The following is a 230,686-nucleotide window of genomic DNA, read 5'->3' as shown; positions in this document are numbered from 1 at the left end:
TACAATTAAAATTTGAGTTTTAACAAATTACATGACGTTATTCTGAACTTGCTTCAGAATCTCACAGAATAATAATGGAATTAAAAATTAAAAGAACAAACTCAGCAAATAAAGACTTTATAGAACTGGTAAAGGAACTAGACGCTTACCTTGCTATTACTGATGGCGATGATCATGATTTTTATGATCAGTATAATAAGTTAGATACTATTAAATATGTAATTGTCGTATATAAAGATCAGGAGGCCTTAGGTTGTGGAGCGATTAAAAGATTTGATGATAATGCAATCGAAATAAAAAGAGTGTATACCAAACCCGAAAGAAGAGGAAAGGGGATTGCGAAAAAAATCATGCAAGAACTAGAAGCATGGGCGAAAGAACTGAATTTTGAAAGATGTATATTGGAAACTGGAGAAAGACAGGTAGAAGCAGTTCGGTTTTATGATAAAATAGGATATAAGAGAATGGAAAACTATGGTCAATATGTAGGAGTGGAAAATAGTTTATGTTTTGAAAAATATTTAAATGAACTATAGTTATTGGGAAATAAAAGAGTGGTTTTCTAATGTTGACTATACAGTAGTGGGCAGTGGAATTGTTGGATTGAATTGTGCGCTACGATTAAAAGAACGATTTCCAAACGCCAAAGTGTTGGTGTTAGAAAAAGGATTATTACCACAGGGAGCGAGTACAAAAAATGCTGGATTTGCCTGTTTTGGAAGTGTTTCCGAAATACTAAGTGATTTAAAAAAGCATAGCGAAGAAGAGGTTTTTGACCTGATTAAAAAACGTTGGGAAGGATTAGAATTGTTACGAAAAATACTAGGTGATTCTAACATAGACTATCAACATCACAAAGGATATGAACTATTTCAAACGCCAGAATTCTACGAAAGCTGTGTAGATCACATACCTTATTTGAATTTGTTATTACAACCAATCTTTAAAGAAGATGTTTTTTCTTTTTCTGAAAACACATATAGGTTTGAAAATATCCACCCCAACTATATTGTCAATGCTTTTGAAGGACAAATAGATACGGGAAAGATGATGGCATCTTTACTTCACATGACGCAGCAGAAAGGAATTAGCATATTAAACAACTGCGAAGTAAAAGAATTTACGGAGGGTGCAGATACTGTGACCATTAAAACGAATACTGTTTCGTTTAACACAAGGAAGTTATTAATCGCAACAAATGGCTTTTCAGGCGAAATAATAGATGAGGAAGTAAAACCCGCAAGGGCACAGGTGGTGGTTACTAAACCTATTCCGAACCTACATATTAAAGGAACTTTTCATTTGGACGAAGGCTATTATTATTTCCGAAATATTGATGATAGAATTTTGTTTGGAGGTGGTAGAAATTTAAACTTTGAAACAGAAGAAACGACTGAATTTGGTCAGACAGAATTAGTTCAAGATAAACTGGAGGAATTGTTAAAAACAACAATCTTACCAGATACAACTTTTGAAATCGAACAGCGTTGGAGTGGTATAATGGGAGTTGGAAATCAGAAGAAGGCAATTGTAAAGTCGCTGTCTGAAAATGTGTTTTGTGGGGTTCGGCTAGGAGGTATGGGTGTTGCTATTGGAAGCTTGGTAGGAAAAGAACTAGCAGATCTGGTATGAACATAAAACAAAAATTATACAAACGATGTGAAGAGATTGTAGATCATCGATTGTTGAACATTGAAAACACAATAGCCTCACATCGAAAGGCATTAAATTCCGAAACAAAAAGTTCTGCAGGAGATAAGCATGAGACAGGTCGAGCTATGTTACAATTAGAAATGGAAAAAGCGGGCCAACAGCTAGTTTCTGTACAACAAATGAAAGAAACGTTGGCGAAGATCGATATTTCAAGAGAATCTAATATAGTTAGTTTGGGAGCGCTTATAGGAACTAATACGGGTAACTACTTTTTAAGTATTAGTGCAGGGCAAATGCAAATAGAAAAGACTACATATTTTGCAATATCGACATCATCTCCAATAGGAAAACTATTGCTTGGAAAGAAGGAGGGAGAAGGGTTATTTTGGAACGGACGGAAAATCAAGATTCACACGATCTCCTGATGCTATTTTAACCGAGTGTTGGAAGAACACTTTTTGAGAACGATACTCCGCTTCGATTAACCAATAAAAACCTTTAAAATAGGATGTATAGATTGTTGCTTGGTGTACTGACTTGTCAACAACTTTGATCTGATGTGGATATAACAGCACCGACGCACCATCAATTGTAATCGCATTTACATCGTCAAATAAAGCACCAACATAATGTTCTGATAGGTTTTCATATAAGTTCTTTGGAGAATCGTTTGCAATGATGTGCTGGTCTTTAATGACAATCATTTGATCAGCAAAAGATAAAGCATCGTTACCATCGTGAGTGGCAACAATACATGCAATGTCTTTTTCTTTGAGATAAGCGAATAGCTTTCTACGTAAAGAATTCTTTTTAAAGTTATCAATCTGACTAAAAGGTTCGTCTAATAAAATAAGCTCAGGTTCTTTGGCTAATGCTCTGGCAATTGCCACACGCTGCTGTTGTCCCCCACTTAAATTCTTTACTTTCTCTTGAGCAAATTCAGAAAGCTCTATTACCTCGAGCAATTCTTGAGTTCTGATTTCTTTTTCTTGAGGATAGAATCTAGAAAGGTGTTTTCCAATATTTTCTGAAACAGATGTATATGGCATCAAGTCGAAATCTTGAGGAACATATTTAAAAAAATCCATTCCAGGAACCAAATGGTGAGCAGGGCCCAAGATTTGATGTTCTTTCCAAAATAACGTACCTTCATTTAAATCCAGTAGACCATAAATAGTCTTAAGTAAGGTTGACTTTCCACTACCGCTTTCTCCCATAACACATAGGTGTTGACCAATATCAACTGTAAAAGAAAGATTGTTTAAAACCTTTTTTTGATCGCTATATTGAAAAGATATGTTATTGACTCTAAGCATAAAAAAACCGTAGTCTTTAAAGACTACGGCAAAAATAAGATGAAAATGTCATTCCGACAGAGTTTTGCGACGAGGAATCTTAGATTTCTCAATCGCCCGAAATTTCGGACTCATATCGAAATGACATTCTATTAATTACTTACCAAATAGCAACTCTATCCTCTGGTTTTAAGTACATTTTATCTCCTTCTTTTACGTCAAAAGCTTCATAGAAAGCCGCTACGTTTTTCAAAGGCATATACGCTCTATACATTCCAGGAGCGTGAGTGTTTGTCATGATCAAGTTCTTTAAAGCCTCATCACGCATTTTTGTTCTCCATATCGTTCCCCATGAAAGGAAGAAACGTTGTTCAGGAGTATATCCATCAATTTTTCCAGGACGACCGTTTTTCTGTAAGAAAATTTGCAACCCTTCATAAGCAGCTTGCACACCACCTAGATCTCCAATGTTTTCTCCTAATGTAAATTTACCATTTAAGTGCATGCTGTCAATAGCAATAATACTGCTATACTGATCTACTAATTTTTCTCCAGCTAAAGCGAATTTTTCAGAATCTTCTTTTGTCCACCAGTTGTTTAGGTTTCCATCACCGTCAAAACGAGCTCCAGAATCATCAAAACTATGCGAGATTTCATGACCGATAACAGCACCAATTCCTCCATAATTCACAGCTTCATCCGCTCTGTAATCATAAAAAGGAGGTTGTAAAATAGCCGCAGGGAATACAATCTCATTGTTTACTGGATTAAAGTAAGCATTTACAGTTTGAGGAGACATCGCCCACTCTGATCTGTCTACCTCTTTACCTAATTTATCCATATTTTTAATGTAGTTCCATTTGGCAACATTCAAGGCATTTTCGAAGTATGTTCCTCCATTTTTAATGCCTTTAACTTCTAATTCTGAGTAATCCTTCCACTTGTCCGGATACGCAATCTTAACCGTTAACTTATGTAGCTTCTCTAATGCTTTTTTCTTTGTCTCTTCACTCATCCAAGGCAATTGAGCAATGCGCTTTTCGAAACCTAACATTACATTGTCAATCATTTCTCTTGCCTTTTTCTTAGCCTCAGGCGGAAACTTAGCGTCTACATATAATTTTCCTAAAGCTTCACCAACAGCACCATTTAAGTTTCCTAAAGCACGCTCATCTCTAGGACGTTGTTTTTTAGCACCCCGCATCGTTTTGCTGTAGAACTCCCAATTCGCTTTTTCTAGGTCAGTAGTTAATAAACCAAGAGAGTTATTAATAGCACCCCAACGCAAAGCTAACTTTATGTCCTCTACAGAAGTGTTTTTAAATGTTTCACTCATAGCTTTAAAATACCCAGGATCTGTTACAATGATCTTGTCAAGGTTTTCTACACCAATACCTTTTAGGTGAGCACCCCAATCAATAGCAGGTGATAACTTTTGCAATTCAGCAACCGTCATTGGGTTGTAAATTTTACGGATATCTCTACGCTCTTCTTTGGTCATCATTGGCTCTGCTAGACTTTTTTCGAAAGCAACGATCTTTGCAGCATTTTTCTTAGCTGTAGCTTCGTCGTCACCAAATTTTTGGAGCATTTTACCAATAAACTCTTGATACTTCTCTAGCTTATCTTTTACCTTTTCGTCTACATAATAGTCTCTAGATAAACCAAGTCCACCACCACCTAAATAACCGGCATTTACACTACTGTTTTTTAAATCGTTGAAAACACCGAACCCGTAAAAACCAATACCTCCATAAGGAGCCATATTCGTAATTAGGTTTTCAATGTCGTCTTTAGTTTTCACTTCAGCGATCTTAGCTAAATAAGGTTTTACAGGATCTATTCCTTGCTTATTACGAGTGACGGTATCCATGATACTCTCGTAATAGTTTACAGCCTTTTCTTGATCAGAATCAATCTCGTTTCCTTGAGCATCTTTTATTTTTGGAAAATCTCTTTCTTCAATTGCTTTATTTAATATGGTTAAAACATCCGCATCGGTCTTTTTACGAAGTTGATTAAACCCACCCCATGATGTTTGATCATCTGGAATTTCAGTTTTATCAAGCCATTTTCCGTTTACATGTCTAAAGAAATCATCGTTGGGGCGAACCTCTTTGTCCATATTCTCTAAGGCAAGACCAATACTTTCATTGGTTTTGTCTTTCTTACACGCCACCATTCCCAGACTTGCAATAGCACAGATAAGGAGCGTTTTTTTGGTTGAATTCATTATGTTTTGGTTTTTATTTATGATTTAATTTTTGCTTTCGGTGGATTCGGTAATACATCAAACCCCATATTGAACAGTGTAAATCCGTAAATATCTGAATACTGTTCTATGGTTTTTGCCACAGGTGTACCTGCTCCATGTCCTGCATTGGTTTCTATTCTAATTAAAACAGGGTTTTTACCTTCATGTTTGTCCTGTAGCTCAGCAGCAAACTTGAAACTGTGTGCAGGCACAACACGGTCATCATGATCACCGGTTGTTACTAAGGTTGCAGGGTAAGCAGTTCCTTCTTTTACATTATGGACTGGTGAATATCCTTTTAAATACTCGAACATCTCTTTACTTTGTTGCGCAGTACCATAATCGTATGCCCAACCTGCTCCAGCTGTAAATGTATGGTAACGCAGCATGTCTAACACCCCGACTGCAGGTAACGCAACTTTCATTAGATCTGGTCGTTGTGTCATAGTAGCCCCAACAAGCAATCCTCCATTGGACCCTCCGCTAATTGCTAAATAATCAGAGGAAGTATACTTGTTTTCGGTTAAATATTCTGCAGCCGCAATAAAGTCATCGAATACATTTTGCTTTTGCATTTGTGTCCCTGCTTTGTGCCATTTTTTACCATATTCTCCGCCACCTCTTAAATTAGGAACAGCGTAAATTCCCCCTTGTTCCATCCAAACAGCTCTAGTAATTCTGAAAGAAGGATACAGTGAAATATTAAAACCACCGTAGCCATATAAGATGGTTGGGTTTTTACCGTTAAGCTCAATTCCTTTTTTATGTGTGATGATCATAGGAACTTTTGTTCCATCTTTTGAGGTATAGAATACTTGCTTGCTTTCATAGTCATCTGCATTAAAATCGATCTCTGGTTTCCAGTATAATTTAGATTCTCCAGTTGCAATATTATACTTATATGTACTTGTAGGAGTATTATAATTTGTGAAGGTATAGTAATCGAATTTAGCATCTGTTTTACCACCAAAACCTCCAGCGTTTCCAACACCAGGTAATTTTACTTCACGAATTAGCTTTCCATCAAAATCGTATTGCATTACTTTCGATACGGCATCCACCATATATTCAATAAAGAAATAGCCTCCACCAGTTGAAGGACTCATCACGTGTTTTGTTTCAGCAATAAAATCCTTCCAGTTTTTTGGAGTAGGATTTTTAGCATCAACAGTAACGATCTTTTGATTAGGAGCGTTTAAGTTGGTTACTAAATACAACTTACTACCTCTGTTATCTATAACATATGTGTCGCTATCAAAGTTGTCTACTACAGCTATTAAAGGACTCTTCTTTTTTGTAAGGTCTTTAATAAAAAGCTTGTTTCCTGACGTAGAGGTGGATGCAGAAATGATCAAATAACGATCATCTTCGGTCAAATACCCTCCTACATATCTATGTTTTTCAGCGTCTGTTCCTCCAAAAACAACGGGATCATTTTTTTGAGAAGTACCCAATTTATGATAGTATAATTTATGTTGATCTGTTTTAGCAGAAAGCTCACTTCCTTTAGGCTTATCATAACTAGAGTAATAGAACCCTTCGTTCCCTCTCCAGCTAATCCCTGAGAACTTCACATCTACCAGGGTGTCTTCTTTTATTTTTTTAGTTTCTACATCAATAACGATGATTTTTCTCCAATCGCTTCCGCCTTCAGAAATAGAATAGGCTGCTGTTTTACCATCCTTAGAAAAACTTAATCCACTTAAAGAAGTTGTTCCATCTTCGGAAAACGTATTTGGATCTAAGAAAACTTCTTCTTTTCCTCCATCTTTCTTGCGATAAGTAACATAATGGTTTTGTAGGCCGCTATTTTTTCTATAATATATATAGTCCCCTTCGGCATATGGAGCGGTAACTTTTTCATAGTTCCACAACTCAGATAAACGATCTTTTAGTTGTTTTCTGTAAGGAATTTTATCCAGGTAGTCGAAAGTTACTTCGTTTTCAGCTTTTACCCAGGCTTCTGTTTCTGGGCTTCTATCGTCTTCTAACCAACGATAATTATCGGTTACTTCAGTATCAAAATAGTTGTCTACTACTGGTTTTTTTGCCGTCTCAGGGTAATTCACTGCAATGTCTCTTTTGGGTGCTTCTTCTTTACAAGCCGTAAATATAGTAACAGCGCAAAGAACAGGAAAGATTAGTTTTTTCATGATGAATGTAATTGATTGGCGTCTAAGTTAGTATAAAAAAAACCTCTTATGTTACATACATAAAAGGTTTTAACAGAATTTAACATTTTTTTATTCGCTAATCGAACAGCGATTTAAATCGATCCCAATTAGTATAAATCAAGAGCAAGTTTAAAATAGCAACAACTGCTGCAAATAAGATCCCTTCAGGAGCATATGCTAAATGAAAAGCTACAATATTAAAAGAAACAGGAACCAACATTGTCAATGCAAAAGGAACTGCTTTATTCAACACTAACAGTAATCCAGCAAGAATGTAAACAACACCTAACGCTGGAAAAATGTATCCACTACCATCTAACGCGCCCATAAATGCGCCGGCAGCTTCTGGAAGTTCAGGGTTCGGCATGAAATGAAAAAACTTGTTAGCTCCAAAAACCAACATGGCTAACCCTAAGAGGTAGCGAGCAATCATTGCAATAGAATTCATAATATAAAGTATTAATTAATAAATAGTTACGACTTAAAGTTAGCAAATTAAATGCGGAAATGCCCGTGATTGGTTGATAACCTGTAATTTATGTTAATAAAAAACGTCTAACTTTACCCAATTAAATAGACAATATGACAGAGTTATTGACGAAGGAAACCTTTTTAGAAAAGGTCTTCAATTATGAAAAGAATAAAGAATGGAAGTTTGAAGGAGATGTGCCTGCAATTATAGATTTTTATGCCGATTGGTGTGGTCCATGTAAGATGATTGCTCCAGTTTTAGAAGAGCTAAGCGAAGAATATGGAGATAAGATCAATATTTATAAAGTAGATACTGAAGCAGAGCAAGAATTATCTGCTGCATTTGCAATACGAAGTATTCCTTCTATGTTGTTTGTTCCTATGAACGAACCACCACAAATGGCAAACGGTGCTTTACCTAAGCAAAACCTTGAGGAGATTATTCAGCAGGTACTAAAAGTAGAAAAATAAATATGAAGCCCGAATCGTACGATTCGGGCTTTTTCATAAAAATGTCTGGTTTCTTGTAACAAACCAATACCTTTTTATACTTATTGATATCAAAGAAATTAACTAACCTATGATTGGACACTTTTTAAAACTAGAGTGGAAACAGTATTTCCGTTCTTCCTATTGGCAGAAAAGCATTGTTTTAAATGTTTTTCTCGTGTTTTTTGCTCTGCTAATGATTGTAAACTTTTTAAGTTTAGGAGTCGCGTCTTTTTTCCTAATTGAAGAACAGATGCCTGGTAAAGATCCGTTAAAAGTAGTGAACTCCTTCTTAATTTTTGCTGTTTTTGGAGACCTTGTTTTCCGTTATTTAATGCAAAAACTACCAGTAATGAATATAAAACCTATGCTTATTTTGCCCGTTAAAAAGAGCAAATTAGTGCATTATGTTTTAGGAAAATCAATGCTATCATTTTTTAACTTTATGCCATTGTTTTTCTATGTTCCTTTCGCTATAGTGCTCATAGGAAAAGAGTATGATGCGACCGGTGCATTAGGATGGCTTTTTTCGATGATTTTTATTACGCTTTCGTCTAACTTCTTGAATTTCTTGATCAATAAAAGTCAGATTGCTTTCGGTGTTATTTTTGTTGCACTTGGAGGTTTAGTGGCAGTTCAAACACTTGAGGTTTTTGATATTGCAAGTTACGCAGGGGTCATTTTCGATACCATTTTTAATTACCCAACCTTAGTAATTGTTCCAATGTTATTGGCAGGAATTTTCTATTACATCAATTTTAAGCAACTAAGAAGTAGGGTCTATTTAGATGATGTGGTTTCTGTAAAAACAAAAGAAGCGAATTCGGCAGATCTGTCCTGGGCAGATAAAATGGGAGATGTTGCGCCATTCATTAAAAATGACATTCGATTGATCTGGCGAAACAAAAGACCAAAAACAGTGTTTATTATGTCTTTTATATTTGTGCTCTATGTTACTATTTTCTTTGGAAACGAAACATATGAAACGAAGATGCCTGCCTTTTTAATATTTGCTTCCGTTTTTGCAACAGGAGGATTCGCTTTGAATTTTGGACAATTTATACCAGCATGGGATAGCTCTTATTACAAAATGCTTATGAGCCAAAACATTAAGTATAGAAAATATTTAGAATCGAAATGGTTCTTAATGGTAGTAATGACCTCATTTCTATACATCCTTTGTATTCCGTACCTGTTTATTTATGGTGTAGATGAGTTTTTGATGCTGACCGCTGGGGCGGCGTTTAATATAGGCTTCAATTCCCTGTTCTTATTATACGCAGGCTCTTTTAACAGAAAGCGAATAGATTTAGATAAAAGCGCATTTGCAAACTATCAAGGAACCAGTGCTACACAGTTCATTATTATCTTACCATTGATGGGTTTACCTATGTTATTATTTTGGGGCTTCAACTCATTCTTTGGATTTAATGCTGGAATTATAGCGATTGCAACCGTTGGGGTTTTAGCGCTACTTTTTAAGAACTATTTTATGGGACTTATAGAAAAGAAATACATCAACAATAAATATGCGGCCATACACGCCTTTGATCAAAAAGCATAACTAACAACAGAAGAAACATGATACAATCAATAAATATTTCAAAAAAATACGGATCAGCGGAAGTGCTGAATATATCGTCCTTAGATATTCCTAAAGGAGAAAGCTTTGGTTTAGTTGGAAATAACGGAGCGGGGAAAACTACATTTTTTAATATGTTGTTAGATCTAATACGCCCAACTACTGGAAAGATCATCAATAACAACATCACCGTTAATGAGAGTGAAGAATGGAAAACTTTTACAGGATCTTTTATAGATGAAACATTTTTGATCGGATATTTGACTCCAGAAGAGTATTTCGATTTCATTGGAGATCTAAGAGGAATGAATAAGGCAGATGTAAAATCTTTTATATCTCAATTCGATGAGTTTTTTAGTGGTGAAATCCTAGGAAAGAGAAAATACCTAAGGGATCTTAGTAAAGGAAATCAGAAGAAAGTTGGAATTGTGGCTGCCATAATGGGAAACCCTCAAGTAGTGGTTCTAGATGAACCTTTTGCAAATCTCGACCCAACTACGCAAATACGACTGAAGAAGATTTTAAAAACATTAACAGAAGATCGAGAAGTTACCGTACTGATATCTAGTCACGACCTAAGTCACGTTACAGAAGTGTGCGAGCGCATCGTCGTGTTAGATAAAGGAAAAGTAGTGAAAGATATTTGGACCTCTCAAGAAACACTTACCGAGTTAGAGAGCTATTTTTCTGTGTAAGAATATATATCTCGATTTTATTCCTATTTTTACGCTCTTATTAACAATATCTTTATAGAATGGATGTTTGTTAATAAGAGCTTTTTCTTTCTATGAATAGAATACATAAAATAGGCGCCTTTATTTTTCTTTTTGTTCTTATATATGCATGTGGAACAAAGAAGGATACATTTGTTGCTAGAAATTACCAAGCGCTTACTACAAAGTTTAACGTACTCTTTAATGGAAAAGAGTATTTCCGAAAAGGAGTAGAAGAGATCGATACTAAATATGAAGACGATTTTTGGGTACGATTACCTATAGAACCCATTAAGTTCGATGAGAACAAAATTGACATTCCAACCCTCTCTCCAAAGGGTACGGTTAATGGACCAGGGGCAGGTTTTAGTAAAGGCAAAAACACGACGAATAACTCGACTTCAACTTCTGAAACAAGTAATGAATCTAATTTTGATAAGGCAGAAGAAAAGGCAGTAAAAGCTATTCAGCGCCACTCGATGAATATCAGAGGAAGAGAGCGGAACAAGCAAATTGATGACGCGTATTTGTTATTAGGAAAATCAAGATATTACACACAACGATTTGTTCCTGCTATTGAAGCATTTAATTATGTGATCGCAAATTATCCGTATGCAAACCTTATTAGTGAAACGAAAATCTGGAGAGCTAAGTCTAATATTAGATTAGATAATGAAGAGCTTGCGATAGAATCGCTAAAACTCCTATTAAAGAAGGAGGAAACATTATCTGATGATATAAAAGAGCAAGCACACACAGCCATGGCCATGGCATATACCAAACTGGATAGCACACAACGAGTTATCCAACATTTAACATTGGCTACCAGGACCCATGAAAACAAAAAACAAACGGCTCGAAACTTATTTATTTTAGGGCAGATATATAGCTTGGAAAGCAAAAAGGATTCTGCTATTATGGTTTTTGAGAGACTAAGCAAGTTTAAGAAAGCTCCATATAAGTATAGAATCTACGCGAATATTGAAGTGGTAAAGAACACGACCAGCGATTCATCGTCGTTGGCGCTTTTAGAACGATTTCAAAAACTAATAAAAAATAGAGATAACAGGCCTTATTTGGATGCTTTATATTATCAGGTAGGAGTGCTTGAAGAAAACCAAGATAGTGTTTCAGACGCAATAGACTATTATAATAGATCACTCCGTGCAAAGAATGGTAAGGCAAAACAAAAAACGTTTAGCTATGAACGTTTAGGGAATATTTATTTTAAAGACACAAAGTATGTGCTAGCAAGTTCATATTATGACAGTGTTCTAAGAGTTGCAAAAGATTCAAATAATCTACGAATAAGAAGAATTAAAAGAAGGCATAAAAGTCTAGCGTCTCTAATTTCTTTTGAAAAGACACTGCAACATAATGACAGTATCTTAAGACTTGCTTCGTTACCCAAAGAAGAACAAACTAAGTTTTTTGAAGAGTACGTAGCTAAAATTAAAAAAGCAGATGAAGCAATAGCACAACAACAGTTAAATAATATCTCATTTGGTAACGCTTTTGGATCAGGTTCTCAACAATCGACAAATAGAGGAAAATGGTATTTCTACAATACACAATCGCTAGGTTTCGGGGAGGGAGAATTTCAAAGAGTTTGGGGAAGCAGACCGTTGGAAGATAACTGGAGATGGTCAGATAAGACCCAAATCGGCACAAAAAATAACGGAAAAGATTCGATTGCTGTAAACGAAAGCAGATATGATGTAGAGAGTTATGTAGAGAGAATCCCTACCAAGAGAGAGGAACTAGATTCTTTAACCACAACCAGAAATGAGGCACTTTTTGAACTGGGGTTGATTTACAAAGAACAGTTTAAAAATAAAACGAGATCAGTAACATATTTAGAAAGGTTGTTAAACAGTAAACCTGACTCCACATTGGTCTTGCCATCGAACTATCATTTGTATCAATTATATAATGAAACAAACAACGCAAAGGCAAATACGTATAAGAAATTTATATTGGATAACTACGCCGGAACAAAATTTGCGCAGATTGTTGAATTTCCAGAAAGAGAGATTGAGGAAGAGGAAGAAGAACTGTCAGATACGGAGAAATTTTACAAGCAATTGTACTATCTGTATAAAGATGATAAGTACGCAGATGTTGTTTGTGAGATAGAACAAATACTACCTACATTATCAAATTCAAAATTAATTCCTAAATTTGAACTCCTAAAAGCTTATGCTATAGGGAAATACCAAGGTAAAGTGGCGTATAAATCTGCATTAGACTATATCGCTTTACAATATGCTGAAACAGAAGAAGGAAAGGAAGCAAAAGAAATACTAAACAGACTAAAAAAGCGACCCTAATGTTTACTAGTAAGGAAAAACCGAAAACAGCGAAAGTCATGGAAAGAAATGTAATAGCGAAAAACACCTCGATTGTTGGAGACATCAAATCGGAAGGAGATTTTAGAATTGATGGAACTTTAGAAGGAACTTTGCAAACAAATGGCCGAGTTATAATTGGTACAGAAGGTTTTATTAAAGGAAAAGTAGATGCAACCAATGCAGATATTGAAGGAAAATTCTCCGGTGAATTATCTGTACATAAGACGCTTACCATAAAAGCTACAGCAAATATTTCAGGCGATGTTGTTATTGGAAAATTATCTGTAGAACCAGGTGCAACCTTTAATGCTACATGCTCAATGAAAGGAACAATCAAAGAACTGAACCAAAATGAGCAGCAAACCACCCAAGAACAAACCCAAACGGCTTAGAAATGGCTTAATTCTTACTGGGATTGGGTTTCAGATGGGAATTACTATTTACTTATTTATATGGCTTGGAAAATGGTTGGATGCCAATTATAATCAGGGCGAGAAGTTATACGTGATAATTATGACTTTGGCTGGGGTAGGAGTTTCATTATACGCTGTTGTCAAACAACTAAACAGATTCAATAATACATGAAACGAATACAAATTCAATTTTTACAGAGGTTAATATTAATTTCTGTAATCATTTTTGGAGTCCATATTCTAGTATTAGATCTTCTGGGTTTTTCTCTTTTTGAAAATAAAATCATTCTAGCATATGTGGTAAATATAGGGGTAGCACTCTTAGTATTTAATGTGCTTTATTTTTTCAGAGAGAAATTTAAAAAACAATTGGGGTTTTTATTTTTGTTTGGAAGCGTTTTGAAATTCGCACTCTTTTTTATTCTTTTTAATGGGGCATACAGAGCGGATGGAGAGGTCTCTGGATTTGAATTTTCGGCCTTTTTTATCCCATATGCAATTACTTTAATTGTAGAGGTATATAGCTTAGCGAAATGGTTGAATAAATTAGAATAAAAAGACTGAGCTTTAAGCCTTTAAACACATAGTAAAATAAAGTCCAAAATAGTTTTTGGTTTTAATATAAAAACCTACCTTTGCAGCGATTTTTAAGCCACTATTATTTAGAGTGATATGCATAGAAAAATAACTGTAAAAACGTTAACCCTGGTATTCCTTTTATTCAGCATTGCAATTTTTGCAAGTGATGATAAGAAAAGCAAAGGAAAAAAGACTCATCAAACAGAAAAAACTCAAGAAGAAAGGAAGACGGAAGTGGAGAAGTATATTCCACATCACCTTCAAGATTCGCATGACTTTAGCTTGTTTTCTTATACAAGCGATGAAGGTAAACATGTTTACGTTGGGTTCCCTTTACCAGTAATTTTATGGGATGGTGGATTAAAAATGTTTATGTCTTCAAAACTACACCACGGAGAAAGCGTTGCTAAAGTTGGAGAAAACTACTACAAACTAGATCACGGGAAAATATATAAGACAGATGCTGCGGGTACAATTACCTATGATGCAGATCATCATGCGACAAATGTGAAGCCATTGGATTTTTCAATTACCAAAAACGTGTTTATGGTAATGATTGTTGGGTTGATTATGTTCCTATTGTTTAGCCGTATGGCAAAAACATATAAGAAGAATGAAGGGATGCCTAAAGGAATGGGTCGATTGTTAGAGCCGATTGTATTATATATTCGTGATGATATTGCAATTCCAAATATTGGTGAGAAGAACTACAAAAGGTATATGAGTTACTTATTGACAGTATTCTTCTTTGTTTGGATTGTTAACTTATTCGGATTAACACCAATAGGAGTCAATGTGACTAATAATATTGCTATTACATTCTGTTTAGCGATACTTACATACTTAATTACAACGTTTACAGCAAAAAAGGATTACTGGAAACATATTTTCTGGATGCCAGGAGTTCCAGTGCCGATGAAATTTATCTTAATGCCAATTGAATTGCTGGGAACGATTATTAAGCCATTTTCATTAATGATTCGTTTGTATGCAAATATTACTGCAGGACATATTGTTATCATGAGTATTATAGGAATGATTTTCACATTCCAAAATTGGTTAGGAGGGTCATTGTCTTTTGTATTGGCAATGGTGTTAGGAGTATTAGAATTATTAGTAGCGGCTTTACAAGCCTATATTTTCACTATGTTGTCTGCATTATATTTTGGAGCAGCGGTGGAAGAACACGATCATCATTAAGGTGATCATAAATTGAATTTTTAATTTTAAATATATATTATGACAGGTTTAAATTTTATCGGAGCAGGATTAGTAGTGATTGGAGCTGGTATTGGTATCGGTCAAATTGGTGGAAAAGCAATGGAAGCTATTGCGCGTCAACCAGAAGCGACAGGTAAGATCCAAACAGCTATGCTTATTGCAGCTGCTTTAATTGAAGGTATTGGATTTGCTGCATTATTTGCGGTATAAACTAACATTTTTAAAGTAACAGGTCATAGCGATTGGCTATGACCTTTACTTAAATTAAACAAAAATATTTAAAACAGTATACATTAGATATTATGGAAAAATTAATCGAAGACTTTTCAGTAGGGTTGTTTTTTTGGCAGCTAGTTCTTTTTGTAGGATTAGTTATTCTTTTAAGAAGATTTGCATGGAAACCAATCTTGGGAGCTGTAAATGAAAGAGAAGAAGGAATTAAGGGAGCTTTAGCGTCTGCTGAAGAAGCAAAGAAGGAGATGCAGAACCTACAGTCTAATAACGAGCAGTTATTAAAAGAGGCAAGAGCAGAGAGAGATACCTTAATGAAAGAAGCAAGAGAGATCAAAGATAAAATGATTGCAGATGCAAAAGAAGAAGCAAAAGAGGTTACCTCTAAGCTAATTGAAAATGCACAAGCATCTATTCAACAAGAAAAACAAGCAGCGCTAGCAGAATTAAAAAAGCAAGTAGCTGATTTGTCAATAGGTATTGCAGAAACAGTAATCAAGAAAGAGTTAACATCTAAAGACGATCAACTAAAATTAGTTGAAGGAATGTTAGAAGAAGTTACTTTAAACTAAGAATATGAGAGACGCAAGACCCGCATTACGTTACGCAAAGGCAATTTTGAATTTGGCCAAGGATACCAAGGTTGAAACAGAAGTGAATGCTGATATGCAGTTAATTGCATCGACAATCTCTGAAAGCGATGATTTAGCAATAATGTTAAACAGTCCAGTGATTAAAGCAGTTGACAAGAGAAATGTGTTAAACGCTTTGTTTTCTGGGAAAGTAAATGTGATTTCTTTAGGGCTTTTTGATTTGTTAGAAGAGAACAAAAGAATGAATATGTTAGAGGTAATTGCTAAGCAATACGCTATCATATATGATTATTCTAAGAGCATTGAAGTAGCGAAAGTTACAACTGCAGTGCCCTTAACAAAAGAATTAGAAGAAAAAGTGTTGGCTAAGATTGTTGAATTAACAGGAAATAAAGCCAATATCGAAAATATTGTAAACCCGACTATTTTAGGAGGATTTATATTACGTGTTGGAGATGTTCAGTATGATGCTAGCATGTCTAACCATTTAAATGAATTAAGAAAGGAATTTGACAATAGTCATTATATTCCAAAAATTTAATTATACATCAAATTATAAAAGATGGCAGCAATTAAACCAGCTGAAGTATCAGCAATTTTAAAGCAACAATTAACAAATTTTGAAGCCAAAGCTTCATTAAACGAAGTAGGTTCTGTTTTACAAGTAGGAGACGGAATTGCTCGTGTGTACGGATTATCTAATGTACAATATGGAGAGTTAGTTGAGTTTGAAAACGGACTAGAAGGAATTGTATTAAACCTTGAAGAAGACAATGTTGGAGTAGTATTACTTGGAGCATCAACTTCTATTAAAGAAGGATCTACCGTAAAACGTACTGAAAGAATTGCATCGTTAAGAGCAGGAGAAGGTATTGTAGGGCGTGTAGTAGATACTTTAGGAAACCCAATTGATGGTAAAGGACCTATTGAAGGAACAACGTATGAAATGCCTTTAGAGCGTAGAGCTCCAGGAGTTATCTATCGTGAACCTGTTACAGAGCCTTTACAGTCAGGAATTAAGTCTATTGACGCTATGATTCCTGTAGGAAGAGGTCAACGTGAGTTAATCATTGGAGACCGTCAAACAGGTAAATCTACAGTTGCTTTAGATACCATCTTAAATCAAAAAGAATTTTATGATGCAGGACAACCAGTGTACTGTATCTATGTAGCGATCGGTCAGAAAGCCTCTACAGTTGCAGCTATTGCAAATATGTTAGAAGAAAGAGGAGCGTTAGCTTATACAACTATCGTTGCAGCAAATGCATCAGATCCTGCAGCAATGCAAGTTTATGCACCATTTGCTGGAGCGGCAATCGGAGAATATTTTAGAGATTCAGGAAGACCTGCTCTAATTGTTTTTGATGATTTATCTAAGCAAGCAGTAGCATACCGTGAGATTTCTTTATTATTAAGAAGACCTCCGGGACGTGAGGCATATCCTGGAGATGTATTTTACTTACACTCAAGATTATTAGAGCGTGCTGCAAAAGTGATCAATGATGATAAGATTGCAAGTGAAATGAACGATTTACCAGATTCTTTAAAAGGAATTGTAAAGGGTGGAGGATCTTTAACTGCATTACCAATTATTGAGACACAAGCAGGAGATGTATCTGCATATATTCCAACAAACGTAATTTCGATTACGGATGGGCAAATTTTCTTAGATGGAGATTTATTTAATTCAGGTGTTCGTCCAGCAATTAACGTGGGTATTTCGGTATCTCGTGTTGGAGGAAACGCTCAGATCAAATCAATGAAAAAAGTATCAGGAACATTAAAACTAGATCAAGCACAATATCGTGAATTAGAAGCGTTTGCTAAGTTTGGTTCTGATTTAGATGCGGCTACAATGAATGTAATTGAAAAAGGAAAACGTAACGTTGAGATCTTAAAGCAAGCTCAAAACGATCCTTTTACAGTAGAAGACCAGGTGGCAATTATCTATGCAGGTTCTAAGAACTTGTTAAAAGATGTTCCAGTAAATAAAGTGAAAGAATTCGAAAGAAGTTATATCGACTATCTAAATGCTAAGCATAGAGATACATTAGATACTTTAAAAGCAGGTAAATTAACGGATGAAGTAATTGCTACTTTAGAAAGTGCTGCCGCAGAAATATCTAAGAATTACTCAGCTTAATATAGACTTTTGTAAAACAGATAAGAAGTTAAAACGAATCTGTGATACTCAATACTAAATACTGAAAAGTATGGCAAACTTAAAAGAAATACGTAACAGAATTACCTCTATTGGTTCAACCATGCAGATTACTAGTGCCATGAAAATGGTATCTGCTGCTAAGTTGAAAAAAGCCCAAGATGCAATTACGGCTATGCGCCCGTATTCATCTAAGCTAACAGAGTTGTTACAAAACTTAAGCGCTACATTAGATGCGGATGCTGGAGGAGTGTACTCTACTCAGAGAGAAGTTTCTAAAGTTTTAATAGTTGTCGTAACATCAAATAGAGGATTATGTGGAGGATTTAATTCATCTATTATTAAAGAAACGATAAAGAATATCGAAGAAAACTATACTGAGGCTTCAGTAGACCTTTTAACCATTGGTAAAAAAGGAAACGATATTCTAGCTAAATCATACAATGTTATTGCTAATAACAATGCTGTGTACGATGATCTTACTTTTGATAACGCTGCAGGAATTGCGGAAAATCTTATGGATATGTACGTAGATGGTACGTATGACAGGATCGAATTGATCTATAATAGATTTAAGAATGCAGCAACACAAATTCCTCAAGTAGAACAATTTTTACCTATCAAACCTATAGAAGGCGGTGTCAGCATAAATTCTGATTACATTTTTGAACCTTCTAAAGAGGAGATCGTATTAGAATTGATTCCAAAGTCATTGAAAACACAATTGTATAAAGGAATTAGAGATAGCTTTGCTGCAGAACACGGAGCACGTATGACTGCAATGCATAAAGCAACTGACAACGCAACAGAACTTAGAGATGAGTTGTTGTTAACATATAATAAAGCGCGTCAGGCTGCAATTACGAATGAGATCCTTGAGATTGTTGGTGGTGCAGAGGCATTGAATAATTAGATTATACGTATATAATACTGTATTGAAGAGTGTATCAATTTTGATACGCTCTTTTTTTTTGTAATTTGGCATAACTCTTGAAAATGAATAACAAAACAAAAATTATGAAAGTAGGAATCTATATTTTAATGACCATAGGATTGATGTCATGCAAATCGCTAAAATTTGAAAAAACACCACCTTTTCAGGTGACGGGAGCAACCTATAACAACTGGGTAGGAGGTCAGGAAGGTGTTAGCGGAATGAAGGTCATTATCGCATACACATCTTCGGAAAATGTTACATTCGAAAAAATATTGTTCTATAATAAAGAAGCAAACGTAGAAACACAAGAAAAAGAAGGAAAGAAGTACTTAGTGGGTTTCTTTGATACATCAACAAGAAAGGATCGAGATGTAATTATGGATATTGATCCTAAAGAAGAAATGAAGAATAAAATACCTGAAAAGAAGCCTTTGTTTGAGCTGAAAGAAAACGAAGCTGTAATCATTTATGTGGACGGAGAAACAAAAAAGTATGTGAAAGTAGAAAATATAAAACAAACAAAGACAGATTTTTATCCATAATCTAAGTGTCTGATAAACAAATAGATGTCGCTCATTTTATGAAGCGGCATTTTTTTTGGCACGCAATTTGGAAACGCTATAATATAACCATAAAACTATAGCGTATGAAAGCCATAAAATTACTTTTAATATTAGTCATATCTGGAAGCATGCTTAGCTCATGCTCTGTTATCATAGATGATATTTATGACGATTCTATTTCATTAGAAGAACTGTTAAATAGCTACGATTTGTGGTACGTGGATTATCACAGAACGAACGGGACAGGAGATGTTCCTTTTGTCTCTAAAGCGTTTACCTTGTCTTTCTTAAATGGAAATATGTATGCAAACAATAATATAGCCGATATAGGTAGAACAGGAAATGGATTGGGAATTATTGTAGGAAGCTATGACACGTATAGCGGCTTTTTAGAAACCTATCATGATATAGATGGAAGACATGTTTTTGATGTAAGCCAAATTTCTGGAAATGAAATTAGAATTCATGACAGTTTCCACAATGTTACTTATTATTTAGTGGGGTATCAAAGAAACAACTTTGACTATGACATGTTGTTCTATGAAAACATAGAATATTTCTTACAAGAATATGTGGCATGGGAAAGAATATCAATTAGTGCCACAGGAACTCCAGGAGCATTTGATGATGAAAATTATTTACAATTCACTCCAGAGAATAATACCACTTTTTATTCGTCTCACGATCCATTTGGCACAAATATTGATACTATATTATGGGATTTTGTCGGGTCTTATCAAGTATACGATGTACAAGGATATCAAGACCTAAAAATTTTAACACTTAATTATGACAGCGGGGATACTGAAGAGTTTGAATTAAGCGTTATAAATGACCAAAGAGTTCGTTTGTTTAACGTAGCCACTGAAACAACGTATGATTTTGCAGGAAGAGGGTTTATCCAATTTCTAAAAGGAGAAACAAAAGCTTCAGATCTTGTAAGGAATAGTGGAAGAAAACGAACTAAAGTGAAAAGAGAAATAAAGATTAGAAAATATTTAAAATAAAGTTTGGTTAGTTGATTTTTGGTTGGTTATTCTCAATAACCAATTGAAAGGGAAACCGCTCTCCTAGAGAGCGGTTTTTTCATTTTGTCATAACACAAAATAAACAAGAATAAAGTATCTTTAACGAAATGAAAAATAACTACTCTAAAATCATTGCTGGCTGCATGTCATGGGGAGCTTGGGGGAAGCAATTTTCTAAGCAAGAAATGACCCAACAGATTATTACAACGCTAGAAGCTGGAATCACCACTTTTGATCATGCTGATATCTATGGGGATTATACGACAGAAGGAGAATTTGGTAAAGCTTTTGTCGAAAGCGGCGTCCAGAGAGAAAATATTCAATTGATTTCTAAGTGCGGAATTCAATACGTTGGAAAAAGCAGAGATAACGAAATCAAACACTATAACTACTCTAAAGACTATATTATTTGGAGTGCTGAAAGGTCGTTGAAAGAATTGCATACTGATTATTTAGACGTTTTATTATTGCATAGACCAAGTCCATTAATGAATCCATATGAAATTTCATCAGCGGTTCAACAACTTAAAGAGCAGGGCAAAATCTTGAGTTTTGGAGTTTCAAACTTCACGCCTTCTCAAGTTAACCTGATTTCTGACGATGAATCTGTTTCAGTCAATCAAATCGAATTTTCGTTGAGTCAACATACTGCCATGCATAATGGTTCGCTAGATCAAATGCTCCAAAAAGAAATTACGCCAATGTGTTGGAGTCCTTTAGGTACTATTTTCAAAGAGCAGTCTGATGCAAATTTCAGAATTCTCGAGTTGCTAGAGGTGTTATCAGAAAAGTATGAGGCTACAGAAGATCAATTATTATTAAGTTGGATCTTACGACACCCGGCAACTATTCATCCCGTTATTGGCACCACAAATTCAGAAAGGATTCAAAATGCGGTAAGAGCAACAAAAATAGAGTTAGAGCTAGAGGATTGGTTTTCCTTATTAGTTGCTTGTCAAGGACATAAAGTGCCATAAAAATGATTAATAAACGTCTTTTAATTAAAAACTTACTCAGTCATAACGACGAGAATAGCTTTTATGATAAAAAGCAAAAATTATCATTGGGAAGTAAAGATGGAAAAGCAAAGTTTTTAAAGCACATTTGCGCGTTATCAAATTCAAATCCCTATAACAATTCTTATATTATCATTGGTATCGAAGATGAGGAAAATAAAATAATGGGTGTTGATTTTTATGATGATAGCAAAATTCAAAACCTGGTAAACGCATACCTGAATAATCCGCCTAAGATCGAATATGAGAATGTACCGTTCCCAAGACTCCCAAGACATAAAGTAATTGGACTGGTAACGATTCATCCGAATGATAAAGTAACGTCTTTGCAAAAAAACGCATGGAAGTATAGAAGGGGTAGTGTATTTTATCGAAGAGGCAGTAATTCTATGCCGGCATCACAGAATTTTGAACTTCGGAATACGAACAAACCTATTGTAGATGCGATCGAAAAAAATGCTAAGAATAACATTCAGCTGACCCTAGATGGGGTTTTTGATTTTTTTAATAACCACAAAACAGAATACAAACCACAATACAAGGTTTTTAAAGAACAGTTTGTACTCTGTTGGGCAGGTGAAGAAAAAAAAATCAATGAAGAGATTTTTTTATCAAGAGTAGATATCGAGCTCATTAACGAACAGGTACGACTTTTCTTTTCTTCGATGGATGATGTACAGATTAACCATAACGATCAGTCATTTATTATCACTGAATATATTTTACTAGGAATAGACAAAAAGGAAACCAGATATCCATTAGAAAAAACCATTATCAATTTTAAGGATAACGGCAAACACGACATCATTACCGAATTTTTGTTTAAGCCTCCTAAGTTTAACGATACGATGATTCAACATATATATGAAAATAGTAACCGTATTGTTGCAAAGATGGAAACCAAAGAGCCTTTGTCTGTTTTAGACCACGAAGATGTACTTAGGCTACCCACGAATTATTTGCTGTGCTATTTGCATGGGTTTTTAGATGCTCCAGAACAACTTAAAGCAGCAAAAGAATACATCAAAAACCTAGAAGATAAAACAACCTATGTAAAGTATAAAGAAGCCATACGAGTGCTGCGCAAGGTGAAATATCAATAAAATTTACTTCAATTTGAAACCCTACTATGTTTTCCTCGTTTTTAATAGTAGAACCAACCAAAATAAATGTCGAAGGAAACTATTCTATTAATAGAGCAATGTAAAAAGGGAAATCAAAAAGCCCAATTACAGATATACAATCTCTATTGTGAAGCCATGTTTTTTATAGCATGTAGATATCTTAAGAATGAAGAAGAAGCAAAAGATGCTATGCAAGAAGGGTTTTTAAAAGCCTTTTTAAAGATTGACACTACAGCTAAAGAAACCCATTTCGGAGCCTGGTTAAAGAGAATCATCATCAATCAATGTATTGATATATTAAAGAAAAAGAAGCTGGAAACGACACCTTTAGACGACCTCTCTGTAGAGCTTATAGATGAAAATGATTGGGATTTTGATGCAGATATTACAAGAGAAGAAGTGATAGCAGCTATAGAGCAGCTACCTATAAGATACGGATTAGTACTTAATCTATACTTAATGGAAGGGTATAATCATTCAGAAATATCTGAGATTATGCAAATTCCGATTAAAACATCCAGAACGCATTTAAGAAGGGGAAAATTGCAATTACAGGAACTTTTAAAAGAGAAAAGACATGAAGCAAGATATTAGAAACCTATTTAAAATGAATGAGTTTCCTAAAAAGAAACTACCAACATCTCATGAAGAAGAATTCTTAAAGAAGTTGAAAAAAGGCAAAAATAAAAGATTGAAGAAGCGCAAAATGCTTCCTTTTTTAAGAGTTGCAGCGTTCGTTGTATTGTTATTTTCTGTAGGTATTTACTTTCAAAAAGAGAAAGGTCAAAAAACGGCATTAGAAATCCAAGTTGAAGAGATAGAGAAAGCGTATTTAAAAGATATTGATAGAGAATGGAAAGCTTTTATAAAGATTACTGATGATCAAAACCTGATAAAAAAGTATAAAGAAAAACTACAAGAATTAGACGATCGCTATACCGAGATTTCTGAGCAATACAGTAAAGACTCTAATGACATTTCAGTCTTAGAAAGCTTGATCGAAAACCTTCAAAGAAGATTACAATTACTGAAAGATATTAAAGAACACATTATCGAATTAAACCAAAAAAATAAAAGCAATGAAACAATTTATTTATAGTATTCTATTTGTATTTTCAATACACGGAGCATTTTCTCAAACACAAGAATTAGTTTTAAAAGATAATTTTGAAACCGATGAAAACACAATGCTTAACATAGATATTGACAATGTAACCATCGAATTCCAAGAATCACCTAACTCAAAGATTTATTTAGATTATAGGATTGTTTTTAAAAAAGACGCTGAGGATGTGATCTATAAAGTTTTTAAAGATATTGACGCGAAGGTCTCTAAAGATAAAAATATGGTGAAGCTAGAAGTAAAAAACTCTGCCTTTCTTAGAGAGCTCTACTCCCTTGATATAAACCCTACTATGATTGATTTAGACAGATTTAAGAAGTTAATGAAAGACTATATGAAAATGCGTAAAGAAAACCAGTTCATATATAAATCTAAAGAGGCTCTTTTAAGCGAAATAGAATTTAGTTTGGGCTCCGACCTTAATGATTATTTTAAAAGACTTAAAAAGAAATACCCAAATAAAAACTTTGGTAAAAGTGGCCGAAAATTTAAGCAGAAGTTTATCATTAAGGTACCAAAGAATTTAAAAATTAAAATTAAAGCACTTCATTCTATAATAACTTTTCACTACGATATTGATAGACCCATTGAAGTAAGCTCTTTTCTAACATACTTAAAGTTTAAAAAGATAAACAACGCTGAAAATAAGTTTAATCTGACAAACGGACTTTTCCAAAGTAAAGAAATTATTGGAGGTATATATAATCTAAAAGACCTTCGTAAAACAGCAATAGGATCCATTTCTAATGCAAAAATAGGTGCCGAAACATCTAAAATACAAATTGGTGAAATAGGTGAAAATGTAGAGTTTAATGATTTTAACAGTAACATCTATTTTTATAATTTCAGTAATCAATTTAATCAGTTTAAATATACTGGAGATTATTCTAAACTATTTTTTTATAATGTGAAAGCAAGTAATTATTCTATGAATGTGTATGGTCATAATACAACGCTGAACATGAATAACAAAAAAACTACTTTCGGTGTTTCTAAAGAAAAAAAGAGAACAAAGATTCTTGATAAAAAAGCAAAAAACAATAATTCTTCGGGGAATATAGAGCTTGAAGTAAAAAATGGGATTTTAAACATACTCCCTATTAAGAAAGGGTAAACTGCAATTAAAAGATCTACTAAGAATTAACAGAAAGACCGAGTTTAAACTCGGTCTTTCTGTTTTTATAAAAAGAAAATACAGTTACATATCTTCGATGATTAATCTAACTTTTTCCCTTTCGTTTCTTTTACTGTCAATGCAATAATAAATGCCAATATTGAAACGGCCATCAAATACCAGGCAATAGCTTCTGAATTATCTGTCACCGAGATCAACCAAACAGAAACCATTGGAGCGGTACCCCCAAATATGGCATACGGAATGTTATAACTAATACTCGTTGCGCTTGCTCGAATACGAGAAGGAAATAGCTCAGTCATGAATGATGGTATGGTACTCATAAAAATGGAAAGGATAACCGCAAAAATAGATTGCCCAACCAAAATATAGGTAAAGTCATGATGATCCATAAGCCATACCAAAGGATAGGCACATACGGCCATTAAAAATGAACCAGTCAATAACATGGGTTTTCTACCTATTTTATCTGAGAGCATAGCAAATAAAGGGACAGCTAACAATAAAACAAAAAGACTAATGGTATTGATATCAAGAGCGGTAGACTTCGTTTCATGTACTTGAGTTACCAACCAAGTTGTCATGTACACGAAGATCAAATAAAAGCAAACTGCCCCCATAATATTCAGACCAATAGATTGAAACATAGGTTTACTATGTGCTTTAAAGAGCTCTTTAAGCGGAGCCTTACTTTTTTCTTCCGTTACAGGAGTTTCATGCAATCCTCTACGAATGACAAATCCTATAAGTCCGATACTGATTCCGATTAGGAAAGGTAATCTCCATCCCCAACTTTCCAACTGAGACTCCGTTAGAAAACCAGTTATAAGGGCACCCATACCAGAACCCAATAGAATTCCTAGTGTAGCACCGATCATACTAAATGAGCTAAAGAAACCTCTTTTGTGTGCGGGAGCATGCTCTACCAAAAATACGATAGAACCTGTATACTCTCCACCAACAGAAAGTCCCTGAAGCATCCTCATAATCACCATAAGAATAGCCGCGGCGTACCCTATTGTTTCATGTGTTGGCAACAAACCAATAATAAATGTTGGAATGGCCATTAACATAACGGATAAAAAAAGCATTCTTTTACGTCCAACAAGATCTCCAATTCTTCCAAAGAAGATAGCACCTACAGGTCGCATTAAGAATCCAGCAGCAAAAGCTCCGAATGCTGCGATTAAAGAAACTGTCGGGTCATCCGAAGGGAAGAACTGCTCTCCAATGATTGCGGCAAAAAAGCCATAAACGGCAAAATCGTACCATTCTAAAATATTTCCGATCAATCCTGCAGCAAGAACTCTTCTCACATGTTTTTTCTCTAAGTGTGGTTGATGACTCATTTCTAGTAGATTAGGGTTAGTATATCAACAAATTTAATAGAAATGAATTGAAAGCAAACAAAAGAGAGGATACAAAAGGTTACTTTTTGCAATGAGAACCATTTTCAGCGTAGAACTAAATAGTTTCAATTCTGGTTTTTATTTCTCGTAAACGCAACCAGCTTTGGTAAAAAAAAGGGAGGTTGATCACACTTTCCATGTACTGGAAAACATACATGACCAGTGAAAGCAAGAGACCATATTTTAGAATTCCACTATGGATGGAAATAACAATAGAGGCAACGAGAAATATGGACAATGCGATCCAAGAAATGGAGAAATTAAGGGCCTCCAAATCAGATAACTTTATATTCCACTTCATCATTTCTTTTAAATGATGGCTCAAAAGCTTTTTATCGTTAGTAGCTATAATAATCACCTGTTTTTCGAATTCGTCATTTGATGATTTATTAAAAGCGATTGTTTTTTTACTACTTAACCAATAAACAAGGAAAATAAGCAGAGAAACCATAACACTACTATAAAAAACGGCCATATTGAGTGTTGCCATAATAACAATAACTCCGATGAACCCTATTACGGTATTGATCAATTCAGGTAAAGAATTCTCCAGAAACTCTACTAATTCACCAATCATACTTAACCGAGCGGCTCTAACAGAAGAAGGTTTATCCTGTATTTTTACATCAGCTTTTAAACCAATATTTTGGTACACCTTAGCATAAAATCTAGAGTCGAATACACGCCTTATGACACCCACGACTAGTGCAGATATACTGAGACCACCTAAATATAAAGCGCCAGTATAACTTCCATTAATAGCATTGTCTATAGCATATCCTATAAATAATGGAAAAAGGATATTTATTCCCGACTCTAAAAGTAGCAGTAAAAAGGTAAAAACGAATCGAGGTCGATATTGTTTTAGAATAGCTCTTATGTTCATGATTCTCATTTATTGGGTTGCCAGCCCGGATGCTTTACGAGATAGTTCCATGCTTCTTTGAAGCTTTTGGATTTTCTTAGATCACGAAAGATATTCGCATATTCTATGAAATGTACTTTTACCGGATTGATGGTATTGATCTGTTTTGTCAATCCATATGTAGGTCTGTGTAACTCCTCTTGATAGGTACCGAACATACGATCCCAGATAGATAATACTGCGCCATAATTTTTGTCCAAATAAATATCATCCGAACCATGATGCACTCTATGTTGAGAAGGTGTCATAAAAACCTTCTCGTACCAGCCTAGTTTGCCAATAATCTCTGTGTGTAGCCAAAATTGATACGTAAGCATAAAAAGAACGGCTAAAAGCACTACATAAGGATGAAACCCAATGAGAATAGCTGGAAGATAGAATACCCAGGTAATAAAAGAATCAATAAAAGAAACCCTGAGCGCAGTTGTATAGTTGTAAATAGGAGAACTATGATGGATGCTGTGATAACTCCATAATGCACGAACCTGATGTTCAATTCTATGCTCCCAATAGTACAAAAGATCGATTAAAAGAATACAAAGAATGGTGGTCCATATATTAATAGGAACCTGCCAGGGAATATATTTTGACAAGAAATAGAAAGCTGCCGTAAAACCAATAACACTAAATTTCTCGGTGATCTGAGCAACAATAAAAACAGAAAAACTTGCCCACATTTCGCCTAGCCTCCATTTGTTGATCTTCTTCTTATATAGTTCGTAAATAAATTCAACAATAGCTAACCCAATACTAAAAACAATAATTATAAATAGGGCGATCCCAATATTGTCTTCCATTTTTTGAATTAATTCTTCCATACGCTTTTAGTTTTAGCAAATCTAAAACTCAAGAAAAGGATTGATGTGTCCGTTTTGGACATTCTTATGCTACAGGAATATAGATTTCTGTGATCAATTCATCTTCAGGAAGATTCTCTTCATAATTTGGATAAAACTCAAGTGTAGGAAGATCCACTAATTCTAAATTAACATCTAACATCCAAAAAGCATAAATCCTTTTGTAAAAGTCAATGCTACTTTTATCAGAACCTTTATAGGTAAACTTCACATATTTCTGCCGTTTATGAGTCTTTTTCCTGAAAAGACCTTCTGGAGCAAAAGACAGAGGTTGTTCTAGCACTAAACTCAAATGGTAACGAAAACTCAGAGTATCACTAATGTCGGCATCATCCACAATCTCGGTCATAAAAATGGAACTTTCAGAAAGCAACCCCTTTTTTGTGATGTAGCGAACCAACTCATCCCACGAGCTATGTATCCTTTCAAGATCATCGAAATTACCACGATATTCAAGAAATAAATATTCAAAACTTGGTAAATATTCTATTTCGAACTTGAGTTGTTCTCTTGCAACCCCTTCATTAGGAAGTAATGATTGCTGTGTGTTTTTAAGTATAACTTCGGTGTGCGCTCTAAAGTAAGAGGGAGAGGTTTTATATTTGCTTTTAAAAGCTTTGCTAAAAGCGGCTCTATCTTCAAACCCAACCTCGTATGCAATTTCTGAAACACCCATATCTGAATATGCTAAGTACTGCGCTGCTTTTTCTAACCGAAGCCGTTTGATATATTTCCCAATAGTCTCGTTATGAAGCGCCTCAAAGATTCGATTAATATTGCGATATGAATAAAAGGAAACATCTTCGATCTTACCAATATTGATGTCTTCTTTAAAATGATCATCAATAAAGGAAAGTAACTTCTTATAACGTTCTAATTGGGTTGTGTTACTCATAATCACAATAATAAAAAATAAAACCCACTTCATTTGAAGTGGGTTTTAAAATTATTTAATTGTCTACAATTTACAGATCAAATTTAATTCCTTGTGCTAAAGGAAGATCTGTTGTATAGTTGATCGTATTTGTTTGACGTCTCATGTATACTTTCCAAGCATCAGATCCGGACTCACGTCCACCACCCGTTTCTTTTTCTCCACCAAAAGCTCCGCCGATCTCGGCTCCAGATGTTCCAATGTTCACATTAGCGATACCACAATCTGAACCTGCAACAGATAAAAAAGCCTCCGCTTCTCGTAAGTTATTCGTCATAATTGCAGAAGACAGCCCTTGAGCAACTCCATTCTGAATGTCTAAAGCATTCATTACATCACCTGAATATTTTAATAAATATAACACAGGGGCAAAGGTTTCGTGTTGTACAATTTCAAATGAATTATTTGCTTCTGCAATTGCAGGTTTTACGTAACAACCACTTTCATAACCTTCTCCAGAAAGAACGCCTCCTTCAACCACGATGTTTCCGCCCTCAGCTACTACTTTTTCTAGTGCAGCATTATACATAGCTACAGCATCTGTGTCAATTAAAGGTCCAACATGATTGTTTTCATCTAAAGGGTTTCCGATGCGTAATTGTTCATATGCTTTTACAATAGCATCTTTTACCTGATCGTAAATAGAATCGTGAATGATCAATCTACGTGTAGAAGTACAACGTTGTCCTGCTGTTCCAACAGCACCAAATACAGCACCTATAACTGTCATTTTAATATCAGCATCTGGAGTAACAATAATTGCATTGTTTCCTCCTAATTCTAATAATGAATTTCCTAAGCGAGCGGCTACTTCTTGAGCAACAATTTTACCCATTCTGGTAGAACCTGTAGCAGAAACTAAAGGAACACGAGTATCTTTGGTCATCATTTCTCCAACAGTATAGTCGCCATTGATTAGATTACAAATACCCTCTGGAAGATTGTTCTCTGCGAATACTTCAGCAGCAATATTTTGACAAGCAACTCCACACATTGGGGTTTTTTCCGAAGGCTTCCAAACACATACATCACCACAGATCCATGCTAAAGCAGTATTCCATGCCCAAACAGCTACTGGGAAATTGAAAGCAGAAATGATTCCAACAACTCCTAATGGGTGATATTGCTCGTACATTCTATGTCCTGGTCTTTCCGAGTGCATAGTTAAACCATGTAATTGACGAGATAACCCAACTGCAAAATCACAGATATCGATCATTTCCTGTACTTCACCTAAACCTTCTTGGTATGATTTTCCCATTTCATAAGAAACTAATTTTCCAAGTGCTTCTTTCTTCTCTCTCAATTTTTCTCCAAACTGACGTACAATCTCACCACGCACTGGCGCAGGCTTTACTCTCCACTCTTTGAAAGCAGCTTTAGCTGTTTCCATTACTTTTTCGTAATCTTCCTGAGTAGTTGTTTTTACTTTTCCTATTAATTTACCATCTACTGGAGAGTAGCTTTCAATAAGAGGTCCATTAGAAAAGTGATGAGAACCTGTAGAGGTTCCTTCGTTTATATCTTTCAGCCCTAATTCTGCTAGCGCTTCCTGAATTCCAAAATTATCCATTTTGTGATTTTTTGATTTGATTTGTACGTCAAAAGTACAAATAAAGTTTCGTAAATTTATGCAGATTTAAAAGCAACTTTCTCATGAAAAAATTTAGTATTATCCTAGCGGTCATGATTGCTTGTTTAGGGTGCAAAGAAGAAAAAAAATCGGCAAAAAAGATCAAGGTAAATGAGTTTGCCATTATAGTTCATGGGGGAGCAGGAACCATTTTGAAAAAGAATATGACACCAGAGAAGGAAGCTGCATATAAAGCAAAACTTTCAGAGGCTATCCGTGTAGGGTATGATATCTTGAAAAATGGAGGAACGAGTATGGACGCTGTTGAGAAAACGATACATATATTAGAAGATTCTCCTTTATTTAATGCTGGTAAAGGAGCGGTTTTTACGCATGAAGGAGTAAATGAACTGGACGCTTCTATTATGGATGGATCTAATTTAAACGCTGGAGCAGTTGCGGGTGTAAAAGATGTAAAACATCCGATTTCTGCTGCGCGTTTAGTTATGACAAACTCTGATCATGTATTACTTTCTAGAGAAGGAGCTTCTCAATTTGCAAAAGAGCAAGGATTAGAAATAGTAGATCCTTCCTATTTCTATACAGAAAGAAGATATCGATCTCTTCAAAGAGCGTTAGATAGAGAATCAAAAAAGAAAGCAACCAAAGAAACGGCTTTTTATGATGAAGACATTAATAATAGTAAATTCGGAACGGTAGGCTGTGTGGCTTTAGATAAAAACGGAAATATTGTTGCAGGAACCTCTACAGGAGGAATGACCAATAAACGATGGAGTAGAATAGGAGACTCTCCAATTATTGGTGCTGGGACCTACGCAAATAATGCAACGTGCGGAGTATCGTCTACAGGATGGGGCGAGTATTTTATCAGAGCCATGGTGGCCCATGATGTTTCTGCATTAATGGAATACAAAGGAATGTCATTACAGGAAGCAACACACGAAGTAATTCAAAATAAACTAACAAAACTAGGAGGCACAGGAGGTATTATAGCATTAGACAAAAGTGGAAATATGCAGTTCGAGTTTAATACCGCCGGAATGTACAGGGCATCAATGAATGATAAGGGGGAGTTGACTGTTAAAATCTATAAAGACTAATTAACAGGAACTACGACTTCTTCAAAAATGTCTTCTCCATTACTATCTTTTCCTTTCCAGAACTTAAAAGTATAGTCTTCTGTTTGTAAGACCTGTACCGGAAAAGTGTACTCTTCTTCTACAGTTACTTGAGAGCATGTTGTACTGAGGTCTTCCAAAGCTCTAATAGCTACAATTCTGGAAGTGCCCTCATATTCGTAATATAAGTTGTAAAAACGATAACATGGATTTGGCAAGGTGTATTTTACGGTAATGAAATCTACATCTCCAGCATTTAAGCTAGCAGGAGTGACCGCTTCATCAATAGTTAAAATGTGAAGTTGAAACTCATCTTCAGAAGAACAAGCCATTAAAAAGAATAACGAGAAAATAAAAATAACTTTTTTCATGATCTTCTATTTATAGTATAAAAATACATCAAAAATTGTTCCAGTTATAGCTGAATAACAATGATTTAGTTTAAAATTGATATTTAACTCCCGTATACAAACCAAGAAAATAAGGGCTAAATCCATTACTGTTTTGCGTAAATGTTACTAAATGTACTTTCAACATTGGGTTAACATTTAAAGACCAATTTTTATAGACAACATAATCGAGGTCGAAACCAAAGTTTACACTCACGTTTATCGGGTTTAGATTATTAGCCTCACCTAAATAAGAGTTGTATTCCTCAGACCTTACCAGAATCTCGTTATCATTTAAAAGGAGAGTACTAATACCAGAAATAAGTCCAACAGAAAAACGATCTGAAGGCCTTAGAGAATAGGTGAGTTCTATTGGAAATTCAACATAGCCATAACGCTGTAAAATAATAGCATTATCTGTTAGAAGATTAGCTGAGCTTACCAAGGAAGTAATAGCCATTGTATTTTCTAAAGATCCTATATAAACATCATTGTTTAAACCTGAAGTAAGCGTATTGCTAGAACGAATACTAGCCAGGCCATTTGAAGAAATTCCAGACGCAACTCCAATGTCCTGGGTAGAAAAACTTAGTTGTTGTAGATGTATTCCAGAACGAATTCCCCAATTTTTAGAAATAGGGAAATGCACGTTAACACCAAAAGAAGCATTTTCATTACCTCCAACAGGGTTGTTATTCAGGCTGTTATCAATAGAAGAACCATTGGAAAACGAATTGGTTTTTAGATATCCATAAGAAGGAGAAATCCCCCATCTTTTTTTCAAAACATCCTTTTCCTCAAACAAAGAATCATTTTTCTTAACGGCATCAAATAAACTAATACCCTTAGTTTCTTCATACATCATGTTAGGGATAGTAGTAAGCAGATCACCCTTAAATCGAATAGGGTCAAACTCTGCTATTGAATTAGGAGATAAGTTAGACAATTTGGTGTATGTAGGTAAATTACGTTCCGAATGTTTCACATACGTAACAGTTGTGTTTTTGTCTTCAGGGTTTTCTGTGTTGTTGTTTTTTGCAACGATTGTATTCTCTTTTGTTAATACTTCTGGTAATATTTTTGATGCAGGTACATTTTTGATGACCTGGGTTGGTGTACTATTTTTCTTCGTTTGTGGTGTTTCTTTAGAAGGGTTAATAGGAGCTGTTGTAATGATAGGCTCTGTTTGTATTGGGTCTGTGCCCTCTTTTTCATTTGGTAAGAACGGAAATAAAAGCAAACCGATTAGTACAGCTGCTACACCTCCATACCACCACATAGGAAGGACTCTTCGCTTCTTCTTTTTTGTCAAACGCTCTTCTATTTGTAGCCAAACTTCTGGTCTTGGCTCCTGCTCAAAATCGTTAAGTTTTTTTTGAAAAAACTGATCTATGTTTTTTTGATCTGCCATGTTTATGCTCCTTGTTGCTTTTTTTGATACTCAATAATTTTATCCTTTAAAATCGACCTTGCTCTTGAAAGGTTTGATTTAGAGGTGCCTTCAGAGATATCTAACATCTCTGCAATTTCTTTATGCGAAAAGTGATCTAACACATATAAGTTAAACACTAATCGATATTGGTTGGGTAATTGCTGAATCAATGCTAACAAAAAATCTGCGTCAAGCTTTTCTTGTATGTCAACATACGTTTCATCCGGAATTTCAGCATCCCTAACTACTTCTAGTTTTGTCTTTTGTCGATACTTTTGTAACGCAACATTTATAGTTATACGCTTTAACCATCCTTCAAAAGAACCTTTTCCTTTATATTGATCAATCTTATTAAAAATAAGAATGAAACTATCTTGCAAAACATCTTCAGCATCGGCATAATTTTTAGCATATTTCAGACATAGAGCGAAAAGTTTTTTAGAATACATCTGATAAACTTTCGCTTGGGCAGAAATATCTTTCTGACAACATTGTTCTATGAGCTCGGTTAGCTGAATTTTTAAAATAGTTTATCTAAATATAAATGTTTCTTATCATCGTTTAATTAATTACAATGGGGTAATTTAGCCCTTCCAACTTCAACATAAAAGGTTCATTTTCTGGTCTCATATTCCCAATATTGAAAGTGAAACTTTTTTCAATAACAGCCAAACAGGCTTCATTCGTAACCAAAGATAACTTTGAAGATCTTTGATTGGGCGTGGTCTCAACAATTTGCTCCGAAAAGTAAAGCGTACCGCGCCACCGATCTCCGCTACACCCACTTGCACTAATCGTAATCGTAATACAATTACCTGCAGCCACTACATCTTTGATCGTATAATTTGTAGAAACTGTGGAGACATATCTCGATTCATCTTCTATCGCGTAGTCCCCACAAAATCCTACTCCTGATATGCCTTTCTCACTACATGAGCTCAGAATAACAAATAAACAGCTCATAGCCAACGTGTATTGTTTCAATTTTCCCATAGTAAATTCTAGTTGTATCTGCATCTGAAAAATCAGGATATATGTTTTTGCTCTTACAATTTAGCTAAATTTTGCAAAATGACGCGCCCTAAGCAGTTCCTACTGCTTTGAGCGCATCTGCACAATCAACACAGTCGTTAACCAAAATAACTGTGTCCAACTTTATGCTTGTCTATATAATTTGTTTTTCCCACAGTCGAAACAGCAAGTTCAAAGGGCGCCTTTTTATCCTTAAATGAACCATTTGCTTCAAAAAACCGCATAAGCGCAAAAAACAAGAGCTTTATCATTTTATTATCTTTATTAGGTAGATGCGTAAGTATTAAAAAGGTTGCGTTAAATAACCCTATTTTTGTCCTGTTTATGCAAAACGAGATATTCAATATACATTCAGAGGAGGACTTTAAAGATCGAGCACTCACTATTTTTAAACATCAGTTTGAAAAAAATCGTGTGTACCGCGCTTTTTGCGATCTTTTATATGTGCACCCTTCTGATGTTAAAGAGGTAACCCAAATCCCTTTTTTACCTATCCAATTTTTCAAATCACATCAGATAGTTTCCTCTCAGGCTGAAATTCAAGAAACATTTACAAGCTCAGGAACTACAGGGAATTTTACTAGTAAACATGTAGTGACCGATCTGTCCTGGTATACTAAAAGCTACTTGAAAAGCTTTGAAAGGTTTTATGGAGATATAAAAGAGTATGTAGTTTTGGCATTATTACCTAATTATTTAGAACGAGAGGGATCTTCATTGGTGTACATGGTAGACGATTTGATCAAAAGATCTGAAAACGAAAAAAGTGGTTTTTTTCTTCATAATTTGACGAATTTGAGTAAAAATCTATTAGAATTAGATAAAAATGGACAAAAAACATTACTTATTGGTGTTTCCTTCGCGTTACTTGATTTGATAGAAAAAGAACAATTCAGCTTACAAAACACCATCATTATGGAAACCGGAGGTATGAAAGGAAGAAGAAAAGAAATGACACGTTTTGAGCTGCATGAACTATTACAAAAAGGATTTGGAGTTTCTGAAATACATTCGGAATATGGAATGACCGAACTATTAAGTCAGGCATATTCCAAAGGAAATGGAGTTTTTGAATGCCCTCCATGGATGAAAGTACTCACAAGAGATACTGAAGACGCCTTAACTATTCAAGACTATAATAGAACAGGGGGCGTTAATATTATAGATCTTGCAAACTACAATTCGTGTTCGTTTATAGCTACGCAAGATCTTGGAAAAGTGCACGAGAATGGACAGTTTGAGATCATTGGTCGTTTTGATCATTCCGACATTCGAGGGTGTAATTTAATGGTTGTGTAAAGTTTTATGTAATCAAATTCGTTTTTCATCGACTACTCCCAAAACTAACAACGATGAAACGATTTTTAACCATTGCTTTTTTAGCAATATCTGCAACATTATTTTCACAGGAAATAGACTACAACACTAAGAAAGGTTATGTAGCTGAGGGATACGATGTAGTATCTTATTTCGTTGATAAAAAACCTATAAAAGGAAGTAAAAAGTTCCAAACTACACATGATGGAGTTAAGTTTAAATTCTCGTCAGAAAAGAATTTGAATCTTTTTAAAGAAGCTCCTAAAAAATACATCCCACAATATGGAGGTTATTGTGCGTATGCTGTGGCAAAAAAGAACACAAAGATGTATATAGATGCCGAGAAATATGAGATCAGAGACGGAAAATTATATCTTTTTTATAGCTCCTGGTTGTCTAGTAAATTAGAGGATTGGCAAGAAGAAGACACCAAAAAGCTACAGGCTATGGGGGATAAAAACTGGAAGACCTTAAAACATAAAAAGAAAAAATAATGAAGAAGATTTTAATGCTTCTATTATTTGTCACGAGCATAAGTTTTGGACAAAAAACACATTATAATATTCAGAAAGGGGCGGTAGCTAAAGGATATGATGTTGTATCATACTTTAATAACACAGCCAAAAAAGGAGATAAGCAGTATACGCTAAAACATGATGGTGTGACGTTTTTGTTTTCATCTCAAGAAAATTTGAATACCTTCAAAAAAGACCCTAATAAATACATTCCACAATATGGAGGATATTGTGCGTATGCTATTGGAATAAAAGGAAGCAAAGTGTCTATTAATCCAGAAACGTTTGAAATAAGGGATGGAAAATTGTATTTGTTCTATAATAGAGGGCGCACAAACACATTAGAACTATGGACAAATGAAGGCGCAGAAAAATTAAGAGATCAGGCTGACAAGAACTGGAAAAAAATCACCAAATAAGAATTTTACTACGGAAGTAAGTCGTAGGAGCTTACAAATGAGGACTGAGGGAAACTAAAAGAGCTGAAGAAATTCAGCTCTTTTTATTATTCAACTTTTAATAAAAAGTAATTCTTTTTACCTCGCTGCAATAGCACATATTTTTCCGCTATAAAATCTGATGAGGTAATGGTATAGTTTTCTTGTACCTTTTCTTTATTTACCGAAATAGAGTTTTCTTTCAATGCTCTTCTGGCGTCTCCATTTGATTTTAAGAAGCTCGTTTTTGCAGCTAGTGCGGCAATCATATCTAGACCCTCTTCGATATCTTGCTTGGTAATACTTGCTTGAGGGACCCCGTCGAAAACATCTAAGAACGTTTGTTCATCCAGTGATTTAAGATCATCAGCTGTAGATTTTCCAAACAAAATATTTGATGCCTTAATGGCATTTTCATAAGCTTCTTGCCCATGCGTCATTACGGTTACTTCTTCACCTATTTTTTTCTGCAATAAACGCATATGGGGTGCCTCTTTATGCTCAGCGATCAATGTGTCAATAGTTTCTTTATCTAAGAATGTAAAGATCTTGATATATTTTTCAGAGTCTTCATCAGAGGAATTCAACCAATACTGATAGAATTTATACGGAGACGTTCTAAATGCATCCAACCATACGTTACCACCTTCTGTTTTTCCAAACTTAGTTCCGTCTGCCTTGGTAACCAGTGGAACTGTTATAGCATATGCCTTTCCTTGTGCTTTTCTTCGAATGAGCTCTGTTCCTGTGGTGATGTTTCCCCATTGATCAGATCCACCCATTTGAAGTTTACAATTTTTTTCTTTGTATAAATGATAGAAATCGTACCCTTGAAATAATTGGTAGGTAAATTCCGTAAAGCTCATTCCTTCTTTGGATTCTGAGCCTAAACGTTTCTTTACAGAATCTTTAGCCATCATGTAGTTTACCGTAATATGCTTTCCGGTATCTCTCACAAAATCGATCAATGAAATATCTTTCATCCAATCGTAATTATTGACTAATTCGGCAGGGTTCTCTGAAGCAGTATCGAAATCCAAGAATCTGGATAATTGCTCTTTTACACCTACAATATTTTTAGCCAAGGTATCTTCGTCGAGTAAATTTCGTTCAGCAGACTTTCCAGAAGGATCTCCTACCATACCTGTAGCACCACCTACTAATGCGATAGGGGTATGTCCAGCTTTTTGAAAATGCATCAATATTAATATCTGAACCAAACTACCAATATGTAAAGAATCAGCTGTTGGATCGAACCCAATATATCCTGCCGTTTTATTTTTCAATAAATAGTCTTCGGTATCAGGCATGATATCATGTAATAATCCTCGCCAACGTAATTCTTCTACAAAGTTTGTCATTCTTTCACAAAATTTAAAAAAGCAAAGATACATTTATACCGCAAAAAAACTAAATTAGCTGTATGATTTTAGTTACGGGAGGTACAGGTTTTGTCGGCGCTCATTTATTATACCAGTTAACAATAAATGAAGAAAAGATCAGGGCTGTTTATAGAACAGAATCTAGCTTGGAAAAAGTAAGAAATGTATTTTCTTATTATACCAAATCTACCAAAGGTACTTTTGCTAAAATTGAATGGGTTCAAGCAGACATTACTTCAGTGCCAGATATGATTCCCGTTTTCGAAGGTGTAACAAGAGTATATCATTGCGCAGCATTGGTTTCCTTTGACCCAAAAGCGTATATAGATATGCGAAAGGTGAATATTCATGGAACCGCAATTATAGTCAACCTGGCCATTGATGCTAAAGTAGATAAGTTGTGTTTTGTAAGCTCTATTGCTGCGGTTGGAGACAGTTTACATGGTGAGGTGGTGACAGAAGAGAATGAATGGAATAAAAACAGCAAAAATCATGGATATGCTATTTCGAAATATGGTGCAGAAATGGAAGTTTGGAGGGCTAGTCAGGAAGGAATTGATGTGATAGTAGTAAACCCAGGGGTTATTTTAGGTCCAGGTTTTTGGGATACAGGTTCAGGAAAAATGTTCTCTCAAGTGTATAATGGCTTCAAATTTTATACAGAAGGAGTCACGGGTTTTGTAGGGGTAAAAGATGTGATAAGAGCAATGCAACAACTTATGGATGGGCCTCATAAAAATGAACGTTATATTTTGGTTTCCGAAAATAAATCCTTCAAAGAAATTTTCTTTTCTATAGCCGATGCTCTTCATGTAAAAAAACCTTCTATAAAAGTAAAACCTTGGCAGACAGCCATTTTTTGGAGGTTAGATAAGATGCGTTCATTTTTGACCAGAACAGCGCCTTTAATTACAAAACATTCGGCACGATCTGCTCATGAAGAAACAAAGTATTCTTCTGAAAAGTTAAAAAAGGACACGGCTTTTGAGTTTGAAACAATAGAAGAAGTTATCAAGGAAACTAGTTCTTTTTTCCCTTAGATTTTTCTAGGTTATCTTTTAAAGAAGAACCACCTTTTTTCTTAGTAGGGTTTTTAGGCTTCACCTTAACTTTTGATAAAGTTTTACGTATAGAATCAGCTCTTATAGAATCTCTTACTTTTTTCTGACGGCTAAATATGCTGCGCTTTTCCTCCAGATTAAGCTTTACTTCTTCAAGCAGTTTCTGATATTCATCAATTTTAGAAGTGTAGTAAAAATTACTTCTTTTCAATCGTAAGCTATCAATATTGTATTTAGCATAGACTAACGGGATATAATTAACTCCCTTTTGTAGCTTGATGTTTTTTAGGTTTCTGGAAGAACTAGCAAGATAAAGATCAGTCATTAAAGCAACCATTGTGTCTTTTGGAATCAAGTCCTTTGGCTTCTCATAGACGGTATAGCTTGTACAAGAGTACATCGAAATTAGAATAATAAATGACCAAAAACCTTTCCTCATAGCTACCTGTTAAATGTGACTCTTTTACCCTTTATGTCATTATTAAAAACACCTTGATTATATACAAGCGTTCCATTTACAAAAGTATGTGTTACAGTAGATGAAAACGTGTGTCCTTCAAAAGGAGACCATTCACACTTGTATAAGATATTCTCTTTAGAAACTTGTTGTGGCTTGTCAAGATCCACTAAAACAAGATCTGCAAAATACCCTTCTTTTATAAATCCTCTTTTTTCTATTTGAAACAATTTAGCCGGGTTATGACATGCTTTTTCCACAAGTTTTTCTATCGGGATGACACCTTCTTTTACGTTGTCTAGAAGTGCTAAAATAGCATGTTGCACTAAAGGCCCACCACTTGGGGCGCTTGTATATTTATTTGATTTTTCTTCTAAAGTATGGGGCGCGTGATCCGTTGCCAACACATCGATTCTATCATCTAATAAAGCTTTCCACAAACCAGCCCTGTCTTTTGCTGTTTTTACAGCTGGGTTCCATTTAATATGTGTTCCTTTTTTTTGATAATCTTCGTCAGAAAACCATAAATGGTGCGTGCAGACTTCTGCAGTAATTCGTTTTTCTTCTAAGGGAATATCATTTCTGAACAGCTCCGTTTCTTTTGCTGTTGAAAGGTGAAAAACATGCAAACGCGCACCAGTCTTTTTTGCTAATGCAATTGCTTTTGAAGACGAAATATAACAAGCTTCTTCACTTCTAATAACAGGGTGTAATTCAATCGGAATGTCATCCCCATAGATAGATTTGTAATGCGCAGTATTTTTTCTAATGGTTGCTTCATCTTCACAATGCACTGATATAATAAGATCTGTAGATGAAAATATTTTTTCCAAAATAGCTTCATTATCAACTAGCATATTCCCAGTTGAAGAACCTAAAAACAGTTTGATTCCTGCAACATTTTTTGGATCCGTTTTTAGCAATTCTTCTAAATTATCATTAGTACCTCCAAACATGAATGAGTAATTTGCATACGATGTTTTAGCAGCAACTTGAAATTTCTCTTCCAATAATTCTTGTGTTGTTGCTTGCGGAACGGTATTAGGCATTTCAAAGAATGTGGTAATGCCTCCAGCTACGGCGGCTTTACTTTCGGTAGCGATATTCGCTTTATGTGTTAATCCGGGCTCTCTAAAATGTACTTGATCATCAATCAACCCAGGGATCAATAATTTTTTATTTGCCTGAATAATAGTTGTGTCACTGGATGCCTCAATATTTTCTGATACTTCTTTGATAAGCTCATCTTCGATTAACACATCACCAATAAAGGTTTGGTTATCAGAAACAATCGTAGCGTTCTTTATTAAGTAAGAATTCATTTTACTCCGTTAAATCTCATTTTAATTACCCCAAACAGCGCTTCATAGACTATAGACCCACTCATTTTGGACTCACCCAAGGTTCTGTCAGTAAAGATTACAGAAACCTCTTTAATATTAAACTTATGTTTCCACGCTTTAAATTTCATTTCTATCTGAAATGCATACCCTACAAACTGTATCTTGTCTAATTCAATAGTCTCAAGTACATGTCTTTTATAACAAACAAAACCCGCAGTCGTATCATGAATCGGAACACCGGTAATAAAACGTACATATTTGGAAGCAAAGTAAGAAAGCAATACTCTTTTCATTGGCCAATTAACCACATTAACTCCTTGCGAATATCTAGACCCAACAGAGAGATCGGCTCCTTCTTCTTTACATGCTTTATAAAGTCGTATCAAATCTTTTGGATCATGAGAAAAATCAGCGTCCATTTCAATAATATAATCATATCCTTTTTCAATAGCCCAATAAAAACCATGTATATAAGCCGTCCCTAATCCGTTTTTACCTGCTCTTTTTTCAAGAAATAGAGAATTCGAAAACTCGGAAATGAGAGTTTCTACAATTTCAGAAGTTCCATCGGGAGAATTATCGTCAACAACTAGGACATGAAATGCTTTTTTTTGACTAAAAACAGCCCTTATAATAGCTTCAATATTCTCTTTTTCATTGTAGGTGGGTATGATTACTAAAGCGTCTGACATGTAGAAAAATATGAAAACAGTATGGCAAATATACACTATTTAATTACTAATTTTGTGTTAATCTTGATTCTTAAAAACACGATATGCAAGCAGTAGAAAGGGCAGTTACTTCAAAAGATTGGGTTACCATAATCGTACTGGTATGCTTTTTCCTATTGGTATTGTTGACGTTTGTTAATCAGGATAGACTTAGAAGGCATTTAATGCTGAATAGAAGCAAGAGTTTTATGGAGAATGAGTTGGTAGAAAACAATGCTTTTTTCTCCGTGTTTTCGTTACTTTTTTTAGTGTTTAGCACGTTGTCATTTTCATTACTGATACTCACAACGATTAACTTTTATCTAATACCAGATGCATTTAGTTTTCTAAACTTTTCGATTATATCTACTTCATTAATAGCATTCCAAGTGCTACAAAACCTTTTACAAACAGGAATACGTTCTTTGTTTTCTATAAACACGAAAGTAGTGGAGGTGTTACTCATAAGTCAACGAAGCTATGTGTATTCGTTCTCCATTTTTGTTTTTCTGCTAAATATACTGTTCTATTACAGTGATCTGAATATAAAATACGGCATATATGGGGCTATTCTTATGCTTGGAGTTGGGCTCCTATATTTTCTAAACACAAACAAAAAGCTGATTATTAGTAAGTTGTTTTATTTTATTTTGTACCTTTGCGCGTTCAAATTAGCGCCGTTATTAGTTTTGTTTAAATTGATTTTATAAAACAAGAGAATGAGTATGAAAGTGAAAACAATATTGGTGTCGCAACCAGCACCAAAGACAGAGACATCACCTTACCATGATTTGTCTGAAAAACAAAAAGTAAAAATTGACTTTAGATCTTTTATTCACGTAGAAGGAGTTACTTCTAAAGATGTAAGGACTCAGAAAATTGATTTATCCGAGTTTACTGCAATTATTTTAACCAGTAGAAATGCCGTAGACCATTTCTTTAGAATTGCTGAAGAAATGCGTTTTAAAGTTCCAGATTCGATGAAATATTTTTGTCAGTCTGAAGCGGTGGCTTTTTATCTACAAAAATATGTAGTATACAGAAAGCGTAAGATTTATGTGGGTAATAGAACATTTGCTGAACTAGGAAAATTGATCAAGAAGCATAAAGATGAAAAATTCTTATTGCCATCTTCTGATAAATTAAAACCAGAGATACCTACATCTTTAGAGAATCTAGAAGTAAACTGGAAAAGAGCAATCTTATACAAGACTGTTGTAAGCGATCTATCAGACCTAGAGAATGTATTCTATGACGTGTTAGTATTTTTCAGCCCATCAGGAATTGATTCTTTGTTTAAGAATTTTCCTGATTTCAAACAAAATAATACAAGAATTGCTGTTTTTGGTAATTCTACAGTTAAAGCCGCAACGGCGGCAGGTTTGAAATGTAATATTACAGCACCAGCGCCAGAAACACCGTCAATGACGATGGCCTTAGAGAAGTATATTAAAGAAGTGAATAAAAAGTAGCTCCTTAAAAATAATATTATAAGAACCGAGCTTTGGCTCGGTTTTTTTACGCAAATAAAGTAGCAAAAGCTTCTTCAATCTTGCCCACTAGAATAAGCCTAATAGAATGCTTAGTACTGCTTATTTTGTTGTACTTAGATGCGACAAATGTTTTATACCCCAATTTCTCAGCTTCAATAATACGTTGATCAATTTTGGAAACAGGTCTAATTTCTCCTGCTAACCCTACCTCAGCAGCAAAACAAACTTGAGGAGAAATAGCAAGGTCCTGATTAGAAGATAAAATGGCAGCTACTACAGCCAAATCGATTGCAGGATCATCTACATGGATTCCGCCAGTGATATTTAAAAATACATCTTTAGCTCCCAATTTGAACCCTGCGCGTTTTTCTAATACCGCTAGGATCATGTGTAAACGCTTTAAATTATAGCCTGTAGTTGATCTTTGTGGTGTTCCATAAACGGCGGTACTAACTAATGCTTGAATTTCTATCATTAAAGGTCTAACCCCTTCTAAAGTAGAAGCGATGGCAGTTCCACTAAGGTCGGCATCTTTTTTAGAGATTAAAATTTCAGATGGATTGGAAACTTCACGCAAGCCGTCTGACAACATTTCGTAAATACCTAACTCTGCTGTAGAACCAAATCTGTTTTTTTGCGAACGAAGTATTCTATAGGTGTGATTTCGGTCACCTTCGAACTGCAAAACCACATCTACCATATGCTCTAAGATTTTTGGTCCCGCTATATGTCCTTCTTTGTTGATATGTCCTATTAATAAGACAGGAGTGGCGGTTTCTTTTGCAAACTTGATTAGTTCTGCTGACGTTTCTCGAATCTGTGAAACACTTCCTGGCGAGGCTTCTATAGCATTTGTATGTAATGTTTGGATAGAATCTATCACTAACACATCAGGAGCTACCTCTTCTATATGCTTAAATATTTGTTGCGTGTTGGTTTCAGTAAGAATCAAACAGTTAGAATTGTTTGTTTGTACCCTATCTGCTCTCATTTTTATTTGAGATTGACTTTCCTCTCCAGAGACATATAACACTTTATGTGGGATGTTCAATGCAATCTGTAATAGCAATGTCGATTTTCCAATCCCAGGCTCTCCTCCTAATAAAGTTACTGAACCTTTTACTAACCCGCCTCCTAAAACCGTATCGAGTTCCGTGTTTTTAGTGGCAATTCGTTCTTCTGGGTTAAGTTGAATTTCATCAATTTTTAAAGGCCTAGAAACAGGTTTTGCCGTAGTTGATTGTTTCCATGTTCGTTTTTCTTCCTTCTGAATAACTTCTTCTACAATGGTATTCCATTCATTACACGTAGTGCATTGTCCCATCCATTTAGCATGTTGAGCACCACAATTTTGACAAAAAAAACTAGTTTTGATTTTAGCCATTTTTATAAAGAAGGTTTACACAAAGAAAAGAAAATTACTTGTCTTTATTATAGATCGGTAATACTAAAAATGAAAGCCCTCCAAAAATAATGATCATGGCTGTTTGTGCCGACCACATAATTGCACCAAAGGCATTTGATGGTTCTTCTGGAATTGCAAATAACGAAAAGGCCCCAGCAACCGCTACAGGATATAAACCGACTCCTCCATTAGTCGCTGCAATGCTGAATCCACCGGCAATAAAGCCAACCAATATAGCACCTAAAGGAACGTGTAGCCCTTCAACAGCAGGAATCGTTGCCCAAAACATGGCTACATACATTGCCCAGATAAAAACGGTATGAAAAATAAAAGCCCATTTTTTCTTCATTCTAAAAATACTAGTAACGCCTTCTACTAAACTCTTAACAAAGGTTTTGATCTTTAAGCCAAAACCAGAATTAGCTTTCTTAACGTACCTGGTAAAAATGAAGATTCCAAGGGCTAAAGCAGCAATCCCAATCCCAATTTTTACAGGGTCGAAGTTCTTTTTTACGAGTTCAAGAATGAAATCAAATTGAATCAATAGAGTGATGCCAATAATAATGAACATCATGATAAGGTCAGCGATTCTTTCAGCAACGATGGTTCCAAATCCTTTTTCAAAAGGAATGTCTTCATAGTTTGCCATAACTGCGGCTCTGGAGACTTCACCAGCTCTTGGTAATGCCAGGTTAACAAAATAAGCGATTAAAACAGCAAGTGTACTATTCATAAATTTAGGCTTGTAACCCATCGGCTCTAACATAAACTTCCACCTGTAGGCTCTTGATAGATGACTAAGGATGCCAAAGAACAAGCCAAGCGCAATCCACCAATAATTAGCATTTTTAAAATACTCCAGTAATTTCGCAGGAGAAATTTTGGTAAACATGTACCAAACCAAAAGACCTCCTAAGATTAAAGGAAGTACAATTTTTAAAGTTTTTTTGATTTTAGTCGACAAAATTAGGTAAGTGTATTTGTAGCCTCATTAGGAAAAACTAAAGCAGGTTTAAAGTTTTTAGCCTCTTCTAAATCCATATAAGCATAAGCAATCAAAATTAGAATATCCCCTTTTTGAACTTTTCTGGCGGCAGCTCCATTCAATGTTATTTCACCAGTTCCTCGTTTGCCGGGAATTGCGTAGGTTTCTAATCGCTCACCATTGTTATTGTTGACAATTTGAACTTTTTCTCCTTCGATGATATTAGCAGCATCCATTAAATCTAAATCGATAGAAATACTTCCAATATAATTTAAATCAGCACCTGTTACTTTAACGCGATGAATTTTTGATTTTACCACTTCTACTAACATGCTGCAAAAGTACTATTTTTTTAAATGTCTCTTAAGAATATCTCATTAAAAGAAGAGTTATGTATTTAGCTCAATATTGTCGATCAATCGAATTTCTCCCGCAAAAGCAGCAATAAATCCTCTATACGTTTTTCCTGTTTCTTTTTTTGATGCTGTTCGAAGTGTTACAACATCTGCAACCGTAAAGTATTCTAATGCTAAAATGGCATTTTGCTCAAATTCATTTTCCACCCACTTTACAACATCATCAATAGTGCTTTTTTCAAATAGTTTTGCGGCTTTTTGAAGTGTTGCATGGATAAAAGGAGCACATTGTCTTTGGTCAAAGGTGAGACGAGTATTTCTGGAACTCATCGCTAAACCATCTTGTTCCCTGTAAATTGGGCAACCATGAACCTGAACAGATATGTTATGCTTTTCGACCATTTTTTTTACAATTTGCAACTGCTGAAAATCCTTTTCTCCAAAATATGCATTGTGTGGCTTTATAATATCAAAAAAAGATTTTACAATAGTCCCAACTCCATCAAAATGACCTGCTCTGTGTTTTCCCTCCATTTCAAACTCCAGGCCATCAAAATCAAATTTTTGAGCAGACACAGATTGATCATACATCTCACTTACAGGAGGTAAAAACAGGATGTCACAATGTTCGTTTTGTAAGAGCTTTATATCCTTATCAATAGTTAAAGGATAGTTAATTAAGTCTTTTTTATTATCAAATTGTGTCGGATTTACAAAGATACTTGCAACCGTAACATCATTATTTTCTTTAGAAGTTTTAATCAAAGAAAGGTGCCCTAAATGTAGCGCCCCCATAGTAGGGACAAAACCTACAGAAAGATTTTTCGCCTTTAAAAGGGTTAAATGATTGATTAATTTTTCTTTAGTCTTAAAAATCAGCATTCTGTTTTCGTTGTAGAATGAGTGCAAACTTAGCATTTTAACAACAATTTTGCATAAAAATTCGTAGTTTTGCACTTCTTGTAAAAGAGTTAGATTTAATGAAAGATAAGAGAATATTGTATGTTTCTTCAGAGGTAATTCCATATTTACCAGAAACAGAAATAGCATCAACGGCATTTAATGTAGCGAAGAACGCACATTCAAACGGAGTACAAACTAGAATATTTATGCCTCGTTTTGGCGTAATTAACGAAAGGAGACACCAGTTACATGAGGTAATAAGGCTTTCAGGAATGAACCTTATTATAAATGATATGGATATGCCTCTTATTATTAAAGTGGCTTCTATTCCAAAAGAAAGAATGCAAGTATACTTTATCGATAATGATGAGTATTTTAAAAGAAAAGCAATTTTCTCTGATGAAGATGATAACCTTTTTCAAGATAACGATGAGAGGGCAATTTTCTTTGCAAAGGGAGTTGTTGAGACAGTGAAGAAACTGAACTGGGCTCCAGACATCATCCATGTTCATGGCTGGCTGGCGTCATTACTTCCTTTGTACTTAAAGGAATACTATTCTGAGGAACCGCTATTTGCTGAAAGTAAAATTGTTACTTCAGTATATAATAATGGCTTTGAAGGATCGTTAAATGAGGAACTTATTAATAAAGTTCAATTTGATAAGTTATCTGAGGATAAATTATCCGAATTATCTGAACCAAACTACACAAATATTATAAAGAATGCTATTGTAAACTCTGATGCAATTGTTTATGGAAGTGCTGAAATTGATGAAGAATTTACTTCATTGGTAGAAAAGGAGAACAAGTTGTCTTTAGAATACAATTCGGGAGATTATTCAGAATCGTATTTAGATTTTTATAGAGAAATAATCTCTACAAATTAATTAGAATTTATGTTGAAAAAGTTTATTAGAAGAGGAGCGGTCCTCGGTAGTTTTGCGTTAATTATATCTGGAGTTATTTCCTGTGAAAAAGATTTTACGGATGTCAATACTTCTGTCATCAGGAATAATGAATTTACGACAAATGATACTTTGTTAGAGGTTATAATAACTGAAAAACCCGTTACAAGTGTAAGAGCAGACGGTATTCAGTTAGGGGCATTAGGACAATATTTGCTCGGAAGCTATAATAACCCTCATTACGAAAAAATAGAAGCTTCGATAGTTTCTCAATTGCAAATTAGCAGCGCTTTTAAAGTGGTAGACAGAGAATACGGGGCAGACACAACTGTTGTTACGCAGATAGATACGGTGTATTTAAAGTTACCGTATCAAGCAACTCTTCAAACAGACGGAACTTATGAACTTGATTCCATTATAGGAGATACTGAGAAGGCGTTTAATTTGAATATTTATCAAAATACAACCTTCTTGAATGTCTTGGATCCAAGTGACCCTTCTGTGTTTAATCAATTTCAGTCAGACGCTATATATCAAACGTTGCCAACAGAATTAAATGCTATTTCAAACTTTCAATACATCCCAAGAGCTGGAGATACGATGATGGTGGTTAGTAGAAAGTTAAATACCGGAAGTATTTATGATAAAGATACAATCAAGTTAACAAATAGCCTTCCTTTTGGAAGAGTACCTCTTAAAGCAGATTTGTTAAAACAAATTTTGCTAGATAGATATCAAACGGATGACTTTGCTTCTCAAGAAGCTTTTGATGATTATTTTAGAGGAATAGTCCTAGAAGCAAGTGAAGGAACTGACCCTGGATCTTTAATATCATTTAGCTTTAATACTGGATTGATAGAATATAACCCTTCTATTGAAGTGTATTATACCAATACGGTATTGGTTTCAGGAGTAGCAGTAGACACGATCAAAAAGAATGATTCATTTAGATTATTTGGCGTTAGAAATAGCCTTTATAATATGACGACAAACAACCCCACACCTGCTGGAAACTTTCAGATTCAAGGAACGGCTGGAACGCATGCGGATATAGCACTTTTTGGACCAGATACGGACGGTAATGGGTTGCCTGATCAAATGGAGGAGTTAAGGGCTAAGAATTGGTTAATAAACGATGCTCAATTAACATTTTATGTCAATCAAAATATTGTTGGTTTTGATACTATTGCAACACCTTTTAGATTATTTTTGTACAAGAACGGAGAAAGTCTAGGTTTACCTCCTGCACTTATAAAAGATGCTTTACCCGAAACAAGTGCAGCTTTTGGTGGGGTTTTAGAACTAACGGACGAAAAGAAACCAGATAAGTACACGTTTAGAATTACGGATTATATCTCAGATATATTAAGCGGAGCAACAAATTATAGCCCCCCATTAACATTGAAAGTTGCGAACCCGACGGATTTTCCAACAACCGCTACAGATACAATTATAGATTCCTATAATTGGAACCCTAAAGGGGTAATGTTGTTAAATCATCTACTAACCAATGGAGATAGAAGGGTTCAGTTAAAGATTTCGTATTCTGAGAAGACGACTAATTAAATATTAACAACAACCCAAACCAAAAGAAAAAGTTATGTGTGGAATTACTGGCTATATAGGACCTAGAGAGGCGTACCCTATCGTAATCAACGGACTTAAAAGATTAGAATACAGAGGCTATGACAGTGCAGGAGTGATGATGTTTGATGGAGAAAAAATGCACTTGTCTAAAACCAAGGGTAAGGTTTCAGATCTAGAGAAAATTACAGAAACGGAGCCTTTTAGGAAAAAAGGAAGTATTGGTATTGGTCACACTAGATGGGCAACTCATGGAGTGCCTAACGACATAAACTCACATCCACATTTTTCAGCTTCAGGGGATTTAGTGATCGTGCATAACGGAATCATTGAAAACTATGATACACTTAAAAAGGAATTAATCTCAAGAGGATATACTTTTAAAAGTGATACAGATACAGAGGTTTTGGTAAACCTAATTGAAGAGGTTAAAAAGAAAGAAGGATGTAAACTTGGGAAAGCAGTTCAGTTAGCACTAACTCAAGTGATCGGAGCATATGCGATTGCAGTTTTTGATAAGACGAAAACCAATGAAATTGTAGTTGCAAGATTAGGAAGCCCAATAGCTATTGGGGTAGGTAAGGATAATGGAGAGTTCTTTGTCGCTTCTGATGCATCACCGTTTATTGAATTCACAAAGGACGCTATTTATCTAGAGGATGAAGAAATGGCAATTATCAAATTGCACAAGGGGATCAAGGTTCGAAAAATTAAAGATGACTCTTTAGTAGATGCCAACATCCAGGAATTGCAATTAAGCCTTGAGCAAATCGAAAAAGGAGGATACGAGCACTTTATGCTGAAAGAAATCCACGAACAACCTAAGGCTATCATTGATACGTATAGGGGAAGAATGCTGCCAGATGAAGGGATTATAAGAATGGCTGGTGTAGACAATAACATGGAACGTTTTCTTAATGCAGATAGAATAATAATTGTTGCTTGCGGAACGTCATGGCATGCTGGGTTGGTGGGTGAGTATCTTTTAGAAGATATGACAAGAATACCTGTTGAAGTAGAATATGCTTCAGAATTCAGATATAGAAACCCGATTATTACTCCGAAAGACGTGGTCATTGCTATTTCTCAATCTGGAGAAACAGCAGACACCTTAGCAGCGATTAAGCTGGCAAAATCTAAAGGAGCTTTTGTTTTTGGAGTGTGTAATGTAGTAGGATCATCCATTGCTAGAGAAACGCATGCAGGCGCGTATACGCATGCAGGCCCTGAGATTGGAGTAGCTTCTACAAAAGCATTTACAACACAGATCACGATATTATCATTGATCTCTTTGAAATTGGCAAAAGCGAAAGGAACGTTATCAAATTCGGCATTTCACATGTATCTACAGAAAATGCAGTTGATTCCAGAAAAGGTACAGAAGCTTTTAGAAATAGATGAGAAAGTAAAAGAGATAGCAAGTATTTATAAAGATGCGAAAAATTGTTTGTACTTAGGAAGAGGGTTTAATTTCCCAGTGGCGTTAGAAGGAGCATTAAAGCTTAAAGAAATATCATACATCCATGCAGAGGGATATCCTGCAGCAGAGATGAAGCATGGGCCTATTGCGCTTATTGATGAGAATATGCCAATTTTTGTGATTGCAACAAATAAAGGACACTACGAAAAAGTAGTAAGTAATATTCAAGAGATCAAATCTCGCGCAGGAAAGATCATAGCTGTTGTTACCGAAGGAGATGTTACCGTTAAAGAAATTGCAGATCACGTTATCGAAATTCCAGACACGGAAGAAGCATTAACGCCTTTACTAACTACCATTCCATTCCAGTTATTATCATATCATATTGCGGTAATGTTGGACAAGAATGTAGATCAACCTAGAAATTTAGCAAAATCGGTTACCGTAGAGTAACTTTGAAATGATAAAGCATAAAAAAGCCAGCTTATTGCTGGCTTTTTTATGCTTTATCATGAACCTTTACATGCTCTCCATTGTTCCATAAGGTCAGAATATCGGTAGCTACCATTGCTCCTGTACCTGCAGCAATAGCAAACTGACTTCTGAATCCAGCTATAGTTCCGCACACATACATGCCCTTTTTAACGAGTAAATTTTCATTTTTGAGCTGTATACGATCTTTGGCTACTTTTGTTAATGAATGTGGTTCTAGATATGTTTCTAGCCCCTTAATTAAAAAAGGTTTCGCATAATTTAATGCTAAGACAATAATTGAAGCTCTATAAGTAGCTTTGTTTGTTTGAACAAGATAAACGCCATCTGTTTGATCTATAGAGTTTACCTTCTCATTGTCAATTTGTATAACCTCAGGGTATAGATCGGCTAACTGTTTTTTTCCAGAAACCAATATGTCTTTTCCTAAAGTATTAGGCGGCAGACCAAGTACATTATTAAATAAGGCGCTTTGCAAATGAGATGCTTTTTGATGGGCGATAATCCCTATTTTCTTATCAATAGCATAAGGTTTCTTAGCCGCGGACCCTAAAACCAAAGCACATTGCAATCCCGCAGCACCTCCCCCTATGATCAACGTGTCAAACATATTATACTAAAGCTTTAATGTTATGAGCAAAAAGTTTTACCGCAATAGCTAAAAGAATAACTCCGAAAACCTTTCGGATGATCTTAATTCCATTTGGTCCAATAATTCGCTCTATTTTAGACGAAGTCTTAAGTACAACATATATAAGAAGCACATTTAATACGATGGCTATAATTATATTTTGTATTTCAAATTCAGCCCTCAAAGATAAAAGGGTGGTTAAACTTCCTGGCCCGGCAATTAACGGGAATGCCAAAGGAAAAACCGACGCAGTAATGGCATTTGAATCTTCTTCTTTGTAAAGTGTAATCCCTAAGATCATTTCCAATGCAATAAAGAAAAGAATAAATGCACCAGCCACGGCAAAAGAATTAACATCAATCCCAATTAATGACAGCAAACTTTGTCCCAAGAATAGAAATAGGATCATAATACTTCCCGCAATAATAGAGGCTTTTTCAGACTGAATGTGTCCTACTTTTTTTCTAAGATCTATAATAATGGGGATATTTCCAATAATATCAATTACCGCAAATAAAACCATAAATGCCGTAAAAATTTGCTTAATGTTTTCCATTAGTTAATACATAAAAAATATACTACAAAATTAGTCAACTTAGTTTAGCATATGGTAAAATAATCGGAAAAAAATAATGTATTTTTAAGCCATGTTTCAATTACGTAAAACTATTGTTTCGGAAGACCTCTTTGAAAAGGATTTTGTCTGCAATTTGTCGGCCTGTAAGGGTGCTTGTTGTATAGATGGGGAGGCTGGAGCCCCTTTGACAGAAGAGGAAACGAAAAAATTGGAAGACATCTACCCACAAGTAAAACCTCTTCTTAGAAAGGAAGGAATTGAGGCTATTGAAAAAGAAGGAACTTGGATTACCAGTGATTTTGATGAACTTGAAACTCCTTTAATCAATCATAAAGAATGCGCCTATGTTATTTTTGATGATAAAAAGACGGCATTATGCGGAATAGAAGAGGCCTATAATCAAGGAATAATAGACTGGAAAAAACCAATCTCATGCCATTTATATCCAGTGAGAGTTAAAGAGTATTCTGAATTTTCCGCCGTAAACTACAATAAGTGGGGTATATGTGATGATGCATGTACATTAGGAAAGGAATTGCAAGTACCTGTCTATAAATTTGTAAAAGAGGCGTTAATAAGGAAATTTGGAGAATCTTGGTATGAGGAGTTAGAAAAAGTGGCTGAACAACACAAATAAAGCCTTGATTTTTAGTATATTTAACCTTCGAAAAACAAGTCATATGAAAAAAATAGCACCAATACTATTCGCAGTATTTGTATTACTTTCTTGCGAAGATAATCAGACCACAATAAATATATCTACACCGTATACCTTAGATGAATCGTTTGAAGTGGGGATTCCACAAACAGGGAGTGGACAAACTAATTTTAATGAAACAAGTAGCCATGACCTAAGTCAACTAATTGCGAATTATAGTGATATAAATTCAGTTACTGTAAACAGTTTAACATATCAGTTTGCGAATTTTTCAGGAGATACGGCAGGAGTAATCCAAACAGCGATATTAACCATCAACAATGTCACAGTAGCAACTATTTCAAATGTGAATATTTCACAGGAAGCAGCGAATAATACGATTTTTCAAATCACTGATGCAGCTGTGATTAGTCAAATCCAAAATATTTTAGAGACTACATCTATAGTTAATTTGCAAGCATCAGGAACTGTAAACTCAAGCATTCCTATGAACTTTACTATTGATGTTCACTTAGATATTGAGGCGAATTAATTCAAAGAACCAGTTTACATAAAACAAAAAGCCTGAGGTATAACCTCAGGCTTTTTTGTAAAAAAAATTAAATCTAAAATATTAGATAACTCTAACGCTTACTGCGTTTAATCCTTTTCTACCTTCTTTTAATTCAAACTCTACTGCATCGCCTTCTCTTACTTCGTCAATTAATCCAGAGACATGTACGAAATACTCATCTTTTGAACCATCTTCAATAACAAATCCAAATCCTTTAGATTCGTTGAAGAATTTTACTGTTCCGTTTTTCACTTGTAATAATAATAATAGTTAATAAAGTGCAAAGGTACCTTTATTAAACTGATAATGAGGTGGGTTTTGTAAAAATTTTAAAGACTGTCGATATAAACTCATTTCATAAGCATTAAAAAGACACATTTCAATTCCTTTTTTTATTTAAAAAGAAATGCGAAAAAAGTTTTTTAAGAATGTCAGTGACAGTAGTGCTTAACAAAAATTTAACATTGTAACATTTTGAATATCAGATAGTTGAGAAAATTTGATTTTTTCAGTTTTAATTTAACATAAGTTGATTTTGTTAAAAACTTGCTGGGTTTTGTGAATAAGTATGGCTTTTAATTTTTAGCAATTTTTCCAATCTTTGTTAGCATCCTTTTTTATGAGGAAATTCCCCAAAATCAAAAAAACAACACAAAAATGTCCGCAATAGAACCTATTTTACAACCAAATGACAACAGATTTGTAATTTTCCCTATACAGCATAACGATTTATGGGATTGGTACAAAAAACAGCAAGCGTGCTTTTGGACGGCTGAAGAAATAGACCTGCATTCAGATCTGGATGATTGGAATAATAAACTGTCTGATGATGAACGTTACTTTATAAAACATATTCTAGCATTCTTTGCTGCATCCGATGGAATTGTAAATGAAAACCTAGCAGAAAACTTTGTTAACGAAGTACAATATTCGGAAGCCAAATTTTTCTATGGTTTTCAAATTATGATGGAAAACATTCATTCCGAAACGTATTCGTTATTAATTGATACGTATGTAAAAGATGAAACAGAAAAAGATAAACTGTTTAGAGCTATAGAAGTGTTCCCTGCAATTAAGAAAAAAGCAGATTGGGCGTTAAAATGGATAGAATCTGATTCATTTGCAGAACGATTAATTGCGTTCGCGGCAGTAGAAGGAATTTTCTTTTCAGGTGCTTTTTGTTCGATTTTCTGGTTGAAGAAAAGAGGTTTGTTACCAGGGTTAACTTTTTCTAATGAGCTAATTTCTAGAGATGAAGGGATGCACTGCGATTTTGCCGTACACCTGCACAATAAGCATATGGTAAATAAAGTGCCAAAAGCAAGGATCAAAGAGATTATTGTAGATGCACTAAATATAGAAAGAGAATTCGTAACCGAATCTTTGCCTGTGAGTTTAATCGGAATGAATGCCAAACTAATGACAGAGTACCTAGAGTTTGTGACTGATAGACTGTTATTAGAATTTGGATGTGAAAAAGAATATAACGCAACGAATCCTTTTGACTTTATGGAAATGATTTCTCTAGAAGGAAAGACCAATTTCTTCGAAAAAAGAGTATCAGAATACCAAAAAGCAGGAGTGAAATCGGGAGGAACAGGGTCCATCAGTTTTGATGCAGATTTTTAAACTAAACTAAATAAACTGGATACAGTTTGTTAACTAATTATAAAACCAAATAGAGCATGTATGTATTAAAAAGAGATGGCAAGAAAGAGCCAGTGATGTTTGACAAGATCACGGCCAGAGTAAAAAAGATGTGTTATGGATTAAACAATATTGTTGATCCTGTAAAGGTAGCAATGCGCGTGATTGAAGGATTGTACGATGGAGTAACTACCTCGGAGCTTGATAATTTGGCAGCAGAAACAGCCGCCACTATGACTACTGCACATCCAGATTATGCAAAATTAGCAGCGAGAATTGCCGTATCTAACTTACATAAAAACACGAAGAAGTCATTTTCAGATACGATGAATGACTTGTATCATTATGTAAATCCACGTACAGAAAAGAAAGCGCCATTGTTGTCGGATGATGTGTACAAGATCATAAATGAGAATGCAGAAAAACTAGATTCTACTATTATTTATAATAGGGATTTTAATTACGATTATTTCGGATTTAAAACATTAGAACGTTCTTATTTGTTAAAACTCAATGGTCAAATCGTAGAACGCCCTCAACACATGCTCATGAGGGTTTCTATTGGTATTCATAAAGGAGATATTGACGAAGCAATAGCAACATACGAGTTAATGAGTAAAAAGTATTTTACACATGCAACTCCAACATTATTTAATGCTGGTACGCCAAAACCACAGATGTCTTCTTGTTTCTTATTACAGATGCAAGATGATAGTATTGAAGGAATTTATGATACACTTAAACAAACTGCTCAAATATCTCAATCTGCAGGAGGAATAGGATTATCTATCCATAATGTAAGAGCTACTGGATCATATATCAGAGGAACAAATGGAACCTCAAACGGAATTGTTCCGATGTTAAAAGTGTTCAATGATACGGCGAGATATGTAGATCAAGGAGGAGGAAAACGTAAAGGGTCTTTCGCAATGTATTTAGAACCATGGCATGCAGACATCTTTGATTTCTTAGACTTAAAGAAGAATCATGGAAAAGAAGAAATGCGTGCTAGAGACCTATTCTATGCAATGTGGGTACCAGATCTATTTATGAAAAGAGTGCAAGAAGACGGAACATGGACGTTGATGTGTCCAAACGAATGTCCTCACTTATATGATACCTATGGAGATGAGTTTGAAAAACTGTATGAAGGATATGAAAAAGTAGGAAAAGGAAGAAAAACGATCAAAGCACGTGAATTATGGGAGAAAATTCTAGAATCTCAAATTGAGACTGGAACACCATATATGCTGTACAAAGATTCTGTAAACCGTAAGACCAATCATAAGAATTTAGGAACCATTCGTTCTTCTAACTTATGTACAGAGATTATGGAGTACACTGCAAAAGATGAAGTAGCTGTTTGTAACCTGGCGTCTATTGCATTACCTATGTTTGTTACAGAAAAAGAGAATGGAGAAAAGTTCTTTAACCATAAAAAGTTATTTGATGTAACTAAAAAAGTAACGCGTAATTTGGATACGGTAATTGACATGAATTACTATCCTGTTAAAGAAGCTGAAAATTCAAATTTCCGTCACAGACCTATCGGATTAGGAATTCAAGGATTAGCAGATACCTTTATTAATTTACGCCTCCCATTTACGTCAGAAGAAGCTAAAAAGCTAAATCAAGACATCTTTGAAACCATGTATTTTGCTGCCGTAACATCTTCTATGGAGATCGCTAAGGCCAAGAAAGAACCATATTCTACTTTTAAAGGATCTCCAATGTCAGAAGGAGAATTCCAATTTAACATGTGGGGAATTAAAGATGATGAATTAAGCGGAAATTGGGATTGGGCGAAACTACGTAAGAATGTAATGAAGCATGGAGTACGTAACTCGCTATTGGTTGCACCAATGCCAACAGCTTCTACATCTCAAATTCTTGGAAACAATGAAGCGTTTGAACCATATACATCCAATATCTATACTAGAAGAGTATTATCTGGAGAGTTTATCGTTGTAAACAAACATTTATTAGAAGACTTAGTAGAGTTAGGTTTATGGGACAACAACATGAAAGAGGATATTATGCGTGCAAATGGATCTATCCAACACATAGAGAAGATCCCTGCAGAACTAAGAGAATTGTATAAGACAGTTTGGGAAATGAGTATGAAAGATATTATTGATATGGCTCGCCATAGAGGATACTTTATCGATCAATCTCAATCATTGAACTTGTTTATGAAAGATCCTGATTTTGCAAAACTAACATCAATGCATTTCTACGGATGGAAATCTGGATTGAAAACAGGAATGTATTACTTGAGAACCAAATCTGCGGTGAATGCAATTCAGTTTACGCTTTCTAAAGAAAAGAAAGAAAACGAAGAAGAAAAGCCAATGAGCCCAGAAGAATTTAAAGCAATGGTAGAAGCATCTAAAGATGCTGGGCCAGACGATTGCTTAATGTGCGGTTCTTAAAAATAGAATGTATTAAATGTAAAAAAGAGAGGTTAAAAGCCTCTCTTTTTTATTAAATTCGAACATATTTTTTTACTATGATGAATTGGGAACAACTCCTTTCGTTAAAACGATTTGGAGATACGCAAAAAAGAGAGCGAACTGCGCAAGATGAAACTAGACTGGGATTTGATGTAGATTTTGACAGGATCATTTTTTCATCTGCGTTCAGGAGCTTGCAAGACAAGACACAGGTAATCCCTTTGTCTGAAACAGACTTTGTGCACACTAGACTAACCCATAGTTTAGAGGTTTCTGTAGTAGGAAGAACTTTAGGAAGAAGAGTAGGGAAAGCACTATTAGAAAAGCACCCGAAATTGCAAGCGGAAGGATATACCTTCAATGATTTTGGAGCGATTGTAGCGGCCGCTGCATTGATGCACGATATAGGGAACCCTCCTTTTGGGCATTCCGGAGAGAAAGCCATTGGAGAGTACTTTAAAACAGGAAGAGGTCAAAATTTTAAATCAGAATTAACAGCGAAAGAATATCAAGACCTGATCGATTTTGAAGGAAATGCCAATGGGTTTAAGATTTTGACGGAAAGCAGAGAAGGAATTTCTGGCGGACTACGTTTATCCTATGCAACCTTAGGCGCATTTTTAAAGTACCCTAAAGAATCATTACCTAAAAAACCGTCTAAACATATTGTAGATAAGAAATATGGGTTTTTCCAATCAGAAAAAGAAGCTTTCTTGGATGTTGTGAATGATCTTGGATTACAGCAAAAATCGACCACAGACGATGTTTCCTTCTATAGACACCCTTTGGCTTATTTAGTAGAAGCAGCAGATGATATCTGTTATACGATCATTGATTTTGAAGATGGTATCAACCTGGGGCTCATCGAGGAAGAATTTGCGCTAGAGTACTTAATAAAACTAGTAAAGGATACCATAGATACGCAAAAATACCATTCTTTAAAATTCAAAAAAGATAGGGTAAGCTATTTAAGGGCACTAGCCATTAATACTCTAATCAATGAAGCTGTTACCATTTTTCTAGAGAATGAAGAACAAATCTTACAAGGGGATTTTGAAAAATCTTTATTGGATAAATGTAAGTACGAAGCACAGATTAACGACATTATTAAGATAAGTGTTCAAAAGATCTACTTAAGTAACGAAGTGGTAGAAAAGGAGGTTGCGGGGTATAAAATTATTGCTGATTTATTAGACGTTTTTGTTAGCGCAATCAACAATAAGCACCTTGGAACTCCATCCAATTATGACCAATTAATTTTGAATTTATTACCCGATGAATTCAAGATCGCTCATAGCGATTTATATTCAAGAGTGATGATGATTTGTACCTATGTGTCTAGAATGTCAGATAGTTACGCAATTCGACTTCATAAGAAATTAGCTGGAAATATTATTTAAAAGTGCTAAATTAGTAGTCTTAGAGGGCAAAAAATAAAATGTAAATAGCATAGGGTAAAGCCTTAAAGGGCTGTTTTATCTTACAAACAAAGACTTTAAATTACTGATTATGAAGAAAAAAATACTACTCACGTTGGTGGTTTTCTTGATGGCAACTGTAGTGTACATTACCAATAAAGAAAACGAAGGAGAAAAGCGAAGGTTAGCATATGTTGAATTTATCAATAATCATCCTTACTCCAAAAGAAAACTATTGACCAAGGAAGAACTAAAGAAAATTCCAAAAAAAGACAGGCCAGATTTGGCTTTCGAACAGGATTTTTTAAGAACAATGGATCCTGCCACAAGGACAATTCCACAAGACAGATTAGTAGAGGCTATAAATACGGCTAATGAGTTAACCGCTGCAAATAGGAACACCAATTTTAGTTGGGAATCTAGAGGGCCTAAAGAAGTAGCAGGAAGAATTAGAGGGTTCTTTTTTGACCCAAATGATAATACAGACAAAAAAGCATTTACCGCAGGAGTTGGTGGTGGTATCTGGGTAAATAATGATGTGACAGACGAGACATCTACGTGGTCTCAAGTAGCAGCTGATATGTCAAATTTTGCTGTTTCTGCATTGGCATATGACCCTGTAAATACGATGACCTTTTATGCAGGAACTGGAGAAGGATGGGGAAATGTTGATGCTATTGTTGGCGGAGGAATATGGAAAAGTACGGATGGAGGAGCAACATGGTCTAACTTATCTTCAACCACAGACTTCGAATACGTGTATGATATTGTAGTACGAGATGAAAGTGGAACAGGAGTTATCTATGCAAGTATGAGAGATACAGACGGTACTAGTTCTAATGGAACAGATTTATTTAGATCTACAGATGGAGGAGCAAACTGGACGAATGTTTCAGGAACAGCAGTACGAGATTTAGAAATTTCAGCAGATAACACTATTTGGGCAGGAGATGCCAGCGGAAACGTTTTATCTTCTCCTGATGGTACAACTTGGACTAATAGATATACGTCTACAGTAACGACTCCACGAAGAGTTGAAGTGGCTACGGCACCTTCAGACGCAAATGTCGTGTACGCCCTAATTGCAGATGGAAACGGTTTTGGAGAGTTTGTAAAAACATCAAATGGCGGAAATAACTGGTCTTCTTTTACAGGACCTTCGGATCCCGACGGCGGAATTCCTGCAGATGACTTTACCAGAGGTCAAGCATGGTATGACTTTATTGCTGCTGTACACCCCACAAATTCTGACGAAGTATATATTGGAGGTGTAAATACATTTAAAACAACAAACGGAGGAACTAGTTGGACGAAAATATCCAGTTGGAGCGCTTCTAGAGATGCAACTGTAAGTTATGTACATGCTGATATTCACAACATCGTATTCAGACCAAATAATAATGATCAAATGGTTATTACATCAGATGGTGGAGTTTCCTATGTTCCAGATCTTTCAATAATTCCTACTAATGGAGCAAATGCCTTTACTACAGGAATCTTTAATAGAAACTTGAATTTAAATCTTACTCAGTTTTACTCGGCTGCAATAGACCCAGTAGCAACACATGGATTTTCAGGAGGAACACAAGATAATGGAACGATTTTGTTTTCGGAGGATGGATTTGGAAGTACTGAAGAGATTTGGGGAGGAGACGGAGGTTTTACCTTTATAGATCAAGAACACCATGATGGTGCCAACGGACATTATAGAATCGTATCTTTTACAGGAAATACCTATTACTTATTAGATTATACCACAAACCCAAATGGAACGTGGATTCAATTAAATAGCGGAACGGGTAGTTTTATCAACCCTGCTGATTACGATTCCCATAACAATAAAATATATTCTCACGAATCTGTTGGAACTATTACAGAAACAACATTGAATGCAGATGGTACGGATCAAGGAACAGGAACGAACTCTTTAGGAACTACTTCGGATATCTCTGTGCCAGAATTGACAACAGCGGTTTCTCACGTAAGAGTTTCTCCATATAATGAAAATGCTAGAACAGTATTTTATGGAACTGTTGCAAATACCCTAATTAAAAGAGCATCAGACGGTACAGTAACGAATATCTCTAATAATAACCTTTTTGAAGGTGCGGTTTCTTGTTTAGAAATTGGCGCAAGCGATGATGAGTTATTATTAACCTATTCAAATTATGGATTGCAAAGTGTTTGGTATTCTACCAATGGTGGAACGACCTGGGTAGATAAAGAAGGAAATTTACCAGACATGCCTGTGCGATGGGCATTATTTAATCCTTTGGATAGAAAAGAGGTAATATTAGCTACTGAGGTTGGAATGTGGAGAACATTAGACATTACAGCAGGTTCTGTAGTATGGGAACCGATCAATACGAATATGGGGAATGTACGTGTAGATATGCTACAATACAGAGACAGTGATAATTTAGTTTTAGCTGCAACACACGGTCGAGGGATGTTTACAGCAAACTTTACGGCGACTCCTGCTTCTGTAGACGAAGTATTAGCAGATAAGAAAGTGTTTACCATGTATCCAACGATTTCTAAAGGAGACTTCACGTTATTTGCCAAAAACACCTTAGGAAAATCACGAGTACAAGTCTTTGATATTTCAGGAAAGGAAGTATATACGACCAATGTTGATTTTAACCAAAGTAGAGATCAGCAAATTTCTATAAATGCTAGACCAGGAGTATACATTGTAAACCTGATCGATGAGAACAATAAAAAAGCTTCTGGGAAAATTATCATAGAATAATCTTCCAGTAGAATCATAAAAAAAGCGCCTTTAAAGGCGCTTTTTTTATGAAAGATGTTTTATAAATTCTTTAGATAGGCTTAGAGGGTCTAAGCCAATTTCTTGCTGAAGCTCTAAGGTGTCTCCATGTTCAACAAATTGATCAGGAACTCCAAGAACTTTAATAGTATTTTTATAATGATGCGTGGATGCAAATGCCAAAACAGTAGTTCCAAATCCTCCTTTAACAGTTCCGTCTTCAACTGTAATAACCATTTCAAACTTCTTAAATATGGTATGTAATAAGTGTTCATCCAAAGGCTTTACAAAGCGCATATCATAATGCCCAATACAAGCACTCTGACCTGTAATTTCGATAGCTTTCGTAATATTATTGCTTATAGACCCAATGGATAGTACAGCAATTTCAGAACCTTCTTGTAAACAAGTTCCTGTTCCAATTTCTATGGAAGAAAAGGGTTGTTTCCAATCTATAATAGATCCTTTACCTCTTGGATAACGAATCGCTATTGGTTGTACCAAACCTAATTGTGCAGTATATAAGATGTTTCTAAGTTCTACCTCGTTTCTTGGTGCGCAAATGATCAAATTTGGGATACAGTTTAGATACGCAATATCAAAAACACCATGATGCGTGGCACCATCTCTTCCAACGAGACCTGCTCTATCAATACAAAAGATAACAGGTAATTTTTGAAGAGCGACATCATGAATTACTTGATCATAAGCACGTTGTAAAAAAGTAGAATAGATTACACAAAAAGGAATCATTTTTTGAGTAGCTAATCCAGCAGCCAAAGTAACAGCATGCTGCTCTGCAATACCTACATCAAATGTTCTATCAGGAAAAGTTTGCATCATTACATTCAAAGAACTACCCGTTAACATGGCGGGTGTAATGGCAACAATATTTTTATTCTTTGCGGCTAACTCGACCAGGGTATCTCCAAAAACATCTTGATACTTTGCTGGCTGGTTCTCCTCAGATTTTGGGAATATTTCTCCCGAAACCTTATCAAATTTACCTGGCGAATGATAACGCACCTGATCTTCTTCTGCTTTTTGCAACCCCTTACCTTTGGTCGTAACGATATGTAGGAACTTAGGTCCTTTTTTCCTTTTTAATCGCTGTAATTCAGCACTCAATTTGTCAATATTATGTCCATCAATGGGCCCCGAATAATCAAAATTCAAAGCACGGATAATATTATTCTTTGCTAATGTTTTATCTGTTTTTACCTTGGTTAAATACTCTTTTAACGCCCCTACAGAAGGATCTATTCCGATAGCATTATCATTCAGAATAATCAATAGATTCGCATTCGAAACTCCGGCGTGATTCAATGCCTCAAACGCCATTCCACTGGCAATGGATGCATCTCCAATAACCGCAATATGATGTTTCTCTGTTTCTCCTTTTAAATTAGAAGCAATGGCCATTCCTAGTGCAGCAGAAATGGACGTAGAAGAATGTCCAACGCCAAAAGCATCGAATTCACTCTCATTCCTTTTTGGAAAGCCAGAAACACCATGTTGTTGTCGGTTAGTATGAAAAACGTCTTTTCTACCCGTTAGAATTTTATGACCGTATGCCTGATGACCTACATCCCAAACCAAAAGGTCATTGGGTGTGTCAAATAAGTAGTGCAAAGCAATCGTAAGTTCAACAACCCCTAAACTTGCTCCTAAATGCCCTTCTTTTGTCGCGACAATATCGATAATGAACGCACGCAATTCCTTCGCTAGCTGAGGTAATTGCTCAGACGATAGTTTCCTTAGATCGGAAGGATTAGAAATAGTAGCTAACAAGTTTTTTGTCATCAGACAAAAATACGATTTTACAACTCAAATCCTTTTTGTATCATTGATGAAATATTTGATGGTATGATAACTCCTTTCGATGATACTTATTTTATGAAAAAAGCCTTGCAGGAAGCACAAATGGCTTTTGACAAGGATGAAGTCCCTGTAGGAGCTGTGGTGGTATTAAAAGATAAGATCATTGCCAGAGCACATAACTTAACAGAAACATTGAACGATGTTACAGCACATGCAGAGATGCAGGCGTTTACGGCGGCTTCTGATTTTCTAGGAGGGAAATACTTAAAAGAATGTACGCTCTATGTTACCTTAGAACCATGCCAAATGTGTGCTGGAGCTAGTTATTGGACACAAATAGGTAAAATTGTGTATGGAGCACCAGAACCACAACGAGGTTTTGTCAATTTAAACACGCAATTACACCCTAAAACAAAGGTGGTAAGTGGTGTTTTAGGAGAAGAATGCAGTCAACTATTAAAGAAGTTTTTTGTTGAAAAAAGAAACTTGAATTAACTTTTGCTTATTTCTTCCCTAACCAGGCAGTACGTTTTACTTTGATAGCATCTGTTACTTCCTTGCCTTCCTTTTCGAAGGATTCGATAGTATATCGTGGGTTTCTGCCTAAGGTAACTCTGGTATTTTTGGTAACCCCGTGACGGGTAAATACAAGGTCTATGATATCTCCTGGTTTGAGTGTGTTTATCATAGCAGAAAAGGTGTTTTTATCATTCAACCCCTTTCCATTCACAGAGATCAATTGATCTCCACGATCTAATCCCGCTTTGTATGCAGGACATCCAATAGTAGGCTCATTCGTAATACGACCTTGTCGTATGCGAGCACCAAAATAAGGCGTGTCTCCTTTTTGTGTTAAGCTTACCCCAACCGAAGCCAATAAAGTTTTATAATTGGGCATCTTGCTATCGTAAATATATTTATTAAAAAAGGCATTCCCGAAATCTTCACCTGCATAGGCATTTAATGCCTGGTTCAGGTTTTCAATGGTGTACGGAACTTCTTCTTTCCCGAATTTCTTCCATACCAATTTCATATAATCGTCCAAATTCAGGTTTCCAGGTTCGTTACGTAAGGCAAGATCCAGCGCTAAACCCAAGGTACTTCCGTAAGAATAATAAGATATAAAAGTATTTCCACGGTTTACAGGATCTACAGAACGTGCAGCATCTACAAAAGGAGCCTGATAGCTCATTTCAATGGGGTTAAAGAATTTTGTTCCGGGAGAGTTCCAAACATAGTTAAAAGTAGACGCGATACTTCTTAAATAACGATCTTGCTCCCATACATCAGCACGTAATAAGATGAGCCCAGTATAGTAACTGGTAAACCCTTCTGCAAACCATAGTTCGCCACTCATATTTGCCTCTTCAAAGTCAAAAGGTTCCAAAGATTTTGGTCGGATACGCTCTACATTCCAGGCATGAAAGAACTCATGTGAAACGGTACTGATCGCTCCACCTTGAGCCAAACTTCTGGTTGTGGTTAAAATGGTCGAATTTCTGTGTTCCATACCATCACCACTGGCATTCGGAATATAACATGCTAAGAAACGGTACTCCCCAAAGTCAAAATCAGGCAACTCCCCATATACCGCTTTTTGTTGCAATACTATAGCTTTTACATCTTCAAAATAGGTGTCTAGCTCAGCATCTGTCCCGTTATGATGTAGCACAAAGTGAACCGTTTGTGTTTTTCCATTTGAATCTACATCAAAAGATCGTATTTGATGATCACTGACCTCTGTAGGGCTGTCCATAAAGTATTGCAAGTCTGGAGCAGAAAAGGTATTTCCACTTTCCTTTTTTAGCTGTGTTGCTACTTTCCAATTCAGATCTTCACGAACATTAAAAGTAACCTCTACAGGCCGCTCTGCTTGTGATGGGGCAAACATAAAAGTTGCTGGAATGTTCAAATGCGCATGGGTTTCATCTACCTGAGCATAGGTTCCGCCGCCTCTATTCGCAAATAGGGTATAGGATACATGTACGGTTCCATCATGACTCTCCACCACCCATTGATACGGATCAGGACGTGTAATCTTTAACGCCTCACCAGCACTATTCGTGGCTTTTACATTGTATACATTTTTAGCAAACTCATGTAGGGCATATCTTCCGGGAGAAGTTCTACTCATACGAAAGGCAAATTTGCCCGGAGCTACGTCTGAAAATGTTACGTTAATTTCTGCTTCGTGATGGACTGCATTGTCAAAAGAAATAGAATAAACTATAGCTGTTGTAGCTTTGTTTTCTTGCTGACAACTACTAAAAAGTAGTACCGAGAAAAGCATACTAAGCAATGAGTAATATATACGCATGTTGATGAATTTTAATGAGTTGCTTTCAAAACTACATAAAAATGAAAGAAATCTATGTTAACAAAAGAATAGAGTTTTGGCTATTTGAGAAATGCTTTTTTAGAAACAGTTACCTTTTTACCACTGACCAATTCTAATTCAAAAGGTTTTCCAGAACTAACAACTTTCCGATAGTATTGATCCAGAGAACAAAAATCTGAAAATTGTTTTCCATTATAGCGTAAGATCTCATCTCCTTGTCGTACTCCCATATTCCATAGTTCGCTGTTTTCCTCTATTGCCATAATTCGCATCTTACCTTTACGATACATAACCGAACAAGAATAGCTCGAATACTGTTGCGTAACCTCGGCAGAAGAAAGGTATAGTTGATCATTTTGTAAACTCAGAAACAATTGTTTTTGGTCCCACAACCGATTCCCGATTTTAGTTGACTTTTTATTGTTGTAGTAAATGATAGGCGATAAAGTAACCTTGTCAGAGGAGGCTTTTGGAAATTTAAAAACAATGGGGTGAGATGAAGTGAGCGTTCCATTGATATCAAAGCTTCCGGTATAAAAGGAGGTTTGAGGATAGTCTTTTATATTGCTCAATGTATAATTTCGTTTAGAAATATTAGAGGATCCACCAGCGCCGGTGTCTAATAGAAACCTCAGGCGGTTGCTCTTGCCTTTGAGGTATACATAAGGTCGATTAGAACGAAAATCAAAATCGAGCTCATGCATGTTTTTTACCTGTGGTGGAACATGATTAGAAGGATACATAATAAGCCTCTTGTTTTTATAATCAATACTCCAATTGAGTTTTTTAATAATGTCTACTCCCAAAATTCCGTCGATACGATAACAGGAAAAAATGCTGTTGTTTTTAGTATTCAAGATACGATGTCCAGTAATTTTTCGACTTCCCAATTCTATAGTCCCACTTTTATAAAAACGCATACGACTTTTTAATCCACTCGATGAATTAATGGTTATGGTTTTATTGGTTCTTTTCAATGTTTCTTTTGCCCAACCATAGGCCACAGTGTGTTCAGCCCCTGTGTCAAAAGCAAACTGCTTTTCTACACCATTGAATGTAATGGGTATAATGATCAAGCCTAGGTCATTTCGAAAAGGAATGGTGTCCTGAAAAGATTGAGCGTATGTTGCTCCCCAAAAAGAGATTACAAAAAGAAATATAAATGACTTACGGATAGCGGACATAATGTTTAGGTTTCTTTCAAAACTACATAAAAACGAGCGGTTTCAAAAGAAATTAAACGCCATGAGGTTAGGCTCTACGATTTGCTAATAGTGGAGGAGGTTCTCCTGTAAAAGGATTCCATCTAGAGATGCTTTTCGCTTCCATTCCTTTGGCGCGAATTACAGCACGATCGCCATAGCGTTCTCGCATTTTATCCATGGCCTGGTAGAGGTTTAAGATCTTTTCATCATCATCAAAAATATCGATCTGATGTCCGCCTGCTACCAGATGAGAAAAACGAACACCTACCAACCGAACCAACATACGACGCTGATATAATTTCTTGTACAACTCTTTAACAATAGGAATGATCTTATGATCTGCACTACTATATGGAATCCTCTTTTGCATGGTATAGGTTTGAAAGTCGGAATACCGAATTTTAAACGTAACACAAGCAGTCAGTTTATTACCTCTTCGTAGTTGATAGATCAGGTTTTCTGCCATAGCCATAATGATTCCTTCTAATTTATGGACGTCTGTGGTATCCTTATCAAAAGTTCTTTCTGTAGAAATTGATTTTCGTTCATGATATTGCACTACTGGGCTATTGTCTATACCATTGGCTTTTTTCCAAATAGAAACCCCATTTTTACCAAATACCTTTCCCATCATTTCCAAAGGCATTTCCTGAATGGTTTGGATTCTTTTGATGCCTAGATCACACATAGAACGATACATCACCTCGCCTACAGAAGGTATTTTTTTAACAGACAAAGGAGATAGAAAAGGCTTTTCAGTGCCTTTATCGATCTTGATCTGGTTGTTCGGCTTAGCTTCTCCAGTAGCAATTTTTGACACTGTTTTGTTAGCAGAGAGGCCAAATGAAATAGGAAGGCCTGTTTCTTTAATGATCTTACCTCGAAGTTCTGAAGCTAATTGATGACAACCAAAGAACTTATCCATTCCAGTAAGATCTACATAAAACTCATCTACAGAGGTTTTTTCATACAACGGCACAGATTCTTTGATGATATCGGTAACGGTATCTGAAAACTTGGAATAGATACCTGAATTTCCTCTAACAATAATAGCTTCTGGACATAATTGCTTTGCCATTCGCATAGGCATGGCGGAGTGTATGCCAAAGGTTCTTGCCTCATAGCTACAGGAAGCAACGACACCCCTGTCTGATGTGCCACCGATCAGCACCGGTTTTCCAATGAGTTTACTGTCTAATAAGCGTTCACAGGAAACAAAAAAGGTGTCCAGATCCATATGTACAATAGAACGAAAATCACTCATAATACCTGTTGTTTTATTTTTTGTGCAGTCCTGCTATCAGCATAACGAGGGTCTTCTATAATGTGAAGTCGCTCCATTTTAATGACATCGATATTAATACATTCAAACTCTTCAGTGACCTTGCCGATGATTCTGTATATTCCTTTTCCCCTAAAGGGAAATCGTTTTGCAACAGGAGGGAAGTGAACCGTATCTATAAAATCCCCGTCATAATCTAGAAAATTTCCAAAGTACATTTGTTTTCCTCCAGAAGTAGTTGTTTTTTTTGTGGTTATCAAGTATCCTTCAATAGAGATAATTTTTCCTATAAATCGAGGAAGGTGTTCGGCTCTTAAGGGATTCGAAAAAGATTCTTGTAATAGCTCAAAAGGGTTACATAACGGATACCCTAGTAATTCTATTTGGTCAAAAGCGTTTTCCAAATCAGAAGAGGTGAGTGTTGGCGTTTTGTAGGAGACCCATTCTGTTTTGAAAAGCGTCATTTTGGGTGCCTCAAACGTTACTTTATTGATCTTCATATGTGCATCCCATAATAGCTCTCTTTTGTTGATTCCAGTAAATCGAAACGCATCTATTTTGATCAAAATACTGATCTGTTCCATAGAAATAGAGACGCGCTCTATAAAATCATTTAAAGAGGTAAATATTCCGTTTTCTGATCGTTCTATTAAGATATGTTGAATGGTTTTTGCTTCTAAAGACTGTAAGAACATAAACCCTAGAAAGATCTCATTTTTATAAATGACAGTTTCCTTAAAGCTTTTATTGATGCAAGGAGCGTGAATTATTCCCCCATGCATTCTGGCTTCATGAACATAGAGTTCTGTTCTGTAGAATCCTCCAAAATTATTAATGGTAGCTACCATGTATTCCAAAGGGTAATAAGCTTTTAAGAAAAGACTTTGATAGCTCTCTACAGCATAGGAGGCAGAATGCCCTTTTGCAAATGCATAGCCTGCAAAACTTTCAATTTGACGCCACACGTCTTTGGTGAAATTTTCTGGCTTCCCAGAAGCTTTACAGTTATCAAAGAACTTGTCTTTTACTTTTAAAAACTCATCTCGAGAACGAAATTTCCCCGACATCCCTCTACGTAACATATCGGCTTCTCCTAAGGTAAGTCCTCCAAAATAATGAGCAACCTTAATTACATCCTCCTGATATACCATGACCCCATAGGTTTCTGGCATAATATTGAGTAGTACAGGATGCGCCTCTTTTCGACGTTCAGGATATCTATAGCGTAAAATATACTCTCTCATCATCCCAGAATTTGCTACACCAGGGCGAATTACAGAACTTGCTGCTACCAACCCTAAATAGTCATCCACTCTTAGCTTAGTAAGTAGCATACGCATGGCGGGAGACTCTACATAAAAACAACCAATAGCTTTGGCGTGTTTTAGTAAATACCGAATACGTTTGTCTTGTTTAAATCGCTGAATGTCATGAATGTCGATGGGAGGCTTATCAGGATGATTTTTTTGAACAATGGCCACAGTGTCTTTGATCTTACCCAAACCTCGTTGACTTAAAATATCAAATTTATACAAGCCAATATCTTCTGCAACAACCATATCGAATTGAGTCGTTGGAAACCCTTTTGGAGGCATAAAAGTTGCTGTATAATATTGAATAGGATTTTCTGAGATAATAATACCTCCAGCATGAATACCCAGATAATTTGGAAGCCCTTGTATTTCCTTACTATAGATAACGACGAGTTTAGAAAGTTTATCTAATTGATCAAAACGATAATTTCCCGAACTTAAGAGATCAATTTCTGATTTTGGTAAGCCGAAAACCTTCCCTATTTCTCTAATAGAGGCTTTGTACTTAAAGGTGTTGTATACAGTAATAAGTGCTGTATGCTGAAACGTTTTGAAAATAAATTGAGTAATATCGTCTCGATCAGTCCAGGAAAAATCAATATCAAAATCAGGAGGGTTCTTTCGGTATAAGTTGATAAACCGCTCGAAATACAGATCTAGTTCAATAGGGTCTACATCTGTGATCCTTAAAAGGTATGCAATAATACTATTTGCGCCACTCCCTCTACCTACATAGAAATATCCTTTTGAACGGGCATATTTTAAGATCTTCCAATTGATTAGAAAATAAGAAACAAACCCTTTTTCTTTAATAATACCCAACTCTTTTTTAATTCTAGAAAGAATAGTATTGTCGGGATTTTTATAACGATAGTGAAGCCCTTCGTAGGAAAGCTTTTCTAATAACCGATAGTCCAAAGCTTCATTACTCGTATATGATCGCTGATTATTGGGGGTTTCTTTAGAAAAGTCGAAATGGATAGCACATTGTTCCAGTAAACGTTCTGTATTTATACGAATTTCAGGAAGTTCTTCAAAGGATCGTGTTAGCTCCTCAGGAGAAATAAATACGTGGGACTCTTTTCCTTGTTCGGAAAGAGGGAGTTTACTGAGGAGTGCATTATTATCAATAGCCCTGAGTAAACGATGCGCATTAAACCCTCTTTTATTTTGAAAGGAGATTGTATGAAAAACAACCAATTTATCTGTGTGATTTTTCCATATAGAAAAAGGAATTCTTTTTACATTCTCGATAGAGACTCCTATAAATTCATGAGCCTCCAGTTTAGTGTCAAAATGTTTTTCAAAAGGATAGATCACAAAAACATTTTTTAAAGAAGGTGCTCTATAAGGAACCGTATATTCCTTTTCAGATAGAAGGTCAGAGAGGTATTGATTTATGTTTTGGAAGCCTTGGTTATTTTTGGCCAACATCACAAACTCTTGTTTTGCCCCGTTTCTAAAATCGACACCAACAACAGGACGAATAGAAAAAGAAGGTGCTAACCGAATAAAATCTAAACAAGCAGAAGTATTGTTGATATCTGTAAGACACAAAGTTTTGATCGACATCTGCTGCGCCAATTGTAAGAGTTTTTTAGGAGAGACTGTGCCATACCTAAGACTAAAGTGGGAGTTAGTATTCAAAAACATTTATCAAAAATAACTATTAATTGTAGCAATGATTGCTTACATTTGTAGCAAATGAATTATATAGCAAAGAACATACGGCATTTAAGATCTTTAAAAGGACTTACACAGGAACAACTAGCAGAAGAAATACAGACAACACGATCTAGAATTGGTTCTTATGAAGAAGGAAGATCGGAGCCTCCTATACAACTACTGGTTATATTTTCTGAATACTTTAAACTCCCTATTGATATTTTAGTGAAGAGTGATTTAAGTTATGCAGATGATTTTTCGTTTATAGAAGTAGGAAATCAGCGAGTTTTATTTCCAATTGCTGTTGATGAAGATAATGAAAACCTGATTGAAGTGATTCCAATAAAAGCTTCTGCGGGATACCTTTTAGGGTACGACGATCCCGAGTATATTCAACAACTTGAAAAAATAAAACTGCCTTTTTTACCTACAGGTAAGCATCGTGCTTTTCCTATCAAAGGAGATTCTATGTTGCCTTTAAAAGATGGTTCTTATGTTGTGGCAAAGTTTATAGATGATATTCGAGAGGTAAGAAATGGGAGAACGTATGTTGTTGTTACAGCGAATGATGGAATGACCTATAAAAGAGTGTACAATCAAATAGAGGAAAGGAAAGCATTACTGTTATCGCCGGATAACAAAGAGTATGCATCTTACCATGTTCCAATTTCTGAAGTGTTAGAGCTTTGGGAGTTTACCTGCGCTATTAACACGCAAGAGTATGACGAACGAGATCTAAAGATCAGTAGTATTTTAAAAATGTTCAATGATCTAAAGGTCGAATTAGAAGCTTTTACAGGGAAAGTAATCCAGTAACTTTTTTTATATAGATAACGGCTAGTTACTTATATTTGAAAAAAATTAGAAAGATGAATGTCTTCGACATTATACTTGCCGCACTCTTAATATATGGTTCTGTTAAAGGCTTTATAAAAGGATTGTTTGTAGAGGTTGCCTCTCTGGTAGCCCTTATAGGTGGAGTTTGGGGGGCGATTCACTTTTCATATTTTGCGGCAGGGATTTTAAAAAAGTATGTTTCCTGGGAGGAAAATTATATTTCTTTAACGGCTTTTGCGATTACTTTTATTGCGATTGTTATAGCAGTTTCTTCTCTAGGTAAAATGTTTACTAAATTAGCCGACTTTGCGGCACTAGGTTTGGTAAATAAGATTTTAGGAGCCGTTTTTGGGTTTCTTAAAACAGCTTTTATCTTGAGTATTCTGTTAATCTTTTTTAATAGAGTCAATTATAGTTTCTCCTTTGTAGAAAAAGAAACTCTAGAGGAATCGATTTTGTATGAGCCAATAAAGAGTATTGCGCCCGCTATTTTTCCATCGATCATTAAAGAGGATAGCGTAGAAATACCAGAAATATAAAATTGTATAGAATTATCATTAAAAAAACGTAAATTGCTGTTTAATTGGGGAAATGAATTTAATTTATAAAATATCTTTTTTTGTACTCCTGTTTTCTTTAACCCCAAGGGTTAAAGACTGCACCGTTCTCAAAAACAATTCCTTCACATATAAATTGGGTAAAAAAGATGTGTTGGTGGTTTTTACAGAGAACAGTCACACAGAGTATCATGATGATAAGAAGTATACGATCAAGTCTTCTATAGACTGGATTTCTGATTGTGAATACTACTTAACCATAGATGAAGCTACGCTTCCTGATTTCCCTTTTTCTAGCGGTACCCGATTGCATATAAAGATAACGAAGATCAAAGGAAACAAGATCTATTATAAATCTACCATGGGAACTCGATCCTGGGAAGGGCGAATGATGAAAAACAAAACACCTGACTAAAGAAGAACTTAAAAGAACTCATAAAAAAACCACAGTATATACTGTGGTTTTTTAGTTTTTAAGAACCTTTTATTAAGAATCTTTGTGTTCCTTAATCCATTTTAAACAAGATTTAAAATCGTCAAACATACATTCTTTGGAAATCAAATCAGGAATGATATCTATACGTTCCATCATGTACTTGGGTTGTTTTTGTACATCTACAAAGAGTACGTTCTTACCTTCTTTTTTAAGGTCTACTAAAATATCTTCTAATGTATATAGTCCAGATTGATCTATATATTGCATTCTATCCATCCTAAAGACAATGGTAGATGCCGAATTAGGTATTTTTTGTGCTAATTGTTGGAAGTCACTTGTAGAACCGAAGAATAATGGTCCTTTAATATGTTTGATAAAGACTTCTTCCTGTAATGAATTCGTAAGTCCAACTTCATCAGCCCACGGTTCTTCTTTTAAAGACTTTACATTGGACCTCTCTGCTGTAAGATCTCCAATTCGTTTCATAAATACTAAAGAAGCAATAACTAAACCTATTCCAACCGCATTTACCAGATTCCAAAATGTAGATAGGATCAAAACGACTAACATAATTAATACTTCTGAACTTAACTTGAATGGAAGGATATTAAACTTGATGTCTCTAGGTAAAGAAGGAATTGCTTTTAAACCTTTGTAGTCCATTACACTAATACCAACGGTAACTAATATCCCTGCCAATACTGCTGCTGGAATTTTAGAGGCAATAGGACCGAGACCTAATACAATAACTAAAAGCATAAGTCCGGCAATCATTCCCGACAATTTTGTCTTTCCTCCAGCATTAATGTTTACCACAGTTCTAATAGTTGCCCCAGCTCCTGGGATTCCTCCAAAGATGGATGCAATACTATTTCCAATTCCCTGACCAATTAATTCTTTATTAGGCTTATGCTTGGTCTTTGTCATATTATCGGCTACCACACTTGTTAATAAAGAGTCAATAGCCCCTAATAAAGCTAATGCTAATGCAGTAAAAATATAAGGTGTAATATTGGCAAAACTAAAACCAGTAATAATCTCCAGATTAGGTATTGGTAAGCCTGTAGGGATTTCTTCTATAGGTCTATAATCCAGTCCAAACCCTACGGCAATTCCAGACATGACCACCAAAGCTACAAGCGTACTGGGTATTTTGGTGGTAATTCGTTTAAAACCAAAAATGATAATAATAGTACCAAGAGATAAGATTAATTCTAACCAGTTAATTGATTTTAAAGATCTAGGTAAAACTCGTAACGTACCTACAACCCCTGAAGCCTCCTTAGCGGCCAAGGTTTTAGATTCTCGTAAAATATCTTCCTGTGTTATTCTATTTGCTCTGGTAACGGTTTCTCTAAAATCTTCTAACACCAGTATACCTTCTCCGGCCTCCTCCTTTAAGATGTTTTCTAAAATAAGCTCCTCTGCTTGCGGTTTAAACCTATTTACATACTCAGCGTCTTCTTTCGCGTCATATCCTACAGAAGGAGAGATTTGCGTAATGATAATGATGACACCAATAGCGGTCATAAAACCTGAAACTACAGGGTATGGAATATATCGAATATATTTACCTAATCCGATAAGGCCTAACCCAATTTGCATAAGACCGGCTAATAAAAATACGGTCAAGATTGCTGGGAGAGCCTTTTGCACGTCTCCATCGTTCGCGGCAATAATCCCTGCAATAACCACCATACTTACGGCTGTCATAGGAGCGGTAGGTCCAGAGATTTGTGTATTGGTTCCACCAAACATGGCAGCAAAGAAACTGATAAAAATAGCACCATAAAGACCGGCAGCAGGACCTAACCCTGAGGATACACCAAATGCAAGAGCAAGTGGAAGGGCTACAATTCCAGCGGTAATTCCACCAAAAGCATCTCCTTTAATATTCGAAAATAGATTTTTCATGTAGTATTTTGTTGATTGTGATTCTAAAAATAGGGATTTTATACTCAAAAAAAAACCGTTGAGAAGTCTCAACGGCTTTTTTAACAGATATTTTAAAGATGTTAGAAATTAACGAGCGTAATAATATTGATCTGATCTCGACTAGAAGTTTCAAAAACCTGGCTCATATATCCCAATTCAATTTTGAACCCTTTTTTAACCTTATAACCCAAACCGCCATAAATACGATTTCGATCAAAAACATTAGATTCTCCATTTAGAAAGATCTCATTATAAGCAGACAGGTAATATTTCGATTCTTTTTTCAAAGGGATGTTCATGCTTAAAAAATAACGAAAACGTGTTTTAAAATTGCTTTCTACAAAACGCTGTTCAAAACGGTATCGATGCTGCAAGCTAACACTTCCTATATTTTGCTTGGTAATGAACTGCTGATATATTCTGTGCTCCTCTACCGTTATCTGGTCATTCCCATTTCCAGTAAAATTCTCAGAATTAATATACCCATACCCTAGCAGAACATTACTTCTAGAACCCAAGTTATATCCTAAACCTGTTCGGATCAACAATTGCTCCATGTCTCCAATACCGTTGTAATTCCTGTATTGGATTTCATGGTGCAGGTTCCATTTTTCATTTAACTGCTTACTTCCAATATAGATCAACCAATTTCCTAAACCGCTATCTTGACTTTTAGCGGTAAAGGAAAATGAGATGAATACTATTGCTAATACAAGTTTTTTCATTGATCTTTCTTAGTAAAATGTTACCGAACCATCTTTGATATCGTACATTGCTCCAACGATCTTGATCTCTCCATTATCTTCCATTTCTTTTAGAACAGTACTTTGAGACCTGATGTTATCCATGGTCATATATACGTTCTTCTCGGCAACCGAATTTACAAAATCGATGTTCTTAGAGGTTCTTTCATTAGGGTCACTAGGTGCATCAACAGCTGCAACAGCTGGTTTTAGTTTACTGATTAATGTAGTTAAGTTTCCAAGTTTTGCGTCATCGCAAGCTCCTTTTACGGCCCCACATGCAGTATGCCCTAAAACGACAACTACTTTTGTTCCTGCTAATTTTGAGGCAAATTCCATACTTCCTAGAATATCTTCATTTACGAAGTTACCTGCAATACGGATACTAAAAACATCTCCGATTCCTTGATCGAAAACTAACTCTGCTGATACTCTAGAATCAATACAGTGTAAGATTGTTGCAAACGGATACTGACCTGTACTTGTATCAGTAACTTGCTCTTGAAGGTCTCTATCTACACCTTGACTGGCCATGAATCTTGCGTTCCCTTCTTTTAATAAATTAATTGCAGCATCTGGCGTGATTGCTGACTGTGTTTCTAATGTATGTGCTTTCATAATATTAAATTAAATTAAATATGATTGTATTATTGTTGTTTTTTAATTAGCAACTAATAGGGAAACGTTCAATTTCCCAACCATCTCAGTTATGTCCGAGGCAATATTTCGCTTTTTCTGTGCCCTGTTTATACACAGCAAGTTAATATTATTTTTGGATACATATTTAGAGAGGTTTTTAACCGCACTATCGTTGTGTTCAAAGACATATTCTAATACTTTTTTATCAGTTGGAATATGTGGTTTTTGCACTGTTGTCGGATTCTTAATCATTTGAAATGACTTTAAAGGCTCTTTAGCGTTATCTAGTAGTTCTTTGGCAAAGTCCATGCTAAAAGAAGTTTCTGTGCCATTAAGCACTCCTAAAGAAATTTCTTTATTGGGTTCTAATCCATTTTCACTCGCTGCTATCATAATTGCACCCGAGTGTTTTTTTAGTATAAACTCGGTAATACGATCTCCAATAAAGCGTAAGGGTTTTACTTTTCTTTTTCCTAGGACAACAATATCTGGAGCATATTCATCAATTCGTCTTTCGATTTCGCTTTTTACATTACCAAACGAAAACGTGAAATTAATATCTGCATTGTATTCTTGTGAAAAAAGAGTTCTTAGGTTCTTTATCTTATTGTCCGTTGTAGTAAACTCTTTATTAACTGCACGGTTTGCAGATAATTGATTATCGTTTTCAACAATTTCTGTAGGACTCTTTACATGAAAGAACTCAATAGAGCCTCCAATCATTTGAGCCAAGCGTACAGTGCTTTTTAGCATGCTGGTTGTATTTCCTTTTAGGTCTGATAATACTAATATTTTATAATTATTTTTCATGATGTTGTGTGTTAAGCGGTTTTAGGTCTTAGTTTAAAAAATTCGATAAAGTTATCAGGGTTTTCAACAGTACCCCTCTCAGAAACAAGCTTAATGTCGATATTTCGATCTTTTGCTTTTAATCGGAAATCCTGTAGAATCTCCACAATGTCATTATCAAGATATCTTGTTTTTCGAACATCTAGTTCTAAATAAGTATCTCTTGGTATGCTATCAAGCTCCTTTAAAATAGCTCCTTTATTAAAGAAGGTTACCTCTTCTGCTAAGGTCATTTTTATTTTATGAACCCCATTACTTTTGTCCTCAATATGTAGGAAGTGTGAGTTTTGAAAACTCTTAATTAAGATAACTACGATTCCAACAGCTAACCCTAGCGCTAACCCTTTCAATAGATCAATAAAGACGATCCCACCAACAGTAGTTACAAAAGGAATCCATTGTTTCCAACCTAACTGGAACATTTTCTTGAATAATGCAGGTTTTGCTAATTTATATCCTACAATAAATAGCACTGCTGCCAATACTGCTAAAGGTATTTTATTTAACAATGTAGGAATTAACATCACAGAGATCAATAAGAAAAAACCATGAACAATAGCAGACAATTTACTTCTTCCTCCAGATTGAATATTTGCAGAACTCCTAACAATTACTTGCGTAATAGGAAGACCACCAATCATACCTGAAATAATATTCCCTGTCCCCTGAGCCAATAGTTCTCTATTGGTTGGCGTTACATTTTTATCAGGATCCAATTTATCAGTTGCCTCTACACATAATAATGTTTCAAGACTAGCTACTAAAGCAATGGTAAAAGCAACGATCCAAATCTCTGGATTTCCTAATACGCCAAAGTTTGGAAAGGTAAACTGCCCAAAGAAAGAATCGAGATCTTCTGGAACAGGAACGCTTACTAATTGCGCCGATCTGAAACCTAGTGAATCTGATGATTGAGAGAAAACAAAAAATAATATCCCGACTACAACAGCGACTAAAGGTCCCTGGATCAGTTGAAATATCTTGGCTTTTTTGGTTAAAACTCTATCCCATAAAATAAGAATAAATAGACTGACTAAACCAACAATTGTTGGCCCTAAACTAATGTAGTTTAAGGAGTTAAAGATATCAGAGAATGTACCCTCACTATCTGCCTGGAAGAAAGTAAAGCCTCCTTCAATGCTGCTGTCGTATCCAAAGAAATGAGGAATTTGTTTTAAGATAATAATGATCCCTATTCCGGTTAACATTCCCTTGATAACGGACGACGGAAAGAAATACCCAATAATACCTAAACGGACCACTCCGAAAAGTAGTTGAATAACTCCTCCAAGAACTACAGCTAATAAAAAATTCTCGTAACTACCTAAGGTAGCAATAGCTGATAATACAATAGCAGCTAAACCTGCAGCAGGTCCGCTTACTCCAATTTTAGAGCCGCTTAAAGCTCCTACAACAATACCTCCGACGATGCCGGCAATTAATCCAGAGAACAAAGGAGCTCCACTGGCTAAAGCAATACCTAAACATAGAGGTAATGCAACGAAAAACACCACTATACTAGCGGGTAAATCGCTTTTAATAGTTTTAAACATGATATAAATATGCATAGTGTTAGCATGAACGCTAACGTTTTACTTAATAATTTTGATTATAAAAATCCCGAAAAATTAAGCACGCATTTCTGGTGGTGGAGAGAGTTGTTTCTTTTGATAAGAGACGTAGTTCTTTGAGTAAAAACTGATTCTCTTTTTCTTTTCCAAACCGATAAAAAGATAAGAGTTATCATTTGGAAAATAATTTTTAACCTCTAAATCCTTAGCCGCTTCTTTACCTTTTTTTTCTTCATCCTCTCCAACCTTATCTTTCATTGCAGTAATCTCACAATTACCTTCCGTTAAAACTATGTAGGTAGGAGTTACAATAGACATTAAGAGTACTAAAGAAAAAAATAAAGTAGCTAAAGTTTTGGCCATTTTTGATTTTTGAAGAACAAATATACAACAGCGTGTTGAATATTCTGTTAAATAAAAATTAAAAAATCTTCAACACTTTTATGTCCTCAGCATCGATCCATCCAATCTTGCCATCAGCAAGTTTAATTTTTTTCCAATTATCAATACTATCTAGAACTTTAACCTTGGTGCCTTCGTGTAAAGTGAATATATCATCACTGTTAAAAGTAGGTGAATTTTTAACTTCTGTTTTGTTTGCAAAAACGATTGCATCGATATTTGATATACTATACGCATACTCCTTGTATGATAAGCTAACGCTAACCACTAACAATATCATACATACAATACTCCCAGTAAAGAAAAATCGTTTTTTAGACGGTGTATAAGAGAAGTAGAAAAGTAAAAATAACAAAGACCCTAAAATCGAAAAAATAACGGCTACAATAGCCCAGTTGTTATAAGATAACTTCTTTATATAGTTTTCATCAAATTTCTGAAACACAGATTTAGGTAAGGCCTCTATATTGTCAATAGTTAATCTTTTTGCGAAAATTAGGTTGTTAGTCGCATCAGCATTCAAAGGGTCTATAAGTAAAGCCTTTTCATAATTGTAGATGGTTGCGGCGATATTGTTCAGCTTGTAATAACAGTTTCCTAGGTTATAGTACAATTCAGAAGAGATATCATTATTACTTTCAATCTTTTCATAATAGGCAATTGCTTCCTCATACTTACCAATCTTATACATATCATTAGCTTCTTCAAAAAGCTTCTCAACATTTTGTGCAGACAGCAATGAAGAGATAAAAAACAATATGTATACTATTTTTTTCATGTTATAATTGTTTGTCTATTTGAGCAATGGTTTCTTTAGCATTTTCATACTCGCTTTTCATTTCTACATCGCTTATAGGTGTGTAACGCGCAAAATCACAGTTCTTTAGTACATCAATAAAAGAACTGATCGTCGCATTGTTTACACCTCTTTTGGATAATAACTCAGATATTTTTTCTCTACTGATATCTGAAGTTTCAATATTTAATTTTGCTTTTAGGAAATTATGTAAGGCTCTTTCCAGGGCTTCATAAAAAGCTTCTTTTTTCCCTAGCTGTTTCTGTGCTTCCGATAAGAACTTCTTAGCAAGCTTGTCGGCTTTTCTTAGTCTATTACCAATAATATCGTTGTTTCTTTCCTGTTGTTTTTTTGCAATGAAAATGCCAATTGGGATAGAAATAATGGGTAAGAACAATAAAACGAAAAATAAGTTTGACTCAAAGAAATCATCATTCTTCGCTTTAACAAAGGTAGTCTTGGTTTGAATATATCTGAAGTTAGCCCCTGTAACAGCGATGTCTTTTTTCGTAACATTTTTTTGATCAGAGTTTGTTATGAGCTCTTTACCTTCAAGGACATTTACAAACAGATCATCGGACTGTAGTGTAATGTATTTCTTCTCTTTAGGATTGAAATAAGAAAAAGAAGTGTTTGGAATCTTATACTTCCCTTTAAATTGCGGCACTACTGTATAGTGTTTGCTAACAAATCCACTTAAACCCGTTGTAGTCACATTTACACGTTCTTTTTGCTCTGGAGTATATACTTCCAATTCTGAAGGAGTGGTGATCTCTGGAATTTCGAAAAGCTTAAGATTTCCCTTGCCAGAAACAGTTACCTTTATTAGTGCAGACTCATTGGATTTTAAAACGTCTTTACTAGAGATTACGGTAAAATTAAAATTACCCACAGCTCCATTGAAATTTTCTGGCTTTCCTTCTAACGGAAGATCCTTAACATTGACGGTCTTTTTTGCAGAGGCAAAAGGGCGTGTAATATTTCGCGTAATGGCGTTTCCAAAGAAATCAGCTCTTCCCGTTGGAACTCCAATAACGATATCCATCTTCATTGGGTCTATGGATAATTTTCCTGATTTGGTAGGAATTAAAAGGGCCTTTTTCAAAACGACATAACGATAAGACTCTCCGTTATATTTTCCTTGTTTTATAGGTAGCCCATTTATTTTGATGTCTTGATTCCAAAAGCCATTATATTGCGGCGATTCAGTTATGGAGAAGTCATTTACGCTGATGTTTTGGCTCACGTACAATTTATACTCTACATATACACCTTCTCCAACGTAAGGTCTTGATTTCGATATTTCCGCAACCAGATGAATGTTCTGCTGTGCAATATAATTTGGATCGTTCGGGTTTTTTGGAATCTCGACAGCGTCAAGTACAATAATTTTAACGGGTTTAGACTTAAGCACCTTACCGTTAAGTTCAATGCTTGCAGCAGGAATTATAAACTCTCCCTTTTTTTTTGGTTGAATGATATAGGTGTAAGATTGGGTAAAACTAGCTTTTCCACCAGCCCAGGATTGACGAATGGATTGACTTGGACCTCCCACGACTCGGAAGTTTCGAAAATTAGGAGGCTTAAAATGATCAGCTCCCTGTTTATTAACAGCAAACTCTATACGCAAACGTTGGTTTACACCGAGTTTATTCTTACTAACGGTAGCTGTTAAAGCAGGTTTTTTGCTCTTAACAGGAGGGTTTTGACCCGCAACAGACATGCCTAAGAAAGCACATAAAATAGATATGTAAATTAGCTTTAATTTCATGATCATTCAAAACAGGTAGTCAAAACTTGCTTACCAGTCCTTTTCTTGTTTAACCTTTTTACCTTTAGATTTTTTAACATTCATTTTCTTTTGAGTCTTCTTTTCTTCATTTTTAAGACTCTCTAACAACTGCTTAATTTGTTGAGGAGACATTTTTCCTTGCTTAGGTTTTGGCTTTTGCTTGTTCTTTTTGTCATTTTTCTTCTTGTCCTTATTGGGATCTTTATTGCCATCACCGTCCTTTTTATCTTTCTTGTCCTTGTTATCTCCTTCTTTTTTGTCTTTATTCTTATCTTTTTGTTTATCGTCCTTATTCTTCTTGTCCTTATTATCCTTATTGTTTTTGTCTTTATTTTTATCCTTATCCTTATTTTTTTCTTTCTCCAATAATTTTTGAGCTACAGCTAAATTATAACGAGTTTCATCATCGTTGGGATTATTTCTTAACGAATTCTTATAGGCATCTACTGCCGGCTGATATTGTTTTTGCTCCATCATCGCATTTCCAATATTGTGAAATGCTTCTGCTTTTTCAAACTTGGTCTTAGCACTTTTAGACATCAGTTCGTATTGAGGTACAGCTTCTTTATATAATTTTTCTTGATATAAAGCATTCCCTAAGTTATAACTTGCTTTTTTATACTTGCTGTTTTTTTCTAGTGCTTTCTTATACGAAACAGAAGCGTCTGTATATTTTTGTTGCTTATACAGGTTGTTTCCTTCGCGTACTAATTTTCTAGCCTCTCTTTTTTCGGCAATAGTATCTTTTTGCGCAAAAAGAGCGGTCGATGATAGGATCATCAACATTACAAGAGCTATGTATTTATTAAACCTCATTAGTTACTTTTTTCTTCATTAAATAAATCAACTTTACGTAACCATTTTGTTTTTTTATCTAATAAAAAGATGTCCAAAATTAAAAACAAAATTCCTAATCCCAAAAACCATTGAAACTGATCTTTATAATCTGAAAATTGTTTGGTCTCAAATTCACTTTTTTGAGCATTACCAATAATTTCTTCGATCATCTTTACCGGTTTGTCGGTTTTATTTCCGTCTATATATCTTCCTTCTGATGTGTCGGCTATAGCTTGTAGTACATCAGCTTTTCGTTTGGTGATTACCGTCTCTCCCTTCCTGTCTTTTTTATACCCAATAAGTGAGCCATTAATTTTCATAGGAATAGGACCGCCATTTTCAGTTCCCACACCAATGGTATATACCTTTATACCATCCTTAGCCATATTTTCGGCAACCTGTTTTGTTTCTTCTTGATGGTCTTCTCCATCAGAAATGATAATCAAAAAACGATTGGTTTGCTCATCATTGTTGTAATAGGTCTTTGCCAAGTTTAAGGCTTCATTAATTGCCGTCCCTTGACTCGATACCATATCTGGGTTTGCGTTTTGCAAGAACATCTTTGCCGCTGCATGGTCTGTGGTTATAGGTAATAATGGGTAAGAGTTTCCAGCATAAATGATTACACCAACACGGTCACTTCCAAGCTTATCTATTATTTTTGAAATAATCTGTTTTGCCTTTTCTAAGCGATTTGGAGCAATATCTTCCGCCAGCATACTCTTAGAAACATCTAAAGCAAATACAACATCAACTCCTTCTCTTTTGATAGTTTTTAGCTTGGTTCCCATTTTTGGATTCACCAAGGCCAATATTAAGAATGAAATACCAATACTAAAGAATATCAGCTTTAAAGTTGATTTAAAGATAGAATGATTTGGTGCCAATCTTTCGAGCAACTGAGCATTTGAAAATTTACGTTGTGTTCTTTTTTTCCAAAACAGCGTCAAGAGAAATACAACAATTACAACTGGTATAATTGTAAAGAAATAAAAATAAAAAGGTTCTTCTAATCTATACATTCTCTCTATATAAAACTTCTAAATAAGGTGTTTCTTAATAAAAACTCCAGTAATAATAACCCTCCGGCTATAAAAACCAAAAACCTATACTTTTCCTGATAATTGGTGTACTTGAATTCTTCAATTTTTGTTTTTTCTAACTTGTCAATTTCGTCGTAGATCTCTTTTAACTTTGTGTTATTGGTTGCTCTAAAATATTGCCCTTCAGTTTCGGAAGCAATGAATTTTAATAGCTCTTCATCAATCTCAACTTGTTGTTTTCTAAACTGCAGCTTCCCAGTTCTAGGATCTTTAGCATACGGGAAATCCGCCATTCCGTTTGTTCCTAATCCTATCGTATATACTTTTATCCCCAATTCTTTGGCGAGTTCGGTAGCGGTTCTTGGATCTATATTTCCAGAGTTATTTACTCCATCGGTTAATAGAATGATTACTTTACTCTTTGCTTTACTATCCTTTAATCTGTTTACAGAAGAGCCCAGCCCCATACCTATAGCGGTACCTCCTTCTAGCAGCCCCCACTTAATTTCTGAAATGGTTCTTTTCACGATTCCTTTATCACTGGTAATAGGTGTTTGCGTAAAACTTTCTCCAGCATACAAAACAACTCCAATTCTATCATTAGGCCTTCTATTCACAAAGTTATTAGCTACCACTTTTAGCGCTTCTAATCTATTAGGCTTAAGGTCTCTTGCAAGCATACTTGCAGAGACATCAATGGCCATCACAATGTCAATTCCTTTATTGGCCTTTGTTTTAGTAGTTACCGATTTATTCCTTGGTCTAGCTAGTGCTATAAATAATACTGCAATGGCTAATAAGCGAATGATCGAAAGTAACGGTTTTAGTTTAGAGATAAATGAGCCATTTGTAGTAAAACCTTTTATACTTGGCATAGTTAGTATTGCTGCCTCTTTTTTGCGAGTAAAGAAGTGCCAAACCATTAAAAGAGGTATTAGCAAAAGCAACCAAAAGAACTCTGGATTATTAAATTCAAAATTATTCCAATTCATCATCTTCCTCTTCAATTACAGGTTTAGGCTTCATGCTGTTTAAAATGTCTTCAGCATCTTTTCTATCTTCTTCAATTTCGTGCGAAAGTGGTTTAGATTTCGCAAATTTTACCAGGTCAGCTTCTTGTAAAAGACCTTTCAACTTTTCAAATGTTTCTTTTGAAAGATCCAACGTTTCAGCATCTTTAAAATCTTTGATATAATTGATCAACTCATCTGAAGTGATTTCTAGAGCAGGAACTTTCAACTCCTTTTCGATATACTCCCTTATGATTTCGGTTAATTCACTATAATATTGTTTTATTTTATTGTTTTGCCATAATAACTTATGATCTAAAACTTTTAGTTTTTCTAGTGCTTCTTCATATGGAGGAAGTAGCGGAATAATTTCTTCTTGCTCTTCTATTTTCTTTTTCTTTAAAATAAAGTAGAGTAATAGTCCAATTAAAAGTAATCCCAAAATAACCCAGATCAAATAAGGCTTAAAATCGTCAAAAACATAAGGCTCTTCTTGGATTGATTTTATTGGGAACATTTTTTGCTTTGTAGTATCAATAGGTACTGTAGCAACATTGATTAAAATAGAATCTGTTAAAAAAGCCTGATTGCGAATAAAGATTTGTTGCTGAGGAATATAGTAAGCACCGCTATCAAAACCGGTTAACACATATCGTTTTAATAAACGACTTTTTATGGTGTCAATTTTATCATCTTCTACAATTTCTAGACCAACCAGTTTATCAAGTTTGGGAATAATAACATTGGTGGTATCATTCACCTCGATTTTTAGTTCGAACTGTTCTCCTATTCGGATACTGGTCGTATCAACTTTTGCGGTTACTCTTGGAGTGCTTTGTGCAAAAACAAAAGAACTCGATATCATTAAAACATATAAAACTAATTTCTTCATCTTCTACGACTATCTTCCTTTGTGTTTAAAATATCCTAATAGTTTTTTTACATAGCTTTCGTCTACTCTAGTATTTATAGTTCCTGCTCCGCTTCTTTTAAAGGTGGTGAAATAATAATCCAATAACCTAATTGCATTGGTTTTATAGTTATTTCTAACTGCTTTCGAAGCAGTATTTACCAACTGAACTTTTCCGCTTTCAGCATCTAGCATAGGAACAACACCGAGATTTGGAATTTCTTCGTCATGTTTGTCATAGACTCTAATTCCAGTGATATCGTGTTTGTTTCCAACAATCTTTAATGTTCTTTCGTACGTATCGTCCATAAAGTCAGATAACATAAATACGATGGCTTTTTTCTTCATCACATTTGATAAGAACTTGAATGCAGCCCCAATATCGGTGTTTCTACTTTTAGGCTTAAACTCTATAAGCTCTCTAATGATTCTTAAAACATGGCTTTTTCCTTTTTTGGGAGGAATAAATAACTCTATATCATCAGAAAAAAGAATTAAGCCAACTTTATCATTGTTTTGAATAGCCGAAAAAGCAAGAGTAGCTGCTATTTCGGTAACAATATCTTTTTTAAATTGATTGGTCGTTCCAAAGAATTCAGAACCAGAAACATCAACCATTAACACCATAGTTAATTCACGCTCCTCTTCAAAAACTTTTACATAAGGCTCATTATATCTAGCGGTTACATTCCAATCTATGGCTCTTACATCATCACCAAATTGATATTGTCTTACTTCAGAAAATGTCATTCCTCGACCCTTAAAGGTAGAATGATATTCTCCCCCAAAAATATGATCAGACAAACGTCGTGTCTTAATCTCAATTTTCCGAACTTTTTTTAATATCTCTTTAGTATCCATTTTACTTTAGCCATTCAACTGGAAGCATTTCCAGCGGAACATCTTCTATGGTTGTATTTTTTATAATTTCGATCAAAGGAGGTTTTTCAATAGATAAGTTTTTGCCATATTTCTTGTTAACCTCTTTTACGATCTGCTTTATCGTTTTCTTTTCGGAAAATAAAAGATCATTTAACAACAAGCCTGTTTCACTTTTAAGGTCAAAACAATCTAAATGATATTTTGGTTGTTTGTTTTGATAAATAATCCATTTTCCTGTACTTTTTTCTTCATAGCGAGCAATTTTTTTTTCGCCCGATAATGTTTTGTACGTAATTAATTTACAATTCATTTCTTCGATTTGTAGTTTTATAAAATCGGGGGAAAGAATTTTGTTTAAGGAACTTCTATTTGATTCACAATTTGATTTATAATGTCTAAGGACGAAATATTTTCCGCTTCCGCTTCATATGTTATTCCAATACGATGTCTTAGCACGTCGTAAACAACAGCTCTCACATCTTCAGGAATTACGTAACCTCTTCGTTTAATAAAAGCATAACATTTAGATGCTTTTGCAAGATTAATACTTCCACGAGGAGAAGCTCCAAAACTGATGAGTCCGTTTAAATTCGAAAGATTGTACCTGTCTGGATAGCGGGTAGCAAATATAATGTCTAAAATATATTTTTCAATCTTCTCATCCATATATACTTCATCGACGGCAGCTCTTGCTTTAATAATTTGATCTGTAGAAACTACTGGATTCACAGTAGCGAAACCGCCAGATAGGTTTTGACGCATAATAGTTTGCTCATCATTTAATTCAGGATAGTCGATCACTACTTTTAACATGAAACGGTCTACCTGCGCTTCTGGTAAAGGATAGGTTCCTTCTTGTTCAACTGGATTTTGAGTAGCCATTACTAAAAATGGTTCATCCAATTTAAAGGTAGTGTCTCCAATTGTGATCTGTCTTTCTTGCATGGCTTCTAATAACGCCGACTGTACTTTTGCTGGAGCTCTATTGATCTCATCCGCCAGAACAAAATTTGCAAAGATTGGTCCCTTTTTTATAGAGAAATCATTCTCTTTAATATTGTAGATCATGGTCCCAACCACATCGGCAGGCAATAAATCTGGAGTAAATTGAACCCTGCTAAATGAGCCTTGAACAGCTTTAGATAAGGTGTTGATTGCTAGTGTTTTTGCAAGACCAGGAACACCTTCTAATAAAATGTGTCCGTTCCCTAGTAGTCCTATAAGCAATCGTTCAATCATTTGTTTTTGACCAACAATTACTTTATTCATTTCGCCAGTCAACAAATCAACAAAAGCACTTTCTCTTTCTATTTTCTCGTTGATAGCTCTTACATCTACATCCATTTAGTATGAAATTTTAGTATTAAAAAATTAGGAAAACAAAACTACAATAATAGCTATTTTTTTATTGTTAAATATAGGTTAAAGATATTGATTGCGAAGATAAAGCAGGGTATTAGGGTTCTGTAAAAAATCTAAAAAACGCAGAATTAGGAAAATAACAATCAGGTTTTCTTAATATTAAAGGGCTAAAAATTTGTTTTTACCATAAAAAAAATGAACATTTGCCTATAATAATCAATCAAATTTTATATGAAAAACAATGACTTATTAAAAATTTTCTCATTTATCCTTGTTTTTATGCTTTCATTTACTGTGAATGCGCAGACAGTAAAGGGTAAAATTACAGACAAAGACGGTGAAGCATTACCGTATATGAATGTAGTAGAAAAAGGAACAACAAACGGGACTACCTCTGATGAGAATGGGGAGTTTTCGATAACTGTTACTAAGATGCCTACGACACTTGTCGTTTCATCTTTAGGATTTAAAACTACGGAGCAAGAAGTTACCAGTACTGCCTATTTAACAATCGTTGTTGAAGAAGGTGGTGTAGCTTTAGACGAAGTAGTGTTGGTTGGATCTAGAAACAAAAACAGAACGGTAGCTAACACTCCGGTACCTGTTGATATTATTGACATTTCTGAACTGGTAAGTGCCGGTCCTCAAACAAGTATCAATGATATACTAAATTTCGTAGCTCCTTCATTTACTTCAACCGCTCAAACTGTGTCTGATGGTACTGACCATATTGACCCGGCTGCATTGAGAGGTTTAGGACCAGATCAAGTATTGGTTTTAGTAAATGGAAAAAGAAGACACACAACATCATTAGTAAACATCAACAGTACTGTAGGTAGAGGTAGTGTCGGAACAGACATGAATGCAATTCCTGCTTTTGCAATTCAAAGAATTGAAGTGTTAAAAGATGGAGCGGCTGCTCAATATGGTAGTGATGCTATTGCTGGTGTTATTAACGTTGTGCTTAAAAAGAAAGAAGGTTTTGAAATACAAATGAACCTTGGTGCAAACTCAGGAAAAGAAACGAGTAGTTTAAACAACGAGTTTCCATTGCACACAGATACTGATGGAGAAAGCTTCCAGTTAGACGCTAACTACGGAGTTGCTTTAGGTGATAAAGGAGGATTCCTTAACCTAACAGGATCAGTTTCTACAAGAAACCCAAGCTTTAGAGCAGGGAAAGATGGTTTTACTGGATCAATCTTTAACGGTGCAAACTCAGTTGAGTGGGTTGGAGCAAATAGTGGTTTAGGATCTGATATTACGCAGTATTCTTTCACTGATATTCAATTTTTAGCACAAGGAGTTACGCACTTTGATTTGGCATTAAAAAACAACATTCAAAATGCAACTTCTATGGCTGACCTTCAAGGGTTGTTAAACTTCGATACTACAGATGCAGAACTTGGAGTTAGAGGATTAACTAGAAGAGACTTTAGCATGAGAGTTGGTCAATCTAAATTAAGAAGTGGTAAATTCTTTGGAAACATGGAACTTCCATTATCGGACGACTTTACATTATACTCTTTTGGTGGGATTAGCTACAGAAAAGGAAATGCTGCAGGTTTTTATAGAAGACCAGATCAGTCTAGAGCTTTCACAGGATTATACCCAGCAGGATTTTTACCAGAGATCAATAGTGATATCAAAGATAAATCATTAGCATTCGGAATTAAAGGTAAGCAAGGAGATTGGGATGTTGACTTTAGTAATACATGGGGTGAAAACTCTTTCGACTTTACTATTGGAAACTCAATGAACGCTACCTTATTAAATAGTTCTCCTTTAACAGCATATGCTGGAGGGTTCTCATTTGCACAAAATACTTCAAACTTAGACTTTACTAGATTCTTTGAAGATGAGTTAAACGGACTAAACGTTGCTTTTGGTGCTGAGTACAGAATGGAGAATTATCAAATTTTCCAAGGACAAGAAGAGTCTTGGGCTACGTATGATACCAATGGAGATATCTGGAATGGAGATACTTCATTACAGGTTGTTGACTTCTTTGGAAGAGCGAGAGCAGGAGGAATCCAAGTATTCCCTGGATTTAGACCAGAAAACGAAAGAAACGCTTACAGAAACAGTTATGCTGTGTATGGTGACGTAGAGGCAGACTTTACGGAAGACTGGACAGTAACTGGAGCCGTGAGATATGAAAACTACAGTGACTTTGGTACAACGTTAAACTGGAAATTAGCTTCTTTATATAAGTTAACAGATAACATTAACTTAAGAGCAGCTGCAAGTACAGGTTTTAGAGCACCATCTTTACACCAGTTACATTTTAACGCTACAAGTACAAACTTTGTAAATGGAATTCCAAACGAAGTGGGTACGTTCTCTAACGATAGTAGAATAGCGAAAATTTTAGGTATCCCAGAATTAAAGCAAGAAGAATCTTTTAGCGCAAGCTTAGGGTTTACTGCTAAGGTGCCAGATTTAAATTTAACATTAACTGTTGATGGATACTTTACAGCAATTGAAGATAGAGTAGTGTTAACTGGAAACTTTGCTAGACCAGATACGGCTGGAGAGTTACAAACATTATTTGATGCTGCTAATGCAACAAGAGCTCGTTTCTTTGCAAACGCAATTGATACAGAAACAAGAGGTATAGACATCGTAGTGTCTCATAAAGCAAATGTTTCTGACTACACGTTAACAAGTGATTTTGCTTTCTCATTTAACAAGACGAACAGAGTAGACGATATTCATGCTTCAGAGCAGTTAGTTTCTCAGATCGACACGTATTTTGGAGAAAGAGAAAAGTATTTCTTAGAGTTCGCTACACCAAGAGTAAAAGCAAACTTATCTAACATGCTTAGAGGAGATAACTTTAGTGTATTCTTAAGAAACTCTTTCTTTGGATCAGTTACTAACCCAGACTTAACTGATACTACTGGAGACGGAACTAGAGATACACATCCAGAATTTGGAGCGAAGATTATTACAGACTTATCTTTTGGATATGACTTTAATCAAAACTTAACTATAACAATTGGTTCAAGTAATATTTTTGACGTGTACCCAGATGCTGCCCCAGCTGATTTAACAAGTGGAAACAACTTCGTTTACCCACGTGTTACTTCTCAGTTCGGAATTAACGGAAGATCTGTATTTGCTCGTTTAAACTATAAATTATAATTTAAAAAAATACAAATGAAAAATTTTAAATACTTACTATACATTTTCGCTATGTCGTTGCTAGTTGTTTCTTGTGATGACGATACAGAAAGTGTTACGAACCCTGGTACGTTTACCTTACCAGAAGAAGTAAAAGTTAGTTTTACTGACACGAACCCAAATCCTGAAGTAACTGAAGGAGATATGACATCTTTTAGACTTGGGATGAATCAAGCAATCAACGGTAAAGTGGTAATTTCTTTAAGTGTTACATCTTCGGATGGAGCTGTAGAGGCAACCTACCCAACTTCTGTAACTTTAGAGAATGGAGAAGCAGCTAAGTATATCGATTTTGCTATTACTGACGATGGAATTGCAGAGTCAGGCGAGGTGTACACTGTTACTATTACTGGAGTTGATGTTCAGTTTGCAGATGGAAGTACACAATATTATGTATATAATGGAGATTATTCGAGAAGTATTACTGTAAAAGATATCCCTGTGCCAATTGTAACCACAGTGGGAGATGTTGATATAGTATTAACTTGGGCGGATGCTTCAAGAGATATGGACTTATTTTTAGTAACAGGTGATCAAGATTTTGGAGGTACAGTAATCGATTCTAGTTTAGGATTTACTACAACAGAGGCGACTGTATTCCCTGGAGCACAACCTGATGGAGTTTTTAGTGTATATATTAACCAATATGCATTTACAGCGGTGGTAGATTATACGATGACATTTAGATTCCCTGATGGGCAAGAAAGAATCATCAATTCTACAATTACACAAGATAGTTTCGTATTTACATTTACGAAATCTACTTCTGGAGCCGATGTAACGTATAATATTACTGAACTTTAAAAATAAGAAATATGAAAAAATATATATATAAAATAAAATTAGTAATCGTTGCAGCGCTTGTACTTACATCTTGTGCTGTAGATGACGACGATCCGGTAAGAAACCCTGTGGGAACTATCGAAGCGTCTTTAGCGAATCCGGTAGTTAGGATTGCAGCAACTGATACATCTTATGATTTAACGGTAAACTTATCAGGTGTTTTACCAACATCTGCTCAGCTAGACTATAAATTAGATGGTGTTGATTTAGTAGTGCAAGGAAATCAAGGGTCGAACACAATTTCGATTACTGTAGATATGTCTTCTTCACTTTTTAGAACAGTGACTCTAGAAGATATTATTATGTTCTATGCTTCTGCACAGAACTACAATATGACAGTATCTAGCACTAATAAGTCTACGACGATTGTAAAAGGAACAGATAATTTTGCAGTAATGACATGGGGTAATAATACAGATATTGATCTGTTAATGACGGCTGCTCCGGCACCAACACCTCCATTTGATACTGCTGCACCAACGACTCCAATTGTTGGATTAAGTATCTTAGTAGTACCTGAAGAGGTAATTACATTCCCAGCAGTATTACCTGATGGAGACTATGCGTTAAGTGTTGTACCTTATGCTGCGTTTAATACGCCAATTGAGTTTACATTAACTGTGGTTATGGGTACTTCTGCAAGTACTATTGTAGGAACAGTAGACAGTGGATTAGCGGCCGGAGGATTCTTTAATATTGTTTATAATACTATTGAGGAATTTGGAAGACTAAGCGTTTCTGGAAGCTCATTTACACTTACAAATCAATTGTAAAAAACAATTATAAGTATATAATATAAGGCTTAGGAATCAACTTGATACCTAAGCCTTTTTTAATTTATAACCCTATGTTTAGAAATTGTATCTCAGCAGTTTTCTTATTAATTTCTGGCGCTATCTTTGGTCAGGTTTTCACAGATGTCACATCAGCTTCAGGAATCAATCACCTCTTTAAGCAAGCAAGTAATATGGGAGGTGGAGCCGTTTTTATTGACTATGATAATGATGGGTGGGAAGACCTGTACATTACGGGAGGCCTAGATAAAGACAAATTATATAGAAACTTAGGAAATGGAAACTTTCAATTAACTACTGACTCCTGGATCAATATTACACAAGACTTTTATACTATTGGAGTAGTTAGTGGAGATATTGACAATGATGGCGATAGAGATCTTTTTGTTACAACCTGGAGAGGGGAGGACAATGAAGGACCATTAACAAGAAATTTGCTATTCATTAATAATGGAAACAGTACTTTTTCTGAGGCAGGCACGCATTATGGAATTACCGACCCTGCATTCTCAATGGGAGCAACTATGCTGGATTATAATAAAGATGGTTATTTAGACATTTATGTAGTTAATTATGTAGAAGCTAGTTCTATTATTTATGATAGTCAGGGCGAAGCTATTGCTTTTGACCATCAATGTTATGAGAATATCTTTTATAGGAATAATGGAGATGGTAGTTTTACCGAAATGGCTGCGGCTTTAGGTTTAAACAATAACGGTTGTGCATTGGCAGTGATGCCAACAGATTACGATCAAGACCGAGATCAAGATATTTATATCGCTAATGATTTTGGCGAGTTTGTAGTAGCAAATACCATGCTCCAGAACGACTATCCTTCAAATTCATTTACAGATGTATCTGTAGCTACAGGAATGGATGTCGGTATATACGGTATGGGTATAGCCTATGGAGACTACGACAAAGATGGCGATTTCGATTACTACATTACCAACTTAGGTAGAAATGTACTGATACAGAACGATGGAAGCCAGAGTTTCTCTGATGTTACTTCTACTGCTGGAGTGGAAAACACCTATGCAGAAAACACGGGAAACACCTTATATAGCACAAGTTGGGGAACCGCTTTTTTAGATATTAATAATGATACATGGCAAGATCTTTTCGTAGCAAACGGAAGGGTACCTGCGGTGAATTTTATCGCTACTGGAGAAGATGATCCAAACAAATTATTTGTGAATAACGGAGATGGAACTTTTACAGATGTTTCAAACGTCGCTGGAGTTAATGATTATAACAGAGGAAGAGGAATGGCATATGCAGATTATGATAAAGATGGAGATCTTGATGTTGTAGTTATAGTACAAGATGGAACGACAAGTACTAGTGCCAAAACGATACTGTATCAGAATCAGCTAAACCCTAACGGATCTACTGATAAGAACTGGGCTCAAGTAACATTGGAAGGAACTACAATCAATAGAGATGCGATGGGCGCAATGGTAGAGCTTACGGTGAACGGAGAAAAACTGATTCAAGAAGTCCACGGGCAAGGAAGTCACTGTAGTCAACATTCATTGACCTTACACTTTGGATTAGGAAGCAATACAACCATAGATGAGTTAAAAGTAATCTGGTCCGCTACGGATACACAAACTTTTTCAAATCTAGATGTGAATACCCGATATAGCCTTGTACAAGGGTCTACCTTAAGTACTCCAGAAGAGCAAGCATTAGATCAGTTTTTTACATATCCTAATCCCGTAAAAGACCAGCTTAAGATATCAGGAATAGATCAAACCTATAAGGTAAAGATCTATGCCGTCTACGGAAAGCTAATTAGCACTGAAACAGTAACTGTTGACCGCGCTTATATTGACATGAACTCCTATAAAACAGGGACCTATATTGCCCAATTCATAGATGGTGAAGGCAATGTCAAAAAGAATCAACTTATCATAAAAGAATAACGTTTACATAGACCATAAAATTATTGGATATGATTAACAAGAACGTGCTTTCGTTAAAGCAATCTGCTACCTTATTAATAAATGAAAAGGTAAAAGACCTAAGAAAGGAAGGAAGGACGATTAGCCATTTTGGTTTTGGGCAATCTCCCTTCCCAATCTTCCCAAGTATTGTTGCTTCTTTGCAGCAACACGCTGATAATAATCATTACCTGCCTGTTGCGGGATTAGAGAGTTTACGAGAACATATTGTGTCTTTCTTAGCAAAAGAACAAGGTATCCATACTACAAAAGAAGCTGTTTTTATCGGCCCAGGGAGTAAGGAATTACTGTATCAAACCATATTGATCTTTGAAGCAGAGTACTTAATTCCCAAAGGGAGTTGGGTAAGTTATATTCCGCAGATTCAATCCAAAGGAGGAACATACCATATTTTGGATACTGATCTAGAGCACGATTTTAAACTAACAGCCCATGCATTAGAGGCATTTTTAATAGACCAACCTAAGGAAAAAGAATTTGTACTGATCTTAAACTCTCCGAACAATCCAACAGGAACCGTATATAGTTTAGAGGAATACAAAGCATTGGCGGAAGTATGCAAAAAATACAGTATAATGGTAATGTCTGATGAGATCTATTCTCAGATCAATTTTAATCAGCCATACTCACCCAGTATTTCAGCACATTATCCCGAAGGAACTATTGTCTTTGGAGGCTTAAGTAAAGTGTTTTCTGCTGGCGGATATCGATTGGGGTATATGATGTTACCAGAGAAGCTTAAAGACCTTCAAAATGTATATAAATCATTATTCAGCGAGACGTTTAGTTGTGTTTCTTCACCAGTGCAATACGCAGCGATCAATGCTTATGAGTATCAGAAAGATCTGAAGCAATACGTAGCAGATTCATCAGCCATTTTAAAAGGAGTTTCTGCATTCATGTATGATGAGTTTACCAAGGTAGGTGTGCAATGCACAAGATCCGAAGGAGCCTTCTATATGGTCATCGGATTTAACACTTTTAAGAAGCAATTGTCGGAGATGAATGTTAGAACTAGTAGCAACTTGGCGCACTATATATTAGAGCATTTTGGGGTAGCTATGTTACCGGGAGTTGATTTTGGCTTTCAAGAAGAAGAACTTTTCTTCAGACTGGCATTTGTAGATTTTGATGGTGCCAATGTGATGGACGCTTATCAAAAAGGATCAAAGATCGATGCACTTTTCATAAAAGAACATTGTCCAAGTATTTATAATGGTGTAACTCAAGTTCAAGCTTTTGTAAAAAGCATGGAATAGCAATTAGTCTTACTTAAAGGGCTGCAGTGTAAAGGTCTGTTTAGAGAATGTTCCGAACGTAAAATAGGTGATCCAGTCCCCTAAATTGATATACATAGCATTGGTGCCTAGATCAATTTCTAAAGGAAGGTGTCTATGTCCAAACACAAAATAATCGTAGTGTTTTTCTGTCAATTTTCTCTTACAATATTGTACTAGCCATTCGTTGTCTTCACCTAAGAACTGTGCATCTTCATCTCCAGAGATCATCTTGTTCTTAACCGAGAAATAATGCCCTAACTTCATTCCGATATCTGGATGTAACCAACGAAACATCCATTGAAATAAAGGGAAAGTAAACACTTTTTTCATACGTTTATATCCTTTATCTCCAGGGCCCAATCCATCGCCATGACCAATTAAAAAAGTCTTTTCATTAATAGTGAACTCCTGCGGTTTATGATATACTGGAATATCGAGTTCCTTCTCAAAATAATCACGCATCCAAAGATCGTGGTTACCTACAAAAAAGTAAATAGGAATACCACTATCGCGTATCTCCGCCAACTTTCCTAATACTCTTACAAAACCTTTAGGAACCACTGTTTTGTATTCGAACCAAAAATCAAATAGGTCTCCTAGAATAAAAAGAGCTTCTGCATCTTTTTTGATCAGGTCTAACCAGGCAACAAATTTCTGTTCTCTAGGTAAACTTGCTTCTGGAGTAGGTGCTCCTAAATGATGGTCTGAAGCAAAATAGACCTTCTTAGTATCCGATACGTTGATTGTTATCATTACTGCAAAGTAACGCTATTCTTGAGTACTTTCCAACTCCAAAACCTTTTGAAGCATTTTATCATCTTGATGGATGATTCGATTAAAACCAATATCCCCAAACAATTCATTGGCGATAGATGCTTTTAAATAGCGTTGGATCGTTTGCCTAGTCCGGTAAGAAGGCTGATCATCCATCACTCTTGAAATATAGGTGTTAAAAACACTTCCATCGACATCAAAATCCTTTATAAAGCGTTCTAAGGTCCAGGCCTTTAATAAGCTCTTTCGGTCATTATCTACATAGTCGAACGCAAAATTATTAATGGTTCTAAAATAGAAGTTATTCAGGTATGCAGTAGTATCAATAGGAACAAAAACATCTGGGATAATTCCACCACCACCATATACGATCTTTCCTTTTGGAGTGCTATATTGTAATGAATCTACGATAGGGATACTGTCTTTACTAAGCAATTCGCCATTTCGCATACGATTGGCATAATCACGGCGATAATTCTCATCCCCATTTTTATCATAAGGTTTTTGGATTGACCTCCCTGTTGGGGTATAATATCGTGCGGTAGTTAAGCGCACGGCAGAACCATCTCCTAAGTTCATTTCTATCTGTACCAATCCTTTTCCAAAAGATCGTCGGCCAATAATGACCCCTTTGTCATTGTCTTGCAAAGCACCCGCAACAATTTCTGAAGCTGAAGCAGAACTCTCATCGATCAATACATATAAACCACCATTTTCGAAATCTCCTTTCGAAGTAGCAAAAGACTTTTCTACACGCCCTTTATTATTCTTGGTAAATACAATTAGTTTATCATCTTCTAAAAACTCATCCACAATTTGATTGGCAATATCTATAAAACCACCTCCATTACCTCGAATATCTAGAATCAGGTTTTTCATACCTTTATTTAATAAAGAAGTTAGAGCGGTTTTAAATTCGTCATACGAAGTTCTTGCAAAACGATTGAGTTTGATATATCCTAAATCTTCCGTCATCATATACGATAGGTCAACACTTTTTATTTTGACTTTTCCTCTGTTGATGTTGATGTTGAACAACGAATCATTCGACTTTCGATACACCTGTAAATTTACTTGTGTATCAGGCTTTCCCTTTAAGAACTTTGGTACATTACCAGAAAGCAATCGTTTTCCATATAAAGTATCGTTATCTGCGACCAGAATTCTATCCCCCGCTTTGATCCCCGCTTTAATGCTAGGACCTCCTTTAATCGTTTGAATAACGGTAATCGTATCTTTGATCATTCTAAACTGTACCCCAATTCCCACAAAATTACCTTGCATGTTCTCCGTTACTTGTTGTAAGTTTTCTTTTGGAATATATACCGAATGTGGATCTAGTTTCCCTAGCATCTGAGTAATCGCTCCATCAAGCAATTCATCCGTATTTACGTCATCTACATAATCGCGTTGTATATAATCGATCAAACGTTTGATCTTTGCCTCATTACTGGTTTTTCCTGTCAATGAAAGACTATTCGAAGAACCGCTAAAAAGCACACCGATAACAATACCAAAAATGGTTGCTAATGATAGATATATGGGAAGGTTATTTTTATTCATCAGATAAATGCATTAATTCAACACCTGCTTTTTTTAGGAAATCCAATCCAGCAGTATCTCTATACGCAATTCCATAGACAACGCGTTTAATACCTGCCTGATGGATTAACTTACTACAATGGATACATGGAGATAGTGTAACATATAATGTGGCATCATAACAAGATTGTGTAGAAGAAGCCACTTTTAAAATGGCATTTGCCTCTGCGTGTAACACTTCCCATTTAGTCAGCCCATCTTCATCTTCACAACAATTGTCGAAACCAGAAGGTGTTCCGTTAAAACCATCAGAAATAATCATCCTATCCTTTACGATAAGCGCGCCTACTTGCTTTCTTTCGCAATGCGATAATTTTGCCCACTCCCTGGCCATTTTCATATAGGCAGTATCGTATTTCAGTTGTTTTGTAAGCATAAGCTAATGTAAAGAAAATGTAGAACTACAACGTTAATAATTTACCAAAAAACACGCTCGATCATCATGGGTATCACGAAACCTATCACAATAGCGGAGGTAACAACTACCCAATCACGATTACTGACACGACAGAAGGTTTTCAATAAAAATCCTGCAAGCAAAATAAACAATACAATGACAATTTGCGATGCCTCAATACCCAATGCAAACTCTAGGAGTAAGGTTAATTTGTTATCAGACCCTGTAACCAATCGGGTAATATAACTAGAAAACCCAAGACCATGGATAAGGCCAAAGACGAGCGCTAGAATAATATTGGTGTTATTTTTTAGGGTGTTCGAAACGTTCGATCGTAAAATATTAATAGCACCAGTTATAAAGATGGTAAGCGGAATTAAAAATTCCACTACTTTCATGTTTTTACTATTCAGATCGAATAGCAATCCATAGGCCGATAAGATCAGTGTTAACGAGTGTCCAACGGTAAAAAAGGTAATGAGCCACAATACCTTTTTCCAGGAATCGAAGCTATACACTACGGCTAAAACGATCAGAAAAAGAATATGGTCATAAGCTTCTAGATCCAATACATGATTGAAACCAAGCTTAAAATAGGTAATAAAATCGTCCATATAAAAAATTGAGAATCAAATATATTAAATGAGCCGTTTAAAATGCAGACATTTTATCTAAAAAAATGTTACAAAGTTGTTAAGATAATTTTAGTACCGAGATTGTCCTAAAAACTGTATTTTTATCATTCAACCCAGATCTATGTCAACATCCATCACTTTAAAAGAATTGTCAAAATTACTAGGCGTTTCTATTTCTACCATTTCAAAAGCGTTGAACGACAGTCATGAGATCAGTGAAAGTACCAAACAACGGATTCGTGAAATGGCAGAACTACATAACTATCAGCCTAATAAATTGGCAGTAAGCTTAAAATCTGGGAAGACTAGAACGATTGGCGTGATCATTCCCAGCATTCAAAACTACTTCTTCGCACAGGTGCTGTTTGGTATAGAAAAGGTAATTGCAGATTCCGATTACAATATCATTGTCAGTATTACGCATGAATCCTTAGAAAAAGAAACCAAGGCGGTGACCACATTTTCAAATGGATTGGTCGATGGGATTATAGTAGCCTTGGCAGAAGAGACGCAACTGGCTCGGGAGTCCTCACATTTTGACACGGCTTTGAACTTAAAAAAACCAGTGGTGATGTTCGATCGGGTGTTCAAAGACTTTCCTTGCGATAAAGTGCAGGTAAACGACTATCAAGTAGTGTTTGATGCAGTACAACAGCTGCAAGCGCGTGGTAGAAAGCATATTATTCTGGTCTCTACCATACAAAACTTAAGCGTTGGTAAATCCAGAGCCAAAGGATATGCAGATGCCGTATCGAAAGAAGTACAGTTAGAAGGCACTCCAGAAACCATAGATAAGGTATTGGGAGACTATATGAGCAAGCATAGCGTAGATGGAATTATCGCCTTAGATGAAGATGCCTCTTTAACCGCGTTGAGTGTGACTAAAAAATTAAAGAAGTCCATTCCTGAAGAAGTGGCAATTATTGGTTATGCGAGCGAAAAAATGGCCATGAACTTATCGCCAACATTAACCACATTGAATCAACATGGAGGGATAATCGGAGAAAAAACGGCCAAGATCTTGCTGGAAAAATTAAAAATTGGAGCTAAGACCTTGACCAATGAAGCTGTTGAAACCACGTTAGTAAGTAGAGAAACATTCTGATTGTCAGTCAATTAAAATTTGTTAACAAGTTTTTTACAGTGCTTAGATATGAACGTACAATTTTTTCCGTTATATTTGAAGTATGAAAAGAGGATAAAAAAAATGCTATGTAAAATTGCTACGGATCAACAACCATTTTTTACAAAACTTTTTTATCCAGACTGAATAGTATTGCTGTTTGCAATAACTATATGCTATACTAACATTTGTTTTTAACAGAGGTTAGCTATAGAACCCCTTTATTAATGGATAAATAAATTAGCTAGTTCCTGAATCAAGTTCAGGATGAAAGAAAAAGAAGTAATTGCTAACAAACACAATCAAAAAACCAATTTTATGAAAAAAGTATTGCTAGGCGCTATTATGTCGCTAGGGACCTATTGTGGTTGGTCTCAAGAACTACCAAAGATTATTCCTCCAGCTCCGGAGGCAGCCTCTTTTGCGAAATTTACGGAAGTGCCTGTTACACTAAACAATGGAGCGGCCTACGTGTCCATTCCTATTCACACGGTGGAGGTAAAGGGAATCAGTATTCCCATAAGCTTGAATTATCACACGCGAGGTGTTAAGGTTGATGAGATTGCCTCTAGAACAGGCCTTGGATGGGCTTTAAATTACGGTGGAATGATCTCTAGAACAGCCTTAGGTAGACCAGACGACGCAGGTCCTTGGGCGTATCTAAACCGAAATTATGCAACAGACCTTGCTTCCAACACTTTAACTCAACAAGCTGTTTTTAATGATTATTGCTCTTCTAATGGAGAGCTAGATTTAGAATCAGATGTGTTTCATTTAAGTGCAGGAGGAGTATCAGGAAAATTTTTCTTCGAACAATCGGATAAAATCAATCCTGTGTTAAAAGAGTTTGATGATATAAAGGTTACAGCCACATGGGATCAGGGAATTATTGTTGCCTTTACAGTTATAGATAAATTAGGGAATACCTATTACTTTGGAAAGTCTAAAGATGGTACCAGAGAGTATTTCTCAGAAAAAGAGATAGACAATACTTCAATATACAGGACGACAGGTGGAATAGAGTATGGAATAGGTGCGGCGACTGTATATAAAACGTATAATACCTGGCATCTTATTGAGATCGAAACTCCACATAACCAGAAAATAGAGTTTTTCTATAATGCAGAAACGGTAAACTATGTAAGTAAATTTTCAGACTCTTATACGCCTCAATTACCAGATTCTCCTGACGCATGGTTGACTGGTTGGAGACCCGTAACTGAATCCGAAAAACAATGTATGTTTTCTTTAATTAGAGAAAAACAATACCAATTAAGTGAAATTAAATACGGACCTATTGGCAGTAGTTCATTAAAGAAAGTGGTCTTTAATAAAGCGACTACTTCAAGACAGGATCTTACAGGAGCCTATGCACTGGAAAGTATTGATATTCGCGATGAGCATGATAACTTAATAAAGACGTTTGACCTTTCGTATACCTATTCTCACAATACTGTTACGACAGGGTATTTGTTTGCTCTAGCTCAAAATGATGCAGCAAGTCATTATAGATTGATGCTGAGCTCAGTTCAGGAAAAAGACGCATCAAACAATACATTACCACCTTATAGTTTTGAATATAATTCTGAGACCTTACCGAATAGATTTTCAAATTCCAAAGATGTCTGGGGCTATTTTAATGGTGCTTCCAATGGAAATTTCCTGACCCTAAACCCTTATAATCCTAGCCTACAACCAAACAGAGCAGTGGATACATTAAAATCAGAAGCTGGGATTTTGAAAAAAGTGGTGTACCCTACAGGTGGTTATACGACTTTTACGTATGAGCATAATCGTGCTATACCATCATATACAATGAGTCAGTTTTTAACATATGACCTAAACCCGACTACAGGAGAAAATGTAGGACTGGGTCATTTAGAGCATACGGACCCTACCATATATAATGGTAGTTATTATGAGAAAGAATTTACGGTTACCAATATTGTTCAGGATGATGCTACTAGTAGTATCTGGTTTGATGATGAAACGAATTGCCTGGATAATGCATGGAATAGCGGTTGTAAGTTCAGGGTAACAGTAACTAAAGTGTCTGGTGCCGGAGGCCCTGCAGTGTTCGAATTGTTTAAGGGAACACATAATATATCCCTGACAAATGGAGTATATAAATTAAAGGTGGAGCCGATGGACAATGCTCATACTCCAATAGATCCATTAGCTCTAGATGGATTTAGCGTCTCCATTAGTTGGAATGAAAGTACATCGAGTACAAGCGACTTGATATATGGACCAGGAAAACGAATCAAAAGAGTAGATTTTTTTGATACTAATGGGCAAAGTGTTTCTTCCAAAGAATATGAGTACATGAATGATCAAGGGACTTCGAGTGGAGTACTTATTGGACTTCCAGATTTTTATTCAATTGCAGCACTTTCTCAGCCTCAATTTCAGTATCACACAGGCGTAATGGCCGGCAGTAAGACAAATATTTATCAACCTAATCAAGTAGCCTATGGCATGGTAACAGAATACTTAGGAGAAAAAGAAGATAATGTAGGAAAAACAGTGCATGAGTTTACCACCTTTTTAGACGGAGGAGCTTTTTATACGTACCCATATTTTACGCCTAATGATAATGAATGGCTTAGAGGGAAAAACCTGAGTACTAAGTATTTTAGCTACAACCAACAGACACAACTCTATACACTTGAGAAAGAAATTATAAACAAGTATATATATGCAAACGTGCCTGAAAACTACTCCTCTGTTAGCGGTGATTTTGTTGGAACAAACGATGTTTTGGATAGAACTAAATCGCAAAAACATTTTATTAAGTTTCCTCCTATTTACTCAGAACGACATTTCACATGGGGAGAAGGAGGGTATCTATCGGCAACTGTTCAAGTTTGTGATTCTAATAATCAGATCATACACCAACGCACATCAGGAACCCAAGACTTATGGAGTACTACAGAAAAATTGTATAATGATGCTGGAGTAATAGAAACGATAACAACGCATGGTTATGATTATAACAAGCATTATCAACTAAAGAGCACCAATGTTACCGACAGTAAAGGTGATGTAATGGAAACGATCAATTACTACCCATCGGAAGTCCTTTTGGCTTCAGACTTAGGGCATGATAATTTATCGCCAACACAACTTAGTGCCATATTAAAAATGCGCGCTCCAGATACAAATAATCCAACAAGAACGCACCAGCTTGCCACTCCGGTACAGGTAGAAACGAAGAAGAATACCAATGTAATATCCGTTGTTAGAACGAATTTTAATATTGAGAGTTCAGGATTGGTGTTACCGAAAAACGTAGAAACTTCAAAAGGAGGCGTTTCGTTAGAAGATAGAATCGTTTATCATAGTTATTACGACAACGGGAATGTAAAAGAAGTGAGCAAGAAAGATGGTACTCATATTGTCTATATCTGGGGTTATGACCAAACGGTTCCTGTTGCTAAAATAGAGAACGCAACGTCTGCACAAGTAGATAGTTATATAGCAGGTATTCAAGCAGCTTCTAACAACGACAACGATCGTACCGAAGGTGCTACAGGAAATGAAGGAGCCTTACGAACGGCGCTAACGAACCTTCGTAATGCATTACCAAATGCACTAGTAACCTCATTTACCTACGATCCGCTGATCGGTGTGACCAGTATTACAGATCCTAGAGGGAGAACGATCTATTACCACTACGATAGCTTTAACAGATTAGTATCTGTAAAAGACCATGATGGTAATATCCTGAGCGAGAACCAGTACCACTACAAAAACTAAGCAGCTATGAAAACAACAATTAAAAAATATATAGTAGGTGCTATGGTAGCGATGCTACCCATAGCGCTAAGCGCACAAACGCAAACAGAAAACCATATTGTTAATAAGGTCTATAAAAAAGCAACAACCACAGCAGTAATCACCAAAGATAAGGATAGTGTAGCCACGAGTATTACCTATTTTGATGGACTTGGGCGCCCGATTCAAAGTATAGCGGTACAGGCAGGAGGGATGCTTACCCATCGAAATGGACTGTTATACGATTGGAGTTTAGGGAATACAGGATCTACACCTTTTTACAATCAAAATGGAGATACCTCAGAAAATCAAATTGTCAATGGTACCACACCCTTTGGAGATACAGATCTATTATGGGAGTGTAAGGATGATAGTAACGGTAATAGTAGTGGAGACGGAGGGTGGAGCACCCAAGACATTTCTATTGATCATACCAAACCATACCGATATACAACTTGGGTTAAAAGAACAGGTAATCTCTCTGATGGAGGAGTATATCATGGTACTAAGAAGGTAAACAATTTAGATGGAACACCTAACCCCAATCCATATTTTTGGTACGGAGATTTACCTCAATTAGATACCTGGTATTTATTGGTAGGATATATTCATCCTTCAGATTATACGGGAGCAGATATAGGTATTAGTGGTGTGTATGACATTCAAGGAACTAAAGTCTTGGACGGTACCGAGTTTAAATGGGATACTACCACAAGTACAACCGCTCGCTTTAGAAACCTGATGTTTTATACAACAGATCCTAATACCCGGCAGTATTTTTGGAGCCCATTAGTGCAAAAAATAGATGGCAATGAGTTACCCTTCGATCAGGTGATTAATACACCTATTGTAGTTATTTCAGAAGAAACCGCTAATGACATTGTAACACTCATTGAATATGATACGTATGGTAGACAGCTTAAAGAATATTTACCCTACGCATCTGGATATACCGATGGAAGGATCAATAGCAATGCTATCCTAAAGAATCAGGAGTACTATCTTGCAAAACATGCGGCAGACTTTGTAGGAATAACAGATCCAACTCAGGTGAATTCCTACTCAGAAAAGACCTTGGAGAACTCTCCGCTTGGAAGAATCTTTGAACAGACGGCTCCTGGAAAGGATTGGAAAAAAGGAACGGGTACGATTACAGGTAAAGGCTATTCCGACGGGCATAGCATCCGTTTTGAATATGATACCAATACGGCTACAGAGGTAAAACTATATGATGTTTCTTTAAGCTTTGCCAATAACACCTATACGCCAACCTTAACTGGTGGTAGTGCCCACTATCCGTTGGGAGAACTAACAAAAACCGTAACCAAAGATGAAAACTGGGAGGTAGCAGATGGAGTGAATCATACCACCGAAGAGTTTAAAGATAAAAATGGACAAGTACTTCTAAAACGAACGTACAATAATAGCCAGCCCCATGATACCTATTATGTGTATGACGATTATGGAAATCTGACCTATGTATTACCTCCTAAAGCAGAAGGTAGCATCGGTATTCCAACAAGTACTGTACTGAGTGAGTTATGTTACCAGTACAAATACGATCACAGAAACCGATTGGTAGAGAAAAAGATTCCAGGAAAAGGATGGGAGTATATTGTGTATGATAAGTTGGATAGACCTGTAATGACTCAAGATGCAGTACAAGCAAGCAACAACGAATGGTTGTTTACAAAGTATGATATCTTGGGTAGAGTTGTATATACAGGTGTCTACGATCATGGGTCGACCAGTACAAGAACAGCCATGCAAAGTAGTTTTAGCAGTCAGAATGATGCAGTATTTGACCAGTATGAAACTAAGGTATCTTCAGGAACAGGTGTCGATAATAGTTATTACAGCAATGCTAATTTTCCTACGAGTAATGTAGAGCTCCTTACTGTGAACTATTATGATGATTATGTATTTGATTTGGCAGGAGGTACAGCTCCTGTGTCAGTCTATACCATTGCACCTACGACCAACACTAAAAGTTTGGCAACAGGGAGTAAGGTAAAAGTATTAGGTACAAGTAACTGGATCACAACAGTAAGTTATTACGACGAAAAAGCACGTCCGATCTATGTATATAGCAACAATACTTATTTAGGTGCTACGGATATCGTAGAAAGTAAGCTAGATGACTTTACTGGAAAAGTGCTAGAGACCAAAAGTACCCATCAAAAGACAGGAAATACGGATGTGGTAACGATCGATCGTTTTGAATACGATCATATGGATCGATTGATCTCTCAAACGCAAAAGATAAATACTAACCCTTCAGAGCGTTTAGTGCAGAACCATTACGATGAGTTGGGGCAATTAGAAAATAAATTGGTAGGAAACGGAACCCAGCAATCCGGTCATGAGGATGTAACCAGTGGCATAAACATTTCCGGGAACACAATAACCAAAACCAGTGCGGATGGTTGGAATGAAGGATTGGCTACACTAGGTACCATACAAAAAGATGGTTTTATTAGTTTTGAGATCACACAAACCAACATTCATTTTATGGTGGGGCTTTCGGCGAGTAATACAGATGCCAGTTATTCTTCTATAGACTATGCGATCTATAGTAATGCCAGAAATGTAAGTGTGTACGAAAAAGGAGTACATAAGGGTACGTTTGATAGGTATGCTATAGGAGATGTCTTTAAGGTACGACGTAGTCAGAATACCATTTATTATCTTTGGAACGATGAGGTATTCTATGTGTCTACAGTAAGCTCTTCGGATACATTGTTGGGAGACATAAGTATGTATACTCAAAACGGAAGCTTTACAAACTTGGAGTTAGTAGACAACAGTAAAGGGCTACAAAAAGTGGATTTTACCTATAATGTTCGAGGATGGTTAAAAAACATCAACAGTGATGCAGATAATGACAACGATTTGTTTAACTTTAACCTGAAGTACAATGATATTGCGGATGCTTCAAAAAAGTTGTTTAACGGAAATATCAGTCAGACACGTTGGAAAACGGCCAATGATAATAAAGAACGGTTTTATACCTACAATTATGATGCACTCAATAGAATTACTGAGGCAAACTATGATGCTATAGACAATACGGAAACCAATTGGTTTAGGGTGTTTGATATTTCATACGATAAGAACGGAAATTTGAATCTATTAAAAAGACATAAAAAAGGAAGTATGAACCAAAGCGTAGCATTGGATTACTTGTCGTATAGTTATGATGCAGGAAATAGGTTGGAAAAAGTAGATGAATTGATTCCTGGAGCAGGAAGTTTTGAAGATGGCTCCAATACAGGGAATGATTATTCTTATGATGTAAATGGAAATATGATCGCGGATAAGAACAAAGATATTACTAACATTGAATACAATCACTTAAATCTGCCTACCAAGGTGGTCTTTAACAATAACGATCCGTTGTTTTCTCAAAACCCAGAAGCCATTGAATATGTATATGACGCAACAGGGATGAAGTTAAAGAAGACGGTAAAAGACGGTGTTAAATTAGCTACTACTGACTATGCAGGTAATCATATCTATGAGAACGACGTTCTCCAATTCTTTAACCATGCAGAGGGGTATGTAAATGTACTTCCGCCGAAAACTCAAGGAGGTCCTATGGTATTCAGGTCAGTTTACCAATACAAAGATCATTTAGGAAATGTAAGACTTTCTTATGCAGATACCAATAATGATGGTGTTATTAGTACTGGGGCTGTAAGTACTGTTCATGAAAGTGATTTTGATGGTACTACCGATGTAACTCCATGGCGTAAGAGTTTTGGAGATGAGACTCTAGCAATAGACAATGATCGTTTAAAATGTACTATAGACCAAAATTTAAAGGGTACCTATATTAATATGAACCTGGAAGCAGGGAAAACCTATCAGGTAACCTATACGGTAGATTTAAGTGCTACTAATTTGGAGTTTATGGCCAATGTATATGGACCTACAGAGTTGTATAACAGTGGATATTTTACGCAAGGAGGCACTTTTACGTTTACATTTACAGCTGCGGCAACTGTTCAGTATAAGTTACGTTTTTATGGAAAAGATACTGCAGTGGCAAATGGAGTTACGTATAGTACTCCACAAGACTTTTATATAGACAATGTATCAGTATATGAGTTTGACGCTAGTACTACAGAAATAATAGAAGAATCTAATTACTATCCCTTTGGCTTAAAACATAAAGGATATAATAACGTAGTTTCTTCTAATGGGAATTCTGTGGCACAACGATGGAAATTTGGAGGGAAAGAATATAATGAAGAATTAGGATTAGATTGGTATGATATCTCTGCACGTAATTATGACCCTGCTATAGGACGTTGGATGAACTTAGATCCTCTCGCGGAAGAAATGAGAAGACACTCTCCTTATAATTATGCATTTAATAATCCTGTCTATTTTATAGATTATGATGGGATGGCTCCCTCTGGACCAGAAGATCCGAATAGACCAGTTAATGATAAAACAACGACTACATCGGGAAAAGTAAATTATAGTAAAACAGTTAACTATAGAGGTTATGGAGGTAGTTCATACAATCCTAAATATGTTAAGAATTGGGCAGGAGGAGGCTCATGGATGCACAGTCATACATATTTAACTGAAAACTCAAGTTTTGCTGGAACAAAAACAACTAATTATTCCACTACTAAATCAAAATTGTCTGGTTTTCAACAACTTCTTGTTAAAGAGGGAAGTGGTATGCCTAATCCAGTTGACTGGTCGGACTCGGCATCAAGATCTGTAGAGGATATTTCAGGACAATTTTATGATGCAGATGGGAATGAACTTGATAGTGCAGAAGGAGCATCTTCTTTAATTGTCACAGAGAATTCTGTTACTGAAAGTGTGGAGTTTGACGGACAACTTAATTTAAGTGAAACCGCAACAGTGGAAACAACAAAATCAGTTACAACTTATGGCATTAGGACTAATAAAGCAGGAAAGAAAGAGTTGATAAATGCTAAAAATGAATCTACTAGTACTATTAAAACAATAAATTTTGATGATGCCACAAAAGCCTTTAGAAAATATGCTCAAAGAAGGTTAAATAATAATCATCAACTATATGGAGAAACTAAAGAGGCATTTAAGAATAAAACTAGAGAAACACTAGATAAATTAAAAGATGATTAATTAAATAAAGTAAAAATGAAAAAAACACTATTGATTCTAAATTCATATTTTTTATTAAGTTTTATAAAATTGCTAATAATATTACTAATGTCTTTAGTGGTAAAAGGGTTTTGGGAAGAACAATTAAACATTGATAATTTTAATTTTCAATCGATTTCATCGCAGATGTTGATTATTAATATTTCTCCTTATTTGATAACTTTGTTATTTCTTCTTTTTTACAAAAGAAAAATAATGCTCAATCTTAAGGGATTTATAGCATTTTCGGCGATTGGTTTTGTTATTTTTTATTTTTTTGATTTCAGGCAAACCTTTTTCTTTATCCAAGACTATAAAAGCAAAATATATTTTAGCACATTATTAATGGGTGTGTTATTTTATTTAAATTTAAAATTTTTGAAAAAAATGAATAAAACCCGATAGCCCGATGGCGCGTTGCTTTGTACGAGATGTTTTTACAAAGGCGTGTCTCTCATAAGGGAATTAGTTAAAAACCCGATAGCGCGGATTTGTAACCCGATCGCTCGGACCTGTCTGCCGACAAGGCAGGTATGTTAGCGCGGATTTGTAATCCGTGCCATAAAAAAGATGGTTAAGTACTAAAAACCTAGTGTTTAAAGACACTAGGTTTTTTGTTATTTAGAATTTGTAGTATTTTAGCGGAAAATTGCAAATCAATTATTTTTATGTTTAAAGATATTTTTTCCTTTAAAGGAAGAATAAGAAGATTGGAATATGGATTGACATATCTTTTCTTAGCTATTCTATCTACTATCATTGATGGTATATTGGAATATTACAATTATCACTGGGCCTTTTCATTGTATAATATTCCTGTTTTTTGGGTGTCTATTGCACAAGGAGCGAAAAGATGTCATGATCGAGGAAATAGTGGTTGGTATCAGTTAATTCCATTCTATGTTTTTTGGATGTTATTTGCAAATAGTGACTATGGACCCAATGACTATGGACCAAATCCAAAAGGAGAAGGAAATGATGTCAATGAAATTTCAGAAATTGGAAAAGAATAAGTACGTATAATTTCGAATAAAGAAAAAAGTATGTCAGAATTAAACTTAGGAGCAATTTTTATAAGTAATAAGATTTTAGTTGAAAAAGAACTGCCTTGCTGGATGTACAGGGAGGAACCCGATGGCGCGGATTTGTAGTCCGTGCATAAAAAGAACTAAATTAAATTTTAGATGAAATAAGACCACTCTGTAATGGGGTGGTTTTGTTTTTAGTTGTATTTTAGAGATGTCACGGATTTCAATCTTGACTACCGTCAGATAAGTTCCGCGCCATCGGGAAATAAATATAGTATGAAAAAATTGTTGTATTTAGTAACACTGGTTTTAATCATTTCTTGTGCTAAGGAACCGGAAAAATGTGAATCATTTAAGCTCGGGGAATTTTATATGTTTTTCGATGGGGAAAGGAAATCGTATTATAAAATCGATCGCTCAGAAAATGAACAACTAGAGCTAGACACTAGAGGGAATAAAGTGTTTTATACGGTTGAATGGCTATCAAAATGTTCCTACGTTTTAAAATTTGACCCCGATAAAAATGAGCTAATTCCAGAAATGAAAATGATCAATGAAGATGGTGGACTTGTAATTGTGTTAGAGAATACCCCATCTAGGGAGAAGTGTATAAATTATACTTCGTATGTAAAGGACTATGAGGAATCAAGCAAGCGGACAGGTATGTTTTGTAAGGGAGATGATTAACAAGTCAATATTAACCATACGATACAATCGTTCGGGAGCGAGGGATAGTTCTTAAAAAAGCAAACTAAACACGGTCCCTTCTCCTTCTTTACTATGCACCAAAACACGCCCTTTATGTAAGAGCATGATCTGTTTACACAGGCTTAAACCAATACCGCTTCCGGCAGCTTTACTGGTAAAGAAAGGCACAAAGATGTTTTCCATGATCTCCTTGGAGATCCCTACACCATTGTCATAGATCTTAATAACCGTAGTATGATTTTGTGTCTGAGAAGCCAGCACTTTAATAAAAGGATCTTTTACATGTTGGCATGCATCTCGGGCATTTAAGATAAGGTTAATAAGTACCTGCTCAATAAGGTGTACATCGATATCTAGTTGTAAACGCTTAGAGGATACCGAAAAAGAGATGTCTATATTCTTGGCTTGTATCGAAGGTCCCATCAATAATTCTATATTCTGAAACAACTCCGTTACCTTAATCTTTTGAAGATTCAAATGGGTAACCTTACTTAAACTACGATAGGTATTGGCAAATTTTAAAAGCCCCTGACTTCTATTCTTAATGGTTTTAATACCTGAATTTAAGTCTTCCAGTTCCAAAGGATTGTCATTAGCAGCATCAATATGCAACTGAATATTTCGTTGTAAGGTGTCGGCTAAGGAAGAAATGGGTGCAATAGAATTCATGATCTCGTGTGTCATCACACTTAATAACTTCTTCCATGCTTCCGACTCGTTCTTGTTTAAGGTACTGTCTATGTTTTGTAGTACCACCAACTTAAAAGAATCTTCATTTACCTGAAAGATGGTGTCCGAGATCAATACTTTTAACTGCTCATTTTGCAAAGCAATACTAATAGAATTCGGTTGCTTATTATAAGTTTCAAAAATAGCATTGTACAAATCTGGTTTTCGTTTCTCTACAAAACGAATATTTTTAAACGAAGGAAAATCGATAATATCTTTAAACGATTGGTTCATCCAAAGCACATCGCCATTTTCTAGATTATAGGCTACAATACCAATATCTACCATCTCCAGGATCTTCTGAAGATATACATATTGCGCTTCGTTCTTTAAATTGATCTCTTTAATGGTCCTGTTCACTTCGTTAAAACCAGCATACAAAAACCGAATGTCCTTAGGTCCTCGGTCTTCCGGAAACCATCGAGAAAAATCACGGTATTTTACGGCTTCAAAGAAGTCATCTACAGCAACAAATCGTCGCTTGATGAAATTATACAGTTCTATAACCGAATAGAGTATGGCAAAACTAAGCAGTACGATGTAGGTCACCTTTTCCTGTTGGATGCAATAAAGCATGCCCAGAGCGAGTCCGATAAAAATAAAGGCTCGTAAAAAAAACTTGAGTATGTATCCTCTATAATCCATACTTCTCCAATCGTCTATACAAAGCAGCTCTGGTAATCCCTAATTCTTTGGCCGATTTAGAAATGTTGCCTTTGTTTTGTTCCAGTACTTTTAAAATGGTGTTTTTTTCAAGGTCGTCCAGATTGGTGGTTTGTGGAGTGACGGTCTCAACGGAACGTTCTATCGAAGAAAAAACCAAATCTTCTGGCTGCAACACATTTCCATCGCTCATAATTACTGCGCGTTCCAAAACATATTGTAACTCCCGAACATTACCTGGAAAATCATGACTTTTAAGCTTCTTAAGAAAGGAAGCATCGAACTCAAAAGGCTCTTTGCTATACTTTTCTTCATAGACAGACACGAAATATCTGGCGAGCAAAACAATGTCTGCATCACGCTGGCGCAACGGAGGAACGGTAATATCTACCGTATTGATTCGATAGATCAGATCCTTCCGAAATTTCTTCTCATCGGCGAGTGCTTGTGGCGCTACATTGGTGGCGCAAATCAATCGAATGTCTATAGGAACGGCGGTATTAGAACCGATAGGGGTAACCTGTCTGTTCTGCAATACGGTTAACAAACGTACCTGCTGCCCGATACTGATATTCCCAATCTCATCTAAAAATAAAGTTCCACCATTGGCCGTTTCAAAACGTCCCTTTCTATCTTCTCGCGCATCTGTAAAAGCCCCTTTTTTATAACCAAACAATTCACTTTCAAAAAGCGAAGCTGTTAAAGACCCAACATCTACTTTTACAAAAGGACGATCTCGTCTATGTGAATTATCGTGAAGGGCCTTCGCGATCAGGTCTTTTCCTGTTCCGTTTTCACCCAGGATCAGCACATTTGCATCAGTAGGACCTACTTTTTGGATCTTGGTAAAGACATCTTCCATAGCATCGCTATCGCCAATAATAGGTTGATTGCTCGCGGTAAGAGCATTTTTTTTCTTGGTTTTGGTTTGTTCCGATTTCACCAAAGTGGTAATGGTATTGATCACCTTTTCATTGTTCCAGGGCTTTACCAAAAAGTCGGAAGCTCCTTCTTTTAGGCCTCTAATAGCTAAATCGATATCCACATAAGCTGTCATTAAGATCACAGCGGTTTCCGGACTCGCTTTTTTGATCTTATTTAACCAAAAGATGCCTTCATTACCCGTATTTACGAGACCATTAAAGTTCATATCTAAAATGATCACATCAAATTTTTTGCTTTCGATCTGAAGGTTGATATTTCCGGGATTTTTTTCGGTAACGATCTCTTTTACCAAAGGTTTTAATAGTAAACGTAAGGCCGTAAGTACATCAGCATCGTCATCAATTACTAATATTTGCGCCTTTTTTAAAACCATAAATACAATATTACGATATTCTATGCAGGATGAAAAAAATAGACTGCACTAAAAACGAACCTCGAAAAAGTGTATCGATATCGGACATAAAGTGTATCAAAACCGAACACTTTTAAAAAATTGAAAACACATAAATAGCTGACAGTAAGACTGTTGTGTTTTTGGCATCATCTTGCCTATAGAGTAGGTGCACAAAAATATAGTGATGGACGTACAAATAGAGAAAAAGAGGTTTTCAAAAGGAAAAATTGCCACGGTGGGCGGGGCTATTCTTCTATTGATCTTTATCATTTATGTGATCATGAACACCGCTGGTGGTGCAAAGCTTACCGTGAATAAAGAGCGTTTGGGAATCAGTACGATATCCAGCGTCGTTTTTCAAGAGAACATTCCGGTAAGCGGAACGGTATTGCCTAGTACAACCATCTATTTAGATGCAGTAGAAGGGGGTCGTGTGGAGGAAAAATTTGTAGAAGACGGTGCTATGATGAAAAAAGGAGACCCTATTTTACGATTGTCAAATACAGATTTGGAGTTGAGTTTGGTCAATCAGGAGACGGCTGTTTATAACTTGTTAACGCAAATGCAGATCTCGCAAAATGCTGCAAGACAAAACACGATTAATAGATTGAATCAATATACGGATGTAGAAAACAATTTAATAGAAGCAAAAAGGCTCTATGAACTAAACAAAAAGCTATATGAAAAAGGCGCTGTGGGAAGACAAGATTATGAATCTTCATTAAACAATTACAACTACCAAAAGCAGCGAATGGAACTGACTAAAAAGATCTTAAAACAAGACTCTATTGCTACTAAACAAGAAATCGGGCAGGCAAAAAGCTCGTATCAGAGAACCCAAAACGCCTTAAAGTTGATGCGTAAAAAAGTAGAAGACCTCGTGGTAAGAGCTCCTATTGATGGACAACTTACTTCGTTAGATGCCGAAATAGGGCAATCTAAAACTAAAGGACAACGTTTGGGGCAGTTAGATGTAATTACTGTATTTAAAGTAAGAATAGAGGTAGACGAGTTTTATATCTCAAGAATTTATACTGGACAAAAAGGAACGTTTACATTGAATAATAAAACCTATAGTTTGGTAATTCGAAAAGTATTTACACAGGTAAACGGAGGGCGATTTCAGGTAGATATGCAGTTTGAAAACGACGTCCCGAAAGGAATTCGTCGAGGACAAAACTTGCAAATCCGTTTAGCTTTGAGTGCAGAAAAGCAGGCCTTGGTAGTAGACAAAGGAGGATTCTTCCAAAAAACAGGCGGTAATTGGATTTTCAAAGTGAGTGAAGATGGTAGCTCAGCGTATAAAGTAGATATCCAATTAGGAAGTCAGAACACACAATATTATGAGATTATAAGTGGATTAAATGCGGGAGACAAGGTGATTACCTCGAGTTATGATTCATACAACGATATAGAACAATTAATACTGAAATAAAAGCAATAAAAATACAGAGCAATGATACAGATTACAGATTTAGAAAAGTACTACAGAACCGATGAAGTGCAAACTATCGCATTAAACAAGTTGTCTTTTGAAGTAAAAAAAGGAGAGTTTGTAGCCATTATGGGACCTTCGGGATGTGGGAAATCAACCTTATTGAATATCCTTGGATTGTTAGATGATTCGGATGGAGGGAGTTTTAAATTCAATGGAGAAGAGGTTTCTGGATACAACGAAAGAAAACGGGCACAGCTTCGTAAACACAATGTAGGTTTTGTGTTCCAGAGCTTTAATCTGATCGATGAGCTTACCGTTTTTGAAAATGTAGAATTACCCCTGATCTATACAGGTGTAAAATCATCAGAACGTAAACGTCGTGTAGAAGAAGTATTAGAGAAAATGCAAATTATGCACAGGCGAAATCATTTTCCACAACAATTGTCGGGAGGACAGCAACAAAGAGTTGCTGTAGCAAGAGCGGTGGTAAATAAGCCAAAATTGATCCTGGCAGATGAACCTACGGGAAATCTGGATAGTACCAACGGAAACGAAGTAATGGACTTGTTAATCGACCTGAATGATACTGGTACCACCATCATAATGGTAACACATAGTGAGCATGATGCGAAATACAGTCATAGAATTATTAGAATGTTGGATGGTCAGAAAGTAACCGAAAACGTTTTGGTGTAAATAGAGATTCCTAGCACAGTAAAATTGAAAATATGATCAATACACATTTTAAAATAGGTTTTAGAAACATCTTAAAAAACCGGGGCTTTTTTGCGTTAAACGCAGGAGGTTTAATTGTTGGATTAACGGCTGTGCTTTTAATTAGCTTGTGGGTAGGTAGTGAGTTAAACTACAATAAATCCGTAACCAATTATAATAGCGTTGCCGCTATCATGCAAAAGCAAACGATTGCAGGCGAAGTGAAAACATATACAGGCTTACCCATGCAATTATCGCCTGTGCTTAGAAAAGAATACGGGAATCACTTTAAGCATATAGCTATGAGCTCAAGGATCCGAAATTACAATATAAAGTACAATGGCGATATGCAAATGGTCAGAGGAAGATTTGCGGAACCTGATTATGCACAGATACTCGATTTAAAAATGATTGTTGGGAGTAGAGATGCATTGCAAGATATTTCTTCTGTACTGATTTCCGAAAGTACTTCGAAAAATATATTTGGGAACGAAGACCCTATGGGGAAGGCGATCAAAATTAATTCCACTATGGATGTAAAAGTAGCAGGAGTTTATGAGGATTTACCCCAAAACTCTTCGTTTAGAAATGTCAAGTTTATTGCACCCTGGGATTTGCTAAAAAAGAGTGCAAATTATGAAAAAAGACTAGGATGGGGGAACTACTGGTTTCAGGTGTATGTGCAATTAAATGATGAACATTCTCTAGAGAATGCTGCTACAGCAATTAAAGACGTTTTTAATGAGAATTATATAAATAAAAGTAAAGAAAGAGATTACCAGTTATTTCTTTTCCCACTGTCTAAATGGCATCTATATTCAAAATTTGAAAATGGTGTAAGCGTTGGGGGAAGAATTGAATATGTAAGAATATTCAGTATTATTGGGATTTTTATTTTGCTCTTGGCCTGTATCAATTTTATGAACTTGAGCACGGCAAATGCCCTAAAAAGAAGTAAAGAAGTGGGCGTAAGAAAAACACTAGGCTCTTCTCGTAAGCAATTGATCTTTCAATTTTTTACAGAGTCGTTTATGATTATCTTATTTTCTTTCGTTGTTGCTCTTGTCTTTACTTTCTTATTACTTCCTCAATACAATACAATTACTCTTAAAGACATTGTAATTCCTTTTGGAGAACCTTCATTTTGGTTGGTTTGCTTTTTATTGTTAGGTGTTACAGCAGTTTTGAGCAGCCTATACCCATCCATTTACCTTTCGGCATTCAATCCAGTTACCGTATTAAAAGGGTTAAGTAGTAATAATAAAACAGCAGTGAACTTAAGAAAAGTACTCATTGTAGTGCAGTTTGCTATTTCCGGGATACTTATTATGGGTACGCTAACCGTTATCGAACAAATTGATCACGCAAAAAACAGACCCATAGGGTTTAATAAAGATTTACTGGTAAGTGTTCCAATGAACAATAACAAAGTACTGCAAAGTTTTGATGTGATCAAAAGCGAGTTGTTAGAATCAACGTTTATCAATCAGGTAACAGCTTCGGATGTAAAAATTACTGCAGCGTATACTACAAATGGAGGGAGTTTTGAATGGAAAAACAAAGACCCAAAGTTACGCCCAGAGTTTTATACCATTCGAGCTACGCTTGGGTTTGGAAAAATGGTGGATTGGAAAGTTCTGCAAGGACGAGATTTTTCAGCAAAGTTTCCGAGTGATACACTAGCATTTTTAGTGAATGAAACGGCAGTTAAATATATGGGCCTAGAAAATCCCGTTGGAGAGTATGTAAGATGGGGAGATAATGGTAATTATAAAATCGTAGGGGTTGTTAAAGATATGGTAACCCGATCGCCTTTCGACCCCATAACACCTTCTTTATTTATTCTTCATAACGGAAGATTTTTAAACTATGTAAATATAAAAATAGCGTCAAATAACACTGGAGCAGTAGAAGGAGCAATGGACAAAATTAAGACAGTCTTTCAAAAGCATGACCCTGGAAATATATTTAGATATAGCTTCATGGATGAAGAGTACGAACGCAAGTTTAATGCAGAAAGACGTATTGCCAAATTGGTTGGATGGTTTTCTTTAGTAGCCATTTTTATAAGCTGTTTAGGCGTTTTAGGTCTTTCAACATATATGGCCATACAACGAAGAAAAGAAATTGGCATCCGAAAAGTTTTAGGGGCCTCTGTGAGTACGATTTGGCAATTACTTTCTAAACAGTTCGTGATCTTGATTTTAATTTCTTTGGTTATTGCGCTGCCCATAGGATATTACTTTTCATCACAATGGTTACTAGAGTATAGTTATCGCATTCAAATAGGCTTCTGGATCTTTGCGCTATCGAGCGGGTTCATTCTAATTGTTACCCTACTTACAGTAAGCTATCAAGCTATAAAATCGGCAACATCCAATCCAGTAAACTCAATAAGAACGGAATAAAAAAGATAGAAATGTTTAAGAATTATTTAAAAGTAGCACTTAGAAACCTGTTAAAGAACAAGGTGTATTCCTTGATCAATATTGCAGGGTTGGCTATCGGAATGACCGCTACGATCATGATCGGACTATGGATACATGATGAGTTGAGTTATAACGATCATTTCACTAACAAAGAAACCATTGCGCAAATTTACCAGCACGAGTCTGCCAATGGTATGGTAGATACAGGTCCAGCTATTCCTAGACCTTTAGAGTTTGCATTGAGAAAGGATCATGCAGATAACTTTAAGCATATCGTCATGTCTTCCTGGAATCAAACGAGATACCTAAGATATGGAGAGGTGAACTTGAATATGGAAGGAAACTTTATGCAAGAAGGCGCCTTGGATATGCTAGGAATTGAAGTTGTAAAAGGAGAAAAAGATGGGTTAAAGGACAAAAACGTTATCATGATCAATGAGTCCGTGGCAAAGGCACTTTTTAAAGACGAAGATCCCGTTGGGAAAATACTCAAAGTAAACAATCGATTCGATCTAAAAGTGACCGCAGTGTATAAGGACATTCCTACGAATAATAACTTTAACGATGTTCATTTTATTATCCCTTGGAAGTTTTATACTTCTTCGAGAAGCTGGGTTGAAAGAGCAAAAACATCATGGGGAAATAACTCTTTTCAAATGTTTGTTCAGATCAACGAAAACACTACTATGGATGCAGTGACAGCTAAGATTATTGATGTAAAAAAGAATGCCTCACCAAATGAAGCTGAATTCAATCCGCAAATGTTTCTATTTCCCATGAAGGATTGGCACTTACGTTCCGAATTTGAGAATGGTGTTCAAACAGGAGGAAGAATCGAAAACGTTTGGCTCTTTGGGATTATCGGAATCTTTGTACTCCTACTTGCCTGTATCAATTTTGTAAACTTAAGTACGGCAAGATCTGAAAAACGAGCTACTGAAGTAGGTATTCGAAAGTCCATCGGTTCCAGTCGTGGGCAATTGATCTCGCAGTTCTTGAGTGAGTCTTTTTTAATTGTTCTACTATCATTTGTTCTTTCTATTGGACTTGTTTTGTTATTCTTAAATGGGTTTAATGATTTGGCTAGTAAAACTATTGTATTCCCGTGGTCAGATGTTCAGTTTTGGCTGATATCTTTTGTGTTTATTATGATTACTTCATTCTTGGCAGGAAGTTACCCAGCCTTGTATTTATCGTCGTTCAATCCAGTAACAGTATTAAAAGGCACCTTTAAGACAGGGCGATATTCTGCATTACCCAGAAAGATCTTAGTAGTGATGCAGTTTACTGTTTCAGTGGCACTGATCATTGGAACGATGACGGTAATAGACCAAGTGGATCATGCAAAAAATAGACCTGTTGGATATGTCAAGGAAGGTTTGATTCAGATTCCAGTGATGAGTACAGAATTTATTGGTAAAGAAGATAGTATGAGGAGCCAGTTCATTGCGTCAGGAGGAGCTACGGAAATGGCAACTACGAGCAGTCCAACAACGAATGTATGGTCTAACAGAAGTGGATATACATGGGAAGGAAAACCTCCTGGATTTCAAGAAGATTTTGCCTTTACCTCAGTGTCCTATGAATTTACGGACGCTTTAGGGTTAAAAATTATAGAGGGTAGAGGTTTCTCTAGAGAATTCCCTTCGGATTCGTTGGCTGTTATTTTGAATAAAACTGCCGTAGATTATATGGGAATTAAGGACCCTATTGGGAAATATATTCGAGATTCTGATGTGGACGACCCGACCCCAGCACCCCCTTTAAAAATTATTGGAGTGATCGATGACATGATTATGCAATCTCCTTATAGTCCTGTAAAGCAATCTATGTATGCATTTGATAGAAATGGGAATGGAAACTTTTACAATATTAGATTGAATCCTGCGCAGAGTATAAAAGAAAACTTGAATGCTATTGAAAGAACTTTTAAAGCGAACTTTCCAAACTTACCATTCTCATATCAGTTTGTAGATGAGCAATATGGACGAAAATTTAGGTCGGAAGAACGTGTGGCGAACTTGTCTAAGGTATTCACCTTATTAGCCATTTTTATTAGCTGTTTAGGGCTCTTTGGTTTGGCTTCCTTTGTCGCAGAACAACGTGTGAAAGAAATAGGTGTTAGGAAAACCTTGGGTGCATCTGTGGGCCAATTATGGATGTTACTATCCAAAGATTTTATCAAATTGGTACTAATCTCTTTGATCATAGGATCTCCAATTGCCTATTATATGATGACACAATGGTTGCAAAAGTTCGCTTATAGAACCGATGTTTCCCTGGTCATCTTTGCCATTGCATGTTCAGGAGCTCTAGCCATTACATTGATCACAGTAAGCTTTCAAGCGATCAGATCGGCAACTACCAACCCTGTTGATTCTTTAAGAACGGAGTAAATTAGAAAAATAGTTGAAAAATGACACCAATACTATTAAATATAAAAGAAGCTTCAAGAGTTGTAAAATCTGGAGGAAGTCAAGTGAGCATCTTAGATGAGATCGACTTAACTGTGCATGAGGGTGAATTTATTTCCTTAATGGGACCATCAGGTTCTGGAAAATCCACGCTACTGAATTGCATCGGAATGCTGGATGCTTTTACTCAAGGAGAGTATACCTTTCTAGATCAGGATGTTCACAAAATGAAAGATAGAAATCGATCCAAGTTGTACAAAGAATATATGGGATTTGTTTTTCAAGCATATCATTTGATTGATGAGTTGACAGTTCAAGAAAATATAGAAACGCCGTTAATCTACAAGAAAGTAAAACCATCTGAGCGAAAAGCAATGGTTGCCGATATGTTGGACCGATTCAATATTGTAGGAAAAAAAGACTTGTTTCCGGAGCAATTGAGTGGAGGGCAGCAACAATTGGTTGGTATTGCCAGAGCCCTAGTAGCACATCCCAAACTTATTTTGGCAGACGAACCTACCGGAAACCTAAACTCGAAACAACGTAAGGAGATTATGGAACTTTTTTCTGAATTAAACAAAGAGGGAGTAACCATTATTCAAGCTACACATTCTGAAGAAAATGCATCCTATGGTTCTCGAATCGTGAACTTGTTGGACGGAAGAATAACTACTGATTAAAGAATGATCATGAGCATTAAGAATTTTGTTTACATACTTATTTTGATATCTAGCTCCTTGTGCACTGCACAAGACACACAGAAACGGTATACTTTAGAGGAATGCATTTCAATTGCTTTAAAAAACAACCTGGAACTTAGATCGTCGAAGATCAGAGAACAATCGGCTGTCATTAACCTTAAGCAATCCAAAGCCAACTTACTTCCTAGTATGAATGGAAGCTATAATATTGGGGTGAATAACGGGAGAAGTATCGACCCATTTACCAATGATTTTATCAACCAAAAACTGACATTTTCGAATGCAAATCTAAATCTAAATGCCGTTGTTTTTAACGGATTTCGATTGTTAAATAGCGTGAAGCAGCAAAAGATGAATGCCAAGGCTGCGAATATGGAAGTCGAACAAGAAAGGCAAAACCTGGTGTTATCTGTTACATTAGCTTATTTGCAAGTATTAAATAGTCGAGATGTATTACAGTTGAACAAGCAACGTTTGACGGCCACCAAAAATCAACTAAAGATTCAAAAAGATCTGTATGATGAAGGGCGATCCAATCCTGCAGATTATACAGATCTACTGGGTCAAAAAGCCATAGACGAAACCAGCATTTTGTCTTCGCAGATTGTATTGAACAATGCTAAACTAAGTCTAACAAGGTTGCTCAACTTTGATGGAGAAATAGATGTAGATGCCAATGTTGTCTTACTAAATCTAGGAAAATATAACCTCACATCACAGGAGGTATATCAACAGGCACTGAGTGGGCTAGCAACGTTTAAAGCGAGAGAACTACGCGTAGAAGCAGCTAAAAAGGGAATGAACGTAGCCAAAGCACAATACATTCCGGAAGTTTCCGTCTTTGGACAAGTCAATACCAATTATTCGAGTGCTGCAGAAACCTTTACACAAGTGGGAAGCTCTATTGTTGAAACGGGCGATTTTGTAACGATTAACAGTCAGAATATACCTGTACTTCGGGAACAAAACTCATTTAGTTCAAAACAAATTCCCTATTTAGATCAGTTTGAAAACAATTTGAATTCAGTGATGGGGGTGTCTGTCCGAATTCCATTGTTCAATGGCTTCAGAGCAAAGAATAATGTAGCCTTAGAAAAAGTGAAAGTAGAAGAATCCCTAGTAGCATTGGAAAGAACGCAAATAGAGATCAAAAACACGATCAAACAAGTGCATTTTGATATGGAAGCTGCTTTTGCCAGATATCAGAGTTTTCAAAAACAAGTTGAGGCTTTCGAAAGATCTTTTCGGGTAAACGAAACACGCTTTAACAGCGGAGTCTCGAATTTTTTGGCCTATATCACTAGTAAAAACAATTTAGAAAGCGCTAGGATAAACCTGTCAAACGCTAAGTATTCGTATGTGCTACGCGTAAAAGTATTGGAGTATTACAGAGGACAGACATTCTAATCTTTCGTGACTTCCACCAATTGCCCATCTTGATTGATTTCCCAAACATTTTTAATACCATTACCATTCCAATCATCAACAGCTGTAGCTCTGGCTACAAAAGCTGTTTTGGTTGCATTTAAGATTTCATAGGTATAATAAGCATTGCCGCCCTGTTCAGGTGTTTTTGGTGGAATAAAACTTATTTTATCCAATTCTCTGGAGTAACTATTATGCATAAAACGGTGGCTGCTTTGAAAACTTTCAATGGTTTTCAAATTCGTTTTTGCTTCTGTACTTTTTGCATTATTGATAACACCGGCAAAATTTGGCATTGCGATTAAGATAAGGATACCAATAATAACCAGTACGACCAGTAGTTCCTGTAAATTGTATGCGGGAATTTTCTTTCTTAAAATTTTCATAGCGTATACTATATGTTGTTGTTTTTCTGTGTCTATTTTTGGAATTTGTCACCCTAATAATGGGTAAGCTTTTTCATTTTAGACTACATATAAATATAATGTACTAAAATATGAATTTTTTTGTTATTTTTATAGATAATTTTTTGTTATGAAAAAACTGATCATTTTATGTGCATCCTTATGGCTATGTATGGGATGCGAAGCAATTCTAGAGGACGATATTTCAAATGAAAGTGTGGTGATTTTGGCACCTGCTGAAGGCGTACAACTTACGGTTGGAGACGCTACCTTTAGCTGGCAAACTTTAGAGAATGCTACGTCTTACACCATACAAGTAGCGACACCAGATTTTGCGAATGCCACGCAGATAGTAGTGAATACTAACACTGCCGATAATAGTGCAACTGCCACGTTAACTGCAGGAAGCTATCAATGGCGTGTTAGCGCGTCAAATTCAGAGTATACTACAGGATATACCACCATTAACTTTACTGTAAATTAAGAAAAAATGAAGCTACTGAAAAGATATATTGGGCTATGGCTATGCTGCTTCTTTATAAGCGCAAATGTACTGGCACAACAACCCAATACAAGAATACAACAACTTAGAACAAAATTAGATAGTTTACAGACAGCCATTCCTGGTTTGTTAAAAACAGTCGATCTTTCGATCACCAATACTACGATTCCCACTTTTTTAAGAGCAGTGGCAACTAGTAATAGTGTGAATATTAGTATAGATGGCTCATTAGAGAATGTGAAACTAACACAAAGCTTAAGTAACGCATCTTTAGAAGATGTGCTATTGCACTTATGTGATCAACATCAATTGACCATAGATGTGATTGGGAATATTCTGATGGTTAAAAGGTATAAAGCTCCATACGTGGCGCGCGAGATCCCCATTGAATATAATGCACAAACATCACTATTTTCTATCGATTTGCAGCAAGATTCCTTGCCAAAAGTATTGAAGAAGATTACCAGCAGAACAGGAAAGAATTTAGTATATTCTGTAGGCTTAGAAGGCAGGCGTCTATCAGGTTTTATTAAAGAAAAAACTTTTGATACAGCGGTTGATATCTTGGCACAAACCAATAACTTAAGAGTCAACAGAACAGCAGATGGCTTTTATGTATTTGAAAGTTTGGATGCTACTTTCGATCGGAATGAAAGACCGAGGCGTCCCAGAACCGCAAATTTTTACTTTAAAATAAAAGACACCATTAATCAACTCCTAGAGGTTGATTTTATAGATACACCCATTGAAGCCATTATTAACGATATTGGATTCGACCTAAAGATCAATATGGCAACTAGTAAGCCTTTGAAAAATATGGGAAAGACCTCTGTAAAATCGGATAGTATTTCTTTTGATATGTTATTATCAAAAGTACTGGAGGATACCAAATTTGGTTTCAAAAAACAAAACGGGATGTACTTCTTTGGAGATCGAAAGCAGTCTTCTATTCGTAATACTGTGATCATACCGTTAATGCATCGCTCTATTCAGATGATGATGGAACCTATTCAAAGCAATAGTAGTTTTCCTTCAGGAGCTACTGGTAACACGAATAATTTTGGGCAAAACAATACCTACGGAAACACAAACAATTTTAATAATAGAAATACAAATGCTTCTAGAAATACTACATCAAGAAGGTTTAATGGAGGGTCCAATAGACAACCGTTTTCGGATTTCCAAAATGATGCCGAAGCATTACTAAATATCATTCCTGAAAGTGTAAAAGATAGTTTAGCGATCAACGTAGATGTAGAACGAAATAGTTTTATTGTGAATGGAGATGCCATTCGCATTAATAAGTTCAAAGAGTTTTTAAAAGAGATTGATAAACCTGTTCCAGTAGTTTTGATAGAAGTGATGATCATTGAAGTGAACAAAACAGTCTCTTTTTCGGCAGGATTAGATCTCGGTATTGGAGAAAATCCTACTGCTGATAAAGGAACAATTTTAGATGGGACTGCTGGAACGAACTTAACGTTAGGAGCAAATAGTATCAATAATATTATTGGTGGACTCAGCGGTGTTCGAAGTGGAAATCTGGGACGCGTAGTTCCTAATTTCTATGCAAGAATTCAAGCATTAGAGACCAATGGTGATATTAAAATTAAATCGACTCCAAAGCTATCTACTTTAAATGGACATACAGCGCATTTAACCAATGGCGTTCGTTCTTATTATAGAATTGAACAAACGAATACGATTGGATCTCAAAATCCACAAGTGATCAATTCTGTTGAGTATATCCCAACAGATGCAAACCTTTCTATCAGTATAAAACCACTGGTATCTGGTGATGAAAATATTACACTTAGTATTAATGTCGGGCAATCGAGTTTTAATAGTGACCGAATAGCCGCAGATGCTCCTCCAGGAATAGATTCTAGAGAGTTTAGTTCTACGATCCGAGTAAAGGACAAGGATGTGATCATTTTGGGGGGACTAGAGTATAATGAAGATACAAAAACAGGCTCGGGAGTTCCGTTTCTAGCACGAATCCCAGTAATTAAGTATTTGTTTAGTAAACGAGTACGCACCAAATCGGATAGAAAACTTTCGGTATTGATAAAGCCAACGATTCTAAGGTAAATGATTCGGAAATTAGTCAAATATGGTGTTCACTATTGTGCTGTAGAACATGCAGACAATGACCAATTTTTCTTTTTAAAGTTAAAGAGGAAGAAAAAAGAATTGGTGCTTTCTAGCAAAGGAGAGGCAGTCAATTTTGATGAGCTTGTATCTAAAATACAAGGACAAAAACACCTGTTTTTAGTTGTTAACAATGAGCAGGTGTTGACTAAAAAAGTGGTCAATACACATACCACCGAAGAGCGTTTGGTAAAGGTAGCTTTTCCTAATATCGCACTCTCTGATTTTTACTATAAAGTATACACAAACGATCAGGAAGCTTTTGTGGCCATTAGCAGAAAGGAGTACGTTAATGGGATTATTGCAGACTATGAAAGACAAAAGATCTCTGTAGTCGATTTCTCATTAGGAAGCCTATCCTTAGAAAGATTAATAGACCTTATTGATTCAGAACGGATAGAGACCTCCAATGCTGAAGTCACCTCCAATGCCCTGGGAATTGCAAGCATAGAAAAGAAAACAGTTGCGGAAAAGATATATACGATCAATGATTTAGAAGTTTCTAATAAGCATGTATTACCCTTAGCAGGGGTTATAGATTATTATGCTGGAGGAGTAGGAGAGAGCAGAACTCAAAAACAATTACAGCAAGAATACATTCAAAAACGTTTTTTTAACCTTGGGTTTAAGCTTGTACTTGGCTTTTTGTTTGTGATACTACTGATCAATTTTTTGATCTTTAGCAGCTACCAAAGTAAAGATCAAAGGTATTCGGCCGAACTACAGGTGAATGAAGCAAAGAAAAAGGAGTTGACAGGATTAAAAGATTTGGTATTTAGAAAACGGAAGCTGGTAGAGAGCATTTCATCTTCTTCAAATTCTAAAGTTGCCTGGTATTTTAATGAAATATCGGCGTCTATACCAAGCTCTATATTATTGAAAAATATGGCTTATCAACCGGTAAATGGCGCCATAAAAGAAAATAAAAGAGTCCGTTTTAAGAATAAAACGATTGAGATAAGTGGAGTAAGCATTTATGATAAAGATTTTACCCAATGGGTCGCAACACTAGAAAAGAAAACCTGGATTGATGAGGTTGGGATTATTAATTACGGTCGTGGAAAGAAGACTAGATCTTCTTTCGATCTTATAATCACACTCAATGAATAGCAAACAAAGAAATATCGTTTTAGTGGTTGGGTTCATAATCATGCTCTTGATCTCTTATCGTTTTGCAATTAAAAGGACGTTGGATCTGGGTGTAAAGATTGAAAAGCTAGAAAAAGATAAAGCTTTGTTAGATAATGCGGAATCGCAAATTCAAGGTTTAAAACTAGAAGGGCAGTATTTAGATTCTATTTTACAATCGAATGATCTCTCTATAGAAAACACATTTCAGCAAACCTTATTAATAAAGGTTACTCAGTTCGTAGCAAAGCATAAACTAAAGTTGATTGCTTCTAATGAGCCACATTCTTTCGTTGCGGATGGGGCTAATTTATTGACTTATGAAGTAGAGGTACAGGGAAGCTTTAGAAACCTAATGTTGTTTGCAAACGATATGGAGCAACAGCGATTAGCAAAACTATCTTCCTTACAATTCGTAAAAAAAAGAAACTATAGAACCAGAAGAGATTACCTGGTATGCAAACTATTATTACAAAGATTTAGTAAATGATCCTATCTTTAAACATAGCAATTATTGGACTGTTGTTCTGGGTTTTTTATCAAGACCTGAAAGAACGAGAGGTAATGTTGCTTTTATTTCTGGGATTGTTGGTGTTGGGTGGTTTTTTACATAGTCAATTTCAAATATTAGAGCTATTTCTGATACATATTAGTATCAATGTAACAGTGGTTGGATGCATTTTATTGATCCTGTTTTTATATACGAAATGGATTATGAAGAAGCAATTGTTTGAAGCATTTGGTCTTGGGGATTTATTGTTCTTTTTAATACTGGCCGTAAGCTTTCCAGTGCCCACATTTTTAGTTGTATTTAGCAGCTCTTTAGTGTTTGCATATATAGTTTATATGGCAGTAAGACCATCTTTAAAAGAACAAACGATTCCGCTAGCAGGATTTCAGGCCTTGTTTGTATTATTGATCATGGTAAGCAACCTTATTTTTAATTTCACAGATCTATATCGAATATAATGGCGGATCAAATGACACATATAGAAACTAGGATCTTGCAGCTAATCAGTTCGGAACAAGCGTATCATTATAGGATTATTCCATTTAAAGAAGCCGAAGGGAAAGTCTATTTAAAAACGGATCAAGAAGATGTACAATCCTTAAGTTTGGAGTTACAGATCATGCTTGGAAAACCAGTAGAATTGTTGTCAGAGGAAAGCGCTGTTATAGAAAGTTATTTACAGAAGAACTATAGAAAGCGTGAGCGAAGTGTGGCCAGTAGCTCACTTAGTTATTCAGAAGATTTTTTATTGAATATTATTTATGAAGCCAAGGAGATTGGTAGTAGTGATATTCACTTTGAAGCTTTTGAAAAACAACATAGAGTACGATTCAGGATCGATGGGAAATTGATAGAGAAATATGTGATTGCATTAGATGAATACCCAAAGATTATTAATCGAATTAAGATCATGTCGGGCTTAGATATTTCTGAAAAACGACTGCCACAAGATGGAAGAATCAACCTAACTACAGAGGTAGAAGATTTTGATATTCGTGTATCATCCCTACCTACATTACATGGCGAGAAATTGGTACTGCGGATCCTGTCAAAAAATAACTTAACAGTACAACTAGAGAATCTAGGATTTACCGAGAAAGAATTGGAAACATATACCAGTTCTGTTAAGAAACCCAATGGGATTATTTTAATTTCTGGACCTACAGGTTCTGGTAAAACAACCACCCTGTATGCGACACTTAAGTTGTTGAATAAGAAAGACACAAATATTCTGACCATTGAGGATCCGATTGAATATACCTTGGAAGGAGTAAATCAAGTACAGTTACGAGAGAATATAGGCTTAGATTTTGCGAGTACATTACGAACATTCTTACGTCAAGATCCTGACATCATTATGGTGGGTGAGATTCGAGATGTAGAAACAGCCAATATGGCCATCAGAGCATCATTAACAGGGCATCTGGTGCTTTCCACGATTCATACCAATTCGGCCTGGGCAACCATTTCCAGATTGATAGACATGGGGATTCCACCGTTTTTGATTGCCAGCACCTTAAATGTAAGTGTTGCACAACGGTTGGTAAGAAAACTTTGTGATCACTGTAAAACAGAAGTACCGTTAGCGAAAGACTCTTTGCCAAAAGGATATGAAGCACCAGCGAATGTTCAAACTCATTACAAAGCAGAAGGTTGCTCACATTGTTATCAGACAGGGTACCGAGGAAGAAAGGCGATCTATGAGATTATTCCAATTACCAAAGAGTTGGTGCAAAAGATACAGGACAAAGAGCTAGAGGTACTACAGTATATCAAAGAACAAAAGATACACACATTACAATCGAATGCGATACAATTGGTTGCAGAAGGAATTACATCGATAGAAGAAATATACCCGCTATTACTTAGTTAAGTCATATGAAAAATAAGAACAGAACATACATCCTATTAGTTGCCGTTACCGCGGTGTGGGGAACTATAGGTTATAAACTCTATTCTAATATGAATCCGTCAACCGAGAAAGCTATGGTCATCGCAAATACGGATTTTAAACGAATTCAAACGTCAAAAGGAGAGCAAAGAACTATTCAACCAGATTACAGGGATCCTTTTTTAGGAAAGATCTACCGGAAAAAAGTACGACCCACAACGAAAAAGAAAACAATAAAGAAAGATCCGATCATATTTCCGCCTATTGAGTTTATAGGGATAATTTCAGGGAATACAAATTCCTTTATCATACAGATCAATGGTCAACAGGAAATTTTTAAAAAAGGACAAACACATCAAGGAGTTATGTTGCAAAAGGGAGATACAAAGAGCGTTATAATTAGGTATAAAGGAGCTTCAAAAACAATTACAAGAATGCAATGAAATGGGTCCAACGAAAAATAGAAGCTGCCTCCATACAATATGTACTTGTGATCTCTGTGATCATTATTATTGTACTGTCTGCTTTTGTTTCATTGCTCTATTTGCAAAAGAGGATTGCGCAAAAAAGCACCTTGTTTAAAGAAACGGTTAGTCATACCAATCAGGCATTTGACTATATAGCACAAGCGGCGATTCCTTACAATACGGTAACTGATCTTTCTTTTTCCGAATACCCTTCAGAAACCACTAAAGTTGAACGAACGCATTGGGGTATTTTTGACCTAATCTCTGTTACCGCTACCTTGAATAATGAGCAATTTCAAAAGATAGGAATTGTTGGAGGAAAGAGCACTCGACGAACCGCTATGTATTTACAAGACACGAATAAGCCCTTGGTATTGGTAGGAGATACTCAAATTAAGGGAAATGTGTTTTTACCAAGATTAAGCGTTAAGCCAGGGAGTATTGGGGGTACCTCGTATTATGGGTCCTCTTTGATCTATGGAAATACTGCGCAGAGCAGTACGTCGTTACCAGGTGTTCAGAATATTAAATTTTTGGGAGCGTTTATCAAGGATAAACCTTTTTCGGATTATGAAGAATTCGAACTGGAAGATGGCATACAACGACGAAGGTCTTTTGCTCAATCAACACAAGTACATATTAGTTTAGATAGCCTCTATTTGCAGAACATATCATTAAAAGGGAATATCATTGTTGCCTCAGAAGTAGCTATTACTGTGCATCCTTCTGCACTATTAGAACATGTTCTTTTAGTAGCTCCAAAAATAGTTGTATTACCCAAAACCAAAGGTACATTTCAGGCGCTGGCATCACAGGAGATTCAAGTAGCAGAACAATGTGATCTGGGGTATCCTTCAGCTTTGATCGTTGCTGAGTCCCGAAGCCAAAATCGAGGTAAAGATAAAGAAGCAATAAAGATTGGCGAGAATTCTCGATTGAAAGGAGTTGTGGTCTATGATACTGAGAAAAAGCCTTTTGATTATGATATACAAGTGAGTATAGGAGAAGGAACGGTGATCACCGGAGAAGTCTATTGCAAGAAAAATTTAGAATTGAAAGGAAGTGTAAAAGGGTCTGTTTTTACGGGTAATTTTATTGCACGCGAATATGGAAGTGTTTATGTGAATCATATTTATAATGGCTTAATTGACGGAGATGCAGTAACGGATCAGTTGAGTGGTTTATTTATGAACAGAACAACTATATCAGTAGCGAAATGGGTACACTAAAATGGAATTATAGAATAAAAGCATCCTCTTTGGTAGAAACCATTGTAGCGACGATCATTATTACGATCGTGTTTACGATTGCAACGGTGAGTGTAACGCGAATATTGAAACAATCTGTTGATAACAGCACACATTTTATAGATACAGAATTACAAAAATTAACCTATTTGCAGCGTAATGGGCTATTAAAAGTTCCAGATGTATTTGAAAAAGGCACCTGGGATATAGCAACAAAAAGAATTACAGAACAAGATATTTCTTTTATTGTCTTTACTGCAAAAAACAGACAGAATCAAAAAACAAGGATAAAAAAAATAGTAGAATGATACCCCAAAAAGTAAAGGCATTTACCTTAAGCGAATTGATGGTGGTACTGGTTGTTTCTAGTATTGTTGTTACGATTGCTTTTTTGGCACTGAGTTCTATACAAAAACAAGTAAGAAATATTCAGTACACCTATGAGAAACAGCAAGAGATTCAATACCTGGAACGTGTTTTATTTGGGGATTTGAATAGCTATGAAGGAATATATGATGATACTAAAAAGAAATTGTTTTTTGAAAACACTGAAGACTCCTTACAGTATCATTTTTTGAAGGACGTCGTTGTAAGGAATGGAGATACGATTCCCTTAAAATTGACCATGAAACAGTTGTACTTACATGGAGAGGAAGTAAAAAAGGGGGTTATAGACGCTATCGAATTGGAATTTTCAGATACGTTTTCCACGAACACAGTATTTGTGTATAAAAAAAATGACGCATCGCATTATATAGATACTAATGGCATTTAAATTAGAGAACATAGAAAAGCAGAAAGGGAGTACTTCTTTAACTTCTTCAGTAGATACGCTGCTGAAAAAGGAGATCACCCTATTTGGTCCATCCTTTTCGAATAAGAAAAAAGAAAGTTTCTATGTAGAGCTTGGTGTGCTGTTAAAAGCAGGACTTACCTTAAAAGATGCACTGGAGTTGATTGGAGAAGAGCAAAAGAAAAAAGCTGATAAAAACCTGATCAAAGAAATTTTGAATGAGTTGATCACAGGAAAGAATCTGTCGGATGCCACAAAAAAAAGAAAAGAGTTCTCTGAATATGAGACGTATTCTTTGCAAATAGGAGAGCGCACAGGGACCTTAGAACGTGTTTCGGATGAATTAGGGTTGTTTTACAAACGAAAAAATGAGCAACGAAGAACTATTATTAGCGCGTTGTCCTACCCGGTTATCGTATTACTAACGGCTTTTGGAGCCATTGTGTTTATGCTTCAGTTTGTGGTACCCATGTTCGAGGGGATCTTTAGGCAGAATAATATGGAATTACCTTGGTTGACCAAGGTAATTATTAAATTATCGAATGCATTTGGACAGTATTTTGGGATTGGTGTACTGGTACTTTTGGCGATGATTATCTTCTTTCAGTTTTCTAAGAAAAAAGAATGGTATCGAAAGGCAAAATCCTCTTTTTGGTTACGAGTTCCGTTTGTAGGAGAATTTATTAGGAAAGTAAAAATAGCGCAGTTTACACAAGCAATTAATTTATTAACCAGCGCTAAGATTCCTTTATTGAATGCAATTCAGCTTACCAGGCAAATGATTGATTATTATCCATTACAAAAAGCTTTGACTCAGGTAGAGCATGATATCTTACAAGGGAAAACGTTTTACGAAAGCGTAAAGGGGATTTCTATTTTTGATAAGAAGATGGGGTCTTTGATCAAAGTAGCAGAAGAGACCAACCAGAACGAAACGATCTTTAAAAGGTTGACGGATCAGTATAACGAAGAGATCGCCTATAAATCCAAAATGATCAGTGCCACCATAGAACCTTTTGTAGTATTGGTGCTTGGGTTGATCGTTGCAGTAGTATTGATAGCGATGTACTTACCGATGTTTAAAATGAGTTCGGTGATTGGTTAATTTTAGAAGAAATTAAAAAGCCTCAACATACGTTAAGGCTTTTGTTTGTCGGATGGATATTTTCTCCAATCAAATGTTGCTATTATTCTCGCTTTTACATTTCTCTAATCATTTGCTTAGTTTTTAGGAATTCATCTGCCATTTCTTCAAATTTTTCATGATAATTTTCAGGTATTGATGACAATGACAAAAGATGAGAAGATGCTGTAGTTCTTCCTCTTAGATGATATCTTTCGCTCTCGTTTATGGTTTTAAATCCGTATTGTCTGTAAAATCGTTCATGACCTTGGTCGCAATTAATGACAGCATGTTTTTCTCCAATACAAATCAAAACATACAAAACAACTCCGCATTCAATTAAAAATCTTGCTTTACTCAAGCCTTTTTCTCCCATTAACATTAACCTACTCGCTTCTGCCAATCCTTCTCCGCTTTTTTTCAATTTATCATAAAACGTTTTTACGGATTTGGGAATTTTTGGATGGTTAACGAATGGGAAATCGGGATAGTAAAATTTCTTCAACCCATTCTTGCTGTGGTCCCTCTCGTTAAATATGTTGTATTTTCTTCCGATGGAATAGACTTTAGAATTGTAAATTTCATCTTTATGCTCAACTACTCTCATAAATCCTGCGGGTTCATCATTGCAAAACAATCCAAAGTGCCTTGAATGCAAGTCATAAATATCGATGTCAATTTTATGGTCATTTTTCTGGAGAAAATTTCGCATAGAGCAATTGAAATAGGTACGATACCTTAGTTTCATAAATTTTTCTAATTCTTCTTTTTCTTCAATTTCTCTAAATTTAAATGTTTTCCGGTTTTCCATTTTTCTTTGTTTTAGTTGTAGCGAACAGGTAAACTCAAGTCAATGAAGGAGAGGACAACATAATCGTGTAAGCGTATTTGAAGGATTCGGGAGTCATCGTTTCACCCCAGTATCTCATGTCAAACTAACTAGCTGATTTCCTCTTTATAAAGTATATTAACTTCAGTATATTCGCCTTTTTCTTTGTATTTTGGTTTCGTTGCATTTCTTTTTCCAATTTTTTGGTTTGTTCTATTCCTTTATTTATTATAATTCTCTTTCTAAGGAGAGGTATTTCAACATACCTTGTATAGCAAAAAGAACATCTGAGTCTTTTGCTTTTTGGTAATATTATTTTGTGTATGCGTTTTCTGGGGGTCCTTTGTACTGTTCTTTGCTCACAATTTTGGCAATCTTCCATAATTAGGTATATAAGTATATAGGGGGTATTCACTAAGTAAGTATATAGGGGGTATACAATTAAGTAAGTATGAGGGGTAAGTTTAACTAAGTTCTAGAGTAACAAGTACTCTAACAAGACATTACAGAAACGATACTTTTATTACTCTAGAACTACTAAATAGTGGTCTCCATTTTAAAATCCATCTCCCGGTGACTCTGGACTCGCAGCCTGTGCCTTTTTAGGGTTTAACAGTATATAGGTGCCCACAGCAGTTAACGCTGCGTATTTTCCGTAATTCCCAATTTTTTTCAGTGCTTCTTTTCTCGAAATATCTTGTTCAAATTGGTTTTCTTTTACTTGACCATTCATAATATTATATTTTTGTTTCTCTATTCTAAAATTATTTTCTTCTGTAAGCTGTTTCCTGATGCTGTTTTTAGGTGCACGATATATACCCCTGATTTTATTGCTCCAGGTAGGTTAATATCATTTACTGACGCTCCGTTAAAAGAGGTGCTAAATACTTGCTGCCCTAAAACAGAATACATTTTTAAAGCAGCTTGTTCGTTTGGCAGCCCTGAAACATGCAGGTTTCTTGGCGTTGTTGTATACATGCTGATGCTTTGAGGAACCAAGTTTTCCGCAGAAAGCGTGCTCATAGTGTTTACATGCAAGTAAAAACGTCCAATGCCACTATAGTCTTCATTAAGAGTTATTGTATACACATCACTGTCTTCATCTAACACCGTATATGTTTCGGCAACTCTATCTTCTAAGATCACGCTCAATCCATTCGGAATATTTATCGCCACAGTGCTAAAGGTAATTTCCATACCTGATGTAGCATTTACTCCAACTGGAATAATCATCGTCTCAAAACCACTGTCTGGCAATGATTGAATTCCTAAATTCTCTCCTTCATTGTCTGATACTAATTGTGTATAAATCGCAAAGGAATGATCTCCGCCTCCAAACATGCTACTGTCGTATCCGTTATCCCAACTTGTTGTTGTTCCAGCGATATAAAAGACTTCTGTTTCTTTGGTTTGACTGCCATCTGTTATGCTTAGCTTTATTTCAGGTCGTACATTCGCATTTCTCTGGAAATTATCCGCCTGATGGCTCTGCATTGCCTCTGTAAAGTTGAACGTATTACTTCCGTTAGAACTCACAAAGAACCCTTGTGCGGGAGCAATGTATCTTGCTCCTGAAGCCTGATTGATAGGCTGGTATGCACTGGTTCCTTCATTCCAAAACCATACGGTTTGTTCAGTTAAATCTGATGAGTTGATCGTTAATACATTGTTGGTCCCATCTGCATTGGTATTTGCTGGTATAAATGATGGGTATGGATTACCAACTAAGTTAAATCCATTGGTATTAGATGTGATAGCTATACCTACATCAGAGACCGGCATAGCTCCTGTAAAGGCAATATCGCCAGTGGCTGCTAATTTTATACTTCTTCCTTCTCCTTGGGTAAAGTTTCCTGAACCTGAAGCGCCATCTTGGTAATACACCCAACCTGGTGTACTATTGTTATAGGTTGCTAAACCTCTATTGTTCACACTTCCTGCTGCTAATCCTTCTGCTCCAGCAAATACATCTATGTCTTGATTTGTAACTGGAGACGATACTAAATACCAATTCGTGGTTGCTAAGCTTCTGTTATAGGTAATATTTCCAGAAACCGATGTTTTCGCAATCAACGAAGCGCCCGAGTTTACAACAATGGTACTGTTATTGGTTACTGCTCCATTTACTGTTAGTTTTGCTCCTGCGTTCAATGTCATCCCATCAACACTAATCGCTCCTGCTGCTACAGGATCATTCGCTACATCAGAAATAGTAACACTTGTTGTTCCTGTAGGCACAGAACCTAAAGACCAGTTCGTTGTGGTGTCCCAATCTGTATCAGTAGTTCCTGTCCAGTTATTGACCAATTTTGAACCAGATGAATCATATGTATCATCGGTTAAATTAGTTCCTCCTGCACCAGGTGCTGTTGGTCCCGCTGTAAATGTTAAATTATCAGAAAGTCCCGCATCAAAAGTGATCATAGGGTCTTGTGTATTGTCTGTATATTCTAATATTAGATGAAACAGTAGCCTTGGAGATCCTGCCACGGTCACATTTGTGCTAATTTGGTCGCTACCTTGTCCTTGCGTCCAGGCTATAGATAACTTGGAAGATGTATTGTCGGCATAAATAGGCTGATTATATACATTTAGAATAGATACAAACAGTTCATCCAAAATATAAGAACCTGCTAAATAAGGACCGGTAGCTCCATTTGCAGGATGGGCATTCGTTAATTTTCCTGACCCAAAAACACTGCTACCAAATGCAGCTGTATTATAGTCGATATAAAATTGCCCTATTCCCATTTTGAAATCAGTATCTGTACTAATCAAAACATCTACTTCGTAGTGTGTCGTTCCAGCTCCTCCACTACCATCGGTCATCTTTGCGTTGGCAAAAGAATAGGTAATGGTCTGTGCTAATACACTTCCGCTTAATAGAAAGAACACCAACATCCAGAAGAATGTCCCAATCTTTCCAAATCTTTTCTCGTAATTTTTCATCATATTATTTTGAAGGTTATTATTTAATAAAAACGTATTTAGTATATCCTCTTTTTTCCTTGATTTTCCATCATGTTATGATATTCTCTTGTTAAAATTGTTTTCCTTTTCCTATGGCAGCCGCAACGATCGTTACTAACTCCTCAGTTTGTACCTGACCATCTAAATTCACATCCGTAGTTCTATATCCTGATTGCCCTAAACTTCCTTGAGAAAGCCCAGCTACCAAGTCTAGAACATCTACCTGACCATCTCCATTAAAATCTCCTCCATATAATGCGCGTACACCATCGATCTCTATGGTTCCTACACTTCCTCCTCGTATGTTTGACAAATTTGTGAGATCTACTACAGTCGTTGTACTACTTAAACTAAAGGTCATGTCTGTCGCAATAGGAAGGTGATTTCTATGCGATATTGAAATATAGTAGTCATCTGCAGTTGCAGTGATGGCTAGTACTGAAGTACCATCCATAGCGACAACATCTCCATCTCTTTGTAACAATGCCGATGAGGAATGTAACACGGTAGTAATAGCATTCTTGTCTCGTAACTCCACAAAAACCCAATCTACGATGGCATTAGCACCAGTTACATCAAATACACTAGAATTTGCTATAGCTCCATCAGTATGGGGAGTATTCGTTGGTAGACGTGCAGATCCTAAGTCAGCTCGCATCAAACTCGCATTGGTATCATAAGCACCTGCTAAAAAGACTTTTATCGCTAATTTTAGCGTAGCTTTATACTCATACGCTCCTACATCTATGGTAGCAGTAGCGTCTGCATTGCCATCTAATTTTCTTGTTTGTCCTGCAATATCGGTGGTCGTATTGTTTTGGTTATTATCTCCGACATCTATTAGTTCACTCCCTACTGCAGGCACCAAACCATCGTCTGCAGTTCCCAAAATAGTATCTACTCCGGCAGGGTCACTACTGTTCACAAAAGGGTCCGATGTTAATGGCATAAAACCACTGCTTGTATAGTTCTGAGAAAAATTATGGCTACTTGTATTGGTGGTACTAGAACCTGAACCATTGAAAATGTCTTCTCGGCCTTGTGTTGTGGCTCCATTACCATACAATACCGTATTGTGGAGCGTTATCGAGGAATTACTTGTGTTATACATTCCTCCCCCTCCTGATGATTGTCCTTGAGTAGTCGTAAGCGTATTGTTAAAAAAAGTACTGTTAATAATACTAACATTTGAATGGGTATTATACATCCCTCCTCCATAATCAAGCGCTTCATTAGCATTAAAAATAGTATTGATGATCCTTGGTGATGAAGAGGTTGTGTTAAACATTCCCCCTCCTCGAAAACTAGAGATATTGCCTGTGAAAATCGTATTGTTAATCTCTGGTGAACCGTCTCGGTTGTACATACCTGCTCCGTATCTAGCTTTATTAGCCATAAAGATGATACGACTCATACTTGGTGAAGAACTCCCATTATACATCCCGCCACCACTGGATTTATATACCGTTACATCATCTATGGTGTTTGTAGCACTCGTAGTATCATCTGCATTTCCTTGGGTTATGGTAAAACCATCTATCTCCGCTGCTGCCGTTAGGTTTCTCGTTACTAATACATGATAGGTGTTGTCTGCAACATCTCCTTCTATACCTATATCTCCACTTAACATCGTAGGGTTGCTATAATCTCGTTCTTCTGGATTACTAGTATTTGCAGTATAACTCCCTTTGAGGGTTATATTTGTATTTAGTAAAAAGTAATAGTCTCTACTAGTTGTGCAACCTGTACACTCACGACTCGTACTCGGTGTATGAGTTTGACCTCCCGCTACACGAATCTCTGTCACTCCTGTACATCCTTGCCTCGCCAAAGCAGATTCTAAACTGGTATATGCATCTGTCCAGGAGCTCCCATTATTAGCTCCTGATGCATTGCTGTCTACATACAATATAGAAGGTACTTCTCCCGAGCACGCATCATATTGAGACTCATACGCACCTACATCTATTTGAGTGGTGCCATTAAAACTACCATCATGCACTCTTGTTCGTCCTGTAATATCGGTAGTTGTATTGTTTTGGTTATTGTCTCCGGCATCGATGAGTGTACTCCCTACTTTCGGAATCAAACCATCGTCTATCGTTCCCCAAGTATTGTCGTCACCGTCAGGGTCACTACTGTTCTCAAAAGGATCCGATGTTAATGTTGTAAAACCGGTACCTGTATAGTTTTCAGAAAAATTATGGCTAGCTGTAATTATAGATTGACCATCCCTATAAATATCATTGTTCACATTATTATATAGTACGGTGCTATACATAGTTATTGTAGAAGTCATGTTAAAAATTCCTCCTCCATTAACAGTAGCAGTATTGCCAAAGAATGTAGCATTGATTATCACCGGGAAACCATTTATGTTATACATTCCGGCTCCTTGGCTTGCTTGATTCGCAGTAAAAACAGTATTGATTATTTTGGGAGCAGAAGCAAATGTATTGAGCATAGCTCCTCCAAAATTAGTAGCTGTATTATTGGTAAAAACAGTATTACTTATCTCTGGTGAAGCAATATTTGTGTTGTACATTCCTGCTCCGAAGCTACCTTGATTCGCACTAAAAATGGTATTGTTTATCTTTGGTGAAGAATTGTAACTGAACATCCCGCCACCGGCAGATTTACTCACCGTTTCAGTATCTATCGTATTTGTACCCGTACCATTTGCATTTCCTTGGGTAATGGTAAAGCCATCTATCTCCGCTGCTGCCGTTAGGTTTCTGGTCACTAATACATGATAGGTGTTGTCTGTAACATCACCTTCTGTACCTATATCTCCACTTAATAGGGTAGGGTTGTTATACTCTTGTTGACCCGTAGTAGTATTATAACTCCCTTTGAGTTTGATATTTGTATTTAGTAAAAAGTAATAGTCTCTACTAGTTGTGCAACCTGTACACTCACGACTCGTACTTGGTTTATGGGTTTGATCCCCTGCCACACGAATCTCATCTCCTGCGTTCGCTGCTACTAAAGCAACTTCTAAACTGGTAAACGCAGTTGCCCAAGAATTTCCGTTTTGAGTCATATTTGTTGATTTAGCATCTACATATATTATTTGTCCCTGCATTTGATGTACAAAAAAGGCGCACACGCAAAATAGCAGTAGTTTTTGTTTAAACGTCCTCATAATTCTCAATAAAAATCTTTGTTATTTAGTCTGCGAATATCTCCGTTTTTAATAGTTTTAAAAAGAATATGTCTTGAACCGCCTAAAAAAAGCGATTAAGACAGTATTTAGCGTGACGAAGAAAAATGAGGAGTGTTTTTTTATATATAGTAATAAGTGCACTTACTTTATTGATATTACTCTTTACTCCTTTTAATTTTTTTTGCAGTGCTTAAATTGTTTAGTAGGATTGTTGCTCCTGTTATTATACATTTTGAGCATTATTTGTCCTTGTCCTTGATGTGTAAAGAAACTACACTTGCAAAATAACAGAGACAGTTTATATTTGATGTTTACTTTTTGTTGAACTTTTAGAACCCTCATTAATTCTCAAAAAACCTTGTAAATAATCCACAAATTTCCTCATTCTATGGCTCTCGAAAAAAATATGTCATAAATCATCTAAAAAAAGGAATCAAAACAGTGTTTTGATGTGACGAAAAAAAGGAAAATTTTATTTCTTATTCTTTTTTTTTAGTATATTGATAACAGAATTATAAACGAACTAAGAGTATGTGTTTTCGGGGGGAGAATGCTTTTACTGTTGTTGTTATATATTTATTTTTTACTGGAGTATTATATGGTCATCATTCTCCAAAAATTGATGTAACAAACAAGACTTTGCTTCATTCTTATGCTGTATTGGAGAAAGATTCTAGTGCCGTACCCCAAGGAATTAAAGGACTTTCTTACTACCAAAAAATAGTGGATACGACTCAAAATAGTACGTTAAAACTAACCGCATTGGATAGCCTTATTGCTAAAACTATTAATGTTCAACCCCAAGTGTATCAACGCGTTGCCAAGGAATATGTAGCACTTGCCGTTGACATGCAGGAATACAATAAGTCTATCGAAAAAATAACTGAATATTGTTACCAATCTGCGTATAATTTAAGTAATGCAGCTCAAGGCATTCAATTTTTAGAATTGATGGCTCCACACCTTGAAAAAGCCACTGACCCGTATAAAGTTATACGATATCATTTTGCGAAAGGGGTTTTATATCGTGAGGTGGGAAAAATCGAAAAGGCCATACAGATATATACAAAAATATATTCAGGTTTTTATGGCAAAGATTCATTAATGATCATGGCCGCATTATATCGAAGAGGAGAGGATTACATACAACTAGCGAAATACGATAACGCTTTAAAAGATGTTACGGAGGCCCAGAGTTACTTTAAAAGAGTAAATAACCTCTATTATGTTTTTAGTACTCAATACACCCTGTCAAGGTTATATGGTCAATTTGGTCTGGAAGAAAAGTCTATTGACGAAATAAAAAAACTGATTGCTGAAAAAATAAAAATCAACTACAACGACTTACTTTCCCATGATTATGCATATTTATCCTGGTGCTACTCGGATCTTGATGATGTGAAAAACATGAGAAAGTATGCACAGTTAGCTTTGGATACCGCTCTTGAAGAGTCTAAAGCTAATTCATTTGTTTCCTTGAGTTATTTTTATTTGGGTTTAGCCAGCGCTTATATTCGAAATGGTCAGTTGAACCAGTGTCAAAAATATTTAGAATTGGGAAAGCAAGATCTTCTTAAAAATCAATTAGACCCACTTAAAGACTTTGATTACAGATTAACTTCAACAGAATATTACTTAAAGCTGGGTCGAATTGAAGATGCTGAGAAGCTAGGCTTGTCATTATTTAAAGATTTTCCTCAAAGAGAACAAATTGAAAGAATTCATATCTATAAATTGTTATATCTGATATATGAAGCCAAAGAAGATTATAAAAAATCGTTCAACCATTTTAGACGTTATACCCACTTAACAGATTCTGTGTATAGTGTTAAAAAAGCGAACTCATTAGTGTACTATCAGACTATATATGAAACTGAAAAAAAAGAAAAAGACCTGGCCATACAACAATCTAAAATAGAATCCCAAACAGCACAACAAACCTATTTAATTATAGGTATTGTTGGCTTGACTCTGATTTTAATAGGTGCTTTTTTATTCATACGTAAAATTATTTCGCAAAAAAATCAAATAGAAAAAGAGGAGCAAAAAGTGGCAGAATCGCTGGTTGAGAAAGAATTGCTATTGAAAGAAATTCACCATAGGGTAAAAAATAATTTACAAATTGTCTATGGTTTAATTCATAAACAATCTAGAAGTTCGGATGATGAAAAATTTAAATCTTTAATGGAAGATTCTCAAAACAGAATAAAGTCCATGGCGATGATTCATCAAAAACTATATCAAAATAATAGTTTTAAAGAGGTTGATATGAAAAGCTATATTACCGAATTGATTAAAGATATTGATGCTACATTTAAAAACAGGAATCAGAAAATACATACCAAGGTTAAAATGGCCGTCACCAAATTTCATATGGACATTGCTATTCCGCTAGGACTTATCTTAAACGAACTACTCACCAATACCTACAAACATGCCTTTAATAATAGTGATGGTAATGTATTTGTTTCCATAGAAAAAAAAGAGGGTCTGCATGAGATTAAAGTAAAAGATGATGGCATCGGAATCCCTAACGACTTGGAAATTGAAAACAGCAGTTCGCTGGGCATGAGTTTAATAGCCGGACTTTGCCAACAAATGAAAGCTACCTTTAATTATAAGAATAGTAATGGTAGTGAGTTTACCATTATTTTAAATACCAATTATTAATTCACAATATGAAAAACTCAGTTTCTATATTAATTGTTGAAGATGAATTTTTGACTTCAGACTTTATAAAAGATGTGCTAGAAGATATCGGATACCGGATTTCAGGAATCGCCAGAAGTGTTGATGAAGCTTGTTTTATCCTGGATAAAGAAGATACAGATATTGCACTCTTAGATATTAACATTCACGGAGAAAAAGATGGTATCGATCTGGCAAAGATCATTAATGCGAAGTACAAGATTCCTTTTGTTTTCTTAACCGCCTTTATGAATGATAAAACTGTAAATGCTGCATTAGCAACAAACCCTTCAGCATACCTGGTAAAACCCTTTTCAAAAGTAGATGTCTATACGAGTATCGAAGTTGCATTGAGAAATTATACAGAAAACAGGGAAGCCAATATTGAGCATAATACGGTTATTTCTAAAGATGTGAATAAAACCTTTATTGGAGAACAATTTCTATTCGTAAAACAAAGAGAAGTGTATACGAAGGTGTTAATCGAGGACCTTTTATACTTTCATTCTGAAATGAAATACATCGATATGCATACAGAGAATATGCGATACACGGTGCGGTATACCTTGTCTGACATTATCCAGCAATTACAACCTCATCCTTTTATTCAAGTGCATCGTTCTTATGTGGTTAACTTTAATAGAATAAAAAAAGTGGGGTCCAATTACGTGTTAATTGAAGATCATAAATTACCCCTGGGGCCCTCTTATAAAAAAAATGTCTTAACCTCTATTAAATTTTTAAAGTAGGAGTTGCATAAAAATACTACAATAAAAAGAGCATCTTGTCTTTCAAGATGCTCTTAAGGTTAGGGAAGGCTATTTACTAGCCTACTCACGCACTTAATAAATGGGTATTTGTTTTTCGATAGCGCTACTTTACGATTATTTTTTTAGTGATACTCCCTTCTTTCGCTTTCACGCGCACAATATATACACCGCTTTTTATGGAATTTGGTACGATCAGTTTATTCAAATCATCACCAACCATATCTTTTTCCAACATGTTTTTCCCTAAAATATCATATACGGTAACCTTTACGGAAGTGCCTCTTTCAATTCCTCTAAGATGAATAGCCCTTTCTACGTAGTACATGTGTACATCAAAAGGATATATTTCTAAATCTGAAGATTTAGATATCGTATGAATATAAAAGCGACCCGCGCCGTTTATATTCTCATTAACGGTGACATTATATACGGCATCGTCCTCATCTAAACGGACAAATGTTCCCTTCTCTAAGTCTTCCAAATAAATTTTCACTTCTTCTGGAAAATGAGCTGTTCTTACCTCAAAAGTCAGTTTAGTTGCTGATGGTGTTCTCAAACTCAATGGAATAATTGTGTTGTTAAAACCTTGCTCATTATCTGGCAATGCTTGTTGCATAAAGTTGATTCCTTGATTGTCATTGACCAGGTGGGTGTAAATACTGATAGGATTTGAACTGTCTGGAAACGCACCAAGATCGAATCTTGGATCTAGGCCGTTAGTTTTTCCTGGCGCATAGCTTACAGTGGTCATACTGTTATTTCCTACTTCATCAGAGACAAGAATCTCCATTTCAGGGTGGTTGTTCGCATTTCTATAAAAAGTGGCACTCGTTTGGTGGCTTAACATGCCCTTGTTAATGGCCACTGAAGTTGTCGCCAAGTCTGAACTCACAAAAAAGCCCTGGCCAGGATAAATATATCCTGTTGTTAAAGGCACATACGCTGTTCCGTTCCATACATATACTGCTTCGTTGGAATCGAAAAGAGCATTTTGGTTTGTTGTTAAAAATGAATTAATATCTATATAGGAAGGAAACGGGTTTCCTAATAAGTTCCATCGGTTCTCATTGGCACCCCCTATGTCACTAGCTGTGATGGTCGGTGTTTGATTCGTGTTTTGTAAAGAACCTATAAATGAATAATTTCCGGAGCCGGTTCTTAATGTTCCATATCCTTGTCCCGAATTAAATGTTGCACTACCTCCTGCTTGAAAATACACCCAGTCTCCATTCGCATCTGTAGTATTTATATACGTACTAATACCTCTGTTAATTCCCGATCCGGAAGCAATACCATTGCCTGAAATCCAAGAGTTATCGTACGTTTCTCCTGTTACAGGAGCAGCCACCAAGTGCCAATTAGTATCAGAAATACTTGTTTTATACGTAAGGGTTCCTGTAAATGTACCATTCACTAATAATGACCCTCCGTGGTCAATTTTCGCACCATTTGTAACCGTTAAACTCGCCGCATTGTCAATAGTTAGGGTACCCGAACTTTCTATAGATAACTGATTAATTGTACGGGTTCCTGTTATCATCGGTGTATTGGTCTGATTCGATATTGTTATTTTAGCACTACTCCCGGGCACAACTCCTTCAGACCAGTTAGCAGCAGTATTCCAATCGTTACTGTCACCACCTAACCAGGTATTTGAATGGTACTCATACCAAGAAGCGGTATCGTCTCCATAAGAAACGCCTAAAAAGTCTAAATATCCATCGCCGTCTAAATCTGCCGCATCTACACTATACCCTCTGTTCACAGTAGCATCAACTGGAATATAGGTCCAACTAATGGGGCTTCCTCCATCATTCCTACTCCATGCCAGGTTTCCGCCAAATCCATTCTCCGCAGCCCAAATAATATCCAGATCACCATCTCCATCCATATCCGCCAGATCTACGTTAAACGCCTCGTCAGCATCCGCTCCCGAAAAGGCAGTTCTTTTGGTAAAAGTACTTGCATCTCCGGCCGTATTTTCATACCAGGCAATAGTATCGTCTCCATAAATAGCTCCTGCTACATCCAGATCGCCATCGCCATCTATATCTCCTACTGCAACACTTCTAACTCCTGCAGCATTATCCTCATCTATAGTTTTAGCTACAGACCAAGTAGTCCCATCACCATTTGTGTTTTCGTACCAAAAAATGTCATTTCCGGTAGAAGCTGCTCCCACAGCATCTAGATCACCGTCGCCATCCATATCGGCCAGTTTTACACTATAAGGACCGCTAAGACTACTAGTAATGGTTACTTGAGCATTAAAATTGTTGTTTCCTAAATTTTTAAACCAACCAATTCTACTACTGCCCCTGGAAGAAAAAGCGATATCAACAAGACCATCGCCATCTATATCTCCAGGAAATACAGTTGTAATCTGAGAATAAGTTGTTGAAGGATTGATAACATCCTCAACGTCAAAACTACCACCACCCGTATTCTTTTTACAATAAACTCTTCCAGATAAATATCCTCCATAAAATACATCCAAATCTCCATCATTATCCGAATCTACCAATACAACGCTAACTAAGCCTAGACCAACACTTGGACCGCGTAAAGTTGTTGGAGTTCCAAAAACAGGGGTAGCGGCTCCATTGTTTTTATACCATTTTAAAGAACTACCGAGATAATCTGCTGTAATCACGTCTAAATCTCCATCATTATCCAGGTCACCAACGGCAATATCTTCAATTCCGTTTGCCGAGGTGGTAATGTTACGCTTTTCAAAACCTGTAGAAGGGGTCACAGAACTTGTTGCGGTTTGCGCTCGAAAGCTAAAGTTATAGGCAGTTGCAGGACCTCCTGTAGCTGTAGTAAGTTGCACGGTAATGATTTCGCCATACTTAAAATCTTTGTCAGGATTAAACGTATTGATCATAGTACCTCCTCCGGAAAACACTCCGGCTATTTCACCCGATAAACTACCGGAAATAATTGTATTTGTATCTGACAGTGTCACTGCTGCAGAAAATGTCATAACAACATTTGCATTTACGGCCGCATTTATACTATTGGCAGTTGGTGTTGAGGAACTAAAGGTTTGACTGTTTGTTGTTATGGTAAAAAAGCCAAACATACATAGGAAATATCCCAAAAAGAGTGGTTTGCTTTTGCATATATACGCAGTTTTTCTATTCATAGTGTATATTTTAAGGTTATTAACGTTATTGAAAAATGAAAGTAACGAAGTAGTTCGTTCTGCAAAAAAAAATGTCTTAGACCTCTAAAAAAAATGCTTTAATAGCATTATTCAAGAGATAAAGGTATTTTCAGATGTGCTAGATGGCTATTGCTGTATTCTTTTGTTTTCTCTATACTCGCTAAAGTAAACTTCGTTCGTTTAAGAAAACAAAAAACCAAGACATATGTCTTGGTTTTTATCTGTACTCAAGGTGGGAGATACCTTCGGTGTTCCCAAAGCGTCGCTTTGAAAATCAAAAACCCACAAAAACAAAAAAGCAAGCTTTATGTTATTGCTTGCTTTTTGATTTATTCGTACTCAAGGTGGGAATCGAACCCACACTCCCGAAAGAACTGGATTTTGAATCCAGCGCGTCTACCAGTTCCGCCACTTGAGCATTTGTATTGCGGACTGCAAAGCTATAAAAATATTTTAGTATAAAACTTAAAATAGACTTTAAAACTCATCAAATAATTTTATTTTTGTCTGCAACAACAACTAATAACAAAGCACACACAACTACATGGCACCAAATCAATTGTCTCCCAAGCTTTTTGCATGTAAGCAAAGCATGGAACTAGCAGAAAAAATTTCAAAAGAATACGGAATGGAATTAGGAAAAGTAATCACTACACATTTTAGTGATGGAGAATTCCAACCCGCCTTTGAAGAATCGGTAAGAGGACGAAGAGTATTCATTATTGGATCTACATTTCCCAATGCAGATAACCTCATGGAAATGTTATTAATGCTCGATGCTGCGAAAAGAGCGTCTGCAAGACATATTACGGCAGTAATGCCTTATTTTGGATGGGCACGTCAGGATAGAAAAGACAAACCAAGAGTAGCTATTGGAGCTAAACTAGTAGCAAACTTGTTACAAGCAGCTGGAGCTACACGAATTATGACGATGGACTTGCACGCAGATCAGATTCAAGGGTTTTTCGAAAAACCGGTAGATCATTTATATGCATCTACGATCTTTATGTCCTATATCAACAATTTAAAATTAGACAATCTTACGATAGCCTCACCAGATATGGGAGGTTCTAAAAGAGCATATGCCTATTCTAAATTTTTGATGTCTGATGTTGTGATCTGTTATAAGCAGCGTAAAAAAGCTAATGTTATTGGTCATATGGAACTGATAGGAGATGTAGCAGGTAAGAATGTGATCTTGGTAGACGATATGATAGATACAGGAGGGACGTTAACTCGAGCAGCCGATTTAATGATGGAAAGAGGAGCGCTAAGTGTACGCGCAATTTGTACACATCCTATTCTTTCTGGAGACGCATATGATAAAATTGAAAAGTCAAAATTAACAGAGCTAATTGTCTCAGATACAATTCCTTTAAAAAAGGATATATCTAAGATAAAAGTTGTATCTTGCGCGCCCTTATTCGCCGATGTGATGCATAAAGTACAAGAAAACACATCCATCAGTGATCAATTTTTAATGTAAATAAATAAGTAAAAAAGAAGTAATGAAATCAATTACAATCAAAGGATCAAAAAGAGAAAGCGTAGGTAAGTCAGCGACTAAAGCCTTACGTAATGCTGGTATGGTTCCTTGCGTTATATACGGAGGAGATAAGCCAGTTCATTTTTCTGCAGAAGAAAAAGCATTCAAGAACTTGGTGTATACTCCAAATGTATATACTGCAGCAATTGAGGTTGACGGGCAGAAAATTGCAGCTATTTTGCAAGACATTCAATTTCACCCAGTAACAGATAAGATTTTACACGTAGACTTCTATCAGTTATTTGACGATAAGGAAATTACAATGAACATTCCTGTAAGACTTGAAGGAACTTCTCCTGGAGTTTTAAATGGAGGTTCTTTACGTTTTACAAATCGTAAATTAAGAGTAAAAGCAGTACCTGCTAACTTGCCAGATTTTGTAACGGCAAACATTTCTAAGTTAAAAATCGGAAATAAACTATTTATTACTGAGTTGTTTAACGACAAGTACACTTTTATGCACCCAGACAATACCGTAGTTGTTCAAGTTAGAACTTCTCGTAATGCAGTAGATGATGAAGTAGAGACGGAAGAAACTGAAGCAGCAGAAGGAGCAGATACTCCAGAAGCAACAGCAGCTGAATAAAAAGAAATATCTTTTATATATAGAAAGCGTTACACACAGTGTAACGCTTTTTTATTTTAGTATTTTAGCGAAATGAAGATATGGCGGCTTTTATTTAGAAAGAATGCAAGTGACGCAAGTAACGAATACAGTATGAAAAAGTTTTTAATAGTAGGTTTGGGAAATATTGGCAGCGACTATACGGATACGCGACACAATATAGGATTTCAAATTGTTAATGAGTTGGCTAATGATCATGATGCGAAATTCGAAACAGAAAAACTAGGAGATATTACTTCTTTTCGTTTTAAAGGAAGAACATTCGTATTATTAAAACCGAGTACGTATATGAACCTAAGTGGAAAAGCAATTAAGTATTGGATGACCAAAGAAAAAATTCCCTTAGAAAATGTATTAGTTATTACAGATGATGTAAATATTGACTTCGGAATGATTAGAATTAAAACGAAGGGAAGTGCGGGAGGACATAACGGGTTGAAAGATACAGAAGCAAAATTAGGAACTCAGAAGTATAACCGTTTTAGATTTGGAGTAGGAGGAAATTACGCTAAAGGGCGTCAGGTCGAATATGTACTGGGGAAATGGAATAAAGACGAAGAAAGTCAATTAATAGAACGACTACCTATAGCTACAAAAGCGGTATTATCTTTTGCAACAGACGGCATTCAAAACACGATGAATAACTTTAATGGGAAGTAATTAATTATCACTTGCGAACCACTGTGCAAATGAGGTTTCCGTTTCTTGCAATTTTAAGCTAAACAAATTGATGCTTTTAGGAAGACGCTTTTTGATCTTGGAAGCAAAATCTATGATCATCATCTCACTAGTAGGCTGATAGTCAACTAAAATGACATGATGACCTCTATCTGCTAACTCTTTTGCCAATTCTACATGTGGAGTGTTCTTATTAAATACAGTAGCATGGTCAAAAACATCAACGATTTCTTCTTTAACAATTTTCTTTAAATCAGAAAAATCGATGACCATCCCATATTTCACATTCGAACTATCACTAATCGGAGATCCAATGACAGTTACATCTAGTTTATAACTATGCCCATGTACATTTCTACACTTGCCGTCATAACCATATAAAGCATGGCCGGTTTCGAAATTAAACTGTTTCGTAATACGTATTGTACTCATGTGTGTTCTTAGATCTTAGATGCGTCAAAATTAACTCTTTTCGACTAGCGGTAAAAACTTTCTTCTAAATTTTATGACTAGAGGAATCCCTCTAGCCGTAATCCAGAGAATAAAGGTGTACCAAATACCATGTAGCGCCAAGTTAAGCCGATCAAATAAAATTAAAGAGGGAATAAAAATAATGAAGGTAGAAAAGAGTAGTACATTTCGTAAAAAAGCGGTGAGTCCCATACCTTTAAACATCCCATCAAAAATAAATGTAATAGCACATAAAGGTTGCATAATGAGAATAATCCAAAAGACTTCATAAAATCGATCTAGCACGGCTTGATCCTGAATAAAGACTTCACCAATCCAATAATAACAAGCGAAACCAACAATGGCCAATCCAACCCCAGTTAAAAAACCATAACGGATTAAACGATTACCTAGGGTAACTAAAGTACCATACTCCTTTGCACCTAATAACCTTCCAGACAAAATATTACCAGCACTCGAATAACCATCAATAAAGAATGCGCCAAAGAACCATAGCTGAATCCCAATACCATATGCAGCAAGGGTATCGGTGCCATAATTGGTAGCACTGTATACAGCAAAGATGAGTGCGGCGTTTAAAGCAACTGTTCTTAAGAATAAATCGAAGACCATTTTAACCAACCTAGGTATTTCTTTGTTAAAAGGAAATACAAGTTGTAAGCGTATGGATGTCTTTTTAACCAATAGTAGGGCTGCGACAAAAGCCATGATCATTTGCGAAAGGACACTGGCATAGGCAGCACCTTCAATATTCATAGCAGGAATCCAACCTTCTATTCCGTAGACTAATACCCAATCAAAAATAACATTCAAAACAGCTCCTAACGTGGCAATAATCATAGGGTAGTAGGTGTTTTGTAGACCTCTAAAAGTACCAAAGACAGCAAACACAAACAAGGTAAAAGGGAGGCCGAAGATTCGGATTTCATAATAGTCAATGGAGTACGCTAATATTTGATGCTCTGCTCCATAAATACGAAATATATACTCTGCAAAAGGATAGGTAATAGTAATGATAGCCACACTTATGGTCACCACAATTAGAATAGCTTGTGCGGGCAAAGATTTAACTTCTTCTAACTTATTAGCTCCTAAATATTGTGAGATGATAGATGAAATAGCGCTTCTAAACTGCGCGAATACCCAAATAAGCATAGAAAGAAAGGATCCAACAATAGCGACAGCTCCTAGACTTTCTTTTCCATGAAAATCAATGTTACCAATAATTGCGGTATCAGTAATAGATATCAGTGGTTCTGCAATTCCGGCAATTAGAGCAGGAATGGCGAGCTTGTTAATTCTCTTAAAGCTAATATCTGTTTTCAAGGAAAAAAAATGAAACACAAAGGTAAGGATATCAGGATTCTTTCGGATAAAACTACATTTAAAAAAAATGTACCTTTGTAACGTTCTAACTTTTACGTTGACACATAATTAATTATCATTATGAAACATATTTTAGTCCCTATAGGATCTACAGAAAATGCATCTAACACATTACAATATGCTATTGATCTAGCGTCAGAAATAGATGCAAAAGTTTTTGTTTTTAGAGCGTACAGAGTCATCTCTAAAGCAGGTACCATTATCAATGTAAATGAGATTATTGAAAGAGAAACAAACTTATACTTAAGGTCTATTATTAATGTAGTGAATACTAAAAGTGTTGAAGTAAAAATGATTTCTGCCAATGGAGATGTTATTGACAGCATTAATAAAGTAGATAAAGAATTAGGTATTGATCTTATTGTAGTTGGCCCTAAAAGTAATTCTGTGAAAGAAGAGGTATTTTTAGGAAGCACTTCGGGAAGTATTGTTAAGTACTCGAAAATCCCTGTGCTGGTTGTGCCAAACGGCGCAACATTTAGCCCATTCAAAACGGCTTTAACGGCGTTTAAATCTGGAGTAATCACTAAGGAAGATGCACTGCATCCTTTGGAAATGATTGCTAGCAAATTTAACACAGAGGTAGACCTATTATTGGTAAAAACTCCGGCAACCACGGAGGAGGACCTTTTATTAGATGCTAAATTGAGTAAAATTCAACAAAGTTTAACGATTACTGAAAAAGACACCACTTTTGCTGGAGTATTAGAGTATTTTGAATCAAATACTACAGATATGCTATGTGTATTTAGGAGAAAAAGAGGCTTCTTTAAAAAATTATGGGAGTCAAATACGATTTTAAAATCTGAATTTTACTGCGATATCCCGCTCTTGGTGTTGAGTGGTTTAAGTGGAGATCAATAGTCTTAAAACAATAACTCCTTAGGTTCTTTAAAGGAATGTTCAGTACTATATATTTTTAATAGAAGCTGTTCTATCTGTTGCATAAAATGATCAAGTCTTTCTTGCGAAATAGTAGGATCTTTCTTTCCCCAGGCTTCAGAAAAATTCACCTCTAATAAACCACCTTTTAAATTTTTGAACGATAATATGCCAGCGATAATTGGTGTATTAAAATTGAAGTCAGAAGTGTTCTGCGCGTATAAAAAAGTATATAGGAGAAGCTGAATAGCCTTGCTGTATTTGTAATCCTCTACATCTTCTACACCTCCAAGTTTTAATCCAGCCAGTTTTACAATACCTGTTTTGTAATCAATAACTCTAATAACTCCATTTAATTCGTCCACTCTATCCACAATTCCTTTAATCTTTATAGGAAAGTCTATTCCTTTTACAGAAATAGTAGCTTCCAAATGTTCTTCTGTAGCGATTATTTTTAGCGAATTGTGCGTTACCACTTCTAATTCTTTTTTCAAGAAACGTTCTATAAACCTATGAGCGACTTCAAAGATCAACCTGTTCTTGCCAGTGGTAACATCGCCGCTCTTAAAATGTTTCTTGAAATTCTTTGTAATGAGATCAGGAGATGCTTGGACCATATTTCCTATATGTTCTTCTTTAATAAAATGACCAATGAAAGGGGTATATAATTCATCGAGAACATCATGAATAACACTCCCCAATGTGTTTGCAGCAACCGTCTCTTCAATCTCTTCAAGTTCCTTTAAACGTAATATTTTCTGCTTGTAAAACGCAATAGGATTGTACAGATAGTTGGTTAGGGCAGAAGGAGAAATGCCTTTTTGAGCGAGCTCTTTTAATTTTTGAGAGATATCTGAATCTTTAGAAATTTCGGTGAGCACTGCTTTTTCTGTTTTCACCTTTGCGCTTACTCTTTTGTGAATAATGTCACCCCTCATCATTTCTAGCTGCATTAAGAAACGACTTTTCTCTCCACTACCGTAAGAATCATTCTCTGTGTTATATAATATGTACACATTTTTTGCGCGTTGAAGCAGCCTGAAGAAGTGATATGAAAAAATAGCATCTTTTTCCTTATAGGTAGGGATTCCAAAATAAACTTTCACATCAAAAGGAATGAAAGAATGACTGTTTGAGTTTGAAGGCAAACTACCTTCATTCACGGATGTTATGATCACATTTTCGAAATCTAGAACCCTTGTTTCTAACATTCCCATAAGTTGCAACCCTCGCAGAGGCTCTCCTTGAAAGAACAAGTTTTCCGAAGAGATGATTTGTTTGAAAAACTGAAACAACGTCCGTAGCTCTTTAAAATATTGATGCTCGGCTTGTAGCATCTTTAATTGCGTAAAAGCTTGATGGAAGCGATATAAATATTCTTTTTCTAATGCTGATATATCGTCCTTTAAATCATGAATAATTGTCAGTACTTTATTGATAAAGTCAGAAACAGATTCAACAGAAGAAAAAATAGTTTGAATTGTTTGGGTTTGTTTGTTTTCACTCGAACCAAAAATTAATATAACCTCGTCGGCTGTCAAAAAAGAAGCATTCTTTTGAAGAATATGTTCGGAAATTTTCTCAGTAGCTTTTTTTTCAGATGCTAAATAGGTGGAAAGTGAGGCATTTTTTATAATCGCTAAGATATCTTTATAGTAAAAAGCATTTTCTTCCTTTTTATGTAGTCTTTCCTGTGATAAAAACAAATGAAAAACAGCATGAATCAATTGCACGGTTGGAATATTCTTTAGCGGATACCCCATGGTAATATTAATATCTAATACTTTTTTTGGTAAGGATGAAAGTGCTACAGGTAATAAAGTTTCATCCCCTAGAACAAGCGCAGTACTGTCATAGTTTGTAAAACCATTGAGAATTTCTCCAACCTGCTTTATTTGTGTAATATTTTTGGAAGCGCCTATAACCTGTATGTTCTTTTGAGAGTTAAAAGAATTTCCAATCGTTTTTAATTCATTTTTCTGATAGTAGTTCCATTGGGTCTTATATTTTCTTATGAAGGATCCTGCTTGATGATTTGAGTTTAAGAACTGATCATCAATATCCCAGTAAATAGATGCATTTCCCCCTTCTAATACTTTTTGAATTAGATGCTCTTCTGCCTTGTTCAAAGCATTGAACCCAATAAAAATATGTTTCTTGCGATTATTCTTTTCTAAATAATCATCAATACGCGTCGTAGCTTCTCTATAGATCAACCCTTGGTATCCTAACTTATTCTCCACTAAGTGTGTATACAATTTTGGGTAGAGAAGATGTAGTTTTTCTAAAAAAGACTGATGGTTTTTAACTAGTTCAGTTTCTTTGAATTCTCCCTTTACAGACCATTTTTTTAGTCGTTGAATATCTCTGACATATATAAAAAGATCATGTGTGTTTATCAAATATTGATCAATCTCATTAAAATCTTGCAAAACGGTAATGGCCCATGAAGTGAAGGCATCAAATGAAACAGGATCAGAAACTACATTTTTGTAAATTTTATAAAAATCAAATAACAACGGAAGTGTTTCTATTTTTCTTAATTTAGAGACTCTTTCCAAAAACTGTTCAATGGTTAAAAGCTCTGGTAAAAACCCTTGTGGAATTACTTTTCTTAAGGCTTGCTTGACATATACACCTGCTCTTTGTGAAGGCAAAATAAGAACGACATTATTAAAAGACTCCGTAGTCTTTAAAATGTCTTCTATTGTTTCGGTGATAAATGTTTGCATAGATGGACTAAAAATAGAAGGAACAATTTACAAAATAGGTAAGATTAATTTTTATAATATTGTTTAAAAAACAAGATCATGCAAAATAGCTTAAAAGTTGCCGGAATTCAAACTAAGCTTGCTTGGGAAGATGCCTCTATTAATAGAGCACATTTTACGGAGCTTATGCAACATCTAGATGTCGACCTTGTGGTATTACCAGAGATGTTTAGCACTGGGTTTACCATGGATCCAATAGAAGTAGCTGAAGAAATGAATGGTGAAACGGTAAGTTGGATGAAAGAATCTGCTATGTCGAATAATTTTGCACTCATGGGAAGTGTAGTGATCAAAGAAAACAATCAGTACTACAATAGACTTATTTTTGCCCACCCCGACGGAGCAATAAATACGTACGATAAGAAACATTTATTTACGTTAGCAGGAGAAGATGAAGCTTATAAGGCCGGCACAAAAAAGTTGATTGTAAACTATAAAGGATGGAAAATATGCCCTTTTGTCTGTTACGACCTTCGCTTTCCGGTATGGGCAAGGAATGTTGAAAATTATGACCTTTTGGTGTATGTTGCAAATTGGCCATCTCCTAGAATACATGCCTGGAACACACTTTTACAAGCAAGAGCCATTGAGAACATGTCGTATTGTGTTGGGGTCAATAGGGTTGGTGTTGACGTTAATGGCTATGAATATTCAGGACATTCAGCAGCATACGATTTTTTAGGAGAAGCGACGTTTAAAACAACACCGAATAAAGAAGAAATCTTCGTAGTTGTACTTGATAAAGATGCGCAGAATAAAACAAGGCAAAGACTTAATTTCTTAAATGATAAAGGAGCGTTTACGATTGAGTGATGTGTTTCTTTACTGATACCTCTGTCTCAGAAAGAGCTTCATTAATGTCCTTATCTTTTAGGTGAATTGGCTGATGTGTTTCTACAGTAATCTTATTAAACAATCCTAAAGGGAAGCTCCCATACTTAAAAACTTTCCAAGAATTATTTATAGAAATTGGGACAATATAGGCTTCAGGGTTATGCCTAATCATCATTTTTAACCCATTAACAGAAAAGGATTTTGGTTTACCATCTCGGCTTCGTGTTCCTTCAGGAAAAATAACAGCGGACCAGGTGTTTTTTTTCAGCCTTTTGGCAAAATCTGCTAATATCAGTAGTGCTTTTTTGGGATCTTTCCTATCTATAAGCGCACCACCTCCGTATTTTAGATTAAAAGATACACTAGGAATTCCTTTGCCGAGCTCTATTTTAGATACAAATTTCGGGTGATGTTTTCGTAACCACCATATCATTGGTGGGATATCGAAGAGACTTTGATGGTTTGCAGCGAATATAATCGTTGCATTTTTAGGGATTTCATAATGCTTTTTAAACTTCACGGTATTTCCAAGCAGTAAAAGAGATCTCACTAAACATAGGTTCATAAGATCTACAACAAACTTATGTGTCCTGTATCCTATTTTTAATCCAATCCATTGCAATGGATGGAATAGTAATAAGATCAAGAAAAAAACAAGACCAAATATAGGGGAGAGTAAATAGCTTAGAATTTTCATTGAAAATCACTAAATATTGGATTTAATTAAACCAGTTTGTCCAAGGGATTCTTAACAAGATTATAATTAATGCAAGTCCATAAAATATCATGAATGTTTTGAACTTTGCTGTATCCTCTGTTTTCTTTTTGTGTTTAGACCAACCGATAGTAATCAATGCAATGGCAATAATCATCATTAATGGGTGTTCTAAAGCCAATAACCTACTAGTACTGTCCTTCATAACCTCACTACCATTTGTTGTTAAAGCTTTATACCAAGGACTCATAAAATACCAGCCTAAGCCAATCAATAATTGAATATGAGAAACGATCAATGTAAAAAGCCCAATTCTTAGATCTTTATCTGTAAAGTTGCGTTTGTTTCTAAAACCTGTAATGGCATTGAAAACCGCATATATTAAAATAATTAAAACTATATAAGCCCAATAAGAGTGGATATCTTTCATCATGGTTGTTGAATTTAAGTATTGTAAAAGTACAAATTTTAGGCATAAAAAAACCACCTCAATTGAGGTGGTTTTTATAATTTAGAATGAAATTCTTAGAAGTTATATCTTAAAGATATGTTCCAAGTTCTACCTAAACCAAAGTATCCTTGGTTTGCAGTATCAATTCCTTGGTAAGAAACTCCATCAGCATTAGAATCTCCAGCAACGATATTCGTTCTTAAATCTGATAAGTAGATTTTGTGGAATACGTTGTTAATGTTGAATCTTACGTTTACTGTATTGTTTTTCTCTTTACCTACAAACATTCTGTATGAAGCTCCGAAATCTCCGATTCCATAAGAAGGTAACTCTAGGTTTGTTTTAACAGCACCTACGTTAGCGAATAATCTATCGTAGTGACGGTAGTCAAAGTCAAAAGAGAAATTTTTATTTAATCTATAGTCAAGTCCAAAACCAAGCGTAGTTTGAGCAGCATCACCAACTTCTCCACCATCAAAATCTGTAGTAGTTGTACTAATTACGTTTTGATCTTCATCCGTAATTCTTGTAATACCTGAACCTTTGAATTTCCAATCACCTAAAGAAGTAAATCCTTTTAAAGTAAGATTTTTCATTAATCTGTAGTTGAAATCAACCTCTATACCAGAGTGTAATTGCTCTACACCTTGATTTGTAGTTAATTGTACAATTCCACCTACTACTCTAGAAGAAGTTACAACTCTGTCTTTCCATGAAGTTCTGTATACGTTTACGTTTACAGCTAACTTCTCACCTTTATATGCATATCCAGCTTCAAGACCTGTGATCTTTTCATTTTCTGTTGCTGGGTTTACGTAATTTGAGAAGTTTAAGTAAATGTTATCGTGATAAGGTTGACGAGAATAGTATCCTGCATTTACATATGCTGTACTCGTTTCGCTAAATGTATAGCTACCACCACCTTTTACGTTAAATCCAAAGTTAGATACTTTTTCAGAGTTAACACCGTCTGTAGTACCTGCTGGTAATGGAGTGCCAGAACTTTGTGTAGATGTACCTGCGATTAAAGAAGCATCAGCATACTGGTACTTGTCAAATCTTTGGTGCCATTGGTTAGAAATCGCTCCTTGGAAGAATAAAGAAAGATCATCTTTAGCATACTCTAATTGTGTAAACAATCCAGTATAAGAGATTCTCTCATCGTTACTATATGCGATTTTTTGATCTTCTGGAATATCCGCCCAAGTTGCTGTATATGGATCTGCATTCCAGCTATTTGTAGCGATAACTCTTTTATACGTTCCAAAACTTCCGATATAAGAACCATGACCAGGACTGTTAGGGTCTCTTAATCTGATGTTCTCTTGCCATGAAGTTAATCCGTGGAAGTTCTCTACAACTCTAAAGTGTTCTCCGTAGTACGTTCTTAAATCAACTCCAACATTAAATGATAAGTTATCACTTAACTGCTTGTTAAAGTTAGATACTACACCATACCAACTATGTAAGTTCATAGAAGCTCTAGTAACATAAGATTGGTTTCCGAAATATACACCAGCTCCTCCAGGAATCGCTGCATTTTGAGCATAAATTGCATCATAATCGATACGTCCTTCAGAAGTTCTGATTCGGTTACCACGGTTACCCGTTCCACCACCACGTCCCCATGATGCATAAAGTACAGTAGATAAATTAGTGTCTTCGTCTATTTCGTAATCCCAGTTTAAGTTAGCAACTGGCTTGTGATAGAAGTTTCTTCTTTCTGTCATGTACTGACCTTGGTAAGTACCCCAGTTGTCATTGTATTGTCTTCCGTATTGTAAATAACTACTAATGTTCTTAGAAAAGTTTTGATCGTGCCATTGTGGAGCACCAGTGATCAAAAAGTTGAAGTTATGTCTTTCGTTTGGTTGGTATCCAAAAGAAACAAAATACGTTTGACCTTGTCCTTTGTTACCTTCGTTATAACCATCTCCTTGCCATGTAGATAACATTACACTTGTACCAAATCCTTTTTCAGATTTACCTGTACTGTAAGAAAAAGTAGTTCTAAAGTAATTGTTGTTGGCAGTTTGTACAGATGCGTATCCTTTTTCAAATTTATCAGTAGCTCTAGTTACAAAATTTACAGTACCTCCAACAGAAGATATTGCAAGCTTAGAAGCTCCTAGACCTCTTTGAATTTGAATTGCCGAAGCAACATCATTAATCCCAGACCAGTTAGACCAGTACATTTTACCATCTTCCATACCGTTAATTGGCTGACCATTTAACATGTATGCAGTATTGTCTTGACCAAAACCACGAACATTAATTCTTGAATCTCCGAATCCTCCAGATTGACCTGCAACATATACAGAAGGAGTATTTACAAGAGTCATTGTAACATCCTGTGTTCCAATTTTTGCCTGAATTTCAGCGGCTTTAATAGTGTTTACAGCTACAGGAGTTTTTCTCCCTCCAGCTAAATCGATTACCCCTTTACCTACTAAAACTACTTCTTCTAAAAGATTTCCTCCTTCTTTTAGTTGAATCGTTCCAAGGTCTCCAGCAGAAGTAAATGCTACTTCAACACTTTCGTAACCGATAAAAGATACTATAAGAGTACCTGAAGTTGTTTTTGAATCTAACATGAACTTTCCGTCGAAGTCAGTTGATGTTCCGTTTGTTGTACCTTTCACTACAACAGTCGCGCCAGGTAATGGTTCGTTAGTCTCGTCTACAACCGTACCTGTAAGTTTAGTTTGTCCTAAAACCGTAGCCGAAATAAATAGTACTGCTACTAGTAATAAGTTTTTAAAATTCTTCATTGTTAAATTTTAATGTTATTAAATGCACTGCAAAAGTCCTTCTTTTTAGAGCGCCCAATGTTAATTTAATGTTAAGGTTTAACAAAAAATTAAGACTTTTAAATCTATAAATAATTGTAAATATATAGTGTTAATAGGCTATATAGATATTAACCGAGTTGTTAACAAAATTTGAAGAGACTGTTAAAGTATACTAATTTAAAATATTAAGCGTTGTTTAAAAGCTTCTTGGCTAATTCTTTTCCAAGCTCTACACCAAACTGGTCATAACTGTAAATATTCCAAATAACGCCCTGAACAAATATCTTATGTTCGTACATAGATACCAACTTGCCTAAGGATTTTGGTGTTAAATTATTGAAAATGATTGAGTTACTAGGTTTGTTGCCTTCGAATACTTTATAAGGCATCAAGGTTGCAATATCATTAACATTCCCAGATGTTTTTAATTCTAAATGAACTTCTTCTAGCGTTTTTCCAAAAGCGAGAGCATCCATTTGAGCATTAAAATTTGCCATTAGTTTTTTATGATGATCAGATAATCCATGCAAAGATTGTTGATATCCTATAAAATCTGCAGGAATTAATTTTGTGCCTTGATGCACTAATTGCATGAATGCATGCTGCATATTTGTACCTGTACTACCCCAAACAATAGTCCCCGTTTGATAATCTACAACCTCACCGTTTCTATCGACACTTTTACCATTACTTTCCATAATAGCCTGTTGCAAATAAGGAGCTAGTTTAGTTAAATATTGTGTATAGGGTAATATGGCCTCGGTTTCTGCTTTAAAGAAGTTGTTATACCAAATACTTAAAAGCGCTAATATTACTGGAACGTTTTTGTCGAAGGATTCATTTTTAAAATGAAGGTCCATTTCTTCTGCACCATCCAGAAGTTCTCTAAAATTGTTAAATCCAACAGATAAACTAATTGACAACCCTACAGCAGACCATAAAGAGAATCGCCCGCCAACCCAATTCCACATTGGGAATACATTATTGCCATCGATACCAAATTCTGAAATAGCATCTAAATTTGTTGAAACCGCAACAAAGTGTTTTGCGATATCAAATTGTGACGCGGATTTCAAAAACCAGTTTTTGATAGTATTAGCATTGGTAAGTGTTTCTTGAGTTGTAAACGTTTTAGATACAATTACAAATAAAGTGGTTTCTGGGTCTAGTTTTTTTATAACCTCAGAAACATGATCTCCATCAATATTAGAAACAAAGTGCGTATTTAGTTGGTTCTTGTAAAATTGTAAAGCTTCTACGATCATATCCGGACCCAGATCTGAGCCTCCAATACCAATATTTACGATATCAGTAATGGATTTCCCTGTATATCCTTTCCATTTACCTGAAATTACCTCATTGGAAAAAGATTTGATCTTTCTAAGTGTTCTTGCTATTTCTGGACGAATATCTTTTTTCCCAACTTTAAGCGGTTCTTTAGAGCTACTTCTTAAAGCAGTATGTAATACAGCTCTCTTTTCTGTTTCATTAATCGCTTCGCCAGAAAAGTATTTTTCAATAGCATCTTTTAATGCTACTTCATCTGCCAATTGAACCAACAGGTCCATAGTTTCCTGATCAATTCTATTTTTAGAATAATCAAGAGTTAAATCACCCTGCTCAATAGTGAATCTCTTTTTTCTATTAGCATCATTTTCAAAGGCTTTTTTAATAGAGAAAGATGCGAAACCTTGGTAATGGTCAGAAAGGTTCTTCCAAGCTTGTGTTTTGGTTGGGTTGATATTCTTTAAGGACATGAGGGTCTAATTTTGGACTATAAATTGAGAAGGTTCTACATTAAAAGTAATTGCATCTAACTGCTCTTTTAACGGACCTATAAATTTTAAATAGCTTGGTATTAAGCTCTTTTTAAGAGGTTTAGCTGAGGGGAGTTTTTGTTTAAAAGGATCTACTTGTCTTCCGTATTTCCAGAATCGATAACAAACGTGAGGTCCTGCCGTACTACCAGTCATTCCTACCCAACCAATAATATCTCCTTGTTTTACGTATTGCCCTCTACGAACATTTCGCTTCTTCATATGAAGGTATTGGGTAGAATAAGTATTATTGTGCTTGATCTTTACATAATGACCATTTCCTCTTCTTCTATAAGCTGATTCTGTTACGGTTCCACTTGCCGTAGCCATAATGGGAGTGCCTACAGCCGCCGCAAAATCAGTTCCTTTATGAGGTTTTATTCTATTTCCGTAATAAGCAATTCTTCTTTTCAGATTATACCGAGAAGAGACACGATACCTAAACTTTATGGGAGATCTTAAAAACTGACTTCGTAACATATTACCAGCTTCATCATAATATTCTGGAATACCTTTTATAGAGTCCGGAATGAATCGATAGGCGTATAAATCTCTTTTATTATGATTAAAAACAGCCGCTTTAACCCTTCCCTAACCTACAAAGACTGTGTCATCAATAAATTTCTCTTCATAAATAAACTTGAAAGTATCACCTCGTTGTAGTTTATAAAAATCTAATGTCCAGGCATAAATATCCGCGATAGCGTATGTTAGATTTGGGTTCAAATGAAGGCTATCCATTGATTGAGAAAGAGAGGAATAAATTTTACCCGCTATTTCTTTCTCTACAATTTTAATGGGTTTTCTATACTTATAGGCCGTTATTGTCGAATCAGCAAAATCCACTACTGTAGCAGTAGATTTTGAATCTTTATAAATAAATACTTGCGCTTTCTCAGTAGAATCTTTTTTGGCCAAGATCAGATAGGGTTTTCCAGCTCTAACTCTTCTGACATCAAAAGTGTCTTTAATAGATCTTGCAATCTTGTTTATTTTTGGGTAGAAAACATGGTGTCTGTCCAAAATGATTCCGAAACTCTCACCGTTTTTTATCGTATCCTTGATAACTTTATAATCATTCAACTTATAGCCAAATTCATAAATGTCTTTAGGTTTCGTGATTTTCGTTTCAACAGAAAGTTCTTTTTTATCATCTTCTTTACAAGACCATAAAAAAACGGAAACCATAAAAAAAAGCACTAACTTTTTCAAAGAAAGAATATTTGTAGTTTTAATATGGGGGTAAAAATACAACTTAATCGACTATAATCTTAAAAGAATTTGCAAGCCCCTTATAACCTTCCAAATCGGCTCGCAAAGATCCAACTGCCAAAGAGGCTTTCAGTTTTATTGGGATTTTATTTTTATCGGCCGTTACCCAAATGGTAACACTTTCATTTTCTTTAAATACTCTTCCAGCCTGAACCAATGGTTTAAAAACATACGTTTCTATTTTTCCAAATTTGGTACGAAGCTTCTTGCGGCCCAGATACTTTAATTGGAATGGGAAGGTCTCACCATCGAAGAACATATCAATCTTAATACTATCACCTGTCTTTAAAGTATCTACTTTCTGATTTCTCAAATAATAAAAAGAAGAGATCATATCCTGCACATCTGCAATTGTGAAGTATTTCGTAGTGTCCCTTTTATGATCGACCACTTTAGCTTTTTTGGTATCATAATCAAATTTCGTATCCCTTTTGATGGTATATCCTCCTTCGTTTACATCTCTTTTAAATAAATAAGGCTTTACTTTTTCGGTATCAAAATAGGATTCATACACGTCTTTCACCTTAAAGAACCAACTAATCATTCCTGATGTCCAACCTGTACCTTTGGCATGAAATACTTTTTTCCCTTCAAAATCTTCTTCTTTTACTTCCAGAATAGCCGTACCAGCTCTTAAAAACCCGCTATAACTCATTTTATAGCGTAACCATTCACCACTTTTAAAGGCTTTTTGGGTCGTTTTTTCTTGGCCGTTTGCGGCCAGGGTAGTAATAACTAGTAGGAGTAAAATTAGATTTCTTTTCATAAATGTCAAACTTATAAAAAATGAATGACAAAACGTATTCCAAAAATTAAAAAAGCTAGTAAAAATAGGTGATTACTAGCTTTTTTAACGTTTATTTAAAAGGTTCCCCAATTTTCAAGTTCCTCTTTACTCCACAAATAGGGATAAAATATCCGCCTTTGGTATTTTGGGTGTAAGTATTTTCTCCAACTGCTTCCCCCTGTTGCCTCTAACTCTTTGTCTTCTCCGCCTAGATATTTCCCAGCCGCATTGTAGTGTGCTAGAACCCATTTTACGTTTACTGTATGATCATAATGACGCATGGCTTTTATCAATTCAGGATCTTCCTGTACCTCTTTTGGGAGTTGCTTGAACTTCTTAGAAAGATTAGATTCGTTATAATCTTCCATGAAATCAATAAAATCTCCCATGTATTTCTTATCAAATAGTTTGATCAAGATAGATTTCTCGCCGGTAGTATGATTCACACCAGCGGCTTGCCAGTACAAGTGATCGTAAGCATTCTTAAATGAAGAATTCCTATCGATAGTATCTCTATATCGAGCATCAATCAAGTTAATCAGCTCGGTTGAAGCGAACTCAATTTTTCTGTATTGAGCACTTTGAAAACCACTTGCCGGTGTCAAGGTATTCCTGAATTTTAAGTATTGTTCTCTCTCCATTCCATCCGCCATTACTGTGAATGAACTTGAGAGCATATCAAAATACCTACTTATGCGCATTAAATGCATGGCGAATTTCTCTGCAGAAACTGTGGTGGGTTTCGCCACTTGATCAATCTCCCAAAGAATCATTTTGAATAACAACTCATTCACCTGATGATACATTATAAAGACCATTTCATCTGGCTGATTTGTTCTTGGAGTTTGTAAACCTAACAAGGCATCTGTTTGAATGTAATCCCAATAGGTAATGGGAGTGCTCCAAAGCAAACCCTCTAGCATTGAATCTAAAGGAACCCCCAGTTTCTCATATTTCTCCTCTATGGCTTTTAATATTTCGTCCTTACCCATTATAACGTTCCTCTTTTCGCTTGTTCTCTTTCTATAGATTCGAATAAGGCTTTAAAATTACCAGCCCCAAAACCTCTAGCTCCCATTCTTTGAATAATTTCGAAAAATAAGGTAGGTCTGTCTTCAACAGGTTTTGTAAATATTTGTAGTAAATACCCTTCTTCATCCGCATCTACTAAAATTGATAATTTTTGAAGTTCCTTAATATCTTCCTTCATAATATCCATATGTACACCTAGGCGCCTAGGAATATCATCATAGTATGCTTGTGGAGGAGGAGGTAAAAACTCAACACCTCTTGCCTTTAACTGAGCAACGGTTCCTACAATATCATCAGTAGTCACAGCAAGATGTTGAACACCTTCGCCTTCATAAAAATCTAAATACTCCTCAATTTGAGATTTTTTAGCGGCTTTTGCAGGTTCATTGATTGGGAACTTAATGCGTCCATTTCCATTACTCATTACTTTACTCATTAAGGCCGAGTATTCCGTATGGATTTGCTTATCATCGAAAGAAAGGAAATTCACGAACCCCATCACATCTTCGTACCATTTCACCCATTTATTCATCTGATTCCAACCAACATTACCTACCATATGATCAATATATTTTAAACCAACTGAAGTAGGGTTATAGTCAGATTTCCATTCTTCAAAACCAGGTAAAAATGATCCATTGTAGTTTTTACGTTCTACGAACATATGAACGGTTTCTCCATAAGTATAAATTCCTGCTCTTACAACCTCACCATGTTCATCTTTTTCAACAACCGGCTCCATATAGGATTTTGCCCCTCGTTTGGTGGTTTCTTCATAAGCACTTCTCGCATCATCTACCCACAATGCGATTACTTTAACCCCATCTCCATGTTTAACGATATGATCATTTATTGGTGATTTGCTATTTAACGGAGTAGTTAGTACTAATCGAATCTTATCTTGTTTTAGTACATAGCTTACAGAATCTTTTGATCCTGTTTCTAATCCCTTATATGCATAGGATTGAAATCCAAATGCTGTTTTGTAAAAATGTGCAGACTGTTTTGCGTTTCCTACATAGAATTCTACGTAATCCGTACCAAGTAGGGGAAGGAAGTCTTCTGCTCCTTCAAATATTTTTTCTAGACCGTAGTCTACTGATTTTATTTCTTTACTCATGATAATTAGCTTATTTGATAATTAGCAGGTTAGCGAATGAATTGCTCATAGCTAATTGTTGCAATTGATTAATTACGTTTAGAACTGCTAATGATTTTATTTAATATTTTAATAATTATATTTAGTTTGTCAATTAATTGATTAGGATTTGGGTAAGAATCTAAATTCTCACATAAAAACAACCAGTATTCTGTTTCGTCAGCTTCTTTTACATTAGCTCCTATGGATGTTCCAGATCTAATAATTTGCTTAGCAAGAACATATTTTCTTTTTTCTTCCAGTGATTCAGAATATTTTATAATTAAAAGAGAAAACTCGAAAGTCTCTTTTAAGATTGGGTTATTCTGATATTTTTCGCTTTTAGAAAAAATCATTGATTCATTTTCTAATGTTCGAATTAACTAATTGTATTACTCTAGCCAAGACTTATGATAATCCTCATCTGCAATCTTCATAGCTTCTTCGGTAACCTTTAGAGGTTTGAAAGTATCTACCATAACGGCTAACTCTTCTGTAACGGTTTCGCCGATACTTCTCTCTGTGGCACCCGGGTGAGGACCATGTGGAATCCCAGCAGGATGCAATGAAATATGCCCAGCATCGATATCATTTCTGCTCATAAAATCACCATCGACATAATAAAGCACTTCATCAGAATCTATATTACTATGGTTATATGGCGCAGGGATGGCATCTGGATGATAGTCGTACAGGCGAGGTACAAAACTACAAATCACAAAGGCATCGGTTTCAAAAGTTTGATGCACCGGTGGTGGCTGATGTACTCTTCCTGTAATAGGCTCAAAATCATGAATTGAAAAAGCGTACGGATAATTGTAGCCATCATAACCCACCACGTCAAAAGGATGTGAAGCGTATACCATTTCTATAATTTCATCTTGCTTTTTAATTTTCATCAAAAAATCCCCTTTCTCGTTATGCGTTTCTAATTCTTGTGGTTGGCGAATATCTCGCTCACAGAATGGAGCGTGTTCTAGTAATTGTCCAAACCAATTTCTATATCTTTTAGGCGTATATACAGGGCGATACGATTCGACAATAAATAATCGATTGTCTTCCGAATCAAAATCTAGCTTATAGATCATTCCGCGTGGAATCACCAAGTAATCACCATATTTAAAATCCAAATTTCCTAAATGAGTGCGTAGCTTCCCAGTACCTTTATGCACAAAGATTACTTCGTCTGCATCTGTATTCTTATAAAAATAGTCTTTGGTCGATTGCTTTGGAGCTGCTAGAATAATGTTGCAATCCGAATTTGTTAATACGATTTTTCTACTATCTAAATAGTCATTTTCTGAAGGCACTTGAAACCCTCTAAAGCGATAAGATTGTATATTATTTGCTTTGGCTACTTTAGGTGCAACCGAGTATTGTTTTTTGATTTCTTTGACCATAGTTGGTCTATGCTCATGGTAAGAATTTGTAGACATTCCATCGAAACCAATGGTTCCGAATAATTGTTCATAGTATAAACTACCATCAGCTTTTCTAAATTGAGTATGTCTTTTGGGAGGAATTTTCCCGAGTTTATGATAAAAAGGCATAATATATAATGTAAAAATGAATTAGTGAATGTATGTAACAATGTGTGATCATCGATACACTTTTTTTACGGTTCAATAGTTACATTACTTAACTACTCAGGATTCCTTTTGATGAGGTTTTTTAATAAAATTAACAACTCTAACCAATACATAATCAAGCGTTTTAAGAGTGACGCTCTACAAATATAATTAAAAGTACTTAGGATATTAACTCTCGGGAGCTAATTCTACTTCTAATCCGTCTAATTCTGGTGTAATAGGAATTTGACACCCTAATCGACTGTTGTCTTCTACATAGAAAGCTTCAGCCAACATTAAGTCCTCATCTGGACTCATTTCTGGGAGTGTATGATCTGACTTTACATAACATTGACAAGAGGCACACATGGCCATTCCGCCACATACACCAATGGTTCCTTCTTCAGCCAATTCATACGAGCGTACTACTTCCATCAAGTTCATTGCCATATCTGTTGGTGCCTGAATTTCATGTACTACACCTTCTCTATCAGTAATTTTTAGGGTTACGTCGGGATTCATTTAAATAAAATATCCTGTATTTAATAGTTTATATAAAGGTGTGCAGAGAACTACTATTGCCATAATAGTTAATAGTATTTTGGTAAAAATAGATGCTGATGTTTTTACAGGAATATACTCGAGAGTATCATTTACTGATTTTTCCTGTAACAAAATATCTTTAGATTGATAAAAAGGGTTTTCGCTAAAATCATTTAATATTGATTTCTTACCAGTAGATATTTTTTTTCCATACAGTAACAAAAAAGCAATCATTACAAAAGAAATGATTCCAAATAATATCAGATCTAAGAGATCAAATGTATGCCACCAACCCCATCTCTCAGGGAATGTTCGTAATGCAGTCATAATCTTTGTTTTCTTATAAAGTTAAGAAATATTACTCAATTTTTTTCACCACTGCTTTTGGGGCTTCCTTTTTAGTCCCGTCAAATCCTTCAACACCTCCCACAGTTGTGTATTTCATCACATATTTTTTGTCAGGATGAATAATCTTATATGCGCTCTGACACATTAAAGTAGCTTCGTGGAATCCACATAAGATCAACTTTAGTTTACCAGGATAGGTATTTACATCTCCAATGGCAAAAATACCAGGGATATTGGTTTGATAGTCTAATGTATTATCTACTTTAATTGCATTTTTTTCAATCTCTAAACCCCAGTTGGCAATTGGGCCTAACTTTGGAGAGAGCCCGAATAATGGAATAAAATGATCCGTTTCTAGTATAAAGGCATCTTCCCCATTTTGAACAATAGAAACCCCCGTTACTTTATCATCCCCTTCAATACCTTTTACTTCGGCAGGAGTTATCAAATTGATCTTTCCAGCATCTTTTAATTCTTGCACTTTATCCACAGAATCTAAAGCCCCTCTAAACTCATTTCGTCTATGCACCAAGGTAACGCTTGAAGCTACATCAGTTAAGAAAATAGACCAATCCAAAGCGGAATCTCCACCTCCGGCGATCACTACTTTTTTATCACGGTATACTTCTGGGTCTCGAATAATGTACTCAACACCTTTATCTTCAAAATCTCCAATATTTGGGATAGGAGGTTTTCTAGGTTCAAAACTGCCCAATCCTCCAGCAATAGCAACTATTGGAGCATGGTGTTTTGTGCCTTTGTTAGTGGTTACAATAAACGAACCGTCTTCTTGTTTGTCAATGGTTTCAGCTCTTTCTCCCAACGTAAACCCAGGTTGAAATTGCTTGCATTGTTCTAAAAGATTATCCGTTAACTGACCCGCCAGAATTTCTGGAAAGCCAGGAATATCGTAGATCGGTTTTTTGGGATATATTTCTGAGCATTGTCCTCCTGGTTGAGGCAATGCATCAATTAAGTGGCATTTTAATTTTAATAAACCCGCTTCGAAAACTGTAAATAAGCCTGTAGGCCCCGCGCCAATTATTAAAATATCTGTTTTAATCATCCTTTAAAAATCAGGTAAATGTAAAAGTTGTTTGGATTGTAAATACTGACTTTTATCAGTTAATCAATATTAATAACTTGTTGTATATGAGGTGCGTATTTTTTAATAGTAGCCTCCACACCATTTTTTAAGGTCATTTGATTGACAGAACAGCCAATGCAATTACCTTCTAACTGAACTTTCACAATAGCATCCTCTATAGACAATAATTTAATATTCCCTCCATCGCTTATTAAGAATGGGCGAATTTCTTCAAGGGCTTTTTCTACATTATTTTGTGTTTCCTGATGTGTCATGACTTACTTTTTTACTGCGCTACATCCACTCATCGTTGTAATTCTAACAACTTCTGTAGGTGGCAAGTTAGCATTTCTTTTTAATAGTTGAGAAACCATTTCTTTAGTAATATTAGAAAAAGCTTCTTCTAAAGGAGTATTTTCTTGTAAAGCCACAGGGTGTCCAACATCTCCCGACTCTCGAATACTTTGTACCAATGGAATCTCTCCTAAAAATTGAGTATCAATATCTTCGGCTAAATGCTTTGCACCATCTTTACCAAAAATATAATACTTATTATCTGGCAACTCTTCCGGTGTGAAATATGCCATATTTTCTATAATCCCTAACACAGGGACCTTAATGCTATCTTGTTGGAACATAGCCACACCTTTTTTGGCATCAGCTAGCGCTATATTTTGAGGTGTACTTACAACCATCGCACCATTAATGGGAAGGGCCTGTACAATAGATAAATGCACATCTCCTGTCCCTGGAGGTAGGTCGATTAATAGAAAATCTAACTCACCCCAATCTGCATCAAAGATCAATTGATTTAGAGCTTTAGAAGCCATGGGCCCCCTCCAGATCACTGCCTGATTTGGATTCGTAAAGAATCCTAATGACAATAATTTAACCCCATAATTTTCAACGGGCTTCATTTTGGAGCGACCATCTACATTTACAGATAAGGGTCTTTCTTTTTCTACATCAAACATTAAATGCATGGATGGGCCATATACATCGGCATCTAAAACACCTACGCTGAATCCCATTTTTGCTAAGGTGATAGCTGTATTTGCGGTAATGGTCGATTTACCAACGCCTCCTTTTCCTGAAGCAACCGCAATGATATTCTTAATATTAGGAATTTCCTTACCTCTAATTAAGTTCTCTTCTTGTTTTGGTTTTGCAACTGTCTTTACATTCACTTTTACATCGATCTTTTGATCTACATGTTGATGAATGGCTTTCATGATCTCTACCTCAACTTTTTTTCTTGCTTGTAATGTAGGGTTACTAATAGTAACATCTACTATCACTTCATCTCCAAAAGTAACAACATTCGTTACGTTTTTATTTTCGATTAGACTTTTCCCCTCACCTGGAGCTGTAATGGTTTCTAATGCGTTATATATATCTTGCTTTTTAAAAGGCATGCTTTTTATAAAATGTCAGGTCGAGCGCAGTCGAGACCTCTTTTAATATTGTCCAATCTCTCGACTGCGCTCGAGAGGACAAAAATGAATTTTACATAAATTCATTCTAAATTGCAAAGATAGTGCTTACACTTTAGATAATAAAGGGAGTGTATTCCAATTATTTATAAATCAATCAAGGAATTTTATGAGAGTTCTTTCGTTGGATTCCAAAAGATTTCTTCGAAGTTTTGAATCTGATTATTTTCGACAACAACACCCTCACTTTCGAGTAATTGTTGCATTAAGTTCGTGCCATCAAAATGATGTTTTCCTGTCAGGAGTCCTTTTCTGTTAACAACTCTATGTGCTGGTACATCTTCATGTTTTCCAGAACTGTTCATGGCCCAACCAACCATTCTAGCGGAACGGGCGGCTCCTAAGTATTTAGCAATTTCACCATAACTGGTAACTCTTCCGTACGGAATTAAACGAGCTACACCGTATACTCGTTCAAAAAAATTATCTGATTCTTTCACATTGTGAAAGTACAAAAACCTAGGAATATTTTATCCTGAATTTTATATAGGTAATAGGCTTATCTTTTTCAAGATATTGTTTTTCGTAGAAGGTTTGGGTTTGTGTCACTTCTTCAGGAGATGACTTTAATTTGTACACATCGTGACTAGCATGCATAACCTCATGACCTTCTCCATGCAGTAACCCTAAAGTATAGCCATGCATGAATTCACTATCTGTCTTTAAGTTCATAATACCATCTTCTTTTAGAATATGATGATATTTTTTCAAGAACTCACTATTGGTCATTCTATGCTTCGTTCGCTTATACTTTATTTGTGGATCTGGGAAGGTAATCCAGATCTCTGACACTTCGTTTTTAGCAAAAATATATTCGATCAACTCTATTTGAGTTCGAATAAAAGCAACATTATCCAAGTTTTCTTCAAGGGCCGTTTTAGCACCTCGCCAAAAACGAGCGCCTTTAATATCTATACCAATAAAATTCTTATTAGGATTTTTTCTAGCTAGAGCAACTGTATACTCGCCTTTACCACAACCTAGCTCTAAAACAATAGGATTATTGTTCTTAAAAAAAGAATGCCATTTGCCCTTGTGCGAGAAATCATTAATAACTTCTTCTCTTGTAGGCTGAATGACATTGGAAAACGTTTCATTTTCTTTGAAACGTTTTAACTTGTTTTTACTTCCCAAAGTGGAACTATTTTGGTAAATCTTCCGTTCCTTCTTTTACGAAACGTCTAGATTCTTTCATCCAATAATAAAATAATACTAAAAGAACCGCTAAAAATATCCAGTTTACAGCATTGTTCATCCACCAATTTAAATCGCCTTTACGCAAAAAATCAAAAGGAATAAAAAGAATTTCAGTGAATAACTGGCCGATCCATTTAAAAATATTGAATGCTATCATATCTTACTATATTTACACTGCAAAAATATAAAAACAATTCATGCTAACCAACTTTTTTGGAAAATCAAAACCAATCAATTACATCGTACTTCTTGTATTAATATTGACGTATTTTTCCTTTTCCTTTTTTGGTGTTTTTTCTATAGAAAATATTGACCTTGATCTTGTCTTAAAACAATCAGGTTTACTGGTATTACTATTAATGTATTGTTTTATGTTTGGATTTATATTGTCGAAAAACAAACTGACTTTAGGTAATTCGTATGGCTTTTTAACTTTGGTGAGTCTTTTTGGTTTTTTTCCTGTAATCTATCAACACGCCGACACACTCTTTTTTAATATAGTAATGCTGGTTTTTTTCAGGAGAGTTGTAAGTTTAAGAACGGCTAAATCATTTTTTGAGAAGTTGTTTGATAGTGGTTTTTGGCTTGCAATATTGTTTATTATTGAACCATTTTCTTTGATTTTTTCTGTGCTGATTTACGTAGCCGTTTCATTATTTCAGAAAACCAATTACCAAACGCTATTGATTCCGGTTGTTGGATTTATTACTCCTTTGATCATTTATTTTACCTATTGTTTTTGGTATGACATTTTAGATGATTTTTACCAATTGTTCGATGGATACTCTTCATTGAGTTTAGATGTGTATAATTCGAGCACCTACGGAGTGCCCCTAATGTTGATCGGAGTATTTTCATTGCTATCATTGATTATTAAAACCCCTAAAGTAATTCTCATAAGCGGAAACTATAGGAAATATTGGATTATAATCACTATAACGTTATTGCTGTCAATTACCTATATAGTTCTTAAGAATGAAAAAAATGGATCGGAATTATTGATTGTATTTTTTCCAATTTCAATCATGATAACGAATTGGATAGAGTCGATAGAACGTAAAATATTAAAAGAAATCGTTTTGTTACTATTTCTTTTAGGACCAACAATTTTATTTATTGTTTAGGGCCAAAAGCGAGGTCTCCTGCATCACCCAAACCAGGAACAATATACCCTTTGTCGTTGAGTTTATCATCAATTGTGGCAATCCAAAGATCTGCATTACTACCAAATTTATCTTTTATAAAGTTGATGCCATCTGCTGATGCAATTACCGAAGCTAGGTGAATTTTCTTTGGCGTGCCATACCTTTTAATGGCTTCGTAAACTGCGACTAAAGATTGACCTGTTGCTAGCATTGGGTCTGCCAAAATCAACGTTTTTCCTTCAAGACTAGGAGACGCGAAGTATTCTACCTTAATGTCAAAATCTGCATCATTGTTGGGATGGTATCGATAAGCGGATATAAAGGCACTTTCGGCATGGTCGAAATAATTCAAAATCCCTTGATGTAAGGGTAAACCTGCTCTTAAAATAGAGCAAATTACCACATCTTTTTCAAAAAGAGCAATGTCCTTAGAGCCCAAAGGGGTAGTGATTTTTTCAATGTTGTACGATAATTCTTTACTTAGCTCATAGCTAATAATCTCGCCGATTCTTTCAATATTTCTTCTAAAGCGCATTGCGTCTTTTTGTACCTGTACATCTCTAATTTCTGAGATGAATTTATTTAAAATGGAGTTGTTTTCTGAAATATGGTGAATCTTCATTATTCTTTAAAAATTGTTAAAGTTTGTTAAATTTTTGTAACTTGCTAGCATCCAAAATTAATTTTTTTATTGGTTTTAAATCATTTTTTATAAAAAACAATCAAAAGTTAGTTAACCAAAATGAAAGAGTTTCAGTCATGAAGCTCTTTTTTTATATATCAAGGATAGTTTTGATTTTGGCGCTAATAACTGATGGATGGATGGATGCCATTACATTTTCATAGCCAGGGTATACTTTATTGCCATAAATGGAGCACGGAATACCAGGATATTTTTTTAAATCAGGAAGAACACAATAGTCTAAAGGTTGCTTAAAAGGAGCGAATCCAGCATATGGATGTGTCACTCCCCAAATGGTTACTGTTTTTACCTGTTGCATAGCAGCTAGATGAGCATTTCCAGAGTCCATAGAAACCATAAGATCGAGTTGCGATATTACATTCAATTCATCTTTTAATGACAATGTACCTGCAAGATTAAGAACATTAGAGAATTTATTTTCAATATCTCTTAAAAGAGCTATTTCTTTTTCGCCACCTCCAAATAAAAACAATCTCACATTGTTCTCCTGAATTTGAGAAATAACTTCTTCCATTAGTCGTAAGGGGTATGTTTTACCATCAAATGCCGCAAACGGAGCGATCCCAACCCATTTTCCTTGCTTTTCTCCTGTAAGAGCTAAACTCTTCTTCGAAAGAGTAGATCTTGATACTGGTGCTGGATTATCCAGACCTACTAAAAACCCTAAACTTTCAAACACATCTGCGTATCGTTGATGTGAAGTTTTTAATTGCTTAAAAACCTTGTTTTTACTTCTTGTTAGAGCTTTCTTTTCTGCTCTTCCTTTATCTATATAGGCAACTTTAAATCCAGAAAGCTTGAAGTTGAGTCGTAGTATTTTGGAGCGTAATACATTATGGAGATCTGCCACATGTGTAACACCCAAATTCTTCAGCTCCTTATGCAACCTTAACAACCCTGGAAAACCTTTGTGCTTCCCCATAACATCTGCTGCGTAAAAGCTAACATTTGGAATATCTTCAAACAATGGAGTTAAAAAGGGTTTAGATAAAAAGGTGATTTTAACAGACGGATGTTGTTGTACAAAAGCTCTAATTACAGGAACAGTCATAGCAACATCGCCCATAGCTGATAATCGGATCACTAAAATATGCGTCTTTGTATGCACGTCGAGTATTTGTAAGTAAAAGTACTCTTTTTTTTGACTTTTCGATGAGCCTCAATTTTAGTGAACAACATGGTGTTTTTATTGTGTTATGAGTATAAAAAACAGCGCTGTTTATCCTCTAAATAAAATGTATATTTGTGCGATATTATTAAATAATAGTATATGATTCAATCTATGACTGGCTACGGTAAATCCGTACTCCACTTACCTACTAAAAAAGTTACTATTGAAGTAAAATCTTTGAATAGTAAAAATTTAGATTTAAATGTTAGAGTTCCTTCTTTCTATAAAGAAAAAGAACTAGCGGTTAGAAAAAAACTAGCAAGTAATTTGGTAAGAGGAAAAGTAGATTTCTCGATTTATGTAGAAATGACGGCGGATGAAACTTCTTCTACGATCAACAGTGGTGTGGTTTCCGAATACATGAAGCAACTTAGAAATGTTGTTCAGACTGGAAGCTCTGATGATGTTGAGCTTTTGAAAATGGCTGTGAGAATGCCAGACGCGCTGAAAGTAGAAAGAGAAGAGTTGGATGAAAATGAATGGAAAGAAATAGATAGTCACATAGATGTTGCAATAAAAGAAATTGTACAATATAGAATTGATGAGGCAGCTTCTTTGGAAACTGATTTTAAAGATTGCATACTCAACATTAAAAAGCATTTAGAAGTTGTAAAATCCTTGGATGGAGATAGAATTGAACATGTAAAAAAGAGATTGCAAAAGGCGTTAACGGATCTAAAAGTAGAGGTAGACGAAAATCGATTTGAACAAGAGTTGATCTATTATTTAGAAAAGCTTGATATCAATGAAGAAAAAGTGCGATTGGCAAACCATTTAGATTATTTCTTGCAAGAATTAGATAGTAGTGATTCTAATGGGAAAAAATTAGGTTTTATTGTCCAAGAGATAGGTAGAGAGATTAACACTACAGGTTCTAAAGCAAATTTTGCACCGATGCAGAAATCCGTTATTCAAATGAAAAACGAGTTGGAGAAAATTAAAGAACAAATCCTAAACGTACTATAAATGTCAGATTTTAAAGGAAAGCTTTTTGTTTTTTCAGCCCCTTCAGGATCGGGAAAAACTACCATTGTACGTCATTTGTTAAAACAAGAAAGATTAGGCTTAGAATTTTCCATTTCGGCTACTTCCAGAGAACCAAGAGGAGAAGAGGTAGATGGTACAGATTATTATTTTATAAACAAAGAAGAATTTATCCAAAAGGTTAAAAAAGAAGAGTTTGTAGAATGGGAGGAAGTTTATCACGATCTTTTTTATGGAACCTTAAAGACCGAAGTTGAACGTATCTGGGCTTCTGGGAAACACGTCATTTTTGATATTGATGTCGTAGGAGGTCTTCGAATTAAGAAGAAGTTTCCAGAAGAAACATTGGCTGTTTTTGTAAAACCTCCAGATATTAACGAATTGATTAGACGATTGAAGAATCGAGGTACTGAAAGTGATGACAAAATTAAAATGCGAGTGGCCAAAGCCTCAGTAGAGATGGCACTAGCTCCTCAATTCGATACCGTGATTAAAAACTATGATTTACAAGTAGCACTCAAAGAAGCAGAGGAACTGGTAGCGGATTTTCTAAAACAATAGGGAATGAAAATTGGATTGTATTTTGGAACATTTAATCCTATTCATGTAGGGCATATGATCATTGCGAATCATCTTTTAGAATATTCGGATCTGGATGAAATATGGATGGTTGTCACACCACACAATCCACATAAAAAGAAAAGCTCATTATTAGACAACCACCATCGTTTAGAGCTAGTGTATTTGGCAACGGAGGAATACGATGCTATTAAACCTACAGATATAGAGTTTAAAATGCCGCAGCCAAATTATACGGTTCATACATTGGCTCATATTTCTGAAAAATACCCACAACACGATTTTTGCCTAATTATGGGAGAGGATAATTTGAAGAGTTTTCATAAATGGAAAAATTATGACGCTATTTTAGACGATTATCACATTTATGTATATCCAAGAATCTCTAAAGGAAAAATAGAAACACGCTTTGATAATCATCAAAAAATTCACAAGGTCGATGCTCCTATTGTAGAAATTTCATCAACGCTCATCAGAAATGGGATAAAGGCCAAAAAGAATGTACGCCCTATGCTAAATGAAAAAGTGTGGAAGTATGTGGATGAAATGAATTTTTACAGAAAATAGTTTGACTATTTTTTCGTTGTATATTTGTCTAACTAACACTCTATTTGGTGGCTGAAAGCAAAAAAAGGAAAGGGAAACTTAAACAAAAACTTACTGATAAGTATCGGTTAGTGATGTTGAATGAAGATACTTTTGAAGAACGATTTTCTTTGAAACTTTCACGCCTGAATGTATTTGTTTTTAGCGGTGTATTTTCAGTAGTGTTAATAGGTCTTACTATTGTGTTAATTGCATTTACACCACTAAAAGAATACATTCCTGGATATTCCTCTACAAAATTGAAGCGAGATGCAACTAGGTTGGCCATTGAGTCCGATTCTCTAAAGATTCAACTGGCGATGTTAGAGAATTATACAAAAGCAATTCGTCCTGTATTAACAGGTGAAATAAATGATGAAGAAACGATAGACTCTATTACGGACCTCTCAAGAAAATATACTGTTGACGTGTCTAAACTAAATGCAAGTAAAGAAGATTCTATTTTTAGGGAAGAGGTAGATCGAAAAGATCGATTTCCACTATCAGAAGGATTACAGAATAAGGCCAAAATAGTATTTTTTGCACCTATTACTGGAAGTTTATCACAAACGTTTAATGCTAATAACAAGCACTTTGCGGTAGATATTGTAGCAAAAACAGGAACTCCGATCAAAGCAGTAGCAGATGGGACTGTTATTTTTTCTGAATGGACTGCAGAGACGGGGTATGTGATTATTTTAAAACATGCTAATGGATATATTTCTGTATATAAGCACAATGGTAATTTATTGAAACAACAAGGAGATTTGGTAAAATCAGGAGAAGTAATTGCAAGTGTAGGATCTACAGGAGAACTGACTACAGGACCACATTTACATTTTGAATTGTGGAGTGGTGGTTATGCCGTGAACCCTCTAAATTATATTGATTTTAATTAGATGAGTGTTAAATCCGTTTTTGCGATCCCTTTTGCCAAACAAGTTGCTAGAAGAGTTTATAAATGGGCAAACAACCCACATAAAACTCAAGATAAAGTATTTAAAGAACTGATTTCGAAGGCAAAAAATACGGCTTTTGGAAAAGACCATGATTTTGAAAATATTACTTCCTACGAAGATTTTAAAAAACGAGTTAAAGTACAAGATTATGAAGGTTTACGACCCTACGTAGATCGAATCGTTGCTGGAGAATCGGATGTGTTGTGGAAAGGGAAACCTATTTATTTTGCCAAGACTTCAGGAACCACCTCGGGCGCAAAATATATCCCAATTACAAAAGACTCTATGCCTACACATATTAAGGCAGCTAGAAATGCACTGCTGTTTTATATTGCGGAAAAAAAGGACGCAAGTTTTGTAGATGGAAAGATGATCTTTTTACAAGGAAGTCCTGTTTTAGAAGATAAGAACGGGGTGAAGTTGGGAAGACTAAGTGGAATCGTAGCGCATTATGTTCCACAATATTTATTAAAGAATAGGCTACCAAGTTGGGAAACAAATTGCATCGAAGATTGGGACACCAAGGTGAATGCAATTGTAAAAGAAACAATTCATGAAGACATGTCTGTGATCAGTGGAATTCCTTCTTGGGTTCAGATGTATTTTGAAAAACTGATCGAGGAAACTGGTAAATCGGTATCTGAACTATTCCCTAATTTCAACTTCTTCATTTACGGAGGTGTCAATTTTGAACCGTATAAAAACAAGTTCGAATCCTTAATTGGAAAAAAGATTGATTATATAGAACTATACCCAGCCTCGGAAGGGTTTATAGCATACCAGGATTCTCAAACCGAGCCAGGAATGTTATTACAGTTAAAAAGTGGTATTTTTTATGAGTTTATTCCTGCAGATGAGTTTTTTGATGAAAACCCGACCCGAATATCTTTAAGCGATGTGAAATTGGGAGTAAACTATGTGATTATCTTAAATACGAATGCTGGACTTTGGGGGTATAATATTGGAGACACCGTAGAGTTTACTTCGCTTAAACCATATAGGATAAAAGTAACAGGAAGAATCAAACACTTTATCTCAGCATTCGGGGAGCATGTGATAGGGAAAGAGGTGGAGAAAGCATTGAACGATGCTATAAAAGATACCAATACTACGGTTAGTGAGTTTACAGTGGCGCCGCAAGTAAATCCGACTGAAGGATTACCCTATCATGAATGGTTTGTTGAATTCGAAAATGAACCAGAAAATATAGTGGATTTAGCGACTAAAATAGACGCTTCCATGCAAACGCAAAACATATATTATCAAGATCTTATCGAAGGAAAAGTATTACAACCTCTGATCATCAGAAAAGTGAAAAAAGGAGGTTTTCATGAGTATATGAAGTCGATAGGGAAGTTTGGTGGACAAAATAAGATACCTCAGTTATCTGATAATAGAAAGATTGCAGATGTGTTACAGAATTTTTTAAAAGAATAGTAAATGTCATTCCGAATGAAATGAAGGAATCTCATAATTGAAATGAGATTGCCACGTCATTCTTCCTCGCAATGACCAAAAAATAAGAATATGAAGATCATTTCAACGAATTTAGGAGATAAAAGAGAGATCGACTGGAAAGGGAAAAAGGTAACAACCGGAATTTTCAAATTCCCGGTTGATGATTCCATATTTCTGGATGTTGAAACCGTAAAAGAAGATACTATTTGTGATCGCAACTATCACGGAGGAATTGATCAGGCAGTCTATGGATATTCTCTAAAACACTACGATTTCTGGAAAGAGAAATATCCAAATTTAGATTGGAGCTATGGAATGTTTGGAGAGAATTTAACCATTGACGACCTAGATGAAACAAAGATTCATGTTGGAGATACTTATAAGGTGGGCGAATGTATTGTAGAGGTAACGAAACCACGACAACCATGTATGAAATTGGGCGTTCGTTTTAACAATATGAAGGTGGTAAAACAGTTTTGGAATACAACGATGAGTGGCATCTATTTTAAAATACTACAAATCGGAAATGTCAAAGCAGGAGATGTGTTTGAACAATTAAAAAGTTGTCCTGAAAATCCAACCATTGCAGAGGTTTACGAGACTAAGAAATAAAAAACCTCAAAAACTTCATTAGGTCTTTGAGGTTAAAAGTTATTTGAATAAGGATCTAACTTTTTCTGAGAAAAATATCGCCGCTGATTGTCTTTAATTCCAATGAAGCCGAACCATTTCTAATTTTGCCACGTACTTTTTGTTGTCCGCTGTACTTATTCTTTTTATTAGAAGTGAAATCTATATCCAAATCAGAGTATACTCCTCCAGTTAGGGTTTTTGCTTCAAAAGTTGCATCTGAAATTACGACATCAATATCGCCACTGATCGTCTTTAAGAACATGTTTTCTGAATGTCTCTTAACAGTAATATCTCCGCTAATAAGGTCTAAGTTCAATGCACCTACATAGGCATCTGCCACCACACTTCCCGAGATACTTTTTACTTTTAGCTCCATGTTTTTTGGAACGTAGATCACATAGCTGATCTCCATAGTGTTTTGGTTATAACAATTGCAATCTCCGTCATCTGAATTACGAGAATAATTACGATACTTTTTAAAGAAGTCTCCATAATCAGACTTTACTGTGTACGAATCTCCAATTTTATTGGTCTTTAAACTGAAATAATCGTTGTGTTCATTGTCATTGATATTCACCGTTGCTTGTACAGAGATTTCATTTTTATTCCAGTTTTTTACTTCGATATTGTCTGCAAATTTGACATGTACATACACATCGTTTATTCCTCTACTGTTTTGATTTTCAGTAACTTTCTTTTGTGCTGTTAGGTTGCTAAAGGTCAGTAACAATCCTATGAATAAGATATATCTTTTCATGATGTTTAATTTAAAAGGTTTATGCGATTTGCTAGGAGATACTTATTTTTTTCTTAGGTAAATAGTACCCATTGATGATTTGATTTTGATTTTAACTCCGCCACCATTAATGGATGCTTTGATACTCTTTGTTGGGCTCACTCGCTTCAATCCTTTTTTAGGTGGAGCAGGAAAATCAAAATTGGTATATACGGCACCTTGCGTTCTTAATTCTAAATCGGCTTTGGTGCTTCCTGGGATACTTACGTCAATTTCAGATACTGAAGAACTGATGGTAATAGGAGAGGATTGACTCACTTTATCAAAATCTATATTAATAGACCCCACACTTGTGTGAACAGTTAAAGGACCTGTTACATTTTTCATATTGATGGAGCCTACATTTGTCTCAGCTTCTACTTCTCCTGTGAATCCATCTACTTTTAGAGAACCTAGATTTCCAGAATCTACAGAAACATTCATCGTTTTTGGTAAATTGATCTCTAAACCTCCATGTCTTTGGAATTGAGATTTTAGATCTCTAACCATTAATGTAGTTCCATCTTTTGAAATAGAGAATCCAAACCCATTGGTATTATCTTCTCCTCCTGGATAAATAGGTTTTAACCCTTTTCTTTTATCTTCTTTTGATTTGTCCTTGTGATTGTCATTCCAGTTGTAATTATTTTTTCCATCCTTACGTACTTGTTTAATAACTAACTGGGTGGTGCTACTTGCTACAACGCTCACAGTAGTATTTGATTCTATGACTACTTTGTTAACTCCTTGCAAAGAGTGTTTGTATTCTTTTTTCTGGGCGAAAACTGTGCCTGATAAGAATAATGCTATGATGATTAATTTTTTCATGATTTTACTTTTATAATAAATTAGGTAAATTTGATTGTAACTCTTGTTTAACATATGAAGGCACGTCTTTATTTTCTAAGAGTTTCTTCATAGGTTCTAAGGCTCTTTTTTCTTGAATTTTAGCTAAAATTTGAATCAATTCAATCTGAATCGCCGGATCTTTATCTGTTTCTAAAGATTTTATTAAAGCTGTTTTTACAATTTCTTCTGATGTAAACTTAGAGAGCGCTTCTACTGCAGCTAAACGCACACTTGTGTTCTTATCAAAATACAATCGTTCTATTAAAGCTTCGATTATTTTTGTGTCTTTACTTGTAAATTCTTCTTCCGAAGTGGTTACGGCCTGTATTCTTTTACTAGCCGATTGATTTTCAAACTGGGCCAATACTTCGGCAGTTCTTAGTTCGTTTGGATCAATTTTTCCTTCCGAATCAGCAAACCTTCCTAGTAAAAATGCACTCACTACAATGAAGATACTTGCCGCCACTCTCAAGTAAGATTTCCAATTTGTAGAACGGTCTATTGAAATTACCTTCGGCTCTAAAGCGGCTTTTTCCTCAGCTAACAATTGTTCGAAATTAGCACGTAACTTAGCTGATGGCTGATCTTTAGGCTCTCCAGAAATCGCAGTAAACAACTGTTCTAATTCCTGTAATTCTTTTTTACAATCCGCACAATCTTCTAAATGAGCTTCTACAGCAATGTTTTCTTCTTTAGACAATTGCTTGTCTAAGTAATCTGCTAATTGATATTGTATGTCTTTACATTTCATTGGTTGCCGTTTGAAAATATACTTCCTTTAATTTCTTTACTGCTCTATGCACCCTCACTTTAACAGCAGTTTCCGTGCTGTCTATGATCTCTGCTATCTGAGCATATTTTATTTCTTGCATTCTATGCATCACGATTAATTCCCTATCTGAAGGCTTTAATTGTGCTAATGCTTTTTGTAAATGATCTAATTCTTCTTTATTACTATCTGTTATCAAAACTTCTCCAGAATCTAAAGAATCGTCATGGATCATATAGCTCCGTTCTTTTTTTTGCTTTTGGTAATAACTCGAAAAAATATTGCGAGCTATCGTATAAATCCAGGAAGCAAAATTGCCACTATTATAAGAACTTCTATATCGAATTACCTTTGCAAATACATCTTGCGTCAGGTCTTCACTAACCATTTTATCTCTCGTCATTTTATATAAGAAATTAAATATTCTTATATGATATCTGTCAAACAGAGTGGTAAGCATATCTAAGTTTCCATTAGATACTTTTAACATGATTTCTTCGTCAGTTAATGCTTTCAACGAGTAATAGTTTTGGTTAGCTTCTGTAGTAAAAACCATCAATTTACAAAAAGGTTACATTTTGTAGTAAATTTTTTTAAAAAGTAAGAATAACAGGAAGTTGGCTTATACCGTTTTTTCTTTTCTGTGTAATAATCGCGTCAATTTCATAGACATGTCTAGAAAGATAATTTTAGCATTTCCATTTCTTTCTATATGGTAGATAGCGTCATCTAGTTCTTTCTGAATATCTAAAATGTTATCTGCATGTACAAAAGGAGCGAATTTAGAAATATCAAATCCTGTTTGAGTTTCCAAGAATACTAAGTCAGGACTTTTATAATTGAGAAGCAATGCCTGTCTAAAGAATTGCAGGCAATAGTGTAAAAATTGCTTTTGTGTTTCTCTGCCTGATTTTGCTACGGTATCCGACCATGCAATTAATTGCTGTACTACAGCGGCATTTCCTTTAGCCTTAAAAGCAGTTCTTATCCATGCAACAAACCATTCTTCAAAAACAAGGTCTTTAGAATCATGATGTAATAGGTGTACAGCTTTATTGAAATTGCCTTCGGCCTGATGCGCTATTTTAGCAGCTTCATTTTCTGATACCCGTTCTCTTTCCATTAATGCCTGAACAACATCCTGTTCACTCAATGCAGGAAAGTGTAATGCCTGACATCTAGAGGTAATAGTTTTAATGATCTGTTCCTCATTTTCAGTCACCAACAAAAAGATAGTCTTCTCGGGAGGTTCTTCGATCAACTTTAGTAATTTGTTAGCGGCAGCAATGTTCATTTTTTCAGCCATCCAAATGATCATAACCTTAAATCCTCCTTCGTACGATTTTAGTTGTAACTTCTTAACAATACCCTCTGCTTCATCAACTCCAATTAATCCTTGCTTATTCTCTACACCTATATGTCTAAGCCAGTTAAATAATCCTCCATAAGGCTGTGAACCTATAAAATCACGCCAATCTTCTAAAAAGAGATCGCTAACAGGATGTTTTTTAATGTTGTCGTTTGTAGTAACGGGAAAAGCAAAGTGTAGGTCTGGATGCTGAAGCTTTTCACACTTTAGATTACATACTTCTGCATTCTGAGAAGAACTACACAAGATAAACTGGGCATAGGCGATGGCCATAGCTAAAGTTCCAGAACCTTCCTTTCCAACAAATAATTGAGCATGCGGAATACGTCCATTTTCAGCGGATGCCTGCAAATGTTTCTTGATGTGTTCCTGACCAATAATTTGATTGAAAAGCATAAGGCAAATATAAGTGATAATAGCAAAGAAAACGATATTTTAAATTTTAGAAATAGGATTTCTGTAAACGTGCTTAAATAGTTATTTTTGTTCAAAATTTCCAATACATGAAAACCATTAACGATTTTAATTTTGAAAATAAAAAAGCATTGATCCGTGTAGATTTTAATGTGCCTTTGAATGATAATTTTGAAGTAACAGATACTACGAGAATCGAAGCTGCAAAATCTACGATTATAAAAGTATTGGAAGATGGAGGAGCGGCTGTATTAATGTCTCATTTAGGAAGACCAAAAGGAGTTGAAGAAAAGTATTCCTTAAAACACATAGTTCAAAAAGTTTCTGAGATCATCGGAGTACAGGTGCAATTTGTAGAAGATTGTGTTGGAGCTAATGTAAGTGAGGCTGTAAGTAATTTACAAAACGGACAAGTATTATTATTAGAGAACTTGCGTTTTCATCCAGAAGAAAAATTAGGAGATGTTGCTTTTGCAGAAGCATTATCGAAATCAGGAGATGTTTATGTAAATGATGCTTTTGGAACTGCACATAGAGCGCATGCCTCTACGACTATCGTAGCACAATTCTTTACAGACAAAAAATGTTTTGGAAATTTACTAGCAAGAGAGATTGAAAGTATTGATAAAGTGCTGAATAATAGCGAAAAACCTGTATTAGCAGTATTGGGAGGTGCTAAGGTTTCATCTAAGATCACGGTAATTGAGAATATTTTAGATAAGGTAGATCATATTATTATTGGAGGAGGAATGACCTTTACTTTTGTAAAGGCACTTGGAGGAAAGATTGGTAACTCCTTGGTTGAAGATGATAAAATGGATCTTGCCCTTGAGATTCTAGACAAGGCCAAGGCTAAAAATGTGCAAATTCATTTACCTGTAGATGCGGTTATAGCAGATAGTTTTAGCAATGAGGCCAATACAAAAACGGTTCCTGTAAATGAGATCTCAGACGGATGGATGGGCTTAGATGCTGGAGCGCAAACAGTGTCCAATTTTGATGCGGTAGTACGTCAATGTAAAACGATTCTATGGAACGGTCCTTTGGGAGTTTTTGAAATGGAATCTTTTGCAAAAGGTACGATAGGATTAGGGAATTCCATCGACAAAGCTACTCAGAATGGCGCTTTTTCTTTAGTAGGAGGTGGAGACTCAGTGGCGGCAGTAAAACAATTTGGTTTTGCCAACAAGGTAAGTTATGTTTCTACTGGTGGAGGTGCAATGCTAGAAACCTTAGAAGGTAAAACCCTACCAGGAATAGAAGCGATCTTAAATTAATAAATAAGCAATTGTTATTTCGCCTGCCTTGTGAGTAGATAATCGCAGTCGAAAAACCTTGTTTAAATCAAAGGAAATAATGAAGTACACAACTATACCCAATACCGATATTAAGGTTAGTAAGATTTGTTTGGGAACTATGACTTTTGGAGAACAGAATTCAGAAGCTGAAGGACATGAGCAAATGGACTACGCATTAGCAAATGGAGTCAATTTTTTTGATACAGCAGAATTATATTCTGTTCCTGCTAGGGCAGAAACCTATGGAGCTACTGAGAAAATCATTGGAACATGGTTGAAAAAGACCGGAAACAGAGATAAAGTAGTTATCGCAAGTAAGATAGCAGGAGCAGGTCCTTATACGGCACACATCCGTAGTAACGGGTTTGCCAAAGAAGCATTGATTTCGGCGGTTGAAGGTAGTTTACAAAGATTGCAAACAGATTATATCGATCTATACCAATTGCACTGGCCAGAAAGAGGTGTGAATTGTTTTGGTTTACGAGATTACCCGTATCAAACAGCTGCTAAGGAAGCCGAGAACCATTTGGAGATTCTGGAAACTCTGAAAGATTTAAAAAAACAAGGTAAGATCAGAAGTATAGGGTTGTCTAACGAAACCCCATGGGGAACCATGAAGTACCTGCAAACTGCAAAAGATCATGATTTACCAAGAATGTCTACGATACAAAACTCCTATTCATTGATTCACAGAGCTTATGAATATGGAATGTCTGAAGTATCATTACGAGAAGATATCGGATTGTTAGTGTATTCTCCATTAGGTTTTGGAGTACTTTCAGGAAAGTATCTGAATGGGCAAATGCCGGAAGATTCAAGGGTAAAGCTTTTTCCTAATTACAATAGGTATTCAAGCCCTCAATCAGAAAAGGCAGTATCAGCATATCAAAAGATAGCCGAAAAACATGGAATGACCTTAGCGGAAATGTCATTGGCATTTATAAATCAATTACCATTCGTAACAAGTAATATTATTGGAGCTTCAAAAATGAGTCAGTTAAAAGAAAATATTGGGAGTATTCATATAGATCTTTCAGAAGAGATCATTTCTGAGATTAATCATGTGCATGCACTAATGCCGAACCCAGCACCATAGATGTTGAATAACATATTTAAAAAAAGCCACTCATTTGAGTGGCTTTTTTTATTGTTTTTTACTCCAGTTATCTCGAAGTCCAACCGTTTTGTTAAAAACAAGCGTATCGGTGGTCGCGTCATTATCTACAGCAAAGTAGCCTAAACGTTGGAACTGGAATCTATCTCCGATTTTTGCCGTTTGAAGACTTGGTTCCACATATGCGTTAATAATTTCCAGTGAATTCGGGTTTAAGAACTCCATAAAGTCTTTGTCTTTATGACTATCTGGCGCCTCATCTGAAAACAAACGATCATAAGCTCTTACTTCTGCTTTTATAGCATGATCAACAGAGACCCAATGTAATGTTCCTTTTACTTTACGCTTACTTTCTTCAGTACCGCTTCCGGATCTACTTAATGGATCATATGTACATTGAACCTCGATGATGTTTCCGTAATCATCTTTTGTGCAACTTTCAGCTTTAATAATATAAGCGTTCTTTAAACGAACTTCTTTACCCAGTTTTAATCGAAAAAATTTCTTGTTTGCCTCTTCTCTAAAATCTTCTTTTTCAATATAGAGCTCTTTAGAAAAAGGAACTTCTCTGGAGCCTGAATTTTCATCTTCAGGATTATTCTCCGCAATCAATAGTTCTTCTTGCCCTTCAGGATAGTTTGTGATTACCACTTTTAACGGATCTAGAACCCCCATTACACGATTTGCAGTTTTATTGAGGTCTTCACGAATCTTAAACTCCAGCAATGCCACATCAATAACATTTTCTCTTTTTGAAACCCCTACGGTTTCAATAAAATTTCTAATAGAAGCAGGTGTATATCCACGTCTTCTTAACCCAGAAATGGTTGGCATTCTTGGATCGTCCCACCCAGAAACTAAGCCATCTTCTACTAAACGCATTAATTTACGTTTACTCATAATGGTATAACTTAAGTTTAAACGAGAGAATTCTCGCTGCTTAGGTGGATTTGGGAAATCAGATTTACTATATTCAAAAACATGATCTCTAAACCAGTTATATAAATCTCTATGAGGCTTAAACTCTAATGAGCATAAAGAATGTGAAATTTGCTCTAAATAATCACTTTCTCCATGTGTCCAGTCATACATTGGGTAAATATTCCAATCATTTCCTGTTCTGTGATGTTCTTTATATAAAACGCGATACATAATTGGGTCACGCAGCAACATGTTCGGGCTTGTCATATCGATCTTGGCACGCAAGATATGCTCTCCCTCTTTAAAGTCACCATTCTTCATGCCTTCAAATAACTGAAGGTTCTCTTCTACAGAACGATCTCTGAACGGACTGTTTGTCCCTGGTTCTGTTGGCGTTCCTTTTTGTTGTGCCATGTCTTCAGATGATTGACTATCTACATAAGCTTTGCCATCTTTAATCATCAATATTGCCCAATCGTACAACTGCTGAAAATAGTCAGAAGAATATAACTCATTCTCCCACTGATAACCTAACCAAGAAATATCTTCCTTAATTGCATCAACATATTCCTGTTCTTCTTTGGCAGGATTGGTATCATCAAAACGCAGATTTACTGGGGCATTGTATTTTTCGCCCAACCCAAAGCTAATACCTATAGCTTTTGTATGACCAATGTGCAAATACCCATTTGGTTCAGGCGGGAAACGAAAACGTAAATCCTCTTTAGGCATTCCATTCGCTAAATCTTCTTCAATAATTTGCTCAATAAAATTAAGCGATCTTTTTTCTTCTGACATGGTGTCCAACTAAAATTGAAAGGGCAAAATTACGGAATTCATTACGACTATAAAAGGTTTATATTTGTATCCTGATATGGGTAAAATACAAGTAAACAATATAAAAATCTATGCTTTTCACGGCTGTTTAGAGGAAGAAGCTAAGATCGGATCAGAATATCGTGTTGATCTTGAGGTTAGAACCGATTTGACAAAATCATCTATCTCGGATGAGCTTACAGATACTGTTGATTATGTTCACTTGAATTCGATTGTAAAAGAAGAGATGGTTATTAGGTCGAAGTTGCTGGAAGAAGTTGCAAGAAGAATTTTAGATAGAATACTAAAAGAATTAAAGATGGTTAAAAGAGCCACAATAAGTGTTGCTAAAATTAACCCGCCTATTGGAGGAAATGTAGAAGAAGTAGTAATTATACTGTCTAAAAAACGGAAAGCTTAAAAAAACTTGTTTTAAAAGATAAATGATGTAAATTTGCAATCCTTATTGGGTGTCGTGGCCGAGTGGCTAGGCAGTGGTCTGCAACACCATCTACAGCGGTTCGAATCCGCTCGACACCTCTAAAAGCATCTTGATGATCAAGATGCTTTTTTTATACCACCATTTAACGATAAAAATGAACCATTCGTCGAGGTTCTGTATAGATTGAACTAAAGAAAAAAGAAGTTCGATATTTATTCTTGACTTTTGTACCCGAAAACAAAGAACTCTCAAATTGAAAAAAATGACCATACTTCTTATCGAGGACGATGAGATTGAAAGAATGAAATTTAAGCGGGTGTGTGATAAAAATGATTTTAGTCACACACTTATGGAAGCTTCTAATGGAGAAATCGCCTTAAATATTTTGAATGGAGATAAATTTCCTGATTTAATTCTGTTAGATTTGAACATGCCCAAAATGGACGGCATTGAGTTTTTAAAGAAATTAAAAGATACAGAGGCATTAAAATTTATTCCGATTATTGTGTTATCGACATCGAACAATTACAATGATGTGAAACAATGTTATGAAATAGGAGCTTCTGGATACATGATAAAACCATTGCATTTTGAAGAGTATAAGCAAAAAATAGTTTCTCTTATAAAGTATTGGGAGTGTAACGAACTAATTACCGATTAATAATGAAAGGAATAGTATTTACAGAGTTTTTGGAATTAGTCGAAACTAAGTTTGGGATAGAAATGGTTGACGAGATTATTGAAGTTTCCAATTTAGAGTCAGGCGGCGCATATACCTCTGTAGGAACGTATAAATTTTCTGAAATGTTATCGTTATTAACAAATCTTAGTGAGCGAACAAACATTTCTATCAACGATTTACTTAAAGTATACGGCCATCATTTTTTCAGAGTTATTGAAGATAGTTATCAAGATATATTAAAAATGTACAAAGGACCGATGGATATGATTTCTTCTATTGAAAGCCATATTCATGTCGAAGTGCGTAAAATATACCCCGATGCAGAATTACCACGATTCATCATTATAGAACAAACCGAAGAAAAATTGATCTTGGAGTATTTTTCTTCTCGATCTATGTACGCTTTTGCTCATGGATTAATGGAAAAAACCTTCCAACATTACAACCATTCTGCGACCATCACTTACGAATTAATAAAAGATGATGGTTCTCATGTAAAGTTCGTAATTTTGAAAGATGCAGAACCCCAAACTTAACATATTAGAAAAGGCATTAGCTAGAGAAAAAAAGGCCAGAAAAGAAGCCGAAAAAATCTTAGAAGAAAAATCTCTCGAACTATACGAAAAGAGAGAAGAACTAGTATCCATAAATGAGAATCTTGCTAAGGTTATTGATCAGAAAACCATTGAGTTTAAAGGAATTTTCGACAATATAATAGATTCTTATATCCTTATGGATCTACATGGAAATGTATTAAAAATGAACAAACCTGCAGTGAAATTCTTTGGGTTTGACATTAAAAAAGAGCGTTTCAACGTAACTGACATCATTTATGAAGAAGATTATGAGTATGCATATGAATCTTTTTATAGGTTGATTAGCCAAGGACACTTTAGTGATTATCAAGCAAGAATATATACGAAATCAAGAGAAATAAAATGGGTGCAGATTAACTCGAGTATTGTTACAGATACAGAAGGTATCCCCACATTTGCCCATGGTATTGTAAGAGACATTACAGAAGCGAAGGAACAACAAGTAGCATTTGAAGAACAAAAGCAACAATTAGATGCCATCGTAGATTATTCATCTTTAGGGATTGCTTTAAGTGCCGAAGACGGAAGTTTTTTAAAAACAAATAATGCTTTTCAAAAATTACTTGGCTATAATCAAGATGAATTTTTTGAGCTAAAGATTGCGGATATTTCATTGCGGGAAGATGAGAAGGTGACTAAGGAAAACTTGACAAAGTTAAGCAAAGGCGAAATAGAGCATTTTACGATCAATAAAAGATACAGAGCAAAAAGCGGAAAAGTTATTTGGGCAAAGACAAGCGTAGCTGCAGTTAGAAATGCAGACCGCTCTATTCGGTTTAGGGTAGCCTTGATAGAAGATATCACGGAAGAACTAAAAAAGGGAGCTCTTTTGGAAGCGTTAAATAATCTAATGTCTTCTATTTTAGGTAAAACAAATATTTATGAGATTGCCTGGGAAATTACACAGAAAACGATTGGTTTGCTTGGTTTTGAGGATTGCGTGATTTACTTATTAGACAAAGAAAAAAGAGAGCTGGCTCAAATTGCTGCATATGGAGACAAAGTATCTTCTGAAAAAGAGGTGCTGAATAGTATGAAAATTCCATTAGGAGGAGGGATTGTTGGTACGGTAGCTAAAACTGGAAATCCAGAGATTATTCCAGACACAAGTAAGGATAAACGATATATCATTGATGATAAAATGCGTTATTCTGAAATATCGGTTCCTATTATCGCCGATGGAGAGATTATCGGTGTTATTGATTCTGAGCATACCAGTAAGAACTTTTTCACCAAAGATCATTTAGAAACATTGAAAACAATTGCCGGACTTGCTGCAACTCAGTTAAAGAATGCATTGAGTTTAAGATTGCGAGAAGAAGCTGAAAAACAGAAAGAGATTTTGTTGAAAGACCTTACAAAAAGCAATCAAGAGTTAAATGATTTTGCTCATGTAGTTTCACATGACCTTAAGTCACCGCTGCGTAGCATGAATGCTTTAGTATCTTGGCTACAAGAAGATTGTTCAGACTCTTCAAATGAAGATATAGATACAAACTTCAATTTGCTCTTAAAGAAAATTGATCGAATGGATCTCTTGATCAACGGAATTTTAAGTTATGCCAGTGTAGATAAAGTAGAAAAGAAGGATAAGCCCATTGATTTAGAGGTTTTGGTTAGAGATTTACTAGATACAATTCATGTACCAGACCATATACAGATAGAATTCAAGGCTAAATTGCCTGTAGTAAAGGCAGATTCGTTTAAGATGATCCAGCTGTTTCAAAATTTGCTGAGTAACGCGATCAAATATTCTGATAAAGAGCGAGGAGAAATTAGTATTGATTGTATTTCCAAAAAGCATGAATGGGAATTTCAGATCAAGGATAATGGAATGGGAATTTCGGAGAAGTATTACGAGAAGATATTTAAAGTATTTCAGGTACTAGAAGAGTCAGAAGAGTCATCAGGCGTAGGGCTATCTATCGTAAAAAAAATTATTGCATTTTACAATGGAAAGATATGGTTAGAATCTAAATTAAAACAAGGAACAACGTTCTTTTTTACATTACCAAAATAAAAATGGATACACCGAATTTAAATTATATTAAAGAGCTTTCAGGAGGAGATAAGCAGTTCGAAACAAAAGTACTCTCCATCTTAACGGAAGAATTCCCTAATGAATTAGACCGCTTCTTATCTAATTATAAGAAAAAAGATTATAAAAAAAGTGCGGAAGACGTTCACAAATTAAAACATAAAATTAGTATATTAGGGCTTGTAAACGGCTATCATGTAGCTGTGGCATTTGAAAATGAATTGAAATTAGAATCGGATAGTTTATTCGGTTCGTTTATGGAAGTCATGGAACAAATAAAATTGTTTTTAAAAAAAGTTAACCCCTCCTAACGATGAAATGTTTAATAATAGACGATGATGCAACTGCAAGATTAATTGTACGTCAACTCTGTGATGGGTTTGACAGTATAAGTATTGTTGAAGAATTTTCTAATGCGATCGATGCCATGAAATTCTTAAACTCTGATGCTTCAATCGATGCCATATTTTTGGATATTCATATGCCTAGTTTTTCGGGATTTGATTTTATTCAAACATTGAAATCTCCACCTAAGATCATTCTTACTACTTCTGATAGAAATTTCGCTTTAGATGCATTTGAGTATGATTGTGTGGTCGATTATTTGGTCAAACCAATTACAAAAGAACGATTTGACAAGGCTATAGGGAAGTTAAAGAACTTTAAAATGCCAAATCAACAAGATAGTTCTAAAGCAAATACAGATACTGAGAGTATAGACGAACTATATGTAAATGTAGATAGAAGATTGGTAAAAATTAGTTTCTCTGACATCAACATTATTGAGGCTAAAGGAGATTATATCAAGATAAAAACCAATGATAAGAGCCATATCGTTCACTCTACATTGAAGAAAATTGAAGACAAACTACCCAATGAGACATTCTTGAAAGTACATAGATCTTATATCATTAATTTGTCCAAAATTATTGATATTGAGGATAATAGCGTGCTAATTAAGCAAGACATCATCCCAGTTAGTAGATCCAATCGAAGCGAATTAATGAAAAGATTGAACTTGCTATAACACTTTATCTATTAATACTTACTTCCCGTCTAACTTGATTTCCCTTCGAGCGATTTAAATTGACCAAAACGAAGGGTCATGACTACTTTTACTGTCATGAATCTAAGGAAGTTACATAGCATATTTTTTCTTGCAGTATCCATTACTAGTTATGCACAATCAATAGACATTATTATTGATGAAGCAGAACAACTATTTGCAAAAACGAAAGAGTCCCTAGTATTTCCATCTGTACCTACAGATAAAGATGATATTCAGTTTTACTACCCGACTGCATTAAATAAAAATGTAAATCTTCTTGAAAGTGAACTTAAAGAATGGCAATCCAAACAATATAAAAAGGATATTGGGCTCGTTTTTAAGACAACCGCCAGATACAACTTTAGAGATGCTATTGAAGAAGAGACCCAAAATTATTTGAAAGGAAGTGTTCGAGGGGAGTTAGAATGGAATATCCTTAAGATGGGATACGTATACAATAGATTAAGAGCAAAAAGACTTCAGAATGATATTGAAGTTTTAAATATAGAAAGTGAAAGAAGTCAAAAGATACTATGGAGAAGGCAATTTAGAATCGACTATAATTTTATATTGAATAAAGAGGTACTGCAATTACTTGAGAGCTTTTTGGTATTTGAGAATGAATATTTTGATGTGCTCAACAGTATGTATTTTCAAAAACTAATCAAAAGAGAAAGACTGATTGAAGTAAGCAATCAAATAGCGGTAATAAAATCGCAACAAAAAATACTATCGAAAGAAAATGAGATGATCACTGACAGTGTCTCAGTTCATTTTATGAACGTTACGAAACTCCCATTGGTAAAAATAGTTTTAGATAGTGCCGCTATTTTTCAAGATGTAGAAAAAATAGACTTTAAAGAAGAGAACGTACGGTTACAACATCACCCGATGAATGACTTGAATTTATCACTATATGCAACTCAGAATTATAATTACTCTACAAATACACATAAATTTTTTCCATCTGTAGGAATTCGATTTCGTGCGCCGATTAGATTCAATCACAGAAAAAAGATCATAGAAACTAAAATCAAGATCTTAAAAGCGCAAGAAGTTGACAAATCTGTAGGGAAATATAATAACTCAATTACCTATGTAAGTGAGTACAACGAAAAGTTAAAGGATTTACAAAATCAATATAAAAGCTGGCATATTTTAGAGGAAAGGATACGGATTCTGAAAGTATTAAAAGAAGAATTGAACAATGCGGAAACGGGTCTATTATTACTGGAGTTAGTAGAAGAACAATTTAAAGTTCTTGAAAATACACTTCAACTAAAAAGACAATTGTATCAGGTAATAGCGCACCTATTTGAATTAAATAAATCAATTGAAATTCAAAATTTTGTACAACCGTTCCAATTCGAAATTGAGAGGAACCAAGAGGTTTTTTGTTTGCAGAAAAGTGAGCAGTACTCTTTAGCGTTTCAACTGGCATTTTTAAGAGCAAAAAAGATTAAAAATATTACGGTGCTATCATCGGACAAATCAATACAAGAACAATTAAAGAAGAAAAATATCTCTTTTGTTCTGGTTGATTCTGTAAAAGGAATACGTTTAGATACGTACATACGACAAGAAGTACAACGAATAAAAATATAGCGTTATGAATAAATTTAGTTATACAAAAGGGAAGGCCATTATTAGAACATTAAAAGAGCCGAAGGTTAAAAAGAAGAAGTTGAATTTAGACAGGATACTTTTTATACTGATTATTTTAGCATTATGCTTTTGGTTATTAAGTTTTGTATACAATAAAACAGTATGGATAGAGGGAAATGGGCAAATGCTTATGGAGAAAGTTGATGTGAATTTTACGAATGACATTAGGGTAAAAGAGATCTTTATTAATGAAGGAGATACTGTTTGTGTGGGTAGCAGATTGTTTAATTATTATCAGGATGATTTTGACAGTGACGCATCTTTGGTCTTGAAAAATTTTGACAGAAAGGAAAAGCAGTACACGAACCTTCAAGATCTTATCAAAGAGATTTATTTAAAAAGACTACAACTAAAAAGCTTAAAAGAAAGATTAGCTTTTTTGAACGAGCAGGAGAAAAAAGCTATAAAACTTATTTTACTAGATGTATATACCAAAGTTAAGTTAGATGCGATCATTCAGCAGAAGATGTTGTTAGAAAACCAAATCAATTTGTTGAAAAATGAATTATATTTTTTAAGGCTACAGCGAAAAAATATTAGCCCGGATACGACGATAAGTGTTGGAGGGGGCAATTTCGGAAACTCTTATATATCTCCAATTGAAGGAGTGGTAGGTCAGATATTAAAAAACAGTGAAGAGTCTTGTTACAAGGCTGAAAATGTAATGACTATTCATGATGTAGAAAAAGTTTTTATAAAAGCCTACTTTGACTTAAAGGACCTGGCGCACGTAAAAAAAGGAAGTATCGTTTTAGTTGAATTCCCTGACAAAACAATATCAGAAGGAATCATAAATAAACTATACATATCTACGTATAAAGCACCTACCGAATTTCAGAAAAAGTATGAACCCACCGAAAGAAATATATTGACAGAAATAGTCCCTTTAGATAAAGAGCAAGTCCCTGAATGGGGTAAGTTCTACAAGCTGAATCTTAAAGTTAAGATTGGCAAATTATAAGTCTCGATCAAAAACCTCAAGAATCTCTTGAGGTTTTTTTATGAAGGCAATAGAAATAGCCGTATCGACGAAAACCATTCGTCTAAACTTGAATCCCATTTATCTACAAAACAAGTATTACGAGCTAATAAGCTGGTTACATACAAGGACTCTGCGCTAATTTAGCAGTATAAAGAAAGATAAACCTTTAAAACAATATATTATGAATCTAGCAAGTTACAGACCAGCAGAAGTTAAGATTAATCAATTTCCAAAATTAGCATATAAGAAAAGTCAACTTTTCGATAAGCTAAAAAATAAATCCGAAAATATTGCTGTAGTAGGATTAGGGTATGTTGGATTGCCACTTGCAGTCCATATGGCTTCAACTTTTAAAGTAGTGGGCTTTGATGTTAATAAAGATAAAGTATTACAATTAATACAGCATAAAGATCCTTGTGAAGAATTAGACGCTTCAGAGTTTGTCGGAAAAGATATCAGTTTTACTGCAGATGACAAGATTTTAAGAGAAGCAAAGTTTTATATCGTAGCAGTACCTACACCAATAGATCATTTAAAGAAACCAAACCTTACACCATTGCAATCGGCAACAGCTACGATCGCTAAATATCTTAAAAAAGGAGATTGTGTTGTTTTTGAATCCACGGTTTTTCCAGGATGTACAGAAGAGGTATGTGTACCAATTTTAGAGAGAATTTCTAGATTAAAACTAAACGAAGATTTTACAGTGGCATATTCACCTGAAAGAATTAACCCTGGAGATACAGAACATACATTTACAACGATTAAAAAAATAGTATCTGGGAGTAATGATGATGCATTGAACTTAACGGCGAAAGTATATGAGTCTGTGGTAACAGCTGGTATTCATAAAGCGCCAAGTATTAAAGTAGCAGAGGCAGCTAAAGTGGTAGAAAATATCCAAAGAGACGTAAATATTAGTTTGATGAATGAATTGTCACAAATTTTCAGTGTCTTAGATGTGAATACCAAAGATGTATTAAAAGCAGCAGGAACAAAATGGAATTTCCATAAGTATTATCCAGGGCTTGTAGGAGGACACTGTATCGGGGTAGATCCTTATTACTTAATTAGTAAAGCTAAAGAACACAAGTTTACACCAAGGCTTTTAGAGCAGGCTAGAGCTACCAATGAAAGTATGATTGGACATATTGCAATGCAGTTAGAAAGAAGATTGTATAGCAAGAGATTTAGAGGAGAAAAAGTTTCTGTATTAGTTAAAGGAATTGCCTTCAAAGAAAATGTAAATGACATCAGAAATTCTAAAACTGCGGAGTTGTGCTTGGAGCTAATAAAAAGAGGATATGAAGTAGTTGTACAAGATCCATTGGTAGATGCTGATGAAGTAAAAAGGCATTATGGTATTGATGTAGTAAAAACACCAGTAGGAAATTTCGATGCTATTATGTTAGCAGTAGATCACAAGAACTTTAACCACTTGGCATATTATGATCACCTAAAGAATGGAGATGAAGAAACTGTGATTTTCGATGTAAAAGGAAATAAAAAAGACCAATTTCCAGAGAATATTTATATGTCTCTATAAGAAATAACAAAACTAAAAAAGTATAACCGTGTTAAATCTACTAAAACATAATGCTAACTCAAGAAAGATCATCAAAGAAGGGTACTCTCTTCTTTTAGTCTCTCATGTGAACGAGTTAAGACAAGAATCACTAGAGTATCTAGATGGGTTTGTAGTAGATACAGATAGTGTTTTGCATGCGAGAGAGATCTTAATGCATATAAGAACCCAAGACAATATTCAGACAAGCTTGTTGCCGATCTTTATTAATAGTGTCTATAAATTACCACAAGAAATAGTGATTCATTCTGATGGCCTTATAGAGCTTACCCAGCTAGGATCCTATATGCAAAGAGTGGTAACTATTACAAAAAGGATTCAAAAGGTAACTGCACCAAAATTAGTGGCGCATGACACACTTATTCAATTCAAAACTTTAGCGTACAGTTATACCAGAAATGTAGACATACAACCTAAGCCAAGTAGAAAAAGTTATATAGGCTACGAGTTTCCGTTCATTTCTTTGTTTTATAAGGATACCGAAGTTGTACCACTGTTGCAGAACTTGGAAAAAGCAAAGCAATTGAATTATCTGTCATTCCGGTTAGAAGATTATGTACACTTATGTAAAGGTTGTTCAGGGAACTACTTGAATTTCAGAGAATGCTGTCCAAAATGTGACTCGATAGACATCAAAGCTCACGATATGGTACACCATTTTGTATGTGCACACGTTGCTCCAGAAAAAGACTTTAAGGTAGAAGATGGGTTGGAATGCCCTAAATGCGATAAGCATTTAAGACATATAGGAATCGATTACGATAAGCCGTCTACTATTTACTCATGTAATACCTGTAGTCATGAGTTTCAAAATGCAAGAATGAATGCATTATGTCTGGACTGTGGAACAGAGAATGAGCTAGATGAGTTACTAGAAAAGGCAGTGGGATCCTATATGATTACTCAAAAAGGAGAGCAGTTATTGTTTGAGTCTAAGAAAAATTATATATCGGGAAATGTAACTTCTATAGACAAAGGAAGTTTAAGCCTAAATTTGTTTAAGATTATCCTTAATCAAGAAGTTCAAAGAATAAAATCTACCAACGGACATAGCATATTTGCAAAGATTGAATTCCAGAATGACGAATTACAATTGCTAAATGTAGATGTTAAGAAGGCACTGATCAAAGAAATAGGAGATATTATAAAATCGTATTTAAGAGAAGCAGATATTCTCTCGGCCGAGCGATTCAATAAATATTACTTAATGTTACCAGAGACGAAAGAGAATCAACTAGAAAGATTAGAGAATATACAATACAACTTGTCTAAACTTCTATCAGATAATTTGGCCGATACAGAGCAAATCATAAAAATAGTAACTCATAAAATCCAGCCAACAGATGCTATTCAACAATATTTCGCATGATCTTTTTAAGCACACATGATATAATGCCAGAATATGTTAACTATTGGTTCGTGGTTGGTTTCCAAAAGTTTTTACGCGTATTCTGGTACTTTGTGATTTTCGAATTCACAAGGTATATTATCATCGATTATATCATTGCAGGAATATTTCAACTGACAAGAAAATCTAGAGAAGAAAAGTTTAAAAAAGCGAAGGCTGCATTGTTTACAGAAAACCCTTTTGTCTCTGTTATTATCCCTGGAAAAAATGAAGGGAAACATCTATACAAATTAACAAGATCACTGGCAGAACAAACTTTTAGCAATTTCGAATTGATCATTGTAGACGATGGTTCTGACGACGAAACACCGATTATTGGGAAGAACTTAGAAAAACTTGGACTTATCGATATGTTCATCAGAAATGAGATGAGGGGAGGAAAGGCCTCTGCTGCAAACTTAGCGTTACGTTACAGCAAAGGAAAATACATTGTACATTTAGATGCTGACTGTTCTTTTGATAGAGATGCCATTGAGCAAGTATTACTCCCTTTTTTCATGGATGAGAAGATCGGTGCTGTAGGAGGAAATGTAAAAGTGAGGAACTACAAAGATAGTTTATGTGCAAAGTTACAAGCAATAGAATATTTAAAAACTGTTTCCATTGGGCGAATCGTTACTTCATATTTAGGCATTTATAAAATTATCTCAGGAGCCTTTGGTGCTTTTCGAAAAGATGTGATTGATAGCATCGGAGGATGGGATATTGGTCCAGGTTTAGATGGAGACATTACAGTGAAGATTAGAAAATCGGGATATAAAATATATTTTCAACCTAAAGCAGTGTGTTTGACCAATGCACCTTCAAAATTCAAAGTACTAACCAAGCAAAGGTTGCGATGGGATAAATCCATTATCCGATTTAGAGTTCGAAAACACAAAGATGTATACTTCCCGAATGCGAATTTTAACTGGCTCAACTTCTTTTCACTTGCCGAGAATGTTTTTTACAATGTAATATTAGACCTCATGTGGTGGATATATATTATTGATATTATGGTCAACTATAGTAGTCAACTGCAATTCATCATCCCTATGAACTTTACATTATACTTTGTAATGTCTTATGTGCAAATGTTTAGTATTTATGTTTTTTCGGAAAGAAGAAAGGAAGAATTGTACTTATGGCCTTATGTAATTTTAATGACTATATACACAGGTACATATCTTCGAATTGTTAGAACAATAGCATATTACAAAGAATTTTTCTTCAAGAGATCTTATGAAGATGTTTGGAACCCTTACAAGTCATCTATACAGGCGAAACGAGCTGGATTATAGACGAATAACGTTACGATTCCATTCATCTATAGAACAACGTTATTTGACGAAAAGAGATCTCAAAAACCCAGTGTTCATAGTAGCTTAGTTGCATATTTAATAACTAAAAAACAATGAACATGTTACTAAAATTATTAACACAACCAAGCGGTCAAAGCTTTCTAGAAATAGCAGGTATTGCAATTGTATCGATGATAGCATTTTATGCGATGATCAGATTGGTACAATTCGCAAAGAATAAAACAAGAAAAATAAAACGAATAGAATATAATATGTATATGAAATACTCTAAAGCCTTAATGGCTAAAATGTTGATTGTATCTGCAATTATAGGATGCCAATCCAAGTTAGAGGATATTGACACTTTAGAAACAGTAGAAGCCCCAGAACTTCCTTACAAGATCAATAACAATAGTGGTGCACTAAGTAGTCGAATTACGTATGTAAATAGAACTGCTACCATAGAGCCACTGGTTAGCGGATTGAATACAGACAGAAATGGATCTGATGTAAATGGAACTCAGGAAATGTATTATTGGGAACATGTGGCCGAAGTTGCTCCCCTGGTAATTGAAGGAGTAACGTTGAGTGCAACGCACATTACTTTAAATGATAATAGAGCATATGTAAGTTATCATAGACAAGGAAATAATCATAAAGGCGCGGTGGAAATAATTGATTTATCCAACGCTAATTTTCCAAGTATTGTAAGTCAGGCATGGTTTACAGGTTCAGATATCAATGCAGTGACATCCGGATTTACCAACAACTCTTCAAATTTAAAAGTATGGTTGGCTATGTCCGATGCAACGCACGGAGCGCAACTATATGAACTAGAAGCCACAGGAGATAATTTTACCGAGAGCTTTAGAAGAGTAAATCTATCAAATATTATAGACGGATCGGGTGTTTCGGCATCTGCGAATGGAATAGCAGTAACCAACAATTATTTATATGTTACCTCAGGAAAAACACATGGAGGAACGGTTCTGTTGAATAAAAATAGCCTATCTGCATTGGATCATGAAAGCTATAGCGATGCAAAATATGTGGCTGTTAACGGAGGAAATAATGGTTCCGGAGTAGTGAGTTTGGTGACAGGAGATAATGCATCGATAAAAGTAGGTACTGTAACAAATGATATGAACACCACTTCTTATGATATTGGATCCATATTCCATCAAAATGTGGTGGAAACCTATAGAGGGAAATCTACTATGGAGTTCTCACCTTTAGACAATAAGCATTTATATATCGCAAAAGGAAAAGATGGGATTGCTATGGTAAACATAACAAATGGAAACATCTTGAATGAATCTAAAGGAACGATGTTGGTTGTTGGAAATACAAATGGAATATCAACTGATGGAGATTATATCTATGCAGCCAATGGTTCTGATGGAATTTCAATTGCACCTCACCCTAATTCAGGAGAAGACATCATGCCGTTCTTTCATTGGGATATGGATGAAGATGATGCATCTGCAAACTATATTATTGCCGATGGCGAATGGGTTTTTGTAGCTAAAGGCGGTGGAGGTTTTAAGATCTTAAGAAAACGTACAAAAGATGAATACAAAACGATTACAACGTATAATAATATGGGAACACCAGATGGTTTGGAAGAAGATGTTGAAGTGTGTAGTGAGTTGTTGCCAAATATCTATGCGAACGTATTACCCGAACAACAAAACGCAATGACTGCTCATCCTGAGTATTTTGCAAATACTGTAAAAGACCTTCGTATTACAGAAGAAACAGAATTATACATGACATTTATTGATGAAGGAGCTGGATATAAAAATGTATTGGGGTATTATACCTATCAAGAAGGAAATGTTCCTACTAGTGAAGATCAATTAGATAAAATTGTCATTTTCCCCAATGCTTCTGCACAGGGTTCAGGGGGTGAATTGATACGAGGAAATACAATGAGGCTTTTAGGAACGTTCCAGCCAGGAACAGTGGTTGGTTTCTTTGTAATTGCTAACGGATGGAGGAATGGGTCTATTACAGACGGATATTATTCTCAGCACACCGATATTGCATACAATTTAAGTGGAAGACAACAAAGTATTATCTTCTATGATCAGACATGTAGCTCTATAGTAATTGCATTTGAAGATATTACAGTACCAAATGGAGATAATGATTTTAACGATGCTATTTTTGAGATTAGAGCATCAAACCCAAGTGCTTTAGAGACGGACACATTTGTACAAATTAATGATTAAGAAAGAAAGAGTAACGAGCCCATTGAACTATTTCTTTGGGCTTGCCGCTTTTCAATACACATAAGGAAATGTGCTATTCATCGAAGTTTTTATGTCGTTGAACGAAAACCATCTATAAAAGACTAGAACGATAACTATTTTTGAGTATGATTTTAAAAGTGATTTTTTATCTGTATCTAGAAGTTTTTACCTTATTTTTTACATCGGCGTTATTAGGAATTATGTATGTAGTTTCAAAAGCCAACTATAAGAAGAAAAGAGAGTTACGATTAACAGAATATAAAATGTATTTAAAGCTATCTGACTCTTGTACAAGAACCGGACATTAAATAGGTTAAATCTTTACAGTAGTTAAAACCGTTCATCGAAGAAAAAATACCATTCGTCTAAATGAAGTCATAACTGGACGAAAACAAAACAAGAAAAGGAGAAAAATAAGTTTCTTTATAGAAGAAAATAATAAATAGTAAAATTTGGGGGAATTTTATAATTATTAAAAAAAGAGCATTCATATGAATGCTCTTTTTTATTATACCAGTGTCCAACTTCTTTTTTAAGAGTTTCATTAACAAAAAAGTCACCTTTTTTCTGCATATTTGTTGTCCATGAAAATTTACCCAATAGAAACCGGAAATTTTAAATTAGATGGAGGAGCAATGTTCGGCGTTGTACCAAAATCTATTTGGCAAAGAACAAATCCTGCAGATGCTAATAATTTGATCTCCATGAGTATGAGATGTATGCTTATCGAAGATGGGAATAGGTTGATTTTAATAGATACTGGATTAGGCGATAAACAATCTGAAAAATTCTTTGGTTATTATTATTTATTTGGAGATGATTCTATGGATATATCACTTGCGAAACATGGATTTCATCGAGATGATATTACGGATGTTTTTCTAACACACTTACATTTTGATCATTGTGGAGGAGCGATTCAATGGAACAATGATAGAACAGGTTATGAACCCGCCTTTAAAAATGCTAAATTCTGGAGTAACTCAAATCATTGGCAATGGGCAGTTGAGCCAAACCCTAGAGAAAAAGCATCTTTTTTAAAAGAGAACATACTTCCGATTGAAGAGAGTGGTCAATTGAATTTTATTGGTCAAAACCCCACAAATGAGATAGGGTTTGACGTGCTATTTATGGATGGGCATACCGAGAAACAAATGTTGCCTAAAATTACATATCAAGGGAAAACATTGATTTTTATGGCAGACTTGTTACCTACAACGGGGCATATTCCATTACCATATGTTATGGGATATGATACAAGGCCGTTATTAACAATAAAAGAAAAGGCAACTTTCTTAGATGAAGCTGCTGATAATGGATACTTCTTATTCTTAGAGCACGATGCGTATTCAGAAGTATGCACCGTTAAGCATACAGAGCGAGGAGTGAGACTTAATGAAACATACAAATTTAATGAGATATTTAACTAGAATGATTATGAAGAGTTTAAAACAGATAACATATCTACTGACAGGGCTAATTTTAGTAGCGGGATGCAAAACAGTAAGTAATTTACCGGTACCAAAAGGAAATCCAGTTGCTATTAGTGCAGTGGCAAAAAAAGCAGCGCTAACTGAAAATGTAAAGCAAGGTTGGGGTCATTTAGACTTGTTAAAGGATTCTATTCCTGGAATGAGTTTAGATAAGGCATATGAGTTTGTGCAGAATAAAAAGGGAGTTACTGTTGTAGTGGCAGTAGTGGATTCTGGAACTGACCTAGAACATGAAGATTTAAAAGATGTGGCTTGGGTTAATCCAAAGGAGATTCCAGGAAATGGGATTGATGATGATAAAAATGGGTTTGTAGACGATATTAACGGCTGGAACTTTTTAGGCCCTATTTATAAAGAAAATGCTGAACTGTATCGAATTATAAAAGATTCGACTATTGTCGATAAAGCTACCTATAGTAAAGCTAAAATGGCGTACGACAAGAAAATAGCAGAAGCGTCTAAGAATAAAGCTAGATTTGGACAAATATTGCAAGCCGTGAATTTTGCAAATGATAATATATCTGAGAAGTTAGGTACTAAAAAGTACACAAAAGAAGATTTGAAGAAGATTGATGTTAGCTCTAGTCAAGTTTTATCGCAAAGTGTGGCCATCGCAAATCAAATGTTCGATCTTGGATTAACTTCCTTGCAAGAAGCTATAGATGAATTAACAGATTTGGTTAGCAATGCAGAGGATCTTTTAGGGGAAAAAGCCATTAAAAAGGAATACAGAAAGGTTTTAAACAATAATGAAAACTCAATGGCAACCAAAATTTATGGCGATAATAAATCTGGTCATTCCGAAAAAGATGAATCTCATGGTTCACACGTTTCTGGTATCATAGGTGCGTCAAGAAATAACGGAAAAGGAATGAATGGAGTCGCTAAAAATGTAAAGATCATGGCAGTTCGTGTTGTTCCTGACGGCGATGAGTATGATAAAGATGTTGCGCTAGGAATTAGATATGCTGTAGATAATGGCGCTAAAGTGATTAATACCAGTTTCGGAAAGGGATATTCCCCTAAAAAGGAATGGGTATATGAAGCCATTCAATATGCAGAAAAAAATGATGTTCTTATTGTAAACGCAGCAGGAAATGACGGTAAGGATATTGATGTAAGTGTATCCTATCCTAATGATACGCCAGACATGAAAAATGAAATTGCCGACAACTTTTTAACAGTAGGAGCAATGAGTGCGAACTACAATGAAAAGTTACCAGCATCATTTACGAATTATGGGAAAATAAATGTAGATGTTTTTGCTCCTGGCGTTGAAATATATTCAACAACTCCTGAAAATGAATATGCCTACAAAAACGGAACCTCTATGGCTGCTCCGTCTGCTGCGGGTGTGGCAGCATTAGTTAGATCATATTATCCGCAATTGTCTGCAAGTCAGGTGAAGCATGTTTTGATGAATTCAGGAACTAAAATCGATTTAGAAGTGGTACGACCTGGCTCAGTTTCTAGAGAAAAACCAGATGGTGAAAAAGTGAACTTTTCTGAATTATCTGTTTCTGGAAGAGTTGTGAATGCATACAATGCCTTGAAGATGGCAGATCAAATGGTTAATGGAAAATAATTATCAAATAAGTATATAATGAAAAAAATAGTAATCTTAATTGCAAGTGTTGTTTTAATTGCTTCTTGTGCAGCAAGCAAAAGTAATTCGTCAACGACTACCAATGTTGCAACAAACAATGGTAATTATTGGCAACAAAGAGTTAAGTATACCATGGATATTGATATGGATGTAAAGAATTATCAATACAAAGGAGTACAAAAACTAGTATATACCAATAATTCTCCGGATGAATTGACCCATGTATACTATCATTTGTATTTCAACGCATTTCAGCCGAATTCTCAAATGGATATTCGATCTAGAAATATCATGGATCCAGATGGACGTGTAAAAGATAGAATCAGCAAATTGTCTCCATCAGAGATCGGATATATCAAGGTGAATTCTTTAAAACAGAATGGCGCGTCAGTATCGTATGAAACTGTAGGAACTATATTGGAAGTGAAATTGAATCAGCCTATCAAATCTGGAGAGAGTGTTACTTTTGACATGAATTTTGATGCTCAAGTACCGAAGCAGATTCGTCGTTCAGGACGAAATAATAAAGAAGGCGTAGCATTGTCAATGACGCAATGGTACCCTAAGATGGCGGAATACGATTTTGAAGGTTGGCATACCCCTCCTTACATTGGGAGAGAATTTCACAGCGTTTGGGGTGATTTTGATGTAACATTACACATAGATAAAAACTTCGTGGTCGGAGGTTCAGGATATGTACAAAATCCGCAAGAAGTCGGACATGGTTATGAAGATAAAACTAAACCGTTAAAGAGACCAAATACGAATAAATTAACTTGGCATTTCACAGCACCAAATGTACATGATTTCACTTGGGCTGCGGATCCTGACTATAGCCATGATATTTTTAAGATGACCAATGGAATAGATCTTCATTTTCTATACAAAAAGAATCTAGATGCAAAATATATCGAGAACTGGAAGAAATTACAGTCTAAAACAGCAGAAATGATGACCTTTTTCAGTGATTACGTTGGACAATATCCATACAAGCAATACTCTGTAATTCAAGGAGGTGATGGAGGAATGGAGTATGCAATGTGTACTCTAATTACTGGAAAAAGATCATTCGGAAGTTTATTTGGTGTAACGGCTCATGAGCTTGCACATACCTGGTTTCAGTTTTTATTAGCAACAAATGAAAGTAAACACCCTTGGATGGATGAAGGATTTACTTCTTATATTTCTGCAAAAGCAGGGAATCAGATTTTGAAAAGAGGTAGAAAAAACCCTCACGCAGGATCTTACAGAGGGTACTATGGTATTGTTTCCAGAAGTATGGAAGAGTCTCTATCTACACATGCAGATAGGTATAATACAAACTATGCTTACGGAACAGCTAGTTACAGTAAAGGAGCTATCTTCTTGGCGCAGTTAGAATATGTTATAGGGAAAGAAAACGTGATAAAAGGACTTAAAAAGTATTTTAATGACTTTAGTTTTAAGCACCCCACTCCAAACGATGTAAAAAGATCGATGGAGAAAGTATCCGGAATTCATTTAGATTGGTATTTAAATGAATGGACACAAACTACCCATACGATCGATTATGGAATAAAATCTGTGGATGGTTCGAGTATAACATTAGAAAGAATTGGTCAAATGCCGATGCCTGTTGATGTTGAAATAACCTATACGGATGGTTCTAAAGAACAATTTAATATCCCATTAAGGATGATGAGGGGTCATAAGTCTACTTCAGCGACCATACTAAAAGATTGGACATGGGCTCATCCGACTTATACATTTAAGGCAAGTAAAACGGTAAAATCAGTTGAAATAGATCCATCTAAATTAATGGCTGATATCAATCAAACGAATAATACGTTTGAAGTAAAATAACAACTTTAGTAAGTATAAAAAAGGGCGAGGTGAAAACCTCGCCCTTTTTTATCTTCATGGTTTAATAACCGTAAGCTTCAAATAATTCTTTTACATCATTTGGCTTAGCAAAAAGGAAGTTTTTCGTGTACAACGCATTTTTTAGATCGGTTCCAGATTCTACCTGCCCATTCAGCAAGTTGAAAATATCTTTTTCCGTGACATAAACGTTGTCTGTATTAGGGTCGTTAATATCTGTAGTTCCTCCAGAAGCATGCCTTCTTGTTGTATCCATGCTATCATCGCTAATATCCCAGAATAAACCGGCTAAAAACCAACCTTGATATCCAGTAGGATTTGCCATAGAATTAAAATCGATTCCGTTAGTGTATGGAGTATCTTTCATGATAAAGTTGTCCATTGCAACAGCTTCTGGATCAGTATGAGGTGCGGTAGGAGTATAGTAGTGAGAAATTATTTTGGCTTCCATGTAATTAGCATACCCTTCAGCTAATGCTATTAGCTGCCCTCCATAGGTAGAAGGTTGCGTACCGTCAAGATATGGGTCTCCTGATGCAACAATATTATCTGTTTCTCTTCGAACAAGTCTGGACCAAAATCCTCCGCCAGCTTTTAATGCATGAATGTAATGAGTAGATTCATGGAATACATAAGAATCTATTACCTTGGTATCAACGGAATTATAGTTAAAGATAAGATCAGGATACAGATGGCTGAGAGTTAAGTTTAAGATAGCTGTTAGTGGTACAGATATAGGACTCAGCCAACCGAACCAAGAAGTATAGAGTGTATTCATAGTAACTGACCATGTATACTTATTTAACATAGGAGCAGCTCCTGAATTACTGGGTTTTGCAAAAACCCAGACATTTGCATTTGCAACTTTTGTTGTGATATCATTTTCATCCAAGTAATCATTGAATTTTTCAAAACCTAAATGCGTAGTACATTTGTTCCACTTCGATCGATCCGATGTGTTAATATACGTTGTCTTATTGTTGTATTTGCTGTAAAGGTCCACGAAATACGTACTCACATGCAAACCTGTTACCTGGATACCAGTAGTCCGTATCGTTGCAGATTGGTTTCTCCATGTTGAATGTACATAGGTTTTTATACGAAAGTCTTTAGGAGACACATAATTGCCATTTTGATCTGTTTTAAACGTATATTTTATAAATGGAAACATAGTGAACGAAATTGAAAGCTGCGCATTTTTAAAAGGAACGTAACTCATTTTATCCGTATCATAAACCTGAATATTTCCTTTGGGAGTATACTTAGATAATCCCAATAACTTCAGAATGGCCCCAAAAATACTCAGCTTTTCAGAATCTAACTCCATAGCTTCTAGAATGGCAGGGTCGTTTACCAAATATCGAGACATGTCTTCAAGTAAATTATCAAACATTGTATCCCCTTTTGGAAGATAGAGTTCTGCAATCTCCTGATTTGGAATATTCGGAATATCGATGTGAGTTGGAATGCTTGCGTAAAAGACAGGGTAATTTTCATTTGTGGTATCCGAATCCGTATAATCTTCACCAAACTGAATAATTTGATAATCCATGGGGTATGCGCTCACAGTCACTTCTTCATTGTTAACCATTTGAAGCATTAATTCTAAATGTGTGTCATTTGACGGGAAAAATTTCATATAGCTATGAGTTTTCTCAACATTGGCTGGTGCATTCTTTAGTGCTTCAGAGATTCTTTCATCTTCGTTCTGGTGATCTCTTAATGTTTGTAAAGCGACATTTATATTCTTTACTGAGAAGGGGTTTTCAAATCTCTCTCCAAGAATTAATTGATCTCCTTGAGGAACATCAGATACCTTTGAGGTGTTTTGTATAGATAGTTTTTCGTTTGTTAAAACTTCTTCTTCAAGTAATGGATCATTACAAGAGAAGATCATAGAAACTCCCAATAAAATAGGAATCACTTTCTTTACTGTTTTCTTCGTATTCATTTTTTGTGTTTTTAGTAAGATCGATATGTAATACCGATAGGTTATATCTAAGTAGTATCGTTTGATAAGTTTTATTACCCACAAAAAATCATAAAAAAAGCGAGGTGAAAACCTCGCTTTTTTTATATAGATAACTTGCAATTATAAAAGTTCGTTAATCTGTTCTTTTGGGAAAACACCATTAAGCATTAGAATAACTCCAAATACGATCAGTATAATACCCATTACTCTTTTAATTCTATAAATAACCAAGGGAGTCATTCTTTTCTTTAGTTGTTTAGCCAAGACAATTTTACCAATATCTGTCACAAAATAACTCACAATAATAATGGTAAAGTAGTAGAAAATATGTGAAGGGTTCATGTCTAATTTAGGACCGATAACTACAATAAGGCCAAGCCAAAAAGCCAAAACTCCAATATTAATAAAGTTTAAAAAGAAGCCTTTGAGAATCAATTTGAAGTAATTGTTGTTTTGAGGAAGGTCCATAGAGGCTTCGGCTTCCTTTTTCCCAGATTTGTCTAAATAAGTAATCAATCCATATATGATTAAGATCAACCCTCCAATAAAAAATAGTCGAGGATCATCTTTAATTTGCTCTAATAAATGCCTACTTCCATAATAAGCGATAACAATAAAAGCAACATCCCCAAGAATAACTCCGGTATTAAAAGCAATAGCTGCTCTTGCACCTTTTGTAATACTTGTTTGAATCAACATAAAAAAAACAGGTCCTATCATAAAAGATAAAAAGAACCCTAAAAGAATAGCATTTTTAATGTTATAAAAATCCATATGCTCAAAGATACAGGTTTTTAAACATCATCAAAATCAATGCTAATTTTTGGAGTCGTTGGGTGTGCCTGGCAGGCTAAAACATAACCATCAGCCACTTCAGAATCGGTTAGAATACTGTTTTTTGTCATAACCGCTTTTCCTTTTGTCACCTTTCCTAAACAACTACTACAAACGCCACCTTGACAAGAGTATGGGGCATCAAGATCATTACGCAATGAAGCTGCTAAAATGGTGTCTGTCTGTTGCATAGTGAATGTAGTTTCCTCGTCATCTAGAAATACAGTAATCTCCGAGTTGCCTTCTGTGATTTGAGCTGTATTCTCTTCTTCAACCGATGCTGTAAATAATTCAAATAAAATAGCATCATTATCGAAACCACAACTTTTAAGAATATCTGAGACAGAATGAATCATTTCTTCTGGGCCACATAAAAAGGCGGATTCGAAAGAAATATCCTTGTACAGATTTTTTACATAATAATTGGCAATGCTCTCATCGATTCTTCCATTTTTAGAACCGTCAATTCGTTCTCTACTATATACATAGTGGAGGTTAAAATTGTTTGGAAAATCATGTTGTAATACATCCAATTCATTTTTAAAGATGGTATCTGCCTCCGTTTTGTTTCCGTAAATTAATGTAAAAGAAGCGTTCACACCTTTCTCCAAAACCTCTTTAACCATTGACATAACCGGAGTGATTCCGCTTCCAGCGGCAAAACCAATATAATTTTTATTTGCTTCTGAAGATAATACGAATTTGCCTTCTGGAGTATGTACATCAAGTGTATCTCCTGCCTGTAATTTTGTGGTTGCGTACGTAGAAAATGTTCCGTTCTCAACTGCTTTAACCGCAACTTTTAAGAAGCCGCTTTTTGGAGAAGAACAAATAGAATATGCCCTTCTTATCTCGGTTCCATTAATCTCTTTTTTTAGAGTTACATACTGACCGGCATCAAAAGAAAAATCGTTCTTCAAGTGCTCAGGGATGCTAAAAACAATAGAAACCGCGTCTGCGGTTTCTTTGATAATATCTTGTACTGTTAGTGTATGAAATGTACTCATTGAGTGTTTTTGTTATACTAAATTGTGGTCTACTAAATATTCTGCAATCTGAACTGTATTAGTTGCAGCCCCTTTACGGAGGTTGTCAGAAACGATCCACAAATTTAAGGAGTTTTCTTGAGATAGGTCTCGTCGTATTCTCCCAACAAAAACATCATCCTTTCCTTCAGAATAAAAAGGCATCGGATAATTATTATTTTCGATATCATCTTGTACAGTAACGCCGTCTGTTTCAGAGAGTAATTGCTTTACCTCTTTAAGATCAAAGTCATTTTCAAATTCAATATTTACACTTTCAGAATGCCCTCCAACAACAGGGATTCTCACAGCTGTAGCCGTAATGGCAATAGAATCATCTCCTAATATCTTGCGAGTCTCTCTTACGAGCTTCAATTCTTCTTTAGTATATCCATCCTCCTCGAAAACATCGCAATGAGGAATCGCATTTTTATGAATTTGGTGAGGATAAGCCATATCTGCAGTTTCTCCAACAAATTCAGAAGCCAATTGACGTACTGCTTTGACACCAGTTCCAGTAATAGATTGATAGGTAGAAATTACCAGCCTCTTAATCGTATATTTTTTGTGTAACGGCGCCAAGGCAACCACCATTTGTATGGTTGAGCAATTTGGATTTGCAATTATTTTATCCGTTTTAGATAATGCATTTGCATTGATTTCTGGAACCACTAATTTTTTTTCAGGGTGCATACGCCATGCAGATGAGTTGTCAATGACAGTCGTACCAACTTCAGCAAATTTAGGAGCCCATTCTAAAGAAGTCCCTCCACCTGCAGAGAACAGCGCAACATCTGGTTTCATATCCACTGCGTTTTGCATACTCACAATAGTATACGATTTACCGTCATAAATGATCTCTTTACCAACAGATCTTTCTGAAGCTACTGGGATCAATTCAGTAATCGTAAAATCACGTTCTTTAAGCACTTGCAACATGACATTCCCTACCATTCCTGTTGCTCCTACTACTGCTATTCTCATATCCTTATTAAAATTATTATGCAAAGATGATAAAAAATGAAATGGGTTGTTTATTCCAAACGCTAATTATCTGCAAAAATTTAAAATTTTATCGAAATAAAATCAATTGTTGAAATTTAAACGAGATTCAAAAAATATGCTAATTTTGCGGTCAGAAAGACATGATTGTCTAATAATTAAAAATATTGTTTAACTAAATTAGTATAGCATGCAACTGTACAATAAGTTAAGCGCAAAAGAACGCGCTGCATTAATCGATGAGGCAGGGAAAGACCGCCTTACTATTTCATTCTATCAATACTACAAGATAGAAAACCCTCAAATTTTTAGAGACCATCTTTTTTTAAATTGGGACAAACTTGATGTTTTAGGGAGAATATATGTTTCATATGAAGGAATTAACGCTCAATTATCTGTTCCGGCTGAAAACTTTCTGGATTTTAAAGAACATTTAGATAGCATCTCCTTTTTAAATGGAGTGCGATTAAATATTGCCGTGGAGCAAGACAATAAATCTTTTTTAAAGCTGAAAGTTAAGGTTAGAAATAAGATTGTAGCTGATGGGTTGAATGATGATACTTTTGATGTAACGGATAAAGGAATTCATTTAAGTGCAAAAGAGTTCAACGAAATGTTAGCAAACCCAAATACGGTTTGCGTAGACATGAGAAATCACTATGAAAGTGAAATTGGGCATTTTGAAGGCGCTGTGACTCCTGATGTAGATACGTTTAGAGACTCATTGGACATTATTGAAGAAGATCTAAAAGAGCATAAAGAAGATAAAAATCTATTGATGTATTGTACCGGAGGAATTCGTTGCGAAAAGGCATCAGCGTACTACAAACACAAAGGGTTTAAAAATGTTTTTCAGTTAGAAGGAGGGATCATTGAATACACACGTCAGGTCAAGGCAGAAGGTGTTGAAAACAAGTTTATCGGAAAGAATTTTGTTTTTGATCATCGACGAGCAGAACGAATTTCTGAGGACGTTGTTTCGAATTGCCATCAATGTGGAAAGGCTTGTGATACTCATGTGAATTGTGCCAATGAAGCATGTCATTTATTGTTTATTCAATGTGATGACTGTGCTGAAAAAATGGAAAACACATGCTCTACAGATTGTCAGGAAATAATTCATTTATCCTATGAAGAGCAAAAAGAGCTTCGAAAAGGAAAACACAATAGCAATAAAATATTCAAAAAAGGACGATCTGAAGTTCTGAAATATAAAAAGTAAGATCCTTTTTTAGATAAAATTTTTGATTTTCAGTTACCATTAGAATCCGTATATTTACTGATTAAACACATACTCTGAATTTGTGTCAGAGGATCAAGGTTGGTGCTGTGTATCAGCTTGATAATCAGGAATAAGAATTTATAGAAGTGTAAGCTTCTCTAAAAATATACTCAGTTTTATGGGATGTAGTAGTTGTGCTACTGGTAAGGATGGTGTGCCTAAAGGATGTAAGAGCAATGGAAGTTGCGCTACTGGAGGTTGCGAAAAGTTATCAGTATTTGATTGGCTGTCTAATATGACATTGCCAAGCGGTGAAGAAAGATTTAACATTTTTGAAGTTCGTTTTAAGAACGGTCGAAAACACTTTTATAATAATCCAAATAATCTAACCTTATCTATTGGTGATATTGTTGCTGTAGAAGGAAATCCAGGACACGATGTTGGCTCAATTTCTTTGGCAGGAGAACTTGTAAAAGTTCAAATGAAAAAGAGAAAGGTAGCCATTGACAGTGAAGATATCAAAAAGATCTATCGAAAAGCATCTCAAAAGGATATTGATATTTGGCAAAAGGCGAGAGATAAAGAACTCGATACACAAACACGAGGAAGAGAAATTATAAGTCGTCTTGGACTAAAAATGAAACTATCCGATGTAGAATATCAGGGAGATGGAAATAAAGCCACCTTTTATTATACTGCAGATACTAGAGTTGATTTTAGACAGTTGATACGAGACTTGGCTGGTGCATTTTCTATTAGAGTAGAAATGAAACAAGTAGGAGCCAGACAGGAGGCAGCACGCCTTGGAGGGGTTGGTTCTTGTGGTAGAGAATTGTGTTGTTCTACTTGGCTGACAGATTTCAGAAAAGTAACGACTTCAGCGGCAAGATATCAACAGTTGTCCTTAAATCCATTAAAATTAGCAGGACAATGTGGAAAGCTGAAATGTTGCTTAAATTATGAACTCGATACCTATTTAGACGCTCTGGAAGATTTCCCTAAACAGGACAAAGTGCTAAAGACGGAGAAAGGAGATGCGGTCTTTATCAAAATGGATATCTTTAAAGAACATCTTTGGTATACCTACAAAGAAGAACGAGCAAAGTGGTTTAGATTAACACTGGAACAGGTAAAAGAAATTATCGACCTAAATAAAAATAATGAAGTCGGGCTTTCGTTAGATGAATATGAGTCTGAAGTAGAAGAACTCCCTAAGGTAGATTTCGAGAATGTTGTTGGGCAAGATAGTCTTACACGTTTTGATGCACCGAAAAACAGAAGGAGAAGAAATAGAAAAAGACCGAAAAAGAAAGTTGCAGCAGAGAGTAAACAGAAGCCGAGATCAGAAAAGAAACCTATGGTAAAGAATAATAGGTCAAATAGAAACAAGAGAAGGAATAAAAAATCAAATGGAAACAATAATCAGAAAAAGTAATGTCTTTTTAATACTGATACTCGTTGGATTCATTTCTTGTAATTCGGATAATACCATTTTTGATACGTATAAAACATTGGATAATGGTATCTGGAAAGCAGATGATCCAATTGAGTTTAGTTTCTTGATTACAGATACTATTTCTAGGAACAATGTGTTTATCAATCTAAGAAATAATAATGCATATAGTTATAGCAATTTATATGTAATTGCTAACCTTAATTTTCCAGATGGCAGGAAAATTGTTGATACATTGCAATATAGAATGACTGACAATGAAGGAAATTTTCTGGGATCTGGTTTTTCCGAGATCAAAGAGAATAAGTTGTTTTATAAAGAGCAAAAAACATTTCCAATGTCGGGAGAATACAGTGTTTCTATTTGGCAAGCTATGCGGAAAAATGGCGAAATAGATCAAATAAAAGAGTTAAAAGGAATTTCCGATATTGGCCTGAAAATTGAAAAAATAGAGTAAAATGACGAAGAAGAAAAAAACAGGTTACAAAAAGTTTATCAGATGGTTTTGGTCCCTAGCATTGGGAGGTTTTGGAGTATTATTATTACTTTTTTTACTAGCCTCTTGGGGAGTGTTTGGTGCTTTACCTACTTTTGAAGAATTAGAAAACCCAGAAAAAAACTTAGCGACCGAGATTATCTCTTCTGACGGTGTAACCATAGGGAAATACGCTTATGAAAATAGAACACCCGTAAAATATAAAGACTTACCACAAAACTTGGTAAAAGCACTGGTAGCTACTGAAGACGAACGTTTTTATAACCATTCAGGGATAGATTTTAGAGGAACAGCAAGAGCCGTTTTAAAACCTGGAAGTGGAGGAGCCAGTACTATTACGCAGCAATTAGCAAAAATGCTTTTTACGGGAAGAGCTTCTAGAAATATCTTTATGAGAGTTATTCAAAAGATGAAAGAATGGGCTGTAGCTGTAAAACTAGAGAGACAGTATACAAAAGAGGAGATCATAGCTATGTATTTGAATAAATACGATTTTCTGAATCAAGCCGTAGGAATTCGTTCCGCATCAAGAATTTATTTCGGAAAAGAACCCAAAGACCTTAGCATTGAAGAGTCTGCTGTGTTAGTTGGAATGCTTAAAAACTCATCTTTATACAATCCGAGAAGGAGAAAAGCGTTAGTAACGAAAAGACGAAACGTTGTATTAAAACAAATGACACGTAATGAGTTTTTGACAACACCCGAAAAGGACTCGTTGCAAAAACTACCTCTGGAACTAAATTATAAACCTGAAAGCCATAACGACGGATTGGCTACTTACTTTAGAGAATACTTAAGAGACTTCTTAAAACGATGGGTAAAAGAAAACCCTAAACCAAATGGTGAAAAATACAATATTAACAGAGATGGGTTAAAAATATATGTAACCTTAGATTCTAGAATGCAACAATATGCAGAAGAAGCGGTTACTGAACATATTGCGAATCTTCAGAAATTCTTTTATAAAGAACACAAGAAGAACAAGACTGCTCCTTTTTATGATCTCGAACCAGAGCAGATAGATGCCATCTTGCAAAGAGCAAAGAGAAATTCTGATCGTTATAGAAATATGCGAAGGACTAAGAAATATAGTCAAGAGCAAATAGATTCAGCGTTCAATACCAAAACGAAAATGAAGATCTTTTCGTGGAAAGGAGATATAGACACGATCATGACACCTAATGATTCTATAAGACATTACAAGTTTTTCTTACATTCAGGTCTGTTATCTATAGAGCCTCAAACCGGTCATATTAAAGCTTGGGTAGGAGGAATTAATCACAAGCATTTTAAATATGACCATGTACGTCAAGGAAAAAGACAGGTAGGATCTACATTTAAGCCGTTTGTCTATGCAACAGCAATTAATCAGCTACGACTATCTCCTTGCGAAACGTATCCTATTTCACCGTATACAATACCAAAAGGAAAGTATGGAATTCCAGAAGCCTGGACCCCTGACGACTCTGGTAAAATTTATGGAGGTGAGCTTTCGCTAAAAGAAGCGTTAGCACGATCTATAAATACGATGTCTGCAAGATTAATAGATATGGTGAATCCACAGAATGTAGTACGAATGGCAAAATCAGCTGGAATAGAAAGCAGGATACCAGAAGTGCCAGCCATCGCACTGGGAGCGGTAGAACTTTCCTTAATGGAGATGACAAGTGCCTATGCTACATTTGCAAATAAAGGTTTGCGTGTTGAACCAAATATGATCTCTAGAATAGAGGATAAAAATGGTACCGTACTAGCACAATTTACTCCAAAGACAAAGGAGGTGATGAGTGAAGAATCTGCCTATGTGATCTTAGATTTATTAAAAGGAGTAACCATGTTTGGATCCGGAGTGAGATTAAGAACAAAAGATCATTATTATAAAAATATTATTACAGGGTTTCCGTACCAGTTTACAAATCCTATCGCCGGAAAAACCGGAACTACTCAAAATCATACCGATGGTTGGTTTATGGGTGTAGTTCCTAATTTGGCAACAGGAGTGTGGACAGGAGGAGAAGACAATGCAATTCATTTTGAAAATCTAGCTGAAGGCCAAGGAGCAACAATGTCTTTGCCAACATGGGCATTATATATGCGTAAAGTGTATGCCGATAAATCACTGAATATTAGCCAAGAAGATTTTGAAAAACCAGAATTTGTAGGGATCAATTTGAATTGTGGTTTGGAGAAAGATTCGAAGGAAGAAAAGGATAAAAAGATAGATCCTACAAAAGAGGATGATACTGATTTTTGATGCTGTAGATGTCGTTCTGGATTAATTTTCGGAACCGAATAAACAAACAATTATTATGATTAATAAAAAAGTAGATAATGTCCAGATAGCATTAGATGGAGTTGAAAATGGTATGACATTTATGTTAGGAGGATTTGGGTTGAGCGGAATTCCTGAGAATGCCATTGGAGAATTAGTTCGATTGGGAGTGACGAACGTTACTTGCATTTCCAATAATGCGGGAGTCGATGATTTTGGATTAGGACTATTACTCCAAAACAAACAGATCAAAAAGATGATCTCTTCGTATGTTGGTGAGAATGACGAATTTGAAAGGCAAATGCTTTCTGGTGAGTTGGAAGTAGAATTGACGCCACAAGGAACATTAGCCGAAAAATGTAGAGCAGCTCAAGCAGGATTTCCTGCTTTTTATACCCCAGCGGGTTATGGAACTGAAGTGGCCGAAGGAAAAGAAACCAGAGAGTTTGATGGAAAGATGTATGTTCTAGAGCCAGCTTTTAAGGCAAATTTTGCTTTTGTAAAGGCCTGGAAAGGAGATGCGGCTGGAAACTTAATATTCAAAGGAACGGCAAGAAATTTTAATCCTTGTATGTGTGGAGCAGCAACGATTACTGTTGCTGAGGTTGAAGAGCTAGTTCCTGTAGGAGCATTAGACCCGAACCAGATCCATATTCCTGGAATTTTTGTGCAGCGAATTTTCCAAGGAGAAAAATATGAAAAGAGAATAGAACAACGAACCGTAAGACAAAAGAGCTAGTTATGTTGGATAAAAATGGAATTGCGAAAAGGATCGCAAAAGAAGTAAAGAACGGATACTATGTGAATCTAGGGATTGGAATTCCAACGCTGGTAGCTAATTACGTACAAGAAGAACTAGAAGTGGAGTTTCAGAGTGAAAACGGTGTTTTAGGAATGGGGCCTTTCCCTTTTGAAGGAGAAGAAGATCCTGACATCATCAATGCGGGAAAACAAACAATTACAACTATGCCAGGAGCTAGTTTCTTTGATTCGGCTACTAGTTTTTCAATGATTCGTGGAAAACATGTTCACTTGACTATTTTAGGAGCAATGGAAGTAGCAGAGAATGGAGATATTGCGAATTGGAAGATTCCTGGAAAGATGGTTAAAGGAATGGGAGGTGCTATGGACCTGGTCGCTTCTGCGGATAACATTATAGTTGCGATGATGCATACAAACAAAAGAGGCGAATCTAAATTATTGAAGAAGTGTTCTTTGCCTTTAACAGGGGTGGGTTGTGTTACGAAGGTGGTAACCAATTTGGCGGTATTAGAAATTAAGAATAATCAATTTCACCTGTTAGAAAGAGCTCCCGGAGTAAGTATCGAAGATGTTCAAAACGCCACAGAAGGAACGTTGATCATAGATGGTGAAGTTCCCGAAATGAATTTATAATGATGAAATTTACAAAGTATTACTTCCTGATTTTTCCAATTTTGATTGTCATTATTGGGTCAATTATGTATAAACTATTGGGATATGAGCCAACAACGCTTACAATTCTCATCAATATTGGTCTTGCATTTATATTATCGCCAAGAGTAAAGAAATTTGAAACACAAACAGGTGTTCAAGAACAAGTGACATGGTTGTTTTTTAAAAAAACAAAACAAGTAAGTTAAGCGAATATGAAAATAATCTCATACAACGTTAATGGAATTAGAGCTGCCTTAAAAAAGGGTTTTATTGAATGGTTGCAACAAGCAGATCCAGATGTTATCTGTATTCAGGAAACAAAAGCACATAAAGAACAATTGGACGTATCAGAGTTTGAAGATGCAGGATATCCTTATCATTATTGGTTTTCAGCAGAGAAAAAAGGGTATTCCAGTGTAGCCATTTTTTGTAAGACTGAACCTAATCATGTCGAGTATGGCACAGGCATTGAATCGATGGATTTTGAAGGAAGAAATCTTCGTGTAGATTATGATAATGTTTCAGTTATGAGCATGTACCTACCTTCAGGAACCAACGATGCACGTCTCGATTTTAAGTTCAACTATATGGATGAAATACTAGAATATGTAACCGAACTTAGAAAGAAACTTCCAAATTTAGTGGTGTGTGGAGATTATAATATTTGTCATGAAGAAATAGACATCCATAATCCAAAAATGAAAGGTGTTTCCGGGTTTTTACCGGAAGAACGTGAATGGTTAGGGAAATTTATCAATAGTGGATTCATAGATAGTTTTAGATACTTAAACAAAGACCGACAAGAGTTCTCTTGGTGGAGTTACAGAGCAAATTCTAGAGCAAATAACAAAGGTTGGCGTTTAGATTACGCCATGGTAGCAGAACCTTTAAAAGATGCTATCTCTAGAGCCTATATATTGCCGGAAGCAAAACATTCCGATCATTGCCCAATAGTTGTAGAATTAGACATATGATGATGAAAAAAACAATACTCTTATGGTTTCTATGCGTTTCCTGCGCGATAGTTGCACAGACTTCTAAAGATTCTTTGTTGGTTGCTAAAGATTCGATAAAAGAATTGGTGGAGGAAGATTTGTTCTCAGACTTGGATGTTGCACTAATTGATAGCTTAGTGCTAGACGCAAGATTTAATTCACCCTTATACGATACTGTACAATATTTTATTAAAGATATTGATAAAAAAGATGTGTCGTCTATTGCATTAACAGCTGATGTTTTAAAGGAAAGATTGGCGCTCATAGATGCTACAACTCCCTTTCATATAGCTTATAATCCAGCTCTGGAGAAAGTGATTAAGTCCTACTTAAAGTACAGAAGAAAATACTATCCAAACCTTATGGCAAAGGCGGCATATTATTTCCCAATGTTTGAAAAGTATCTAGATCAGTATGATATTCCGTTGGAAATGAAATATTTGGCCATCGTAGAATCAGCGTTAAACCCAAAAGCGAGATCTAGAGTTGGAGCGACAGGGTTATGGCAATTCATGTATCAAACAGGAAAACAATATAAGTTAAAGGTTAGTTCATATGTTGATGAACGTCAAGACCCTATTAAATCGACTATAGCTGCGTGCGAATACTTGTCAAACTTGTATACTATTTTTGGGGATTGGGATCTGGCTTTAGCCGCGTATAATTCAGGCCCAGGGAACGTGTCCAAAGCGATAAGAAGATCTGGAGGGTATAAAAATTACTGGAATATTCGTCCTTTTTTACCTAGAGAGACAGCAGGTTATGTGCCCGCGTTTTACGCAACGATGTATTTATTTACATATGCGAAGGAACACAACTTAGTTAGTAATGCTCCTAAAATACATCATTTTGAGACAGATACCATTCATATAAAAAGAACGGTAAGCTTTGACCAAATAGCAGAAAAAACAGGGATAGATTCCGAGATCATATCTTTTTTGAACCCATCTTACAAATTGGATATTATTCCTTTTATAGAGAATAGAAACTATACGATTACGATTCCTAAGGTTTCTACGGTTGGGTTTTTGAAAGTTGAGAAAGAGTTGTATTCATTAGCCGATGAAGACGATGCCAAAAGAGAAAAACCTTTACCAAGGTACTTTGAAATGGATAAAAGAATCCGTTACAGAGTTCGGAATGGGGATTATCTAGGTAAGATTGCGAATAGGTTTGGAGTACGTGTGAGTCAGATTAAAAAATGGAATGGGCTAAGAAGCAATCGACTTAGAATTGGGCAACGATTGAGTATTTATCCAAAAAGAATTCGGATTCCAAAATCGAGTAAAAAGATAACGTCAAAAAAGGCGCCTAAAGGGAGCCCAATCATTTATGTAGTTAAAAAAGGGGACTCGCTTTGGACCATCGCAAAGAAATTTAAATCAGTTTCTATAAACCAAATTAAAGAATGGAACAATATTTGGAGTGCTAAAAGCATAAAACCAGGAACTAAATTAAAAATATTTAAAAGCTAACCATTATGAGAATAATTACCATACTCTGCATTTCTCTATTCCTTACTTCTTGTATAGGAAATGATTCATATGTATTACCAGCATCTGTAGGAAGAATAAACAAGGTCTTAGTTGTGGTAAAAGGGAGTTTATGGGCAGGCGAAGTTGGAGATGAGATTAGAAAATCTCTTAGCGAACTGCAAGTCGGGTTGCCGCAATCTGAACCCATTTTATCGTTAGCACAAGTAGCGCCAAGCGGTTTTTCTAGTATGATGAGAAAAACGCGGAACATTTTAGTGATAGAAGAAGGAGATTCGATACACGTAAATGCTCTAAAGAGTAAATATGCAAGCCCTCAGACAATAGTTTACCTTTCAGCAAAAGATAAAGAAGGGATTAAACAAGTTGTCAAAGAAAGAGCAAAAGAGATTATTGATATCTTCAGAGAATCAGATATTCGTCAGACTCAAAAGATTTTTCGAGCTAAAAAGTTGGACGATTCAGAGTATAAAACATTTAAGAATCTAAGTATATCACTCACAATCCCTAAGGAATTTAAAACGGTTGATGATACTGGTGAATTTCTTTGGTTAAGACAACACTTGCGAAGTGGGATTGCTCGAGGAGCGGGAAATAATAACATTTTGGTATATGCTCTTCCGCTTAAGGATGTAGCAACGATGAGAGATGACATCTCGGCAATGAGAGATTCTATAGGAGAAAAATATATTCCAGGAGCGAGAGAGGGTATGTATATGATTACGGAAAAAGCTTACGCACCACATACTTATGATGTTGAACTGAATGGATTTAAAGCATATGAAACACGTGGGAAATGGGAAGTGAAAAATGCTTTTATGGCCGGGCCATTTATTAATTACTCTATTATAGATGAGAAAAATGATAGACTGTTAGTTGTAGAAGGTTTTACCTATGCACCATCAGTAAATAAACGTGAGTTTTTATTTGAACTAGAAGCTATCGCAAAATCTATAGTCATCAATTAAAATACCAATATAAATAACAAAAGCCGGAACAAAAAGTTTCGGCTTTTTTTGTATATATCAGTAAATCAAAATGTTATTTTGGTATATTTGAGTATTAACCAAAACAATTTTAATCATGGAAATGAACTTTTTAATTCTTGCACTTGCCGCTTTGGTACCTTTGGTAATGGGATTCATTTGGTACGGTCCTATGTTGTTTCAAAAAGCATGGATGAAACAAATGGGATTCACAGAAGAGTCTATGAAGGGAAGTAATATGGGGCTTATATTTTTTCTAAGCTATGTTTTCAGCTTTATGCTCGCTTTTTTCGTACAGTTTATTGTTATCCATCAGATGGGGGCATATTCTAGTATGCTTGAATCTGGGGCGACAGAATTAGCAGGTGCTAGTTTAGCAGATTTTGAAGCTTTTATGGCAAAATATGGAGCTAACTATAGAACTTTTAAGCATGGTGTATTACATGGCGTTCTAGCAGGAATAGGCTTAGTACTCCCTGTATTAGCAACACAAGCAATGTTTGAGAAAAAAACAGTAAAGTATGTAGCAATTAATGCTGGATATTGGATTGTAACGATTGCTTTAATGGGAGGAATTATCTGCCAATGGGGATAATTAAACATTCATTATAAGTTAAAAAAAGCTTCGCATGTGCGAAGCTTTTTTTAATATCCTATTTTGTTTCTTACTCTCTTAAGTACCTCGCTAGCAACTACTCTTGCTTTACCTGATCCAATAGCAAGTGCCTCATCTATTTCATGTTTATTTTCCATGAAATGGGTATACTTTTCTCGCACGAAAGCAAACTTGTCCAGAATCAATTCGTATAGTTCCTGCTTAGCATGCCCATAACCATAATTACCTCCTTCATATTTGATTCTCATTTCCTTAATTTGAGCATCGGATGCCATTAACTTATAAAGAGCAAATACATTATCTGTGTCCGGGTTTTTTGGTTCTTCCAAAGGAGTACTATCTGTTTTTATAGACATAATCTGCTTTCGCAGTTTTTTATCTGTTAAAAAGATATTGATCGTGTTATCTCTGGATTTACTCATTTTTTGACCATCCGTTCCTGGAACCAATTTTGTATGCTCTTGCACTTTTGCAACTGGCGGAACCAAGGTGTCGCCAATCACATGATTAAATCGATTAGCAACATCTCTGGTCATTTCTAAATGTTGTAATTGATCCTTCCCTACAGGCACAATTTCTGCATCGTACAGCAATATATCTGCTGCCATTAACATTGGGTAGGTAAATAGACCAGAATTTACATCTTCCAAACGGTCGGCTTTATCCTTAAAACTATGTGCTAAAGTTAATCTTTGGTACGGAAAAAAACAGCTCAAATACCATGTAAGTTCCGTTACTTCTGGGATGTCACTTTGTCTATAAAATACTGTCTTAGAAATATCTAACCCGCAAGCCAGCCAAGTGGCGGCAGTGCTGTACGTGTTTTCTCTCAATACATTTCCTTCTTTGATCTGTGTTAAGGAATGCATATCTGCAATAAACAAAAAAGATTCATTTTTAGGATTATTTGCCATTTCAATAGCTGGTAAAATGGCTCCTAACAAATTTCCTAAGTGTGGGGTTCCTGTGCTCTGAACACCCGTTAAAATTCTAGACATTTGATATATTTTCAGAGCAAAAATACAGATTTCGTTAGTATAATCAATCAAACAAAAGAATATTACTACATTCGTATTTATGAGATACCTAAAAATACCTTTTTTATTGGTATGGCGGCTTTGGTTTTACCTGTTATTGGTAATTACTATTTTTGCAATGATACCAGTGTTATTGGTATTAACGGCTAAAGAGAGTTACTATGCCACGTTTTGGAAGCTAGTAAGAGGATGGTCCTTTCTTTTGATATATGGCATGGGGTTTAGGTTAAAGGTTGATGAAGCTCAGAAGCTTGATAGGAACAAGAGTTATATGTTTTGCCCTAATCATGCATCTTTAATGGACCCCTTTGTATTGATTGCAATTTCTAAAAACCCCATTGTTTTTGTAGGAAAAAAGGAGCTTGTCAAGATCCCTATTTTTGGCTTTTTCTATAAAAGAGTTGTAATCATGGTAGATCGAAGTAGTCATACTAGCCGTAAAAGAGTCTATGAAAGAGCTAGAAAAAAATTGAAAGACGGAGTGAGTATAGGAATCTTCCCAGAAGGAGGTGTTCCTGATGATCATATTGTATTAGGCCCTTTTAAAAATGGAGCCTTCAACTTGGCAATTGAACATCAAATACCTATTGTCCCACAGACGTATTTCGACAATAAGAGATTGTTTTCTTGGGATGTTTTAAGAGGAGGTATGGGAACACTGAGAGTGAAACAACACCAGTTTATAGAAACAAATGATAGCGCTATTTCAGAAATGAAATCGTTAAGAGATCAAACCTTTGAGGTTATATATAATGAATTAAGTAAAGATGAGTTATATATGAAAGACACCAATCAATTTTATGAAAGAAAAGATCATTCATAGATATAGCAAAACAGAAGAGTTCTTAAATATTGCAACACATGGCTTAGGATTGCTTTTAAGTGTTGTTGCATTGCCTTTTTTGATCATTAGGTCATTTAATTTTGATGGATTTTTGAAGCCATTTAGTTTTATTGTCTACGGTTGTAGTCTTATTATATTGTATGCGGCATCCACTTTTTATCATGCAGCTAAGCAAGATAAGTTGAGAAGAAGGTTAAATATTTTCGATCACGCAGCAATTTATGTGCTTATAGCAGGAACTTATACGCCTTTTACAATTATCGTTTTGGAAGGGGCTACAGGGTGGGTTATTTTTGGGTTGACCTGGTTTTTTGCATTAACAGGGATTATTTTGAAACTATTCTTTACAGGTAAATACGATAGGCTATCCACGATCATGTATGTATTGATGGGATGGCAGATTGTATTTGCAATCAAGCCATTGTTAAATAGCTTACCAACCGAAGGGCTTCAGTTGTTAATATGGGGAGGTGTTTTTTATACTGTAGGAGCCATCTTATATTCGATTAAGAAAATTCCCTATAATCATGCTATATTCCATGTCTTTGTTTTATTAGGAAGTGCAAGCCATTTTCTATGCATTTACTACCACATTTCTTAGCCAAATATTAGCGAAAAGGAACATTTGTATATATAGAAAACTAATTATATATTTGCTGTACTAAACATATGTTAATTATTTAACAGGCGTTTGGTAATTTATAAATCTTATTTTAGGGGGTAGGTTTATTAAATTTCCTCGAACTTTCGTTCGAGGTTTTTTTATGCCCAATTATTAAAGGGATTTTTATACAGGTTGGAATTATAATATTTCTCTATTCCCGTTACTTCTTCGCCTAACCAACTAGGTTTTTTAAACGTTTCCTTTTCATTACTTACCTCTATTTCGGCTATAAGCAAACCAATATTTTCGCCAAGAAATTCATCTACTTCAAAAACAAGATGTTCGTTACGAACATAATGGCGATATTTCTCAATAACTCCATTTTCGCTGAGTTGCAATAATGATATCGCTTCTTTAGCATCAATTTCTTTTTCCCACTCTAATCGACTTGTACCAGAATCATTAGAGATACCTTTAATGGTCAGATACCCCTTGTCGTCGATAAGCCGAACTCTAACCACTCGATGCTTATCTGAATTTAAAAAGCCTTGCCTAATATGAGATCTTTTATATGCCTCTTTCTTAAAAGAGGTATCCCTAACTAAAAACTTTCGTTCAATCTCGAGTTCCATACAAATGACTTGAATTTTGTACTAATGTATAGGTTTTATCGTTATTATGACAATAAATAAATATATTTGATACTTAGATTCCATAGATGAAAAAAGCTGTATTCTTTCTTGCTATTTTGTATTCCACTCTAGTGTCTGCTCAAGTAGATTATAGCAGTTCTTGGGAAGACTTCTTTTCTTACAATAATGTGAAGGATTTTGAGAAAATAGGAGAGACTATTTACGCACTATCGGACAATGGTGTTTTCATTTACAATACAACCACTCAAGAGACGCAAAAACTATCTTCTGTGCAAGGACTTTCTGGAGAGACTACTTCAGCGATTCATTACAATGAGTCATTTAATAGATTAGTCATTGGTTATGAGAATGGACTTATTGAAGTCGTAGATCAAGATGGGTCTATTAGTATTTCTGCAGATATTGTAAATTTCAACCAATCTGGAGAGAAAAGAATCAATCATATATCTGAATTTAATGATAAACTCTATTTGTCAACCCCGTTTGCGGTAGTGGTATATGATATAGACAGATTGGAATTTGGAGATACGTATTTTATTGGGAACAATTCAACGGCAGTAAAAATCAATGAAACAATCGTCTTTAATGATGTTATTTATGCGGCTACAGAGAATGGAATTTATAGAGCTGATGTCTCAAACCCGAATTTGATAGATTTTAATAATTGGGAACTCCGATTTCCAGGAAATTATACTCATATAAGTGCTTTCAATAATAGATTGTTTAGTGTAAGGGGTAATGACATATATGAAATAAATGGAGCCGCAATTAATGTGGTACGATCATTTTTGGAACCGATTATTGGATTTAAGGTTTCTAGTTCCAATATAGCCGTTTCACTAAGTACTTCAGCTTCCTTTTTAGATGTTGGTTTGAATCAGGTATTGCAGGTAACTGCGAATGCCCCTTTTGAATATAATCTCAACAATGCGCTAGCAGTAGACAATACGTTCTTCTTAGCTACGAAAGAGTTTGGAATTTTATCGGCAGCTTTTTCAAATGCTACAAACTTAACCGAAATACATCCGGAAGGTCCCATTACGAATGATGTATTTTCGATACAAGCACAGGAGAATCATTTATGGGTTGTTTATGGAGGATATACACCAACATTTGCTCCAACAAATGAACGCAAAGGATTTAGCCATTATAATGGAGAAAATTGGACTACGGTAAACTATTCAGATACGCAGCCTTTTCCAGATATGGTGGATATCACTATAGATCCTACTAATCCAGAAAAAGTATTTATTAGCTGTTTTAATGAAACTCAAAATGTAGATGACATTCGAACTGCTGGTTTGATAACTGTTGAAAATGACGCCGTTACTAATTTTTATAATCACATCAATAGTGGATTAGAAGATTTGAGAGCTACAAATCCGACGGCAACATCTGTACGAGTTAGTAGCTCTGCATTTGATCGTCAGGGAAACCTTTGGATGACCAATATTGATACGCCGCAAGAATTAAAGAAGTTTTCTTCTGGTGGAGCCTGGTCTGGGTTTGATATAAGTAGTATTAAGGAAGTAGACGCTTTTGGTTTGACGGAAGTTGCTATAGATCGAAACAATAGTGTGTGGATTGGGTCTAGAAGAGATGGAGCGTTGGTTTTCAATGAAAATGGGAACAGGATGAGAGCTTTAACCACCCAAGCAACCAGAGGAAGTTTACCAAATGCAAACGTTAGAACAATTGCTGTCGATAGAAACAATAGAATTTGGATAGGAACACTTTCTGGATTAGTTATTTTTAATAACGCCAGTGGACTATTTGATGCGGATGTATATGATGCAAACCCGATTATTATCTTGGATGATGGAATACCAAGAAGGTTATTAGGAGACCAAACGGTAAATTCTATTGTGGTAGATGGAGCGGATAATAAATGGCTGGGAACAGATAATGGAGGTGTTATTTACACGAATCCAAATGGGCAAACAACGTTAGCTAATTTTAGCACACAAAATTCGCCACTACCTTCCAATAAGATTATAAAAATTACCGTTGATGATTCAACAGGAAAAGTGTTTTTTGCAACTGATAAAGGAGTTGTAGCCTATAAAAGTAACGTGGCACCTTTTGGAGATACATTGGGAGATGTATATGCATACCCTAACCCGGCGTTAAAGAATCATGCTACAGTGACCATAGATGGAAGAAATGGGACGCATTTACCTAAAGGAACGAACGTAAAGATCTTAGATGTCGCTGGACATTTAGTATACGAGACCAATGTTGTAGAAGGGCAAGAATTGCAAGGAGGAAAAGTAGTTTGGAATAAAACCAATTTAGCTGGGAAAAAAGTAGCTTCTGGAATTTATATAGTGTTGCTTTCTAACGATGATGCAACCGAGACATCTTTCACAAAAATTGCTATTGTAAATTAATGGCTTTGCTTACTACAAAGGCGATAGTTATTGGTGTCATAAAATATAGTGACACTAGCTTAATAGCGAAGTTGTATACAGAGTCTGATGGTTTAAAGAGTTACATGCTTAAAGGGATTCTGAAGTCAAAAAAAGGAAAGTTAAAACCAGCGTATTTTCAACCATTAACATTACTGAACATTACCGCAAGCCATAATGCGAAGGGTAGACTCAATACAATAAGAGATACACATGTTCAATATCCTAGTATCTCAATTTACAAAAATGTAATAAAGCAATCCATAGTATTATTCTTATCAGAAATTTTATCAAGCAGTATTCAAGAAGAAGAGCCTAACCCACGTCTATATGAATTTTTAGAGAATGCCATCTATTGGCTGGATAATCATGACAAAGTTTCAAATTTCCACCTCTTGTTTTTATTGAACTTAACAAAATTTCTAGGATTCTATCCAGATGTATCAGATAATGGTAAAAATGGATTTAATCTCATTGAAGGAATTTTTACCGATCTTACAAATGCAAATGACACTATTTCAGGAGAAAAATTAATACAGTTTAAACGGCTGTTAGGCATAGATTTTGATAGTGTAGAGAACATATTATTTCACAAAAGTGAAAGACAGTTAATTTTGCAAATTATAATTCGATATTTTGAATTACATTTGGACGGTTTTAAAAAACCAAAATCGTTAAACATTTTAGAAGCAGTATTTAGTTGATGAGGTTAGTAGTTTATGTAGTCTTTTTTTTATTTTGTTTATCCGGATATAGCCAACAAGTCAAGGTTCTCGATAAGGAAACAGGGAAGCCAATTTACAATGTTACCGTCTTTAATGAATCCAAATCATTTAGTTCTACTACGGATAAAGATGGAGTTATAGATATTTCAACCGCTAAAAACGAGGATGTTTTAATATTCTCTCACATATCGTATGCATTATATAGGATAAAAAAATCTCGTATAGATCTGCGTAAAAATGTGGTGTTCTTAACGAAAGAGTCCGAGCAGTTAGACGAGGTGGTATTGTCTGTTTTCAAAAGC

The 230,686-nt window shown here is 35.4% G+C and carries 211 protein-coding genes and 2 tRNA genes (2 of these 213 cut by a window edge); 120 read left to right on the top strand and 93 right to left on the bottom strand.

Annotated elements, in window-relative coordinates; translation table 11 throughout:
* The 4 genes in view from dinB (RQM59_RS03090) to RQM59_RS03075 are tightly spaced (at most 51 nt apart) and all read left to right on the top strand, a layout consistent with a single transcriptional unit that may run on beyond the window.
* Nucleotides 1-23, top strand: the final stretch of a protein-coding gene (dinB, locus tag RQM59_RS03090; RefSeq protein ID WP_349240594.1) for a DNA polymerase IV. Its footprint begins 1,060 nt before the window's first position; only the last 23 of its 1,083 coding nucleotides appear in the window; its start codon lies off the left edge, out of view; it ends in the stop codon at nt 21-23.
* A gap of 51 nt (nt 24-74) precedes the next feature.
* Nucleotides 75-536, top strand: coding sequence for a GNAT family N-acetyltransferase (locus RQM59_RS03085; RefSeq protein WP_349240593.1), 462 nt, complete (start codon nt 75-77; stop codon nt 534-536).
* Nucleotides 526-1,632, top strand: coding sequence for an NAD(P)/FAD-dependent oxidoreductase (locus RQM59_RS03080; protein WP_349240592.1), 1,107 nt, complete (start codon nt 526-528; stop codon nt 1,630-1,632). Before RQM59_RS03085 ends, RQM59_RS03080 begins: the two co-directional genes overlap by 11 nt.
* Nucleotides 1,629-2,078, top strand: coding sequence for a 3-oxoacyl-ACP synthase (locus RQM59_RS03075; RefSeq protein WP_349240591.1), 450 nt, complete (start codon nt 1,629-1,631; stop codon nt 2,076-2,078). The genes RQM59_RS03080 and RQM59_RS03075 overlap by 4 nt, the downstream gene beginning before the upstream one ends.
* Here the strand turns inward: RQM59_RS03075 and RQM59_RS03070 are convergent.
* The 4 genes from RQM59_RS03070 to RQM59_RS03055 form a co-directional block, all read right to left on the bottom strand.
* Nucleotides 2,034-2,969 (bottom strand): ABC transporter ATP-binding protein, encoded by a 936-nt coding sequence (locus RQM59_RS03070; RefSeq protein ID WP_349240590.1) that lies wholly within the window; start codon nt 2,967-2,969, stop codon nt 2,034-2,036. The two genes, RQM59_RS03075 and RQM59_RS03070, sit on opposite strands and share 45 nt — an antisense overlap.
* A gap of 139 nt (nt 2,970-3,108) precedes the next feature.
* Complete coding sequence (locus tag RQM59_RS03065) at nt 3,109-5,181, bottom strand: M13 family metallopeptidase (protein WP_349240589.1); 2,073 nt, start codon at nt 5,179-5,181, stop codon at nt 3,109-3,111.
* A 17-nt stretch (nt 5,182-5,198) separates the two neighbouring features.
* Complete coding sequence (locus RQM59_RS03060; RefSeq protein WP_349240588.1) at nt 5,199-7,355, bottom strand: prolyl oligopeptidase family serine peptidase; 2,157 nt, start codon at nt 7,353-7,355, stop codon at nt 5,199-5,201.
* 97 nt (nt 7,356-7,452) lie between these two features.
* The gene (locus RQM59_RS03055) at nt 7,453-7,824 is read right to left on the bottom strand and encodes a DoxX protein (protein ID WP_349240587.1); all 372 of its coding nucleotides are present in this window, start codon (nt 7,822-7,824) and stop codon (nt 7,453-7,455) included.
* Between the two features lie 134 nt (nt 7,825-7,958).
* On the opposite strand from RQM59_RS03055, the gene trxA reads away from it, so the two are divergent.
* The 20 genes from trxA (at nt 7,959) to RQM59_RS02955 (ending at nt 25,085) form a co-directional block, all read left to right on the top strand.
* Complete coding sequence (gene trxA, locus RQM59_RS03050; protein ID WP_349240586.1) at nt 7,959-8,318, top strand: thioredoxin; 360 nt, start codon at nt 7,959-7,961, stop codon at nt 8,316-8,318.
* Nucleotides 8,319-8,427: 109 nt separating this feature from the next.
* Nucleotides 8,428-9,900, top strand: coding sequence for a DUF5687 family protein (locus RQM59_RS03045; RefSeq protein WP_349240585.1), 1,473 nt, complete (start codon nt 8,428-8,430; stop codon nt 9,898-9,900).
* Nucleotides 9,901-9,917: 17 nt separating this feature from the next.
* Entirely contained in the window at nt 9,918-10,613 is a 696-nt protein-coding gene (locus RQM59_RS03040) for an ABC transporter ATP-binding protein (RefSeq protein WP_349240584.1), read from the top strand.
* Between the two features lie 92 nt (nt 10,614-10,705).
* Entirely contained in the window at nt 10,706-12,961 is a 2,256-nt protein-coding gene (gene porW / locus RQM59_RS03035) for a type IX secretion system periplasmic lipoprotein PorW/SprE (RefSeq protein ID WP_349240583.1), read from the top strand.
* Nucleotides 12,961-13,374 (top strand): bactofilin family protein, encoded by a 414-nt coding sequence (locus RQM59_RS03030; RefSeq protein ID WP_349240582.1) that lies wholly within the window; start codon nt 12,961-12,963, stop codon nt 13,372-13,374. The genes porW and RQM59_RS03030 overlap by 1 nt, the downstream gene beginning before the upstream one ends.
* Nucleotides 13,334-13,567 carry an AtpZ/AtpI family protein gene (locus RQM59_RS03025; protein WP_349240581.1) on the top strand — a complete coding sequence of 78 codons (234 nt, stop codon included), beginning with the start codon at nt 13,334-13,336 and terminating at the stop codon, nt 13,565-13,567. Before RQM59_RS03030 ends, RQM59_RS03025 begins: the two co-directional genes overlap by 41 nt.
* Complete coding sequence (locus tag RQM59_RS03020) at nt 13,564-13,950, top strand: hypothetical protein (protein ID WP_349240580.1); 387 nt, start codon at nt 13,564-13,566, stop codon at nt 13,948-13,950. Before RQM59_RS03025 ends, RQM59_RS03020 begins: the two co-directional genes overlap by 4 nt.
* 117 nt (nt 13,951-14,067) lie before the next feature.
* A complete protein-coding gene (atpB, locus tag RQM59_RS03015) occupies nt 14,068-15,174 on the top strand; it encodes a F0F1 ATP synthase subunit A (RefSeq protein WP_349240579.1) in 1,107 nt (368 codons plus the stop codon).
* Between the two features lie 39 nt (nt 15,175-15,213).
* On the top strand, nt 15,214-15,405 hold the full coding sequence (gene atpE, locus RQM59_RS03010) for an ATP synthase F0 subunit C (protein ID WP_349240578.1): 192 nt from the start codon (nt 15,214-15,216) through the stop codon (nt 15,403-15,405).
* A 92-nt stretch (nt 15,406-15,497) separates the two neighbouring features.
* The gene (locus RQM59_RS03005) at nt 15,498-15,998 is read left to right on the top strand and encodes a F0F1 ATP synthase subunit B (protein WP_349240577.1); all 501 of its coding nucleotides are present in this window, start codon (nt 15,498-15,500) and stop codon (nt 15,996-15,998) included.
* Between the two features lie 4 nt (nt 15,999-16,002).
* Nucleotides 16,003-16,560 carry an ATP synthase F1 subunit delta gene (atpH, locus tag RQM59_RS03000; protein WP_349240576.1) on the top strand — a complete coding sequence of 186 codons (558 nt, stop codon included), beginning with the start codon at nt 16,003-16,005 and terminating at the stop codon, nt 16,558-16,560.
* Nucleotides 16,561-16,581: 21 nt separating this feature from the next.
* The gene (gene atpA / locus RQM59_RS02995; RefSeq protein ID WP_349240575.1) at nt 16,582-18,162 is read left to right on the top strand and encodes a F0F1 ATP synthase subunit alpha; all 1,581 of its coding nucleotides are present in this window, start codon (nt 16,582-16,584) and stop codon (nt 18,160-18,162) included.
* Between the two features lie 70 nt (nt 18,163-18,232).
* Nucleotides 18,233-19,093: an ATP synthase F1 subunit gamma gene (atpG, locus tag RQM59_RS02990; protein ID WP_349240574.1), complete on the top strand. Its 861-nt coding sequence runs from the start codon at nt 18,233-18,235 to the stop codon at nt 19,091-19,093.
* Nucleotides 19,094-19,197: 104 nt separating this feature from the next.
* Nucleotides 19,198-19,659 (top strand): hypothetical protein, encoded by a 462-nt coding sequence (locus RQM59_RS02985; protein ID WP_349240573.1) that lies wholly within the window; start codon nt 19,198-19,200, stop codon nt 19,657-19,659.
* A gap of 104 nt (nt 19,660-19,763) precedes the next feature.
* On the top strand, nt 19,764-20,687 hold the full coding sequence (locus RQM59_RS02980) for a hypothetical protein (RefSeq protein WP_349240572.1): 924 nt from the start codon (nt 19,764-19,766) through the stop codon (nt 20,685-20,687).
* A 128-nt stretch (nt 20,688-20,815) separates the two neighbouring features.
* Complete coding sequence (locus tag RQM59_RS02975; RefSeq protein ID WP_349240571.1) at nt 20,816-21,685, top strand: aldo/keto reductase; 870 nt, start codon at nt 20,816-20,818, stop codon at nt 21,683-21,685.
* Nucleotides 21,686-21,687: 2 nt separating this feature from the next.
* Complete coding sequence (locus tag RQM59_RS02970; RefSeq protein ID WP_349240570.1) at nt 21,688-22,827, top strand: ATP-binding protein; 1,140 nt, start codon at nt 21,688-21,690, stop codon at nt 22,825-22,827.
* Nucleotides 22,828-22,893: 66 nt separating this feature from the next.
* Entirely contained in the window at nt 22,894-23,442 is a 549-nt protein-coding gene (locus tag RQM59_RS02965; protein WP_349240569.1) for an RNA polymerase sigma factor, read from the top strand.
* Nucleotides 23,426-23,947 (top strand): hypothetical protein, encoded by a 522-nt coding sequence (locus tag RQM59_RS02960; protein ID WP_349240568.1) that lies wholly within the window; start codon nt 23,426-23,428, stop codon nt 23,945-23,947. The genes RQM59_RS02965 and RQM59_RS02960 overlap by 17 nt, the downstream gene beginning before the upstream one ends.
* Complete coding sequence (locus RQM59_RS02955) at nt 23,928-25,085, top strand: hypothetical protein (protein ID WP_349240567.1); 1,158 nt, start codon at nt 23,928-23,930, stop codon at nt 25,083-25,085. Before RQM59_RS02960 ends, RQM59_RS02955 begins: the two co-directional genes overlap by 20 nt.
* A 101-nt stretch (nt 25,086-25,186) precedes the next feature.
* On the opposite strand, the gene RQM59_RS02950 is transcribed toward RQM59_RS02955, so the two are convergent.
* From RQM59_RS02950 to amaB, 5 genes are all read right to left on the bottom strand, one after another.
* Nucleotides 25,187-26,455 carry an MFS transporter gene (locus tag RQM59_RS02950; protein ID WP_349240566.1) on the bottom strand — a complete coding sequence of 423 codons (1,269 nt, stop codon included), beginning with the start codon at nt 26,453-26,455 and terminating at the stop codon, nt 25,187-25,189.
* Nucleotides 26,456-26,570: 115 nt separating this feature from the next.
* Complete coding sequence (locus tag RQM59_RS02945; protein WP_349240565.1) at nt 26,571-27,401, bottom strand: ABC transporter six-transmembrane domain-containing protein; 831 nt, start codon at nt 27,399-27,401, stop codon at nt 26,571-26,573.
* A 5-nt stretch (nt 27,402-27,406) separates the two neighbouring features.
* The gene (locus RQM59_RS02940; RefSeq protein WP_349240564.1) at nt 27,407-28,258 is read right to left on the bottom strand and encodes a sterol desaturase family protein; all 852 of its coding nucleotides are present in this window, start codon (nt 28,256-28,258) and stop codon (nt 27,407-27,409) included.
* A gap of 64 nt (nt 28,259-28,322) precedes the next feature.
* Nucleotides 28,323-29,192, bottom strand: a complete 870-nt coding sequence (locus RQM59_RS02935; protein WP_349240563.1) for an AraC family transcriptional regulator — start codon at nt 29,190-29,192, stop codon at nt 28,323-28,325.
* A 70-nt stretch (nt 29,193-29,262) separates the two neighbouring features.
* Nucleotides 29,263-30,804, bottom strand: coding sequence for an L-piperidine-6-carboxylate dehydrogenase (gene amaB, locus RQM59_RS02930; protein WP_349240562.1), 1,542 nt, complete (start codon nt 30,802-30,804; stop codon nt 29,263-29,265).
* 83 nt (nt 30,805-30,887) lie between these two features.
* Here amaB and RQM59_RS02925 point away from each other — a divergent pair, with 83 nt between their 5' ends.
* The gene (locus RQM59_RS02925; RefSeq protein WP_349240561.1) at nt 30,888-31,925 is read left to right on the top strand and encodes an isoaspartyl peptidase/L-asparaginase family protein; all 1,038 of its coding nucleotides are present in this window, start codon (nt 30,888-30,890) and stop codon (nt 31,923-31,925) included.
* Here the strand turns inward: RQM59_RS02925 and RQM59_RS02920 are convergent.
* From RQM59_RS02920 to RQM59_RS02905, 4 genes are all read right to left on the bottom strand, one after another.
* Entirely contained in the window at nt 31,922-32,314 is a 393-nt protein-coding gene (locus tag RQM59_RS02920) for a hypothetical protein (protein WP_349240560.1), read from the bottom strand. The genes RQM59_RS02925 and RQM59_RS02920 overlap by 4 nt on opposite strands.
* 70 nt (nt 32,315-32,384) lie before the next feature.
* Nucleotides 32,385-33,743 carry a hypothetical protein gene (locus tag RQM59_RS02915; RefSeq protein WP_349240559.1) on the bottom strand — a complete coding sequence of 453 codons (1,359 nt, stop codon included), beginning with the start codon at nt 33,741-33,743 and terminating at the stop codon, nt 32,385-32,387.
* Between the two features lie 2 nt (nt 33,744-33,745).
* Nucleotides 33,746-34,282 carry an RNA polymerase sigma factor gene (locus RQM59_RS02910; protein ID WP_432208129.1) on the bottom strand — a complete coding sequence of 179 codons (537 nt, stop codon included), beginning with the start codon at nt 34,280-34,282 and terminating at the stop codon, nt 33,746-33,748.
* A 43-nt stretch (nt 34,283-34,325) separates the two neighbouring features.
* A complete protein-coding gene (locus tag RQM59_RS02905) occupies nt 34,326-34,757 on the bottom strand; it encodes a hypothetical protein (protein WP_349240558.1) in 432 nt (143 codons plus the stop codon).
* Nucleotides 34,758-35,120: 363 nt separating this feature from the next.
* Here RQM59_RS02905 and RQM59_RS02900 point away from each other — a divergent pair, with 363 nt between their 5' ends.
* Genes RQM59_RS02900 through RQM59_RS02890 form a run of 3 tightly spaced genes read left to right on the top strand, consistent with a single transcriptional unit; the run spans nt 35,121 to nt 37,047 of the window.
* Complete coding sequence (locus RQM59_RS02900; protein WP_349240557.1) at nt 35,121-36,095, top strand: LuxE/PaaK family acyltransferase; 975 nt, start codon at nt 35,121-35,123, stop codon at nt 36,093-36,095.
* Nucleotides 36,096-36,148: 53 nt separating this feature from the next.
* The gene (locus RQM59_RS02895) at nt 36,149-36,607 is read left to right on the top strand and encodes a YHS domain-containing (seleno)protein (RefSeq protein WP_349240556.1); all 459 of its coding nucleotides are present in this window, start codon (nt 36,149-36,151) and stop codon (nt 36,605-36,607) included.
* Entirely contained in the window at nt 36,607-37,047 is a 441-nt protein-coding gene (locus RQM59_RS02890; protein ID WP_349240555.1) for a YHS domain-containing (seleno)protein, read from the top strand. Before RQM59_RS02895 ends, RQM59_RS02890 begins: the two co-directional genes overlap by 1 nt.
* An 86-nt stretch (nt 37,048-37,133) precedes the next feature.
* Here RQM59_RS02890 and tyrS read toward each other — a convergent pair whose 3' ends face one another.
* Nucleotides 37,134-38,426 (bottom strand): tyrosine--tRNA ligase, encoded by a 1,293-nt coding sequence (tyrS, locus tag RQM59_RS02885; protein ID WP_349240554.1) that lies wholly within the window; start codon nt 38,424-38,426, stop codon nt 37,134-37,136.
* 62 nt (nt 38,427-38,488) lie between these two features.
* On the opposite strand from tyrS, the gene RQM59_RS02880 reads away from it, so the two are divergent.
* Entirely contained in the window at nt 38,489-39,487 is a 999-nt protein-coding gene (locus tag RQM59_RS02880) for an SDR family oxidoreductase (RefSeq protein WP_349240553.1), read from the top strand.
* On the opposite strand, the gene RQM59_RS02875 is transcribed toward RQM59_RS02880, so the two are convergent.
* The 3 genes from RQM59_RS02875 to RQM59_RS02865 form a co-directional block, all read right to left on the bottom strand.
* Nucleotides 39,468-39,863: a DUF4296 domain-containing protein gene (locus RQM59_RS02875; protein ID WP_349240552.1), complete on the bottom strand. Its 396-nt coding sequence runs from the start codon at nt 39,861-39,863 to the stop codon at nt 39,468-39,470. The genes RQM59_RS02880 and RQM59_RS02875 overlap by 20 nt on opposite strands.
* Nucleotides 39,864-39,949: 86 nt before the next feature.
* Nucleotides 39,950-41,287: a dihydroorotase gene (locus RQM59_RS02870; protein ID WP_349240551.1), complete on the bottom strand. Its 1,338-nt coding sequence runs from the start codon at nt 41,285-41,287 to the stop codon at nt 39,950-39,952.
* Complete coding sequence (locus tag RQM59_RS02865) at nt 41,284-42,000, bottom strand: polyprenol monophosphomannose synthase (RefSeq protein WP_349240550.1); 717 nt, start codon at nt 41,998-42,000, stop codon at nt 41,284-41,286. Before RQM59_RS02865 ends, RQM59_RS02870 begins: the two co-directional genes overlap by 4 nt.
* 83 nt (nt 42,001-42,083) lie before the next feature.
* Here RQM59_RS02865 and RQM59_RS02860 point away from each other — a divergent pair, with 83 nt between their 5' ends.
* Together RQM59_RS02860 and RQM59_RS02855 are read left to right on the top strand one after the other, a co-directional pair.
* On the top strand, nt 42,084-42,728 hold the full coding sequence (locus tag RQM59_RS02860) for a DUF4271 domain-containing protein (protein ID WP_349240549.1): 645 nt from the start codon (nt 42,084-42,086) through the stop codon (nt 42,726-42,728).
* Between the two features lie 15 nt (nt 42,729-42,743).
* Entirely contained in the window at nt 42,744-43,490 is a 747-nt protein-coding gene (locus RQM59_RS02855; RefSeq protein ID WP_349240788.1) for a uroporphyrinogen-III synthase, read from the top strand.
* A 46-nt stretch (nt 43,491-43,536) separates the two neighbouring features.
* Here RQM59_RS02855 and radA read toward each other — a convergent pair whose 3' ends face one another.
* Genes radA through panC form a run of 4 tightly spaced genes read right to left on the bottom strand, consistent with a single transcriptional unit; the run spans nt 43,537 to nt 47,139 of the window.
* The gene (gene radA, locus RQM59_RS02850; protein WP_349240548.1) at nt 43,537-44,895 is read right to left on the bottom strand and encodes a DNA repair protein RadA; all 1,359 of its coding nucleotides are present in this window, start codon (nt 44,893-44,895) and stop codon (nt 43,537-43,539) included.
* A gap of 34 nt (nt 44,896-44,929) precedes the next feature.
* Nucleotides 44,930-45,880, bottom strand: a complete 951-nt coding sequence (locus RQM59_RS02845; protein ID WP_349240547.1) for a lysylphosphatidylglycerol synthase transmembrane domain-containing protein — start codon at nt 45,878-45,880, stop codon at nt 44,930-44,932.
* Between the two features lie 2 nt (nt 45,881-45,882).
* Nucleotides 45,883-46,233: an aspartate 1-decarboxylase gene (panD, locus tag RQM59_RS02840; RefSeq protein WP_349240546.1), complete on the bottom strand. Its 351-nt coding sequence runs from the start codon at nt 46,231-46,233 to the stop codon at nt 45,883-45,885.
* A 57-nt stretch (nt 46,234-46,290) separates the two neighbouring features.
* A complete protein-coding gene (gene panC / locus RQM59_RS02835; protein ID WP_349240545.1) occupies nt 46,291-47,139 on the bottom strand; it encodes a pantoate--beta-alanine ligase in 849 nt (282 codons plus the stop codon).
* Nucleotides 47,140-47,237: 98 nt separating this feature from the next.
* Here panC and RQM59_RS02830 point away from each other — a divergent pair, with 98 nt between their 5' ends.
* The 3 genes from RQM59_RS02830 to glmS are packed head-to-tail and all read left to right on the top strand — an operon-like array spanning nt 47,238 to nt 51,522.
* Complete coding sequence (locus RQM59_RS02830; protein WP_349240544.1) at nt 47,238-48,047, top strand: glycogen/starch synthase; 810 nt, start codon at nt 47,238-47,240, stop codon at nt 48,045-48,047.
* 9 nt (nt 48,048-48,056) lie between these two features.
* Nucleotides 48,057-49,631 carry a DUF4270 family protein gene (locus RQM59_RS02825; protein ID WP_349240543.1) on the top strand — a complete coding sequence of 525 codons (1,575 nt, stop codon included), beginning with the start codon at nt 48,057-48,059 and terminating at the stop codon, nt 49,629-49,631.
* A gap of 34 nt (nt 49,632-49,665) precedes the next feature.
* Nucleotides 49,666-51,522, top strand: coding sequence for a glutamine--fructose-6-phosphate transaminase (isomerizing) (gene glmS / locus RQM59_RS02820; protein ID WP_349240542.1), 1,857 nt, complete (start codon nt 49,666-49,668; stop codon nt 51,520-51,522).
* 46 nt (nt 51,523-51,568) lie between these two features.
* Here the strand turns inward: glmS and RQM59_RS02815 are convergent, their stop codons facing one another.
* Together RQM59_RS02815 and RQM59_RS02810 are read right to left on the bottom strand one after the other, a co-directional pair.
* Nucleotides 51,569-52,171, bottom strand: coding sequence for an NAD(P)/FAD-dependent oxidoreductase (locus tag RQM59_RS02815; RefSeq protein ID WP_349240541.1), 603 nt, complete (start codon nt 52,169-52,171; stop codon nt 51,569-51,571).
* Between the two features lies 1 nt (nt 52,172).
* Nucleotides 52,173-52,748, bottom strand: a complete 576-nt coding sequence (locus RQM59_RS02810; RefSeq protein ID WP_349240540.1) for a MarC family protein — start codon at nt 52,746-52,748, stop codon at nt 52,173-52,175.
* 91 nt (nt 52,749-52,839) lie between these two features.
* On the opposite strand from RQM59_RS02810, the gene RQM59_RS02805 reads away from it, so the two are divergent.
* Together RQM59_RS02805 and RQM59_RS02800 are read left to right on the top strand one after the other, a co-directional pair.
* On the top strand, nt 52,840-53,406 hold the full coding sequence (locus RQM59_RS02805; RefSeq protein WP_349240539.1) for a DUF3109 family protein: 567 nt from the start codon (nt 52,840-52,842) through the stop codon (nt 53,404-53,406).
* A gap of 43 nt (nt 53,407-53,449) precedes the next feature.
* A complete protein-coding gene (locus RQM59_RS02800; protein ID WP_349240538.1) occupies nt 53,450-53,959 on the top strand; it encodes a hypothetical protein in 510 nt (169 codons plus the stop codon).
* A gap of 81 nt (nt 53,960-54,040) precedes the next feature.
* Here the strand turns inward: RQM59_RS02800 and RQM59_RS02795 are convergent, their stop codons facing one another.
* Nucleotides 54,041-54,232: a cold-shock protein gene (locus RQM59_RS02795; RefSeq protein WP_349240537.1), complete on the bottom strand. Its 192-nt coding sequence runs from the start codon at nt 54,230-54,232 to the stop codon at nt 54,041-54,043.
* Nucleotides 54,233-54,637: 405 nt separating this feature from the next.
* Here RQM59_RS02795 and RQM59_RS02790 point away from each other — a divergent pair, with 405 nt between their 5' ends.
* The 4 genes from RQM59_RS02790 (at nt 54,638) to RQM59_RS02775 (ending at nt 62,250) form a co-directional block, all read left to right on the top strand.
* Entirely contained in the window at nt 54,638-55,609 is a 972-nt protein-coding gene (locus tag RQM59_RS02790) for a ribonucleotide-diphosphate reductase subunit beta (protein WP_349240536.1), read from the top strand.
* A gap of 56 nt (nt 55,610-55,665) precedes the next feature.
* Nucleotides 55,666-58,059, top strand: a complete 2,394-nt coding sequence (locus RQM59_RS02785) for a ribonucleoside-diphosphate reductase subunit alpha (RefSeq protein ID WP_349240535.1) — start codon at nt 55,666-55,668, stop codon at nt 58,057-58,059.
* An 80-nt stretch (nt 58,060-58,139) separates the two neighbouring features.
* The gene (locus tag RQM59_RS02780) at nt 58,140-59,480 is read left to right on the top strand and encodes a deoxyguanosinetriphosphate triphosphohydrolase (RefSeq protein ID WP_349240787.1); all 1,341 of its coding nucleotides are present in this window, start codon (nt 58,140-58,142) and stop codon (nt 59,478-59,480) included.
* A 109-nt stretch (nt 59,481-59,589) separates the two neighbouring features.
* Nucleotides 59,590-62,250 (top strand): T9SS type A sorting domain-containing protein, encoded by a 2,661-nt coding sequence (locus RQM59_RS02775; RefSeq protein ID WP_349240534.1) that lies wholly within the window; start codon nt 59,590-59,592, stop codon nt 62,248-62,250.
* 45 nt (nt 62,251-62,295) lie between these two features.
* On the opposite strand, the gene RQM59_RS02770 is transcribed toward RQM59_RS02775, so the two are convergent.
* Entirely contained in the window at nt 62,296-64,071 is a 1,776-nt protein-coding gene (locus tag RQM59_RS02770; RefSeq protein ID WP_349240533.1) for a 1-deoxy-D-xylulose-5-phosphate synthase, read from the bottom strand.
* A gap of 63 nt (nt 64,072-64,134) precedes the next feature.
* On the opposite strand from RQM59_RS02770, the gene RQM59_RS02765 reads away from it, so the two are divergent.
* Nucleotides 64,135-64,584, top strand: coding sequence for a nucleoside deaminase (locus RQM59_RS02765; protein ID WP_349240532.1), 450 nt, complete (start codon nt 64,135-64,137; stop codon nt 64,582-64,584).
* 7 nt (nt 64,585-64,591) lie between these two features.
* Here the strand turns inward: RQM59_RS02765 and RQM59_RS02760 are convergent, their stop codons facing one another.
* The 4 genes from RQM59_RS02760 to RQM59_RS02745 all read right to left on the bottom strand — a co-directional run bounded on the left by RQM59_RS02760 (nt 64,592) and on the right by RQM59_RS02745 (nt 71,880).
* The gene (locus RQM59_RS02760) at nt 64,592-66,406 is read right to left on the bottom strand and encodes a M61 family metallopeptidase (RefSeq protein WP_349240531.1); all 1,815 of its coding nucleotides are present in this window, start codon (nt 66,404-66,406) and stop codon (nt 64,592-64,594) included.
* A gap of 80 nt (nt 66,407-66,486) precedes the next feature.
* Nucleotides 66,487-67,611, bottom strand: a complete 1,125-nt coding sequence (locus RQM59_RS02755) for a retropepsin-like aspartic protease (protein WP_349240530.1) — start codon at nt 67,609-67,611, stop codon at nt 66,487-66,489.
* A 67-nt stretch (nt 67,612-67,678) separates the two neighbouring features.
* Entirely contained in the window at nt 67,679-68,896 is a 1,218-nt protein-coding gene (dinB, locus tag RQM59_RS02750) for a DNA polymerase IV (RefSeq protein WP_349240529.1), read from the bottom strand.
* Nucleotides 68,893-71,880 (bottom strand): DNA polymerase III subunit alpha, encoded by a 2,988-nt coding sequence (locus RQM59_RS02745; protein ID WP_349240528.1) that lies wholly within the window; start codon nt 71,878-71,880, stop codon nt 68,893-68,895. Before RQM59_RS02745 ends, dinB (RQM59_RS02750) begins: the two co-directional genes overlap by 4 nt.
* 51 nt (nt 71,881-71,931) lie before the next feature.
* Here RQM59_RS02745 and RQM59_RS02740 point away from each other — a divergent pair, with 51 nt between their 5' ends.
* The 3 genes from RQM59_RS02740 (at nt 71,932) to RQM59_RS02730 (ending at nt 73,701) form a co-directional block, all read left to right on the top strand.
* A complete protein-coding gene (locus RQM59_RS02740; RefSeq protein WP_349240527.1) occupies nt 71,932-72,708 on the top strand; it encodes an XRE family transcriptional regulator in 777 nt (258 codons plus the stop codon).
* A gap of 53 nt (nt 72,709-72,761) precedes the next feature.
* Nucleotides 72,762-73,268, top strand: a complete 507-nt coding sequence (locus RQM59_RS02735) for a CvpA family protein (RefSeq protein ID WP_349240526.1) — start codon at nt 72,762-72,764, stop codon at nt 73,266-73,268.
* Between the two features lie 154 nt (nt 73,269-73,422).
* The gene (locus RQM59_RS02730; protein WP_349240525.1) at nt 73,423-73,701 is read left to right on the top strand and encodes a hypothetical protein; all 279 of its coding nucleotides are present in this window, start codon (nt 73,423-73,425) and stop codon (nt 73,699-73,701) included.
* 72 nt (nt 73,702-73,773) lie between these two features.
* Here RQM59_RS02730 and RQM59_RS02725 read toward each other — a convergent pair whose 3' ends face one another.
* The 15 genes from RQM59_RS02725 to RQM59_RS02655 form a co-directional block, all read right to left on the bottom strand.
* Entirely contained in the window at nt 73,774-75,636 is a 1,863-nt protein-coding gene (locus RQM59_RS02725) for a SulP family inorganic anion transporter (RefSeq protein WP_349240524.1), read from the bottom strand.
* Nucleotides 75,637-75,737: 101 nt separating this feature from the next.
* Nucleotides 75,738-76,382: a DUF2490 domain-containing protein gene (locus RQM59_RS02720; RefSeq protein WP_349240523.1), complete on the bottom strand. Its 645-nt coding sequence runs from the start codon at nt 76,380-76,382 to the stop codon at nt 75,738-75,740.
* A 9-nt stretch (nt 76,383-76,391) separates the two neighbouring features.
* Nucleotides 76,392-77,018, bottom strand: coding sequence for a carbonic anhydrase family protein (locus RQM59_RS02715; RefSeq protein ID WP_349240522.1), 627 nt, complete (start codon nt 77,016-77,018; stop codon nt 76,392-76,394).
* Nucleotides 77,019-77,060: 42 nt separating this feature from the next.
* Nucleotides 77,061-77,849, bottom strand: a complete 789-nt coding sequence (locus RQM59_RS02710; protein WP_349240521.1) for a universal stress protein — start codon at nt 77,847-77,849, stop codon at nt 77,061-77,063.
* A gap of 11 nt (nt 77,850-77,860) precedes the next feature.
* Nucleotides 77,861-79,441: a SulP family inorganic anion transporter gene (locus tag RQM59_RS02705; protein WP_349240520.1), complete on the bottom strand. Its 1,581-nt coding sequence runs from the start codon at nt 79,439-79,441 to the stop codon at nt 77,861-77,863.
* 75 nt (nt 79,442-79,516) lie between these two features.
* Nucleotides 79,517-79,822, bottom strand: a complete 306-nt coding sequence (locus RQM59_RS02700) for a hypothetical protein (protein ID WP_349240519.1) — start codon at nt 79,820-79,822, stop codon at nt 79,517-79,519.
* A 58-nt stretch (nt 79,823-79,880) separates the two neighbouring features.
* Entirely contained in the window at nt 79,881-80,639 is a 759-nt protein-coding gene (locus RQM59_RS02695; RefSeq protein WP_349240518.1) for a tetratricopeptide repeat protein, read from the bottom strand.
* Between the two features lies 1 nt (nt 80,640).
* Nucleotides 80,641-82,428 (bottom strand): BatD family protein, encoded by a 1,788-nt coding sequence (locus tag RQM59_RS02690; protein ID WP_349240517.1) that lies wholly within the window; start codon nt 82,426-82,428, stop codon nt 80,641-80,643.
* Nucleotides 82,429-82,458: 30 nt separating this feature from the next.
* A complete protein-coding gene (locus RQM59_RS02685; protein ID WP_349240516.1) occupies nt 82,459-83,265 on the bottom strand; it encodes a tetratricopeptide repeat protein in 807 nt (268 codons plus the stop codon).
* The gene (locus tag RQM59_RS02680; RefSeq protein WP_349240515.1) at nt 83,265-84,308 is read right to left on the bottom strand and encodes a VWA domain-containing protein; all 1,044 of its coding nucleotides are present in this window, start codon (nt 84,306-84,308) and stop codon (nt 83,265-83,267) included. Before RQM59_RS02680 ends, RQM59_RS02685 begins: the two co-directional genes overlap by 1 nt.
* A 5-nt stretch (nt 84,309-84,313) precedes the next feature.
* Entirely contained in the window at nt 84,314-85,321 is a 1,008-nt protein-coding gene (locus RQM59_RS02675) for a vWA domain-containing protein (RefSeq protein ID WP_349240786.1), read from the bottom strand.
* On the bottom strand, nt 85,308-86,231 hold the full coding sequence (locus tag RQM59_RS02670; RefSeq protein WP_349240514.1) for a hypothetical protein: 924 nt from the start codon (nt 86,229-86,231) through the stop codon (nt 85,308-85,310). Before RQM59_RS02670 ends, RQM59_RS02675 begins: the two co-directional genes overlap by 14 nt.
* Before the next feature lie 9 nt (nt 86,232-86,240).
* Nucleotides 86,241-87,110 carry a DUF58 domain-containing protein gene (locus RQM59_RS02665; protein ID WP_349240513.1) on the bottom strand — a complete coding sequence of 290 codons (870 nt, stop codon included), beginning with the start codon at nt 87,108-87,110 and terminating at the stop codon, nt 86,241-86,243.
* Between the two features lies 1 nt (nt 87,111).
* Complete coding sequence (locus RQM59_RS02660; protein WP_349240512.1) at nt 87,112-87,441, bottom strand: hypothetical protein; 330 nt, start codon at nt 87,439-87,441, stop codon at nt 87,112-87,114.
* A gap of 44 nt (nt 87,442-87,485) precedes the next feature.
* Nucleotides 87,486-88,475, bottom strand: coding sequence for an AAA family ATPase (locus tag RQM59_RS02655; protein ID WP_349240511.1), 990 nt, complete (start codon nt 88,473-88,475; stop codon nt 87,486-87,488).
* A 297-nt stretch (nt 88,476-88,772) separates the two neighbouring features.
* Here RQM59_RS02655 and RQM59_RS02650 point away from each other — a divergent pair, with 297 nt between their 5' ends.
* From RQM59_RS02650 to RQM59_RS02630, 5 genes are all read left to right on the top strand, one after another.
* Nucleotides 88,773-91,640 (top strand): TonB-dependent receptor, encoded by a 2,868-nt coding sequence (locus RQM59_RS02650; RefSeq protein ID WP_349240510.1) that lies wholly within the window; start codon nt 88,773-88,775, stop codon nt 91,638-91,640.
* A 15-nt stretch (nt 91,641-91,655) separates the two neighbouring features.
* A complete protein-coding gene (locus RQM59_RS02645; protein ID WP_349240509.1) occupies nt 91,656-92,483 on the top strand; it encodes a hypothetical protein in 828 nt (275 codons plus the stop codon).
* A gap of 11 nt (nt 92,484-92,494) precedes the next feature.
* Nucleotides 92,495-93,295, top strand: coding sequence for a hypothetical protein (locus tag RQM59_RS02640; protein ID WP_349240508.1), 801 nt, complete (start codon nt 92,495-92,497; stop codon nt 93,293-93,295).
* Nucleotides 93,296-93,369: 74 nt separating this feature from the next.
* Nucleotides 93,370-95,244, top strand: coding sequence for an FG-GAP-like repeat-containing protein (locus tag RQM59_RS02635; protein WP_349240507.1), 1,875 nt, complete (start codon nt 93,370-93,372; stop codon nt 95,242-95,244).
* A gap of 29 nt (nt 95,245-95,273) precedes the next feature.
* A complete protein-coding gene (locus RQM59_RS02630; RefSeq protein WP_349240506.1) occupies nt 95,274-96,542 on the top strand; it encodes a pyridoxal phosphate-dependent aminotransferase in 1,269 nt (422 codons plus the stop codon).
* Nucleotides 96,543-96,551: 9 nt separating this feature from the next.
* Here the strand turns inward: RQM59_RS02630 and RQM59_RS02625 are convergent, their stop codons facing one another.
* Genes RQM59_RS02625 through RQM59_RS02610 form a run of 4 tightly spaced genes read right to left on the bottom strand, consistent with a single transcriptional unit; the run spans nt 96,552 to nt 99,950 of the window.
* Nucleotides 96,552-97,316 carry a UDP-2,3-diacylglucosamine diphosphatase gene (locus RQM59_RS02625; protein ID WP_349240505.1) on the bottom strand — a complete coding sequence of 255 codons (765 nt, stop codon included), beginning with the start codon at nt 97,314-97,316 and terminating at the stop codon, nt 96,552-96,554.
* Nucleotides 97,317-97,331: 15 nt separating this feature from the next.
* The gene (locus tag RQM59_RS02620) at nt 97,332-98,900 is read right to left on the bottom strand and encodes a S41 family peptidase (protein WP_349240504.1); all 1,569 of its coding nucleotides are present in this window, start codon (nt 98,898-98,900) and stop codon (nt 97,332-97,334) included.
* The gene (locus RQM59_RS02615) at nt 98,893-99,315 is read right to left on the bottom strand and encodes a deoxycytidylate deaminase (RefSeq protein WP_349240503.1); all 423 of its coding nucleotides are present in this window, start codon (nt 99,313-99,315) and stop codon (nt 98,893-98,895) included. The genes RQM59_RS02620 and RQM59_RS02615 overlap by 8 nt, the downstream gene beginning before the upstream one ends.
* 41 nt (nt 99,316-99,356) lie before the next feature.
* Nucleotides 99,357-99,950 carry a HupE/UreJ family protein gene (locus RQM59_RS02610; protein ID WP_349240502.1) on the bottom strand — a complete coding sequence of 198 codons (594 nt, stop codon included), beginning with the start codon at nt 99,948-99,950 and terminating at the stop codon, nt 99,357-99,359.
* 142 nt (nt 99,951-100,092) lie between these two features.
* Between RQM59_RS02610 and RQM59_RS02605 the strand changes: the two genes are divergently transcribed.
* The 6 genes from RQM59_RS02605 (at nt 100,093) to RQM59_RS02580 (ending at nt 111,734) form a co-directional block, all read left to right on the top strand.
* Nucleotides 100,093-101,076, top strand: a complete 984-nt coding sequence (locus RQM59_RS02605) for a LacI family DNA-binding transcriptional regulator (protein ID WP_349240501.1) — start codon at nt 100,093-100,095, stop codon at nt 101,074-101,076.
* Nucleotides 101,077-101,412: 336 nt separating this feature from the next.
* A complete protein-coding gene (locus RQM59_RS02600) occupies nt 101,413-104,853 on the top strand; it encodes an RHS repeat domain-containing protein (protein ID WP_349240500.1) in 3,441 nt (1,146 codons plus the stop codon).
* A gap of 6 nt (nt 104,854-104,859) precedes the next feature.
* Nucleotides 104,860-110,001 (top strand): DUF6443 domain-containing protein, encoded by a 5,142-nt coding sequence (locus RQM59_RS02595; RefSeq protein WP_349240499.1) that lies wholly within the window; start codon nt 104,860-104,862, stop codon nt 109,999-110,001.
* Between the two features lie 15 nt (nt 110,002-110,016).
* Nucleotides 110,017-110,424 (top strand): hypothetical protein, encoded by a 408-nt coding sequence (locus tag RQM59_RS02590; protein WP_349240498.1) that lies wholly within the window; start codon nt 110,017-110,019, stop codon nt 110,422-110,424.
* Between the two features lie 263 nt (nt 110,425-110,687).
* Nucleotides 110,688-111,032, top strand: coding sequence for a DUF805 domain-containing protein (locus tag RQM59_RS02585; protein WP_349240497.1), 345 nt, complete (start codon nt 110,688-110,690; stop codon nt 111,030-111,032).
* 291 nt (nt 111,033-111,323) lie between these two features.
* Nucleotides 111,324-111,734, top strand: coding sequence for a hypothetical protein (locus RQM59_RS02580; RefSeq protein WP_349240496.1), 411 nt, complete (start codon nt 111,324-111,326; stop codon nt 111,732-111,734).
* Between the two features lie 51 nt (nt 111,735-111,785).
* On the opposite strand, the gene RQM59_RS02575 is transcribed toward RQM59_RS02580, so the two are convergent.
* A complete protein-coding gene (locus RQM59_RS02575; protein ID WP_349240495.1) occupies nt 111,786-113,060 on the bottom strand; it encodes a sensor histidine kinase in 1,275 nt (424 codons plus the stop codon).
* Nucleotides 113,061-113,118: 58 nt separating this feature from the next.
* A complete protein-coding gene (locus RQM59_RS02570; protein ID WP_349240494.1) occupies nt 113,119-114,465 on the bottom strand; it encodes a sigma-54-dependent transcriptional regulator in 1,347 nt (448 codons plus the stop codon).
* A gap of 205 nt (nt 114,466-114,670) precedes the next feature.
* On the opposite strand from RQM59_RS02570, the gene RQM59_RS02565 reads away from it, so the two are divergent.
* The 6 genes from RQM59_RS02565 to RQM59_RS02540 are packed head-to-tail and all read left to right on the top strand — an operon-like array spanning nt 114,671 to nt 123,589.
* On the top strand, nt 114,671-115,921 hold the full coding sequence (locus tag RQM59_RS02565) for an efflux RND transporter periplasmic adaptor subunit (RefSeq protein ID WP_349240493.1): 1,251 nt from the start codon (nt 114,671-114,673) through the stop codon (nt 115,919-115,921).
* A 21-nt stretch (nt 115,922-115,942) separates the two neighbouring features.
* Nucleotides 115,943-116,620 carry an ABC transporter ATP-binding protein gene (locus tag RQM59_RS02560; protein WP_349240492.1) on the top strand — a complete coding sequence of 226 codons (678 nt, stop codon included), beginning with the start codon at nt 115,943-115,945 and terminating at the stop codon, nt 116,618-116,620.
* 32 nt (nt 116,621-116,652) lie between these two features.
* The gene (locus RQM59_RS02555) at nt 116,653-119,046 is read left to right on the top strand and encodes an ABC transporter permease (RefSeq protein ID WP_349240491.1); all 2,394 of its coding nucleotides are present in this window, start codon (nt 116,653-116,655) and stop codon (nt 119,044-119,046) included.
* 11 nt (nt 119,047-119,057) lie between these two features.
* Nucleotides 119,058-121,463 carry an ABC transporter permease gene (locus RQM59_RS02550; protein ID WP_349240490.1) on the top strand — a complete coding sequence of 802 codons (2,406 nt, stop codon included), beginning with the start codon at nt 119,058-119,060 and terminating at the stop codon, nt 121,461-121,463.
* A gap of 20 nt (nt 121,464-121,483) precedes the next feature.
* Nucleotides 121,484-122,161 (top strand): ABC transporter ATP-binding protein, encoded by a 678-nt coding sequence (locus tag RQM59_RS02545; protein WP_349240489.1) that lies wholly within the window; start codon nt 121,484-121,486, stop codon nt 122,159-122,161.
* A 9-nt stretch (nt 122,162-122,170) separates the two neighbouring features.
* A complete protein-coding gene (locus tag RQM59_RS02540; RefSeq protein WP_349240488.1) occupies nt 122,171-123,589 on the top strand; it encodes a TolC family protein in 1,419 nt (472 codons plus the stop codon).
* Here RQM59_RS02540 and RQM59_RS02535 read toward each other — a convergent pair.
* Nucleotides 123,586-123,993 carry a type IV pilin protein gene (locus RQM59_RS02535; protein WP_349240487.1) on the bottom strand — a complete coding sequence of 136 codons (408 nt, stop codon included), beginning with the start codon at nt 123,991-123,993 and terminating at the stop codon, nt 123,586-123,588. The genes RQM59_RS02540 and RQM59_RS02535 overlap by 4 nt on opposite strands.
* A 148-nt stretch (nt 123,994-124,141) precedes the next feature.
* On the opposite strand from RQM59_RS02535, the gene RQM59_RS02530 reads away from it, so the two are divergent.
* Genes RQM59_RS02530 through RQM59_RS02480 form a run of 11 tightly spaced genes read left to right on the top strand, consistent with a single transcriptional unit; the run spans nt 124,142 to nt 133,806 of the window.
* Nucleotides 124,142-124,495, top strand: coding sequence for a hypothetical protein (locus RQM59_RS02530; RefSeq protein WP_349240486.1), 354 nt, complete (start codon nt 124,142-124,144; stop codon nt 124,493-124,495).
* A gap of 6 nt (nt 124,496-124,501) precedes the next feature.
* Complete coding sequence (locus RQM59_RS02525) at nt 124,502-126,604, top strand: type II secretion system protein GspD (RefSeq protein ID WP_349240485.1); 2,103 nt, start codon at nt 124,502-124,504, stop codon at nt 126,602-126,604.
* Nucleotides 126,605-127,774, top strand: coding sequence for a hypothetical protein (locus RQM59_RS02520; protein WP_349240484.1), 1,170 nt, complete (start codon nt 126,605-126,607; stop codon nt 127,772-127,774).
* On the top strand, nt 127,767-128,282 hold the full coding sequence (locus RQM59_RS02515; RefSeq protein WP_349240483.1) for a hypothetical protein: 516 nt from the start codon (nt 127,767-127,769) through the stop codon (nt 128,280-128,282). The genes RQM59_RS02520 and RQM59_RS02515 overlap by 8 nt, the downstream gene beginning before the upstream one ends.
* Nucleotides 128,279-128,761 carry a prepilin peptidase gene (locus RQM59_RS02510; RefSeq protein ID WP_349240482.1) on the top strand — a complete coding sequence of 161 codons (483 nt, stop codon included), beginning with the start codon at nt 128,279-128,281 and terminating at the stop codon, nt 128,759-128,761. Before RQM59_RS02515 ends, RQM59_RS02510 begins: the two co-directional genes overlap by 4 nt.
* Nucleotides 128,761-130,176, top strand: a complete 1,416-nt coding sequence (locus RQM59_RS02505; protein WP_349240481.1) for a GspE/PulE family protein — start codon at nt 128,761-128,763, stop codon at nt 130,174-130,176. Before RQM59_RS02510 ends, RQM59_RS02505 begins: the two co-directional genes overlap by 1 nt.
* Before the next feature lie 5 nt (nt 130,177-130,181).
* Entirely contained in the window at nt 130,182-130,637 is a 456-nt protein-coding gene (locus RQM59_RS02500) for a hypothetical protein (protein ID WP_349240480.1), read from the top strand.
* A complete protein-coding gene (locus RQM59_RS02495; protein WP_349240479.1) occupies nt 130,634-131,890 on the top strand; it encodes a bactofilin family protein in 1,257 nt (418 codons plus the stop codon). The genes RQM59_RS02500 and RQM59_RS02495 overlap by 4 nt, the downstream gene beginning before the upstream one ends.
* A complete protein-coding gene (locus tag RQM59_RS02490) occupies nt 131,878-132,216 on the top strand; it encodes a hypothetical protein (RefSeq protein WP_349240478.1) in 339 nt (112 codons plus the stop codon). Before RQM59_RS02495 ends, RQM59_RS02490 begins: the two co-directional genes overlap by 13 nt.
* Entirely contained in the window at nt 132,213-132,683 is a 471-nt protein-coding gene (locus tag RQM59_RS02485; RefSeq protein WP_349240477.1) for a prepilin-type N-terminal cleavage/methylation domain-containing protein, read from the top strand. The genes RQM59_RS02490 and RQM59_RS02485 overlap by 4 nt, the downstream gene beginning before the upstream one ends.
* Nucleotides 132,673-133,806 (top strand): type II secretion system F family protein, encoded by a 1,134-nt coding sequence (locus RQM59_RS02480; protein ID WP_349240476.1) that lies wholly within the window; start codon nt 132,673-132,675, stop codon nt 133,804-133,806. The genes RQM59_RS02485 and RQM59_RS02480 overlap by 11 nt, the downstream gene beginning before the upstream one ends.
* 94 nt (nt 133,807-133,900) lie before the next feature.
* Here the strand turns inward: RQM59_RS02480 and RQM59_RS02475 are convergent, their stop codons facing one another.
* The 4 genes from RQM59_RS02475 to RQM59_RS02460 all read right to left on the bottom strand — a co-directional run bounded on the left by RQM59_RS02475 (nt 133,901) and on the right by RQM59_RS02460 (nt 140,768).
* Nucleotides 133,901-134,635, bottom strand: a complete 735-nt coding sequence (locus tag RQM59_RS02475; protein ID WP_349240475.1) for a GNAT family N-acyltransferase — start codon at nt 134,633-134,635, stop codon at nt 133,901-133,903.
* Between the two features lie 574 nt (nt 134,636-135,209).
* Complete coding sequence (locus tag RQM59_RS02470) at nt 135,210-135,386, bottom strand: hypothetical protein (RefSeq protein ID WP_349240474.1); 177 nt, start codon at nt 135,384-135,386, stop codon at nt 135,210-135,212.
* A 20-nt stretch (nt 135,387-135,406) separates the two neighbouring features.
* Complete coding sequence (locus tag RQM59_RS02465; protein WP_349240473.1) at nt 135,407-137,605, bottom strand: DUF8693 domain-containing protein; 2,199 nt, start codon at nt 137,603-137,605, stop codon at nt 135,407-135,409.
* Between the two features lie 88 nt (nt 137,606-137,693).
* Nucleotides 137,694-140,768, bottom strand: a complete 3,075-nt coding sequence (locus RQM59_RS02460) for a beta strand repeat-containing protein (RefSeq protein WP_349240472.1) — start codon at nt 140,766-140,768, stop codon at nt 137,694-137,696.
* Nucleotides 140,769-141,320: 552 nt separating this feature from the next.
* Between RQM59_RS02460 and RQM59_RS02455 the strand changes: the two genes are divergently transcribed.
* Both RQM59_RS02455 and RQM59_RS02450 read left to right on the top strand, forming a co-directional pair.
* Nucleotides 141,321-143,459, top strand: a complete 2,139-nt coding sequence (locus RQM59_RS02455; RefSeq protein ID WP_349240471.1) for a tetratricopeptide repeat-containing sensor histidine kinase — start codon at nt 141,321-141,323, stop codon at nt 143,457-143,459.
* A gap of 8 nt (nt 143,460-143,467) precedes the next feature.
* The gene (locus tag RQM59_RS02450) at nt 143,468-144,226 is read left to right on the top strand and encodes a LytR/AlgR family response regulator transcription factor (RefSeq protein ID WP_349240470.1); all 759 of its coding nucleotides are present in this window, start codon (nt 143,468-143,470) and stop codon (nt 144,224-144,226) included.
* Between the two features lie 124 nt (nt 144,227-144,350).
* On the opposite strand, the gene RQM59_RS02445 is transcribed toward RQM59_RS02450, so the two are convergent.
* Nucleotides 144,351-147,395: an FG-GAP-like repeat-containing protein gene (locus tag RQM59_RS02445; protein WP_349240469.1), complete on the bottom strand. Its 3,045-nt coding sequence runs from the start codon at nt 147,393-147,395 to the stop codon at nt 144,351-144,353.
* A gap of 357 nt (nt 147,396-147,752) precedes the next feature.
* Nucleotides 147,753-147,834: transfer RNA gene (locus RQM59_RS02440), tRNA-Leu, on the bottom strand.
* Nucleotides 147,835-147,960: 126 nt separating this feature from the next.
* On the opposite strand from RQM59_RS02440, the gene RQM59_RS02435 reads away from it, so the two are divergent.
* From RQM59_RS02435 to pth, 3 genes are all read left to right on the top strand, one after another.
* A complete protein-coding gene (locus RQM59_RS02435; protein ID WP_349240468.1) occupies nt 147,961-148,902 on the top strand; it encodes a ribose-phosphate pyrophosphokinase in 942 nt (313 codons plus the stop codon).
* Between the two features lie 22 nt (nt 148,903-148,924).
* A complete protein-coding gene (locus RQM59_RS02430; protein ID WP_349240467.1) occupies nt 148,925-149,548 on the top strand; it encodes a 50S ribosomal protein L25/general stress protein Ctc in 624 nt (207 codons plus the stop codon).
* Between the two features lie 132 nt (nt 149,549-149,680).
* Nucleotides 149,681-150,247: an aminoacyl-tRNA hydrolase gene (pth, locus tag RQM59_RS02425; protein WP_349240466.1), complete on the top strand. Its 567-nt coding sequence runs from the start codon at nt 149,681-149,683 to the stop codon at nt 150,245-150,247.
* Here pth and RQM59_RS02420 read toward each other — a convergent pair whose 3' ends face one another.
* Together RQM59_RS02420 and RQM59_RS02415 are read right to left on the bottom strand one after the other, a co-directional pair.
* Nucleotides 150,248-150,697, bottom strand: coding sequence for a 6-pyruvoyl trahydropterin synthase family protein (locus RQM59_RS02420; protein WP_349240465.1), 450 nt, complete (start codon nt 150,695-150,697; stop codon nt 150,248-150,250).
* 30 nt (nt 150,698-150,727) lie between these two features.
* Nucleotides 150,728-152,062 carry an MATE family efflux transporter gene (locus RQM59_RS02415; RefSeq protein WP_349240464.1) on the bottom strand — a complete coding sequence of 445 codons (1,335 nt, stop codon included), beginning with the start codon at nt 152,060-152,062 and terminating at the stop codon, nt 150,728-150,730.
* 120 nt (nt 152,063-152,182) lie between these two features.
* On the opposite strand from RQM59_RS02415, the gene RQM59_RS02410 reads away from it, so the two are divergent.
* Nucleotides 152,183-152,986, top strand: a complete 804-nt coding sequence (locus RQM59_RS02410) for a universal stress protein (RefSeq protein ID WP_349240463.1) — start codon at nt 152,183-152,185, stop codon at nt 152,984-152,986.
* Nucleotides 152,987-152,988: 2 nt separating this feature from the next.
* Here the strand turns inward: RQM59_RS02410 and RQM59_RS02405 are convergent, their stop codons facing one another.
* Nucleotides 152,989-155,736: a PD-(D/E)XK nuclease family protein gene (locus RQM59_RS02405; RefSeq protein WP_349240462.1), complete on the bottom strand. Its 2,748-nt coding sequence runs from the start codon at nt 155,734-155,736 to the stop codon at nt 152,989-152,991.
* Nucleotides 155,737-155,814: 78 nt separating this feature from the next.
* On the opposite strand from RQM59_RS02405, the gene RQM59_RS02400 reads away from it, so the two are divergent.
* Complete coding sequence (locus RQM59_RS02400; protein WP_349240461.1) at nt 155,815-156,588, top strand: amidohydrolase; 774 nt, start codon at nt 155,815-155,817, stop codon at nt 156,586-156,588.
* Here the strand turns inward: RQM59_RS02400 and RQM59_RS02395 are convergent.
* The 19 genes from RQM59_RS02395 to RQM59_RS02305 form a co-directional block, all read right to left on the bottom strand.
* On the bottom strand, nt 156,575-157,306 hold the full coding sequence (locus RQM59_RS02395; RefSeq protein ID WP_349240460.1) for a lysophospholipid acyltransferase family protein: 732 nt from the start codon (nt 157,304-157,306) through the stop codon (nt 156,575-156,577). The genes RQM59_RS02400 and RQM59_RS02395 overlap by 14 nt on opposite strands.
* A 22-nt stretch (nt 157,307-157,328) precedes the next feature.
* Nucleotides 157,329-157,754: a hypothetical protein gene (locus RQM59_RS02390; protein ID WP_349240785.1), complete on the bottom strand. Its 426-nt coding sequence runs from the start codon at nt 157,752-157,754 to the stop codon at nt 157,329-157,331.
* Nucleotides 157,755-157,849: 95 nt separating this feature from the next.
* Entirely contained in the window at nt 157,850-160,546 is a 2,697-nt protein-coding gene (locus tag RQM59_RS02385; protein ID WP_349240459.1) for a TonB-dependent receptor, read from the bottom strand.
* A 206-nt stretch (nt 160,547-160,752) separates the two neighbouring features.
* Nucleotides 160,753-162,324 (bottom strand): glucose-6-phosphate isomerase, encoded by a 1,572-nt coding sequence (pgi, locus tag RQM59_RS02380; protein WP_349240458.1) that lies wholly within the window; start codon nt 162,322-162,324, stop codon nt 160,753-160,755.
* 6 nt (nt 162,325-162,330) lie between these two features.
* The gene (locus RQM59_RS02375; protein ID WP_349240457.1) at nt 162,331-162,864 is read right to left on the bottom strand and encodes a M23 family metallopeptidase; all 534 of its coding nucleotides are present in this window, start codon (nt 162,862-162,864) and stop codon (nt 162,331-162,333) included.
* A 111-nt stretch (nt 162,865-162,975) separates the two neighbouring features.
* Nucleotides 162,976-163,596 (bottom strand): hypothetical protein, encoded by a 621-nt coding sequence (locus RQM59_RS02370; protein ID WP_349240456.1) that lies wholly within the window; start codon nt 163,594-163,596, stop codon nt 162,976-162,978.
* 43 nt (nt 163,597-163,639) lie between these two features.
* Nucleotides 163,640-164,422 (bottom strand): DUF3108 domain-containing protein, encoded by a 783-nt coding sequence (locus RQM59_RS02365; RefSeq protein ID WP_349240455.1) that lies wholly within the window; start codon nt 164,420-164,422, stop codon nt 163,640-163,642.
* Between the two features lie 95 nt (nt 164,423-164,517).
* Complete coding sequence (locus tag RQM59_RS02360; protein WP_349240454.1) at nt 164,518-165,435, bottom strand: tryptophan 2,3-dioxygenase family protein; 918 nt, start codon at nt 165,433-165,435, stop codon at nt 164,518-164,520.
* On the bottom strand, nt 165,435-166,595 hold the full coding sequence (gene hppD, locus RQM59_RS02355; protein WP_349240453.1) for a 4-hydroxyphenylpyruvate dioxygenase: 1,161 nt from the start codon (nt 166,593-166,595) through the stop codon (nt 165,435-165,437). The genes RQM59_RS02360 and hppD overlap by 1 nt, the downstream gene beginning before the upstream one ends.
* 68 nt (nt 166,596-166,663) lie before the next feature.
* The gene (locus RQM59_RS02350; RefSeq protein WP_349240452.1) at nt 166,664-166,969 is read right to left on the bottom strand and encodes a four helix bundle protein; all 306 of its coding nucleotides are present in this window, start codon (nt 166,967-166,969) and stop codon (nt 166,664-166,666) included.
* Nucleotides 166,970-167,005: 36 nt separating this feature from the next.
* The gene (locus RQM59_RS02345) at nt 167,006-168,163 is read right to left on the bottom strand and encodes a homogentisate 1,2-dioxygenase (RefSeq protein ID WP_349240451.1); all 1,158 of its coding nucleotides are present in this window, start codon (nt 168,161-168,163) and stop codon (nt 167,006-167,008) included.
* Nucleotides 168,164-168,370: 207 nt separating this feature from the next.
* Nucleotides 168,371-168,703, bottom strand: a complete 333-nt coding sequence (locus RQM59_RS02340; protein ID WP_349240450.1) for a 2Fe-2S iron-sulfur cluster-binding protein — start codon at nt 168,701-168,703, stop codon at nt 168,371-168,373.
* Nucleotides 168,704-169,051, bottom strand: a complete 348-nt coding sequence (locus RQM59_RS02335) for a hypothetical protein (protein ID WP_349240449.1) — start codon at nt 169,049-169,051, stop codon at nt 168,704-168,706.
* A gap of 31 nt (nt 169,052-169,082) precedes the next feature.
* Nucleotides 169,083-170,138, bottom strand: coding sequence for an NAD(P)/FAD-dependent oxidoreductase (locus RQM59_RS02330; RefSeq protein ID WP_349240448.1), 1,056 nt, complete (start codon nt 170,136-170,138; stop codon nt 169,083-169,085).
* Nucleotides 170,139-170,197: 59 nt separating this feature from the next.
* Nucleotides 170,198-170,434 carry a NifU family protein gene (locus tag RQM59_RS02325; protein WP_349240447.1) on the bottom strand — a complete coding sequence of 79 codons (237 nt, stop codon included), beginning with the start codon at nt 170,432-170,434 and terminating at the stop codon, nt 170,198-170,200.
* A 3-nt stretch (nt 170,435-170,437) separates the two neighbouring features.
* Complete coding sequence (locus RQM59_RS02320; RefSeq protein ID WP_349240446.1) at nt 170,438-171,574, bottom strand: Mrp/NBP35 family ATP-binding protein; 1,137 nt, start codon at nt 171,572-171,574, stop codon at nt 170,438-170,440.
* Between the two features lie 185 nt (nt 171,575-171,759).
* Nucleotides 171,760-172,092: an MGMT family protein gene (locus RQM59_RS02315; RefSeq protein ID WP_349240445.1), complete on the bottom strand. Its 333-nt coding sequence runs from the start codon at nt 172,090-172,092 to the stop codon at nt 171,760-171,762.
* 19 nt (nt 172,093-172,111) lie between these two features.
* Nucleotides 172,112-172,786 (bottom strand): tRNA (guanosine(46)-N7)-methyltransferase TrmB, encoded by a 675-nt coding sequence (gene trmB, locus RQM59_RS02310; protein ID WP_349240444.1) that lies wholly within the window; start codon nt 172,784-172,786, stop codon nt 172,112-172,114.
* Between the two features lie 7 nt (nt 172,787-172,793).
* Nucleotides 172,794-173,006: a DUF6341 family protein gene (locus RQM59_RS02305; protein ID WP_349240443.1), complete on the bottom strand. Its 213-nt coding sequence runs from the start codon at nt 173,004-173,006 to the stop codon at nt 172,794-172,796.
* A 40-nt stretch (nt 173,007-173,046) separates the two neighbouring features.
* Between RQM59_RS02305 and RQM59_RS02300 the strand changes: the two genes are divergently transcribed.
* Nucleotides 173,047-173,973 carry a DUF6427 family protein gene (locus RQM59_RS02300; RefSeq protein WP_349240442.1) on the top strand — a complete coding sequence of 309 codons (927 nt, stop codon included), beginning with the start codon at nt 173,047-173,049 and terminating at the stop codon, nt 173,971-173,973.
* Here the strand turns inward: RQM59_RS02300 and upp are convergent.
* Nucleotides 173,963-174,616: a uracil phosphoribosyltransferase gene (gene upp, locus RQM59_RS02295; RefSeq protein WP_349240441.1), complete on the bottom strand. Its 654-nt coding sequence runs from the start codon at nt 174,614-174,616 to the stop codon at nt 173,963-173,965. The two genes, RQM59_RS02300 and upp, sit on opposite strands and share 11 nt — an antisense overlap.
* Nucleotides 174,617-174,767: 151 nt before the next feature.
* A complete protein-coding gene (locus RQM59_RS02290; RefSeq protein ID WP_349240440.1) occupies nt 174,768-175,805 on the bottom strand; it encodes a glycosyltransferase family 9 protein in 1,038 nt (345 codons plus the stop codon).
* A gap of 162 nt (nt 175,806-175,967) precedes the next feature.
* On the opposite strand from RQM59_RS02290, the gene RQM59_RS02285 reads away from it, so the two are divergent.
* The 6 genes from RQM59_RS02285 to RQM59_RS02260 all read left to right on the top strand — a co-directional run bounded on the left by RQM59_RS02285 (nt 175,968) and on the right by RQM59_RS02260 (nt 181,045).
* The gene (locus tag RQM59_RS02285) at nt 175,968-176,834 is read left to right on the top strand and encodes a YicC/YloC family endoribonuclease (RefSeq protein WP_349240439.1); all 867 of its coding nucleotides are present in this window, start codon (nt 175,968-175,970) and stop codon (nt 176,832-176,834) included.
* Nucleotides 176,835-177,413, top strand: coding sequence for a guanylate kinase (gmk, locus tag RQM59_RS02280; protein WP_349240438.1), 579 nt, complete (start codon nt 176,835-176,837; stop codon nt 177,411-177,413).
* A 3-nt stretch (nt 177,414-177,416) separates the two neighbouring features.
* Nucleotides 177,417-177,998, top strand: a complete 582-nt coding sequence (nadD, locus tag RQM59_RS02275) for a nicotinate (nicotinamide) nucleotide adenylyltransferase (RefSeq protein WP_349240437.1) — start codon at nt 177,417-177,419, stop codon at nt 177,996-177,998.
* Between the two features lie 47 nt (nt 177,999-178,045).
* The gene (locus tag RQM59_RS02270) at nt 178,046-178,915 is read left to right on the top strand and encodes a M23 family metallopeptidase (protein WP_349240436.1); all 870 of its coding nucleotides are present in this window, start codon (nt 178,046-178,048) and stop codon (nt 178,913-178,915) included.
* Complete coding sequence (locus tag RQM59_RS02265) at nt 178,916-180,412, top strand: GH3 auxin-responsive promoter family protein (protein ID WP_349240435.1); 1,497 nt, start codon at nt 178,916-178,918, stop codon at nt 180,410-180,412.
* A 90-nt stretch (nt 180,413-180,502) separates the two neighbouring features.
* A complete protein-coding gene (locus RQM59_RS02260) occupies nt 180,503-181,045 on the top strand; it encodes an MOSC domain-containing protein (RefSeq protein ID WP_349240434.1) in 543 nt (180 codons plus the stop codon).
* A 55-nt stretch (nt 181,046-181,100) separates the two neighbouring features.
* Here RQM59_RS02260 and RQM59_RS02255 read toward each other — a convergent pair whose 3' ends face one another.
* From RQM59_RS02255 to RQM59_RS02235, 5 genes are all read right to left on the bottom strand, one after another.
* A complete protein-coding gene (locus RQM59_RS02255; protein ID WP_349240433.1) occupies nt 181,101-181,823 on the bottom strand; it encodes a DUF4097 family beta strand repeat-containing protein in 723 nt (240 codons plus the stop codon).
* Between the two features lie 42 nt (nt 181,824-181,865).
* The gene (locus RQM59_RS02250) at nt 181,866-182,669 is read right to left on the bottom strand and encodes a DUF4097 family beta strand repeat-containing protein (RefSeq protein ID WP_349240432.1); all 804 of its coding nucleotides are present in this window, start codon (nt 182,667-182,669) and stop codon (nt 181,866-181,868) included.
* Between the two features lie 10 nt (nt 182,670-182,679).
* A complete protein-coding gene (locus RQM59_RS02245) occupies nt 182,680-183,441 on the bottom strand; it encodes a HEAT repeat domain-containing protein (protein ID WP_349240431.1) in 762 nt (253 codons plus the stop codon).
* Nucleotides 183,431-183,976, bottom strand: a complete 546-nt coding sequence (locus tag RQM59_RS02240; protein WP_349240430.1) for an RNA polymerase sigma factor — start codon at nt 183,974-183,976, stop codon at nt 183,431-183,433. Before RQM59_RS02240 ends, RQM59_RS02245 begins: the two co-directional genes overlap by 11 nt.
* 105 nt (nt 183,977-184,081) lie before the next feature.
* A complete protein-coding gene (locus RQM59_RS02235; RefSeq protein WP_349240429.1) occupies nt 184,082-185,224 on the bottom strand; it encodes a DNA polymerase III subunit in 1,143 nt (380 codons plus the stop codon).
* 107 nt (nt 185,225-185,331) lie between these two features.
* Here RQM59_RS02235 and RQM59_RS02230 point away from each other — a divergent pair, with 107 nt between their 5' ends.
* Together RQM59_RS02230 and RQM59_RS02225 are read left to right on the top strand one after the other, a co-directional pair.
* On the top strand, nt 185,332-186,519 hold the full coding sequence (locus RQM59_RS02230; RefSeq protein WP_349240428.1) for a phosphoglycerate kinase: 1,188 nt from the start codon (nt 185,332-185,334) through the stop codon (nt 186,517-186,519).
* 79 nt (nt 186,520-186,598) lie between these two features.
* Nucleotides 186,599-187,636, top strand: a complete 1,038-nt coding sequence (locus RQM59_RS02225; RefSeq protein ID WP_349240427.1) for an NADP(H)-dependent aldo-keto reductase — start codon at nt 186,599-186,601, stop codon at nt 187,634-187,636.
* A 48-nt stretch (nt 187,637-187,684) separates the two neighbouring features.
* On the opposite strand, the gene RQM59_RS02220 is transcribed toward RQM59_RS02225, so the two are convergent.
* Nucleotides 187,685-189,373 (bottom strand): glutamine--tRNA ligase/YqeY domain fusion protein, encoded by a 1,689-nt coding sequence (locus tag RQM59_RS02220; protein ID WP_349240426.1) that lies wholly within the window; start codon nt 189,371-189,373, stop codon nt 187,685-187,687.
* 76 nt (nt 189,374-189,449) lie between these two features.
* On the opposite strand from RQM59_RS02220, the gene folB reads away from it, so the two are divergent.
* The 16 genes from folB to RQM59_RS02140 all read left to right on the top strand — a co-directional run bounded on the left by folB (nt 189,450) and on the right by RQM59_RS02140 (nt 208,313).
* Nucleotides 189,450-189,812, top strand: coding sequence for a dihydroneopterin aldolase (folB, locus tag RQM59_RS02215; protein WP_349240425.1), 363 nt, complete (start codon nt 189,450-189,452; stop codon nt 189,810-189,812).
* A gap of 48 nt (nt 189,813-189,860) precedes the next feature.
* Nucleotides 189,861-189,931 (top strand) — tRNA-Cys (locus RQM59_RS02210).
* A 164-nt stretch (nt 189,932-190,095) separates the two neighbouring features.
* Nucleotides 190,096-190,494 (top strand): response regulator, encoded by a 399-nt coding sequence (locus RQM59_RS02205; protein WP_349240424.1) that lies wholly within the window; start codon nt 190,096-190,098, stop codon nt 190,492-190,494.
* 2 nt (nt 190,495-190,496) lie between these two features.
* Nucleotides 190,497-191,051, top strand: coding sequence for a heme NO-binding domain-containing protein (locus RQM59_RS02200; RefSeq protein WP_349240423.1), 555 nt, complete (start codon nt 190,497-190,499; stop codon nt 191,049-191,051).
* Entirely contained in the window at nt 191,032-193,131 is a 2,100-nt protein-coding gene (locus RQM59_RS02195; protein ID WP_349240422.1) for a PAS domain S-box protein, read from the top strand. The genes RQM59_RS02200 and RQM59_RS02195 overlap by 20 nt, the downstream gene beginning before the upstream one ends.
* A 2-nt stretch (nt 193,132-193,133) precedes the next feature.
* A complete protein-coding gene (locus tag RQM59_RS02190; RefSeq protein WP_349240421.1) occupies nt 193,134-193,460 on the top strand; it encodes an Hpt domain-containing protein in 327 nt (108 codons plus the stop codon).
* 2 nt (nt 193,461-193,462) lie between these two features.
* Complete coding sequence (locus tag RQM59_RS02185; RefSeq protein WP_349240420.1) at nt 193,463-194,176, top strand: LytR/AlgR family response regulator transcription factor; 714 nt, start codon at nt 193,463-193,465, stop codon at nt 194,174-194,176.
* Between the two features lie 78 nt (nt 194,177-194,254).
* Nucleotides 194,255-195,802 (top strand): hypothetical protein, encoded by a 1,548-nt coding sequence (locus tag RQM59_RS02180; protein ID WP_349240419.1) that lies wholly within the window; start codon nt 194,255-194,257, stop codon nt 195,800-195,802.
* Between the two features lie 4 nt (nt 195,803-195,806).
* Nucleotides 195,807-196,823, top strand: a complete 1,017-nt coding sequence (locus RQM59_RS02175) for an HlyD family secretion protein (RefSeq protein WP_349240418.1) — start codon at nt 195,807-195,809, stop codon at nt 196,821-196,823.
* Nucleotides 196,824-197,025: 202 nt separating this feature from the next.
* On the top strand, nt 197,026-198,390 hold the full coding sequence (locus RQM59_RS02170) for a nucleotide sugar dehydrogenase (RefSeq protein ID WP_349240417.1): 1,365 nt from the start codon (nt 197,026-197,028) through the stop codon (nt 198,388-198,390).
* Nucleotides 198,391-198,418: 28 nt separating this feature from the next.
* Nucleotides 198,419-199,798 (top strand): TackOD1 domain-containing metal-binding protein, encoded by a 1,380-nt coding sequence (locus RQM59_RS02165; protein WP_349240416.1) that lies wholly within the window; start codon nt 198,419-198,421, stop codon nt 199,796-199,798.
* Nucleotides 199,795-201,117: a glycosyltransferase family 2 protein gene (locus RQM59_RS02160; RefSeq protein WP_349240415.1), complete on the top strand. Its 1,323-nt coding sequence runs from the start codon at nt 199,795-199,797 to the stop codon at nt 201,115-201,117. The genes RQM59_RS02165 and RQM59_RS02160 overlap by 4 nt, the downstream gene beginning before the upstream one ends.
* A 113-nt stretch (nt 201,118-201,230) precedes the next feature.
* The gene (locus RQM59_RS02155; RefSeq protein WP_349240414.1) at nt 201,231-203,351 is read left to right on the top strand and encodes a DUF4114 domain-containing protein; all 2,121 of its coding nucleotides are present in this window, start codon (nt 201,231-201,233) and stop codon (nt 203,349-203,351) included.
* 605 nt (nt 203,352-203,956) lie between these two features.
* Nucleotides 203,957-204,802 (top strand): MBL fold metallo-hydrolase, encoded by an 846-nt coding sequence (locus RQM59_RS02150; RefSeq protein WP_349240413.1) that lies wholly within the window; start codon nt 203,957-203,959, stop codon nt 204,800-204,802.
* Nucleotides 204,803-204,809: 7 nt separating this feature from the next.
* Nucleotides 204,810-206,450: a S8 family serine peptidase gene (locus RQM59_RS02145; protein WP_349240412.1), complete on the top strand. Its 1,641-nt coding sequence runs from the start codon at nt 204,810-204,812 to the stop codon at nt 206,448-206,450.
* A gap of 18 nt (nt 206,451-206,468) precedes the next feature.
* On the top strand, nt 206,469-208,313 hold the full coding sequence (locus tag RQM59_RS02140) for a M1 family metallopeptidase (RefSeq protein WP_349240411.1): 1,845 nt from the start codon (nt 206,469-206,471) through the stop codon (nt 208,311-208,313).
* A gap of 61 nt (nt 208,314-208,374) precedes the next feature.
* On the opposite strand, the gene RQM59_RS02135 is transcribed toward RQM59_RS02140, so the two are convergent.
* From RQM59_RS02135 to RQM59_RS02120, 4 genes are all read right to left on the bottom strand, one after another.
* Nucleotides 208,375-210,282 (bottom strand): hypothetical protein, encoded by a 1,908-nt coding sequence (locus tag RQM59_RS02135; protein WP_349240410.1) that lies wholly within the window; start codon nt 210,280-210,282, stop codon nt 208,375-208,377.
* A gap of 141 nt (nt 210,283-210,423) precedes the next feature.
* A complete protein-coding gene (locus RQM59_RS02130; RefSeq protein WP_349240409.1) occupies nt 210,424-211,077 on the bottom strand; it encodes a LysE family translocator in 654 nt (217 codons plus the stop codon).
* Between the two features lie 20 nt (nt 211,078-211,097).
* Nucleotides 211,098-212,144, bottom strand: coding sequence for a 2Fe-2S iron-sulfur cluster-binding protein (locus RQM59_RS02125; protein WP_349240408.1), 1,047 nt, complete (start codon nt 212,142-212,144; stop codon nt 211,098-211,100).
* 12 nt (nt 212,145-212,156) lie between these two features.
* Nucleotides 212,157-213,146 carry an aspartate-semialdehyde dehydrogenase gene (locus RQM59_RS02120; protein WP_349240407.1) on the bottom strand — a complete coding sequence of 330 codons (990 nt, stop codon included), beginning with the start codon at nt 213,144-213,146 and terminating at the stop codon, nt 212,157-212,159.
* Between the two features lie 208 nt (nt 213,147-213,354).
* Between RQM59_RS02120 and trhO the strand changes: the two genes are divergently transcribed.
* From trhO to RQM59_RS02065, 11 genes are all read left to right on the top strand, one after another.
* Complete coding sequence (gene trhO / locus RQM59_RS02115) at nt 213,355-214,386, top strand: oxygen-dependent tRNA uridine(34) hydroxylase TrhO (RefSeq protein WP_349240406.1); 1,032 nt, start codon at nt 213,355-213,357, stop codon at nt 214,384-214,386.
* A gap of 178 nt (nt 214,387-214,564) precedes the next feature.
* Nucleotides 214,565-215,821, top strand: a complete 1,257-nt coding sequence (locus RQM59_RS02110; protein WP_349240405.1) for a PSP1 domain-containing protein — start codon at nt 214,565-214,567, stop codon at nt 215,819-215,821.
* Nucleotides 215,796-216,296, top strand: coding sequence for a gliding motility lipoprotein GldH (locus RQM59_RS02105; RefSeq protein ID WP_349240404.1), 501 nt, complete (start codon nt 215,796-215,798; stop codon nt 216,294-216,296). The genes RQM59_RS02110 and RQM59_RS02105 overlap by 26 nt, the downstream gene beginning before the upstream one ends.
* 1 nt (nt 216,297) lies before the next feature.
* On the top strand, nt 216,298-218,589 hold the full coding sequence (locus RQM59_RS02100; protein WP_349240403.1) for a transglycosylase domain-containing protein: 2,292 nt from the start codon (nt 216,298-216,300) through the stop codon (nt 218,587-218,589).
* Between the two features lie 55 nt (nt 218,590-218,644).
* On the top strand, nt 218,645-219,346 hold the full coding sequence (locus RQM59_RS02095) for a CoA transferase subunit A (protein ID WP_349240402.1): 702 nt from the start codon (nt 218,645-218,647) through the stop codon (nt 219,344-219,346).
* 2 nt (nt 219,347-219,348) lie between these two features.
* Nucleotides 219,349-220,002, top strand: a complete 654-nt coding sequence (locus RQM59_RS02090; protein WP_349240401.1) for a 3-oxoacid CoA-transferase subunit B — start codon at nt 219,349-219,351, stop codon at nt 220,000-220,002.
* Nucleotides 220,002-220,229 (top strand): hypothetical protein, encoded by a 228-nt coding sequence (locus tag RQM59_RS02085; RefSeq protein ID WP_349240400.1) that lies wholly within the window; start codon nt 220,002-220,004, stop codon nt 220,227-220,229. Before RQM59_RS02090 ends, RQM59_RS02085 begins: the two co-directional genes overlap by 1 nt.
* Nucleotides 220,230-220,235: 6 nt before the next feature.
* Nucleotides 220,236-220,997, top strand: a complete 762-nt coding sequence (locus RQM59_RS02080) for an exodeoxyribonuclease III (protein ID WP_349240399.1) — start codon at nt 220,236-220,238, stop codon at nt 220,995-220,997.
* A complete protein-coding gene (locus tag RQM59_RS02075) occupies nt 220,994-222,493 on the top strand; it encodes a lytic transglycosylase domain-containing protein (protein ID WP_349240398.1) in 1,500 nt (499 codons plus the stop codon). Before RQM59_RS02080 ends, RQM59_RS02075 begins: the two co-directional genes overlap by 4 nt.
* 5 nt (nt 222,494-222,498) lie before the next feature.
* Nucleotides 222,499-223,479: a DUF4837 family protein gene (locus tag RQM59_RS02070; RefSeq protein WP_349240397.1), complete on the top strand. Its 981-nt coding sequence runs from the start codon at nt 222,499-222,501 to the stop codon at nt 223,477-223,479.
* A gap of 115 nt (nt 223,480-223,594) precedes the next feature.
* Complete coding sequence (locus RQM59_RS02065) at nt 223,595-224,092, top strand: DUF1761 domain-containing protein (protein ID WP_349240396.1); 498 nt, start codon at nt 223,595-223,597, stop codon at nt 224,090-224,092.
* Nucleotides 224,093-224,142: 50 nt separating this feature from the next.
* Here the strand turns inward: RQM59_RS02065 and trpS are convergent, their stop codons facing one another.
* The gene (gene trpS, locus RQM59_RS02060) at nt 224,143-225,111 is read right to left on the bottom strand and encodes a tryptophan--tRNA ligase (RefSeq protein WP_349240395.1); all 969 of its coding nucleotides are present in this window, start codon (nt 225,109-225,111) and stop codon (nt 224,143-224,145) included.
* A 79-nt stretch (nt 225,112-225,190) separates the two neighbouring features.
* Between trpS and RQM59_RS02055 the strand changes: the two genes are divergently transcribed.
* Both RQM59_RS02055 and trhA read left to right on the top strand, forming a co-directional pair.
* Entirely contained in the window at nt 225,191-225,973 is a 783-nt protein-coding gene (locus RQM59_RS02055; protein ID WP_349240394.1) for a lysophospholipid acyltransferase family protein, read from the top strand.
* A complete protein-coding gene (gene trhA, locus RQM59_RS02050) occupies nt 225,951-226,595 on the top strand; it encodes a PAQR family membrane homeostasis protein TrhA (protein WP_349240393.1) in 645 nt (214 codons plus the stop codon). Before RQM59_RS02055 ends, trhA begins: the two co-directional genes overlap by 23 nt.
* Nucleotides 226,596-226,756: 161 nt before the next feature.
* Here the strand turns inward: trhA and RQM59_RS02045 are convergent, their stop codons facing one another.
* Nucleotides 226,757-227,230, bottom strand: coding sequence for a CYTH domain-containing protein (locus RQM59_RS02045; RefSeq protein ID WP_349240392.1), 474 nt, complete (start codon nt 227,228-227,230; stop codon nt 226,757-226,759).
* An 86-nt stretch (nt 227,231-227,316) separates the two neighbouring features.
* On the opposite strand from RQM59_RS02045, the gene porZ reads away from it, so the two are divergent.
* The 3 genes in view from porZ to RQM59_RS02030 are tightly spaced (each overlapping or abutting the next) and all read left to right on the top strand, a layout consistent with a single transcriptional unit that may run on beyond the window.
* Nucleotides 227,317-229,641 carry a type IX secretion system anionic LPS delivery protein PorZ gene (gene porZ / locus RQM59_RS02040; RefSeq protein WP_349240391.1) on the top strand — a complete coding sequence of 775 codons (2,325 nt, stop codon included), beginning with the start codon at nt 227,317-227,319 and terminating at the stop codon, nt 229,639-229,641.
* Nucleotides 229,641-230,363: a DNA repair protein RecO gene (gene recO / locus RQM59_RS02035; RefSeq protein ID WP_349240390.1), complete on the top strand. Its 723-nt coding sequence runs from the start codon at nt 229,641-229,643 to the stop codon at nt 230,361-230,363. Before porZ ends, recO begins: the two co-directional genes overlap by 1 nt.
* Nucleotides 230,363-230,686, top strand: partial view of a TonB-dependent receptor gene (locus tag RQM59_RS02030; RefSeq protein WP_349240389.1) — the start only. Its footprint extends 2,148 nt past the window's final position; the window shows 324 of its 2,472 coding nt (coding positions 1-324); its start codon is at nt 230,363-230,365; the stop codon falls past the right edge of the window. Before recO ends, RQM59_RS02030 begins: the two co-directional genes overlap by 1 nt.

Source organism: Asprobacillus argus, assembly GCF_032248395.1.
Lineage (GTDB): Bacteria > Bacteroidota > Bacteroidia > Flavobacteriales > Flavobacteriaceae > Polaribacter > Polaribacter argus.
This window is presented reverse-complemented; position numbering and strand designations above follow the sequence as displayed.

Excerpts from the sequence above, each read along its gene's own strand:
- RQM59_RS03085 (WP_349240593.1), top strand. The coding sequence starts at position 75 with ATGGAATTAAAAATTAAAAGAACAAACTCAGCAAATAAAGACTTTATA.
- RQM59_RS03080 (WP_349240592.1), top strand. The coding sequence starts at position 526 with ATGAACTATAGTTATTGGGAAATAAAAGAGTGGTTTTCTAATGTTGAC.
- RQM59_RS03075 (WP_349240591.1), top strand. The coding sequence starts at position 1,629 with ATGAACATAAAACAAAAATTATACAAACGATGTGAAGAGATTGTAGAT.
- RQM59_RS03070 (WP_349240590.1), bottom strand. The coding sequence starts at position 2,969 with ATGCTTAGAGTCAATAACATATCTTTTCAATATAGCGATCAAAAAAAG.
- RQM59_RS03065 (WP_349240589.1), bottom strand. The coding sequence starts at position 5,181 with ATGAATTCAACCAAAAAAACGCTCCTTATCTGTGCTATTGCAAGTCTG.
- RQM59_RS03060 (WP_349240588.1), bottom strand. The coding sequence starts at position 7,355 with ATGAAAAAACTAATCTTTCCTGTTCTTTGCGCTGTTACTATATTTACG.
- RQM59_RS03055 (WP_349240587.1), bottom strand. The coding sequence starts at position 7,824 with ATGAATTCTATTGCAATGATTGCTCGCTACCTCTTAGGGTTAGCCATG.
- trxA (WP_349240586.1), top strand. The coding sequence starts at position 7,959 with ATGACAGAGTTATTGACGAAGGAAACCTTTTTAGAAAAGGTCTTCAAT.
- RQM59_RS03045 (WP_349240585.1), top strand. The coding sequence starts at position 8,428 with ATGATTGGACACTTTTTAAAACTAGAGTGGAAACAGTATTTCCGTTCT.
- RQM59_RS03040 (WP_349240584.1), top strand. The coding sequence starts at position 9,918 with ATGATACAATCAATAAATATTTCAAAAAAATACGGATCAGCGGAAGTG.
- porW (WP_349240583.1), top strand. The coding sequence starts at position 10,706 with ATGAATAGAATACATAAAATAGGCGCCTTTATTTTTCTTTTTGTTCTT.
- RQM59_RS03030 (WP_349240582.1), top strand. The coding sequence starts at position 12,961 with ATGTTTACTAGTAAGGAAAAACCGAAAACAGCGAAAGTCATGGAAAGA.
- RQM59_RS03025 (WP_349240581.1), top strand. The coding sequence starts at position 13,334 with ATGAGCAGCAAACCACCCAAGAACAAACCCAAACGGCTTAGAAATGGC.
- RQM59_RS03020 (WP_349240580.1), top strand. The coding sequence starts at position 13,564 with ATGAAACGAATACAAATTCAATTTTTACAGAGGTTAATATTAATTTCT.
- atpB (WP_349240579.1), top strand. The coding sequence starts at position 14,068 with ATGCATAGAAAAATAACTGTAAAAACGTTAACCCTGGTATTCCTTTTA.
- atpE (WP_349240578.1), top strand. The coding sequence starts at position 15,214 with ATGACAGGTTTAAATTTTATCGGAGCAGGATTAGTAGTGATTGGAGCT.
- RQM59_RS03005 (WP_349240577.1), top strand. The coding sequence starts at position 15,498 with ATGGAAAAATTAATCGAAGACTTTTCAGTAGGGTTGTTTTTTTGGCAG.
- atpH (WP_349240576.1), top strand. The coding sequence starts at position 16,003 with ATGAGAGACGCAAGACCCGCATTACGTTACGCAAAGGCAATTTTGAAT.
- atpA (WP_349240575.1), top strand. The coding sequence starts at position 16,582 with ATGGCAGCAATTAAACCAGCTGAAGTATCAGCAATTTTAAAGCAACAA.
- atpG (WP_349240574.1), top strand. The coding sequence starts at position 18,233 with ATGGCAAACTTAAAAGAAATACGTAACAGAATTACCTCTATTGGTTCA.
- RQM59_RS02985 (WP_349240573.1), top strand. The coding sequence starts at position 19,198 with ATGAAAGTAGGAATCTATATTTTAATGACCATAGGATTGATGTCATGC.
- RQM59_RS02980 (WP_349240572.1), top strand. The coding sequence starts at position 19,764 with ATGAAAGCCATAAAATTACTTTTAATATTAGTCATATCTGGAAGCATG.
- RQM59_RS02975 (WP_349240571.1), top strand. The coding sequence starts at position 20,816 with ATGAAAAATAACTACTCTAAAATCATTGCTGGCTGCATGTCATGGGGA.
- RQM59_RS02970 (WP_349240570.1), top strand. The coding sequence starts at position 21,688 with ATGATTAATAAACGTCTTTTAATTAAAAACTTACTCAGTCATAACGAC.
- RQM59_RS02965 (WP_349240569.1), top strand. The coding sequence starts at position 22,894 with ATGTCGAAGGAAACTATTCTATTAATAGAGCAATGTAAAAAGGGAAAT.
- RQM59_RS02960 (WP_349240568.1), top strand. The coding sequence starts at position 23,426 with ATGAAGCAAGATATTAGAAACCTATTTAAAATGAATGAGTTTCCTAAA.
- RQM59_RS02955 (WP_349240567.1), top strand. The coding sequence starts at position 23,928 with ATGAAACAATTTATTTATAGTATTCTATTTGTATTTTCAATACACGGA.
- RQM59_RS02950 (WP_349240566.1), bottom strand. The coding sequence starts at position 26,455 with ATGAGTCATCAACCACACTTAGAGAAAAAACATGTGAGAAGAGTTCTT.
- RQM59_RS02945 (WP_349240565.1), bottom strand. The coding sequence starts at position 27,401 with ATGAACATAAGAGCTATTCTAAAACAATATCGACCTCGATTCGTTTTT.
- RQM59_RS02940 (WP_349240564.1), bottom strand. The coding sequence starts at position 28,258 with ATGGAAGAATTAATTCAAAAAATGGAAGACAATATTGGGATCGCCCTA.
- RQM59_RS02935 (WP_349240563.1), bottom strand. The coding sequence starts at position 29,192 with ATGAGTAACACAACCCAATTAGAACGTTATAAGAAGTTACTTTCCTTT.
- amaB (WP_349240562.1), bottom strand. The coding sequence starts at position 30,804 with ATGGATAATTTTGGAATTCAGGAAGCGCTAGCAGAATTAGGGCTGAAA.
- RQM59_RS02925 (WP_349240561.1), top strand. The coding sequence starts at position 30,888 with ATGAAAAAATTTAGTATTATCCTAGCGGTCATGATTGCTTGTTTAGGG.
- RQM59_RS02920 (WP_349240560.1), bottom strand. The coding sequence starts at position 32,314 with ATGAAAAAAGTTATTTTTATTTTCTCGTTATTCTTTTTAATGGCTTGT.
- RQM59_RS02915 (WP_349240559.1), bottom strand. The coding sequence starts at position 33,743 with ATGGCAGATCAAAAAAACATAGATCAGTTTTTTCAAAAAAAACTTAAC.
- RQM59_RS02905 (WP_349240558.1), bottom strand. The coding sequence starts at position 34,757 with ATGGGAAAATTGAAACAATACACGTTGGCTATGAGCTGTTTATTTGTT.
- RQM59_RS02900 (WP_349240557.1), top strand. The coding sequence starts at position 35,121 with ATGCAAAACGAGATATTCAATATACATTCAGAGGAGGACTTTAAAGAT.
- RQM59_RS02895 (WP_349240556.1), top strand. The coding sequence starts at position 36,149 with ATGAAACGATTTTTAACCATTGCTTTTTTAGCAATATCTGCAACATTA.
- RQM59_RS02890 (WP_349240555.1), top strand. The coding sequence starts at position 36,607 with ATGAAGAAGATTTTAATGCTTCTATTATTTGTCACGAGCATAAGTTTT.
- tyrS (WP_349240554.1), bottom strand. The coding sequence starts at position 38,426 with ATGACAAACTTTGTAGAAGAATTACGTTGGCGAGGATTATTACATGAT.
- RQM59_RS02880 (WP_349240553.1), top strand. The coding sequence starts at position 38,489 with ATGATTTTAGTTACGGGAGGTACAGGTTTTGTCGGCGCTCATTTATTA.
- RQM59_RS02870 (WP_349240551.1), bottom strand. The coding sequence starts at position 41,287 with ATGAATTCTTACTTAATAAAGAACGCTACGATTGTTTCTGATAACCAA.
- RQM59_RS02865 (WP_349240550.1), bottom strand. The coding sequence starts at position 42,000 with ATGTCAGACGCTTTAGTAATCATACCCACCTACAATGAAAAAGAGAAT.
- RQM59_RS02860 (WP_349240549.1), top strand. The coding sequence starts at position 42,084 with ATGCAAGCAGTAGAAAGGGCAGTTACTTCAAAAGATTGGGTTACCATA.
- RQM59_RS02855 (WP_349240788.1), top strand. The coding sequence starts at position 42,744 with ATGAAAGTGAAAACAATATTGGTGTCGCAACCAGCACCAAAGACAGAG.
- radA (WP_349240548.1), bottom strand. The coding sequence starts at position 44,895 with ATGGCTAAAATCAAAACTAGTTTTTTTTGTCAAAATTGTGGTGCTCAA.
- panD (WP_349240546.1), bottom strand. The coding sequence starts at position 46,233 with ATGTTAGTAGAAGTGGTAAAATCAAAAATTCATCGCGTTAAAGTAACA.
- panC (WP_349240545.1), bottom strand. The coding sequence starts at position 47,139 with ATGCTGATTTTTAAGACTAAAGAAAAATTAATCAATCATTTAACCCTT.
- RQM59_RS02830 (WP_349240544.1), top strand. The coding sequence starts at position 47,238 with ATGAAAGATAAGAGAATATTGTATGTTTCTTCAGAGGTAATTCCATAT.
- RQM59_RS02825 (WP_349240543.1), top strand. The coding sequence starts at position 48,057 with ATGTTGAAAAAGTTTATTAGAAGAGGAGCGGTCCTCGGTAGTTTTGCG.
- glmS (WP_349240542.1), top strand. The coding sequence starts at position 49,666 with ATGTGTGGAATTACTGGCTATATAGGACCTAGAGAGGCGTACCCTATC.
- RQM59_RS02815 (WP_349240541.1), bottom strand. The coding sequence starts at position 52,171 with ATGTTTGACACGTTGATCATAGGGGGAGGTGCTGCGGGATTGCAATGT.
- RQM59_RS02810 (WP_349240540.1), bottom strand. The coding sequence starts at position 52,748 with ATGGAAAACATTAAGCAAATTTTTACGGCATTTATGGTTTTATTTGCG.
- RQM59_RS02805 (WP_349240539.1), top strand. The coding sequence starts at position 52,840 with ATGTTTCAATTACGTAAAACTATTGTTTCGGAAGACCTCTTTGAAAAG.
- RQM59_RS02800 (WP_349240538.1), top strand. The coding sequence starts at position 53,450 with ATGAAAAAAATAGCACCAATACTATTCGCAGTATTTGTATTACTTTCT.
- RQM59_RS02790 (WP_349240536.1), top strand. The coding sequence starts at position 54,638 with ATGTCCGCAATAGAACCTATTTTACAACCAAATGACAACAGATTTGTA.
- RQM59_RS02785 (WP_349240535.1), top strand. The coding sequence starts at position 55,666 with ATGTATGTATTAAAAAGAGATGGCAAGAAAGAGCCAGTGATGTTTGAC.
- RQM59_RS02780 (WP_349240787.1), top strand. The coding sequence starts at position 58,140 with ATGAATTGGGAACAACTCCTTTCGTTAAAACGATTTGGAGATACGCAA.
- RQM59_RS02775 (WP_349240534.1), top strand. The coding sequence starts at position 59,590 with ATGAAGAAAAAAATACTACTCACGTTGGTGGTTTTCTTGATGGCAACT.
- RQM59_RS02770 (WP_349240533.1), bottom strand. The coding sequence starts at position 64,071 with ATGACAAAAAACTTGTTAGCTACTATTTCTAATCCTTCCGATCTAAGG.
- RQM59_RS02765 (WP_349240532.1), top strand. The coding sequence starts at position 64,135 with ATGATAACTCCTTTCGATGATACTTATTTTATGAAAAAAGCCTTGCAG.
- RQM59_RS02760 (WP_349240531.1), bottom strand. The coding sequence starts at position 66,406 with ATGCGTATATATTACTCATTGCTTAGTATGCTTTTCTCGGTACTACTT.
- RQM59_RS02755 (WP_349240530.1), bottom strand. The coding sequence starts at position 67,611 with ATGTCCGCTATCCGTAAGTCATTTATATTTCTTTTTGTAATCTCTTTT.
- dinB (WP_349240529.1), bottom strand. The coding sequence starts at position 68,896 with ATGAGTGATTTTCGTTCTATTGTACATATGGATCTGGACACCTTTTTT.
- RQM59_RS02745 (WP_349240528.1), bottom strand. The coding sequence starts at position 71,880 with ATGTTTTTGAATACTAACTCCCACTTTAGTCTTAGGTATGGCACAGTC.
- RQM59_RS02740 (WP_349240527.1), top strand. The coding sequence starts at position 71,932 with ATGAATTATATAGCAAAGAACATACGGCATTTAAGATCTTTAAAAGGA.
- RQM59_RS02735 (WP_349240526.1), top strand. The coding sequence starts at position 72,762 with ATGAATGTCTTCGACATTATACTTGCCGCACTCTTAATATATGGTTCT.
- RQM59_RS02725 (WP_349240524.1), bottom strand. The coding sequence starts at position 75,636 with ATGAAAAATCTATTTTCGAATATTAAAGGAGATGCTTTTGGTGGAATT.
- RQM59_RS02720 (WP_349240523.1), bottom strand. The coding sequence starts at position 76,382 with ATGAAAAAACTTGTATTAGCAATAGTATTCATCTCATTTTCCTTTACC.
- RQM59_RS02715 (WP_349240522.1), bottom strand. The coding sequence starts at position 77,018 with ATGAAAGCACATACATTAGAAACACAGTCAGCAATCACGCCAGATGCT.
- RQM59_RS02710 (WP_349240521.1), bottom strand. The coding sequence starts at position 77,849 with ATGAAAAATAATTATAAAATATTAGTATTATCAGACCTAAAAGGAAAT.
- RQM59_RS02705 (WP_349240520.1), bottom strand. The coding sequence starts at position 79,441 with ATGTTTAAAACTATTAAAAGCGATTTACCCGCTAGTATAGTGGTGTTT.
- RQM59_RS02700 (WP_349240519.1), bottom strand. The coding sequence starts at position 79,822 with ATGGCCAAAACTTTAGCTACTTTATTTTTTTCTTTAGTACTCTTAATG.
- RQM59_RS02695 (WP_349240518.1), bottom strand. The coding sequence starts at position 80,639 with ATGAAAAAAATAGTATACATATTGTTTTTTATCTCTTCATTGCTGTCT.
- RQM59_RS02690 (WP_349240517.1), bottom strand. The coding sequence starts at position 82,428 with ATGAAATTAAAGCTAATTTACATATCTATTTTATGTGCTTTCTTAGGC.
- RQM59_RS02685 (WP_349240516.1), bottom strand. The coding sequence starts at position 83,265 with ATGAGGTTTAATAAATACATAGCTCTTGTAATGTTGATGATCCTATCA.
- RQM59_RS02680 (WP_349240515.1), bottom strand. The coding sequence starts at position 84,308 with ATGTATAGATTAGAAGAACCTTTTTATTTTTATTTCTTTACAATTATA.
- RQM59_RS02675 (WP_349240786.1), bottom strand. The coding sequence starts at position 85,321 with ATGAATTGGAATAATTTTGAATTTAATAATCCAGAGTTCTTTTGGTTG.
- RQM59_RS02670 (WP_349240514.1), bottom strand. The coding sequence starts at position 86,231 with ATGAAGAAATTAGTTTTATATGTTTTAATGATATCGAGTTCTTTTGTT.
- RQM59_RS02665 (WP_349240513.1), bottom strand. The coding sequence starts at position 87,110 with ATGGATACTAAAGAGATATTAAAAAAAGTTCGGAAAATTGAGATTAAG.
- RQM59_RS02660 (WP_349240512.1), bottom strand. The coding sequence starts at position 87,441 with ATGAATTGTAAATTAATTACGTACAAAACATTATCGGGCGAAAAAAAA.
- RQM59_RS02655 (WP_349240511.1), bottom strand. The coding sequence starts at position 88,475 with ATGGATGTAGATGTAAGAGCTATCAACGAGAAAATAGAAAGAGAAAGT.
- RQM59_RS02650 (WP_349240510.1), top strand. The coding sequence starts at position 88,773 with ATGCTTTCATTTACTGTGAATGCGCAGACAGTAAAGGGTAAAATTACA.
- RQM59_RS02645 (WP_349240509.1), top strand. The coding sequence starts at position 91,656 with ATGAAAAATTTTAAATACTTACTATACATTTTCGCTATGTCGTTGCTA.
- RQM59_RS02640 (WP_349240508.1), top strand. The coding sequence starts at position 92,495 with ATGAAAAAATATATATATAAAATAAAATTAGTAATCGTTGCAGCGCTT.
- RQM59_RS02635 (WP_349240507.1), top strand. The coding sequence starts at position 93,370 with ATGTTTAGAAATTGTATCTCAGCAGTTTTCTTATTAATTTCTGGCGCT.
- RQM59_RS02630 (WP_349240506.1), top strand. The coding sequence starts at position 95,274 with ATGATTAACAAGAACGTGCTTTCGTTAAAGCAATCTGCTACCTTATTA.
- RQM59_RS02625 (WP_349240505.1), bottom strand. The coding sequence starts at position 97,316 with ATGATAACAATCAACGTATCGGATACTAAGAAGGTCTATTTTGCTTCA.
- RQM59_RS02620 (WP_349240504.1), bottom strand. The coding sequence starts at position 98,900 with ATGAATAAAAATAACCTTCCCATATATCTATCATTAGCAACCATTTTT.
- RQM59_RS02615 (WP_349240503.1), bottom strand. The coding sequence starts at position 99,315 with ATGCTTACAAAACAACTGAAATACGATACTGCCTATATGAAAATGGCC.
- RQM59_RS02610 (WP_349240502.1), bottom strand. The coding sequence starts at position 99,950 with ATGGACGATTTTATTACCTATTTTAAGCTTGGTTTCAATCATGTATTG.
- RQM59_RS02605 (WP_349240501.1), top strand. The coding sequence starts at position 100,093 with ATGTCAACATCCATCACTTTAAAAGAATTGTCAAAATTACTAGGCGTT.
- RQM59_RS02600 (WP_349240500.1), top strand. The coding sequence starts at position 101,413 with ATGAAAAAAGTATTGCTAGGCGCTATTATGTCGCTAGGGACCTATTGT.
- RQM59_RS02595 (WP_349240499.1), top strand. The coding sequence starts at position 104,860 with ATGAAAACAACAATTAAAAAATATATAGTAGGTGCTATGGTAGCGATG.
- RQM59_RS02590 (WP_349240498.1), top strand. The coding sequence starts at position 110,017 with ATGAAAAAAACACTATTGATTCTAAATTCATATTTTTTATTAAGTTTT.
- RQM59_RS02585 (WP_349240497.1), top strand. The coding sequence starts at position 110,688 with ATGTTTAAAGATATTTTTTCCTTTAAAGGAAGAATAAGAAGATTGGAA.
- RQM59_RS02580 (WP_349240496.1), top strand. The coding sequence starts at position 111,324 with ATGAAAAAATTGTTGTATTTAGTAACACTGGTTTTAATCATTTCTTGT.
- RQM59_RS02575 (WP_349240495.1), bottom strand. The coding sequence starts at position 113,060 with ATGCTTTATTGCATCCAACAGGAAAAGGTGACCTACATCGTACTGCTT.
- RQM59_RS02570 (WP_349240494.1), bottom strand. The coding sequence starts at position 114,465 with ATGGTTTTAAAAAAGGCGCAAATATTAGTAATTGATGACGATGCTGAT.
- RQM59_RS02565 (WP_349240493.1), top strand. The coding sequence starts at position 114,671 with ATGGACGTACAAATAGAGAAAAAGAGGTTTTCAAAAGGAAAAATTGCC.
- RQM59_RS02560 (WP_349240492.1), top strand. The coding sequence starts at position 115,943 with ATGATACAGATTACAGATTTAGAAAAGTACTACAGAACCGATGAAGTG.
- RQM59_RS02555 (WP_349240491.1), top strand. The coding sequence starts at position 116,653 with ATGATCAATACACATTTTAAAATAGGTTTTAGAAACATCTTAAAAAAC.
- RQM59_RS02550 (WP_349240490.1), top strand. The coding sequence starts at position 119,058 with ATGTTTAAGAATTATTTAAAAGTAGCACTTAGAAACCTGTTAAAGAAC.
- RQM59_RS02545 (WP_349240489.1), top strand. The coding sequence starts at position 121,484 with ATGACACCAATACTATTAAATATAAAAGAAGCTTCAAGAGTTGTAAAA.
- RQM59_RS02540 (WP_349240488.1), top strand. The coding sequence starts at position 122,171 with ATGAGCATTAAGAATTTTGTTTACATACTTATTTTGATATCTAGCTCC.
- RQM59_RS02535 (WP_349240487.1), bottom strand. The coding sequence starts at position 123,993 with ATGAAAATTTTAAGAAAGAAAATTCCCGCATACAATTTACAGGAACTA.
- RQM59_RS02530 (WP_349240486.1), top strand. The coding sequence starts at position 124,142 with ATGAAAAAACTGATCATTTTATGTGCATCCTTATGGCTATGTATGGGA.
- RQM59_RS02525 (WP_349240485.1), top strand. The coding sequence starts at position 124,502 with ATGAAGCTACTGAAAAGATATATTGGGCTATGGCTATGCTGCTTCTTT.
- RQM59_RS02520 (WP_349240484.1), top strand. The coding sequence starts at position 126,605 with ATGATTCGGAAATTAGTCAAATATGGTGTTCACTATTGTGCTGTAGAA.
- RQM59_RS02515 (WP_349240483.1), top strand. The coding sequence starts at position 127,767 with ATGAATAGCAAACAAAGAAATATCGTTTTAGTGGTTGGGTTCATAATC.
- RQM59_RS02510 (WP_349240482.1), top strand. The coding sequence starts at position 128,279 with ATGATCCTATCTTTAAACATAGCAATTATTGGACTGTTGTTCTGGGTT.
- RQM59_RS02505 (WP_349240481.1), top strand. The coding sequence starts at position 128,761 with ATGGCGGATCAAATGACACATATAGAAACTAGGATCTTGCAGCTAATC.
- RQM59_RS02500 (WP_349240480.1), top strand. The coding sequence starts at position 130,182 with ATGAAAAATAAGAACAGAACATACATCCTATTAGTTGCCGTTACCGCG.
- RQM59_RS02495 (WP_349240479.1), top strand. The coding sequence starts at position 130,634 with ATGAAATGGGTCCAACGAAAAATAGAAGCTGCCTCCATACAATATGTA.
- RQM59_RS02490 (WP_349240478.1), top strand. The coding sequence starts at position 131,878 with ATGGGTACACTAAAATGGAATTATAGAATAAAAGCATCCTCTTTGGTA.
- RQM59_RS02485 (WP_349240477.1), top strand. The coding sequence starts at position 132,213 with ATGATACCCCAAAAAGTAAAGGCATTTACCTTAAGCGAATTGATGGTG.
- RQM59_RS02480 (WP_349240476.1), top strand. The coding sequence starts at position 132,673 with ATGGCATTTAAATTAGAGAACATAGAAAAGCAGAAAGGGAGTACTTCT.
- RQM59_RS02475 (WP_349240475.1), bottom strand. The coding sequence starts at position 134,635 with ATGGAAAACCGGAAAACATTTAAATTTAGAGAAATTGAAGAAAAAGAA.
- RQM59_RS02470 (WP_349240474.1), bottom strand. The coding sequence starts at position 135,386 with ATGAATGGTCAAGTAAAAGAAAACCAATTTGAACAAGATATTTCGAGA.
- RQM59_RS02465 (WP_349240473.1), bottom strand. The coding sequence starts at position 137,605 with ATGATGAAAAATTACGAGAAAAGATTTGGAAAGATTGGGACATTCTTC.
- RQM59_RS02460 (WP_349240472.1), bottom strand. The coding sequence starts at position 140,768 with ATGAGGACGTTTAAACAAAAACTACTGCTATTTTGCGTGTGCGCCTTT.
- RQM59_RS02455 (WP_349240471.1), top strand. The coding sequence starts at position 141,321 with ATGTGTTTTCGGGGGGAGAATGCTTTTACTGTTGTTGTTATATATTTA.
- RQM59_RS02450 (WP_349240470.1), top strand. The coding sequence starts at position 143,468 with ATGAAAAACTCAGTTTCTATATTAATTGTTGAAGATGAATTTTTGACT.
- RQM59_RS02445 (WP_349240469.1), bottom strand. The coding sequence starts at position 147,395 with ATGAATAGAAAAACTGCGTATATATGCAAAAGCAAACCACTCTTTTTG.
- RQM59_RS02435 (WP_349240468.1), top strand. The coding sequence starts at position 147,961 with ATGGCACCAAATCAATTGTCTCCCAAGCTTTTTGCATGTAAGCAAAGC.
- RQM59_RS02430 (WP_349240467.1), top strand. The coding sequence starts at position 148,925 with ATGAAATCAATTACAATCAAAGGATCAAAAAGAGAAAGCGTAGGTAAG.
- pth (WP_349240466.1), top strand. The coding sequence starts at position 149,681 with ATGAAAAAGTTTTTAATAGTAGGTTTGGGAAATATTGGCAGCGACTAT.
- RQM59_RS02420 (WP_349240465.1), bottom strand. The coding sequence starts at position 150,697 with ATGAGTACAATACGTATTACGAAACAGTTTAATTTCGAAACCGGCCAT.
- RQM59_RS02410 (WP_349240463.1), top strand. The coding sequence starts at position 152,183 with ATGAAACATATTTTAGTCCCTATAGGATCTACAGAAAATGCATCTAAC.
- RQM59_RS02405 (WP_349240462.1), bottom strand. The coding sequence starts at position 155,736 with ATGCAAACATTTATCACCGAAACAATAGAAGACATTTTAAAGACTACG.
- RQM59_RS02400 (WP_349240461.1), top strand. The coding sequence starts at position 155,815 with ATGCAAAATAGCTTAAAAGTTGCCGGAATTCAAACTAAGCTTGCTTGG.
- RQM59_RS02395 (WP_349240460.1), bottom strand. The coding sequence starts at position 157,306 with ATGAAAATTCTAAGCTATTTACTCTCCCCTATATTTGGTCTTGTTTTT.
- RQM59_RS02390 (WP_349240785.1), bottom strand. The coding sequence starts at position 157,754 with ATGAAAGATATCCACTCTTATTGGGCTTATATAGTTTTAATTATTTTA.
- RQM59_RS02385 (WP_349240459.1), bottom strand. The coding sequence starts at position 160,546 with ATGAAGAATTTTAAAAACTTATTACTAGTAGCAGTACTATTTATTTCG.
- pgi (WP_349240458.1), bottom strand. The coding sequence starts at position 162,324 with ATGTCCTTAAAGAATATCAACCCAACCAAAACACAAGCTTGGAAGAAC.
- RQM59_RS02375 (WP_349240457.1), bottom strand. The coding sequence starts at position 162,864 with ATGTTACGAAGTCAGTTTTTAAGATCTCCCATAAAGTTTAGGTATCGT.
- RQM59_RS02365 (WP_349240455.1), bottom strand. The coding sequence starts at position 164,422 with ATGAAAAGAAATCTAATTTTACTCCTACTAGTTATTACTACCCTGGCC.
- RQM59_RS02360 (WP_349240454.1), bottom strand. The coding sequence starts at position 165,435 with ATGGGTAAGGACGAAATATTAAAAGCCATAGAGGAGAAATATGAGAAA.
- hppD (WP_349240453.1), bottom strand. The coding sequence starts at position 166,595 with ATGAGTAAAGAAATAAAATCAGTAGACTACGGTCTAGAAAAAATATTT.
- RQM59_RS02350 (WP_349240452.1), bottom strand. The coding sequence starts at position 166,969 with ATGATTTTTTCTAAAAGCGAAAAATATCAGAATAACCCAATCTTAAAA.
- RQM59_RS02345 (WP_349240451.1), bottom strand. The coding sequence starts at position 168,163 with ATGCCTTTTTATCATAAACTCGGGAAAATTCCTCCCAAAAGACATACT.
- RQM59_RS02340 (WP_349240450.1), bottom strand. The coding sequence starts at position 168,703 with ATGAATCCCGACGTAACCCTAAAAATTACTGATAGAGAAGGTGTAGTA.
- RQM59_RS02335 (WP_349240449.1), bottom strand. The coding sequence starts at position 169,051 with ATGACTGCATTACGAACATTCCCTGAGAGATGGGGTTGGTGGCATACA.
- RQM59_RS02330 (WP_349240448.1), bottom strand. The coding sequence starts at position 170,138 with ATGATTAAAACAGATATTTTAATAATTGGCGCGGGGCCTACAGGCTTA.
- RQM59_RS02325 (WP_349240447.1), bottom strand. The coding sequence starts at position 170,434 with ATGACACATCAGGAAACACAAAATAATGTAGAAAAAGCCCTTGAAGAA.
- RQM59_RS02320 (WP_349240446.1), bottom strand. The coding sequence starts at position 171,574 with ATGCCTTTTAAAAAGCAAGATATATATAACGCATTAGAAACCATTACA.
- RQM59_RS02305 (WP_349240443.1), bottom strand. The coding sequence starts at position 173,006 with ATGATAGCATTCAATATTTTTAAATGGATCGGCCAGTTATTCACTGAA.
- RQM59_RS02300 (WP_349240442.1), top strand. The coding sequence starts at position 173,047 with ATGCTAACCAACTTTTTTGGAAAATCAAAACCAATCAATTACATCGTA.
- upp (WP_349240441.1), bottom strand. The coding sequence starts at position 174,616 with ATGAAGATTCACCATATTTCAGAAAACAACTCCATTTTAAATAAATTC.
- RQM59_RS02285 (WP_349240439.1), top strand. The coding sequence starts at position 175,968 with ATGATTCAATCTATGACTGGCTACGGTAAATCCGTACTCCACTTACCT.
- gmk (WP_349240438.1), top strand. The coding sequence starts at position 176,835 with ATGTCAGATTTTAAAGGAAAGCTTTTTGTTTTTTCAGCCCCTTCAGGA.
- nadD (WP_349240437.1), top strand. The coding sequence starts at position 177,417 with ATGAAAATTGGATTGTATTTTGGAACATTTAATCCTATTCATGTAGGG.
- RQM59_RS02265 (WP_349240435.1), top strand. The coding sequence starts at position 178,916 with ATGAGTGTTAAATCCGTTTTTGCGATCCCTTTTGCCAAACAAGTTGCT.
- RQM59_RS02260 (WP_349240434.1), top strand. The coding sequence starts at position 180,503 with ATGAAGATCATTTCAACGAATTTAGGAGATAAAAGAGAGATCGACTGG.
- RQM59_RS02255 (WP_349240433.1), bottom strand. The coding sequence starts at position 181,823 with ATGAAAAGATATATCTTATTCATAGGATTGTTACTGACCTTTAGCAAC.
- RQM59_RS02250 (WP_349240432.1), bottom strand. The coding sequence starts at position 182,669 with ATGAAAAAATTAATCATCATAGCATTATTCTTATCAGGCACAGTTTTC.
- RQM59_RS02245 (WP_349240431.1), bottom strand. The coding sequence starts at position 183,441 with ATGAAATGTAAAGACATACAATATCAATTAGCAGATTACTTAGACAAG.
- RQM59_RS02235 (WP_349240429.1), bottom strand. The coding sequence starts at position 185,224 with ATGCTTTTCAATCAAATTATTGGTCAGGAACACATCAAGAAACATTTG.
- RQM59_RS02230 (WP_349240428.1), top strand. The coding sequence starts at position 185,332 with ATGAAAACCATTAACGATTTTAATTTTGAAAATAAAAAAGCATTGATC.
- RQM59_RS02225 (WP_349240427.1), top strand. The coding sequence starts at position 186,599 with ATGAAGTACACAACTATACCCAATACCGATATTAAGGTTAGTAAGATT.
- RQM59_RS02220 (WP_349240426.1), bottom strand. The coding sequence starts at position 189,373 with ATGTCAGAAGAAAAAAGATCGCTTAATTTTATTGAGCAAATTATTGAA.
- folB (WP_349240425.1), top strand. The coding sequence starts at position 189,450 with ATGGGTAAAATACAAGTAAACAATATAAAAATCTATGCTTTTCACGGC.
- RQM59_RS02205 (WP_349240424.1), top strand. The coding sequence starts at position 190,096 with ATGACCATACTTCTTATCGAGGACGATGAGATTGAAAGAATGAAATTT.
- RQM59_RS02200 (WP_349240423.1), top strand. The coding sequence starts at position 190,497 with ATGAAAGGAATAGTATTTACAGAGTTTTTGGAATTAGTCGAAACTAAG.
- RQM59_RS02195 (WP_349240422.1), top strand. The coding sequence starts at position 191,032 with ATGCAGAACCCCAAACTTAACATATTAGAAAAGGCATTAGCTAGAGAA.
- RQM59_RS02190 (WP_349240421.1), top strand. The coding sequence starts at position 193,134 with ATGGATACACCGAATTTAAATTATATTAAAGAGCTTTCAGGAGGAGAT.
- RQM59_RS02185 (WP_349240420.1), top strand. The coding sequence starts at position 193,463 with ATGAAATGTTTAATAATAGACGATGATGCAACTGCAAGATTAATTGTA.
- RQM59_RS02180 (WP_349240419.1), top strand. The coding sequence starts at position 194,255 with ATGACTACTTTTACTGTCATGAATCTAAGGAAGTTACATAGCATATTT.
- RQM59_RS02175 (WP_349240418.1), top strand. The coding sequence starts at position 195,807 with ATGAATAAATTTAGTTATACAAAAGGGAAGGCCATTATTAGAACATTA.
- RQM59_RS02170 (WP_349240417.1), top strand. The coding sequence starts at position 197,026 with ATGAATCTAGCAAGTTACAGACCAGCAGAAGTTAAGATTAATCAATTT.
- RQM59_RS02160 (WP_349240415.1), top strand. The coding sequence starts at position 199,795 with ATGATCTTTTTAAGCACACATGATATAATGCCAGAATATGTTAACTAT.
- RQM59_RS02155 (WP_349240414.1), top strand. The coding sequence starts at position 201,231 with ATGAACATGTTACTAAAATTATTAACACAACCAAGCGGTCAAAGCTTT.
- RQM59_RS02150 (WP_349240413.1), top strand. The coding sequence starts at position 203,957 with ATGAAAATTTACCCAATAGAAACCGGAAATTTTAAATTAGATGGAGGA.
- RQM59_RS02145 (WP_349240412.1), top strand. The coding sequence starts at position 204,810 with ATGAAGAGTTTAAAACAGATAACATATCTACTGACAGGGCTAATTTTA.
- RQM59_RS02140 (WP_349240411.1), top strand. The coding sequence starts at position 206,469 with ATGAAAAAAATAGTAATCTTAATTGCAAGTGTTGTTTTAATTGCTTCT.
- RQM59_RS02135 (WP_349240410.1), bottom strand. The coding sequence starts at position 210,282 with ATGAATACGAAGAAAACAGTAAAGAAAGTGATTCCTATTTTATTGGGA.
- RQM59_RS02130 (WP_349240409.1), bottom strand. The coding sequence starts at position 211,077 with ATGGATTTTTATAACATTAAAAATGCTATTCTTTTAGGGTTCTTTTTA.
- RQM59_RS02125 (WP_349240408.1), bottom strand. The coding sequence starts at position 212,144 with ATGAGTACATTTCATACACTAACAGTACAAGATATTATCAAAGAAACC.
- RQM59_RS02120 (WP_349240407.1), bottom strand. The coding sequence starts at position 213,146 with ATGAGAATAGCAGTAGTAGGAGCAACAGGAATGGTAGGGAATGTCATG.
- trhO (WP_349240406.1), top strand. The coding sequence starts at position 213,355 with ATGCAACTGTACAATAAGTTAAGCGCAAAAGAACGCGCTGCATTAATC.
- RQM59_RS02110 (WP_349240405.1), top strand. The coding sequence starts at position 214,565 with ATGGGATGTAGTAGTTGTGCTACTGGTAAGGATGGTGTGCCTAAAGGA.
- RQM59_RS02105 (WP_349240404.1), top strand. The coding sequence starts at position 215,796 with ATGGAAACAATAATCAGAAAAAGTAATGTCTTTTTAATACTGATACTC.
- RQM59_RS02100 (WP_349240403.1), top strand. The coding sequence starts at position 216,298 with ATGACGAAGAAGAAAAAAACAGGTTACAAAAAGTTTATCAGATGGTTT.
- RQM59_RS02095 (WP_349240402.1), top strand. The coding sequence starts at position 218,645 with ATGATTAATAAAAAAGTAGATAATGTCCAGATAGCATTAGATGGAGTT.
- RQM59_RS02090 (WP_349240401.1), top strand. The coding sequence starts at position 219,349 with ATGTTGGATAAAAATGGAATTGCGAAAAGGATCGCAAAAGAAGTAAAG.
- RQM59_RS02085 (WP_349240400.1), top strand. The coding sequence starts at position 220,002 with ATGATGAAATTTACAAAGTATTACTTCCTGATTTTTCCAATTTTGATT.
- RQM59_RS02080 (WP_349240399.1), top strand. The coding sequence starts at position 220,236 with ATGAAAATAATCTCATACAACGTTAATGGAATTAGAGCTGCCTTAAAA.
- RQM59_RS02075 (WP_349240398.1), top strand. The coding sequence starts at position 220,994 with ATGATGATGAAAAAAACAATACTCTTATGGTTTCTATGCGTTTCCTGC.
- RQM59_RS02070 (WP_349240397.1), top strand. The coding sequence starts at position 222,499 with ATGAGAATAATTACCATACTCTGCATTTCTCTATTCCTTACTTCTTGT.
- RQM59_RS02065 (WP_349240396.1), top strand. The coding sequence starts at position 223,595 with ATGGAAATGAACTTTTTAATTCTTGCACTTGCCGCTTTGGTACCTTTG.
- trpS (WP_349240395.1), bottom strand. The coding sequence starts at position 225,111 with ATGTCTAGAATTTTAACGGGTGTTCAGAGCACAGGAACCCCACACTTA.
- RQM59_RS02055 (WP_349240394.1), top strand. The coding sequence starts at position 225,191 with ATGAGATACCTAAAAATACCTTTTTTATTGGTATGGCGGCTTTGGTTT.
- trhA (WP_349240393.1), top strand. The coding sequence starts at position 225,951 with ATGAAAGAAAAGATCATTCATAGATATAGCAAAACAGAAGAGTTCTTA.
- RQM59_RS02045 (WP_349240392.1), bottom strand. The coding sequence starts at position 227,230 with ATGGAACTCGAGATTGAACGAAAGTTTTTAGTTAGGGATACCTCTTTT.
- porZ (WP_349240391.1), top strand. The coding sequence starts at position 227,317 with ATGAAAAAAGCTGTATTCTTTCTTGCTATTTTGTATTCCACTCTAGTG.
- recO (WP_349240390.1), top strand. The coding sequence starts at position 229,641 with ATGGCTTTGCTTACTACAAAGGCGATAGTTATTGGTGTCATAAAATAT.